The 227869-nt window shown below is 67.9% G+C and carries 200 protein-coding genes, 4 tRNA genes, 1 pseudogene and 1 riboswitch (1 of these 206 cut by a window edge); of the genes and pseudogenes, 124 read left to right on the top strand and 81 right to left on the bottom strand.

What is annotated here, in order from left to right; all coding sequences use genetic code 11:
• The 5 genes from ABD243_RS01985 to dhaM form a co-directional block, all read left to right on the top strand.
• A protein-coding gene (locus ABD243_RS01985; RefSeq protein ID WP_344361465.1) for an FAD-binding oxidoreductase crosses the window boundary here: on the top strand, nucleotides 1-1167 show its 3' portion. The gene continues 249 nt to the left of window position 1, outside the view; only the last 1167 of its 1416 coding nucleotides appear in the window; the start codon falls outside the window, past its left edge; it ends in the stop codon at nucleotides 1165-1167.
• A gap of 79 nt (nucleotides 1168-1246) precedes the next feature.
• Complete coding sequence (locus ABD243_RS01980) at nucleotides 1247-1618, top strand: hypothetical protein (protein ID WP_344361463.1); 372 nt, start codon at nucleotides 1247-1249, stop codon at nucleotides 1616-1618.
• A gap of 164 nt (nucleotides 1619-1782) precedes the next feature.
• Nucleotides 1783-2784 (top strand): dihydroxyacetone kinase subunit DhaK, encoded by a 1002-nt coding sequence (gene dhaK / locus ABD243_RS01975; RefSeq protein WP_116765459.1) that lies wholly within the window; start codon nucleotides 1783-1785, stop codon nucleotides 2782-2784.
• A gap of 2 nt (nucleotides 2785-2786) precedes the next feature.
• Nucleotides 2787-3413, top strand: coding sequence for a dihydroxyacetone kinase subunit DhaL (gene dhaL / locus ABD243_RS01970; RefSeq protein WP_091250073.1), 627 nt, complete (start codon nucleotides 2787-2789; stop codon nucleotides 3411-3413).
• Entirely contained in the window at nucleotides 3410-4081 is a 672-nt protein-coding gene (dhaM, locus tag ABD243_RS01965) for a dihydroxyacetone kinase phosphoryl donor subunit DhaM (protein WP_344361454.1), read from the top strand. Before dhaL ends, dhaM begins: the two co-directional genes overlap by 4 nt.
• Nucleotides 4082-4156: 75 nt before the next feature.
• Here the strand turns inward: dhaM and ABD243_RS01960 are convergent, their stop codons facing one another.
• Together ABD243_RS01960 and ABD243_RS01955 are read right to left on the bottom strand one after the other, a co-directional pair.
• Nucleotides 4157-4654, bottom strand: a complete 498-nt coding sequence (locus ABD243_RS01960; RefSeq protein ID WP_344361451.1) for a hypothetical protein — start codon at nucleotides 4652-4654, stop codon at nucleotides 4157-4159.
• Between the two features lie 16 nt (nucleotides 4655-4670).
• Entirely contained in the window at nucleotides 4671-5507 is an 837-nt protein-coding gene (locus tag ABD243_RS01955; protein WP_344361737.1) for an HhH-GPD family protein, read from the bottom strand.
• A gap of 305 nt (nucleotides 5508-5812) precedes the next feature.
• Between ABD243_RS01955 and ABD243_RS01950 the strand changes: the two genes are divergently transcribed.
• Nucleotides 5813-6550 carry a hypothetical protein gene (locus tag ABD243_RS01950; protein ID WP_425547106.1) on the top strand — a complete coding sequence of 246 codons (738 nt, stop codon included), beginning with the start codon at nucleotides 5813-5815 and terminating at the stop codon, nucleotides 6548-6550.
• A 34-nt stretch (nucleotides 6551-6584) separates the two neighbouring features.
• Here ABD243_RS01950 and disA read toward each other — a convergent pair whose 3' ends face one another.
• Complete coding sequence (gene disA / locus ABD243_RS01945) at nucleotides 6585-7661, bottom strand: DNA integrity scanning diadenylate cyclase DisA (protein WP_091250080.1); 1077 nt, start codon at nucleotides 7659-7661, stop codon at nucleotides 6585-6587.
• 377 nt (nucleotides 7662-8038) lie between these two features.
• Between disA and ABD243_RS01940 the strand changes: the two genes are divergently transcribed.
• Together ABD243_RS01940 and ABD243_RS01935 are read left to right on the top strand one after the other, a co-directional pair.
• A complete protein-coding gene (locus tag ABD243_RS01940; RefSeq protein ID WP_344361445.1) occupies nucleotides 8039-9652 on the top strand; it encodes a peptide chain release factor 3 in 1614 nt (537 codons plus the stop codon).
• Between the two features lie 180 nt (nucleotides 9653-9832).
• Nucleotides 9833-11206 carry a protein kinase domain-containing protein gene (locus ABD243_RS01935; protein ID WP_344361443.1) on the top strand — a complete coding sequence of 458 codons (1374 nt, stop codon included), beginning with the start codon at nucleotides 9833-9835 and terminating at the stop codon, nucleotides 11204-11206.
• Between the two features lie 17 nt (nucleotides 11207-11223).
• On the opposite strand, the gene ABD243_RS01930 is transcribed toward ABD243_RS01935, so the two are convergent.
• Nucleotides 11224-12432 carry a PucR family transcriptional regulator gene (locus ABD243_RS01930; RefSeq protein ID WP_116765464.1) on the bottom strand — a complete coding sequence of 403 codons (1209 nt, stop codon included), beginning with the start codon at nucleotides 12430-12432 and terminating at the stop codon, nucleotides 11224-11226.
• 97 nt (nucleotides 12433-12529) lie between these two features.
• Between ABD243_RS01930 and ABD243_RS01925 the strand changes: the two genes are divergently transcribed.
• A complete protein-coding gene (locus tag ABD243_RS01925) occupies nucleotides 12530-13612 on the top strand; it encodes a ferredoxin reductase (RefSeq protein ID WP_344361440.1) in 1083 nt (360 codons plus the stop codon).
• Nucleotides 13613-13625: 13 nt separating this feature from the next.
• Nucleotides 13626-14861: a fatty acid desaturase family protein gene (locus ABD243_RS01920; protein WP_237563262.1), complete on the top strand. Its 1236-nt coding sequence runs from the start codon at nucleotides 13626-13628 to the stop codon at nucleotides 14859-14861.
• Nucleotides 14862-15072: 211 nt separating this feature from the next.
• Here the strand turns inward: ABD243_RS01920 and ABD243_RS01915 are convergent, their stop codons facing one another.
• The 6 genes from ABD243_RS01915 to ABD243_RS01890 all read right to left on the bottom strand — a co-directional run bounded on the left by ABD243_RS01915 (nucleotide 15073) and on the right by ABD243_RS01890 (nucleotide 22529).
• Nucleotides 15073-15708 (bottom strand): class I SAM-dependent methyltransferase, encoded by a 636-nt coding sequence (locus ABD243_RS01915; RefSeq protein WP_344361435.1) that lies wholly within the window; start codon nucleotides 15706-15708, stop codon nucleotides 15073-15075.
• 16 nt (nucleotides 15709-15724) lie between these two features.
• Nucleotides 15725-17881 carry a heavy metal translocating P-type ATPase gene (locus ABD243_RS01910; protein WP_344361433.1) on the bottom strand — a complete coding sequence of 719 codons (2157 nt, stop codon included), beginning with the start codon at nucleotides 17879-17881 and terminating at the stop codon, nucleotides 15725-15727.
• Nucleotides 17882-17968: 87 nt separating this feature from the next.
• Nucleotides 17969-19447 (bottom strand): multicopper oxidase family protein, encoded by a 1479-nt coding sequence (locus tag ABD243_RS01905; RefSeq protein WP_344361430.1) that lies wholly within the window; start codon nucleotides 19445-19447, stop codon nucleotides 17969-17971.
• Nucleotides 19447-19791 carry an SHOCT domain-containing protein gene (locus ABD243_RS01900; RefSeq protein WP_344361428.1) on the bottom strand — a complete coding sequence of 115 codons (345 nt, stop codon included), beginning with the start codon at nucleotides 19789-19791 and terminating at the stop codon, nucleotides 19447-19449. Before ABD243_RS01900 ends, ABD243_RS01905 begins: the two co-directional genes overlap by 1 nt.
• Nucleotides 19792-19967: 176 nt before the next feature.
• Nucleotides 19968-21341 carry a DNA repair protein RadA gene (radA, locus tag ABD243_RS01895; RefSeq protein ID WP_116765468.1) on the bottom strand — a complete coding sequence of 458 codons (1374 nt, stop codon included), beginning with the start codon at nucleotides 21339-21341 and terminating at the stop codon, nucleotides 19968-19970.
• 60 nt (nucleotides 21342-21401) lie between these two features.
• Entirely contained in the window at nucleotides 21402-22529 is a 1128-nt protein-coding gene (locus tag ABD243_RS01890) for an FUSC family protein (RefSeq protein ID WP_344361423.1), read from the bottom strand.
• A 339-nt stretch (nucleotides 22530-22868) separates the two neighbouring features.
• Between ABD243_RS01890 and pstS the strand changes: the two genes are divergently transcribed.
• The 4 genes from pstS (at nucleotide 22869) to pstB (ending at nucleotide 27050) form a co-directional block, all read left to right on the top strand.
• Entirely contained in the window at nucleotides 22869-23990 is a 1122-nt protein-coding gene (gene pstS / locus ABD243_RS01885; protein WP_344361421.1) for a phosphate ABC transporter substrate-binding protein PstS, read from the top strand.
• 189 nt (nucleotides 23991-24179) lie between these two features.
• A complete protein-coding gene (pstC, locus tag ABD243_RS01880) occupies nucleotides 24180-25112 on the top strand; it encodes a phosphate ABC transporter permease subunit PstC (RefSeq protein ID WP_091250109.1) in 933 nt (310 codons plus the stop codon).
• Nucleotides 25113-26222 carry a phosphate ABC transporter permease PstA gene (gene pstA / locus ABD243_RS01875; protein ID WP_116765471.1) on the top strand — a complete coding sequence of 370 codons (1110 nt, stop codon included), beginning with the start codon at nucleotides 25113-25115 and terminating at the stop codon, nucleotides 26220-26222.
• 48 nt (nucleotides 26223-26270) lie between these two features.
• Complete coding sequence (gene pstB / locus ABD243_RS01870) at nucleotides 26271-27050, top strand: phosphate ABC transporter ATP-binding protein PstB (RefSeq protein ID WP_091250115.1); 780 nt, start codon at nucleotides 26271-26273, stop codon at nucleotides 27048-27050.
• Nucleotides 27051-27127: 77 nt separating this feature from the next.
• Here pstB and ABD243_RS01865 read toward each other — a convergent pair whose 3' ends face one another.
• The 3 genes from ABD243_RS01865 to ABD243_RS01855 form a co-directional block, all read right to left on the bottom strand.
• The gene (locus tag ABD243_RS01865) at nucleotides 27128-28141 is read right to left on the bottom strand and encodes an inorganic phosphate transporter (RefSeq protein ID WP_344361734.1); all 1014 of its coding nucleotides are present in this window, start codon (nucleotides 28139-28141) and stop codon (nucleotides 27128-27130) included.
• Between the two features lie 4 nt (nucleotides 28142-28145).
• Entirely contained in the window at nucleotides 28146-28763 is a 618-nt protein-coding gene (locus ABD243_RS01860) for a DUF47 domain-containing protein (protein ID WP_116765472.1), read from the bottom strand.
• Between the two features lie 466 nt (nucleotides 28764-29229).
• Nucleotides 29230-29883, bottom strand: coding sequence for a hypothetical protein (locus ABD243_RS01855; RefSeq protein ID WP_344361414.1), 654 nt, complete (start codon nucleotides 29881-29883; stop codon nucleotides 29230-29232).
• 192 nt (nucleotides 29884-30075) lie between these two features.
• Here ABD243_RS01855 and ABD243_RS01850 point away from each other — a divergent pair.
• The 4 genes from ABD243_RS01850 to ABD243_RS01835 all read left to right on the top strand — a co-directional run bounded on the left by ABD243_RS01850 (nucleotide 30076) and on the right by ABD243_RS01835 (nucleotide 32213).
• A tRNA-Lys gene (locus tag ABD243_RS01850) sits at nucleotides 30076-30148 on the top strand.
• A 177-nt stretch (nucleotides 30149-30325) separates the two neighbouring features.
• On the top strand, nucleotides 30326-30829 hold the full coding sequence (locus ABD243_RS01845; protein ID WP_344361411.1) for a MarR family winged helix-turn-helix transcriptional regulator: 504 nt from the start codon (nucleotides 30326-30328) through the stop codon (nucleotides 30827-30829).
• Between the two features lie 95 nt (nucleotides 30830-30924).
• The gene (locus tag ABD243_RS01840; protein ID WP_344361407.1) at nucleotides 30925-31257 is read left to right on the top strand and encodes a hypothetical protein; all 333 of its coding nucleotides are present in this window, start codon (nucleotides 30925-30927) and stop codon (nucleotides 31255-31257) included.
• Entirely contained in the window at nucleotides 31254-32213 is a 960-nt protein-coding gene (locus ABD243_RS01835) for a serine/threonine-protein kinase (RefSeq protein WP_237563264.1), read from the top strand. Before ABD243_RS01840 ends, ABD243_RS01835 begins: the two co-directional genes overlap by 4 nt.
• Here ABD243_RS01835 and ABD243_RS01830 read toward each other — a convergent pair.
• Nucleotides 32197-33276 carry a lactonase family protein gene (locus tag ABD243_RS01830; RefSeq protein WP_344361402.1) on the bottom strand — a complete coding sequence of 360 codons (1080 nt, stop codon included), beginning with the start codon at nucleotides 33274-33276 and terminating at the stop codon, nucleotides 32197-32199. The two genes, ABD243_RS01835 and ABD243_RS01830, sit on opposite strands and share 17 nt — an antisense overlap.
• Nucleotides 33277-33529: 253 nt before the next feature.
• Between ABD243_RS01830 and ABD243_RS01825 the strand changes: the two genes are divergently transcribed.
• Nucleotides 33530-34360: a putative protein N(5)-glutamine methyltransferase gene (locus ABD243_RS01825; protein ID WP_344361399.1), complete on the top strand. Its 831-nt coding sequence runs from the start codon at nucleotides 33530-33532 to the stop codon at nucleotides 34358-34360.
• A 35-nt stretch (nucleotides 34361-34395) separates the two neighbouring features.
• Here the strand turns inward: ABD243_RS01825 and ABD243_RS01820 are convergent, their stop codons facing one another.
• The 5 genes from ABD243_RS01820 to ABD243_RS01800 all read right to left on the bottom strand — a co-directional run bounded on the left by ABD243_RS01820 (nucleotide 34396) and on the right by ABD243_RS01800 (nucleotide 37746).
• Complete coding sequence (locus ABD243_RS01820) at nucleotides 34396-34788, bottom strand: YtxH domain-containing protein (protein ID WP_344361397.1); 393 nt, start codon at nucleotides 34786-34788, stop codon at nucleotides 34396-34398.
• A 175-nt stretch (nucleotides 34789-34963) separates the two neighbouring features.
• Nucleotides 34964-35227, bottom strand: a complete 264-nt coding sequence (locus ABD243_RS01815) for a GlsB/YeaQ/YmgE family stress response membrane protein (protein WP_091250134.1) — start codon at nucleotides 35225-35227, stop codon at nucleotides 34964-34966.
• Nucleotides 35228-35454: 227 nt separating this feature from the next.
• Complete coding sequence (locus ABD243_RS01810; protein ID WP_344361392.1) at nucleotides 35455-36426, bottom strand: aldo/keto reductase; 972 nt, start codon at nucleotides 36424-36426, stop codon at nucleotides 35455-35457.
• Between the two features lie 98 nt (nucleotides 36427-36524).
• The gene (locus tag ABD243_RS01805; protein WP_011690139.1) at nucleotides 36525-36734 is read right to left on the bottom strand and encodes a dodecin; all 210 of its coding nucleotides are present in this window, start codon (nucleotides 36732-36734) and stop codon (nucleotides 36525-36527) included.
• Nucleotides 36735-36786: 52 nt separating this feature from the next.
• Nucleotides 36787-37746: an SGNH/GDSL hydrolase family protein gene (locus ABD243_RS01800; protein ID WP_344361381.1), complete on the bottom strand. Its 960-nt coding sequence runs from the start codon at nucleotides 37744-37746 to the stop codon at nucleotides 36787-36789.
• 162 nt (nucleotides 37747-37908) lie between these two features.
• Here ABD243_RS01800 and ABD243_RS01795 point away from each other — a divergent pair, with 162 nt between their 5' ends.
• Nucleotides 37909-38166 carry a metal-sensitive transcriptional regulator gene (locus ABD243_RS01795; protein WP_018774886.1) on the top strand — a complete coding sequence of 86 codons (258 nt, stop codon included), beginning with the start codon at nucleotides 37909-37911 and terminating at the stop codon, nucleotides 38164-38166.
• 52 nt (nucleotides 38167-38218) lie between these two features.
• On the opposite strand, the gene ABD243_RS01790 is transcribed toward ABD243_RS01795, so the two are convergent.
• A complete protein-coding gene (locus ABD243_RS01790; RefSeq protein ID WP_091250148.1) occupies nucleotides 38219-38929 on the bottom strand; it encodes a FadR/GntR family transcriptional regulator in 711 nt (236 codons plus the stop codon).
• Between the two features lie 217 nt (nucleotides 38930-39146).
• Between ABD243_RS01790 and ABD243_RS01785 the strand changes: the two genes are divergently transcribed.
• The 8 genes from ABD243_RS01785 (at nucleotide 39147) to ABD243_RS01750 (ending at nucleotide 47617) form a co-directional block, all read left to right on the top strand.
• Entirely contained in the window at nucleotides 39147-40634 is a 1488-nt protein-coding gene (locus ABD243_RS01785) for a four-carbon acid sugar kinase family protein (RefSeq protein ID WP_344361376.1), read from the top strand.
• A 53-nt stretch (nucleotides 40635-40687) separates the two neighbouring features.
• On the top strand, nucleotides 40688-41587 hold the full coding sequence (locus ABD243_RS01780; RefSeq protein WP_344361373.1) for an NAD(P)-dependent oxidoreductase: 900 nt from the start codon (nucleotides 40688-40690) through the stop codon (nucleotides 41585-41587).
• Between the two features lie 112 nt (nucleotides 41588-41699).
• Complete coding sequence (locus tag ABD243_RS01775) at nucleotides 41700-43166, top strand: GntP family transporter (protein WP_344361371.1); 1467 nt, start codon at nucleotides 41700-41702, stop codon at nucleotides 43164-43166.
• Nucleotides 43166-44050: a class II fructose-bisphosphate aldolase gene (locus ABD243_RS01770; protein ID WP_344361369.1), complete on the top strand. Its 885-nt coding sequence runs from the start codon at nucleotides 43166-43168 to the stop codon at nucleotides 44048-44050. The genes ABD243_RS01775 and ABD243_RS01770 overlap by 1 nt, the downstream gene beginning before the upstream one ends.
• A gap of 171 nt (nucleotides 44051-44221) precedes the next feature.
• Complete coding sequence (locus ABD243_RS01765) at nucleotides 44222-45562, top strand: acyltransferase family protein (protein WP_344361367.1); 1341 nt, start codon at nucleotides 44222-44224, stop codon at nucleotides 45560-45562.
• Nucleotides 45559-45903, top strand: a complete 345-nt coding sequence (locus ABD243_RS01760) for a GNAT family N-acetyltransferase (RefSeq protein WP_091250164.1) — start codon at nucleotides 45559-45561, stop codon at nucleotides 45901-45903. The genes ABD243_RS01765 and ABD243_RS01760 overlap by 4 nt, the downstream gene beginning before the upstream one ends.
• 144 nt (nucleotides 45904-46047) lie before the next feature.
• Entirely contained in the window at nucleotides 46048-46809 is a 762-nt protein-coding gene (locus ABD243_RS01755; RefSeq protein WP_344361364.1) for a hypothetical protein, read from the top strand.
• Between the two features lie 25 nt (nucleotides 46810-46834).
• Nucleotides 46835-47617 (top strand): SDR family NAD(P)-dependent oxidoreductase, encoded by a 783-nt coding sequence (locus ABD243_RS01750; RefSeq protein WP_344361362.1) that lies wholly within the window; start codon nucleotides 46835-46837, stop codon nucleotides 47615-47617.
• Here the strand turns inward: ABD243_RS01750 and ABD243_RS01745 are convergent.
• Both ABD243_RS01745 and ABD243_RS01740 read right to left on the bottom strand, forming a co-directional pair.
• On the bottom strand, nucleotides 47542-48699 hold the full coding sequence (locus ABD243_RS01745) for an FUSC family protein (protein ID WP_344361358.1): 1158 nt from the start codon (nucleotides 48697-48699) through the stop codon (nucleotides 47542-47544). The genes ABD243_RS01750 and ABD243_RS01745 overlap by 76 nt on opposite strands.
• Before the next feature lie 191 nt (nucleotides 48700-48890).
• On the bottom strand, nucleotides 48891-50495 hold the full coding sequence (locus tag ABD243_RS01740; protein ID WP_344361356.1) for an MFS transporter: 1605 nt from the start codon (nucleotides 50493-50495) through the stop codon (nucleotides 48891-48893).
• 370 nt (nucleotides 50496-50865) lie between these two features.
• On the opposite strand from ABD243_RS01740, the gene ABD243_RS01735 reads away from it, so the two are divergent.
• On the top strand, nucleotides 50866-51123 hold the full coding sequence (locus ABD243_RS01735) for a hypothetical protein (protein WP_091250178.1): 258 nt from the start codon (nucleotides 50866-50868) through the stop codon (nucleotides 51121-51123).
• On the opposite strand, the gene ABD243_RS01730 is transcribed toward ABD243_RS01735, so the two are convergent.
• Nucleotides 51120-53615 carry an ATP-dependent DNA ligase gene (locus ABD243_RS01730; protein WP_425547111.1) on the bottom strand — a complete coding sequence of 832 codons (2496 nt, stop codon included), beginning with the start codon at nucleotides 53613-53615 and terminating at the stop codon, nucleotides 51120-51122. The two genes, ABD243_RS01735 and ABD243_RS01730, sit on opposite strands and share 4 nt — an antisense overlap.
• Nucleotides 53616-53796: 181 nt before the next feature.
• On the opposite strand from ABD243_RS01730, the gene ku reads away from it, so the two are divergent.
• A complete protein-coding gene (gene ku / locus ABD243_RS01725; protein ID WP_344361351.1) occupies nucleotides 53797-54828 on the top strand; it encodes a non-homologous end joining protein Ku in 1032 nt (343 codons plus the stop codon).
• Between the two features lie 32 nt (nucleotides 54829-54860).
• Here ku and ABD243_RS01720 read toward each other — a convergent pair whose 3' ends face one another.
• From ABD243_RS01720 to ABD243_RS01695, 6 genes are all read right to left on the bottom strand, one after another.
• The gene (locus ABD243_RS01720; protein ID WP_344361349.1) at nucleotides 54861-55148 is read right to left on the bottom strand and encodes a DUF7218 family protein; all 288 of its coding nucleotides are present in this window, start codon (nucleotides 55146-55148) and stop codon (nucleotides 54861-54863) included.
• Nucleotides 55149-55525: 377 nt separating this feature from the next.
• Nucleotides 55526-55807 (bottom strand): HPr family phosphocarrier protein, encoded by a 282-nt coding sequence (locus ABD243_RS01715; RefSeq protein ID WP_091250185.1) that lies wholly within the window; start codon nucleotides 55805-55807, stop codon nucleotides 55526-55528.
• A 72-nt stretch (nucleotides 55808-55879) separates the two neighbouring features.
• Complete coding sequence (locus tag ABD243_RS01710; protein WP_344361343.1) at nucleotides 55880-57979, bottom strand: PTS fructose transporter subunit IIABC; 2100 nt, start codon at nucleotides 57977-57979, stop codon at nucleotides 55880-55882.
• Between the two features lie 2 nt (nucleotides 57980-57981).
• A complete protein-coding gene (locus ABD243_RS01705; protein WP_344361341.1) occupies nucleotides 57982-58968 on the bottom strand; it encodes a 1-phosphofructokinase family hexose kinase in 987 nt (328 codons plus the stop codon).
• Complete coding sequence (locus ABD243_RS01700) at nucleotides 58965-59783, bottom strand: DeoR/GlpR family DNA-binding transcription regulator (RefSeq protein WP_091250192.1); 819 nt, start codon at nucleotides 59781-59783, stop codon at nucleotides 58965-58967. The genes ABD243_RS01705 and ABD243_RS01700 overlap by 4 nt, the downstream gene beginning before the upstream one ends.
• Before the next feature lie 615 nt (nucleotides 59784-60398).
• Complete coding sequence (locus tag ABD243_RS01695; RefSeq protein ID WP_091250195.1) at nucleotides 60399-60662, bottom strand: DUF6458 family protein; 264 nt, start codon at nucleotides 60660-60662, stop codon at nucleotides 60399-60401.
• Between the two features lie 299 nt (nucleotides 60663-60961).
• Between ABD243_RS01695 and ABD243_RS01690 the strand changes: the two genes are divergently transcribed.
• The 7 genes from ABD243_RS01690 to ABD243_RS01660 all read left to right on the top strand — a co-directional run bounded on the left by ABD243_RS01690 (nucleotide 60962) and on the right by ABD243_RS01660 (nucleotide 69519).
• Complete coding sequence (locus ABD243_RS01690) at nucleotides 60962-61579, top strand: alpha/beta hydrolase (protein WP_344361337.1); 618 nt, start codon at nucleotides 60962-60964, stop codon at nucleotides 61577-61579.
• Between the two features lie 162 nt (nucleotides 61580-61741).
• Nucleotides 61742-62788 (top strand): LacI family DNA-binding transcriptional regulator, encoded by a 1047-nt coding sequence (locus tag ABD243_RS01685; protein WP_344361335.1) that lies wholly within the window; start codon nucleotides 61742-61744, stop codon nucleotides 62786-62788.
• A gap of 242 nt (nucleotides 62789-63030) precedes the next feature.
• The gene (locus tag ABD243_RS01680; protein ID WP_116765498.1) at nucleotides 63031-63774 is read left to right on the top strand and encodes an HAD family hydrolase; all 744 of its coding nucleotides are present in this window, start codon (nucleotides 63031-63033) and stop codon (nucleotides 63772-63774) included.
• Nucleotides 63775-63856: 82 nt separating this feature from the next.
• The gene (locus ABD243_RS01675; protein WP_344361331.1) at nucleotides 63857-66187 is read left to right on the top strand and encodes a glycoside hydrolase family 65 protein; all 2331 of its coding nucleotides are present in this window, start codon (nucleotides 63857-63859) and stop codon (nucleotides 66185-66187) included.
• Nucleotides 66188-66418: 231 nt separating this feature from the next.
• Nucleotides 66419-67792, top strand: a complete 1374-nt coding sequence (locus ABD243_RS01670; RefSeq protein ID WP_344361329.1) for an NAD-dependent succinate-semialdehyde dehydrogenase — start codon at nucleotides 66419-66421, stop codon at nucleotides 67790-67792.
• 102 nt (nucleotides 67793-67894) lie between these two features.
• Nucleotides 67895-68779, top strand: coding sequence for a hypothetical protein (locus ABD243_RS01665; RefSeq protein ID WP_344361327.1), 885 nt, complete (start codon nucleotides 67895-67897; stop codon nucleotides 68777-68779).
• Complete coding sequence (locus tag ABD243_RS01660) at nucleotides 68770-69519, top strand: LamB/YcsF family protein (RefSeq protein WP_344361325.1); 750 nt, start codon at nucleotides 68770-68772, stop codon at nucleotides 69517-69519. The genes ABD243_RS01665 and ABD243_RS01660 overlap by 10 nt, the downstream gene beginning before the upstream one ends.
• Before the next feature lie 72 nt (nucleotides 69520-69591).
• Here ABD243_RS01660 and ABD243_RS01655 read toward each other — a convergent pair whose 3' ends face one another.
• Nucleotides 69592-70929, bottom strand: a complete 1338-nt coding sequence (locus ABD243_RS01655) for a DUF445 domain-containing protein (RefSeq protein WP_116765508.1) — start codon at nucleotides 70927-70929, stop codon at nucleotides 69592-69594.
• A 50-nt stretch (nucleotides 70930-70979) separates the two neighbouring features.
• Between ABD243_RS01655 and ABD243_RS01650 the strand changes: the two genes are divergently transcribed.
• From ABD243_RS01650 to ABD243_RS01625, 6 genes are all read left to right on the top strand, one after another.
• A complete protein-coding gene (locus tag ABD243_RS01650; protein ID WP_116765509.1) occupies nucleotides 70980-71879 on the top strand; it encodes a glycerophosphodiester phosphodiesterase in 900 nt (299 codons plus the stop codon).
• A gap of 66 nt (nucleotides 71880-71945) precedes the next feature.
• Nucleotides 71946-72392: a DoxX family protein gene (locus ABD243_RS01645; protein WP_344361320.1), complete on the top strand. Its 447-nt coding sequence runs from the start codon at nucleotides 71946-71948 to the stop codon at nucleotides 72390-72392.
• Nucleotides 72353-73174: an AzlC family ABC transporter permease gene (locus tag ABD243_RS01640; protein WP_344361319.1), complete on the top strand. Its 822-nt coding sequence runs from the start codon at nucleotides 72353-72355 to the stop codon at nucleotides 73172-73174. The genes ABD243_RS01645 and ABD243_RS01640 overlap by 40 nt, the downstream gene beginning before the upstream one ends.
• Nucleotides 73171-73482 (top strand): AzlD domain-containing protein, encoded by a 312-nt coding sequence (locus ABD243_RS01635; protein WP_091250245.1) that lies wholly within the window; start codon nucleotides 73171-73173, stop codon nucleotides 73480-73482. Before ABD243_RS01640 ends, ABD243_RS01635 begins: the two co-directional genes overlap by 4 nt.
• 177 nt (nucleotides 73483-73659) lie before the next feature.
• Nucleotides 73660-73851: a hypothetical protein gene (locus tag ABD243_RS01630; protein ID WP_344361314.1), complete on the top strand. Its 192-nt coding sequence runs from the start codon at nucleotides 73660-73662 to the stop codon at nucleotides 73849-73851.
• The gene (locus ABD243_RS01625; protein ID WP_344361312.1) at nucleotides 73851-74579 is read left to right on the top strand and encodes a GAF and ANTAR domain-containing protein; all 729 of its coding nucleotides are present in this window, start codon (nucleotides 73851-73853) and stop codon (nucleotides 74577-74579) included. The genes ABD243_RS01630 and ABD243_RS01625 overlap by 1 nt, the downstream gene beginning before the upstream one ends.
• A 41-nt stretch (nucleotides 74580-74620) precedes the next feature.
• Here the strand turns inward: ABD243_RS01625 and ABD243_RS01620 are convergent, their stop codons facing one another.
• Genes ABD243_RS01620 through ABD243_RS01610 form a run of 3 tightly spaced genes read right to left on the bottom strand, consistent with a single transcriptional unit; the run spans nucleotide 74621 to nucleotide 76677 of the window.
• Entirely contained in the window at nucleotides 74621-75550 is a 930-nt protein-coding gene (locus tag ABD243_RS01620; RefSeq protein WP_344361309.1) for an NADP-dependent oxidoreductase, read from the bottom strand.
• Between the two features lie 41 nt (nucleotides 75551-75591).
• Nucleotides 75592-76008: a YkvA family protein gene (locus ABD243_RS01615; protein WP_116765514.1), complete on the bottom strand. Its 417-nt coding sequence runs from the start codon at nucleotides 76006-76008 to the stop codon at nucleotides 75592-75594.
• A 36-nt stretch (nucleotides 76009-76044) separates the two neighbouring features.
• Complete coding sequence (locus ABD243_RS01610; protein WP_116765515.1) at nucleotides 76045-76677, bottom strand: TetR/AcrR family transcriptional regulator; 633 nt, start codon at nucleotides 76675-76677, stop codon at nucleotides 76045-76047.
• Between the two features lie 173 nt (nucleotides 76678-76850).
• Here ABD243_RS01610 and ABD243_RS01605 point away from each other — a divergent pair, with 173 nt between their 5' ends.
• The 8 genes from ABD243_RS01605 to ppsA all read left to right on the top strand — a co-directional run bounded on the left by ABD243_RS01605 (nucleotide 76851) and on the right by ppsA (nucleotide 87344).
• On the top strand, nucleotides 76851-77192 hold the full coding sequence (locus ABD243_RS01605) for a thiamine-binding protein (protein ID WP_344361304.1): 342 nt from the start codon (nucleotides 76851-76853) through the stop codon (nucleotides 77190-77192).
• 32 nt (nucleotides 77193-77224) lie between these two features.
• Nucleotides 77225-77902 carry an O-methyltransferase gene (locus tag ABD243_RS01600; protein WP_344361302.1) on the top strand — a complete coding sequence of 226 codons (678 nt, stop codon included), beginning with the start codon at nucleotides 77225-77227 and terminating at the stop codon, nucleotides 77900-77902.
• A 271-nt stretch (nucleotides 77903-78173) separates the two neighbouring features.
• Entirely contained in the window at nucleotides 78174-79295 is a 1122-nt protein-coding gene (locus tag ABD243_RS01595; protein ID WP_344361732.1) for an acyl-CoA dehydrogenase family protein, read from the top strand.
• Complete coding sequence (locus ABD243_RS01590) at nucleotides 79289-80812, top strand: PIG-L family deacetylase (RefSeq protein ID WP_344361300.1); 1524 nt, start codon at nucleotides 79289-79291, stop codon at nucleotides 80810-80812. Before ABD243_RS01595 ends, ABD243_RS01590 begins: the two co-directional genes overlap by 7 nt.
• Nucleotides 80809-81612: a glycosyltransferase family 2 protein gene (locus tag ABD243_RS01585; RefSeq protein ID WP_237563268.1), complete on the top strand. Its 804-nt coding sequence runs from the start codon at nucleotides 80809-80811 to the stop codon at nucleotides 81610-81612. The genes ABD243_RS01590 and ABD243_RS01585 overlap by 4 nt, the downstream gene beginning before the upstream one ends.
• Before the next feature lie 74 nt (nucleotides 81613-81686).
• A complete protein-coding gene (locus ABD243_RS01580; protein WP_116765519.1) occupies nucleotides 81687-81905 on the top strand; it encodes a three-helix bundle dimerization domain-containing protein in 219 nt (72 codons plus the stop codon).
• A gap of 233 nt (nucleotides 81906-82138) precedes the next feature.
• Nucleotides 82139-84853, top strand: a complete 2715-nt coding sequence (locus tag ABD243_RS01575; protein ID WP_344361295.1) for a cation-translocating P-type ATPase — start codon at nucleotides 82139-82141, stop codon at nucleotides 84851-84853.
• Nucleotides 84854-84911: 58 nt separating this feature from the next.
• On the top strand, nucleotides 84912-87344 hold the full coding sequence (ppsA, locus tag ABD243_RS01570) for a phosphoenolpyruvate synthase (RefSeq protein WP_344361292.1): 2433 nt from the start codon (nucleotides 84912-84914) through the stop codon (nucleotides 87342-87344).
• Here ppsA and ABD243_RS01565 read toward each other — a convergent pair.
• Nucleotides 87333-89252 carry a heavy metal translocating P-type ATPase gene (locus ABD243_RS01565; protein ID WP_344361290.1) on the bottom strand — a complete coding sequence of 640 codons (1920 nt, stop codon included), beginning with the start codon at nucleotides 89250-89252 and terminating at the stop codon, nucleotides 87333-87335. The two genes, ppsA and ABD243_RS01565, sit on opposite strands and share 12 nt — an antisense overlap.
• A 173-nt stretch (nucleotides 89253-89425) precedes the next feature.
• Between ABD243_RS01565 and ABD243_RS01560 the strand changes: the two genes are divergently transcribed.
• The 3 genes from ABD243_RS01560 (at nucleotide 89426) to ABD243_RS01550 (ending at nucleotide 94811) form a co-directional block, all read left to right on the top strand.
• A complete protein-coding gene (locus ABD243_RS01560; RefSeq protein ID WP_344361287.1) occupies nucleotides 89426-90517 on the top strand; it encodes an SDR family oxidoreductase in 1092 nt (363 codons plus the stop codon).
• Nucleotides 90518-90584: 67 nt separating this feature from the next.
• On the top strand, nucleotides 90585-91541 hold the full coding sequence (locus ABD243_RS01555; RefSeq protein ID WP_344361285.1) for a polysaccharide deacetylase family protein: 957 nt from the start codon (nucleotides 90585-90587) through the stop codon (nucleotides 91539-91541).
• 60 nt (nucleotides 91542-91601) lie between these two features.
• Nucleotides 91602-94811, top strand: a complete 3210-nt coding sequence (locus ABD243_RS01550; RefSeq protein WP_344361282.1) for an HAD family hydrolase — start codon at nucleotides 91602-91604, stop codon at nucleotides 94809-94811.
• 13 nt (nucleotides 94812-94824) lie between these two features.
• Here the strand turns inward: ABD243_RS01550 and ABD243_RS01545 are convergent, their stop codons facing one another.
• The 6 genes from ABD243_RS01545 to ABD243_RS01520 form a co-directional block, all read right to left on the bottom strand.
• The gene (locus ABD243_RS01545) at nucleotides 94825-95832 is read right to left on the bottom strand and encodes a zinc-dependent alcohol dehydrogenase family protein (RefSeq protein ID WP_344361279.1); all 1008 of its coding nucleotides are present in this window, start codon (nucleotides 95830-95832) and stop codon (nucleotides 94825-94827) included.
• An 86-nt stretch (nucleotides 95833-95918) separates the two neighbouring features.
• Nucleotides 95919-96941 carry a universal stress protein gene (locus ABD243_RS01540; RefSeq protein WP_344361277.1) on the bottom strand — a complete coding sequence of 341 codons (1023 nt, stop codon included), beginning with the start codon at nucleotides 96939-96941 and terminating at the stop codon, nucleotides 95919-95921.
• Between the two features lie 80 nt (nucleotides 96942-97021).
• Nucleotides 97022-98131, bottom strand: a complete 1110-nt coding sequence (locus ABD243_RS01535; RefSeq protein WP_344361274.1) for a YihY/virulence factor BrkB family protein — start codon at nucleotides 98129-98131, stop codon at nucleotides 97022-97024.
• Nucleotides 98132-98213: 82 nt separating this feature from the next.
• Nucleotides 98214-98822, bottom strand: coding sequence for a DUF3618 domain-containing protein (locus tag ABD243_RS01530; protein ID WP_344361272.1), 609 nt, complete (start codon nucleotides 98820-98822; stop codon nucleotides 98214-98216).
• Nucleotides 98823-98840: 18 nt separating this feature from the next.
• Entirely contained in the window at nucleotides 98841-99242 is a 402-nt protein-coding gene (locus tag ABD243_RS01525) for a phage holin family protein (protein ID WP_116765529.1), read from the bottom strand.
• A gap of 5 nt (nucleotides 99243-99247) precedes the next feature.
• Nucleotides 99248-100180: a hypothetical protein gene (locus ABD243_RS01520; protein WP_344361270.1), complete on the bottom strand. Its 933-nt coding sequence runs from the start codon at nucleotides 100178-100180 to the stop codon at nucleotides 99248-99250.
• A gap of 197 nt (nucleotides 100181-100377) precedes the next feature.
• Here ABD243_RS01520 and ABD243_RS01515 point away from each other — a divergent pair, with 197 nt between their 5' ends.
• Nucleotides 100378-101316 carry a spermidine synthase gene (locus ABD243_RS01515; RefSeq protein WP_344361268.1) on the top strand — a complete coding sequence of 313 codons (939 nt, stop codon included), beginning with the start codon at nucleotides 100378-100380 and terminating at the stop codon, nucleotides 101314-101316.
• Nucleotides 101317-101344: 28 nt separating this feature from the next.
• On the opposite strand, the gene ABD243_RS01510 is transcribed toward ABD243_RS01515, so the two are convergent.
• Nucleotides 101345-102262 carry a LysR family transcriptional regulator gene (locus ABD243_RS01510; protein ID WP_344361266.1) on the bottom strand — a complete coding sequence of 306 codons (918 nt, stop codon included), beginning with the start codon at nucleotides 102260-102262 and terminating at the stop codon, nucleotides 101345-101347.
• 131 nt (nucleotides 102263-102393) lie between these two features.
• Between ABD243_RS01510 and ABD243_RS01505 the strand changes: the two genes are divergently transcribed.
• Both ABD243_RS01505 and ABD243_RS01500 read left to right on the top strand, forming a co-directional pair.
• Nucleotides 102394-103776, top strand: coding sequence for an MFS transporter (locus ABD243_RS01505; RefSeq protein WP_344361263.1), 1383 nt, complete (start codon nucleotides 102394-102396; stop codon nucleotides 103774-103776).
• Between the two features lie 111 nt (nucleotides 103777-103887).
• Nucleotides 103888-104637: a 3-hydroxybutyrate dehydrogenase gene (locus ABD243_RS01500; RefSeq protein ID WP_344361261.1), complete on the top strand. Its 750-nt coding sequence runs from the start codon at nucleotides 103888-103890 to the stop codon at nucleotides 104635-104637.
• A 43-nt stretch (nucleotides 104638-104680) separates the two neighbouring features.
• Here the strand turns inward: ABD243_RS01500 and ABD243_RS01495 are convergent, their stop codons facing one another.
• The gene (locus ABD243_RS01495) at nucleotides 104681-105316 is read right to left on the bottom strand and encodes a LysE family translocator (RefSeq protein ID WP_116765535.1); all 636 of its coding nucleotides are present in this window, start codon (nucleotides 105314-105316) and stop codon (nucleotides 104681-104683) included.
• 58 nt (nucleotides 105317-105374) lie between these two features.
• Complete coding sequence (locus ABD243_RS01490) at nucleotides 105375-106871, bottom strand: amino acid permease (RefSeq protein WP_344361258.1); 1497 nt, start codon at nucleotides 106869-106871, stop codon at nucleotides 105375-105377.
• 276 nt (nucleotides 106872-107147) lie between these two features.
• Here ABD243_RS01490 and ABD243_RS01485 point away from each other — a divergent pair, with 276 nt between their 5' ends.
• Genes ABD243_RS01485 through ABD243_RS01475 form a run of 3 tightly spaced genes read left to right on the top strand, consistent with a single transcriptional unit; the run spans nucleotide 107148 to nucleotide 108816 of the window.
• Nucleotides 107148-107621 carry a hypothetical protein gene (locus ABD243_RS01485; RefSeq protein WP_344361255.1) on the top strand — a complete coding sequence of 158 codons (474 nt, stop codon included), beginning with the start codon at nucleotides 107148-107150 and terminating at the stop codon, nucleotides 107619-107621.
• Nucleotides 107615-107848, top strand: coding sequence for a helix-turn-helix transcriptional regulator (locus ABD243_RS01480; protein ID WP_116765537.1), 234 nt, complete (start codon nucleotides 107615-107617; stop codon nucleotides 107846-107848). Before ABD243_RS01485 ends, ABD243_RS01480 begins: the two co-directional genes overlap by 7 nt.
• Entirely contained in the window at nucleotides 107845-108816 is a 972-nt protein-coding gene (locus ABD243_RS01475) for an NAD(P)-dependent alcohol dehydrogenase (protein ID WP_344361252.1), read from the top strand. The genes ABD243_RS01480 and ABD243_RS01475 overlap by 4 nt, the downstream gene beginning before the upstream one ends.
• Nucleotides 108817-108840: 24 nt before the next feature.
• On the opposite strand, the gene ABD243_RS01470 is transcribed toward ABD243_RS01475, so the two are convergent.
• Nucleotides 108841-109281: a protein-tyrosine phosphatase family protein gene (locus ABD243_RS01470; RefSeq protein ID WP_344361249.1), complete on the bottom strand. Its 441-nt coding sequence runs from the start codon at nucleotides 109279-109281 to the stop codon at nucleotides 108841-108843.
• A 193-nt stretch (nucleotides 109282-109474) separates the two neighbouring features.
• Between ABD243_RS01470 and ABD243_RS01465 the strand changes: the two genes are divergently transcribed.
• The 4 genes from ABD243_RS01465 to ABD243_RS01450 all read left to right on the top strand — a co-directional run bounded on the left by ABD243_RS01465 (nucleotide 109475) and on the right by ABD243_RS01450 (nucleotide 114518).
• Nucleotides 109475-110446 carry an IclR family transcriptional regulator gene (locus tag ABD243_RS01465; protein ID WP_344361246.1) on the top strand — a complete coding sequence of 324 codons (972 nt, stop codon included), beginning with the start codon at nucleotides 109475-109477 and terminating at the stop codon, nucleotides 110444-110446.
• 277 nt (nucleotides 110447-110723) lie between these two features.
• Nucleotides 110724-112421, top strand: a complete 1698-nt coding sequence (gene hutU / locus ABD243_RS01460; RefSeq protein WP_116765542.1) for a urocanate hydratase — start codon at nucleotides 110724-110726, stop codon at nucleotides 112419-112421.
• A 116-nt stretch (nucleotides 112422-112537) separates the two neighbouring features.
• Complete coding sequence (gene hutH, locus ABD243_RS01455; RefSeq protein WP_116765543.1) at nucleotides 112538-114130, top strand: histidine ammonia-lyase; 1593 nt, start codon at nucleotides 112538-112540, stop codon at nucleotides 114128-114130.
• Nucleotides 114131-114281: 151 nt separating this feature from the next.
• Complete coding sequence (locus ABD243_RS01450; RefSeq protein WP_091250330.1) at nucleotides 114282-114518, top strand: hypothetical protein; 237 nt, start codon at nucleotides 114282-114284, stop codon at nucleotides 114516-114518.
• A 172-nt stretch (nucleotides 114519-114690) separates the two neighbouring features.
• On the opposite strand, the gene ABD243_RS01445 is transcribed toward ABD243_RS01450, so the two are convergent.
• A complete protein-coding gene (locus ABD243_RS01445) occupies nucleotides 114691-115227 on the bottom strand; it encodes a cupin domain-containing protein (protein ID WP_344361238.1) in 537 nt (178 codons plus the stop codon).
• A gap of 79 nt (nucleotides 115228-115306) precedes the next feature.
• On the opposite strand from ABD243_RS01445, the gene ABD243_RS01440 reads away from it, so the two are divergent.
• Nucleotides 115307-115930, top strand: a complete 624-nt coding sequence (locus ABD243_RS01440) for a TetR/AcrR family transcriptional regulator (RefSeq protein ID WP_344361235.1) — start codon at nucleotides 115307-115309, stop codon at nucleotides 115928-115930.
• 3 nt (nucleotides 115931-115933) lie between these two features.
• On the opposite strand, the gene hutG is transcribed toward ABD243_RS01440, so the two are convergent.
• Both hutG and ABD243_RS01430 read right to left on the bottom strand, forming a co-directional pair.
• On the bottom strand, nucleotides 115934-116896 hold the full coding sequence (hutG, locus tag ABD243_RS01435; protein ID WP_344361232.1) for a formimidoylglutamase: 963 nt from the start codon (nucleotides 116894-116896) through the stop codon (nucleotides 115934-115936).
• 196 nt (nucleotides 116897-117092) lie between these two features.
• Entirely contained in the window at nucleotides 117093-118535 is a 1443-nt protein-coding gene (locus ABD243_RS01430; protein ID WP_344361729.1) for an NCS2 family permease, read from the bottom strand.
• Between the two features lie 121 nt (nucleotides 118536-118656).
• Here ABD243_RS01430 and ABD243_RS01425 point away from each other — a divergent pair, with 121 nt between their 5' ends.
• Nucleotides 118657-119274 (top strand): copper resistance CopC family protein, encoded by a 618-nt coding sequence (locus ABD243_RS01425; RefSeq protein WP_116765548.1) that lies wholly within the window; start codon nucleotides 118657-118659, stop codon nucleotides 119272-119274.
• Between the two features lie 71 nt (nucleotides 119275-119345).
• On the opposite strand, the gene ABD243_RS01420 is transcribed toward ABD243_RS01425, so the two are convergent.
• Nucleotides 119346-119975, bottom strand: a complete 630-nt coding sequence (locus ABD243_RS01420) for an NAD(P)/FAD-dependent oxidoreductase (RefSeq protein WP_116765549.1) — start codon at nucleotides 119973-119975, stop codon at nucleotides 119346-119348.
• A gap of 481 nt (nucleotides 119976-120456) precedes the next feature.
• Here ABD243_RS01420 and ABD243_RS01415 point away from each other — a divergent pair, with 481 nt between their 5' ends.
• The 6 genes from ABD243_RS01415 (at nucleotide 120457) to ABD243_RS01390 (ending at nucleotide 128351) form a co-directional block, all read left to right on the top strand.
• Complete coding sequence (locus ABD243_RS01415; protein WP_344361229.1) at nucleotides 120457-121494, top strand: universal stress protein; 1038 nt, start codon at nucleotides 120457-120459, stop codon at nucleotides 121492-121494.
• A gap of 43 nt (nucleotides 121495-121537) precedes the next feature.
• Nucleotides 121538-124276 carry a PEP/pyruvate-binding domain-containing protein gene (locus tag ABD243_RS01410; protein WP_344361227.1) on the top strand — a complete coding sequence of 913 codons (2739 nt, stop codon included), beginning with the start codon at nucleotides 121538-121540 and terminating at the stop codon, nucleotides 124274-124276.
• 50 nt (nucleotides 124277-124326) lie between these two features.
• On the top strand, nucleotides 124327-125133 hold the full coding sequence (locus tag ABD243_RS01405; protein WP_344361223.1) for a hypothetical protein: 807 nt from the start codon (nucleotides 124327-124329) through the stop codon (nucleotides 125131-125133).
• A 111-nt stretch (nucleotides 125134-125244) separates the two neighbouring features.
• The gene (locus tag ABD243_RS01400; RefSeq protein ID WP_344361221.1) at nucleotides 125245-126321 is read left to right on the top strand and encodes a LolA family protein; all 1077 of its coding nucleotides are present in this window, start codon (nucleotides 125245-125247) and stop codon (nucleotides 126319-126321) included.
• 40 nt (nucleotides 126322-126361) lie between these two features.
• A complete protein-coding gene (locus tag ABD243_RS01395) occupies nucleotides 126362-127414 on the top strand; it encodes an ABC transporter ATP-binding protein (protein ID WP_344361219.1) in 1053 nt (350 codons plus the stop codon).
• A gap of 103 nt (nucleotides 127415-127517) precedes the next feature.
• Nucleotides 127518-128351, top strand: coding sequence for an ABC transporter permease (locus tag ABD243_RS01390; RefSeq protein ID WP_344361726.1), 834 nt, complete (start codon nucleotides 127518-127520; stop codon nucleotides 128349-128351).
• Nucleotides 128352-128454: 103 nt separating this feature from the next.
• On the opposite strand, the gene ABD243_RS01385 is transcribed toward ABD243_RS01390, so the two are convergent.
• From ABD243_RS01385 to ABD243_RS01365, 5 genes are all read right to left on the bottom strand, one after another.
• Nucleotides 128455-129918: a C40 family peptidase gene (locus ABD243_RS01385; protein ID WP_344361216.1), complete on the bottom strand. Its 1464-nt coding sequence runs from the start codon at nucleotides 129916-129918 to the stop codon at nucleotides 128455-128457.
• Between the two features lie 339 nt (nucleotides 129919-130257).
• Nucleotides 130258-131178 carry a cation diffusion facilitator family transporter gene (locus ABD243_RS01380; protein ID WP_116765557.1) on the bottom strand — a complete coding sequence of 307 codons (921 nt, stop codon included), beginning with the start codon at nucleotides 131176-131178 and terminating at the stop codon, nucleotides 130258-130260.
• A gap of 10 nt (nucleotides 131179-131188) precedes the next feature.
• Entirely contained in the window at nucleotides 131189-131632 is a 444-nt protein-coding gene (locus ABD243_RS01375; RefSeq protein ID WP_116765558.1) for a metallopeptidase family protein, read from the bottom strand.
• Between the two features lie 9 nt (nucleotides 131633-131641).
• Nucleotides 131642-132682: a DMT family transporter gene (locus tag ABD243_RS01370; RefSeq protein ID WP_116765559.1), complete on the bottom strand. Its 1041-nt coding sequence runs from the start codon at nucleotides 132680-132682 to the stop codon at nucleotides 131642-131644.
• A 122-nt stretch (nucleotides 132683-132804) separates the two neighbouring features.
• Nucleotides 132805-133686, bottom strand: a complete 882-nt coding sequence (locus ABD243_RS01365; protein ID WP_344361209.1) for an ArgP/LysG family DNA-binding transcriptional regulator — start codon at nucleotides 133684-133686, stop codon at nucleotides 132805-132807.
• Nucleotides 133687-133754: 68 nt separating this feature from the next.
• Between ABD243_RS01365 and ABD243_RS01360 the strand changes: the two genes are divergently transcribed.
• The 15 genes from ABD243_RS01360 (at nucleotide 133755) to ABD243_RS01290 (ending at nucleotide 143106) form a co-directional block, all read left to right on the top strand.
• Entirely contained in the window at nucleotides 133755-134357 is a 603-nt protein-coding gene (locus ABD243_RS01360; protein WP_116765561.1) for a LysE/ArgO family amino acid transporter, read from the top strand.
• 223 nt (nucleotides 134358-134580) lie between these two features.
• Nucleotides 134581-134653 (top strand) — tRNA-Glu (locus ABD243_RS01355).
• 115 nt (nucleotides 134654-134768) lie between these two features.
• A tRNA-Asp gene (locus tag ABD243_RS01350) sits at nucleotides 134769-134842 on the top strand.
• A gap of 48 nt (nucleotides 134843-134890) precedes the next feature.
• Nucleotides 134891-134966, top strand: a tRNA-Phe gene (locus tag ABD243_RS01345).
• Nucleotides 134967-135249: 283 nt separating this feature from the next.
• Nucleotides 135250-135708, top strand: coding sequence for a hypothetical protein (locus tag ABD243_RS01340; RefSeq protein WP_344361206.1), 459 nt, complete (start codon nucleotides 135250-135252; stop codon nucleotides 135706-135708).
• A gap of 149 nt (nucleotides 135709-135857) precedes the next feature.
• Nucleotides 135858-136358: an Asp23/Gls24 family envelope stress response protein gene (locus ABD243_RS01335; protein WP_344361203.1), complete on the top strand. Its 501-nt coding sequence runs from the start codon at nucleotides 135858-135860 to the stop codon at nucleotides 136356-136358.
• Nucleotides 136355-136546 (top strand): hypothetical protein, encoded by a 192-nt coding sequence (locus ABD243_RS01330; RefSeq protein ID WP_116765564.1) that lies wholly within the window; start codon nucleotides 136355-136357, stop codon nucleotides 136544-136546. Before ABD243_RS01335 ends, ABD243_RS01330 begins: the two co-directional genes overlap by 4 nt.
• The gene (locus ABD243_RS01325; protein WP_116765565.1) at nucleotides 136543-136926 is read left to right on the top strand and encodes a hypothetical protein; all 384 of its coding nucleotides are present in this window, start codon (nucleotides 136543-136545) and stop codon (nucleotides 136924-136926) included. The genes ABD243_RS01330 and ABD243_RS01325 overlap by 4 nt, the downstream gene beginning before the upstream one ends.
• Before the next feature lie 56 nt (nucleotides 136927-136982).
• Complete coding sequence (locus tag ABD243_RS01320; protein ID WP_344361723.1) at nucleotides 136983-137582, top strand: DUF6286 domain-containing protein; 600 nt, start codon at nucleotides 136983-136985, stop codon at nucleotides 137580-137582.
• Nucleotides 137579-138190, top strand: coding sequence for an Asp23/Gls24 family envelope stress response protein (locus ABD243_RS01315; RefSeq protein ID WP_344361199.1), 612 nt, complete (start codon nucleotides 137579-137581; stop codon nucleotides 138188-138190). Before ABD243_RS01320 ends, ABD243_RS01315 begins: the two co-directional genes overlap by 4 nt.
• Before the next feature lie 236 nt (nucleotides 138191-138426).
• Nucleotides 138427-139713: an ABC transporter substrate-binding protein gene (locus ABD243_RS01310; protein WP_344361197.1), complete on the top strand. Its 1287-nt coding sequence runs from the start codon at nucleotides 138427-138429 to the stop codon at nucleotides 139711-139713.
• Between the two features lie 7 nt (nucleotides 139714-139720).
• Entirely contained in the window at nucleotides 139721-140758 is a 1038-nt protein-coding gene (locus ABD243_RS01305; protein ID WP_116765569.1) for a carbohydrate ABC transporter permease, read from the top strand.
• Nucleotides 140755-141654, top strand: coding sequence for a carbohydrate ABC transporter permease (locus ABD243_RS01300; RefSeq protein WP_344361193.1), 900 nt, complete (start codon nucleotides 140755-140757; stop codon nucleotides 141652-141654). Before ABD243_RS01305 ends, ABD243_RS01300 begins: the two co-directional genes overlap by 4 nt.
• 26 nt (nucleotides 141655-141680) lie before the next feature.
• Nucleotides 141681-141935 (top strand): hypothetical protein, encoded by a 255-nt coding sequence (locus ABD243_RS01295; RefSeq protein ID WP_202615757.1) that lies wholly within the window; start codon nucleotides 141681-141683, stop codon nucleotides 141933-141935.
• A gap of 103 nt (nucleotides 141936-142038) precedes the next feature.
• Complete coding sequence (locus ABD243_RS01290) at nucleotides 142039-143106, top strand: LacI family DNA-binding transcriptional regulator (RefSeq protein WP_344361188.1); 1068 nt, start codon at nucleotides 142039-142041, stop codon at nucleotides 143104-143106.
• A 59-nt stretch (nucleotides 143107-143165) separates the two neighbouring features.
• Here ABD243_RS01290 and ABD243_RS01285 read toward each other — a convergent pair whose 3' ends face one another.
• Together ABD243_RS01285 and ABD243_RS01280 are read right to left on the bottom strand one after the other, a co-directional pair.
• The gene (locus ABD243_RS01285) at nucleotides 143166-144083 is read right to left on the bottom strand and encodes a DUF8083 family protein (protein WP_344361186.1); all 918 of its coding nucleotides are present in this window, start codon (nucleotides 144081-144083) and stop codon (nucleotides 143166-143168) included.
• 31 nt (nucleotides 144084-144114) lie between these two features.
• Nucleotides 144115-144921 (bottom strand): exodeoxyribonuclease III, encoded by an 807-nt coding sequence (locus ABD243_RS01280; protein WP_116765574.1) that lies wholly within the window; start codon nucleotides 144919-144921, stop codon nucleotides 144115-144117.
• Nucleotides 144922-145053: 132 nt separating this feature from the next.
• Here ABD243_RS01280 and ABD243_RS01275 point away from each other — a divergent pair, with 132 nt between their 5' ends.
• The 5 genes from ABD243_RS01275 to ABD243_RS01255 all read left to right on the top strand — a co-directional run bounded on the left by ABD243_RS01275 (nucleotide 145054) and on the right by ABD243_RS01255 (nucleotide 150021).
• On the top strand, nucleotides 145054-146553 hold the full coding sequence (locus ABD243_RS01275) for a CoA-acylating methylmalonate-semialdehyde dehydrogenase (protein WP_116765575.1): 1500 nt from the start codon (nucleotides 145054-145056) through the stop codon (nucleotides 146551-146553).
• Nucleotides 146553-147626, top strand: a complete 1074-nt coding sequence (locus ABD243_RS01270) for an enoyl-CoA hydratase/isomerase family protein (protein WP_344361181.1) — start codon at nucleotides 146553-146555, stop codon at nucleotides 147624-147626. The genes ABD243_RS01275 and ABD243_RS01270 overlap by 1 nt, the downstream gene beginning before the upstream one ends.
• The gene (mmsB, locus tag ABD243_RS01265) at nucleotides 147619-148560 is read left to right on the top strand and encodes a 3-hydroxyisobutyrate dehydrogenase (protein WP_116765577.1); all 942 of its coding nucleotides are present in this window, start codon (nucleotides 147619-147621) and stop codon (nucleotides 148558-148560) included. Before ABD243_RS01270 ends, mmsB begins: the two co-directional genes overlap by 8 nt.
• Before the next feature lie 76 nt (nucleotides 148561-148636).
• Nucleotides 148637-149416 carry an enoyl-CoA hydratase gene (locus ABD243_RS01260; protein ID WP_116765578.1) on the top strand — a complete coding sequence of 260 codons (780 nt, stop codon included), beginning with the start codon at nucleotides 148637-148639 and terminating at the stop codon, nucleotides 149414-149416.
• Nucleotides 149417-149436: 20 nt separating this feature from the next.
• Complete coding sequence (locus ABD243_RS01255) at nucleotides 149437-150021, top strand: hypothetical protein (protein ID WP_344361177.1); 585 nt, start codon at nucleotides 149437-149439, stop codon at nucleotides 150019-150021.
• Here ABD243_RS01255 and ABD243_RS01250 read toward each other — a convergent pair.
• Complete coding sequence (locus tag ABD243_RS01250) at nucleotides 150014-153187, bottom strand: bifunctional cytochrome P450/NADPH--P450 reductase (protein WP_344361173.1); 3174 nt, start codon at nucleotides 153185-153187, stop codon at nucleotides 150014-150016. The two genes, ABD243_RS01255 and ABD243_RS01250, sit on opposite strands and share 8 nt — an antisense overlap.
• A gap of 223 nt (nucleotides 153188-153410) precedes the next feature.
• Here ABD243_RS01250 and ABD243_RS01245 point away from each other — a divergent pair, with 223 nt between their 5' ends.
• The 3 genes from ABD243_RS01245 (at nucleotide 153411) to ctlX (ending at nucleotide 155996) form a co-directional block, all read left to right on the top strand.
• Entirely contained in the window at nucleotides 153411-153842 is a 432-nt protein-coding gene (locus tag ABD243_RS01245; protein WP_116765654.1) for an Lrp/AsnC family transcriptional regulator, read from the top strand.
• Nucleotides 153843-154003: 161 nt separating this feature from the next.
• A complete protein-coding gene (locus ABD243_RS01240; protein ID WP_344361169.1) occupies nucleotides 154004-155035 on the top strand; it encodes an ornithine cyclodeaminase in 1032 nt (343 codons plus the stop codon).
• A 7-nt stretch (nucleotides 155036-155042) separates the two neighbouring features.
• On the top strand, nucleotides 155043-155996 hold the full coding sequence (gene ctlX / locus ABD243_RS01235; RefSeq protein WP_344361167.1) for a citrulline utilization hydrolase CtlX: 954 nt from the start codon (nucleotides 155043-155045) through the stop codon (nucleotides 155994-155996).
• An 8-nt stretch (nucleotides 155997-156004) separates the two neighbouring features.
• Here ctlX and ABD243_RS01230 read toward each other — a convergent pair whose 3' ends face one another.
• Both ABD243_RS01230 and ABD243_RS01225 read right to left on the bottom strand, forming a co-directional pair.
• Nucleotides 156005-156511, bottom strand: a complete 507-nt coding sequence (locus tag ABD243_RS01230; RefSeq protein WP_091250456.1) for a MarR family winged helix-turn-helix transcriptional regulator — start codon at nucleotides 156509-156511, stop codon at nucleotides 156005-156007.
• Nucleotides 156512-156513: 2 nt separating this feature from the next.
• On the bottom strand, nucleotides 156514-158253 hold the full coding sequence (locus ABD243_RS01225) for an AMP-binding protein (RefSeq protein ID WP_344361158.1): 1740 nt from the start codon (nucleotides 158251-158253) through the stop codon (nucleotides 156514-156516).
• Between the two features lie 379 nt (nucleotides 158254-158632).
• Between ABD243_RS01225 and ABD243_RS01220 the strand changes: the two genes are divergently transcribed.
• Complete coding sequence (locus ABD243_RS01220; RefSeq protein WP_344361155.1) at nucleotides 158633-159766, top strand: acyl-CoA dehydrogenase family protein; 1134 nt, start codon at nucleotides 158633-158635, stop codon at nucleotides 159764-159766.
• An 8-nt stretch (nucleotides 159767-159774) separates the two neighbouring features.
• Here the strand turns inward: ABD243_RS01220 and ABD243_RS01215 are convergent, their stop codons facing one another.
• The 9 genes from ABD243_RS01215 to ABD243_RS01175 form a co-directional block, all read right to left on the bottom strand.
• Nucleotides 159775-161577 carry a sensor domain-containing diguanylate cyclase gene (locus ABD243_RS01215; RefSeq protein ID WP_344361151.1) on the bottom strand — a complete coding sequence of 601 codons (1803 nt, stop codon included), beginning with the start codon at nucleotides 161575-161577 and terminating at the stop codon, nucleotides 159775-159777.
• A gap of 77 nt (nucleotides 161578-161654) precedes the next feature.
• Nucleotides 161655-162329 (bottom strand): response regulator, encoded by a 675-nt coding sequence (locus ABD243_RS01210; protein ID WP_344361148.1) that lies wholly within the window; start codon nucleotides 162327-162329, stop codon nucleotides 161655-161657.
• Nucleotides 162326-165001 (bottom strand): DUF4118 domain-containing protein, encoded by a 2676-nt coding sequence (locus ABD243_RS01205; RefSeq protein ID WP_344361146.1) that lies wholly within the window; start codon nucleotides 164999-165001, stop codon nucleotides 162326-162328. Before ABD243_RS01205 ends, ABD243_RS01210 begins: the two co-directional genes overlap by 4 nt.
• 12 nt (nucleotides 165002-165013) lie before the next feature.
• The gene (gene kdpC, locus ABD243_RS01200) at nucleotides 165014-165634 is read right to left on the bottom strand and encodes a K(+)-transporting ATPase subunit C (protein ID WP_344361142.1); all 621 of its coding nucleotides are present in this window, start codon (nucleotides 165632-165634) and stop codon (nucleotides 165014-165016) included.
• A 10-nt stretch (nucleotides 165635-165644) separates the two neighbouring features.
• Entirely contained in the window at nucleotides 165645-167783 is a 2139-nt protein-coding gene (kdpB, locus tag ABD243_RS01195; protein WP_344361139.1) for a potassium-transporting ATPase subunit KdpB, read from the bottom strand.
• The gene (gene kdpA, locus ABD243_RS01190; protein WP_344361137.1) at nucleotides 167780-169447 is read right to left on the bottom strand and encodes a potassium-transporting ATPase subunit KdpA; all 1668 of its coding nucleotides are present in this window, start codon (nucleotides 169445-169447) and stop codon (nucleotides 167780-167782) included. Before kdpA ends, kdpB begins: the two co-directional genes overlap by 4 nt.
• A gap of 7 nt (nucleotides 169448-169454) precedes the next feature.
• Nucleotides 169455-169553 carry a potassium-transporting ATPase subunit F gene (locus ABD243_RS01185; RefSeq protein ID WP_344361134.1) on the bottom strand — a complete coding sequence of 33 codons (99 nt, stop codon included), beginning with the start codon at nucleotides 169551-169553 and terminating at the stop codon, nucleotides 169455-169457.
• Nucleotides 169554-169881: 328 nt separating this feature from the next.
• Entirely contained in the window at nucleotides 169882-171858 is a 1977-nt protein-coding gene (locus ABD243_RS01180) for an APC family permease (protein WP_344361132.1), read from the bottom strand.
• A 130-nt stretch (nucleotides 171859-171988) separates the two neighbouring features.
• Entirely contained in the window at nucleotides 171989-172609 is a 621-nt protein-coding gene (locus ABD243_RS01175; RefSeq protein ID WP_344361130.1) for a hypothetical protein, read from the bottom strand.
• A 325-nt stretch (nucleotides 172610-172934) separates the two neighbouring features.
• Between ABD243_RS01175 and ABD243_RS01170 the strand changes: the two genes are divergently transcribed.
• Nucleotides 172935-174911, top strand: a complete 1977-nt coding sequence (locus ABD243_RS01170; RefSeq protein ID WP_344361128.1) for an APC family permease — start codon at nucleotides 172935-172937, stop codon at nucleotides 174909-174911.
• Nucleotides 174912-175045: 134 nt separating this feature from the next.
• On the opposite strand, the gene ABD243_RS01165 is transcribed toward ABD243_RS01170, so the two are convergent.
• Nucleotides 175046-175249, bottom strand: coding sequence for a cold-shock protein (locus ABD243_RS01165; RefSeq protein ID WP_009357211.1), 204 nt, complete (start codon nucleotides 175247-175249; stop codon nucleotides 175046-175048).
• A 159-nt stretch (nucleotides 175250-175408) separates the two neighbouring features.
• Here ABD243_RS01165 and ABD243_RS01160 point away from each other — a divergent pair, with 159 nt between their 5' ends.
• Nucleotides 175409-176164 (top strand): glycosyltransferase family 2 protein, encoded by a 756-nt coding sequence (locus ABD243_RS01160; protein ID WP_344361124.1) that lies wholly within the window; start codon nucleotides 175409-175411, stop codon nucleotides 176162-176164.
• Here the strand turns inward: ABD243_RS01160 and ABD243_RS01155 are convergent.
• From ABD243_RS01155 to ABD243_RS01130, 6 genes are all read right to left on the bottom strand, one after another.
• Nucleotides 176149-177087, bottom strand: coding sequence for an alpha/beta fold hydrolase (locus ABD243_RS01155; protein WP_344361121.1), 939 nt, complete (start codon nucleotides 177085-177087; stop codon nucleotides 176149-176151). The genes ABD243_RS01160 and ABD243_RS01155 overlap by 16 nt on opposite strands.
• 59 nt (nucleotides 177088-177146) lie before the next feature.
• Nucleotides 177147-178295: an alpha/beta hydrolase gene (locus tag ABD243_RS01150; protein ID WP_344361118.1), complete on the bottom strand. Its 1149-nt coding sequence runs from the start codon at nucleotides 178293-178295 to the stop codon at nucleotides 177147-177149.
• Nucleotides 178296-178397: 102 nt separating this feature from the next.
• Nucleotides 178398-181124 (bottom strand): PEP/pyruvate-binding domain-containing protein, encoded by a 2727-nt coding sequence (locus ABD243_RS01145; protein WP_344361115.1) that lies wholly within the window; start codon nucleotides 181122-181124, stop codon nucleotides 178398-178400.
• A gap of 96 nt (nucleotides 181125-181220) precedes the next feature.
• The gene (locus ABD243_RS01140; protein WP_254788175.1) at nucleotides 181221-181577 is read right to left on the bottom strand and encodes a hypothetical protein; all 357 of its coding nucleotides are present in this window, start codon (nucleotides 181575-181577) and stop codon (nucleotides 181221-181223) included.
• Nucleotides 181578-181670: 93 nt separating this feature from the next.
• On the bottom strand, nucleotides 181671-182726 hold the full coding sequence (locus tag ABD243_RS01135; RefSeq protein WP_344361110.1) for a zinc-dependent alcohol dehydrogenase family protein: 1056 nt from the start codon (nucleotides 182724-182726) through the stop codon (nucleotides 181671-181673).
• A gap of 40 nt (nucleotides 182727-182766) precedes the next feature.
• Entirely contained in the window at nucleotides 182767-183345 is a 579-nt protein-coding gene (locus ABD243_RS01130; protein WP_344361107.1) for a TetR/AcrR family transcriptional regulator, read from the bottom strand.
• A 95-nt stretch (nucleotides 183346-183440) separates the two neighbouring features.
• Here ABD243_RS01130 and ABD243_RS01125 point away from each other — a divergent pair, with 95 nt between their 5' ends.
• The 7 genes from ABD243_RS01125 (at nucleotide 183441) to ABD243_RS01095 (ending at nucleotide 193741) form a co-directional block, all read left to right on the top strand.
• Nucleotides 183441-184652: an MFS transporter gene (locus tag ABD243_RS01125; RefSeq protein WP_161958191.1), complete on the top strand. Its 1212-nt coding sequence runs from the start codon at nucleotides 183441-183443 to the stop codon at nucleotides 184650-184652.
• 11 nt (nucleotides 184653-184663) lie between these two features.
• The gene (locus ABD243_RS01120) at nucleotides 184664-185524 is read left to right on the top strand and encodes a 3-hydroxyacyl-CoA dehydrogenase family protein (protein WP_116765601.1); all 861 of its coding nucleotides are present in this window, start codon (nucleotides 184664-184666) and stop codon (nucleotides 185522-185524) included.
• Between the two features lie 307 nt (nucleotides 185525-185831).
• A complete protein-coding gene (locus tag ABD243_RS01115) occupies nucleotides 185832-187760 on the top strand; it encodes a hydantoinase/oxoprolinase family protein (protein ID WP_344361100.1) in 1929 nt (642 codons plus the stop codon).
• A gap of 35 nt (nucleotides 187761-187795) precedes the next feature.
• Nucleotides 187796-188248 (top strand): acetone carboxylase subunit gamma, encoded by a 453-nt coding sequence (locus tag ABD243_RS01110; RefSeq protein ID WP_116765603.1) that lies wholly within the window; start codon nucleotides 187796-187798, stop codon nucleotides 188246-188248.
• Nucleotides 188249-188275: 27 nt separating this feature from the next.
• Nucleotides 188276-190402: a hydantoinase/oxoprolinase family protein gene (locus ABD243_RS01105; protein WP_344361094.1), complete on the top strand. Its 2127-nt coding sequence runs from the start codon at nucleotides 188276-188278 to the stop codon at nucleotides 190400-190402.
• A 63-nt stretch (nucleotides 190403-190465) separates the two neighbouring features.
• The gene (locus ABD243_RS01100) at nucleotides 190466-192796 is read left to right on the top strand and encodes a hydantoinase B/oxoprolinase family protein (RefSeq protein ID WP_344361091.1); all 2331 of its coding nucleotides are present in this window, start codon (nucleotides 190466-190468) and stop codon (nucleotides 192794-192796) included.
• Between the two features lie 123 nt (nucleotides 192797-192919).
• Complete coding sequence (locus ABD243_RS01095; RefSeq protein WP_344361088.1) at nucleotides 192920-193741, top strand: hypothetical protein; 822 nt, start codon at nucleotides 192920-192922, stop codon at nucleotides 193739-193741.
• An 11-nt stretch (nucleotides 193742-193752) separates the two neighbouring features.
• Here ABD243_RS01095 and ABD243_RS01090 read toward each other — a convergent pair whose 3' ends face one another.
• The 4 genes from ABD243_RS01090 to ABD243_RS01075 form a co-directional block, all read right to left on the bottom strand.
• Nucleotides 193753-196563 (bottom strand): winged helix-turn-helix domain-containing protein, encoded by a 2811-nt coding sequence (locus tag ABD243_RS01090; RefSeq protein ID WP_344361086.1) that lies wholly within the window; start codon nucleotides 196561-196563, stop codon nucleotides 193753-193755.
• 211 nt (nucleotides 196564-196774) lie between these two features.
• A complete protein-coding gene (locus ABD243_RS01085) occupies nucleotides 196775-197971 on the bottom strand; it encodes an acetyl-CoA acetyltransferase (protein ID WP_344361084.1) in 1197 nt (398 codons plus the stop codon).
• The gene (locus ABD243_RS01080) at nucleotides 197968-198678 is read right to left on the bottom strand and encodes a CoA transferase subunit B (RefSeq protein ID WP_344361081.1); all 711 of its coding nucleotides are present in this window, start codon (nucleotides 198676-198678) and stop codon (nucleotides 197968-197970) included. The genes ABD243_RS01085 and ABD243_RS01080 overlap by 4 nt, the downstream gene beginning before the upstream one ends.
• 31 nt (nucleotides 198679-198709) lie before the next feature.
• Nucleotides 198710-199450 (bottom strand): CoA transferase subunit A, encoded by a 741-nt coding sequence (locus ABD243_RS01075; RefSeq protein WP_344361079.1) that lies wholly within the window; start codon nucleotides 199448-199450, stop codon nucleotides 198710-198712.
• A gap of 201 nt (nucleotides 199451-199651) precedes the next feature.
• Here ABD243_RS01075 and ABD243_RS01070 point away from each other — a divergent pair, with 201 nt between their 5' ends.
• Nucleotides 199652-200428, top strand: a complete 777-nt coding sequence (locus ABD243_RS01070) for an IclR family transcriptional regulator (protein ID WP_344361076.1) — start codon at nucleotides 199652-199654, stop codon at nucleotides 200426-200428.
• 330 nt (nucleotides 200429-200758) lie between these two features.
• Complete coding sequence (locus ABD243_RS01065; RefSeq protein WP_344361074.1) at nucleotides 200759-201724, top strand: plastocyanin/azurin family copper-binding protein; 966 nt, start codon at nucleotides 200759-200761, stop codon at nucleotides 201722-201724.
• Nucleotides 201725-201803: 79 nt separating this feature from the next.
• Here ABD243_RS01065 and nadE read toward each other — a convergent pair whose 3' ends face one another.
• Both nadE and ABD243_RS01055 read right to left on the bottom strand, forming a co-directional pair.
• Nucleotides 201804-202625: an ammonia-dependent NAD(+) synthetase gene (gene nadE, locus ABD243_RS01060; RefSeq protein WP_344361072.1), complete on the bottom strand. Its 822-nt coding sequence runs from the start codon at nucleotides 202623-202625 to the stop codon at nucleotides 201804-201806.
• Nucleotides 202626-202858: 233 nt separating this feature from the next.
• Nucleotides 202859-203881 (bottom strand): LacI family DNA-binding transcriptional regulator, encoded by a 1023-nt coding sequence (locus tag ABD243_RS01055; protein WP_344361070.1) that lies wholly within the window; start codon nucleotides 203879-203881, stop codon nucleotides 202859-202861.
• A 305-nt stretch (nucleotides 203882-204186) separates the two neighbouring features.
• Here ABD243_RS01055 and ABD243_RS01050 point away from each other — a divergent pair, with 305 nt between their 5' ends.
• From ABD243_RS01050 to ABD243_RS00980, 15 genes are all read left to right on the top strand, one after another.
• Nucleotides 204187-205038: a sugar phosphate isomerase/epimerase family protein gene (locus tag ABD243_RS01050; protein ID WP_344361068.1), complete on the top strand. Its 852-nt coding sequence runs from the start codon at nucleotides 204187-204189 to the stop codon at nucleotides 205036-205038.
• Nucleotides 205039-205109: 71 nt separating this feature from the next.
• On the top strand, nucleotides 205110-206117 hold the full coding sequence (locus ABD243_RS01045; RefSeq protein WP_344361066.1) for a Gfo/Idh/MocA family protein: 1008 nt from the start codon (nucleotides 205110-205112) through the stop codon (nucleotides 206115-206117).
• A gap of 288 nt (nucleotides 206118-206405) precedes the next feature.
• Complete coding sequence (locus ABD243_RS01040; protein ID WP_344361063.1) at nucleotides 206406-207935, top strand: ABC transporter substrate-binding protein; 1530 nt, start codon at nucleotides 206406-206408, stop codon at nucleotides 207933-207935.
• Between the two features lie 6 nt (nucleotides 207936-207941).
• Entirely contained in the window at nucleotides 207942-208883 is a 942-nt protein-coding gene (locus tag ABD243_RS01035) for an ABC transporter permease (RefSeq protein ID WP_344361061.1), read from the top strand.
• The gene (locus ABD243_RS01030) at nucleotides 208880-210751 is read left to right on the top strand and encodes a dipeptide/oligopeptide/nickel ABC transporter permease/ATP-binding protein (protein WP_344361059.1); all 1872 of its coding nucleotides are present in this window, start codon (nucleotides 208880-208882) and stop codon (nucleotides 210749-210751) included. Before ABD243_RS01035 ends, ABD243_RS01030 begins: the two co-directional genes overlap by 4 nt.
• Nucleotides 210748-211623 carry an ATP-binding cassette domain-containing protein gene (locus ABD243_RS01025; RefSeq protein ID WP_344361057.1) on the top strand — a complete coding sequence of 292 codons (876 nt, stop codon included), beginning with the start codon at nucleotides 210748-210750 and terminating at the stop codon, nucleotides 211621-211623. The genes ABD243_RS01030 and ABD243_RS01025 overlap by 4 nt, the downstream gene beginning before the upstream one ends.
• 101 nt (nucleotides 211624-211724) lie before the next feature.
• The gene (locus tag ABD243_RS01020; protein WP_344361054.1) at nucleotides 211725-212594 is read left to right on the top strand and encodes a sugar phosphate isomerase/epimerase family protein; all 870 of its coding nucleotides are present in this window, start codon (nucleotides 211725-211727) and stop codon (nucleotides 212592-212594) included.
• Nucleotides 212595-212612: 18 nt separating this feature from the next.
• Nucleotides 212613-213779 (top strand): Gfo/Idh/MocA family protein, encoded by a 1167-nt coding sequence (locus ABD243_RS01015; RefSeq protein ID WP_344361052.1) that lies wholly within the window; start codon nucleotides 212613-212615, stop codon nucleotides 213777-213779.
• A 101-nt stretch (nucleotides 213780-213880) separates the two neighbouring features.
• Nucleotides 213881-214945: a LacI family DNA-binding transcriptional regulator gene (locus tag ABD243_RS01010; RefSeq protein WP_344361050.1), complete on the top strand. Its 1065-nt coding sequence runs from the start codon at nucleotides 213881-213883 to the stop codon at nucleotides 214943-214945.
• A 194-nt stretch (nucleotides 214946-215139) separates the two neighbouring features.
• Complete coding sequence (gene uxaC, locus ABD243_RS01005) at nucleotides 215140-216567, top strand: glucuronate isomerase (protein WP_344361048.1); 1428 nt, start codon at nucleotides 215140-215142, stop codon at nucleotides 216565-216567.
• The gene (locus ABD243_RS01000) at nucleotides 216564-218057 is read left to right on the top strand and encodes a mannitol dehydrogenase family protein (protein ID WP_344361045.1); all 1494 of its coding nucleotides are present in this window, start codon (nucleotides 216564-216566) and stop codon (nucleotides 218055-218057) included. The genes uxaC and ABD243_RS01000 overlap by 4 nt, the downstream gene beginning before the upstream one ends.
• 231 nt (nucleotides 218058-218288) lie before the next feature.
• Nucleotides 218289-220100 carry a beta-glucuronidase gene (uidA, locus tag ABD243_RS00995; protein WP_344361043.1) on the top strand — a complete coding sequence of 604 codons (1812 nt, stop codon included), beginning with the start codon at nucleotides 218289-218291 and terminating at the stop codon, nucleotides 220098-220100.
• 71 nt (nucleotides 220101-220171) lie between these two features.
• Nucleotides 220172-221587 carry a glucuronide transporter gene (uidB, locus tag ABD243_RS00990; protein ID WP_344361041.1) on the top strand — a complete coding sequence of 472 codons (1416 nt, stop codon included), beginning with the start codon at nucleotides 220172-220174 and terminating at the stop codon, nucleotides 221585-221587.
• A gap of 30 nt (nucleotides 221588-221617) precedes the next feature.
• Nucleotides 221618-222847 (top strand): D-mannonate dehydratase ManD, encoded by a 1230-nt coding sequence (gene manD, locus ABD243_RS00985; RefSeq protein WP_344361038.1) that lies wholly within the window; start codon nucleotides 221618-221620, stop codon nucleotides 222845-222847.
• Entirely contained in the window at nucleotides 222837-225116 is a 2280-nt protein-coding gene (locus ABD243_RS00980; protein ID WP_344361036.1) for a gluconokinase, GntK/IdnK-type, read from the top strand. Before manD ends, ABD243_RS00980 begins: the two co-directional genes overlap by 11 nt.
• 102 nt (nucleotides 225117-225218) lie before the next feature.
• Here the strand turns inward: ABD243_RS00980 and ABD243_RS00975 are convergent, their stop codons facing one another.
• Complete coding sequence (locus ABD243_RS00975; protein ID WP_344361034.1) at nucleotides 225219-225410, bottom strand: hypothetical protein; 192 nt, start codon at nucleotides 225408-225410, stop codon at nucleotides 225219-225221.
• Between the two features lie 533 nt (nucleotides 225411-225943).
• Between ABD243_RS00975 and ABD243_RS00970 the strand changes: the two genes are divergently transcribed.
• Nucleotides 225944-227197: an FAD-dependent oxidoreductase gene (locus ABD243_RS00970; RefSeq protein ID WP_344361032.1), complete on the top strand. Its 1254-nt coding sequence runs from the start codon at nucleotides 225944-225946 to the stop codon at nucleotides 227195-227197.
• A 169-nt stretch (nucleotides 227198-227366) separates the two neighbouring features.
• Nucleotides 227367-227464: riboswitch (glycine riboswitch) on the top strand.
• Between the two features lie 158 nt (nucleotides 227465-227622).
• Nucleotides 227623-227869, top strand: a pseudogene (locus ABD243_RS00965) (lipoyl synthase); the annotation flags it as partial.

Below are 227869 nucleotides of genomic sequence, written 5' to 3'. Positions count from 1 at the left end.
ACGGACGGGCTCCTGGTCAGCACCCGCAGGCTCCTGGACCTCGACATCGACCCGGAAGAGCGCACGGCCCGGGTCGGCGCCGGCATCCGCTGGCGCGAGGTCGTGGCCGCCGCCGCACCCTACGGGCTGATGGGCCTGCACGGATCCGCCACCGACGTCGGCGTCGTGGGCTACACCGTGGGCGGAGGGCTGCCGCTGCTCGGCCGAAAGTATGGCTTCGCGTCAGACCATGTGCTGGCCGTTGAGGTCGTGACGCCCGACGGCGTCCAGCAACGCGTGGACCAGTACAACAACCCCCGGCTGTTTGCGCTCCTGCGTGGCGGCAAGGGCAACTTCGGCATCGTCACCGCCATGGAGTTCAGGCTCTTCCCGGCCGGCGAGCTCTACGCGGGCGGAATCTTCTATCCCGGGGAACGGGCCCGGGAAGTCCTCGCGGCCTTCCGTGAATGGGCGCCGGCGCTTCCTGCGGACGCCTCGGCTTCGCTCGCCTTCCTGCGGCTGCCCGAACTCGAGGACATCCCGGAGTTACTGCGTGGGCGCTTCGTGATGCACCTGCGGTTCGCGTGGCAAGGGACTGCCGCTGAGGGCCAACGCCTCCTTGACCCGATGCGCGGCGTGGCCCCGGTCCTGGCAGACCTCTCCGGTCCGCTGCCATTCACGCAGGTCGATGCGGTGCACCTGGATCCGGAGCATCCCGTCCCGGTGCGCGAAGGCGGCATGCTGCTAAATGAACTGGACGAGGCACTCGCGGAGGCCCTTCTGGAAGTCGCCGGCCCGGACAGCAACGCACCCCTCCTCCTGGCTGAGATCCGGCTGATGGGCGGAGCCCTCGCAGCCCCGGCGGCGCCTTCGAGCCACGGCGACCACGTGGCCGGGCGGGACGCCGCGTGGTCGTTCTTCGCGGTGGGCGTCATGATGCCCGAGAGCGCCGACGTTGTCCCGGCAGCCATCGCAGCCGCCCGCCGGACGCTGGCACCGTTTGGAACCGGCGGCACCGCCGTGAACATGCACGGCCACGTCGAATCCGCCGACGACGCCGCCAGGGCCTGGCCGGAAGGCTCCCGCCGCCGGCTCAGCGAAGCCAAAGCAGAATTGGATCCGCAGAATCTGTTCCGGCATGGCCACGCGATTGCCCCGGCAGTTCCGGGGCCGGCCCCGGCGTTCTAGGGCCGGCGGCGGGCAGTCGCCGCACCCCGCCGCACCCCGCGGCGCCTCGCAGGACGGGGGCTTCCATTCAATAAATTTGGTGGATAAACTGATGCCGGCCCAGGGGGTGGGCCGCCATACTTCCGGAGGCAAAAAATTGCATAACGACGTGATTTTTCCCGATTTCTCCGCTTCGCCCAGCAAAGATATGCGCAGGACAGCCGCCAGCGCCCCGGCAGCGCCGCGGGTCCACTCGCTCGATACGCCGGACCAGCCATCGCCGGAACCTGCGAATCAGTTGTCGCCCGATGCCGATGCACCCGTAGGCGGACGAACGGCCGGCCCCGGATCCGCCTCCGGGCCGCCGGCCGCGTCCCGCACCCGCAAGGGCCGTCTCGCCGCGCCGCCGTTTTCCTGGTTGGGCGGCGATGCCTGGCCGCACTTTCCGGCATGGGCCGACACGCAAGTCTGAATCGTCGTCGGAGCCCAAGAGCCCGCCGCGGCACCGTCTCGCCGGCACGGGCGCTCGCAGCCCCGGCGGGAAGCCTCACAAGGGGAAACGGGAGCCTACCGCCGGCCGTGCCCCGGTAGTAGGGTCTAAGCAAGCAGCCAGGACACCATCCAGGGAGCACCGCCATGAAGAAACTCATCAATGATCCCAAAGCCGTGGTCGACGAGTCAGTGGAAGGGTTCGGGCTTGCACATGCCGACCTCGTGACCGTTTTTGCCGACCCCAAGTACATCGTGCGCAAGGACGCGCCGGTGGCCGGGAAGGTCGGACTCGTCTCCGGCGGCGGCAGCGGACACGAGCCGCTGCACGGCGGCTATGTGGGAATGGGCATGCTCGACGCCGCCGTTCCCGGCGCCGTCTTCACTTCGCCCACGCCCGACCAGATCCTGCCGGCCACGCTGGCCGTGAACTCCGGCGCCGGCGTTGTGCATATCGTGAAGAACTACACCGGCGACGTCCTCAACTTCGAGACCGCCGCCGAACTCGCGCAGGCCGAAGGCGTCGAGGTCCGTACCGTCCTGGTCAACGACGACGTCGCCGTGCAGGACTCGCTGTACACCGCGGGCCGCCGCGGCGTCGGCGGCACGGTCCTGGTCGAGAAGATCGCCGGCGCCGCCGCCGAGCGCGGCGATAACCTGGACGCCGTCGCCGCGATCGGTGACCGCGTCAACCAGAACGTGCGCAGCATGGGCGTGGCATTGTCCGCCTGCACCGTTCCGCACGCGGGCGTCCCCAGTTTCGAGCTCGAGGAAAACGAGATCGAGATCGGGATCGGCATCCACGGCGAGCCGGGACGGCACAAAATCCCCATGGAAAACGCCGACGGCATCACCGACCGGCTTCTGGACCCCGTGGTCAGCGACCTCGGACTGAGTTCCGGGGACAAGGTGCTTTTGTTCGTCAACGGCATGGGCGGCACCCCGGCGAGCGAGCTGTATATCGTTTACCGCCGGGCCGCGCAGAGGCTGGCGGAGCAGGGTGTCACCGTGGCCCGCTCGCTCGTGGGCAACTACATCACGTCCCTTGAGATGCAGGGCTGCTCCATCACGGTCCTGCGCCTCGATGACGAAATGACGTCGCTCTGGGACGCTCCCGTGCACACCGCGGCCCTCCGCTGGGGCGTCTGACCGTGGGGCTGGATGTCGGCTGGGCCGTGCGCTGGCTGACCCTGTCAGCGCAGGCCATGGCGGAGCACCGGGTTGAGCTGATCGAGCTGGACCGGCCAATCGGAGACTCGGATCACGGCGAGAACATGGACCGCGGCTTCAAGGCCGTAATGGTTAAGCTCGCCGAGGCGCCGCCGGAAACCCCGGGCGCGGCCCTGAAACTGACCGCCATGACGCTGATGTCCAAGGTCGGCGGGGCCGCCGGCCCGCTGTACGGCACGGCATTCCTGCGGGCCGCCACGGCACTGGGAGACACTTCCGACGTCGACGCCGCCACACTGGCCACGGCCCTGCAGGCCGCCCGCGACGGAATCGTCGCCCGTGGAAAGGCAGAGTCCGGGGACAAGACCATGGTGGACGCGTGGACGCCCGCGATCGAGGCGGCCGCTGCCGCGGCAGGGGACGGCGACGTCCGGAAAGTCCTCGTGTCTGCGGCGGAAGCGGCCGAGGCAGGGGCCGTTTCCACGGATCCGATGCTCGCCCGCAAGGGCCGTGCCAGCTACCTGGGGGAGCGCAGCATCGGCCACCGCGACCCCGGAGCGGTCTCCAGCGCACTGATCCTGCGCGCCGCGGCCGGAGCAGCCGAATGACAGTCCGGCTTGTCGTCGTCTCGCACAGTGCAAAAATCGCGGACGGCGCCGCCGAACTCGCCGCGCAAATGGCGCCTGACGTCCTCATCCTCCCCGCCGGAGGCACCGACGACGGCCGGATCGGCACCAGCCTGGAGAAGGTCATGGCGGCCCTCGAACAGGCCGCCGGTGACGGCGTCGTGGTGCTCACCGACCTCGGATCCGCCGTGATGACGGCCGAGTCCGCAGCGGAGTTCGCGGCGGGTCCGGAATCCGTGCTGCTCGCGGACGCACCCCTCGTGGAAGGACTCGTGGCCGCAGCGGTGGCGGCACAGACGGGGGCCGACGCAGCGGCGGTGAAGGACGCCGCCGAAGCCGTCTACCGGCCCCCGGTCCACCCCGCGGAGGCTGAACACGTGCACCAGCAGCCGCCGGACGCCACGGGGGACTTCGAGCTCGTCAACCAGGCCGGCATGCATGCCCGGCCGGCAGCCAAGATCGCCGGGGGACTGTCCGGCATGGATGCCGACGTCACCGTCAACGGGGCGGATGGGGCCTCCATGACGGAGCTCATGATGCTTGCCGCCGGCAAGGGAACCGTCCTGCATGTGGAGGCCAGCGGCCCGGACGCCGCCAAAGCGGTGGGCTATCTGGAACGCCTCGTCAGCTCGGGGTTCGGCGAGCCGTAGCCGTTGTCCGGCCGGGCGTAGCCCGGGCGCGGAGAGATGTCCGGGCCGGGCACCTCGGAGTCCGGGGAATATGAGCTAGGGCGACGGCCGAAGGCCGGCCGCGTCGAGCACCGCGTGGGCCGTGATGAAGCTTCCGCACTGCTCTCCAAACGGATGCGCCACCCGGGGTGTGAAAGCCGCAGTCCGTGCCGGCAGCGGGGCCCCGGTGTTGGACGTGCCCGTGGCCGTCACCTCGATCCGGTTGGCGGTCAACGTCTCCATCATCAGCATCCCGGTCAGGGTGCCGTCGGGGGAAGACGTGGCCGAACAGACACCGTCGAGGCCCGAGGGGCCCGGTTTGCAGCCCTGGTCCACGGCGACGCTCCCCGGGACCAGTTCCAGGTCCGCTTCCTTACAGCGGCCGTCCTGGCAGGCCAACAGGTGGATGGTCTTCACGGACGGGGCGTACTCCCGGTCCACGGTCAACGACACCACCGGCGCCTGCGCGATCGCCGGACAAACGGCCTCCGGCCGGCACGAGGTGACCAGGACGGCGGTGAGGGCCAGAGCGGCCACGGCCGCCAGCTTGCGCATGCTCCAGCGTAGATCCTCAGGCAGGGAGCCGGAAGCCGCCCCGGTGCAGCTCCGCGAGCCCGTCTCCCAGCAGGCCGGCCAGCGCGCGTTCCAGCTGTTCGGGAGCCGCATTGAGCCGGTGCAGGGCCGCGAGCGGAATCCCGATTCCATCCGGTTCGAAGCCCAGGTCCGCCGGGGCCCGGTGGAACAGTTCCGGCGCCACGGGGTCCTCGGCCACCCGCAGGACAGCCATCACAGCGCCGCGCACCTGCCGGTCCGTGCCATGCCATGACTGGCCCTTTGGCGTGTACGTCGGCGGCGGCTCGCCGGCGGCAAGCCAGGCGCAGGAGTCACGGACCGGGCACTGCCCGCACTTGGGGGCCCGGGCCGTGCAGACCATCGCGCCGAGTTCCATGACGGAGGCGTTCCAGCGGACCGAGGCGGCCGGGTCTTCCGGGAGCAGCGATGCCGCCAGCCGCATTTCGGCTGCGGTCAGGGCCTGCGACGGCAGCGCCGAGCCCGAGACCAGGCGTGCATGGACCCGGCGGATGTTGGTGTCCACCACCGTTTCCCGGCGCCCAAAGGCGAAGGCGGCAACGGCGGCTGCTGTGTAGCTGCCCACGCCCGGGAGTTCCAGGAGTTCGGTATAGGCGCCGGGGACCGCCCCGGCGTGGCTGTCCCTGATGGCGACGGCGGCCGCGTGCAGGCGCAGCGCGCGCCGCGGATACCCCAGCCGGCCCCAGGACCGGACGGCTTCCCCCGCGGGCTCCGCGGCGAGGGCGGACGGCTCCGGCCAGCGGCGCAGCCACTGCTCCCAGACCGGCAGAACCCGGACCACCGGTGTCTGCTGGAGCATGACCTCGCTGACCAGCACGCCCCAAGGCGTGCACTCCGCCGCCCGCCACGGCAGCTCCCTGGCGTTGGACGCGAACCAGTCATCCAGCGCGGTGTGGAGGGCGGGCAGATCCGCGGCAACGGCAAGCCCTCCGGCGGCAAGCTCACCGGAGGGAAGCGGCCCGGCGGCCCGGGATCCGGGTGGCGCCACGGCATCGACGGAAGGGGTGTGGGTTAGAGTTTCGATCCATTCAGCGTAATAGATCCGGCGAACCGATCCGGACGGCTGCGGGTCCCGCGGCGTGGTCGGACGCCATAGCCCGCAGGGTTCTCTAGGCTAGAAGAATGGTCAGGCAAGGCAGTTCAGCAACGGGTGGTTCACGGCCGAAAGGACCCGGCGGAGGCCAATCCGCCGGAAGGCCCGGACGGCGTCCGCTCAGCCCGGTGTACCGCCGACGCCGGCTGTTTGCGGGCGTGGTCCTGCTAATCGTCCTCGCCGTCGCCTTCGGCGGCTTTGCCGCCGTCTCCAACGCCCTGGGCGGAGGTCAGCCTTCCGGAGCGGGAACGGCGCCGTCGGGCGAGCCGTCCGGGGCAGGTGCCGCGCCGTCGAACCAGCCAACAGCCTCAGCGTCGGGGAGCCCCGGGGCTTCGGAGGACCCGTCGGCCACTCCCACCCCCACAACATCGGGCGATGGCTGCGAGCAGAATCTGCTGATCGTCACGGCCGCCACCGACCAACAGGTCTATGCCGCGGGGGAGAAGCCGCTGCTAACCCTCAAAGTGACCAACAACAACAAGGTGCCGTGCACGGTCAACATCGGGACGTCGCAGATGGAATACATGATCACCAGCGGTTCGGACCGGATCTTCTCGTCCAAGGATTGCCAGGCGGAGAGCACTGACCTGATGAAGACCATCGCGCCGGGCAAGAGCGAGACCGCGAACTTCCCGTGGCAGCGCAACCGCACGGTGCAGGGCTGCGAACCCGTCGCCGCCAAGCCCGGAGCCGGCGGCGCCTACTACGTCTTCACGGCCCGGCTGGCGAACAAGACCAGCGACAAGGCCGTATTCCAGCTCAACTAGTTCCCGTCGAAGGGTGTCGGAAAGGTGAGGCGGGCTAGAGGAAGCGGTCCAGCAGGCTGGCCTCGGCCATGCGGCTCAGGCCCTCCCGGACGGTCCTGGCCCGCTGGTCACCGATCCCATCCACGGTCATGAGGTCATCGATCGTTGCCGCCATCAGGAACTGCAGGCCGCCAAAGTGGTCCACCAGGCGGTCGGCGACAGCCTTCGGCACGGCCTTGAGGCCGGAGAGCAGGCGGTAGCCGCGCGGCTGCACGACGGCGTCGAGGTTCGCTTCGCCGCCGGCGAAGCCGACGATCCCGGCGATCTTGCCCAGATCGATCAGCTCGGTGGGGCCCAGGCTCACGAGGGCCTTGACCGCCTTCTCAATGTCCTCGGCGGTTGCCGCCGGGCCGGAGTAGTCGCGGATGATCACGTCGCTGCCCGGGCCTCGTCCCACGGTGAGCTCGTCGAGCTGCAGCGAGAGCAGGCGGCCGTCCTCGCCCAGTTCCAGGACGTACTGGGAGATTTCCTCGGAGATCCTGCGCACCATTTCCTGGCGCTGCAGCGTGACCGCGACGTCGCGGACCGTCACCATGGCCTCGATTTCCAGGGCGGAGAGCGAGCTGGTCACCTGGTCCAGGCGCGAGCGGTAGCGTTCCAGGGTTGCCAGGGCCTGGTTGGCGCGGGCCAGGACCTTCTCCGAGCCCTCCAGGACATGCCGCAGCCCGTTCACGTACAGTGCGATGATCTGCATCGACTGGCTGACCGAAATGACAGGGACTCCGGTCTGGATGGCCACCCGCTCCGCGGTCCGGTGCCGGGTGCCCGATTCCTGGGTTTCGATGCTCGAGTCCGGGACAAGCTGGACCGCCGCGCGCAGGATATTGCTGGCATCTTTGTCGCAGACAATGGCGCCGTCCATTTTGGCCAGTTCGCGCAGCCGCGTGGGGGAGAAATCGATACCGATCTCGAAGCCGCCCGAGCAGATGGACTCTATGGTCCGGTCGATGCCGAGCACAATCAGCGCGCCGGTGCGTCCGCGGAGAATGCGTTCCAGACCGTCTCGTAGGGCGGTGCCCGGTGCCACTCTGGCCAGAGTCGCCTTGAGCGAATCTTCAGGGCTCCGAGCCATAGATTTCCCTTCAAAGGTGCGGGCACTGGCCCGCAGGTACGCCGGTTTCCAGGGTCCACCGGCAGGATCAAAAGTACTCAGTTCCCCGCTCTCCCCATGATAGGGGTAAAGCAGAGCCACTTCCGCACAGGCAAGCCTTAAAGTGGTCCATTGCGACGTGCGCGCGAAGCCCCCGGAATGGCTGTCGCGGGTCCCGTCGGCGGCGGCACTTTGGTGCAGCCGGGCGGCCGCCGCGCGTGGTGCCCTGCGCGGTGTTGGTACAAGGTGTTTGGCCGCCACTTCGTGCGGGTCCACGGCCTGCGATAAACTTGGATCCTTGGGTGTACCGCGGGCTCTCCGCGCCGTGACCCGTCCACAGCCGCAGCGAAAGTAGCATCGTGTCTCAAGAAGTCCTCAGCCCCGCCCGAGTCCAGGAGATTCACAAGCAGGCGGCCCGGCGCCGGACTTTCGCGGTCATTTCGCACCCCGACGCCGGCAAATCCACCCTCACGGAGGCCCTCGCGCTGCACGCCAAGGTGATCGGCACGGCCGGTGCCTCCAGCGGCAAGGCCAACCGCAAGGAGACGGTCTCGGACTGGATGCAGATGGAAAAGGACCGCGGCATCTCCATCAGCTCGGCCGCACTGCAGTTCGCCTACCGGGACACCGTCATCAACCTCCTGGACACTCCCGGCCACGCCGACTTCTCGGAAGACACCTACCGTGTGCTGGCAGCCGTGGACTGCGCCGTCATGCTGGTCGACGCCGCGAAGGGCCTGGAAACCCAGACGATGAAGCTCTTCGAGGTCTGCAAGCAGCGGAACCTGCCCATCATCACCGTCATCAACAAATGGGACCGGCCGGGCCTGGACGCACTGGCCCTCATGGACGAGATCACCGAGCGCACCGGGCTGCAGCCGATGCCGCTGACCTGGGCCGTGGGCATCTCCGGCGACTTCCGCGGCGTCTGGGACCTGCGCAACGACCGTTTCGCGCAGTTCAAGCGCAACAACGCCGGCGCCAACATCGCCCTCACCGAGTACTTCACCCCGGACGAGGCCGCCGCCAGCCAGGGCGAAGACTGGTCCAACGCGGTGGACGAGGCCGGACTGGTCATCGAATCCAACCTCGCGTTCGACGTCGAGGCCTTCCATGCCGGCAAAGCGACGCCGATCCTCTTCAGCTCTGCAGCCCTCAACTTCGGCGTGAAGGAAATCCTCGACGCCCTTGTCGACTTCGCCCCGCCGGCCGCGCCGCGGCCCGACGTCGACGGCGAGCCCCGCCCCGTCGATGCCCCCTTCGCCGGGTTCGTCTTCAAGGTCCAGGCCGGCATGAACAAGGCCCACCGCGACCACGTGGCCTTCATCCGGGTCTGCTCCGGCATGTTCGAGCGCGGCATGGTGGTCACCCAGGGCCGGACGGGAAAGTCCTTCGCCACCAAGTACGCCCAGCAGGTTTTCGGCCGCGAACGCGAGGTGATCGATGAAGCCTTCCCGGGCGATGTCGTGGGCCTCGTCAACGCCTCCTCCCTCCGCGTGGGGGACAGCCTGTTCCTGGACCAGCCCGTGGAGTTCCCCGCGATCCCGCTGTTCGCCCCGGAACACTTCCAGGTGGCGCGCTCCAAGGACCCCAGCCGGTTCAAGCAGTTCCGCCGCGGCATCGAACAGCTCGAGCACGAGGGCGTCATCCAGGTGCTCCGCTCCGACATCCGCGGCGACCAGGCGCCCGTTCTGGCCGCCGTCGGCCCCATGCAGTTCGAGGTGGTTGAAGACCGCATGGCGCACGACTTCAGCGCGCCCATGCGGCTGGAGCGGCTCCCGTATTCCCTGGCCCGGATTTCGACGGCGGATGCGACGCCTGCGCTGGCCAACGTGCCCGGCGCGGAGGTTCTCTTGCGGTCCGACGGGGAATATCTGGCCCTGTTCAACGACGTCTGGGCCCTGCGTCGGATCGAAAAGAACCACCCGGACCTCACCCTGGTTCCGATCGGCACGCACAACCCCGCCAAATAGCGGCAAGGCGCCGGTGCCGGAAGGTTCCCTGGAGAGTCTTCCGGAATCCGGTTTCCGCGTTATCATAAGTAACCTTGCTAACGATGCGGGCGCCGGGTCGGTTTCCGGCTTTGGACTGATCCGCCCGATATTCACCGGCGGGCCCCATTAGAGGGACCACGTAAACCTTTGACAATAACCATGGACCCCGGTTTTCTGCTGAGCGGGCGTTACCGGCTCGAAGAACTCATTGGCCGGGGTAGCCAATCGAGCGTGTACCGTGCCACGGACGAGGTCCTGGGACGCGAAGTGGCAGTCAAGCTCTTCAGAGACGGCGCCGTGTACGAAAATGCGGTGGAGGAGGAACGCATCCGCCGGCAAAACGACGAAGTGCGGATCCTCGCCGGGATGGCCCACCATGCCCTCGTGACGCTGTTCGATGCCGGGACGGATCTGAGCAACCCCGACCGCAAGCTCAGCTACCTCGTGATGGAACTCGTCCGCGGCCCCGACCTCCGCCGCCGCTCGGCCGAGGGACCGCTGTCCGCAGCCCACATGGCGCTGATCGGACACGATCTCGCCGACGGACTGGCACACATCCACCACCACGGCATCATCCACCGGGACGTCAAACCGGCCAACATCCTCCTTGTGGACTACAGCGTGGAGGACCGGCGTCCGCGCGCCAAACTCAGCGACTTCGGCGTGGCGATCACCATCCGCAAAGGCCACCACGGAGACCCGGACGACAGCTCAGGCACCCCCGCCTACCTGAGCCCCGAACAGGCCGCCGGAGAACCGGCCGGCCCCGCCAGCGACGTCTATTCGCTGGGGCTGGTCCTGCTGGAAGGCCTGACCGGGAAGATGGCCTACCCCGGCGCGCCGGTCCAGTCCGCGCTGGCCCGCCTACTCAACGACCCGGACATCCCCGAAGGGCTCGCGCCCATGTGGGTGGCCCTGCTGACCTCCATGCTGGACAGGGATCCGGCGGCCCGCCCGCCGGCCCGGGAAGTGTCCCTGGCCCTGCGACAGGAAGTCATCAACGGCGCCGGGCGCCACCGCCGGGACGCGGCTCTTCTGCTGACCGATGAAGACGGGCGCATGCAGGCGGTCGAGCGGTACCGGATCCTGGACACCCCGGCGGACGGAGCCTTCAACCGCATCGCGGCGCTCGCCGCACGCATGTTCTCGGTGCCCGTGGCGATTGTCAGCGTGGTGGACCATGACCGTATCTGGTTCAAGGCCCACCACGGCACGGACGTCAGCGAAATCGGCCGCGATCCCGGACTGTGCGCCTCCGCAGTCCTGCAGGGCGATGCCTGGATTGTCCAGGACGCCACCAAGGATCCCCGGACGCTGTCCAATCCGCTCGTGGCGGGCGATTTCGGCCTGCAGTTCTACGCCGGGGTGCCGCTGCGCACTCCGGACGGCTACAACCTGGGCACCTTCTGCATCCTGGACCGTGAGCCCCGCGAGTTCAGCGACGAGGACACCTCCGCGCTGGAGGACCTGGCGGCGCTCGTGATGCATGACCTGGAACTGCGGCTCCACAGCCGGCAGGCGCTCGCCGGGTAACTCGCCGGGTAAGCGGCCTACCGCCGGCCGGCGTGCAGGGCCAGCTCAAGCTCGAAGCGCGCCGTCGGGTCCTCGAGGGCGTCGCCAAAGAGCTCGCGCAACTGCGCCGCCCGGTAACCGACGGTCTGAGGATGGATCCCGAGTTCGGCGGCCACGGGGGCCCGCTGGCCCCAGTGGCGCAGCCAGGAGAGCAGGGTTTCGGCAAGCCGCTCCCGCTGCGCCGGCCGGAGTCCTTCCAGCGGTGCCAGTCGGCGGTTGGCCAGCTCGGTAATCGCCGAGGGCTCCGCTGCGAGAACCACCTGCGCCAGGTGCTCGTCAGCCCAGATCGGTGGGTCCTCGGGCCCCTCGCGCGGCGGCAGCGCCGCGGCCGCCAGCACGGCCAGCCGCAGTGAATCCGGGACCTTTTCCCAGCCGCCGGAGGGCCCCACGGAGGCTCCGCGCCCCTTCAGGGCGCGGTCCAGCTCCTCCCGGGCAGACTGCGACTTCCGCGCCGGCACCAGGGCCACGACGTCGGTCTCGCGTTCAATCACCAGGGCTCCTGGGCCGAGCCGCAGCCGCAGCCCGGCTGCCCGGTCCAGCGGAAGGGTCACCACCGCCATGCGCTGGGGCAGGGACCAGTCCGCCATCGCCGCCGTCTGGCGCAGGGCCGCCTCGTCGGCCTGGCCGAGCAGGAGCAGGTCCAGCAGTTCGGTGCGCCGGCGGTCCACCGCTCCGGCGCGTTCGGACTGTTCGAAGGCGTAGGCCTCGGCGCTCACGGCCGAGAGCTCGTCGATGTAGGCGAGGATCGATTCCCCCAGGTCCACCACGACGCCCTGGCCCAGATGGTGTTCCACCGAGACCCGGGACATTTCCCGGAAGGTCACGCGGGCACCCATGCGGTAGGCGCTCAGCAGGGCGTCCATGCTCCGGCCCTGCCGGAATTCCCCGCTGCCCAGCCCGGCCACCAGATCCCGGCTTTCCTGGGACAGCGCCGGTAGCCGGGTCCCGGGCAGCTGCAGGAACCGGTCCAGCGCCGCGGCCACACCCCTCCTCAGGCCGCGGCCGAACCGCCCCTCAATCGGCCTGGCATACGCCGGAACAAGCTGCGGGACGGCCTCGATGATGGCCTCGACGATGCCGGGCATCCTGGGCCGCAGCATGTCGCTGACCTCCCGGGGCAACGCCAGCCACGGCGGATCGTAGGCGGGAGCGGAGCCGGCGGGCTCCCGGACAGGGGAGGCGTTCATAGACAATCCAACGAGTTGTTGCGGCGGGATAGTTTTCTACAGTCGATCGTATGCCTTGGGTGAAGAAGTATGGCGCAAACTGACATATGGTTAATGAATGATCCGGCTCCGTAAGCTGGCGCGCGCCGCATCTCTACTGACCACCCCCCTAGCTCCAGAAGACATTCTGTCGCTGTTCAACCCTGTGTTCTCCGCACGCCAATTGCGTGGCGTAGTCACCCGGGTGGTTCCAGAAACGGCCGATTCCGCCACCATTTTCTTCCACCCCGGCCGCGGCTGGCAAGCGCACCTTGCCGGCCAGTGGGCCCGAATCGGCGTCGAGCTCGACGGTGTCCGCCACTGGCGGTCGTATTCGCTCAGCGCCCCCGCCGGGCAGGATCCGGCCATCACGGTTACCGACATGGGAGCCGTTTCCGGCGCTCTTGTCCGCGGCACCAAACCCGGCGACATCCTGTTCCTGGCGCCCCCGCAGGGCGACTTTGTCCTGCCGGAACACCCGCGCCCGCTGCTCATGCTCACCGCGGGCAGCGGAATCACCCCCGTGATGTCGATGATCCGCACCCTCGTGCCGCACCGTCCCGACTCCGACGTCGTCCTCATCCACACGGCCCGCACCGCCGCGGACGCCATCTTCCGTGAGGAACTCGCCGAGCTCGCAGACCAGTTCCCCAACTTCCGCGTCACTCACTGGTTCACCGGGGACCGCGGACGGCTGGACTTCACCTCCGCTGCCGATCTGGACCGGTTGTGCCCGGACTGGCGCCAGCGCGCCGCCTACGCGTGCGGTCCGGAGGATTTCCTCAACGACACCGAGGCGCTCTGGGAGGCCGAAGCCGAGGACGCCGCGCCGTCCGCGGCAGTCCGGCCGGGCACCCTGACCATCGAACGCTTCACCACCAGCCTCGCCGCCGGTGCCGGGCACGACGGCGGCCTGGTCACCTTCGAGGCCTCCGACCGCGAAGTCGAGGCCGACGGCGACACCCCGCTGCTCGATGTCGGCGAGGACGCCGGAGTCCTGATGCCCAGCGGCTGCCGCATGGGCATCTGCCACAGCTGCCTCATCCCGCTGCGGGCCGGCCACGTCCGCGACCTTCGCACAGGCGAAGTGCACGGCGAGCCGGGCCAACTAATCCAGACGTGCGTGTCGGCAGCCGCCGGCCCCGTTAACCTCGACCTCTGAGGAGTATTACCGTATGACGATTGTTTCCAACACGCCTGATCTATCCGACGCCGACACCCCCGACGCGAACACCCCCGCCGTAGGCGGTTCAGCCGTCGATGTCGCGGCAGCAAAGGTGCGCACGGCCGCGAAGAAGCGGCCAGGCGCCCTTGCCGAGTCCGGCAGTCCGCTGGTGCGTCCGCCGGCAGCCGCGCACCTCTCTGACGAGCAGGTAGCGGAGCTGGGCCGCGAACTTGACGCCATCAAGGACGACATCCTCGCCAAACGCGGATCCTCCGACGCCGCCTACATCCGCCGCATGATCAAAATCCAGCGAGGCCTGGAAATCTCCGGCCGCGCCGCACTGCTGGTCAGCAAGAACAAGACCGCCTGGGTCGCCGGCACGTCCCTGCTGAGCCTCGCCAAGATCCTGGAAAACATGGAACTCGGGCACAACATCCTGCACGGCCAGTGGGACTGGATGCGGGACCCGGACATCCACTCCACGACGTGGGAGTGGGACTTCGTCACCCCCGCGCGCTCCTGGCAGCACACCCACAACGATCTCCACCACCGCTGGACGAACGTGATCGGCAAGGACAACGACGTCGGATACAACCTGCTGCGCATGGATCCCCAGCAGAAGTGGACGCCGTTCAACCTGGGCAATCCGGTCTACAACGCGCTCCTGGCCCCCGTCTTCGAGTGGGGCATCGCGATCTACGACCTCGAACTCCAGGACTTCAAGGAGGGCAGGAAATCCAAGGAAGCCCTCGTCCGGGACCTGAAGGCCCTCGGCCGCAAGGCTCTCAAGCAGTTCACCAAGGACTACGCCGCCACGCCCGCCGTCGCCATGCTCACCGGTTCAGGCAAGCAGGCCCTCTACGGCACACTGACAGCCAACGCCGTCCGCAATGTGTGGGCGCACGCGGTGATCTTCTGCGGCCACTTCCCCGAAGGTACTGACACCTTCACCGAGGAAATGGTCGAGGGCGAGACCCGCGGTGACTGGTACGTGCGGCAGATGATCGGCTCGGCCAACATCTCCGGTTCCAAGTTCATGCACCTCATGACCGGCAACCTCTCGCACCAGATCGAGCACCACCTGTTCCCGGACCTGCCGTCCAACCGCTACGGGGAAGTGGCGCCCAAGGTGCAGGAGATCTGCCGGCGTTACGGACTGCCGTACACCACGGGCCCGCTCCTGAAGCAGGTCGGCTCCACATGGGCCAAGATCTTCAAGCTGGCCCTGCCTCCCAAAAAGGCCTAGCCACCAAGGCCGGGTCCGCCCGGAGAGCATCGCCGAAAGGGGCGTCCGCCATAGTGGCGGGCGTCCCTTTCGCGTGGCGCGTCCTTTTGCGTGCCGTCCCGGGAACGTTGGGCCGGGAGCGTTTGAGCCCGGGAGCGTTTGAGCCCGGGAACGTTGGGCCGGGAGGTTGGGACGGAGCCGCTCTGGACGGAACGTCACGCCGGCGGGGGGCTCAGGCTTTGCTCGCCGCCCCAAGGACGTGGGCCAGCCGCGGGTTGCCGGGGAGGGCCGAAAAGCCGAAGCGCTCCAGGCCCTCCACGGTGAGGCCGGCCACGGCGATCGCGGCAGCGGTGTCCCGGTTCGGGTGGCATCCGCCTGCCACGCGGCTCCACAACGGTGTGATCAGGTCTTCGGCGGCCCCCAGCACCCGGTGCGCCGAACGGACATGTTCATAAAACAGCAGCATGCCGCCGGGCCGCAGGACCCGGACCACTTCCGCCAGGGCGGTCGCCTGGTCCGCCACGCTGCACAGCACCAAACTGGAGACGACCACGTCCACCGAGGCGTCCGCCGCCGGCAGCGCTTCCGCCACGCCGTCCTGTACGGTGACGGGCACCGGCGCCTTGCTGGCAGCAGCGCGGGCCAACCCCCGGAGCGTGGGATCAGGTTCGAGGGCCAGCACGCCCGTTACCGCGGAAGGGTAGAACGGGAAGGTGGCCCCGTAGCCCGCTCCGATTTCGACGACGACGCCGTACGCCGCTTCCACGAGGCGCCGACGGTGCTCCGCCGCCCCACGGGCGTCCATCCGCGGGCCCACGCGGGCAAAGGATCGCCCGAATGATGAATCGCGGGGGTTCGTCTCCGGCATGCCTGGCTTCTTCCGCTCAGCCGGCAGAAGCCGGATTGAGCTTGAGCCGGCGCAGCAATTGCGCGTTCAGGGCCACCACAATTGTCGACGCCGACATCATCACGGCGCCCGCGGCGGGGGAGAGGACGATCCCCGCGAAGGCCAGAACCCCGGCCGCCAGCGGCACCGAGATGATGTTGTACCCGGTGGCCCACACGAGGTTTTGCCACATCTTCCGGTAACTCGCCTTGGACAGGTCGAGCATCGACAGCACGGCCCGGGGGTCGTTGCCGGCCAGGACCACACCGGCGGATTCCACGGCCACATCCGTGCCGCCGCCGATCGCAATCCCCACCTCCGCCCGTGCCAGCGCGGGGGAATCGTTGACGCCGTCGCCCACCATGGCCACTCTCAGCCCCCGGCCCTGTAGTTCTGCCACCTTCTTGTCCTTGTCCGCGGGCAGGACCTCGGCAAACACTTCGTCGATGGCTAGTTCGGCGGCGACGGCCTGCGCGACCTGCCGGGCGTCGCCGGTGATCATGGCCACCTTGATGCCGCGGGCCTGGAGGGCTCGGACGGCCTGGCGGGACTCGGGCCGTACGGCATCCTCGAGGCTGACAGCGCCCAGCACGGTGCCGCCGTCCACCACGTGGAGCACAGCCGCGCCGCGCTCCAGCCAGGCCTCGGTGGCGGCGGCCAAAGCCGGGGGCTCCTGCAGACCCAGTTCCCGGAGCAGTGCAGGGCCGCCCACGTAAACGGTGCGGCCACCGATCGTGGCACGGACTCCGCGGCCGGTCAGCGAGGTGAACCCGTCCGCCGTCGGAATCTCCAGCCCCCGTTCCCGGGCGGCGGCGACGATGGAACGGGCTACGGGATGTTCACTGTCGGCTTCCACGGCGGCCGCGAGGGCCAGGACTGCGTCCTGGCCGGTTGCCGTGCCGGCGCCTGCGGCGCTCACGACTCCCTTGAGCTCCGGCTCGCCCCGGGTCAGGGTTCCGGTCTTGTCGAAGAGCACGACGTCGACCGTCCGCATCCGCTCCAGCGCCATCCGGTTCTTGATCAGGACGCCCGCCCGGGCTGCCCGCTCGGTGGAGATCGCGATGACGAGCGGGATGGCAAGGCCCAGGGCGTGGGGGCAGGCGATCACGAGGACGGTCACGGTGCGGGTGACGGCGTCGGTGACGCTGCCCATCAAGGTCCAGAAGACGAAGGTGAGGAGGCCGGTTCCGGCGGCGAAGTAGAAGAGGAACGCGGCCGCCCTGTCGGCGAGGGCCTGGGCCCGGGAGGACGATGCCTGCGCCTCGGCCACCAAACGCTGGATCCCGGCGAGGGCGGTGTCCTCGCCGATGGCTGACACCCGGACCCGCACGGAGTTGTCCGTTGCGATGGTGCCGGCCACCACGGGATCCCCCGGTGTTCGCAGAACAGTTTTCGATTCGCCGGTGATCATGGATTCGTCGAATTCGGCCTGGCCGTCGCTGACCGTACCGTCGGCCGGCATCCGGCCGCCGGGGCGGACCAGGATGGTGTCTCCGGCGCGGAGCTCGGAGACGCTGACAGTCTCCGTCCCGGCGCCGGTGACGCGTTCGGCTTCGTCGGGCAGAAGAGCTGCCAGGGCATCCAGTGCGCCTTGGGCGGAGCCGAGGGCGCGCATCTCGATCCAGTGGCCCAGCAGCATGATGGGGACCAGTAGCGCCAGCTCCCACCAGAAGTCGAGGTCGAAACCGCCCAGGCCCAGGCTGGTCACCCAGGAGGCGATGAAGGCAACGCTGATGGCCATCGCGATCAGCAGCATCATTCCCGGCTTGCGCGTCCTCAGCTCACTGAGGCCGCCCTTGAGGAAGGGCTGGCCGCCGTAGATGAAGATCGCCGTGCCGAACACCGGGGGAATCCAGGCCGAGCCGGGAAAGACGGGCGGCTCGTAGCCGAGGAGATCCGCGAACATGGGGCTGAAGAAGACCACCGGAACGGCCAGGGCCAGGCTCAGCCAGAACCTGTCCCTGAACATCGCGACGCTGTGCCCGGCATGCTGTCCCTGGCTGTGCACCATGTGGCTGTCCCCGGCTGGGCCTGCCGTGGCGGGGGCGGCCGCATGCACCCCGTGGCCACCGTGCGGCGTCCCGTGCGGGCCGTGGCTGTGGGTGTGTTGGTCGACACTCTTGTCAACGCCGGGGCCGGTGTGCCGGTGTTCCATGATGCATGCTCCTGAAGGGTGCTCAGTCATTGATGGCTACGCCCCAACATACCCCGGGGGGGTATTTCGCGCAAGAGGTCGAGTGATTCAGCGGACCTCGATGGCGCCCATCATCCCGAGGTCCTCGTGGTCCAGGATGTGGCAGTGATACGCGGATCGTCCGGTGAAGTCTCTGAAGGCAATCCGGACGGTCACGCGTCCGTTCGCGGGCACATTGACCACGTCCTGCCAGGCAGGGGAGGCGGGGGCTGCGCCATCGACCGAGATGAGCTGCATCGGCCAGACGTGCAGGTGGAACGGGTGGTCCATGGGACTGGTGTTGACCACGGTCCACTCCTCCACGCTGCCGGCCGCTACGGTGGTGTCCGTCCTGGCCTCGTCGAATTCCCGGCCGTTGATGGTGAAGGCCATCATCCCGGTGCCGTCTCCGCCCATGCTCCCTCCGCCCATGCCGGCTGCCAGCAGGAATTGCCGGTGCGCGGCGACAGGTGCCTGGCGCAGATCCGCGGGGGCAGGCTGGGGCGGCACCCCGGAGGGGCCGGGGACGGATTCGCCCGCTACCTGGAGCGTCGCCAGGGAGACGCCCTGGGAGGGGTCCCCCTGGGCCCGTCCGGCGGGACCCCGGCCCATCATGCCGGGCATGCTGCCGCGGTCATAGTAAGCGGACCGGAGAACGGACTCGCCGGCCATCGTCGTCACGAGAAGGTCGGCCCGGTTCCCCGGCGCCAGGAGCACCTCCTCCACGGCTGCCGGCGACTGGAAGCGCCCGGAGTCCATGCCGAGCAGCTGCATGCTCTGTCCGTCCAGCTGCAGCCGCAGGTAGCGGGCAGCGCAGGCGTTGACCAGCCGCCACCGCTCCCGTTGCCCGGGAAGGGCGCTAAGCAGAGGGTTGCTTTGGCCATTGACGAGCACCAGCCCGCCTTCCCGGCCGGCCATGCGTTCTGATGGCGGAACGTCCCGGACGTTTCCGGCGGCGTCCAGGTCCGTGTCGGACACCACCAGGACGCGGTCCATAGACACCGGAAGGGGGACGGCGTCCTCGACGACGATCGCGCCGAAAAGGCCGCCGAAGATCTGCTCCGCGACCATGCCGTGGTGGTGGGGGTGGTACCAGTAGACGCCGGGCGGGTGGTCGGCCGGCAGCCGGTATTCGTAATCAAAGCTGCCGCCGGGGTCCACCGCGACAAACACGTTGTCCCCAGCCCCCGCCGGGGACACATGGAGCCCGTGCACGTGAAGGTTGGTGGGTTCAGCCAAGCGGTTGGTCAGCCGGATGCTGAGCACGTCACCTGCGCGCAGGCGCAGCGTGGGGCCGGGGCTGGTCCCGTTGTAGCCAAGGGCCGTGGCCTGGCGGCCGGCAAGCTGCACAGGACCCCGGGCCGCCTCCAGCTCGAGCGCGAGGCTGCCGCCAGCGCTGCGAAGTTCGGCCGGGTGCGTCAGGGCAGCCCCGGAAACCGGCGCGCCGAGGGACGTCAGCGTCCAGGCGAGCCCCGCTGCGCCGGCCGCGGCTCCGGCCACGCCAAGACCGCCCAGGAGCAGGGCGCTGCGGCGGCTGAGCGGCTGCACTAGGACTCCTCACCCAGCACCTTCAGGCTCTCGCGGTACTCCTCGGCGGAGAGCTCGCCCCGGGCAAAGCGTTCGTCAAGGATCAGGCGGGCCTGGGACCGTCCGGGGAGCGGGGAAACAGGTCCGTTGGGAGCAGGAAAAGAACCGGGAGGGGTGACCTGCCCCGGCGGCGGATACTGCCCGGGACCATGCTGGCCCGGGCCCGGCGCCACGCCCCCGCCGTCATGGCGAACCCCGCCTGTCACGAGCCGGATGGCCAGGATGACCAGCACCGCAATCCCGGCGAGCAGCAACACGCCCCAAAGCCACATCCAGCCGATCTGGTACCCGTAACCCCACATCATGACGCATCCCTTCGCCGCGGTCGCGCCGGCCGGGCCGGCCGCATCCCGTGCAACCGTCCCTGGCCACAATCCAATCGTGCGTCCGCCGGCGCTCCAGTGCTAGGGCCCTAAGTCGTCTTTGTGCCTGCAACCGGAGGCTCCGGTTGCAGGCGCCACGTTCCAGGGCTGCCCGGGCTTCAGCTGATCAGCAGCCCCAGTGCCTCGGCCAGGTGGCCGACCTCCCGGACCGTGAATCCCGCGGGCACCGGCCCGTGCCCGTTGGGGCTGGACGGCACCACGGCATGGGTGAAGCCGAGCCGGTGTGCTTCCTGGATGCGCTGGTTAATGCCGGGGACAGGACGGACTTCGCCTGCCAGGCCTACCTCGCCGAAGGCGATCAGGCGCTGGGGGAGGGGCTTCTTGGCCTTCGCGGAAGCCACGGCCAAGGCCACGGCGAGGTCCGTGGCGGGCTCGCTGAGCTTGACTCCGCCGACCGTTGCCACATAGGAGTCATCTTTGTTCAGCAGGCAGCCCGCGCGCTGCTGCAGGACGGCGAGCAGCATCGCGACGCGCGAGCTGTCCAGGCCGCTCGTGGCGCGGCGGGGCTGCGAGCTGGCGCTCTCGGCGAGCAGCGCCTGGACTTCGGCGAGCAGCGGCCGGCGGCCCTCGAGCGTCACCGTGATACAGGTTCCGGACACCGGGTCCTTCGTCCGCGAGACGAACAGGCCGCTGGGATCGGCGAGGCCCTCGATGCCGTCCTCGTTCAAGTCGAAGCAGCCGACGTCGTCGGTAGGTCCGTAGCGGTTCTTGACGGCGCGCAGCAGGCGCAGCCGGGAGTGCCGTTCGCCCTCGAACTGGCAGACCACATCCACGAGGTGTTCCAGCAGGCGGGGCCCGGCAATGGAGCCGTCCTTGGTCACGTGTCCTACCAGCAGCGTGGTCATGTTCCGGCGCTTGGCCGCGGCGATCAGGGAGGCCGCAACCTCGCGCACCTGGGACACCCCGCCGGCGCTTCCCTCGACGTCGGCGCTGCTCAGGGTCTGCACCGAATCCACCACGAGCAGTCGCGGTTCGAGTTTTTCCACCTGCCCCAGGGCCTGCCCGAGGTCCGTTTCGGCCGACAAATACAAGGATTCGGCGACGGCGTCGATCCGGTCCGCGCGGAGTTTGACCTGGGCGGCGGATTCCTCGCCGGTGATGTACAGGACGTCCTGCGCGGTGCGGGCGAACTTCGCGGCAACGTCCAGCAGGAGGGTGGACTTGCCCACCCCGGGTTCGCCCGCGAGCAGGATCACGGCGCCGGGCACCAGCCCGCCGCCGAGCACGCGGTCGAGTTCGTCCACTCCGGTGGGCAGGAAGGCCGCCGTGGTGGCGTCGACGTCGGCGATCCGGCGGGCAGGTTCAAGGACCGTGGTGGCCGCCGTCGTCCGGGCGACGGCGGTGCCGGTCTCCTCGACGCTGCCCCACGCCTGGCACTCGCCGCAGCGGCCCACCCACTTGACGGTCGTCCAGCCGCATTCGGCGCATTTGTAGCCCGGTGCCTTCGGCCCCCGGGAAGTCTTTGTAGCCATTGGTCCACACTATCCGGGGGCAGCGACAACGAACGGCGCGGCCGGGGTGAGGGGCCGTACTTAGAGCGGGGGAAGGATGTCCCGGGCTTCCCCGGAATCCACGCCGGCGGCTTCGAGCAGGTCCACCATGAGCGGCCGGAACAGCATGACCACCGTTTCGCCCTCGAGCCGGTGAACGTCCAGGATCCGGGGATGCAGGCGCCCGGCGATCTGCCGCAGCTCGGAGCGGGCCGTGCGCAGGTGGGCGCGGCGGGTGCCGTCGTGCACCTCGGCCAGGCCCAGCGACAGTTCGTCGACGGCGGCGGCCGTCTCCTGCAGGATCTCGGCGATGTTCTGGGTGGCCTCGTCCGAGAGCGCCGCATGGTTGATGGCGCTGGTTAGCCGGCGGGCAAAGACCCGGCTGTTGCGAAGCGCGAGATCTATATAGTCGAGCGACTGATCCATCTGGTCCAGCTCGTCCCGGTGCCGCCGGTAGGCGGGTGCCAGGGTGGCCACCTCGCCGGAAGCGCGCAGCGACTGCCGCATGGCGTCGATGAGGGGCTGGCAGTTCCGCCCGCGGATGAGCGCATGCCAGGCCTGGGTGGCGTCGCTGTAGCTCAGCGCCGAGGCGCATTCCCGCAGCACCTCGGCGAGCTCGTGCAGGAGCTTCTTGACGTCATTGCGGGGTTCACGCCGGGGGTCCTTGGGCACGAGGATGGTCACGAGCAGCGCGAACACTCCGCCCACCACGGCATCGATGCTCCGGGTGAACGGGCCCCCGGCCGGCGCGGGCAGGAGCACCACGAGCACTGACTGCAGACCCAGCTGGGTGGTGAAGATGGTCCCGCTGTCCAGAAACCGGGCCAGCAGGATGGAAAACAGGAGAACGACGGCGGCCTGCCAGATCCCGGAGCCCAGCCAGTGCAGCAGCAAGTCCCCGACCACGATCCCGAGGGTGCAGCCCAGGCCCACCTCGATGACGCGGCGAAGCCTGGGGTCGCGGGAGAAACCGAGGGCAATCAGGGATGAGGTGGCAGCGAACAACGGCCCGCTATGCCCCAGGACGTATTCGGCGAACGCGTAGGCGCCCACGGCGCACGCGGTCATCTGGATGGCCGGCATGAGGGAGTTCCGGCTCCGGACAAAGCCGGTGCGGATCCGGCCGCGCAGGAATCGTGCGCTTGCGGAGAGTCCAGTCGCGGAGGCCATGCCCTCCAGTCTATTTGCTGCCCCGTCCCGGCCGTTCACGGCCGTGTCATGGGCCGGGACGGCACAATGCACGGGCGCAACGGGCAGGCGCGGCAGTGCGGCACGCGGGTCTGTCCCAAGGGTTCTTTGTGGGGCTTCACCGATACGACTGTGACGCACAGAACACAATGGTGACCCGGCAGATGTAAACCAATGGTCCGGCGTCGTTAACCAGCCGTTCACCTTGGACCGCAATTCTCTTCATCTGGGCGACCTACCTTCGGTAAAGGTACAAACCGTACGCATCCTTGCGGGCCTTCTCCGGCCCGGCACGCAAAGCCCTGGAAGGGGTACATCTAAGTGAAGGCACTCCGCTTCGGCCGCAACGCGGCTATCGCTGTCATCGCCGTTGGCGCGCTCGCGCTGACCGCTTGCGGTTCGGACAACGCAACCAACGCGGCTACGTCCGCCGCGCCGTCCGCCTCGGGTCCCGCTGTCACCGGCACCCTGACCGGCGTCGGCTCCACCGCCCAGGGCGCGGCCATGGATGTCTGGAAGACCAACTTCGCCTCCGCGAACCCGGGTGCCACCGTGCAGTACTCCCCGGACGGTTCCGGCGCCGGACGCAAGGCGATCCTCGACGGCTCGGCCCAGTTCGCCGGCTCCGATGCTTACCTCAAAGACGACGAGCTCGCCAGCTCCAAGGCCAAGTGCGGCCCCGACGGAGCTCTCGACATCCCGGTCTACATTTCCCCGATCGCCGTGGCGTTCAACGTGCCGGGCATTACGGACCTGAAGCTCGACGCCACCACCATTGCCAAGATCTTCCGCGGCCAGGTGGCCAACTGGAACGACCCCGCCATCGCGGCCCTGAACCCGGGCGTCCAGCTGCCGGACCTCAAGGTCACCCCGGTGAACCGCTCGGATGACTCCGGCACCACCACGAACTTCACCGACTACCTGGCCGCCGTCGCCCCCGAGGTCTGGACCGACAAGGCCGCCGGCGTCTGGCCTGCGAGCCTGAAGGGCGAGAACGCCAAGGGCACCTCCGGCGTCGTCAAGACCGTCACCGACACCCCGGGCGCCGTGACCTACGCCGATGACTCCGCAGTCAGCGGCAAGCTCGGCACCGCGCAGGTGAAGGTCGGCGACTCCTTCACCAAGATCTCCGCCGACGCCGCGTCCAAGGCAGTTGACCAGGGCAAGCCGGTCGAGGGCCGCAACGCCAACGACCTCGCCATCAAGCTGGACCGCACCACCACGGTTGCGGGCGCCTACCCGATCGTCCTGGTGTCCTACCACATCGTCTGCACCACCTATGACACGAAGGCCACCGCCGACCTCGTCAAGGCCTTTGTGAACTACGCAGCGTCCGACGCCGGCCAGAAGGCCGCCGCCGATTCCGCCAAGTCGGCACCGCTCTCCGCGGCACTCCAGGGCAAGGTCAAGACGGCCCTCGAGGCAGTCAAGGGCAAGGCCTAGGGAAACGTTGCGCTCAAAGGCATAGTGGAGACACCAGCCTGACGAAGGTTCCCTGTTCCGAAACGGCCGCCACCGGCGGCCGCGACGGGGCAGGGAACCGACGCATTTGTTCGAAGAACCAGGATTTGCCGGACCCCGGCGCAGACGCGTCCCCAGCCCGGATTCCCACCCAAACCGAAGGACCATGAAGTGACCACCACCTCCCTGACCAAGTCCCGGGGCGCAGGCCACACCGGTGACAAAGTCTTTTCCGCCGCCACCTTGGCGGCAGGGTGTCTGATCCTCGCCGTGCTCTTCGGCGTGGCACTGTTCCTGGTCGTCCAGGCGATCCCGGCCCTCGTGGCTCCGGCCGACCAGATCCAGGGCGGCGAAGGATTCTTCACCTATATCTGGCCGCTCGTCATTGGCACCCTCATCGCCGCCGTGATCGCCCTGGTGATTGCCACCCCGCTCGCCATCGGTGTGGCGCTCTTCATCTCGCACTTCGCCCCGCGCAACCTCGCCTCCGGCCTCGGCTATGTGGTCGACCTGCTCGCCGCCATCCCCTCCGTGGTCTATGGCGCCTGGGGTGTTGCGTTCCTCGCCAAGGAAATCTCCCCGTCCTACGACTGGCTGGCCAAGAACATGGGCTGGCTGCCGATCTTCCAGGGCCCGGCCTCGGCCACCGGCAAGACCATCCTCACCGCTGGAATCGTCCTCGCCGTCATGGTCCTGCCGATCATCACCTCCCTGACCCGCGAGATCTTCCTGCAGACCCCCAAGCTGCATGAAGAGGCCGCGCTGGCACTAGGCGCCACCCGCTGGGAGATGATCCGGATGACCGTGCTGCCCTTCGGCCGGCCCGGAATCATCAGCGCCGTGATGCTGGGACTGGGCCGGGCACTAGGAGAGACGATGGCCGTCGCGCTGGTCCTTTCCTCCGGCGCCCTCACCGCCAGCCTGATCCAGACCGGAAACCAGACCATCGCCGCCGAAATCGCCCTGAACTTCCCCGAGGCCAGCGGGCTCAAGGTCAACACGCTGATCGCCGCCGGCCTGGTGCTGTTCGTCATCACCCTCGGCGTGAATGTGATCGCCCGCGGCATCATCAGCCGGCACAAAGAATTCTCGGGAGCCAACTAAATGACCTCCACCCTGACCCCGGTCCGGAAGCGCTCGGCCCTCACCAAAGGCCAGCTGCCCAAGACCGCACCGTATATCGTCCTGGCCGTTGCCTTAATCCTCGGCGCCGCTATCCTGGCCCTGATCGGATTCAACGCCTTCGGCTGGGGACTCGTCTCCGCCATCCTCTTCGCCGCCGGCCTGGTGGGCTGGAGCCTCGTTGTGGAAGGCTCGCGCAAGGCCAAGGACAAGCTGGCGACCTGCCTCGTCGTGGGTTCCTTCCTGATTGCCCTGCTGCCCCTGGTCTCGGTGATCTGGACCGTGCTGGTGAACGGGCTCCCCGGGCTCCTGGATCCCGGCTTCCTCACCACCTCCATGAACGGCGTTACCGGCGCCTTCGACAACAAGACCGTGGAACAAGGCGCCCCGTTGCTGGGCGGCATCTACCACGCGATCGTGGGCACTTTGCTGATCACGGTGCTCGCGACCCTCATCTCGGTCCCTGTGGGACTGCTGACCGCGATTTATCTCGTGGAATACGGGCAGGACCGCGCTCTGGCCCGTGCCATCACCTTCTTCGTGGACGTCATGACCGGCATCCCCTCGATTGTGGCCGGCCTGTTCGCCGCGGCCGCCTTCTTCGCCGTGGTCGGCCCGGGCACCAAGACCGGTGCCGTCGCCGCCGTCGCACTCTCCGTGCTGATGATCCCCGTGGTGGTCCGCTCCAGCGAGGAAATGCTGAAGATTGTCCCCAACGAGCTCCGCGAGGCAGCCTATGCCCTTGGCGTCCGCAAATGGCGGACCATCCTCAAGGTGGTCCTTCCGACGGCGATCTCCGGCATCGCATCCGGCATCACCCTCGCGATCGCCCGCGTAATTGGCGAAACCGCGCCGATCCTGGTCACCGCCGGCTTCGCAACCACCATCAACACCAACGTGTTCAGCGGCTGGATGGCCTCGCTGCCCACCTTCATCTACACCCAGATCCTGAACCCCACTTCACCGTCCAACCCGGACCCGTCCTCCGAGCGGGCCTGGGGCGCGGCCTTGGTGCTCATCATCCTGGTGATGCTGCTCAATCTGGGCGCCCGCCTGGTTGCAAGCCTCTTCGCCCCAAAGACCGGCCGCTAGGCCAGCGCCGCGCCCGCCGTCAATACCTCCAGCAAGTGAAGGAACACCATGTCTAAGCGCATCGACGTCAAGGACCTGAACGTCTACTACGGCAAATTCCTGGCCGTCGAAGACGTCAACATCAACATCGACGCCAAGTCGGTCACGGCCTTCATCGGCCCCTCGGGCTGCGGCAAGTCCACCTTCCTGCGCACCCTGAACCGCATGCACGAGGTCATTCCCGGTGCGCGGGTTGAAGGTGAGGTGCTGCTGGACGGCGACAACCTTTACGGCCCCGGCGTTGACCCGGTCACGGTCCGCTCCCAGATCGGCATGGTGTTCCAGCGCCCCAACCCGTTCCCCACCATGTCCATCCGGGACAATGTGCTGGCCGGCGTGAAGCTGAACAACAAGAAGATCTCCAAGGGCGAGGCTGATGTCCTGGTGGAGCGTTCCCTGCAGGGCGCGAATCTGTGGAACGAGGTCAAGGACCGCCTGTCCAAGCCGGGCTCGGGCCTGTCCGGCGGCCAGCAGCAGCGCCTGTGCATTGCCCGTGCCATCGCCGTGGAGCCCCAGGTGATCCTCATGGACGAGCCCTGCTCGGCCCTGGACCCGATCTCGACGCTCGCCATTGAGGACCTCATCAACGAGCTCAAGGACCAGTACACGGTGGTGATCGTGACGCACAACATGCAGCAGGCGGCCCGCGTGTCCGACAAGACGGCTTTCTTCAACATTGCCGGTACCGGCAAGCCGGGCAAGCTGATCGAGTTCGGCGACACCCCGACCATCTTCAGCAACCCCACCGAGAAGGCCACCGAGGACTACGTCTCCGGCCGCTTCGGATAGACCAACCCGCTCGTCGATTGCTCCGCAGGTGCCGTTTTGAGCCCTCAAAAGGGCACCTGCGGAGCAATCGAGGAGTCCTACAGCCCTGCCAGCGGCGAGAGCGCCAGCTGAAGGACGAACGCGGCGGCGGCAGTGGCAACCGGGGTCAGGGCCCAGAGCGCCAGGATGCGGATCACCAGCTTGCGGTTGGTGCCCGGGAAGCTCTGGTTGGCGCCGGCGCCAAGGGCTGCCGACGTCACGGTGTGCGTTGTGGAGACGGGCCAATGCAACCCGATCGCGCCCACGAGCAGCATCACCGAGCTGTACATCTGCGAGACAAATCCGCGCAGGGGGTCGATCCGGGTCAGCCGGTAGCCGATCGTGTAGGAAATCCGCCAGCCCCCGGCCAGCGTTCCGGCCGACAGCAGGACGGCGGTCAGCACGGCCACCCACACCGGCACGGAACCTCCGTCGGAGAGCCCGGCTGCTACCAGCGCGAGGATCACCACAGCGCTGGTGCGCTGGCCGTCCTGCAGCCCGTGGCCGAAGGCAACGGCGCCCGCGGCGATGGCCTGGGCGCGCCGCGACCGGGAGTTGACCACGTTGGGCGGCGTGTAACGGGCGGCCCAGCTGGCGGGCCAGACCAGCAGGTACGCCCCGATATAAGCGATCACCGGTGAGAGCAGCAGAGGGAGCGCCACCTGGTACACGAGGGAAGCGTCAACACCGGTGACGGGATGACCGCCGACGGCGACGCTCGCGACCCCTGCTCCGGCGAGACCGCCGACCAGGGCGTGCGTGGAGGAAGTCGGAATCCCGCGCCACCACATGTAGATGCCCCACAGGATGGCGCTGAGCAGCCCGGCCAGCAGGATCGTGAGGCCGTTCGTGCCTGGCGGAAGCGACACCCACGCCTGGCTGACAGCCAGCGCCAGGGCGGCGCTCAGTCCGGCGCCGATGAAGTTGAACAGGGCGGCCAGCAGGACCGCCACGGTGGGGGTCAGCGCCCGTGTCCGCACGGCCAGGGCCACCGACGAGGACGCGTCCCTGAAGCCGTTGAGGAACGCGAACGCCCCGGCGCAGATCAGCACCAGGGCAAAGAAGAAGATCATCACGTCAGGATTCCTTGACGATGATGCTGCCTACTTGGGTGGCGATCCGGCGCATGTCCTTGGTGACTTCCACGAGCTGGTTCGCGATGTCGCGGTTGCGCGCGTACTGCGTCGACTTCATCTCGCGGAGCATGTCCGCAACCCAGACCCTGTGCGTGCGTTCCGCACGTTTGGCCAGGCGCAGGATCTCGATCCAGTAGTCCTCAAGGTCGTCCAGGTTGTTCAGCTTCCGCATGGCGTCGACGGTGAGCTCGGCCTGCCGGCTGATGATTTCCAGCTGGTCCGCAGCGCGTTTGGGCAGCCGTTCCAGCTTGTAGAGGGAGACGAGCTCGGCGGCGGCATCGAGTTTCTCGATCGCTTCGTTGAGATACCGGGACAGCGCGTACATGTCCTCGCGGGGCAGCGGGTTCACGAAACTGGTCCGCATGTGGGTCAGGAGCGCAAAGTGCAGCTCCGCCGATTTAGCTTCATGGTTGTGCATGTCCTCCACCAGCCGGGCATGCTCACTGGCCGGGACGCCGAGGATCTCCGACAGGGTTCCGGTTGCCAGCACGATCTGGCGCGCCATTTGGGAGAGCAGGTTCAGCCCGGCGGATTCCTGCGGGAACAGGCGCAGCTTCACGTGGTGTCACCGGTCTTCCGGGGAGAGGTTCGCGGGTGGACTCGGCCGGCCGTGTGACTTGACGGAGACCAGCGCATACGCATTACTTTACCGTCCGGCCCGGCCCGGACCGTCCGGACGCGGCGTATGTCGGCGCAGGCAATGCCGCAGTTTGAACCGCAGGCAAAACAGCAGTCAAAGCCGTAGGGAAAGTCACCGTCAAAAGGGCATAAAAATGGTGCCGAACCGGATACGCCTCTCGGCGGTAGGCCGCTCTAGGCGGCTAAATGTTGAAGCCCGGGGGTTTCGCGGTTCGGCACCGCTTTTAGTTTTCTACGTAGGTTCAATCAAGTCAACATTGACAGCCTGCCCCCGCCGTGCGTGCCCGTCGCGGCGCCGGAACTCTGTCCGCAGGCGCATCGCAGCCAGGCAGGCCCGGCTGGGTCCGCAGGCGCATCGCAGCCAGGCAGGCCCGGCTGGCCGCCCTCTAGTCCAATTCGCCGAGCCGCCACGCGTTGGCGGCGTGTTCGAGGTCCTCCGCCGTCTTGACCAGGAGGTGGGAGTTGCGGGTGAGCTTGCTGGCATGGTTCTCGTTGCTGTGCTCGGCGCCGTCGGCCAGGGTTGCCTGGCCCAGAGCCACAACGCGGCAGAACGCGGCAGAGCGTTCGAGCGCGACGTCGAAGTCGCCGTCGAAGGCTCCGGAGAGGATGGCGTCCGCCATGGATTTCATCTCGTCCGCTCCCGGCGGCTCGGCAGCGCCGGCCACCGCATGGGACACCTGGGCCGTGTCCTTTCCCGCCTTGAAGTACACGGAAATCCGCTCCGGATCCTGGATCGTGGCGGCCCGCAGGGCATACAGGCGCCACAGGGCACCGGGGAGTGAGCGTGCCGGGCTCTCGGCCCACATTTCGGCGATCGCTTCCAGGCCCTGCTCGTCGGCGAGCTTCACGAGCCGCTTGGTGACCTTGGGGTCATCGCTGTCGCGGCCGCGGCGCACGAGCGCCTGGGCGGCCAGATGGGCCGCCTCCGAAACGCGGGCGGGATCAGCCCCGCCGGCGAACGGTTCAAAATCGATCGGCGCGAAAGGTTTCGGCTTGTGGTGCCGCGGGCCGGGGGCGCTGGATCCTGCTTGCTCGCTCATGCCACCACGCTACTCCAGTGCCGCCGGGTAATCGAGGATCGGCCGGCGGTCCCCCGGTGACGGCCGACGCCGGTCCCGCCACGGTGAAAAGCCGGCCCGCGTCTGGGGTACAGTATTAATCGTCCAGAAATGGACTGGGCTGAAACGCGCCGCAGCTACGGATTTGTCCGCTGGCTTGGGCGCTTTTGGCTGGGGCCTTTAGCTCAGTTGGTAGAGCATCGGACTTTTAATCCGTGGGTCGTGGGTTCGATCCCCACAGGGCCCACTCTTTCTCGTGAAGAGTGGAAAATCCCCGGTTTCCTGGCAACAGGAGGCCGGGGATTTTTGCGTGCGCGGCCCCGGACGCGCCCGCCAGGGCAGGAAGGGCTTCGGGGCCCGGCACTTCAACGAGGCATCCTGGATTGTACGGCAGGCTAGTTACCAGTTCCGCTAGGATTGCCGGATGGACTCCCACGGCACGCCGGCCTCCGGATATTGGTATGGCCCCGATGACAGGCTGGATCCCCCCGCGGCCATCCTGCAGGCCCTCCGCGACTACAGGGCCTCGGAGGTGGCGACCCGGCGATCCACCCGCGATTCGATGGGCATGGGCGAGACCGACCTCCTGGCCCTGCGCTACCTGCTGCGGGCCAAGTCCACCGGCGAGCGGGCCGGCCCCAAGGATCTCAGCCGCGTCCTGGGGATCACCACCGCGTCCACCACCTCACTGATCGACCGGCTGGTTGCCAGTGGACATGTCCGGCGCGAGCCGCACCCCACCGACCGGCGCTCGCTCGTGATTGTGCCGACGGTCGCGACAGACTCCGAGGTCCGCGCCACCCTTGGGCAGATGCACCGCCGGATGATGGAAGTTGCCGAGTCCATGAGCGCTGAAGAGGCCCGGGTTGTCATCACGTTCCTACGGCGGATGAGCTCGGCCATCAGTGAAGAGCGGCACCAGCCCTAGCCCCCTGGCGAAAACTAGTACGCCAAACTAGTTAGCTGGACTAGTTATATGTATGCTTACTACTTGTTCCTCACCATCGAATGAGAGTAGGCGTCGTGACTGAATCCGCAACTCCCAACGGGGGAGCCGGCGACGGTTCCCTGTCCGCCGGGCACGTGGCCCTGGCCGACGCGGATATGGCGCTGCCCGAGATGAGGTTGGCGCGGACGGTTCGGCCCTGGGCGGCGGACAGCCAGGCCCCCCGGCACTGCGGAACACCCATGGAATGGCGGTCCCCGGAACCGGGTGCGATGGCCTCCTACTCGTTCGAGCCCGCCGGCCACTCCGCGGCCCTGCCCGCCCTGTGGCGCTGCCGCTGCGGCTTCCAGCTCGACGGCGTCGACCAGCGTGGCGCGTCGCTTGCCGCGGCCTACTGGCACAGCCGGTGACCGCTCCGGCGGCGGCCCGCCCGGTGCTCGCGGGCAGCGTCCTTCCGGCACGCCGGCCCACGGGCGAGCCGGGATCCTTCCTGATCCACGAACTCCTGGGCAGGGGAGCCACCGCCACCGTCTTCCGCGGAACTGATCTCGCGAACCAGCGCCCCGTGGCCGTCAAGGTGGCCGAGGGACCCGACGGCCGGCACGCGCGCAGGATCCATGAAGAAGCCCGCATCCTGTCCGGGCTGGATCATCCGGCCGTGGTCGCGTTCGCAGGTGAGGGCCGCGTTCCGGACGGAAGCCCGTGGGCCGGCCGCCCCTTCCTGGTGGAGGAATTCGCCTTTGGCGGCAATCTGGCGGAACGGATCCACGCAGGCCCGGGGGACCCCGGGGAAGTCGCCGGCTGGGCCGCGGCGGCCTTGTCCGGGCTCGGCCACGTGCATGCGCTCGGACTCGTCCACCAGGACATCAAGCCCGCCAACATTCTGCTGAGTTCCCTGCGCAGGTCCCCGGTGCGGATTGCGGACTTCGGCATTGCGGCCCCCGCGGGGACCGTGCTCGAGCCGGGAATGTCGTCCGGCACCGTGCACTACATGAGCCCGCAGCAGGCCAACGGGGGCCCGGCTGATCCGGCGACGGACGTCTATGCCCTGGGCCTGGTTCTCCTGGAGTGCCTGACGGCGGCCAGGGCATTTCCCGGGACGCATGTGGAGTCGCTGGTGGCGCGCACCTTGAGAGGGCCCGCAATTCCGCAGGGACTGGGACCGCGCTGGGTGTCGCTCCTGGCGGCCATGACGGCCATGGAGGCCGCTGACCGGCCCTCGGCCGAAGAGGCTTCCGCCGCGGCCGCCGCCATGGTGCAGCGGCCTGTACCGCCGCTGCGGGACTACGCCGCCGGGCTGTTCGCCGGCGGGTGGAGGGCGGCTCCTCCCGCTTCCAGACGCCGGCCGCTCACTCCCGTGGCGTGAGCCGGGCCCGGGCCGGCACCAGCGCGGTGGGTGACGCCACTCGCAGCCGGCCCGAGGGGGAGCCCGGCAGCCCGGTTTCCGGGTCTAAGGGGTAGGTCACGACGTCGCCGGACCGTTCGTGGGCCACGTGCAGCCATCCGTCGCGGACCAGGTGATGGCGGGGCCAGTCCCCGCCGCTGGGCACATCGGCCACCGGCCGCAGCGCCGCGCCGCCGGCCTCAACCTCCAGCGCACTGATCCGGTTCGAGCCGCGCACGCCCACGTAGGCGTGCCCGGCGTCGGGCGCCAGCGCGATCTCGGCCGCGGAATCTCCCGGCAGCGCCCCGCCGGCCGTGGCCGGTCCAACGAAGCCGAGCCGGAAGTCCCCCGAGCTCGGCGACATTGCCGCCACGGCCACCTCAATTGAATACTCGGTCACCACAAAGACATGCCCGCCCGGGTGCTGAACCAGGTGCCTGGGACCGCTGCCCTGAGGCAGGACCACCTCGTGGTCCAGAACCAGTCCGGGCACCGGCCCGGGGCGGACGTTCCAGATCCGCAGAAGGTCGTGACCGAGGTCCGTGGTCATCACCCGGCCGTCCGCAAGCATGAGCGCGGCATGGGCACGGCTGGGCCGCTGTGCACCCCCGGAGGCGCCTCGATAGGGATCTCGGGACCCCGCGGCGGCGGCCCGGTCCATGATCCCGCCGTCGGCGTCGAGCTCGTAGTACAGCACCTGGCCGTCGCCCCAGCAGCAGACCACCAGGAATCGGCCGGAGGGCTCGACGGCGACATGGCAGGCCGCGTCGCCGGCCGGCCACGCAGGGCCGGCCGGCTCCAGGCCAAACGCGCCGGCCCTGCGGTAGGCCCTGACCGTCCGAGCGTGCTCGGCAACGGCGTAGACCACAGGAAGTAAGGGGTGGGCGGCCAGGAAGGACGGAGAGTCAGCCGCCGCCGCAACACCCAGCCAGCGCAGGGTGCCGTCCTCCGCCGCGGCCACTGCGCCGATCCCCGTGCCGCTGCCGCCGGAGTCTGCCGTGTAAGAGCCGGTCCAGATGATGTCGTGTGCCGGGAAGGAGTCCATGGTGACATCCTGCCAGCCCGGACCGGGAAGCCGCGGTCAACCGCCGTCACAAACCCCGGACTCAATGCCGCCGGATTAATCACCGCGCGACGGTCTGTCCTTGGGTAGCATGGGGGAGTTCGAGCAACTGCAGCAAAAGGAGGTGGGTCCCGTTTACACAAGTCCAGACAGGGTGCCCTCCTGGCGCTGCCGGCCTGCCGGCCGCGGCTAGCTCACGGTGAGGGCGTCTGAGATCAGACCGAAGGGCGCTCCCATGCCAGTAATCCGCCACCATTCCCCGCACGGCACCCTCACAGCCAGGCTCCGGGCCGCCGGCTGTGTTTTCGCCGAGGACGAAGCCCGACTGCTCCTCGACGCAGCTCCGACGCCTGAAGCACTCGAAGCGATGGCACGCCGGAGGATAGCCGGCCTGCCGCTGGAACACATTCTTGGCTGGGCCGAATTCTGCGGACGCCGCATCGCCGTCGGCCCCGGGGTGTTCGTCCCGCGGCGCCGGACGGAATTCCTCGTCCGGGAGGCTGCCGCGCTCTTGACCGAGTGGCGCTTGGAACCGCTCGGGGTCGCCCGCCCGGCACCCGTCGTGATCGATCTCTGCTGCGGTTCCGGCGCCGTCGGGGCCGCGCTTTCGGCGCTCGGCGGCCCACTCGAACTCCACAGCGCCGACATCGACCCCGCAGCCGTGGCGTGTGCACGCACCAACGTCGGGCCGCTGGGCGGGGAGGTCTACGAGGGTGATCTCTATGCTCCGCTCCCGGCAGGACTCCGTGGCCGCGTCCGGGTGTTGGCGGTCAACGCCCCCTACGTGCCATCAGCGGAGATCGAAACCATGCCCCAGGAAGCGCGCCTGCATGAACCGCGGACCTGCCTGGACGGCGGTGCCGACGGGCTTCACGTGCAGCGCAGGGTGGCCGCCGGGGCGCTGCAATGGCTCGCGCCTGGCGGCCACGTGCTCATCGAGACCAGCCGCCGGCAGGCCACGCAGACGGCGGGGATCTTTCGCCGCCACGGACTGACGGCCCGGGTGCTGGTCTCTGAGGAGCTCGGCGCTACCGTGGTGGCCGGTACCTTGGCGCCTCCCGGTTGAGGGCGGTGCCCTCAACCGGGAGGCGCTGCAGCTGCCTAGGGCAGTTTGTCCGTCTCAACGCTGGTGGCGGGACCGGCAGGGGTGGCGCCGCCTTCATCAGACCAGTCCTGTCCGTCCTGGTCAGTGAGCGCCGGGTCGGATTGGACATCGGCGGCCACCGGCACTGACATTTCCGGGCCCGCGTCGCGGTGGACGGCTGAGCCAATGACCGTCCCTGCACGGCGGGCGGCCTCGGTGAGCTGTCCGGCGACCTCGGGGGCTTTATCCTTGACCGTCTCGGCTGCCGCCGTGAGCTTGTCCTGGACCGGTTTGCTGTGCCAGAGGTCGGTAGTCCGGGACTTGAGCTTTTCGTAGGCTTCGCGGCCGGACCGCGAGCCCAGGACATAGCCTGCGGCCAGTCCGGCGCCGAAAAGAAGTTTGCCCTTCATGCTGTACTCCTGTTCTTTAGGGACGTATGAGAACGGTCGTGCGTGAAGAAGTGAGGTTCCCGGGAAATGGCCGTGCCGCCGAAATGCGGTCGTGACGCCATTGCGTCCTGCCAAAATTGTGCGAAAAAACCGGCCCCGGGGATCACCCGGGGCCGGTTTCCGTTCAGTTTCCGTGTTAGCGGACTGAACGCTTGCTGATCATGCCGTAAACGAGCAGGACGATGATCGCACCGCCGATGGCCAGCAGCCAGGTCGACAGCGAGAAGAACTCGTTGATGCCAACACCGAACAGTGCACTGCCGATGAATCCGCCCAGGAGAGCGCCGACGACGCCCAGAATCAGGGTGATCACGATGCCACCGCCCTGACGTCCCGGGAGGATTGCCTTAGCGATTGCGCCGGCGATGAGGCCCAGAATCAGAAATGCGAAAAAACCCATTTTATCGTTCCTTCTTCTTTCATTGAGGAGGCACCCGGATCGCCGGGTGCGCTTCATCCTTCTGCCCTAATACTAATCATGCTTAGTATAAAAGAGCCACCCGACTACCGGCAGGTTTCGCCGGCACACGGCTAAAACGGCTGAAAATGGCCGGAAGGTTCACTCGGGATTCATCCCGGATTCGGAAATCGTTCCATTGCCCACAGGGTGCCGGGCGCTGTCACGGCCTACCAGGCGTAGTCTTCGGGTGCCGTGCGGTGTCCCGGGAAGATCTCGTCGAGGCGCTTGAGCGCGTCGGCGTCGAGCTTCAATTTCTGCGCCCGGATGGAACCTTCGAGGTGCTCGAGCGTGCGCGGGCCGATAATCGGAGCGGTGACTGCCGGCTGGTGGAGCAGCCACGCGAGCGCCACATCGCCAGGCTCCTGGCCCAGTTCGTCGGCGAAGTCCTCGTAGCGTCGGATCTGTTTCTGGTGTGCCTTGAGTGCCTCGTGGGCGCGGCCGGCGATGCGGCGGACGCCTTCGCGCTCCTTCTTCAGCACCCCGCCCAGCAGGCCGCCGTGCAGCGGCGACCACGGCAGGAGCCCCAGGCCGTACTGCTGCGCGGCCGGAATCACTTCCCGTTCCACGTCCCGGGTCAGCAGGTTGTAGATCGACTGCTCACTGACCAGCCCGTTGTAGTTCCGGCGTGCCGCTGCTTCCTGCGCGCGGGCGATGTGCCAGCCGGCGAAGTTGCTGCTGCCGCTGTACAGGATTTTGCCTTGCTGCACGGCGACCTCGACGGCCTGCCAGATCTCCTCCCACGGCGTGTTCCGGTCCACGTGGTGGAACTGGTAGAGATCGATGTAATCCGTCTGCAGCCGTTTCAGGCTGGCGTCGAGCGCCCGGCGGATGTGGAGCGCCGAGAGCTTGGACTCGTTGGGTCTGTCCGTCATGGTGCCGAACAGCTTGGTGGCGAGCACCGTGCGCTCACGGCGCTCGCCCCCCTGGGCAAACCAGCGGCCGAGGATTTCCTCGGTCCAGCCGCGGTGGCTCGACCCGCCGTACACATTGGCGGTATCGACGAAATTGATGCCGGCTGCCTGCGCGGTGTCCAGGATGGCGAAAGCCTCCGCCTCCCCGGTCTGCGGGCCAAAGTTCATGGTGCCCAGGCACAGGCGCGAGACTGTCAGGCCGGAGCGGCCCAGATGCGTATAGCGCATGAAGCGTTCCTCTCCGTCCTGACCTCCTCCGCCCTGACGCGTTGCGGGTTGGCTCCGAAGGCGGCCCGGTGCGCGCCGTTGCCGCTCCGAAGCGGGGGTCAGCGTTCCAGGCGGAACCCGAGCTTGATGGTGACCTGCCAGTCGGCGACCTGACCGTTCTCAAGGTGGCCGCGGATTTCCTTGACTTCGAACCAGTCAAGGTTCCGCAGAGTCTTGGCGGCCTCGGCAATGCCGTTCCGGACGGCCGCATCGACACCCTCGTTCGAGGTTCCGACAATTTCAGAAATGCTGTAGGTGTGATTAGACAACTTCGCTCCTCGTGATCGCCATCGATGCCCGGCTGTGGGCCGTTCCTGCAGACTAGCCCACGGAACCCGGCCGGACTAGGGGTGCGGGGCCCGGGGGCCGGGACCCGGGGGGCGGCCCCGGCAGCGGGCGCTTGGCCTGGCGGGGCAGGGTGTCGGCCCGCGGCCTGATCCGGCTCACCATCCAGGGCAACATGTAGTGCGCCATCCAGGCGAGGTCCCCGGCTCTGGTTTCCCGCCAGTTGCCGGGCGGCATGGGCTTGGGTTCCAGCGGCCGCAGCCGGTGCGGCACGCTGAGCGTGTCCAGGACCATGGCGGCAATGGTGTGGTGCCCCAGCGGCGAAAAGTGAAGGCGGTCAGGGTCCCACATCCGGGGATCGCTCAGTTGCCGCAGCGCCCACAGATCGGCGATGACCCCGTCATGCCGGGCGGCGATGACGCGGATATTCTCGTTGAACACCGCGACCTTGCCGCGGATGTGCCCAAACACGGGTGTCTCGCCCCAGTCCGGGCCGGTAAACAGGACCACCGTCGCCCCGGTGGCGGAGAGCGCGGCCACGGCATCGTCAAGGGCGGCGGCCATCCGGTCCGGATCGCCGCGATGGAACACGAGATCGTTCCCGCCGGCCGAGAGGGTGACGAGGTCCGGCTTCAGGTTCAAGGCCGGCCCGAGTTGCTGGTCAAGGATGTCGCGAAGGACCAGGCCGCTGATGGCCAGGTTGGCGTAGCCGAACTCGCGACCCTCGCCGAGTTCTTCGGCAATGCGGTCGGCCCACCCGCGCATGCCGCCGGGGCTCAGCGGTTCCGGGTCGCCGACGCCTGCCGTGAATGAATCCCCCAGGGCGACGTACCGGCTCCACGGCTGTGAATGCCAGGCGCCGTACTGCCCCCGTGCGGAGCCCTGTTTCCCCGGCGGCCATGGCCCCGGGGAGGGGGTGTTGGAGCCGGTATGGCCGGCGTCCGGCTCGGGGAACCTGGCGGCGTTCACATCACCAGCAATACGCCGATAATGCATGCCGCACAAGGTACTTATGCCCCTAGCGACCCGTCGTGGAGACGCTCCCATGGCCGCTCCGGAGCCTGTCCCGGAGCCCGCGTCGCCGTCGCGGCGACGAGGTCCTCCAAATACTCAGGGGGGTATGATATAAAAGCTGACGCATCGAACCCGGAGGAACAAATGGAACTCGATCCCACAGACATGAAGCCTGTCATCAACCGGCTTCGCCGCGCCCAGGGCCAGCTTGCCGCGGTCACCCGGATGATCGAGGAGGGCCGTGACTGCAAGAGCGTCGTGACCCAGCTGGCTGCCGTATCGAGCGCCCTGGACAAAGCCGGATTCTCCATCATCGCCACGGGCCTGCAGCAGTGCATGCAACAGGAGGACCCAAGCCTGGACCGGGCCGAACTGGAGAAGCTCTTCCTCTCGCTCGCCTGAGTGCTTCCACCGGGCGCGTCCGCTGTGGCCCGCCCGGACCGGTGCGTCGGTGTCAGGCGGTACCGTCGCCCAGGACATAGGTCTTCAAGTCATCCAGGGTCTGCTGCATGTGCGCGTCCATGGCATCGCGGGCGCGGTGCGGATCCCGTGAGGCCAGGGCATCCGCGATGTTCTGGTGGTGTCCGATTGCATGCTCCTGGATGTCCGGCACCTTGGACGTTTCCGTCCGCCGCTTCTCCAGGACGCGGTGCAGCGGCTCGAACAACACAGCGACGAAGACGTTGTCCGACGCCTGCAGGATGAGGTCGTGGAAGGCCAGATCCGCCTCCACGAAGGCCGCCAGGTCGTTGCGCTCGTGCGCCAGCCGCATCTTTTCCACATGCGCGCGGAGGGTCTGGATGTCCGAATCCGCCATCCGTCCGGCGGCCAGCTCGCAGGCGCCCGTCTCCAGCATCCGGCGCAGCTCGATGAGCTGAATGGCGGCCGAGGCGTCGTTGGTGCCTTCCGAGGCCGCCCGCAGCACAGCGTCCAGGGAGCCCCAGCGGTTTACCGGGTTCACGAACGTGCCCCGGCCGCGTTCCACGCTGAGAATCCGCTGGGCTTCGAGGGTCTTCATGGCCTCGCGGACGGTCATTCGGCTGACCTCGTGCCGCGAGCTGAGCTCCAGTTCGCCGGGGACGCTCGCGCCGGGCGGAAATTCGCCGGCAATGATCCGGTCCAGCAGTTCATCGGCCACTACGCCGACCAGCGATTTCCTAGCCAATTCTCCCCGTCCAGCGACTCCGCTTTGCCTGAAGCTCTGCCTGATGTTTTCTCTCATGGCATGTTCCCTGATGGCCAAGTCTACTTGCGCGTCGTTGTGCCATATGCCACACTAACACTCGGAAATAAGATGTCTGACATCTTACATTTAGCCTCAACTCCGGTTCCCTCCCGGGCCGTAGCTTTTACCGATAGATCCCCACACAATGGAGTGCATAGTGCCCCTCGAAGCAGACGTGCTGGCCGCTTTCCCCGCGGAAGTACAGATCCCCGCCCGGCTAGTGGCAGACAGCGTGGCGGCCTCGTCCGAGGCATCCCCCCGCGTCCTGGTAGTGCTCGACGACGACCCCACCGGTACCCAGTCCGTGGCGAACCTGCCGGTTCTCACGCGCTGGGACGTGGCGGACTTCGCCTGGGCGTTCGGCTACGAAGTCAACGGCCAGCGCCAGCGCGCGGTCTACGTGCTGACCAACACCCGCAGCCTTGACCCGGCAGAGGCGGCGTCCCGCAACGAGGAGATCGTCCGGAACGCCCTCGCGGCCGCCGCATCGGCTGATCCGGCCCTGCGGCTTAGCTTCGTCAGCCGCAGCGATTCCACCCTCCGCGGCCACTACCCCCTCGAACCCGACGTCATCGCCGCCACCGTCACCGCCGTCAACGGCGAGACGACGGACGGCGTCGTGATTGTTCCCGCGTTCCCCGATGCCGGCCGCGTGACCATCGGCGGCGTGCACTTCATGCGCGGCACGGGCGAGGACTCCGGACAGCTCACCCCCGTGGCCGAAACCGAGTTCGCCCGGGACGCCAGCTTCGGTTTCGCCAATTCGGAGATGGCCAAGTACGTCGAGGAAAAGTCGAAGGGCCGGTTCCCCGCGGATTCGGTGATCGTGCTGGATCTGGACATCATCCGTGCCTCAAATGATCCGCTGATCTCCGCCAAGGCCATTGCCGACGCCATCGAACCGGCCACCGACTCCACGCCGATCGTGGCGGACATCGTTACCGAAAACGATCTCCGCGCCCTGGCCCTGGGCCTGGAAGAAGCAGAGCGCCGCGGCAAGAAACTGCTCTACCGCGTAGGGCCGCCCTTTGTCCGGGCACGGATCGGCCAGGAAATCCGCACCGAACTCAGCGGCGACGAAGCATATGCCGGCAACACGCCGTCGGAGGCCGGCGGCCTGATCGTCGTCGGCTCCCATGTAGGCGTCACCACCCGCCAGCTCAACGCACTCACCGAGCAGCACAGAGCGGCGCGGATCGTGGAGATCGACGTCGAACAGCTGCTCGGCGACAACGCGGGGGCGTACCTCGACGAAACCGTCGGCACGGTGGTCGCTGCCCTCCACGCCGGCGACGTGATCGTCCACACCAGCCGGCTCCTGATCAAGACCTCCGACGCCGCCGAAAGCCTGCGGATCGCCCGCACCGTCTCCGCCGCCGTCGTCGCCGTGGTGAACCGCACGCTCAAGACCTTCCCGCCCCGCTTCGTGATCGCCAAGGGCGGCATCACGTCCTCGGACGTCGCCGCGCACGGCCTGGAAATCCGCCACGCAATCGTCCGCGGGCCCATGCTGCCGGGCATCGTGAGCCTCTGGGAGCCGATGGACGGCCCGGCCAAGGGCATCCCGTACATCGTCTTCGCCGGCAACGTCGGCGACGACCAGTCCCTGGCCCAGGTCACCCGCAAGCTCAGCAGCACCTTCTGAACCCCCGCTTTCCTTCCGCCTCTTTCCCCGCTTCAATTTCAATGGAGAAGATCATGACCACCGATTACAAAGTCACCGTTCTGGGCCTGGGCGCCATGGGACTGCCCATGGCCGCGCGCCTCGCCACCCGGCTGACCGTCCACGGCTTCGACATCGCCGAGCCCCGCCTCGCGCTCGCCCAGGAAGCCGGGGTCCGCACCTTCGGTTCCGCCCGTGAAGCCGCCGAGGGCGCCGACGCCCTGCTGCTGGCGGTGCGCAACGGCGAACAGCTGGACGACGTCCTCTTCGGCGAGCACGGCGTGGCCGCCGTCCTGAAGCCGGGCGCCGTCGTGATCCTTGGCAGCACCGTGGGCACCGAAGCCATCCCGGCCACCGTTGCCCGCCTCGCCGAGCACGGCGTGGCCCTGGTTGACGCACCGCTCTCCGGCGGCCCGAAGCGCGCCGGGGAAGGCGACCTCCTGATCGTCGTCGGCGCCGAGCCGGCCGCCCTCGAAACCGCCCGCCCCGTCCTGGAGCTCCTCGCCTCCACCCTGACCGTGGTGGGTGAGAAGCCCGGCGACGGCCAGGCTCTCAAGACCGTCAACCAGCTGCTCTGCGGCGTCCACATCGCCGCCGCTGCCGAGGCAATGGCGCTGGCAGACGCCCTGGGCCTGGATCAGGCCAAGACCCTCGCCGCCCTAGAGGCCGGCGCGGCGGGCTCCTTCATGCTCTCCAACCGCGGCCCGCGCATCCTGGAGGCCTACACCGAGGACGGCGCCGAGGTTCTCAGTCGCCTGGACATCTTCGTCAAGGACATGGGGATTGTCGGCAAGGCCACCCGCGCCGCCGGCCTCGCCGCCCCCGTGGCCGCCGCGGCGGAGCAGCTCTACCTCCTCGGCCAGGCCCAGGGCCTCGCCGCCGCTGACGACTCCGCCGTCATCAAGGTCGTCGCACCCAGCAAGCGCACCGCCTAGACAGCCCTTCATCAGCCGGCGAGGGCGGACCCCTCCGCCGTCGCTGGCCCCCTCCCCGCCACTTTTCCCGACGACGTATCGACGACCTTCCTGTCAAAGGAGACACTCCCTCATGACCCCCCTGCTCAATTTCCTGATGGTGCGCGCCGCCGACGCGCCCGTCATCAAGCCGGCCGTGCAGCTGGGAACTCCGCTGCTGCTGACCATCGCGGCTGCCGGCGTCGCCCTGCTGCTGATCATGATCATCCGCTTCAAGATCCAGGCCTTCGTGGCCCTGCTGACCGTCAGCATCCTGGTGGCCGTCGCCGCGCAGATCCCGCTCAAAGACGTCTTCACCGTGGTGGCCAACGGCGTGGGAAGCACCATGGGCAAGGTCGCGCTCCTCATCGCCCTGGGCGCCATCCTGGGGCGCATGATCGAAATCTCCGGCGGCGTGCAGTCCCTCGCCGACCACTTCACCGCCAAGCTCGGCGCCAGGCGCGTGGCCGTGGCCCTCACCGCCGTGGGCTTCCTCGTCGCGATTCCGGTGTTCTTCGAAGTCGGCATCATCGTGCTGGTGCCGATCGTCTACGCGTTCGCCAAGATCGCCAACGTCCACCCGGTCAAGTTCGGCCTGCCCATGGCCGGCATCATGCTGGCCATCCACGTGGCCGTGCCGCCGCACCCGGGCATTGTGGCCGGTGCCGGCGTGCTCGGCGCCGACATCGGACTGATCGCCCTGATCTCGCTGACGATCTGTGTCCCGCTGGGCTTCCTGTCCTACTGGGTTGCGTCCATCATGAACCGCAAGAACTACGATCTGCTGCCCACCGTCAAAGCCCAGGTGGACGAGTTCGGCTCCGATTCCCTGGTCCGCGTCGGCCACGAGGGCCCGGGCAGCAAAGCCATGGCCGCGCCCCGCCCCGGACTGATCATCTTCCTCATCGCCACCCCTATCGTGCTGATCCTCCTCGGCACCGTCGGCACCCTCGTGATCGACAAGAACAACTTCTGGTACGGCGTCTCTGCCTTCGTCGGCAACCCCGTCTTCGCCCTCCTCGTCGCTGTGGCGCTCTGCTTCTTCCTCCTGGCCGTCCGCCGCCGGTGGTCGCTGACAGAAACCGGAGAAATCTTCGAAGGCGCCCTGCCCCCGATCGCCTCCATCCTCATGGTGGTCGCCGCCGGCGGCGTCTTCGGCAGCGTCCTGCAGGTCAGCGGCATCGGGGCGGCGCTCTCCGAGTCCCTCGACACCCTCGGGGTTCCGCTGCTGCTGCTCGGCTTCATCATCTCGCTTGCCCTCCGCGCCGCCCAGGGCTCGGCCACGGTCGCGATCGTCACGACGGCCGGCCTGCTCTCCTCGGCCGTCGCCGCCGGCGGCTACACCCCGGCCCAGATTGCCGTGATCGTGATCGCCATCGGCTTCGGCGCCCTCGGTCTGTCCCATGTGACCGACGCCGGCTTCTGGGTGGTTGTGCGGTACTACGGCCTGACCGTCGCCGACGGCCTCAGGACCTGGACCGTGCTCACCACCGTGCTGGGACTGGCAGGGTTCGCCCTGACGTTCGTGGCCTGGATGCTGGTGGGAGGCCTGAGCGCCTGATGCGTACCCGACTCGACGCCCTGGTCAGTGCCGCCCTGCAGCAGGGCTCGGCCGTGCCGGCGTTCACCTGCTACGACTTCACCACCGCGCTCGCCGTTGTGGCGGCGGCCGAAGAGGCCGGCCGGGGCGCCATCCTGCTTGTCGCGCCGAAGACCGCGGCCACGCCCAACGGGCTGCGGCTGATCGCCGCCCTCCGCGGGCTCGCCGACGCGGCCGGAGTACCGGTTGCGGTGCAGCTGGACCACGCCACCGATCCCCAGGTGATCGCCGAAGCCGTCACCGCGGGCGCCGACTCGGTGCTGGTCGACGGATCCTCGCTGCCTTACGAGGAGAACATCGCCCTGGTCCGCGGCGTCCGAGCGGACCTCGCCGCGCAGGGCAATGCCGACGTCGTGATTGAAGCAGAACTCGGCGGACTGGCCGGGGACGAGGACCGGGCCTTCGGTACCGGCGCCGCAGACGGCGCAGGCAGCGCCTCAGGGGAGGACCCCTCCGGCCTCACCGACTCCGCCCAGGTGGAGGACTTCGTGGCCCGCACGGGGGCGCAGCTGCTCGCCGTGGCCGTGGGCAACGTCCACGGAAAGTACAAGGGGGAACCCCGGCTGCGCTGGGACGTGCTGCAGGACATCGCCGTGCGGACCCGGATCCCGCTGGTCCTGCATGGCGCCTCGGGCATCCCGGCGGCGGAACTGGTCAAGGCCGCGGCCATGAACGTGGGCAAGGTCAACTTCAACACCGAACTGCGCACCGGCGTCCTGGCCGTCCTCGAGGAACAGACCGCCGCCCACCGGGCCGACGGCGAGAACCTCCAGGCATTGCTGGGCCTGTGGGATGCCTCCGCCCGGGGTTTCGCGGCCACCGCCCTCGCGACGCTCTCGCGCTGAGCCCGCCGGCAGCGCGCCACGGCGTGCGCGACGCCACTGCCCGTCGTCGTCCCGGCCCCCGGGTCCGCACCGCCTGATCGCCGGTGCGGAACCGGGCCGTAGGACCCCTCGCCGATAGGCCTCCCAAGGCCGACAATGGAGGCAACACAGCAGGCCTTCCCAGGGGGCGCCATGGTTCCACAGCAGCGGGCAACCCGCGGCCCGGCCCCGATGCCGGTCCGCGACCCGGTGATTGACCTTGCCAGGTTCTTCTGCCTGACACTTGTGGTGGTCGGACACACCATGATGGTGAGTCCCGTCCTGCACGCTGACGGCACTGTGACCAGCGAAAACACCCTGGGCAATGAGCACTGGTTCGAACCCGTCGTGTGGGTCCTTCAGATCATGCCGCTGTTCTTTGTGGCCGGCGGAATCACCGGGCTGCAGTCCTGGCGGCGGCTGCGGGCCAGGGGCGGCAGCGCCTTCGATTTCATGCAGATGCGGCTGCTGCGGCTGATCCGTCCTGCTGCCGTACTGCTGGCCGTTATGTTCACCGGCCTGTCGCTGGCCCTGCTTTCGGGGGTTGACCCTCAGGTGATCCAGTTACTCACCAGCGGGGCGGGAATGCCGTTGTGGTTCCTCGCCGCGTACCTCGCCGCGCAACTCAACCTTCCCTGGCTGGCGGGCCTGCATGCGCGCGCGCCCTGGCTAACCCTCGCCGGGCTGATCTCCCTGGTGGTGACGGTCGACTGCCTGCGGGGGGTGCTGCCGCAACTTGCCTACCTCAATATGGTGTTCGTGTGGTGCGCTGTCCAGCAGCTCGGATTCATCGTGGCCGACACTCGAGGGCCGAAGCCGGGCGGGCTGGCATTGTTTGGCCTCATGGTCGCCTGCAACCTGCTGCTGGGACTTCTCGTGCTGCTGGGGCTGTACTCCGGGAACATGCTGGTGAACCTCAACCCGCCCAATCTGACGCTGGTGCTCCTGGGGATCTCGCAAGCCGCCGCACTCCAGCTCTTCCGGCCGGTGCTGTCCCGAATCGCGTCCCTGGCCTGGGTGGGCCGGCTGGTGGGCGTGGCCGGCAGCCGATCCATGACGGTCTACCTGTGGCACCTGCCCCTGCTGGGGGCGATGTCCGGGGTGTTGCTGCTGACAGATTTTCCCCAGCCGGCCGGCGGATCCGCGGCATGGTGGTGGGGGCGTCCGCTGGTGCTGATGACCGTCATCGCGCTGTTGCTGCCGGTTGTGGCGCTGTTCGGCCGGCTGGAGAATCGGCCGACGTCGTCCGGCCCGTCACCGAGCCGCCCGGCGGCGGCTGTGCTGCTGGCCGCCGTCGCCGTTTTTGTTCCGGCGGTCCAAGCGGCGCTCAACGGGCTCACGCTGGGGCTCCTGGGCGGCGGCGCCGGGTGCTTCGCGCTCGCGGTCGTGCTGCTGGGACGGATTCCGGCCCGGCTCATGTCGCCGGCCGAACGGTCCGGCGGACCAGAACCGCCATTGCCACACCCGCCATTAAGTGCCAATGTCGAACCATGACGGAGAACTCGGCAGCCACGGAAGACCCCTTCAGCCCGGACGTTGCCACCACCCGCAACGACGAGCTGCACCGCTACGAGCTCCACGTCGGCGGCAAGCTCGCCGTCCAGGTGCGGTTCATCGACCGGCCGGGTCACATCGACTTCATCCACACGGACACGTCACCGCAGTTCCAGGGCCAGGGGCTCGCGAAAGTGCTGGCGCATTTCGCCCTCGACGACGTGGTGGCCTCCGGCAAGCGGATCATCCCCAATTGCCCGTTCATGTACCGTTATCTGCGCAGGCATGAGACGTACCACCAGTACGTGGACTGGCCGGAACGGGCACCCGAGGGAGCCTAGCCCCTCGGGCAGGGCGCGGCCCAGCGGGCAGGGGCCCGGAACTGCCATGGGCGCCGGGCCCGGCTTGTGAGCCGGACAACAACCTCGTAAGGTTTGAGCAGAGTTATGCAGTTGGCTCTTGGACAGGTCCCTTTGGAGAACCCCATGAACCATAAACTGCGTGTGCTTGTCCGTGTGGACGTCGATCCCGCACATGTCACCCTCGAAGTCACCGGCTGCGTTACCCAGTCTGATTCCGCTGCGCTCCTGCATATCGTGCGCCGCGCGTGCCGGCTCGGAGCGGGAGCCGAGGTGGTGATCAACCTCCACGGCGCCTCCCACCTGGATCCGGAAGTGCTGCTTGACCTTCGGCGGCTCGCGGACAGCGGACCCTTGCCGGCCCCTGACGCCGGGGACTCGGCCGTGCCCGTGCTGGTCCGACTCACCCTCGACGAGCCGGCCGTTCTGCCCATCTGCCTCCTGCACGTGGGACCCGACGCCGAAGTCCTCGCCGGACTCGAGACCGATTTCCGAGCGGGCCCTGTCACCGTCTCGGCCGGCACCAGCGAACCGGCCGGACTGCTCGACGTCGGGTTCGGTTCCGGACCCGATTCCGGGACGGGGGATGCCAACAGCCCGCTGGCCGCGGAAACCGGCGGAGTCAACGACTTCGGCACCATCAACGGGCTGGCGCTCTCGGAATACTTCGAAGGCACGCTCGATCCAGCCGCCACCGTCCGCGCCTTGTCCGACACCGCGCTGTGCCGCCTCGCGGACGCCCTCTACCGCCACCTCGACACCAGCAGCCCGTCATTTGGCGCGCATACCTGGTACGAGCTCGCCGCCGAAGAGCTCCAGAACCGCCACCTGACGGAGGGGGACGGCCCCGAGGAGGAAGAACTGGCGTCGGACACGGCCCTGGCCTGAGCCTGCACGAGGCTAGGCTGTCGCTATGAACCCACACACAGCGTCCACACCGGGCAGCACCGCTCTCATCACGGGCGCAACAGCGGGCCTCGGCGCCGAGTTCGCCCGCCAGCTTGCAGAGCAGGGCCACCGCGTCGTGCTCGTGGCCCGCGACGCCGGCCGCCTCGCGGCCACTGCCGCGGAGCTGGAGAACCGGTACGGTTCCGCGGCGGAGACGATCGCCGCGGACCTGACGGACGACGCCGGGATCGCCGCCGTCGTCGCGCGCCTCGCCGATCCCGCCCGGCCCGTGGAAATCCTGGTCAACAACGCGGGAATCGGGTTGCTGCGGTCCTTCGAGGACAACGACATTGCCGAGGAGAAGCGGCACCTGAAACTTCATGTTGAAACCGCCATGGAGCTGACCCATGCCGCCCTGCAGGGCATGCTCGCCCGGCAGTCCGGCAGGATCATCAACGTCGCCAGCGTGGCGGCCTTCCTGCCCCGCGGCACATACTCGGCGGCGAAGGCGTGGCTGCTGAGTTTCTCGCGCTGGGCCAATATGGCCTACGCGGCGCGCGGGGTGCAGGTCACTGCCGTGTGCCCCGGCTTCACCCACACGGAGTTCCACGACCGGATGGGGATGGACAAGACCGTGGCGCCGCGCTGGATGTGGCTCGAGGCCCGCCAGGTGGTCAGCGAGGCCCTGGCCGATAACGCCAAGGGCAAGGCCGTCTCGATTCCCAGCAGGCGCTACAAGGTCCTGACATCGGTTTCGCGGGTGCTCCCGTCGCGGCTCGTCGCCGGACCGCCGCGCCGCGCGAAGTAAGAGCGGCGGGTTCCTCCGGGGCCGGCCGCGCGACCGTGCCGGATAAGTCTGGGCCGGATCAGTACGACGACGAGGATCCCTACGGCAGCGCCCACCAGCGTCTCGACGGCCCGTTCGGACACCAGGACCTGCGGGTCGGCCGGCGCCGCAAGCTGTCCGATGAGCAGGATCACCGGGGTGAAGGAGATCATGGCGAGGCCGTAGTGCCGGGTCATGAACAGCTCCGTGCTGAACTGCAGGACGATCACGAGGCAGGCCATGACGGCAGCTGCGTGGCCGGGGAAGGCCTGCAGCGGTGATCCCGGCCAGGGGAACAAGACGGCTGCCACCACCACGAGGCCCAGGAGTGTGCCGACGATCCTGTGGATGCCGCGGTACACGCTGCTGGGCAGATCCGCCCCGGCAAGCGGCACCGCGGCGGCGGCCATGGCCCAGTGCGGGTGGCCGCTGCCGCTGAGGACACCGATGGCCCCGGCTGCGCCGACGGCGCTGACGTAGCGGGCGGCGTGAAGCCACGCGGCCCGGCGGCGTTCCCCGCGCAGTACCGTGACATCCCGCCGCCGGCCGCGCTGCCAGGTCCGGCCCCGGAACCAGCCGACAAAGCCGACGGCGATCGAGAACGCGGCCGACCCGGCGGCGATGAGGACGGCGGCATGCCAGGGGACGGTGGCGGGAACGGACGCGCACGCCCCCAGCGCCAGGATCCCGAAGAAGGGCCCGGCCGGTTTCAGGGTGGTCCTGTCCGCGAACAGCGACCCGGCGCCGGCGAACACGGCCTCCGTGATCACCAGCGCCCACGAGTGGATGTGATGGACCGAGAGAAGGACGCCCGTTCCTACGCCGGTGAGCAGCAGGACAGCCGCCTGGCCTTGGTGCCGCAACCGGAGCTGATGGGGCTCGGTGCGGCCGTACATACCGGTCAGTGCGCCGAAGACGGCGTAGGCGATCAGCTCCGGGCGCCCGCTTGCCAGCAGCGCGAGGGACGGCACGGCGACGCTGATCGCCACCCGCCACGCCGACACGTGGTCTTTGTTGGCCGGGGCCAGGCTGTGCAGCGAACGCACGTGGCGCTGCAGGGACATGAGACTGCCTCTCGGCTTTCTCCGGGGTTTCCCCGGGTTCTCCGGGGTTTCCCCGGGGGCTGGATCGGAGGGCGGACACGCCTAAGGCCTGTTCCGTATGGATCCCCAACGGGTAAGCATACGGAACAGGCCTCTAAGGGCGGGGCTGTTACGGAGTCCGGACTAATGCTGCCGGCCTGGGACGGGCCGGACTAGGCCCGGGCCGGGACTTTCCCGGCGTCGACGCGCCCTGCTGCCGAGTCTGCGGCCGGGGCCGGGACCATCGGCATGTCCATGTGCTCGAGGTCGATCAGCGGGTTTTCGTCCTGCGTCGCGACCAGTTCGCGGGCCTCGGCCTGGGTGTCCACGCTCGGCATGGAGCCCGGGAGCGGCATCTGGGCGGACTCCTTGAGGAAGTAGATCGCCACTGCGCCGATCGCCGAGGTGGCCATCAGGTAGTAGGCCGGCATCATGTCGTTGCCGGTTGCATTGATGAGGGCGGCCACGATGAACGGCGTGGTGCCGCCGAAGATGGCCACGGAGAAGTTGTACGCGATGCCCATGGCGCCGTAGCGGCTGGCCGTCGGGAACTGGGCCGGCAGGGCAGAGGCCAGGTTGGCCACGTAGAACGTCACCGGGAAGGCAATCAGGGAGAGGCCGGCCAGGGTGGACCAGATTTCGCCGATGCCGATGAGCAGGAACGCCGGGGTAGCCAGGACAACCGTGCTGATGGCACCGATCCACAGCACGGGGCGGCGGCCGATCCGGTCAGAGAGCTTGCCGGTCAGCGGGATGCACAGGCTCATGATGACCAGTACGGGGATGGTCAGCAGCGTGCCGTGCAGCTCGTCGTAGCCCTTGGACTCCGTGAGGTACGTCGGCATGTAGGAGGTTAGGGCGTAGCCGGCGGTGTTTGCCGCCGCGACCAGGATCATCGCCACGATCAGGGAGCGCCAGTAGGCCTTCACGATGCCCACCGGGCCCTTGGATGCTGCCGTGTCCGAGGCGGTGGCGTCCTTGGCGAGGTTTTCCTGGGCATCCAGGGTGGCCTGGAACTGCGGCGATTCCTCGATCTTGCTCCGGAAGTACACGGCGATCAGGCCGAGCGGACCGGCAAGGAGGAACGGAATGCGCCAGCCCCACTGCTCCATGGTGTCCTGGCCGAGGGTCAGTTGCAGCACCGAAACGAGTGCCGCGCCAAGGGCGAAGCCGAGGTAGCTGCCCATGTCCAGGAAGCTGGCGAAGAATCCGCGCCGCTTGTCCGGGGCGTACTCGCTGACGAAGGTGGTGGCACCGGCGTATTCGCCGCCGGTGGAAAAGCCCTGGATGACCTTGAACAGGACCAGCAGGACCGCGGCCCAGATGCCGATCTGGGCATAGCCGGGCAGGAGCCCGACGGCGAAGGTGCTGGCGGCCATGATCATCAGGGTCGCGGCGAGCACCTTCTGGCGGCCTACCTTGTCGCCGAGCCAGCCGAACACGACGCCGCCGAGGGGGCGGGCGATGAAGGTGGCGGCAAAGGTTCCCAGCAGGAACAGGGTCTGGACGGACTTGTCCGCGTCCGGCAGGAACACCGGTCCCATGGTGGTGATCAGGTAGCCGAACACGCCGACGTCGTACCATTCCATGGTGTTACCCACGATGGTGCCGCCGAGCGCTTTCTTGAGCATCGGCTGGTCGACAACGTTGACGTCGGACTCACGGAGTCGACGGCGACGCAGCTTTGGTTTCTTCGCACCGTTGGGTGCCACTTGGTTGGTTCCGCTGGCGTTCAAAACGCCTGCTGAAGAGTCGGTCATGCTTCGGTCTGTGGGCATTTGGGCCACTCCTATGGAGGTCATTTGCTTGCGACTTGTAGCTGCCCCGCTCTGGGCAGGCTTTCAATTTTACGGGATTTCTCTGGAGTTTCCGAGTTCGGTGCCGTATCATCCGGCATTTGAGGTTCTATTTGGGGGCAATTGTCCATATTCTTTTGCCCTGTTTCACCGCGCGGTTACTGGGAACCGGCACTGCCCGCGGTGCCGCGGGCAAAATTTTCCTCACCACCCCCGCAAACGCTTGTTCTTGGGCCGGATTCAGGCCGAAGGAAAGTCCGCCGGCACCTGCTACAGACATCTCATCCCTGCAGTCCTACGATTGATGAACACTTCATTTCACAGCGGTTATTTACAGCGGAAAGGAAGATCGATGGCGGATCATCAGTTCGGAGAAGAAATCGAGCCCGAGGTTGCGAGCCATCTGGCGCAGTCGATGGATGAGGCTCCCGGACCGGAGGCCTTGCACCACGTTCCCCCGGCGGCCGCACAAGGACAGCAATGGCCGGACGGCAGCGGCAAACACCGTCATCCCAAGGACCGTGACACCACCCGCGGACGGCAAGGCCAGCAAGTGGCCGACGCGGCAATCCACCGGCAGAGCCGTCCGCAGATGCCCCACCACGACTAAGGTCCCGCGGCAGGACCGGCGACAGGTTCGACCACGACGTCGGCTGGCGTCTTATCCAGGCGCCAGCCGCGCCACACCGGGTGCCGCAGCTTCCCGCCCCCGGTCCAATCCCCGTAGCTGACCTCGCCGACGAGTTTTGCACTCACCCAATGCGCGTCTGCGGCATCGGCGTCCGGCACCTCCCGGAACGGGGATGTCTTCCGGGGCAGGGCGTCCAGTTGTTGCCGGAGTTCCTTCAGCTCGCGGGTGCTGAAGCCGCTGCCCACGCGCCCCACGTACCGGAGCTTCGAGCCATCCGGGATCCCCAGCAGCAGCGAGCCCACGGATTCCCGACGCTCGCCGTTTCCGGTCCGCCAGCCGCCCACCACCACTTCCTGGGTCCGCTCAAGCTTGAGCTTGAGCCAGGACCGGCTGCGCTGGCCGACATAGCGGCCGTCCGTGCGCTTGGCCATGACCCCCTCCAGTCCCAGCTCAGCGACGCTTTCCAGGATGTGCCTGACGCTGATTTTGTGCGCGTCGCCGGCGTCGATCACGCCGGAGAGCTCGATGTGGGCGCCGGAGGGGCGGATGAAGCGCTCGAGCCGGAGCCGGCGCTCGCTGAGCGGCAGGGGCCGCAGGTCCTCGCCGGCGTCGAAGAGGAGATCGAACAACATCAGCCGCACCGGAGTCGAGTCCTGCGCTTTGGCGACGTCGGCGGCCTTCGTCAGTTTCATGCGGCCCTGCAGCAGGCCGAAGTCCGGCCGGCCCGTGCGCCCGACGGCGATGATCTCGCCGTCCGCGACGAAGTCCTGTTCCGGCCAGAGGGACCGGTCCGTCAGTTCCGGGTAGCTCGCGGACATGTCGTTGCCGTTGCGGCTGACGAGCCTGACGGTCGTGGCATCGCCGATGACCAGGGCCCGGACGCCATCCCACTTGAGCTCAACCTGCCAGTCCTTGTCGGCGAGGTCGGCAGCGGTCCCCGCGCTGGCCAGCATGGGGCTGAAGCCGGAGACATCGGGTGCCGGTGAAGGGTCCGGGACGTGTGCCCGGCCTGGTGGCGGATCAAGTCCCGGGGCCGCCGGCTGCCCGGGGGAGCCGCCGGGCGCAGCCTCCTGCCCGCCGTCGGGCGCGGCGTCCTGTCCTGTCTCTTGGTCTGCGGGCGCTGCTGTCCGGTGTCCCTTGTGCGGCCCCGCCGGGTCCATCAGGTGGATGAGCCACTGGTCGTCGGCCTGGCCGGTGTGAATCAGGGCGAACCTGCGGGTGCCGCCGAGGCCGCCGCCTTCCGCGCCGGTCAGCGTGGCAATGACCTCCTTGCCGGCGATCCACTTTTCGCAGTCGTAGTAGCCGCGGTCCCAGACGCTGACCGTCCCGGCGCCGTACTGGCCTTTGGGAATGACACCCTCGAAGTCCGCGTAGTCCAGCGGATGGTCCTCGGTCTGGACCGCGAGGTGGTTGGTGGCCTTGCTGGTGGGGACGCCCTTGGGCAACGCCCAGGACACCAGCACGCCGTCGCGTTCAAGGCGGAAGTCGTAGTGCAGCCGGCTGGCGTGGTGCTCCTGGATGACAAACGACTCCCGCAGCGGACCGGCGCCAGCGACGGTGCCGGCGGCGCGGGCGTCCGCCGCGAAGGGTTCGGGGGTGGAGTTCGCGTCCCGCTTCGCGCGGTAGGACTCAAGCCGGGGATCGGCGGCGCTGCCGCCTGAGACCGCGGCGAACGGGTCCTTGCCGGACTGCACGCGCTTCATGACCTCGTGGTAGTCCAGCTGGCGCAAGGACGCGGAGCTGAGCTCCCGCCAGGTCCGCGGCGCCGCCACGGTGGGCCGCAGCCGCCCGCGCAGCGAATAGGGCGCGATCGTCGTCTTCGCCGCGCTGTTCTGGCTCCAGTCGACCAGGACCTTCCCGGTGCGCAGGGTCTTTTTCATGTCGCTGACCACCAGGTCCGGATGGTCCGCTTCCAGGGCGCGGGCCAGTTCATGGGCGAAGTCCGAGATCTGCTCAGAGCCCCGGGTTCCGTCGAGTGCGGCGTAGAGATGGATGCCCTTGCTTCCGCTGGTCACGGGGACGGGGTCCAGGCCGATGTCCTGCAGGATGGCGCGGGCCAGTTTGGCCACTTCCGCGCATTCGGCCAGCCCGGCCCCGTCGCCGGGGTCCAGGTCCAGCACCATCCGGTCCGGCGGCAGGGCTCGGCCGTGCGAATCCACCCGCCACTGGGGGACATGGATTTCGAGGGCGGCGATCTGGGCGAGCCAGGCGAGGGTGGCGGCATCGTTGACCAAGGGGTACTGGTTCGTGTGCTCTTTGTGCTTGATGGCCGCCCGGGAAATCCAGCCGGGTGCCGATTCGTCCAGATTTTTCTGGAAGAACACTTGCCCCGGCTCCTCGGCCGTTCCCACGCCGTGGACCCAGCGTTTCCGGGTGGCCGGCCGGTTCCGGACCGCCGGGATCAGCACCGGCGCGACGGCGGCGTAGTAGGCCAGAACGTCTGCCTTGGTGGTGCCGGTTTCCGGGTACATGACCTTGTCCAGATTGGTCAGGACGAGCTCGCGGCCCTCCACGAGGACCCGTTGCCGGCCGTTTGCCGGGGGCGTGTTTTCCCGCTGGGCATCCCGCCCGGCGGCCGGCTGCGCGGCCGGCTGCGTGGTTCGCTCAGCCAACAGTCTTCACCTCCGAACCGCTCTGGTGTTCACTAGTCCCATGAGAGCCATCTGGAAGGGCGCGATCGCATTCGGGCTGGTCAACGTCCCCGTCAAGGTCTACAGCGCCACTGAGGACCACGACATCAGCCTGCACCAAGTCCACAACGCCGACGGCGGACGGATCCGGTACCAGCGCCGCTGCGAGGTCTGCAGCAAGATCATCGACTACGAGGACATCGACAAGGCCTATGAAGACGACGGCCGCACAGTGATCCTGACCCGGGAGGAACTGAAGTCCATCCCCGCGGAGAACAGCCACGAGATCGACGTCGTGCAGTTCGTCCCGGCGGACCAGCTCGACCCCATCATGTTCGAGAAGAGCTACTACCTGGAACCGGACTCCAAGTCGCCCAAGGCCTATGTGCTGTTGCGCCGGGCCCTCGAGGACACCGACCGGGTGGCGATAGTCCAGTTTGCGCTGCGGGAAAAGACCAGGCTGGGCGCCCTGCGGATCCGCGGGGACATCCTGATGCTGCAGTCGCTGCTCTGGGCCGACGAAGTACGCGAGGCCAGCTTCCCGGCCCTCGAAACCTCGATCCGCATCTCCGCCCAGGAACGCGAAATGTCCGCCGCCCTGGTGGATTCGATGGCCGCGGACTTTGACCCCGAACAGTTCACGGACGACTACCAGCTCCAGCTCCGCCAGCTCATCGACGCGAAGCTGGAGAAGGGGGAGTCCCTGGACACCGAAGAAACGTTTGGCGCCGCCGCTGCCGAAACCGGCACCGGCGAAGTGATTGACCTGATGGAGGCCCTCAAACGGAGCCTGGAGAAGAAGCGCGGAGGTGGGCCGGCGGCCGCCGGGAGCGGGTCGAAGACCGCGGTCGAGGCGCCGGCCAAGGCACCGGCCGGGGCCGTCTCTAAGGCTGCGGCCCCCAAGGCCGCCGCCAAGAAGACCGGAGAAGGCGGCGCCACTGAAAGCAGCGCCGGCGAAAGCCGGGCCGCCACTGCGAAGGGCACGGCGCCTAAGGCGGCTCCCAAAGCGACGCCATCCAAGACCACGGCGGCAAGGGCGCGCAAGGGTGCCTGAGGCCGTGGACAGGGATGCCGCGGCCATCAGACTCAGGAGTTCCGCAGGGCGGAGATGAGCTCGCTCTTCTTCTTGGCCGAGTAGCCCTTGAGGCCGATCTCCTTGGCCCGTTCCTTGAGCTGCGGGACCGTCCAGTCCTCGTAGTCCCCGGCCTTGCCGCCCTTGCGGCCCACCGCGGACCGGCCGCGCTTCGCCGCCGCATTGGAGATCCGGGCAGCCTTCTGTTTTGACGCGCCGTCCTCGACCAGCTTCTCGTAGAGCTCGGGGTCCTTGATGCTTGGGCTCTCTGCGCCGCGGGGTCCGCCCCTCTTCGTCGGCATGGCTACCCCCCCCGGGTCTCGTCAGCGGCCGGTCCGGCGGCGATCTCCATGAACGGCTGCTGCCGGCGTCGGGTGGCCGGCACGGCAACGTCCGCCCCGATGCTCTTTTGCACGCGTGTCACGCGATCATCTCCTTCGGCTGGGAACCATTCCGCGACGGCCCGCGGACGCTGCCGCCGCGGATTCCAAACTAGCCGCGCCGCAAGGCGGTGACAAGCACTTACTAAGCCCACTGACAACGATCGCGGATAGCGCACAGGGCCCCGGCGATGCCCGGGAACACGAAGGCCCGGCGCGCCCCCTCGTCGGGGGCGGCCGGGCCTTCTGATGCTGCTTGTTACTGCCGGGTGTCCGGGCGCAGGCGCCGGACGGTGCGGCTATTCGGCGTCGTGATCCGTCTCAAGGATCTGCACGAGGCGATCCAGGGCGGCGTCGGCGCCTTCGCCCTCGGCACGCAACACCACAACCTCGCCGTGCGAAGCGCCCAGGCTCATCAGCGACAGGATGCTGGCGGCGTCCATGGCCTCGTCCTCCGGCTCGCCCAAGCGGGCGATCGTGATCTCGAGGTGGTCGAACTCGCCCGCAGCCTCGGCGAAGATGGCGGCCGGGCGGGCGTGCAGCCCGACGCGGCTGGCAATGGTGGCGTTACGTTCGGTCATTTCTGCTCCTTGAAGTCAGCTTGGGTGTTTATCAGCTGTGAATATCTGCTTGGAAAGTCGCCCTGGACTGGCTTAGGCGGCTACGGGAACCGTTTCCACCGTATCAACCGGCTTCTTGACTGCCCAGCGCTTGAGCCCGATCACGGCGAAGGCACTCACGACCGTACCGGCCGCGATCGCGACGACGAACATCAGGAAGGGATCGATCGCGAAGAAGACGAAGATTCCGCCGTGCGGGGCCTTCGATCCCACCCCTGCTGCCATCGAGATGGCACCGGTCACGGCACCGCCCAGCATGCTGGCGGGGATGACGCGGAGCGGGTCGGCGGCGGCGAAGGGGATGGCGCCTTCGGAGATGAACGAGGCTCCCAGCAGCCAGGCGGCCTTGCCGTTTTCCTGTTCCGCCAGGCTGAAGAGTCGCTTGTTCAGCACGGTCGAGGCCAGCGCCATGGCCAGCGGCGGGACCATGCCGGAGGCCATGACGGCCGCCATGATCTGCCACGGTGCCTGGTTGGTGATGGACGCGGCTCCCAGGCCGGCGACGGCGAAGGAGTAAGCCACCTTGTTGACCGGACCGCCGAGGTCGAAGCACATCATCAGACCCAGGACAATGCCCAGGGCGATGGCGCTGGCGCCGGTCAGGCCGGCCAGGAAGTTGTTGAGCCCGGTGGTGACGGCGGCGACGTACCTGCCGAGGAAAATGAACAGAATGCCCGATGAAACGAGCGACGCCACGAGCGGGATGATAACCACCGGCATCAGGCCGCGCAGCCAGCGGGCCACGTTGAGCTTGCCGATCGAATGCGCCACGTAGCCGGCGAGCAGGCCGCCCACAATGCCGCCGAGGAAGCCTGCGCCCATGAAGACGGCTACGGCGCCGGACACGAAGCCCGGGGCGATGCCGGGCCGGTCAGCGATGCCGTAAGCGATGTAGCCGGCCAGTGCGGGCACGAGGAAGCCTAGGGACAGGGCACCGATCTTGAAGAACACGGCACCCAGGTACGCGCCCATCGGGCCCCACGCCAGTTCCGGGTACACGGTGGGCAGATTGAAGAGGCTGTTCTCTGCCAGGATCTTGTCCGCGAAGCCGGTGATGGTGTAGCCGCCCAACAGGAAGCCGAGGGCGATCAGCAGACCGCCGCCTGCCACGAACGGGATCATGTAGCTGACACCTGTGAGCAGCGCCTTCTTCAGCTTCGTGCCGATGTGCTCGCCCTTTTCCTCGGCGTTGTGTTCGGCCTGGTCTTCAGCGAAGTGCGGGACGCGGCGGGCGTGCGGGTTGTCCGCGGCCGCCAGTGCTTCCGCAACCATCTTGTCCGGTTCGTCGATGCCGCGCTTGACCGGTGCGTTGATCACCGGCATGCCGGCGAAGCGCTCCTTGCCGCGCACGTCCACGTCCACCGCGAAGATCACGGCGTCGGCGGCGGCGATCACGGCGGGGTCAAGGGCCTTGGCGCCGGAGGCCCCCTGGGTTTCCACCTGCAGGTCCACGCCGACTTCCTTGGCTGCGGCGACCAGCGAGTCGGCGGCCATGTAGGTGTGGGCGATGCCGGTGGGGCAGGCCGTCACCGCGACAAGGCGCTTGGGTCCCTTGGCCTTCGCCGTGCCCGTGCCTTCCCCGGCAGTGCCAGCTGCGGCCCCGGTGGCTGCGTCAGCGCCAGTGCCAGCGCCAGCGCCTGCGGCGGCAGCGGCCGGCGCGGCAGCGGCGTGGGCGGAGGGCTTGTCCGCCAGTGCGGCTTCGACGAGCTCGACAATCTCTGCCGGGGAGGTCGCGGCGCGCAGGCTGGCCGTGAAGTCCTTCTTGATCAGGGACCGGGCCAGCTTCGACAGCAGCTTCAGGTGCTCCTGGTCCGCGCCCTCCGGAGCGGCAATGAAGAAGATCAGGTCCGCGGGCCCGTCCTTGGCACCGAAGTCGACCGGCTGGGACAGCCGCGCCATCGCCAGGGTGGGCTCGGTGACCGCCGTCGAGCGGCAGTGCGGGATGGCGATGCCGCCCGGGACACCCGTGGCGGTCTTGGACTCCCGGGCGAAGGCGTCGGCGAAGAGGCCTTCGACCTCGGTGGCGCGTCCGTTGGCCGCAACTCTGCCTGCCAGGTGCCGGATCACGTCCTCGGGCGAACTGCCCAGGTTCTGGTCGAGCTCGACCAGTTCGGTGGTAATGAGCTGAGTCACTGTCAATCCTTCCGGAGGGCCGTGATGGTTACGGCATCAGGGGTGGTTTGGTTGACTGCCGGGACAGTGGAGCCCGGCAGGGAAGCGGCGGCGGCACCATGGGCCACCGCCTGACGGAGGCAATCGACCGGGGCGGCGCCCTGGCTGGAGGCGAGCAGGTATCCGGCCAGCGACGAATCGCCGGCGCCGACAGTGCTGACCGCGGTGACCGGCGGATGCGTGGCCAGCCACGCGCCGTCGGCCGTTACAAGAACGGCACCCTTGGAGCCGAGGGTGGCCAGTACAGCACCCACTCCGGAGCGCACGACGGCGGCGGCTGCTGCTGCTGCAGCCTCCGGGTCCGCTTCGAGCTCCTCGGCGGATTTGTGCGTGGCGAAGCCGGCTGCCGCAGCCAGTTCCGCCAGTTCCTCGGCGTTGGGTTTCAAGAGGTCCGGCATTCCCGAGGCGTCGCCGGAGACCGCTGCGGCGAGAGGTTCGCCGGAGGAGTCGACGGCGACCCGGGGTGCGGCCTCGCCATCAAACAGGGAACGCAGCCGCCGGATGACGGTGGCGTAGAATTCGGCCGGAACTCCGGGTGGGAGCGAGCCGGCCAGGACAACCCAGGCGGCACCGCGGGCGTGGTCCAGCAACAGGCTGATCAGGGCCTCCTGCTGGTCCTCGCTGAGGACCGGTCCGGGTTCGTTGATCTTGGTGGTGACGCCGCCGGGCTCGGTGAGGGCCACGTTGCTGCGCAGCGGTTCGCCGATCGGGAGGGCAGCGAACGGCACCTCCGTATCCCGCAGCCCGGCGAGGACGGGATCGGCCTCGGCGCCGGGAAGGACGGCGATGGTCTTGAGCCCGGAGGCCACGAGGGCGCGGGAGACATTGACTCCCTTGCCGCCGGATTCCTGGCGGACGGAGACGGCCCGCTGTACTTCCCCGCGGAGGAGGGGGCCGGGCAGCGCCACGGTGCGGTCCAGGCTGGGGTTGGCGGTGAGGGTGACAATCACGCGACCACCACCTCCACTCCGGCTTCCGCAAGGGCGTCGGCGAGTTCCCGGCTAGGTTGCGTGTCTGTGATCACGGTGTCCAGATCTTTCAACGAGGCGAACTGGACCAGCGTCTCTGCATCCAGCTTGGAGGAATCAGCCAGCACCACAATGCGGCGCGCTGATTGGACGAAGGCCGCCTTGACGGCGGCTTCTTCAGGATCGGGTGTGCTCAGCCCGAAGGCTGCATGGATGCCGTTGGTGCCGATGAACGCGATGTCCGGCCGGATCCGGCGCGCGGCCTCCACCGTGGATTGGCCGACCGCGGCCTGGGTTAGTCCGCGGACCTTGCCGCCGAGCAGGTGCAGGGCGATGCCCGGTTCGCCGGACAGCCGGGAGGCGATGGGCAGGGAGTGGGTGATGACGACGAGTTCGGCCTCGGGTCCGGTCGCCGGGAGGCTGCCCGTTGCTGCGGCCCCGGCGGCCCGGGCGGCGAGGAGTTCGGCGAGGGCCTCCGTGGTGGAACCGGCGTCGATCAGGATGCTGCCGCTGAGGCTCTGGGGAATCAGGGCCAGGGCGGCCTCGGCAATGCGGGTCTTTTCGGGCTGCCGCTGGACGGTCCGCTCCAGGATGCTTTCTTCCGTGGTGCTGAAGCGGTCCGGGGAGACCGCGCCGCCGTGCACCCGGCGGACGCTGCCGGCAGCTTCCAGGGCGGCGAGGTCCCGGCGGATGGTCTCGGTGGTGATGCTGAAGCGCTCGGCCAGGTCCGTGACGCTGGCCCGGCCGCTGGCGTAGATGAGCCCCACGATCAGCTGCTGGCGTTCTTCGGCGAACACTTACCCTCCATTGCGTACTGCATCTGACTTGGTTCTTGTTCTGCGTTCCTGGGGCTTCAGTGACTCCCATCACATGAAGTGGAATTGTTTGACTTTATCTTTGTTCTTGTTGGTTTGTCAATGAAAAACAACATGAACGCAGAAGTGACGCGCGGCCCCCGCGGGACATGTCCAGTGCTCGCGCCGAGGGGTGGGCAGGATGGGACTATGTCCACTCTTCGCCCCGGGGGCTGGGCATGTGCTGCGCTCGGGCCGGGCTCCGGGGGACATGTCCGGTGATGGTGCCGAGGATTGGGCGCGTGCACTCTGGGTTGACGTTCGGGCTTGGCCTCCGGCCTGGAGATGCCGGGGGACATGTCCAGTGGGCGGCTTGGCGGTGGGCAATTTGGGAGTATGTCCGTTGCTCCCGCCGGGGTTGGGCATGTGCTGCGCCCGGCCCGGGCCTGCGGGCGGGAGATGCCGGGGGACATGTCCGGTGATGGCGCCGAGGGTTGGGCATGTGCGGTCTGGGCGGCTGCTTGGTGAGAAACATGGCGGAAGCCGGGCCCGACATTGAAGTCCGGCCCGGCTTCCGGGTCGTTGGATTCCGCGCCGTGCAGGGTGCGCGGGCAGGGCTCAGATGCCGGCGTCGCGGCTCTCATTGCGGGTGATGGTCTCGCCGGTGTTGGGGTCCACAACCGTGCGGCTTTCGCTGACGCGGCGGGTGCGGCCGCGTCCGGGGGAGGCAAGGACGAGTGATGCGATGAGTCCGATAACTCCGACCACCATCAGGATGTAGCCGATCATGGCCTGGTTCACATTGGGGATCAGCCCCGGGGTGACGGCCCAGGCGAGGATGGCGCCGAGGGCGATGAGGAAGATTGCGGAACCGATTCTCATGAAGTGCTCCTTGGTGCCCTGTGGGGCGGATAGGGGATGATAAGCATGCTGTCCAGCGTCACGCTACAACCCCGCCCCGGCTGTTTCAATGAAACGCACTCCGCCTCGCCGGGAATTTTACGCACCGTTTCCGGACGACCGCTGCGCTTTCGGGAGGCCGCACCGCGGATCCGGGGTGCGAGAATCCGGTTTCGTAGCGGAAACCCCTGCAGGTCAGATATCCGAGGAAGTGTCGGACCCGATCCTCAGGAGCAGACCCCGCGCCCGGAGCGCGCGGCAGGTCTGGATAGGCTGAGCCCATGGAGACGGTCGTCTGGTCAAAGCCCGAACACGAACGCGCCGGCACGCCGTTGCTGGTGATGCTGCACGGCTACGGCACGGACGAATCCCGCATGGCCAAGCTGTTCGGTGCCCTGCCGCCGGAGTTTAGCTGCGCCGCCCTGCGCGGGCCCAAGGACATCGGCGACCACTACGGCTGGTTCCTGCTGGACTACTTCCTCACGCATGACTTTCCCGACGTCATCGCCTCCACGAACTCGGTGTTCGCGTGGATCGAATCGGTCAAGGCCCGGCACAGCAGTGTCAGCCTGCTCGGATTTTCGCAGGGCATGGCCATGGCCAGCACGCTTCTGCGGCTCCGGCCGGAACAGTTCCGCGCGGTCGTGGGCCTCTCGGGCTTTGTCCTGGACAACGAACTCCTAGCCATGAGCGAATCCTTTACCTCCCGGCCGCCGTTCTTTTGGGGCCGGGACAGGGGCGATGTCGTCATCAACGACGCCGCCACCGAACACACCGAGGAGTGGCTCCACCGGAACACCCAGCTCACGGCCCGGACCTACCCCGGCATGGGCCATTCGATTTCGAAGGCGGAACTCGTGGATGTCGGCGCGTTTCTGCGCCACTACGTCCTGCGCTGACCGGGCCGCTGGTCAGGCCGCTGACCTGCGCTGACCGGTCCGCTGACTATCCGTCGGGCAGTCCGGATCGTCCACTTGCATGCCAAATTTGTAAGCGTTTACAATCGACCTCGGCCATGAACACCGGGCCCACTACTTCAGGGGGAAGAAAGGGCTGAGCCCGTGCCGCAGGCCAAGACCTCGCGCGTGACCATCCAGGACGTCGCCGCGCTCTCCGGGCTATCCATCTGCACCGTCTCCCGTGCGCTCCGGCAGCTTCCCAACGTCTCCGAACACGCCAGGGCGCGGGTCAATGACGCGGCGGCCCAGCTCGGCTACAAAGCCTCGTCCGCAGCATCCCGGCTCGCCGGCGGAAGCACCGGCTCCGTGGCCATCATCGCCCCGACCGCCACAGCCTGGTTCTTTGCCCGGGCGGTGGAAGCTGCCGAGGAAGTCTTTGCCGACGGCGGCTACGACACCGTCCTGATCAGCCTCAGGAACCGGCCCACTGTGCAGCAGAAACTCTTCGGCGACCTCGCCGGCCTGGCGCAGCGCGTGGACGGCGTCCTGCTGCTCAACATTGCCCTCGGTGAGGCCGAAATGGCCGCTCTAGCGGCTTCGGGCCTCGCCGTGGCCAGCGTCGGGATGCACGACGTCCCGTGGGACAACGTGGGCATCGACAACGAGGGCGCCGCCCGCGCGGCCACGAACCACCTGCTGGGATTGGGCCACACGGACCTTGCCATCCTCGCCGGCAGCGAAACCGGCGCGCCCTCCCTCGTGACCGCCAGCGAACGGCGCCGGGGTTTCGAACTGGCCCTTTCCGACCACGGCCTCACAGCCGATCCGGACCTTGTGGTCGACGCCGGTTCCAGCATCGAGGGCGGCCGGCTGGCCATGGTGGAGCTCATGGAGAAACGCCGGATGCCGTCCGCGATCTTCGCCGGTTGCGACGAAACAGCGTTCGGCGCGCTCATGGCCTTGCGGGAGTTCGGTTTGTCAGCGCCGGAAAACGTGTCCATCATAGGAATAGACGATCATCAGATGAGTTGGTTCCTGGGACTGACCACAATGGCCCAGCCCGTGGCCGACCAGGGCGCTTTCGCGGCCAGCCTGCTGATTGACAGACTTCATCGCTCGGGCCTCCCCAATCCGCCACCGGCCGGGCCGCCGTCGAGCCATCTGCTGGAAACGAAACTGGTAGAGCGCACGAGCACAATCCCCCGCTGAACCCGCTGAACCGGCTGAACCGGCTGAACCGGCTGAACCCGCTGAACCAGGCCAATCAGGCCAACCGGATGGCTCCCGGCGCCGGAGGCCCGGTGCCCCTGACAGAGCACCACGGGCAGCGGCCGCCGTCGCGCCGGATGACCTCAAACAACCGGTCTCAGCCAACGCCCGTGAACCGGGCACCTCAAGAGTTTTTGAACAACGCCGTCTTGCATGCCCGCCGTCTGAAAGGACTATGACCCATGACTTCAGTTCCCGATACCTCCGGCCTCGCCGGTGCGCTTTCCGGCGCTTCCGCCATTCTTTTTGACCTCGACGGCGTCCTGACGCCCACCGCGGTGGTGCACGAGCATGCCTGGAAACAACTTTTCGACGGTTTCCTGGCCTCCGTTCCCGACGCCGCCCCGTACCGGGAGAGCGACTACTTCGACCACATCGACGGCAAGCCGCGGTTCGACGGCGTCCGGGACTTCCTGGCCTCCCGCGGGATTGTGCTGCCCGAGGGCCCGGCGGACGACGACCCCGCCCACGACACCGTCCACGGACTCGGCAACCGCAAGAACAAGGTCTTCAACGACATCGTCGAAGCCGGCGGGGTCCAGCCGTACGAGGGCTCCGTCCGCTTTGTCGACGCCGCACTGGTCCGCGGGCTCAAGCTCGCCGTCGTCTCCTCCTCCCGCAACGCCCCGGCCGTGCTCAAGGCGGCCGGATTGTCCGATTACTTCCCGGTGGTGGTCGACGGCGTCGTCGCGGTCACCGAGGGCCTGCCCGGCAAGCCCAGCCCGGCCACCTACGAATACGCCGCACGCCTGCTGGGACTGCCGAGCGATCAGTGCGTCGTGGTGGAGGACGCCGTCTCCGGCGTCCAGGCCGGCAGCGCAGGAGACTTCCGCTCGGTGATCGGCGTCGACCGCGGCGCCGGCCGGCAGACCCTGCTCGACGCCGGCGCCACGGTAGTGGTCAACGACCTCGCCGAACTGCTCTAGCCCGGCGCCCGTTCCCGGCCGCCCGCACCGCCTGCCCGCAGCACCCTCCCGCACCGCTCACCCCCGAAGGAACCCCTCAACCATGGCTCTCATCACCTCGGACCGCGCCCGGTTCCCCAACGATCCCTGGCAACTGGTCGAGACCGTCCACCTTCCCGGCAATGCCGGCACCCTGGAGACCCTGTTCAGCCTGGGCAACGGGCATCTGGGGATCCGCGGCGCGCATTGGGCCGCCGCCGACGCCGAGCTTCCCGGCAGCTTCATCAACGGCTTCCACGAGACCTGGGACATCAAGCATGCGGAGAACGCCTACGGGTTCGCCCGGACCGGGCAGCGGATCCTGTACGTCCCGGACGCCAATAACTTCACCGTGATCATCGACGGCGAGCCGCTGAGCCTGGAGGAGTCCACGGTGCTGGACTACCGCCGCAGCGTGGACTTCGCCACCGGCCTCTACGAATGCCGGATCACGTGGCAGTGCCGCTCCGGCGCCACCGTGACCACCACCGAGCGCCGCGCCGTCGGCTACGAATCCCGCGGCGCGCTGGGCATCAGCCTCGAGGTGGCGGCCGACCGTGACATCTCCGCGGACGTGACGTCCTCGGTGATCAACCGCCAGGACCAGCCGGTGGAGGACCACTCCGCCCACGACCCGCGCCGCGCCGGCCGCCACGCCGGGCGGGTGCTGCTGCCGTTGCGGCTCGACGGCGGAGACGGTTCCCTGCGCCTGTCCTGGGAGGCCGCGGAATCCAAGCAGCGGCTCGGGATGGCCGTGGATCACTGGACCTCGGCCGGGGTGCAGCCGTTCGACACCCTGGTGGACCAGGACGACAGCAGCGTCCGCTACGTCCTCGCCGTCAGCGCGGATGAGCCGTTCGTGCTGGAGAAGAGCGTCAGCTACGCCGTGGGCCAGGCCGCCGAGGACCTCGCGGACAACGCCGAAGCCGGCCTCAAGCCGGTTAGCGAGATTTTCGCCCAGAGCGAGGCCCACTACCGCGCCTACTGGACGACGAGCGACATCGTGGTGGCGGGCCAGTCCGAGCTTCAGCAGGCCGTCCGCTGGAACCTGTTCCAGCTCGCCCAGGCCACGGCCTGCGCCGATGTGGCCGGCATCCCGGCCAAGGGAGTGTCCGGCTCCGGCTATGACGGCCACTACTTCTGGGACCAGGAGGTGTACCTGCTGCCTTACCTGACCTACACCAACCCGGGCAACGCCCGGCAGGTCCTGGAATTCCGCCACGACCTCCTGCCCGAGGCCAAGATCCGGGCCAAGGAGCTCAGCGTCGACGGCGCCCTGTTCCCGTGGCGGACCATCAACGGGCTTGAGGCCAGCGCCTACTACGCGGCCGGTACTGCCCAGTTCCACATCGCCGCAGCAATCGCCTTCGCGACCAACCGGTACATCTGGGCCAGCGGGGACCGGGCCTTCGAAGAAACCCTCGGCGCCGAACTGCTGATCGAAACCGCCCGGATGTGGGTGTCCCTGGGCTTCTTCGGCAAGGACGGGCTCTTCCACATCCACGGCGTCACCGGCCCGGACGAATACACCGCGGTGGTCAACGACAACCTCTACACCAACGTCATGGCCCGATTTAACCTCCGCGCCGCCGCCGCCCTGGACCACCCCGAGATCGGCGACGCCGAACGCGAGCTCTGGGAACAGGCCGCGAACCGGATGCAGCTGCCCTACGACGAGGACCTTCAGGTCCACTCCCAGGACAACGACTTCATGACCCTGGAGCCGTGGGACTGGACCACGCCCCGGTCCAAGTACCCGCTCCTGCTGCACTTCCACCCGCTGGTCATCTACCGGCACCAGGTCCTGAAACAGGCCGACACCGTGCTGGCCATGTTCCTGCAGTGGCAGGACTTCACGGCCGAGGAAAAGCGCCGCGCCTTCGATTTCTACGACCCCATCACCACCGGCGACTCCACCCTGTCCGCCTGCGTCCAGGGGATCATGGCCGCCGAGGTCGGCTACGGCAAGGCCGCGCTGGACCACTTCACGCACGCTCTGTTCATCGACCTCGACGACACCCACGGCAACACGATCGACGGCGTGCACATCGCCTCCACCGGCGGCGTGTGGAGCTCGCTGGTCAGCGGCTTCGCCGGCCTCCGGGACCAGGGCGCCGTGCCGTACTTCGACCCGCGCCTGCCCGCCGAATGGGACGGACTCGAGTTCTGCCTGAAGATCCAGGGCCGGCTCCTGCACGTCGGGCTCGATCAGGGCTCCATCACCCTGACCGTCCGGGACGGCGCACCGCTGGACGTCGACGTGCGCGGGGAACTGCTCACCGTGGGCACCGAACCCGTCCGTGTTCCGCTGGCCCCGGTCGCGGCCCCCGAGCCCACCATCTTCCCCAGCGGCCTCCCGACGGCGTCGATCCCGGTGGTGCGGGCCGCGGTCTGAGCCGCCGCCCGGGCGTTGCGCCCGGGCGGCGTTGCGCCGCCGTGCCGTGAGCGTCGTCTCTCACGGAATAGTCAGCGCCGCGTCGGGGTTGCCGCCTGATGGGACCGGTTCTGCTCATGAGGCAGGCTGGCCCCGTGCACTGGGCGGAGACCGACGCCGGCGCCGTCCCGGCGCCCCGACGGACTGCGCCTGATTCGGCTCGACTAGCCACGAAACGGAGATGGTGGATCAATGACTGCCTACAAGACAGTGAACCCCGCAACCGGAGAAACGCTGAAGGAATTCCCGGTTGCAACCGCAGCCGAGGTGGAGCAGGCGCTCGCCGCCTCGCAGGAGGCCTTCCGCGCCTGGCGCTCCGGCCCTGCCGAAGACAGGGCGAAGATTCTGGCGCGCGTCGCCGAGCTGTACCTGGAACGCCAGGACGAATTGGCCCGGCTGATCAGCACCGAAATGGGCAAGCCGCTGGCCCAGTCCCGCGGTGAAGTGAAACTTGTTGCCGATATCTTTTCCTACTACGCCACCGAGGGCCCCGGATTCCTCAAGGACGAGCCGCTGAACGTCAGGGGCGGCGGCGAGGCCGTGGTCCGCTCCGCTCCGGTGGGACCGCTGCTAGGCATCATGCCGTGGAATTACCCCTACTACCAGGTGGCACGGTTTGCCGCTCCGAACCTGGTCCTTGGCAACACGATCCTGCTCAAGCACGCCGGAAGCTGCCCGCAGTCCGCCCTGGCGATCGAACAGATCTTCAAAGACGCCGGTCTCCCGGACGGCGCTTACGTCAACCTGTTCCTGACCAACGAGCAGGTCGCGGAAATCATCGCGGATGACCGTCTCCAGGGTGTTTCGCTCACCGGGAGCGAGCGGGCCGGTTCCGCTGTCGCCGAGGTGGCCGGGCGGAACCTGAAAAAGTATGTCCTGGAACTCGGCGGTAGCGACCCGTTCATCGTGCTTGATTCCGAGGACCTGGACGCCACCGTCAAGGCGGCCGTCGGCGGCCGCATGGGTAACGCCGGGCAGGCGTGCACGGCGTCCAAGCGGTTCATTGTGGTGGAGGACCTCTACGACGCCTTTGTGGAGAAGTTCACGGCACGGATGGCCAGGATCAAGCCGGGGGACCCGCTGCAGGCCGACACGACGTTCGGCCCCCTGTCCTCCCAAAGCGCTGCCGACGGCCTCATCGAGCAGATTCAGGACGCCGTGGACAAGGGCGCCAGCCTCCGGACGGGCGGACACCACGTGGACGGTCCGGGAGCGTTCGTTGAACCGACCGTTCTGACCGACGTGACGCCGGACATGCGCGCGTTCTCCGAGGAACTCTTCGGTCCCGCCGCGGTCATCTACAAGGTGGCGAATGCGGCCGAGGCGATCGAACTGGCCAACGGCTCCCCGTACGGCCTGGGCGGCTCGGTGTTCAGCGCCGACGTGGCCAGGGCACAGGAGGTCGCGGACCAGCTGGATACCGGCATGGTGTTCATCAACTCCGTGGCCCAGACCCAGGCGGACCTGCCGTTCGGGGGCGTCAAGCGCTCCGGCGTCGGCCGTGAACTGGGCCGGTTCGGCATGGACGAGTTCGTCAACAAGAAGCTCATCCGCACTCCGCGCTAGCCACCCGGGCCGTCCGCCGCCGGCGGGGCCGGGGCCGAGTCTGCCCGGCGCGTGCCCTAGTGTTAAGTGAACTTACTTTTACGGTTCCGACGAGAGGCGATCATGGCCAAGCGCAGCAACCCGGCAATGAAGATTGCCCAGGAAACAGCCCACAGCGCGATGTTCGACGCCGCCGGCCAGCCCCGGCCCGGCCTTCACAACGTGCTCCTGCGCGCTGTTGAAGTCCAGCGCCCGCTGGTGCTGGCCAATATCCGCAGGCTCCAGCGCAGGCACCCGCAGGCCTCGTCGGCGCAGCTCGCCGCGATCCTGGAGCGCGATTACCTGCTGGCCGTCACCGGTGGCGGGGCGCTGGTCGGCGGAGCGGCTGTGATCCCGGGCGTCGGGACCGCGGCAGCACTGGGACTCTCGGCCGCCGCGGCCGTCGGCTTCCTGGAGGCCACCGCCCTGTACTCCACGGCGCTGGCCGAACTGCACGGCGTGCGGATGGTGGATCCGGACCGGGCGAGCACGCTCGTCATGGCGATCATGCTGGGCGAGGAAGGCACCGAGCTGCTGAGCTCGCTGAGCGGACAGGCAGCCGGCCGGGGCAAGGGCCCGTCCCAGGCCTGGACCGCCGCCTTCACCCGCCGCGTTCCCCTCGCCGGCTTCGGCACCGTGCGCGAGCGGATCCAGACGATGTTCCTGCGCTCCCTGCTGAAAAAGCAGGGCACGGCCTGGTTGGGCCGCGCCCTGCCCTTCGGCGTCGGCGCCGTCGTGGGTGGCGTCGGCAACCGGCTGATGGCCCGCGCGGTCGTCGCCAACGCCAAGGAAGCGTTTGGTCCCATACCGGACACGATTCCGGGAGAACTGCGGGCCCTGGCGCAAACTTCCGGGCCGGCCGCGCTGTACGACGCGCCGGACGATGACCGCGACACGCCGCCGGCCAGCGGCGCCCGGAACGTCTCAGCGAAGGCTTCAACGAAGGATGGCGGCACGTTTTGGATCTGAACGCTGACCTGGGGGACTCCTTCGGGACCTGGACCATGGGTGACGACGCCGCCATGTTCCCGCTTGTCACGAGCGCCAGCGTGGCCTGCGGCATGCACGCCGGCGACCCCGTGACCATGCTGGACACGTGCCGGGCCGCGTACGAGCTCGACGTCCGGGTGGGGGCCCACATCGGGTACCCGGACCTGGCCGGGTTCGGCCTCCGCGCCCTGGACATGACCTTCGATGATCTCTTCGGTGCCGTGCTGTACCAGCTCGGCGCCCTCGACGGCGTGGCGCACGCGGTCGGCGCCTCGGTGGACTACGTCAAGATGCACGGGGCGCTGTATGACCGCACCGTGCGCGACGCCGAACAGTCGTCCGCCGTGATCGCCGCCATCCAGGCCTATGATCCCGGACTGCCCGTTCTCGGCTTCCCGGGCTCCGCCCTGCTGGGCATCGCCAAGGAAGCCGGCCACCCCGTGTTCTCCGAAGCCTTCGCCGACCGCGCCTACCTCCCGGACGGCACCCTGGTGCCGCGCTCACAGGAGGGTGCCGTGCTGGACGACGCCGGTCGGATCGCCGAGCGGGCGGTGCGCCTGGCCACGACGGGCGAAGTCGAGGCCGTCGATGGCACCGTGCTCCGGTTGGCGCCGGACTCGCTGTGCCTGCACGGCGACACGCCCGGGTCCATCGCGACGGCCACGGCGATCCGGACGGCCCTGGAGGCCGCCGGCGTCGAACTGGAGAGCTTCGCCTAGCCGGCCGTCCCTGACGGTCACGGTGAGGCGGCCCCGCCTGAACCGTCGCCCGGGGGCCAGCCGTGGGGCTTCCTAGCCAAACAGCAGGGTCGCCACTGTGAAGATGGCCAGTCCGGCCAGGGCACCCACCACCGTGCCGTTGATGCGGATGAACTGCAGGTCCTTGCCCACCTGCAACTCGATCTTCTGGGAGGTTTCCTCGGCGTCCCAGCGGGCCACGGTGTCCGTGATGACGCCGGCGATGTCCGAGCGGTAGGTCTTCACCAGGTAGGCCGCGGCGTCGCCGATCCAGGCGTTCACCTTGCCGGCGAGCTCGGGATCGACCACCAGCCGGGTGCCGAAGTCATGGACGGCCGCCTTGAACTTGATGGTCAGTTCGCTGTGCGGATCATCGACGGCGGTGAGCAGCGCCGTCTTGATGGTGTCCCAGGTGCGGGAGGCGAGCTCCCGGACCTCGGGGTCGCCGAGCACCTGGGCCTTGATGCCCTCGGCCCGGGCGATCATGACGGGATCGTGCTGCAGGTCCTGCGCGAGTTCCTTGAGGTATTTGTCGATCGACAGGCGCACCTGGTGCTGCGGATCGGACTGCACGGCGCGGGTGAACTTGAGGATCTCCACGTACACTTTGTCGCCTACCAGCCCGTCCACGAACGACGGCACCCAGGTCGGGGAACGGTCGGTGACCAGCCTGTTGACCGTCTCCTGGTTGTCCCGGACCCAGTCCACGGCGCGGTCCACGAGCAGATCGACCAGGGCGTGGTGGTGCCCGTCGTCGAAGACCCGCTCAGCGAGCCGGCCCACCGGCGGCCCCCACGGCGGGGTAAGCAGGTGCTTGCGGACCATGGCCTCGATCACGGCCTGGACGTCGTCGTCGTTGAGGACCTTGAACGCGCCGCGGATCACGGCGGCACCCTCCTTGGCGACCCGGTCCGGGCCGCCCGGGCTGGACAGCCAGGCGCCGGCCTTGCGGGCAATGTCCGCGGACGCCAGCTTCTCCTGGACCACCTGCTCGGAGAGGAAATTGGTCTCCACGAAGTCGCCCAGCGAGGCGCCGATCTGGTCCTTGCGACGAGGGATAATCGCGGTATGCGGGATCTTGATTCCCATGGGGTATTTGAACAGGGCCGTGACGGCGAACCAGTCGGCCAGGGCCCCCACCATGCCGCCCTCGGCCGCGGCGCGGACGTATTCGAGCCATGGATAGTACTTCTGCAGGGCGAACGCGACGACGAAGATCACAGCCATGACGATCAGGAGCGAGAGCGCCAGGAGCTTCATCCGGCGCAGCGCCGCGGCCTTGTCGGCGTCACTGGACGCAGCGGGACGCCGTCCGGCGGGGCCGTTCGGCTGCACGCCGCCCGGAAGTCCCGCGGCACCGGTCAGGGAAGTTGGCTCAGTATTCACCTGCATGAGCCCAGCCTAGCCCCGCCGGGGAGCCGGCCGTCCGCTAACGTGGCACCATGACGACTGACGTGTCCGCCTCCGCCCGTCCTCTGGTCTATGCCCACCGGGGCTCCAGCGAAGCCTTCGCTGAGCACACCCGGGCCGCGTACCTGCAGGCAATCGCCGACGGCGCCGACGGCGTGGAGTGCGACGTCCACCTGACCCGGGACCAGCACGCCGTGCTGTTGCACGATGCCACCCTGGACCGTACCTCGGACGGCACCGGGCAGGTCGCGGACCGGACCCTGGAAGAGCTCCGGCTTCTGGACTTCTCCTCCTGGAAGGGGGCACGCATCCCGGAAGCCTATGGTGCCAAGTCCGAGCAGTTCCTGACCCTGCCGGACTTGCTTGAAATCCTGCGCGCTGCGGGGCGCGGGATCGGCTTGGCGATTGAGTTCAAGCACCCCAGCCCCTACCATCTCGGACTCGAGGACCGGGTCCTGGAACTCCTGAGGGACGAGGGCTGGGATCCGGAAACATCGATGCTGGACAACATCAGAATTTCCTTCATGAGCTTCAGCCCCGACGCCGTCAAGCACCTGCTTGAGTCGGCGCCGGCGGGGGCCGTGTGCCAGCTTGTGGACGACGTCAACGTGGCAGACATCCGTGAGGAACTGGGCCTGGGTGCACTGACCGGCGGGGCCCTGGCCAATGTCATGAAGGCCGCACAAGCCGAAGCCGAACGGATCCTGGACGCGGCCGAGACCGGCATTGCCGGCCCTGGCATCGGGTACGTCCGTGCGCACCCCGGCACCGTGCAGCGCTGGCTCGGCTCGGGACGAAAGTTCCGGGTGTGGACCGTCGACGCCGAGGACGAGGTCAAGCTGTGCAGGGAACTCGGGATCCACGAGATCACCACGAACTGTCCGGCCCGGGTCCTGTCCCAACTCATGGCGGACAGCCAGCCCCTCCGGTAATCGCCCGGAGTGTCGCGGATCCCCGGCGGATTACGGCCGGCGTGGCCGCTGTGGTTGAGTGGTTGCATGCCATTTCGCTGGTCCGGCCGGGCCTCCCAGACGCTGTCCGCGGCGGCGATGAGCGCGCTGCTGCTCGCCAGTGCCGCCAAGCACTTCCGTGAACCCGAGTTCTTCCACCCGGTGGTCCCGGACATGCTGTGCCGTGACGATTCCGGCGGGCAGTCGAACGGCCCGCTGGCGGTACTTTCACGTGAGGAATGGGTGGCGGCGAGCGGCCTGCTGGAAGCGGCTGCCGCCGTCGGGCTCCTGATCCCGGCCACGCGGCCGGCCGCCGCCGTCGGAGTGACGGCGATGTTCGCCGCGTTCCTGGTCGGCCACGTCGACGCCCTGCGGAAGGCCTACGGCCCGGACGGCACGCCGGGCCGGCGCCGGCTGCACACCGTGCGCCTCCCGCTTCAAGCGCCCCTCATCGCATGGGCCTGGACCCTGACGCGGCGGGACCGTCGGCGGTGAAAATCCTGCAGTCACCGGCAGTACGGATCGGCCTGTCGATCAGCATTGCCACCGGCCTCTACGGCGTTTCCTTCGGCGCGCTCTCTGTCACTTCCGGCCTTGATTTCTGGCAGACCATGGCGTTGAGCCTGCTGCTGTTCAGCGGCGGCTCGCAGTTCGCCTTCATCGGCGTGGTAGCCGGCGGCGGGTCCGGCGTCGCGGCAATGAGCGCCGCGACGCTGCTGGGCATGCGCAACGGTATCTACGGGATGCAGATCAACGCCCTGCTGCAGCCGCGCGGGTGGCGCAGGTTCGCCGCGGCCCAACTGACCATCGACGAGTCGACCGCCACCAGCACGGGACAAACGGACCCGGCAGAGCAGAAGCGCGGATTCTGGACCGCCGGGATCGGCGTGTTCGTGCTCTGGAACCTGTTCACGGCCCTCGGCGCGCTGGCCGGCGGTGCGCTCGGGGACCCCAAACAATGGGGACTCGACGGCGCCGCCGTGGCAGCCTTCCTGGGCCTGCTTTGGCCGCGGCTCAAAGGCAGGGAACCGGTGGCCATCGCCGTGGTCTGCGCGCTGGCCACCGTGCTTGCCGTGCCTTTCGTGCCCCCGGGCGTGCCGATCCTCGTCGCCGCCGTCGTGGCGGCCGGAATCGGCTGGTTCAGCCATGGCCGCAGCGACGAAGGCCTCGAGCCCGACGTCGACCCCTACGCCGAACACCACACGCACCACCACAGCGGCCACTCCGGAGAGCACTCCGGCGGCCGCCCTGAAGACCGCCCTGGAGAGAACGCATGAACCTCTGGATGTGGCTGATCCTCTCCTGCCTGCTGGCGTATGCCTGGAAGCTGCTCGGCTACCTGGTGCCGGCCAGCCTGCTCCGCAATCCGCGGATGTCCAGGATCGCCGGGACCATGACGATCGGGCTGCTGGCATCCCTGACGGTGGTCAACGCCGTCGCCTCCGGCCAGTCACTCGCCCTGGACGCCCGGCTGGGCGCACTGGCAGCGGCGGCCGTTGCGTTGTGGTTCCGGGCACCGTTCCTGGTGGTGGTGATCGCCGGCGCCGCCGCGGCCGCCGGCCTGCGGCTGCTGGGCTGGGACTGACTCCTTCGGCGGCACCCCTCGGCGGCAACCCTCGGCGGGGACGCTGGGCTGTGCCAAGGACCGGCCTGCGTCTGCCCGGGCGAATCCGTGACGCGAATTTGCCTACGTGACGCGGGGCGGGGCGGGAATGGTCTTTAGTCCCTACTTGCTGCCGGTATCGCGTGGGACCATTCGAACATGAGTGAACAAGACGACCCGGAGGCTGCGGAGCCACGCAAAGATCAGCACTCCAAGCAGCACGAGCCGTTTGTTTCCGCAGGGGCTGAATCCACCAGGGAACTGCGAGAGATGGCGCGACGTCGCCGGGAAGCCGAAGAGAAGCTGCAGCACCACCTTCTCGAGGCCAAAGAAAAACCGGTCGAGGAATAGTGCCGGGCGCCCGGCTGTCCGAGCACCTCCAGGATCTGGTGCTTGAAAATGCCAGCATCGACGAGTTCCTGCAGGAATTGTCCGGCGCAATTGCCGAGTTTGGTGAATCCGTGGCAGGCTGCCGGATGGTCAGTTCGGTCCGACTTGTCCGCGACCGGCAGCCGGCCGTCCTGGCTGGCAACGATCCCGCGGCGCTGGCACTGGAGCAGCTCCAGGAGCGCGCGGCGGGGCCGGCCCTGGATGTCCTGGAGACCGGCCGGGCAGCCCTGTTGGCCGGCGGCCCGACGGAGCCGAGGCTGGACCGTTACCGGCGGACAGCGGCCCGGTGGGGGATCCATAGCGTCCTCAGCGTGCCGGTGGCCCTGGACCAGGGCGCCGCGGCCGCCCTGACGTATCTCGCCGCCGACCCGGACGCCTTCGACGATGGGGCGGCCGCCAGTTGCGAGGCGTTTGCCGCCACGGCCGGGAAGTCCATGCGCCTGGCCGTGCGCCTGGGAACCGTCCAGGACATGAACGCCGATCTGCTCCAGGCCATGAAGTCGCGCACCACCATCAACCTTGCATCCGGCATCCTCATGGCCCAGAGCCGGTGCTCGCAGGCCGAGGCCTTCACCCTGCTCAGCAAGGTCTCGAACAACCGCAACGTCAAGCTCCGGCTCGTGGCTGAGGAGATCCTGCGCCGGTTTGAGTCCGGACCCTACTCCACCGACTTCGGCACCCGGGCCTGAAGGCGGCAGCACCAAACAGCGGGGGCGGGCCCGCCGGCGGGTCAGCCGGCGTCGTCGACTTTCACGATGATCTTCCCCCGGGTGTGGCCCTCCATGTTGAGCCGGAACGCTTCGGCGGCCTGATCCAGCGGGAACGTCCGGGCCACCTCGACCTTGAGCCGGCGTTCGTCCACCAGCCGCGCCAGGCGCTCCAGGTCGGCCCCGACGGGATTCACCCACATCCACGTGCCACCGTGCTGCTCCACCGCGCTGTCCGCGATGGAGGCATGCCGTCCGCCCTCGGCGAGGACCGCCAGGGTGGTGTCAAGGTTGTCGCCCACGAAGTCGGCAACGACGTCGGCGCCGCCGGGCGCCAGCGCCCGGACACGGTCCGCCAGGCCCTCTCCATAGGTGACCGGTTCCGCGCCGAGGGCACGGAGGAAATCATGGTTCTTTTCGGAGGCGGTCGCAATCACGCGGGCGCCGAGCGCCGCCGCGATCTGGATTCCCAGCGAGCCCACGCCGCCGGCGCCGCCGTGGATCAGGACAGTGTCTGCGGCCTTGACGCCCAGCCGGGTCAGGACCTGGTAGGCAGTCAGCCCGGCGAGCGGAAGCCCTGCCGACTCGTCCCAGTCCAGGGATTCCGGTTTCCGGGCCAGGAGCCGCTCCGGCAACGCAATGTACTCGGCGAAGCTGCCGCCGTGGACGAAGTCCTTGCGGCCGTAGGAGATGACTTCATCGCCAGGCCGGAACTCCGGGGCGTCGATGCCCACGGACTCGACGACCCCCGCCACGTCCCAGCCTGGAATGGCCGGGAACTGAAGGTCCATCATCGAGTCGAGGTAGCCCGCCATGATCTTCCAGTCGACCGGGTTCACGGACGCCGCCTTGACCTTCACCAGGACCATTCCGGGCCCCACTTTCGGCAGGGGCTGTTCCGTCAGTTCAAGGACGTCAGGGTTTCCGTACTGGATGTATGTCATCGCTTTCATGATGTACGACAACTACTTCCCGCGCGATGGTATTCCGGCGGTCAGGCGGCCGTCCCGAGCCCGGCGAGCCGCAGCATGACGGCCAGGCCTTCCGGGGTGCCGGGCCAGTGGCGCCGGACGGCGCCGGCGCCGGCGCGGGCCACCACCGAGCGCAGCACGAGTGCCACGATCACGACGTCGTCCGCGTATCCGATCACCGGTATGAAATCCGGAACGAGATCGATGGGGGAGGCAAGGTAGATGAGCAGGAGAGCCAGCCGAACCCGGACCCCCACCGCCACCGAGCGGTCGGCCAGCAGACGTCGGATGAGCCGCAGCAGGTCCGGCAGCAGCCGCAGGGCGTCCTTCATGGTGACGGTCTCGGGGTGCCGGCGGGCATAGGCCCACAGCAGCAGCAACAGGATCCCGTAGATCACCAGCACGCCGCCGATGACCCCGGCGAGGGTTTCCCATCCCATAGGCAAGAGCTTACCTACCTGGCCAGGGATGCTTCGCTAGCCAAGAATGGCGTCGAACGCGGTGCCCGGCAGCGGAGCCTGGGGCGGGAGCGCCCGGTCCGGCCGCTCCGTGCGGATGGCGTCCTCGACCAGCGCCACGGGACGCCGCCACGCGTCGGATCCTGGCTCCATCGTGTCCACGACGCCGATCAACATGGCCAGCAGCCGGATCATGTCCGTCATGGAAATATCGCTGCGCAGGGTGCCCTGGCCCTGCCCTCGGCCCAGGAGCACGGCGATGGATTCGATCAGGCCCCCGGTGATCCCGGTCAGCAGCCCGCGCCGGCCTGCGACGGCGCCCAGGAGGTTGGCTTCCTCGCTGGCAACCCGCATGGTGGCATCGATGACCCGGAAAAGTCCGGCGGCGGCGTCCGGATCGGCCAGGGCCTGGTCGATGGCAGGATCGACCTGGAGCCGGAGCTGCCGGTTCAGGGCCGCGAGCACCAGTTCTTCCTTATCCGCAAAGTTCCGGAAGAGGGTGGCCGGCCCCACCCCGGCCGTGACGGCGATGGTCTGCAGCGGCACTTCGGGCCCGTGCTCGCGGAAGCATTGCCGGGCCGCGGAGATAATTTTGTCCACGTTGCGCGCGGCGTCGGCGCGAAGCGGCCTGCGGTCTACTGCCCGGTTCATTTGCCTAGGTTAGCAATGCGCGCGGCGAGCGAAGCGGTTACCGCCGGGTAGTGCGTTATGTGACGAGTTCCGCCCCAAATCCGCGCGCCCCGGTGACGGAAGCGCGTGAAAGACTGGTCCGGGCAGACCGAAAATTCCCCCGGCTGTCCGGACCGAGTGAAGGGACCCATCACATGCTCGTCGCATTCTCCGTAGCACCCTCCGGCGACCCCGCCAGCGGCCAGGCGCCCGGTGACGCCTCGGTCCACGACGCCGTCGCTGCTGCCGTGCGGATCGTCCGGGAGTCCGGGCTGCCCAACCGGACGAGTTCCATGTTCACCGAGATCGAGGGCGAGTGGGACGAGGTCATGGACGTCGTCAAACGGGCCACCGACGCCGTGGGCGCTTACGGCTCCCGCGTTTCGCTGGTCCTCAAGGCGGACATCCGGCCCGGGTACAGCGGCGAGCTGACCGGGAAGGTCGAGCGGCTGGAAAACGCCATCGGCGGGCAGGGTCCAGTAGGCCAGGAACTGTAGCGCCGGGGCGGGCCGGCTGGGACACTGGGGGCATGATCGAGCATCAGCCCGCCCCCGGCTGGGTTGCCGTGGAGAACTTCCTCGCCGACGTCGTGGTCCGCCCGGACAGTGCGCTTCAGCGCGCCGTGACCAGCGCCCTCGAGGCGGGCATGCCGCCTATCGAAGTGGCACCCAACGCCGGCAAACTCCTGAAGCTGCTGGTCCAGCTCTCCGGCGCACGGCGAGTCCTGGAGATCGGCACTCTGGCCGGCTTCAGCACCATCTGGATGGCCCAGGGACTGCCAGCCGACGGCCGCCTGGTCACCTGCGAGTACCTCCCCAAGCACGCCCGTATCGCGCGCGCCAACATCGACAACGCCGGCCTGGGCCACAAGGTGGACATCCGGATCGGGGCGGCGCTGGACACCCTGCACGCGCTGGAGAGCGAGGCCGGGCCACCCTTCGACTTCGTGTTTATCGACGCCGACAAGGAAAACAACCCCCACTACCTGGACTGGGCCATCCGGCTCGGGAGGCCCGGCACCACCATCGTGATGGACAACGTCGTGTGGGAAGGCGCCGTGCTGGACGCGTCCATGGACACGGTGAACGCCCCGGGAATCATCAGTGCGCTGCAGATGCTCGGCGACGACGCTCGGCTGGACGGGACCGTCATGCAGACCGTCGGTTCGAAGGGCTGGGACGGGTTCGCCCTCGCGATCGTCCGCTAGGTAGGGCCGGCCGTGCGAGATGCTCGCCGTGCGAGAAACTGCCGGGCAAGAGGCTGCCGTGGCGTGGCCGGGGCACCCAACACCAAGTGCTAAGTATGCTTAGATTGCTTGGCGGCGGCCCGGCGGGCAGCCGCTGACGCGAAGGACTGGAAATACGCAGCCCGGACGTTCACCTCCCACAATCGCACAGCCCGAAGGAAAACAGGCAGCCGAAATGAACGGGACCCCGACCTCCCACCAGCCCCTCCCCGCCAGGACCCGTCCTGTCATGATGGGCCCCGCCACGACAGGCCCCTCCAGGACAAGTCCCGCCACGTTCAGCCCGGTCAGGATCAGTTCCGCTGACCCGGACCTGAACGCGATCGGCCCTTTGCTGACCGGCGCGCGGGCCGCCGTCGGCGATGTCCCGGCCCTGCTGGACCTCGCCAAAGCAGCAGCGGAGACGGCGCCAAAGCCAGGGGAGGGCCGGACCGCGTTCCTGTGGGAGATTCTGGCCTCCGTGACCGCCGTCGACGTCGCCGCAGGCCGGGTCCTGGAACCGCACCTGGACGCCGCCGCGATTCTGCGGCAGGCAGCGGGCGCGGCCGCGGGGGAGGGCCGGGACTGCCCGGACTTCAACGGGATCGGCTTTGAGGGCGCCTGGGGCGTGTTCGCGGCCGAAGCCCCGGGACTCCGGCTGGAGGCAACTGAGGCCGACGGATGCTTCCGGCTCCACGGCTCCAAGCCCTGGTGCTCGCTGGCCGCACAACTTGACCATGCGGTGCTGACCGCTCACGTCGGAGGCGGCCGCGCCGCATTCGCCGTCGACCTCCACGCCGAGGGTGTGAGCTTCGCCGATCCTGAGTGGACCAGCCGGGGCCTGCGGGAAATCCCCAGCGGCACGGTGCACTTCGATGGTGTCCCGGCCGTGCCTCTGGGAGGAACCGGCTGGTACTACGAGCGCCCCGGCTTCGCCTGGGGCGGCATGGGCGTGGCCGCCTGCTGGCTGGGCGGCGCCGTCGCGGTGGCCCGCAGCTTCACCGCATCCCTACAGAAAGCTGCCGACGGCGGACGGGAACCGGACCAGATTGCCCTGGCGCACCTTGGCGAGATTGACCGGACCCTGGCCGCCCTGACCGGGTACCTGGCGCAGACCGCCGCCCGGATCGACGCGGGGGAACTCTCCGACGCCGGCGCATGGCGCGAGGCCCTGCGGGTGCGGGGAACCGCGGCCGCCGCCGTCGAACGCATCCAGACGCTCGTGAGCCAGAATCTGGGGCCGGCCCCGCTCGCCTTCGATGAGAGCTACGGAAAACGGATGGCGGACCTGGCCCTGTACATCCGCCAGCACCACGCCATGCGCGACGACGCACAGCTGGGCGCCCTCTCACTGAACGGAAACGCCCCATGGTGAGCTTCACCCATGACGACCCCGGGACCAGCGAGGCAGTATGGGCTACCGGCGGTGCGGCGGAGCTGCCGGAGCTGCCACTGGATCATGGGGAGCTCGCCGGCCGGGCGTTCATTGTCCTGGCCGCCCACCCCGACGACGAGACGCTCGGGGCCGGCGGGCTGCTTGCCCGGCTGCACGCCGTCGGCGCCGCCGTCCGGGTGCTGTTGTGCACGGCAGGGGAGGCCTCGCACCCGGGTTCGCCGACGACGACTCCGGAGCAGCTGGCAGCGGTCCGGCTGCAGGAGTTCGGCGGCGCCATGACACAGCTGCTTGGCGGCCGGGAATGGCAGTGCCTGGGCCTGCCCGACGGCAAACTCGCCGAACACCGGGAGCAGATCCGCGCCGCAGTCCACGAGGCGGTCAGCGAGGTGTCAACCGCGTGCGGGGCCGCCGCCGGCGACGTGGTTCTTGTAGCGCCCTACCGCTCGGACGGCCACACCGACCACGACGTCCTCGGATCCGTAGCCGCCGACTTCAGCGCCGCGGAGGGCTGCGCTCTTCTCGAATACCCCATCTGGTACTGGCTGTGGGCCGCACCAGACGCTCCCGTCTCCACCGGCGACCCGGCTGATCCTGCATCCTCCGCTGGCTCCGCCGCTGCGGCGTGGCGCGGCTGGTTCCGGCTGCCGCTGACCCCGGCCGAGCAACAGGCCAAGGCCGCCGCCATGGCGGCGCACAGATCCCAGGTCCAGCCGCTTTCCGGGCTGCCGGGCGACGAGGTGCTCCTGCCGGCGGCTTTTCTGGCGCACTTTGAGCGGCCATGGGAGACGTTCGCCTGGTACCCGGCGAGTGCCCCGTTCGGGCATGTCCCGTCCAGAGTTGTCCCGTCCAGGGATGCCCCGTCCGACGGCGGGTCCCCGCACCTCTACGCCGCGCACGACGCAGAGCGACTCTTCGATGCGGTCCACGCCCGGGAGGAGGATCCCTGGCAGTACACCTCGAGCTGGTACGAGCACCGCAAGCGTGCCCTGACGCTTGCCGCGCTGCCCGCGAGCAGCTACGCGGCCGGGTTGGAGATCGGCTGCTCGATTGGAACGCTGAGCGTGGAGCTCGCGCCGCGGTGCGGAAGTTTCCTGGCCGTTGACGCCAGCAGCACCGCCCTGGACCACGCCGCCCGGCGGCTCGCCCACCTGCCCGCGGCACAGACGCGCCACCTGACGGTCCCTGACGAGTGGCCCGACGGATCGTTTGACCTGATCGTGGTCTCAGAGGTGGGGTACTACCTCTCGCCGGCAGAGCTCGGCGGCCTGCTCGACCGGATCCGGGACGCGCTCCGGCCCGGCGGGACCCTGGTGCTGTGCCACTGGCGGCACCCCGTTTCCGGCTGGGAACTGGACGGCGACGCGGTCCACGCCGCGGCCCGGCGCCAGCTGGGCTGGGCCGGCGGCGGGATCTACCGGGAACGCGACTTTGTCCTCGAGGTGCTTCTTGCGCCGGACACCGTGCCGGACCGCGGCGCCCGCGAACGGGGACGGTGACCGGGGTGGCAGCACTGGCATTGCCGCTGGCGCGCGGGTACGGCATCGAACGGGTTGCCGTCGTCATGCCCGCGCACAACGAGGAAGAGCACCTGGAGGACGCGCTGCGGGCCTTTCAACAGTCCGCGGACGCCCTGCACAGGGTCCGGCCCGACGTCGACGTCCGATTGACGGTGGTGCTGGACAGCTGCACGGACGGATCCGCCGCCACCGTGGCCGGTTTTGTTGGTGCAGACCGGCGCATCGGTGCCCTTGAGGTCAGCTACCGCAGCGCCGGTGCCAGCCGGGCCGCAGGAGCCCGGGCGTCGGGCATCGGAATGCCCCGGCGACGGCCGCCGGGGCAGCGCTGGACGCCGCCGGCTTGGGCCGGCCGGACCTGGCTGGCCAACACCGACGCCGATTCCAGGGTGCCGGAGAACTGGCTGGTCCGCCAGCTTGAGTTCGCCGAGGCAGGCGCCGATGCCGTACTGGGGTCCGTGGAGCCGGACCCGGCCGGAATGGACCCTGAGTTGCTCCGGCGGTGGCGGGAACGCCACCCGTTCCACGAGGACCATCCCCACATTTACGGTGCGAATTTCGGCGTCCGGGCATCCGCCTATCTGGCCGCCGGAGGGTTCGCACGGATCACATCCGAAGAGGACCGGGCCCTCGTCCACGGCCTTCGCAGCCGCGCTTTCACGGTCACGGCGACGGACAGCAACCGGGTGGTGACCTCCGGCCGGACCCACGCCCGGGCACCGCACGGCTTTGGCACCTACCTGCGGAGTCTGGACCGGGTGCCGCCGCCACCAGCCGGCTGACGAGTCACCGACCCCGGGACCCGTTGACGCCGGGACTCATTGACGCAGGGATCGGGCCCCTCCACACTGATAACGTGACCGACGCTGCTAACGAACCCAGCATCAACCAGGTTGTTGACCGCCTGGCGGCCCGTTTCCCGCACGTCCCCCGGGTACACATCGCCGGGATTGTCGGCGAGGAATTCGAGGCCCTGGACGCGGGCCGGATCAGGACGTTCATCCCCACCCTGGTTGAACGGGGTGCCCGCGTGCGGATCCAGAGAGAATTCGGAATGAGCACCGCCGGCGACTAACGCGCCCTGGCAGCCTCGAGTTCGCCGTATACGCGTCAAATCGCCGTAAAGTTCCGGCGAGCCCGCACCATTCCGGCGATTTCGACGGCGGCAGCCAGGCGGGACCGGCCCGGCGGCCGTGGACAGCGGACCTTTGGCCCTTACCGGCCCGGGCCACCGGCAGGATGCTCGACCCATGAGGTACCTGATCAGGGCCGGCGGCCGGCGGTGTCCGTGAGGGGCGGAGCGCGGGCGTGAACCCCGGTGCGGGGCAGGACTCGCTGTCAGCCGTAGCCGGCCTCAGCGCGGACGAGGCAGCCCGGCGGCTGCAGCAATTCGGCGCCAACAAACTGCCCGAACCCCGATCGGTCCCCGGCTGGCGGAGACTTCTGGCCGAGCTGACCCACTTCTTCGCGATCATGCTCTGGGTGGCGGCCGTCTTCGCATTCATTGCCGGCATGCCGCAACTGGGGATCGCCATCATCGTGGTGATCGTGGTCAACGGGGTGTTCGCCTACATCCAACAGGAGCGGGCCCAGCACGCCGCCGCCAAGCTCCGCGAACTGCTCCCCGCCATGGTGTCCGTGCGCCGGGACCGCCGCGTCATCAAGGTCCACGCCACCGAACTGGTTCCCGACGACGTCGTGGTGCTTGTGGCCGGCGACCGCGTCCCCGCGGACCTCAGGCTGGCCCTTGCCACCAGCTGCGAGGTGGACGAATCGATGCTGACGGGCGAAAGCGAGGCCGTGGTCAAGTCCCCGGGCGACACCGCTTTCGGCGGCACGTTCCTGGTCAACGGGCAGGCCGAAGGCGTGGTCCTGGTGACGGGAGGCCAGACCAGGCTCGCGGAAATCGCGGCCCTGACGGGCAACGTCGAAGCCCCGACCAGCCCGCTGGCACTGGAACTGCAAAGAATCGTCCGCATCACCGCCTCCATGGCCCTGGGCATCGGTGCGCTGTTCTTCGTCATCTCGCTCCTTGTCGGCATTTCCTGGCGAGATGCCTTCCTGTTCGCCATCGGGGTGGCCGTCGCGCTCGTTCCCGAAGGCCTGCTTCCCACGGTCACGCTCTCCCTGGCTGTCGGTGCGCAGCGCATGGCCAAGCGCAACGCCCTGGTGCGCAACCTGCAGGCGGTGGAGACCCTCGGCTCCACCACGTTCATCTGTACCGACAAGACAGGCACCCTGACACAGAACAGGATGAACGTCGTCGAGGTCTGGACCCCGGCTGGGCTGCTGACCATCGACGGCCAGGGCTACGGCCCCGAAGCCGATATCACCGGCACCGGCACGGAGGACGCCCGTCAGCTCAGCGTCGCGGCGCGCGCCGCCTCGGTGGGGCGGGCCGTCCTCCACGAGGACCGGTGGATAGCAGAGGGCGACCCGATGGAGGCCGCGATCGACGCGCTCGCCGCCCGCCTCACGGCCGTCCCCGCCGAAGGGCCCGCTGACCGGGGCGAACACCGGGAGCAGCCGACGCCGTCGCACCGGTTCGCGTTCGACCCCCGCCGGCTGCGGGAATCGGCAATCGTCGGCACCACCCTCTACGTGAAGGGCGCCCCGGAATCGGTGATCCCGCTGTGCACCGGAGACGGCACATGGGCTCCATCCGGGGCGGGGGCTTCGGGCGCGCGCCGGGCGCTGGGCATGGTCGACGAGATGGCCGCGCGCGGCCTGCGCGTGCTCGCCGTCGCCCAGCGCAGCCTGCCCGGCCCGCCCGGCGCCACGTTCCGGCTCGAAGACGCGGAGGCCGGGCTGACGCTGATGGGCCTGATGGGCCTGCACGATCCTCCCCGGACCGAGGTGAAGGTGGCCCTCCAGGCCGCCCGCGACGCCGGCATCAAAGTGGCCATGGTGACCGGCGACCACGCCTTCACCGCCGCCGCCATCGCCCGCGAGACCGGGCTGCTCGGCGCCACCGAAACCGTGCTGCAGGGACCGGACCTGCCCGAGGACGACGCCGTCCTGGCGGCCCTGCTGGACCGTGACGGAGTGGTGGTCAGCCGAGTGACGCCGGAACAGAAACTCCGGGTGGCGCGCCTCCTGCAAGGCCGCGGGCACGTCCTGGCCATGACCGGCGACGGCGTCAACGACGGCCCGGCGCTGCAGCAGGCCGACATCGGGGTCGCCATGGGCCTGAGCGGCACCGACGTCGCCCGTGAGGCCGCCGACCTCGTGCTGCTCGACGACGACTTCGCCACCATCATTGCCGCGGTGGAACAGGGCCGGGCCACCTACGCGAACATCCGGCGCTTCCTGACCTACCACCTGACGGACAACGTCGCCGAGCTCACCCCCTTCATCATCTGGGCCTTGTCCGGCGGCCACTTCCCGCTGGCGCTGGGCGTACTGCAGATCCTCGCCCTGGACATCGGCACCGACCTGTTGCCCGCCCTCGCCCTGGGCAGCGAGGCGCCCAGCAAGGGAACGCTGAAGCGGCCGCCCGAGCGCCGGCACCTGATGGACCGGGCCCTCATGTTCCGGGTGTTCGGGCTGCTGGGACCGGTGGAGGCCGTGATGGAGATGACCGCGTACACGGTGGTGCTGCTCGGCGCGGGGTGGCAGCCCGGCACGGAACTTCCGGCCATGGACGTGCTCATGGCGGCCTCCGGTGCGGCCTTCACAACGGTCGTCCTGGCCCAGTTGGCGAACGCCTTCGCCTGCCGCAGCGCCACCGTCCCGCCCTGGCGGCTGGGCTGGTTCACCAACCGGCTGTTGCTGTGGGCCGTGCTCGCCGAGCTGGGTCTGCTGTGCGTGTTCCTGTTCCTCGGCCCGGTGGCGGCGCTGCTGGGCCACGCGCCGCCGACGCCTGGAGGGCTGGCGGTGGCTCTGGCCGCTGTCCCCGCCGTCCTGATCGCCGACTGGCTGTACAAGATCGTCCGCCACCGCCGGGCCGGTTCACCGGCCGGCGGCCCCGGAACGGTCGGCCCCGGAACGGCCGGGGGCGGCACGCGGGTCCAAAGCCCCTGACCCCGGGACACCGGTCCCGCGCAGTATGGGTCCACCGACAACGCACAGGAGTGCTGACATGGCTGATTCCCCCGTGATGTGGTTTGACGAGATCGGCATGGGCGACGTCCCGAGGGTCGGCGGCAAGAACGCCTCCCTCGGCGAGCTCATCCGGAACCTCCAGAGCGAGGGCGTCCGGGTCCCCGACGGGTTTGCCACCACGGCCGCCGCGTACCGCACCTTCATTGCCGCCAACGGGATCGACGCCGCCATGCGGTCGCGCATCGCGGCCTACCGGTCCGGGAACGCCACGCTGCGCGCCACCGGCGAGGCCATCCGGGAGCTGTTCCTGGCCAGCGAGTTCCCCGAGGACATCGCCGAATCCATCCGCGCCCACTACCGGACCCTGGGGGAGCGCGCCGGCGTGGACCGGCTCTCGGTCGCGGTCCGCAGCAGCGCGACCGCCGAGGACCTCCCGGACGCGAGCTTCGCCGGACAGCAGGAGACCTTCCTGAACATCGCGGGCGAGCACGAACTGCTGGACGCCTGCCGCCGCTGCTACGCCTCCCTCTTCACAGACCGGGCCATCAGCTACCGGGAAGTCAAAGGCTTTGACCACCTGGATGTCGCCCTCTCGATCGGCATCCAGCGGATGGTGCGTTCCGACGTCGGGGCCTCCGGGGTGATGTTCTCCATCGATACCGATTCGGGCTTTCCCCGGGCCGCCGTCATCAGCGCGGCCTGGGGCCTGGGCGAAACCGTGGTCCAAGGCACCATCAACCCGGACAAGTATGTGGTCTTCAAACCGCTCCTCTCAGAGTCCGCGGCCGCGCAAGGCGTCACCCCGATCATCGAGAAATCCCTCGGCTCCAAGGCCCGGAAGATGGTCTACGGCCGCGGCGGGAGCGCCCGCACCCGGATGATGGACACCTCGGCGGCCGAGCGCCGGGCCTTCGTGCTGGGCGACGCCGAGATCCTCGCCCTCGCCCGCTGGGCTGTCAGCGTCGAAAACCACTACGGCCGGCCCATGGACATGGAATGGGCCCGCGACGGCGAGACCGGGGAACTCTTCATGGTCCAGGCCCGCCCCGAGACCGTCCAGTCGCTCCGCACCGGTGCCCACTTCACCATCCACCATCTGCTGGAGCAGGGGACGGTGCTGGCCACCGGGGCCGCGATCGGCGATTCGATCGCGCACGGCACGGCCTGCGTCATCCGGACCGCGGCGGACATTGCGGCATTCCGCGACGGCGCCATCCTCGTGACAGAAATGACCGACCCCGACTGGGTGCCCATCATGAAGCGGGCGGCCGGGATCGTCACGGACCACGGCGGCCCCACGAGCCACGCGGCGATCGTGAGCCGCGAGCTGGGCGTGCCCGCCGTCGTCGGAACCGTCAATGCCACGGCTGTCCTGGCCGAGGGCCGGCCCGTGACGATCTCCTGCGCCGAGGGCGATACGGGGCGGGTCTACGACGGCACCCTGGCCTTCGAAACAGAAGACGTGGACCTCGGCGCGCTCCCCGAAACCCGCACCGCCGTCATGGTCAACATCGCCAGCCCGGCTGCGGCCTTCCAGTGGTGGCGGCTGCCGGCCGACGGCGTCGGGCTCGCCCGGATGGAATTCATCATCAGCAGTCTGATCCGCGTGCATCCCATGGCCCTGGTCCATCCGGAACGGGTCACCGACCCCGCCGAGGCGCAGCAGATCAGGGAGCTGGCGCAGGGGTACGCGGACCCGACCGAGTACTTCGTGGACGCCCTGTCGCTGGGCATCGCCAAGATCGCCGCGCCGTACTACCCGCGCCCCGTGATCGTCCGGCTCAGCGACTTCAAGACCAACGAATACGCCCACCTGCTGGGCGGCGCCGCCTTTGAGGAGCCGGAAGAGAACCCGATGCTCGGCTTCCGCGGTGCCTCGCGCTATTACGACGCCCGCTACCGCGAGGGGTTCGCGCTCGAATGCGCCGCGCTCAAGCGGGTCCGCGAGAAACTCGGGTTCACCAACGTGATCGTCATGGTGCCGTTTTGCCGCACGCCGCAGGAGGCGGACAAGGTCCTTGCCGTGATGGCCGAGCACGGTCTGGTCCGCGGCAGCAACGGGCTGCAGGTCTACATGATGTGTGAAATCCCGTCCAACGTGGTCCTAGCAGAGAAATTCGCCACCCGCTTCGACGGGTTCTCGATCGGCTCCAACGACCTCACACAGCTGGTCCTGGGCGTGGACCGCGATTCCGGCCAGCTCGCGGCGCTCTTCGATGAGCGGGACGAAGCCGTGATGGCCATGATCAGCGAGGCCATCCGCAAGGCCCACGCCGGCGGCATCAAGATCGGCATCTGCGGGCAGGGTCCCAGCAACCACCCGGAGTTCGCGGCGTTCCTGGTGCGCGAAGGGATCGACTCGATCTCCCTGAACCCGGACAGCTATCTCAGGACCGTGCCGCGGATCGCGGAGGCGGAGAAGACAGCGCCAGCCGGGGCAGCGTCAGCCGCGACAGCCTCAGCCCGGTAGCGGTGCCCGGCGCGCGCCTTCCCTGGCCCGCGCCGTGCTGACGGCGCCGTGGCGACCCGGTCCGAGGGACCGCAAGGCGTTCAGGATCGTGGCGAGGTCCACGAGCTCCTGCGTCAGGGCCCCTGCGATGGCCGGCACGTACCCCGCGGCCGCGGCCACCATGAGGGCCACGCTCAGCCCGATGCCGATCCAGATGCTCTGCAGGGCCACTTGCACGGTGCGCTGTCCGATCCGGACGGCCGACGCCACCTTAGAGAGGTCATCTAGGATGATCACGACGTCGGCCGACTCGCCGGCCGCCGTCGAGCCGCGGGCGCCCATGGCGATTCCGACGTCGGCGACCGCCAGGACGGGGGCGTCATTGACGCCGTCGCCGACCATCATGACCGGACGGTCCGGCAGCGACCTGACGGCCTCGACCTTGTCCGGCGGGAGGCACTCCGCCCGGACGTCCGTGAGCCCGGCCTCGTCCGCGATGTGCCGGGCGGTGGCGAGCGCATCGCCGGTCAACATGACCGTCCGATTCACGCCGAGGGCCTTGAGCTCGCTGAGCGTGCGGCGGGTCTCTTTGCGGATGGGATCGCTCATCACGAGGGAGCCCACGAATTCGCCGCCGGTACCGACGTAGATGGCGAGCTCACCGCTGGCCAGGTCCGTCTCCGCTACGCCGGAGGCCCACTCGGCCACGAACGCGGGCTTGCCCACCACCACGTCCTGGCCGTCAAACCGGGCCCGCACCCCGTGCGTGGCGAATTCCGTGGCCTCGGTGGCAGCGCCAAAAGGCAGCCCCCGGGAACGGGCTGCGTCCATCACCGAGGCGGCGAGGACATGGGAGGAGTACTGTTCCGCGGACGCCGCCAACCCCAGGACCTCATCTTCCGAGAGGGTCCCGGCGGTCCGAACGGCCACCAACGCGGGGCGGCCGTAGGTCAGGGTTCCCGTCTTGTCGAACGCCACCGTCTTGATCCGGCTCAGCTGTTCAAGCACCCCGGCGTACTTGACGATGACGCCGGAGCGCGCGGCGCGGCTCATGCCGCCTAGGAACGCCACGGGAGCGGCGATCAGCAGCGGGCACGGCGTGGCCACCACGAGGACCTCGGCGAACCGTGCCGGGCTGCCGCTGATGATCCAGCCCACGGCACCGAGCGCGTAGGCCAGGGCCGTGAACGGCACGGCATAGCGGTCGGCCAGCCGGACCATGGGCGCTTTGCTTTCCGCCGCCTCCTTCACGAGGGCGACGATCCGGCTGTATTGCGAATCCTCCATACGCGCCGTGACCCGCATCCGGATTGCGGCCTCACCGTTCAACGAGCCGCTCATGAGCCCTTCCCCGGCGGACCGCTCCACCGGCAGGCTTTCCCCCGTGAGCGACGATTCATCGAACGTGCCCGAATCGGAGAGCAGGACGCCGTCCAGCGGGACCACCTCACCGGGCCTGACCAGCAGGATGTCGCCGATGTCGACGTCGGTGGCCGCCACGTCCTCGTGCTGGCCGTCCGTGTGGGCTTCGGCAGTGTGGTTTCCGGCAGCGGAGGTGCCGTTGCGCTCCCGGTGGGCCGTCTGCGGGACGCGTTCCAGCAGTGCCGTCAGTTCGTGCTTGGCCCGGCCGGCGGCGTAGTCCTCGAGCGCCGTGCCGCCGGCGAGCATGAGCACGATGATCATCGAGGCGATGTACTCACCCACGAGGACGGTGGCGACGATTGCGGTGACGGCCAGGATGTCGATGCCCCACTGGCCGCCTGCGAGCCGGCGCACCATTCCGATGGCGAGGTAGGCAGCCACGGCCAGGGCATAGATGCTCGCGGCGGCCTGGGCAATGCCCTCCTGGCCTGCGGCCAGGAGGGCCACCACCGCCAGCAGGACAAGCAGGGTCCCCGCTACGAGCGGATACCGGAGAACGATTTTCACGGATTTTCTGCCTTCGACGGCGTGTCCTGAACTACTTGAATCCTACTGCGCCGCAGCCGGCAGCCACGCAGACTCAGCATGAGAGGCTGGAAGAGCACCCGTCCCGACCAAACGGGCGGCGAGCCGAGCCCGACGGGCCGCGGCCCAGTATCAGCGACACCAGGAGGAATGACGTGCGAAGCAGTTCAGACACCGTCGAAACGCGGTCGGCCCTGGTGGTGGGGGCCAGCGGAATTGCCGGGTCGGCGCTGGTGGACAGGCTGGCTGACGAGGGGTGGGACGTGGTGGGGCTCTCCCGCAACCCGCTGCGCCGCCGCGACGTACGCCATGTGAGCGCGGACCTGAATTCCGTGGAGGATCTGCGCGAGGGTCTGGCCGGCGAATCTCCCACCCACGTGTTTTACACGGCGTGGTCCAGGATGAATACGGAACAGGAAAACATCGAGACAAACGCGGGCATGCTGCGGAACGTCCTCGCGAGCCTCAGCGGCAAGCCCGTGAAGCACGTCGCCCTCATGACCGGGCTGAAGCACTATCTGGGCCCGTTTGAAGCCTATGCGGCAGGGCAAATGCCGGACACCCCGTTCCGGGAGAGCGAGCCCAGACTGCCGACGCCCAACTTCTACTACGCCCAGGAAGACGAACTGTGGGCAGCCGCCGGCACGCAGGGCTTTGGCTGGTCCGTGCACCGGGCGCACACGGTGATCGGACATGCAGTCGGAAACGCCATGAACATGGGACTCACTCTCGCCGTCCAGGCCTCCATCTGCAGGGAACTGGGACAGCCGTTCATCTTCCCGGGCTCCGAGACGCAGTGGAACAGCCTCACGGACATGACCGACAGCGGGCTGCTGGCGGACCACATGATCTGGGCGGCCACAGCGGACAACGTCAGCGACGAGGCCTACAACATCGTCAACGGCGACGTCTTCCGCTGGCGGCGCATGTGGCCGGCGCTGGCCGCCTACTTCGGTGTCGAGCCAGTGGGCTACGCCAACGAACCCCGCCCCCTGCAGCAGCAAATGCGCGGCATGGAAGGCGTGTGGGCAGGCATCGCCGCCCGCCACGGGCTGGCGGAACCCGACCTCGCACGAGTCGCCTCCTGGTGGCACACGGACGGTGACCTGGGCCGGAACCTCGAAGTGGTCACCGATATGAGCAAGAGCCGACTTGCCGGCTTCACCGGGTACCGCCGAACCGAAGACGCCTTCCTCCGGCTGTTCGACCGGTATCGGGCGGACGGCCTGATTCCGGCAATGCCCTAGGGGACCCCACGGCAGCGGGGGCCTTTCAGCACTAGACCGGCGGTGACCCGTGGGGCCACAGTGAATCATGGGGTCCACGAGTGCTGGCAGCCGGCGCCGGTGGTGGCTGATCGCGACCGTCGTGGCCGCCGCGGTGCTGCTGCTCGGCGCCGCGGTCCTGCTGCTGCAAGGGGCGCCGACGGCATCCCCGCCCGCATCTGCGCCCGTCACCTCGCCGGCGTCCGGATCCGCCTCCGAGACCCCGTCCCCGGGCTCGCCGACCGCGGCTTCGCCGGCCCCGGGCACCAGCGTGCCTGCTCCGGCCGTCCCCGTCCCGCCAGCCCCTGAACCGACCGCTCCGCCCCCGGTGCCGGCCGTTCCTGCTCCCGTGCCGCCCGCGGCGCCGTTCCCCGCCGCGCTCGCCGGACGCGATGTCGAGACCATCCCGGGCGCGGGCCGGGTGGTGGCCCTGACGTTCGACGCCGGCGCCAACGCGGCCGGACTTCCCAGCATCCTGCAAAGCCTCGCCGCCGCGGGCGTGCGGGCCACGTTTTTCCTCACCGGCAGCTGGGCTGCCGCGAACCCCGGAGGCGTGGCGGCGATCGTCGCCGGAGGGCACCGGGTGGGCAACCATTCCATGACCCATCCGGCATTCACCGGACTGCCGGACGCCGGCATCGCGGACCAGGTTACATCGGCCGAGCGGGCCATCCGGGCGGCCGGCGCGGACCCGCGGCCGCTCTTCCGGTTTCCCTTCGGCGATCGCGACGCCAGGACCATCGCCACCGTCAACAACCTCGGCTACCTTCCGGTGCGCTGGAGCGTCGACACCCTGGGCTGGAAAGGCACCAGCGGCGGGGTGACAGCGCAACTCGTGGCTGACCGGGTCCTGGCGGCACTGCAGCCGGGGGAAATTGTCCTGATGCATATCGGTTCCAACCCCGACGACGGCACCACCCTGGACGCCGATGCCCTGCCCCGGCTGATCAACCGCATCCGCCAGGCCGGCTATGGCTTCACCACCCTCGACGCACTCGTGGGCTAAGGGCGCATCCCGGGCCGAACGCCACTGTCGCGGCGCACCGATCGCTGATAGGACTGGGCCATGACGGAGTCGCCCACAGTTGCCGCCGCGCTGGCCCCCGTCGACGCCGTGATCTTTGACCTCGACGACGTCGTGACCGACACCGGAGAGCTCCGCGCGGCAGCCTGGAAACAGCTCTTCGACGACATCATGAAGGACCCCCGGCTTCCCGCCGACGCGCGGCGCGGGCCCTTCACGGACGGCGACTTCGCACGCTGCGTCGAGGGCCGGACCTGGGAGGACGGCGTGGCTACCTTCCTGGCCTCGCGCGGCGTCGCCATTCCCCGCGGCTCGCCCGCGGACGGCCCGGCGGAGTGGACGGCGTTCGGACTCGCGCAGCGCCAGGGCGGGATCTTCGAAAACATGCTCGCGGGCGGTCCCGTTCCGGTCTTCCCCGGTACCGTGGCGCTGCTCGAGCGGCTCCGCGCAGGGCGGATCCCGGTCGTCCTCGCCACCTCCAGCCGGAATGCCGCCGCAATCGTGGCCGCCGCGGGCCTTGGCGACGGCTTTGATCACATCGTGGATGGCCAGACGGCCCTGGACCACGACGTCGCCGGAATGCCGGCGCCGGCTTTGGTCCTGGAGGCCGTCCGCAGAATGGAGATCACCCCGGCCCGGGCCATGGTGATCGCCGCCGCCGCGGCCGGCGTGGAAGCGGGGCGGCGCGGAGGCTTCGGGCTCGTAGTTGGCCTCGACCGGGCCGGGCGGCGGGCCGCGCTGGAAGCCGCGGGCGCCGACGTCGTGGTTGAAGACGTCAGCGAACTGGACATCGGGCTGGTCATCACGCACCCGTGGCTGCTGGTCTACGAGGGATTCGACCCGGCCCACGAACGGCACCGGGAGGCGCTGACCACCCTCGGCAACGGCTATCTGGCCACCCGCGGCGCCGCCCCGGAGCACCGCGCGGGCGAAGTCCACTATCCCGGCACTTACCTCGCAGGCGTTTACAACAGCCTGACAAGCAATGTCCAGGGCGAGGTGACAGTGGACGAACACATGGTCAACATCCCGGACTGGCTGCCGCTGGATGTCAGGATAGGCGACGGCAACTGGTGGTCCGACGGCGGCCTGACGCTCCGCAGTGAGCGCCGCACGCTGGACCTCAAACGCGCCCTGCTGACCCGGGAAGCGGTTCTGGAGGACGACGCCGGGCGGCAGCTTCAGGTGCTACAGCGCCGGCTCGTCTCCATGGCCGAGCCCCATCTGGCCGCGCTGGAGACGACGCTGACCGCCGTCGGGTGGAGCGGAACCGTCAGCGTCCGCAGCGGCTGCGACACCGGCGTCACCAACTCCAACGTGCCCGAGGACGCCCAGCTGGCCAACCGGCACCTGACGGCGGTGACGGTGTCCTCCTCCTCCGGGGCCGGGCCGGACGCCTCGCAGCTGACGGTGGAGATGCAGACGAGCGGGAGCAAGATCGGGATCGCCTTGGCGCTGCGGACGCGGATTTCCGGCGGCGGACAGCCGCAGCCGGAACCCGGAGCCGGCGGGGTTCCGGCCGGTATTACCGAGCCGGCCGGGGGCCTGCACGGACACCGCTTCGACCTGCCGGTCACGGACGCCGTCCCCGTCACGGTCACCAAGACGGTGGCCGTCGCGACGTCGCGGGACCACGCGATCGCCTCGCCGGTCTCGGCCGCGCTCGCCGTGCTGGCGCGCGCACCCCAGGACTTCGGCGAACTGCTGGCAGCCCATGAGACGGCGTGGAGCCTCCTCCTGGCGCCGTTCATCATCGAATCCGATGCCCCGTCCCAGGCGCAGCTGATCCTGAACCTCCACGTCTTCCACCTGCTGCAGACGCTCACCACCCACACGGCCGAGCTCGACGCGGGGGTCCCGGCCCGCGGGCTCCACGGCGAAGGCTACCGGGGCCACATCTTTTGGGATGAGCTGTTCGTCCTGCCGGTCCTGAACTCCCGGCTGCCCGCGGTGGCCCGCGAACTGATTGACTACCGCTGGCGGCGCCTGGGAACGGCGCGGGACGCGGCCCGCAAGGCCGGGCTGCGCGGCGCCCTCTTTCCCTGGCAGAGCGGCAGCGACGGCACCGAACAGACACCCAAGTTCCTGTTCAACAAGCTCTCCGGTCACTGGATGCCTGACTACTCCCATCTGCAGCGGCATGTGGGTCTGGCGGTCGCCTACAACGCATGGCAGTACTTCGAAGCGACCCAGGACCGGGGCTGGCTGACCCGGCACGGTGCTGAGATTGTGGTGGACGTCGCCCGGCTGTTCGCATCCATGGCAGCGCATGACGCTGCGGAGGACCGCTTCCACATCAAGGGCGTCATGGGGCCCGATGAGTATCACACCGGCCATCCGGGCAACCCCGGCGGCGGCCTGGACGACAACGCGTACACGAACATCATGGCGGCCTGGGTTTTCGACCAGGCCGTCTGGATCATGCACTCCGTGCAGGGGTTCGACATGGAGGAGCTGCGGTCACGGCTGGAGATCACGCGGGCGGAAATCGACGCCTGGGCTCACCTGAGCCGGCGCATGTTCGTCCCCTTCCACGACGACGGCATCATCAGCCAGTTCGACGGCTACGGCGCACTCCGGGAACTCGACTGGAACCACTACCGCCGCGCCTACCGGAACATCGAACGGCTGGACCTGATCCTCGAGGCCGAAGGCGACAGCACCAACCACTACCGGCTGGCCAAACAGGCGGACGTCCTGATGCTCCTGTACGTCCTGGGCGAGGACCAGCTCCTGGGGTTCCTGCGCCGGATGGGCTACGACGTCGAGCCGGCGCACATCGCGGCCACGGTGGACTTTTACCTGGCCCGGACCGCGCACGGTTCCACGCTCAGCCGGGTCACCCACGCCTCCGTGCTGGCGCAGCGGGATCCGGAGCGGGCGTGGGCCACGTTCCGGGAAGCGCTGGACACGGACCTGGACGACACGCAGGGGGGCACCACGAGCACAGGCATCCACCTGGGCGCCATGGCGGGCTCGATCGACGTTGTCCAGCGCAGCTTCGCCGGACTCCGGATCACCCGCGATGCCCTGGACTTCACCCCGCGGCCGCCGGCGGAGCTGCACCGGGTGGAATTCCAGGTCCGCTACCGTGACCAGCTGCTGGCGGTGCACCTCGGACCGGACCGGCTCAGGGTGTCCGCGGCCCCGGGGGACGCCGCCCCGGTGCTGGTGCGGGTCGGCGCGGAGAAGGTGCTGATCCGGGCTGGCCGGGAGCACGAGTTCCTTCGCGCCGCCGGGCCGTCCGGCTGACGGCACGTGCGGGCTATGTGTGCTCCATGTGCAGCACGGCCGCTCCCGTGATCCGGTCCTCGGCCAGATCCCGCAGTGCCTGATCCGCGGCCTCGAACGGGTACGCCATGGTGGTGGGGCGGAGCGGGATCTCGGCGGCGATCCGGAGGAATTCCTCGCCGTCGGCCCGGGTATTGGCCGTGACGCTGCGCAGCTGGCGTTCGTTGAAGAGCTCGTCGCTGTAGTGCAGCGGCGGGATGTCGCTCAGGTGGATGCCGGCGACGGCGAGCGTGCCGCCGCGGTCCAGGGCGCGAAGCGCCACCGGCACCAGCCCGCCGGCGGGGGCAAAGAGGATCGCGGCGTCGAGGGGATCCGGTGGCTGTTCCTCGGCGCCGCCGGCGAACGTCGCGCCCAGATCCAGGGCCAGCCGGCGGGCCTCCGCGGACCGGGTCATGACGTACACGCGGGCACCCCGGTAGAGTGCGATCTGGGCCGCCAGGTGCGCGGAGCCGCCGAAGCCGTAGATGCCCAGCCGGCCGCCGATCGGCAGTTCCGCCCGGCTCAGCGCACGGTAGCCGATGATGCCTGCGCACAGGAGCGGCGCAGCCTGCTCGTCGCCGAACGTCTCCGGGATCCGGTAGGCGAAGTTCTCGGCCACTGTGACGAGCTCGGCGTACCCGCCGTCGCGGTCCCAGCCGGTAAACGTGGGGGACAGGCACAGGTTCTCCTGGCCGCGCACGCAGAAGCGGCAGGCGCCGCACGTGCCGCCCAGCCAGGCCACCCCCACCCGTTCGCCGAGGCCGAACCTGGCCGCACCCGGGCCGAGCCCGATCACCTCACCCACCACTTCGTGGCCCGGGATGGTCCCGGGGTGCCGGGGTTCGAGGTCGCCCTCGGCCAGGTGCAGGTCTGTACGGCACACGCCGCAGACGCGCACTTTGAGCAAGACCTCCCCGTGCCCGGGCACGGGATCCGGGCAGTCGCCAGCCACGAGGGGTCCGCCGGAAATCGGCCCCGGACGTTCAACCCGCCAGGCGCGCACCGCGGCCTCCTTTACTGCAGTCCCGATGTTGTTTCATGCGGTTTCCATGCGCTTCGTCGCCGCTCCCTTGGATCCGTCAGCGGCGGTCAGCGGCTGACGAGCACGTTGCAGCGCGCCTTGTGCAGCACGGCGGAGACCGTGTTGCCGGGTCCCGTCGAGGGGTTATGGGTCCCGAGTACCAGGACGTCGGCGTCGGCTGCGGCGGCAAGGAGCTCCCGGGCGGCGGCATGGCTGCCGAACAGGACGCCGGACACTTCCAGCCCGGGGGCCAACGCCCGGGCCTCGTCGATGGCGTGGTCCAGCAGCTCTTCGCCGAGGAGCCTGGCATGGCGGCCGTGTTCCTCCCGTGCCCCGCCCCGCAGCGTGTCCACATGGACGAGGTGCAGCGGGGCGCCGAGAATTCCAGCCAGCCGGACGGCCTCGGCCAGAGTGGCGTGGCTGCGGGGCGATGCGTCGACCCCCACCACGACGGGGCCGCCGGGGATGCTCGGGCGCCGGATCACCATGACGGGGCAGTGTGCCGAGCCGGCCAAGTCAAGGCAGACCGAACCCGCCACGGGGCCCAGGACGGCGCCAAGTCCCCGGCTGCCGACCACCAGTAGCCGCGCGTCCCGGGCGGCGTCGCGCAGGACGGGCGCGGCGAGCCCGGCCTCGATGACGCCGTCGACGGCGGGACCGGGGTGTTCCGGTTCGGTAAGGGACGTGAATCGTTCGATGCCGGCTGCTTCGAGCCCGGCCTCGGCCGCGTCGCCGGGCGCTGCTTCACGGGGTTCGGTAGGGGGTTCGACGCCGGGCCGGGTGCCCGGTTCAGTGGCGGGTTCGACGCCGGCTGCCCCCACCCCGGTTGCCTCCAGGAGGGCGCTGCGGGCCAATTCGACGCCTTCCGCGAGGATGGCTTCGGCGGAGTGCCGCAGTCCGCTGCCGGCCACTCCCTTGACGGGGCCCAGGTTCTTGGTGAAGACCGGCCATACCCAGGCGTGGACCACCCGAAGGTCGAGCCCGGTGGCGGCCGCGTAGCCGGCGGCCCAGCGGACGGCAAGCCGGGCTGCCTCGGACCCGCCGTAGCCGACTGCCACGACGCCGCCTTGATGCTCTGCGGGTGCCGACATTCTTCCTCCCGGCTCGGCGGACGCACCCCTTCGCCCGGCTATACGTGCAGCCCCAGTAGAACGCGGCGGTCCGTCAATGGCTAGGGGCTTTGGTCCCGCGAGCCGGCCTGCTGCTCGCGCAGTTCGCGTCCGTGCCGGATGTCCTCTTCCTCCCGGGCCTGCAGCTTGTCGCTCTGCTTGGTGTCCCTAGGCGGCAGCTGGATGGTCTCTTCCGCCTCGATTCCGGCCTGCAGCTGCCGGCCGCGTTCCATCTCGGCGTCGAACTCCGCGCCGAACAGCAGTGACATGTTCAGGATCCAGAGCCACAGCAGCGAGATGATGACACCGCCGATAGCGCCATAAGTCTTGTTATAGCTGCTGAAGTTGGCCACGTAGAACCCGAAGGCCAGGGAAGCCAGCAGGAAGATCATCAGGGCGATGAAGGACCCCAGGCTCATCCACCGGAACTTGGGCTGCTTCACGTTGGGGGTGGTGTAGTACAGGATGGCGATCGCGAGCACGACGAGCAGCAGGATTACCGGCCATTTGGCAATGTTCCAGACGGTGAGGACGATCCCGCCCAGGCCAATCGCCTTGCCGACGGACTCTGCCACAGGCCCGCTGAGAACCAGCATGAAGGCGAGGGCGACGACGATCAGCAAGGTGGCAACGGTGACGACGAGCATGGTGCCCCGTAGCTTGATAAACGGCCGGCCCTCGTCAATTTCGTAGATCCGGTTCATAGCCCGGCCAAACGCCCCGACGTAGCCGGAGGCGGACCAGAGTGCGGTGAGAATGCCGATTACGAGTGCAAATCCGGCAGTGGAGGAACTGCTGAGCTGTTCGACCGGCTGGCGGATGGCGTCCACAGTTTCAGCGGGCGCGAAGCCCTGGACGATCTCCAGGAGCGCCGACGTGGTCTTCCCGGCCTGGCCGAAAATGCCGAGCAGGGACACGAGCGCCAAGAGCGCGGGGAAGATTGAGAGGACCGAATAGTAGGTGAGGGCCGCGGCGAGATCGGGGCACTGGTCCTTGGTGAATTCCCGCAGCGTCTTCTTCGCGATGTACTTCCACGACGGCTTGGTCACCTCGGTGGGGCTGTCCGGCTTGCGGGAGTCGTCCGGAGGGGGTGCGGTCCGGGCCTTGGCGGTGCTGCTCTCCGGGGTTTCGGCGTCGGCTGAAGTGGCGGCCGCGGCGGGGTTCTTGAACATGGAAGTTCTTCCTTCGGGGTTAAGTGCATCAGCCGGCCGTCCGGCGCGTGAGCGCAGGACGGCCGGCCGGGTTCGAACGGGATCAGGCCTGCTGGACGTTGTCCTTGGCCTCGACGGTGCGATCCTTGACGTCAGCAACTGCCCACTGGCCCTCGGTCTTGACATGCTCGGTGGCGTCGGCGGCTGTCGCCTTGACGTTTTCCATTGCGGCCTGGACCGGCTCCTTGAGGCCTTCCGCCACGTGTTTGGCGGCCTCGGTGAGTTCCGTGGTCAGCGGTTCGGCCGCGGTCTTCAGTGCATCTGCGGCTTCGCGTTCCTTCTGGCTCGCCGGGATCAGGGAGGAGACCAACAGGCCTGCCCCGAACGCAATCAGACCTGCGGCCAGGGGGTTGCCCTGGGTTTTGGTCTTGACCTGCGCCGGGGCGTCCCCGATCGCGGTGCCGGCGTCACTCACGTGTGCGCCGGCGCTGCCGGCAGCCGCGTGCATGCTCCCGACGGTGTGGTCGGCCGTCCCCATGACTTTCTCCTTCACTCCGAAGACTGCGTCCTTGACGTTTTCTTTGACCCTGTCGGTCTGCCGCTGGACGATGTGCGACGGCGTGACCTTGTCCGCCACGGCATCGACGTTGGTGCCAAGACGTGCGCGGGTAGCTTCGATATCTGCTCGGATGACATCCGGGTTTTCACTCATCGTGTTTCCTCGCTGGAACTAGGGGTTGGGTTTGAGCGTGGGCGGGATTTCCTGCAGGGTCTCGGAGGTCTGAGGCAGGCCGTTGATGGCCTTGAGTTCCTTGCGGCCGGTCGTGGCCAGGACGGCGGCAACGATGCCCCAGATCAAGGCGACGACGACGGCGGACCAGCCCAGCCCCATCAGGCTCCCGAGTGCCCACCAGAGCGCCAGGGACAGGAACAGAAGCACGAAGTGTCCCGCGACGCCGGCGCCGGCGAGCATGCCGGCGCCCTTGCCGGCCCGGGCGGCCGACTGCTTGAGTTCGACCTTGGCGAGCTCGACTTCCTGCCGCATCAGGATGGACATGTCCCTCGTTACCTCGCCCAATAGGTCGCCGAGGGACGACGATTCGGCCTTGGCATGCGCGGCGGTCGGAGGCATATCGCTCATCGACGGCCACCGTCGAAGGCGTCACTGCCGTGAGGGTCGCTGCGGAGCGGATCCTGCCCGAGCGGGTCGGTCACGACGGGCTCGGAGGCCCAAGGGTCCTGACGCTTGCCGTCGCCCACCTGATCAACATCCAGCGGGTTCGGCGGGTAAGGGTCCGCGAAGCCCGCCGTCGTCGTTTCCGGGGCCGGCATCTGGACCGGCGGCGGCGGAACCGCGTTTCCGGTGTCCGGAACCCGGCTGATCGGCGCCGCTGGAGTGCCGGTGGCCGACGGAGTGGCGGCCGTAGCGCCGGTCGGTTCCGGGGCGCCTGCGCTGAGGCTCCGGCTGAGCCGGCCGGCCAGGACACCCGCTCCTGCCGCAAGCAACAGGAAGGTCCCCGGCTTCTGCCGCGCAAAGGACTTCACCTCGTTCAGGAGCGAACCGGGATCCCGGCCGTCAAGCCACGTTGCCACGGCGGAGGATCGCTCGGCGGCCTGGCGTACGAGGTCGGTGGCGACGCCGGGCTGCTCGGAGGCCGCAGCCATGGAGTGAAGTTCGGTCGAGACGGACCGCAGGCCCTGGGCCACCTTCTGCTGCTGCACACCCGCTTGTTCAGTGAGGTCTGATTGCGCTTGGTGCAGGAGGTGTCGGGCGTTCGTTTTGACCTCAGCAGCCACTTGGGTGGCTTCGCTCTTAGCCGTCTCGGCCACATTCTGGGCCGAATCCGCGGCCAGGCGGGAGACCTCCGCGGCCTCATGCCTGGTGGTGTCGGTGGTGGAAGCGCCGGTGGCCGTTGTCGGGGGCGAGGTTAACGGCCCTCCGTCCGGAGTCGCGCTGTAGATTTCGCCGTCGGCGACGGGCGGAAACGTGGACGCCTGCCGGAGGGGAGTCTGCTGGGTAGCCGTAGGGGTGCCGAGGCTCCCATCCTGGGGCCATGGGTTCTCTGTCATCTTCGCTCTCTTTCAAAAAGATCGGCTGCTGATCAGACGCCAGCCATGCTGCGGTTAAATAGTAAGCATGATTACTAATAAATAGTAAGTACCCTTGTTTGTTGATTTTGGTGCGGATGTGGGTTACTCGGCCGGACGGAGTGGCCGGGGATGCCGGTGAACTAGGGTTGAACCATGGAAAATGCGGGGGATAGCTGATGGCCAAGCGGGGCAGGGGCCGGGTCGCAGGAGCCGCCGAGCCGGGAGTCGTGGACGTACCCAAGGGTTCCCGCCCGGCCGGTCCCGTGGCAGGGGTGTACTACATCGACACCGGAGACTGCGAGCTGATCCCGGACCAGGACAATTCCACCGGCTGGCTCCTGCGCATCAATGGCGTCATGAGCTCGCACATTGACCTCGCGGACCCGCTGTTCCTGGACTTCGAGTACATGCGCTGGATCTCCGCCCTGGTCGAGTCGCGCTGGCCCCGCGAGTCCAAGCCCAAGCTGCGCGCCCTGCACCTCGGCGGGGGAGCATGTTCACTGGCCCGCTATTTCCACGCCGCCTACCCGGACGCCCGCCAGGTCGTGGTGGAGCTGGACGGCAAGCTGGCCGACTACGTCCGGGGCTGGTTTGACCTGCCCAAAGCCCCGCTGCTGCGCCTGCGGGTGGGGGAGGCCCGGGAAGTCACCGAGAGCCTGACCCCGCAGACCCGGGACCTGATCATCCGCGACGTCTTCGCCGGATCACTGACCCCGCGCCCCCTCACCACGAGGGAATTTACCGAGCACGCCAAACGCGTCCTCGCGCCGGGAGGGGTCTACGTCGTGAATTCCGGCGACGCCCCGGACCTCAAGAATGCCCGCGAAGACGCCGCCACCATCGCGGACGCCTTCGCCTACACGGTGCTCATCGCCGATCCGGCCATGCTCAAGGGGCGGCGTTACGGCAACATGATCATGGCCGGCAGTGACCTCCCGTTCGACGACGATCCCGGCCTTGCGCGGCGCCTGCTCGGCGGTGCGGTGCCGGCCCACATCTGGAACGACGAGAAGGTGCGGGCATTCGCGGCCGGCGCCGCCGTCCGCCACGACCCGGCAGGCCAGGCCTCGGCGCCAGGGCCGTCCGAACCTCCTCAGCCGTCGACTGCTCCGTAACGGCCCTTTTGGGGCTCCATAAGGGCGCCTACGGAGCAGTCGATGGGGTTCCGCCCCGGCCCAGCAGGGCATCGCGGTGGGCTGCGGTCTGCTCCCGCAGGGCCTGCACGAGGGCCGCGACCGCCGGGCGGCGCATCGAATCGGGCCGCAGCACCATCCAATAGGGGAGCATCTCGGCAAATTCCTCCGGCAGGAGACGGACCAGGTCCGGATGGAGGTCGGCCGCGAAGCACGGCAGGAACCCGATCCCGGCGCCGGCGCGCGTGGCCTCCACGTGGACAAAGACATTGGTCGAGCTCAGCCCGTCCCGCATCGCCGGCACCAGCCGCCGCGGGGCATCCAGATCGTCCACCTGCAGCATCGAATCGACGAAGTAAACGAGCGAATGTGCCGTCAGTTCCTCCACGGTGGCCGGGGTCCCGTACTCGGCCAGGTAGTCCCGGGAGGCATACATCCCCAGCATGTACTCGCCCAGCTGTGCGGCCTCTGCCCGGTGCACCTGCGGCTCTCCGACCACCACCTCGATGTCCAGGCCGGAGCGCTGCTGCAGCGCCCGGCGCGTCACTGTGATGATCTCGACGCTGAGGCCGGGATGGTGGCGGCGGAGCCGGGCCACCGCCGGGGCGGCAATGTAGGCGCTGAAGCCGTCCGTGGCCGTCATCCGGACCACTCCGGTGATGGGATCCGGCGTGTGCCCGGGCTGTTCCAAGGTCCGGACGGCGCTTTCGACCTGCTCGGCCACCCGCACGGCCTCGGCGCCGAGTTCGGTCAGTTCCCAGCCGCCCGACGCGCGCGAGAGCACCCGGCCGCCCAGCGACTTCTCCAGCGCCGCGATCCGCCGGGAGACGGTGGTGTGGTTCAGTCCGAGAGTCTGGGCCGCCGTCGTGAATTTCGCCGAACGGGAGACGGCGAGCAGGACCAGCAGGTCATCAGGATTGGCGTTCATATCTGCAATTCTGCACACATAGGGTGCCCGTTTGGCCATTGAACCGCCGCGGATGTGCGGCAATACTCAATGGAGCCATTTCAGTGCTGTGCGTCACAGCGCGTGTCACCGTGGACACTAAGGAGAACCAGATGAGCGTAAACGAACGCTCTGCAACATCCCCCGCCGCACCCGCATCCAAGGGTTCCGGGCTCAAGAAAATCGTCGCAGCATCGATGGTGGGAACCGTCGTCGAGTGGTACGAATTTTTCCTCTATGCCACCGCCGCCACCCTGGTGTTCGGCAAGTACTTCTTCCCCGCCACCGGCAATGAGCTGGACGGCATTATCCAGGCGTTTCTGACTTACGCCGTCGGCTTCGTGGCACGCCCGCTGGGCGGCATCGTCTTCGGCCAGATCGGCGACAAGCTGGGCCGCAAGCCCACCCTGCAGCTCACGATCGTCATCATCGGTGTCTCCACCTTCCTGATGGGCTGCCTCCCGGGCTTCGCCACCCTCGGATACCTGGCGCCGGCGCTGCTGGTCTTCCTGCGCTTCATCCAGGGCTTCGCCCTGGGCGGCGAATGGGGCGGCGCCGTGCTGCTCGTCGCCGAGCACAGCCCCAACAAGACCCGCGGCTTCTGGTCCAGCTGGCCGCAGGCCGCCGTCCCGGTGGGCAACCTGCTGGCCACCCTGGTCCTGTTCATCATGTCCAACATGCTCAGCGCCGCCGACTTCCTCGGCTGGGGCTGGCGCGTGGCGTTCTGGCTCTCCGCCGTGATCGTGTTTGTCGGCTACTACATCCGCACCCACGTCTCCGAATCGCCCATCTTCCTCGAAGCCAAAGCCCAGCTGGAGAGCGAGCAGGCTGTCAGCTACGGCGTCCGCGAGGTCATCCGCAAGTACCCGAAGGGCATCCTGCAGTCCATGGGCCTCCGGTTCGCGGAAAACATCATGTACTACCTCGTGGTCAGCTTCTCGATCGTCTACCTCAAGACAGTGGACAAGTACGACACCTCATCGCTGCTGCTCGCCCTGCTGATCGCGCACCTCGTGCACTTCCTGATCATCCCGCAGATAGGCCGGCTCGTGGACAGCTGGGGCCGCAAGCCCGTCTACCTCGTCGGTGCCATTACCGGCGCCACCTGGCCGTTCTTCGCCTTCCCGATGTTCGACACCCGCAACCCGGTGATCATCGTCCTGGCCGTCACCATCGGCTTGTGCCTGCACGCCTTCATGTACGCCGGCCAGCCGGCCCTGATGTCGGAGCTGTTCCCGACCCGGATGCGCTACGCCGGCGTCTCCCTGGGCTCGCAGGTCACCTCGATCTTCGCCGGTTCGCTGGCGCCTCTCCTGGCCACCCAGTGGCTCAAGGACACCGGCTCCTGGCTGCCGACCGCGGTCTACCTGGTGGTCGCCTGCGCCATCACCACCGTGGCAGTCCTGAGCCTGAAGGAAACCAAGGGCATCGCTTTGGAAGACGTGGACCGGGCCGACGCCGAACGCGAGGGCCTGTCCGTTGCAGCCGTACGCTGAGCTGCTTGAGTTACCTGGCGGCTTGAGTTTGCGGGCTGCTTGAGTTTGGGCCGGCCCCCGCCACGCTGGGGCCGGCCGCCTCATTAGATTTTTGACATGGAAGGCTGAGTAATGGAAAACACGCTGAACGGACGCAAAGCACTGGTCACCGGCGGGGCCGGCGGGATCGGTGCCGCCAGCGCCCGCGCCCTGGCCGCACGCGGGGCCAAGGTCGTGATCGCGGACGTGGACGAGTCCGCCGCCGCGGCCCTCGCCGACGAGATCGGCGGCACCTCGTGGGCCGTCAACCTGCTCGACGTCGAATCCCTCCAGACGCTCAGCCTGGACTGCGACATCCTGGTCAACAATGCCGGAATCCAGCGCATCAGCCCGATCGAGGACTTCGATCCGGCCGACTTCCGGTGCATCATCACCCTCATGCTCGAGGCGCCGTTCCTGCTGATCCGGGCCGCGTTGCCGCACATGTACGCCAACAACTTCGGCCGCATCATCAACCTGTCCTCCGTTCACGGCCTCCGTGCCTCGCCATTCAAGAGCGCCTACGTCTCGGCCAAGCACGGCCTGGAAGGCCTGAGCAAGGTCACCGCGCTGGAGGGTGGCGCGCACGGCGTCACGTCCAACTGCATCAACCCCGGGTACGTCCGCACGCCCCTGGTCGAGTCGCAGATCGCGGACCAGGCCAAGGTGCACGGCATTCCGGAGTCCGAGGTCCTCGCCAAGATCATGCTGACCGAATCAGCGGTCAAGCGGCTCGTGGAGCCCGAGGAAGTGGCGTCGCTGGTGGCGTGGCTCGCCTCGGACGACGCCGGCATGGTCACCGGCGCCAGCTACACGATGGACGGCGGTTGGTCGGCGCGGTAGTCCGCCGGCGGGCGCCGCCCGCTTCCAACTGCGGGCGGCCCAGTTAGTTCTTGCTGCCCGTCAGTGCCAGGGTGCCGCCCAGGCCGATCATCATCACGCCGCCGGTGGTGCTGAGCGCGGCGATCCGCCGGGGCGACCGGGCAAACCAGTGCCGTGCCGTTCCCGCCGCGAGGGCCCACGTGCTGTCGGAGACCAGGGCGATCAGCAGGAAGACCGCCCCCAGCGTGGCGAGCTGGACCGGAATCGCGCCGGCAGAATAGTCCACGAACTGCGGGAGCACGGCCACGAAGAAGACAATCGACTTCGGGTTGGTCGCGCCCACAATGAATCCCTCGCGGAGCACCCGGGCCGTCGAAGACGGGTCGGCAGGGTCTGCCGCCGTCGCGCCGCTGCCGCGATGCCGGATGGCCTGGATCCCCAGGTAGACAAGGTAGGCGGCGCCGGCAAACTTCACCACGCTAAAGAGCAGGAGCGACTGGGCCAGCACCACCCCGACGCCCACGGCCACCGCGGCGATCTGCACCAACTCGCCGCCCGCGTTCCCCGCGACACTCAACAGACCGCCCTTGCGTCCCAGGGCCAGCGTCCGTCCGATCACGAACAGCACGCTGGGCCCCGGGACGGCGATGAGCACGAGCGCCGCGAGGGCAAAAGCCAGAAGATTTGGGGCGGGAACCATGCCTGATCTTAACCCTCCCGGGGCGCTCCCGGGAGGGGTCCGGGAGGGGGAGACATGATTACCGCCCCGCAGGAACCTGCTGGAGCTGGGCCGTTTCGTCGGTGAGTTCGGCCCGGGCCCGGCCGTGGCCGCGGACCCAGAGCCGGTAGGCGAGCACCAGGAGGCAGAGCCAGACGGCACCGACGTACAGGGCCACCCGGGTGTCCTCGAAGGCGCCCAGGATCACGATCACCAGGGCCATGAAGGCGATGGTCAGCACGGATGCGGCGGGCCACCAGGGGGACGGGAACTCCGACGCCGGCAGTCCCTTGCGGGCGATCTCGCGTTTCATGGCGACATGGGAGGCCAGGATCATGGCCCAGACCCAGACGGTCGCGAAGGTAGCGATCGAGGCGATGATCAGGAACACGTCCTCCGGGATCACGGCGTTCAGGACGACCCCCACGAGCAGGATGCCCGTCATCATCACCACGGTCATCCACGGCACCCCGTGACGGGAGACCTTGCCGAAGCTCGCCGGGGCGTGGCCCTGCCGGGCCAGGCCGAAGAGGATCCGGCCGGCGCCGAAGATGTCGCTGTTGACGGCCGAGAGCGCCGCCGTGATCACCACGGCGTTGAGGATGTGGGGCGCGGCCGGGATGCCCAGGCTGCTGAAGATCTGCACGAAGGGGCTGCCGTTGCTGCCGATCTCGTCCCACGGGAACAGGCTCATCAGCACGCCGAGGGTCAGCACGTAGAACAGCAGGACGCGCACGGGGACGGTGTTGACGGCCTTGGGGATGACCTTTTTCGGATCGGCGGCTTCACCGGCGGTGATGCCCAGGGTTTCCACCCCGCCAAACGCGAACATCACTACCGCGAATGAGGCCAGGAGCCCTTCGAACCCGTTGGGGAACAGGCCCCCGTGATCAACAAGGTTGCCGAGCCCGGGCGCCACGGTGGCGCCGCCGGTCTGGAAGCCGAAGACGATGATCGCGGCGCCGCCGGCGATCATGGCGATGATGGCCGCCACCTTGATCAGGGAGAACCAGAACTCCAGTTCGCCGAAGACCTTGACGCTGAGCAGGTTCAGGGCCGCCAGGAAGAAGATGATGGCCAGGACCCAGACCCAGTGCTCCACGCCGGGGAACCAGAATCCCATGTAGATGCTGAAGGCCGTGACATCCGCGATGGCGACGATTGCCATCTCGAAGACGTAGGTCCAGCCGGTCACGAACCCGGCGAGCGGGCCCAGGTAGCGGCTCGCGTACTGGCCGAAGGACCCGGACACCGGATGCCGCACCGCCATTTCACCCAGGGCGCGCATCACCATGAAGACCGCGGCGCCGCCGATCATGTACGCCAGCAGGACGGCGGGGCCGGCCTTCTGGATGGCGGACGCGGAGCCGTAGAACAGCCCCGTGCCGATCGCCGAGCCCAGCGCCATGAAGCGGATGTGGCGGACGTTCAGCCCCCTGCTGAGTACGGAATCGACGGCGGCGCCGACGGCGGTGGCTGCGCCGCCGGTGCCTGCCTCTGCAGGTGCCGGCTTGGTGGCGGTTTGGGCTTGTTGCATGCGAATACCTTCTCGTCATTGGGAGGGGGATCGCTATCCAGCAGACCATGTCCGGCACTGCTGTGATGAGCCTCACGGGGACTTCGTGTCTTTGATTTCAGACTATGCGGCGGGCCGCGCCCGGGTTTCCCCGCCTTTGCCGGGGCGCGACGGCGCGTGGCCCCGTGACGCCGGCGCGTCCCGGCGTCGTGGGGTCAAAGGTGGGGAAATTCCGCGCGGGCAACCCGAGAAAGTCGAAAACTCTTGACATCATGTTAGGTTTTCTTTACTTTTGCCATGTCAGGTTTGTTTTACATCCGGTTCATCGCGCGGGAGCGGCACATGTCATTCGAAGAAAAGAGCGCCTGGATCATGGGGGTGATGGCGGCCGGAGCCTACGCGGTGTATCTGGCGGCAGTCCTCGGGCTGGCCGGGAGCATGCCGCTCACGGACGTGCCGTACGTGGCGCCGCTGCTCTGGACGGTCGGCAGCTCGATCGTCCTGTCGATCGTCCTCCACATTCTCATCCGCAGCCTCTCCGCCAAGGGCGCTGGCATGAAGGACCAGCGGGACAGGGAGATCTACCGCTTCGGCGAGCATATCGGCCAGTCCTTTGTGGTCATCGGGGCGGTGGCGGCGCTCATCATGGCCATGGCCGAGGTGAATCAGTTCTGGATCGCCAACGCCATCTACCTGGCCTTCGTGGCCTCGGCGATCCTGGCCTCCGTGGCGAAGATCGTGGCCTACCGGCGGGGTTTCCAGGCGTGGTGAAGCCGACCAGGGTCACGAACTCCATCCGGCGCCTGCGGTTCGAAAACGGCGAACTGACCCAGGCGGAACTCGCCGAACGCATCGGCGTGACCCGGCAGACTGTCATCGCGATCGAACAGGGCCGCTACTCGCCGTCGCTGGAGCTGGCGTTCCAGATTGCCCATGTTCTCAACGTTCCGCTCGACGACGTCTTCCAGTACCCCGACTCTGAAGGAGAAGCATCATGAAAGCGATCATTCAGGACACCTACGGTTCCGTTGAGGTGCTGGAGCTGCGCGACGTCGACGTTCCCGTCCCCGGCGACGACGACGTGCTGATCCGGGTCCGGGCCGCCGGCGTCGACCAGGGCGTCTGGCACCTCATGACCGGCCTGCCGTACCTGACCCGGGTTGCAGGCTACGGGCTGACGAAACCGAAGACGCGCATCCGGGGCCGGGCCGTGGCGGGCCGCGTGGAGGCCGTCGGCCGGAATGTGGTCGGCTTCAGGCCCGGCGACGAGGTATACGGGACGTGCGAGGGATCCTTCGCCGAATACGTGTGCGCGAAGGAAAGCCGTCTTGCGCTGAAGCCGAAGAACCTCAGTTTCGAGCAGGCCGCCGCCGTTCCCATCTCCGCCGTCACGGCCCTCCAGGCGCTCCGGGACACCGGCAAGGTCCAGCCCGGGCAGGACGTCCTCGTCATCGGCGCGGCCGGCGGCGTCGGCGCGTACGCGGTGCAACTTGCCAAGGCGTTCGGGGCGGAGGTGACAGGGGTGTGCAGCACTGCGAAGACCGATCTGGTCCGGTCGATCGGCGCGGACCATGTCATTGACTACACGCACGACGACTTCGCGGACGGGGCCAGGCAGTTCGACCTCATTGTCGACACCGCCGGCAACCGCCGGCTCTCCGTCCTCCGACGGGCCCTCAAACCCAAGGGAACCCTCGCCATCGTCGGCGGGGAAGGCGGCGGGCGGCTCACGGGCGGATTTGAACGGTCCCTCCGCGCGGCACTGCTCTCCGCGTTCGTCGGCCAGCAGCTCAAGGGCGTCATGTCGACAGAGCGCGCCGAGGACCTCCGGTTCCTGGCCGGGCTCATCGAGGCCGGCGCGGTGACGCCGGTTGTCGGCAGGTGCTACGCCCTGGCCGACGCGCCGGCCGCGATCCGGGACCTGCGCGACGGCCAGGTCCGCGGGAAGGCCGTCGTCACCGTGTGACCGTCTTTGCTGTTTGAGCGCGTCCTACGGTGTGTCCCCGCGGAAGCGGGCCACGTAGAGGCGCTGCCACGGCGTTTCCACCGTCAGGCGCCGGTACTGGCGGCGGACGTAGGACACCGCCTGGCCGGGCGGGACGCCGTCGAGGATGGCGATGCACGCCAGTGCGGTGCCCGTCCGGCCGATGCCGCGCCAGCAGGCCACTTCAACCCGTTCGGTCGCGGCCCGGCGCCAGGCTTCCCGGAACGCGTCAAGTGCGTCCGGCCGGTCCGCGGGCAGCCGCAGGTCCGGCCAGAGGAGCCATCTGGAATCCCATTCCACCGGGGGCGGCTGCTGCCCCAGCAGGTACAGGCCGAATTCGGGAAGCGGGCCGGCGGGCAGCGGATAGTGCAGACCGCGGCCGCGGATGCTCCGGCCGGAAGGAAGAACCAGGACGCCGTCCTGGGCCGGCTCCCACGTCTGATTCATGCTCCAGATCGTAGTCCTTCGGCGGGATAGGCGGGGCAGGGTTGCGGGGCGGGGCCGGCGGGCGGATGCGTCGAACGCGGGATTGTCCGGTATTCCAGACAGGGCGTGCGGCTGACGGTCTGGCGGGCCTGCCCCGCCGGGCGCATGCTTAAGTACGGGATACCGGACACCAACCGTTTTTCGAAGAGGATCCATGCCAGCCACCAGCCCTACCCTGAACCATCTGCCCGCTTCCGCGGCGCCCGGAAATGCCCCGGCCGGCCCGGCAAGCAGCGCCGCGGGAGGCGCCGTGAGCACCCTCGGAACCGCTCCTGACGCCGCGACCGTGATCGCCCCCGCCGCTCCCGGCGCGCCTGCACCCAAGCCCGTCCGCCGGGCCGCCGCCGGAAAGGTGGCCTCGAAGGTGCCGGCGGCGGAAAACACACTGCGCATCCTCAAACTGCTGGCCTCCAGGCGGGGGCCGATGGCGGCGTCGAACATTGCCACCGCGTTGGGCTTGCCGCGCTCCAGCGTCTACCACCTGCTCGGCGTGATGGAGGCGAACGGATTTGTGCTGCACCTCCACGAGGAGCAGCGCTACGGCCTGGGCATCAGCGCGTTCGAACTCAGTTCGGCCTATTCCCGCCAGGAGCCGCTGTCCCGGCTGGGCCGGCCCATGCTTGCCTCGCTCGTGGATGTGATCGGCGAAAGCGCGCACCTGGCCGTGCTGCACGGCCGCGACGTGCTCTACATCGTGGAAGAGCGGGCCAAAAACCGCCCGTCCCTCGTGACCGACGTCGGGGTCCGGCTGCCCAGCCACCTCACCGCGAGCGGCCGCGCGATTCTTGCCGCGCTGCCGAAGTCCCAGGTGCGGGCCCTGTACCCGAACGCCGCCGCATTCACGGCCCGGCACGAAACCGAGTCGCCCATCATGAAGTACTCCGCGCTGTCCTCGCATCTGGACCAGGTCCGGCAGCGCGGTTACGCCACCGAACACGGTGAGGTGACGCCGGGCTTCGGCTCGATCGCCGCCGCCGTGACGGACCACGTCGGGTGGCCGACCGCCGCTGTCGCCGTGACCTTCCTCGAGGACAAGCTGCCCGCAGACCAGTGGCCGGCTCTGGCCGCCCGGATCCAGAAGGTCGCCGACGAACTCTCGATCCGAATCCACGGCCGCCCCGCCTGACCCGCAGCCCCGCCAACCCCCGTTGCGCTATCACTTATGGCTCCTATCCGGGCGTTTTAGGCGCCATAAGTGATAGCGCAACGGGGGAGAGGGGATGCGGCAGCGGGGAGCATTGGAGGCGTCTGAAATCCCGGACAGCACCCGTCCGCAAGCCCTGTTTACGCGGCCTCGAACAGGCTTTAGTTGATACAGAACCTCATTCCCTCTGATTCATTCAGCAGCACATTTCAGCACACACCTTCAGCACAGACACCACCACGAAACAAAGGAGCCCCTCATGGCACCCGCCGATTTCACCACCGGTGCCCGCCCGGTCAAAGCAGCCCGCGGCACCGAGCTCACCGCCAAGAGCTGGCAGACGGAAGCCCCGCTGCGCATGCTCATGAACAACCTCGACCCCGAGGTCGCCGAGCGCCCCGATGACCTCGTGGTCTACGGCGGCACCGGCCGCGCGGTCCGAAGCTGGGCCGCGTTCGACGCCATCACCCGCACCCTGGAAACCATGGAAAAGGACGAGACCCTTCTGGTCCAGTCCGGCAAGCCGGTCGGCGTCTTCCGCACCAACGAGTGGGCGCCGCGCGTCCTGCTGGCCAACTCCAACCTCGTCGGCGACTGGGCCACCTGGCCCGAATTCCGCCGGCTCGAAGCCGAGGGCCTGATGATGTACGGCCAGATGACCGCCGGGTCCTGGATCTACATCGGCACCCAGGGCATCCTGCAGGGCACCTTCGAGACCTTCGCGGCGATCGCCCGCAAACTCACCGGGGACGAGAACGGCACTCTCGCCGGCACCCTGACGCTCACCGGCGGCTGCGGCGGCATGGGCGGCGCCCAGCCGCTCGCCGTCACCCTGAACGACGGCGCCTGCCTGATTGTCGACGTCGACGAGACCCGGCTGCGCCGCCGCGTCGGCAAGCGCTACCTCGACGAGGTAGAGACCGACCTCGACGCCGCCATCGCCAAGGTCCTCAAGGCCAAGGAAGAGCGCCGCGGCTGGTCCGTGGGCTACGTCGGCAACGCCGCCACGGTCTTCCCGGAGATCCTGCGCCGCCACAACGCCGGCGAGCTCACCGTGGACATCGTCACGGACCAGACCTCCGCACACGATCCCCTGAGCTACCTGCCCGAGGGCATCACGGTCGAGGAATGGCACCGCGAGGCCGCGGCGGACCCGGAAGGCTTCACGAAGAAGGCCCAGGCTTCCATGGCCAAGCACGTCCAGGCCATGGTCGAGTTCCAGGATGCCGGCGCCGAGGTCTTCGACTACGGCAACTCCATCCGCGACGAGGCCCGCAAGGGCGGCTACAACCGCGCCTTTGAGTTCCCCGGCTTCGTCCCGGCCTACATCCGCCCGCTGTTCTGCGAAGGCCTCGGCCCGTTCCGCTGGGTTGCCCTTTCCGGCGACCCCGAGGACATCGCGGTCACGGACAAGGCCATCAAGGAGCTCTTCCCCGAGAACAAGCACCTGCACCGCTGGATCGACGCCGCCGGTGAGCGCGTCGAATTCGAAGGCCTCCCGGCCCGCATCTGCTGGCTCGGCTACGGCGAACGCGCCAAGGCCGGCCTGCTGTTCAACCAACTCGTCAAGGAAGGCAAGGTCAAGGCCCCCATCGTGATCGGCCGCGACCACCTCGACTCCGGCTCCGTCGCCTCCCCGTACCGCGAAACCGAGGCCATGGCCGACGGCTCCGACGCGATCGCCGACTGGCCGCTGCTCAACGCCCTGCTCAACACCGCCTCCGGCGCCACGTGGGTCTCCATCCACCACGGCGGCGGCGTCGGCATCGGCCGCTCCATCCACGCCGGTCAGGTCTCCGTCGCCGACGGCACCGACCTCGCCGCGGAAAAGCTCGCGCGCCTCCTTACCAACGACCCCGGTATGGGCGTCATCCGCCACGCCGACGCCGGCTACGACCGCGCCCTCGAGGTCGCCAAGGAACGCGGCGTCCGCATCCCCATGACCGAGTCCCGCTAACCCAGCCGCTAAACCCGTCGATTGCTCCGTAAATGCCGTTCTGAGCCTTGAAAAGGGCAGATGCGGAGCAATCGACGGGGGAGCTTGGCTCAACCACCAGATTTAGGTAGATTTCAATGACTCTCACAACCCACGAACCGCTCACCGTCACCCTCGGCTCCAGCGGCGTCACGCCCGAGGACGTCGTTGCCGTCGCCCGCCACGACGCCAAGGTGACCATCTCGCAGGAAGCCCTGGACACCGTCGCCAAGGTCCGCGCCCACATCGACGACCTCGCCCACAGCGAGGTCCCGGCGTACGGCATCTCCACCGGGTTCGGCGCGCTGGCCAACCGGCACATCCCCAACGAGCTGCGCACCCAGCTGCAGAAGTCGCTGATCCGCAGCCACGCCGCCGGCATGGGCCCGGCCGTGGAACGCGAAGTGGTCCGCGGCATCATGTTCCTGCGCGCCAAGACCCTCGCCTCCGGCCGCACCGGCGTCCGCCCCGTGGTCCTGCAGACCATGGTGGATGTCCTGAACGCCGGCATCACCCCGGTGGTCCGCGAATTCGGCTCGCTCGGCTGCTCCGGCGACCTCGCGCCGCTGTCCCACTGCGCCCTGGTCCTGATGGGCGAAGGCGAAGCGATGGGCCCCGATGGCGAGCTGTACGGCGCCAAGGGCGCGCGCCCCGTAGCCGAACTCCTCGCCGCCCACGGCATTGAACCCGTCACCCTGGCCGAGAAGGAGGGCCTGGCGCTCGTCAACGGTACCGAGGGCATGCTGGGCATGCTGCTGATGGCCATCGCGGACATCCGCCAGCTGCTCACGACGGCGGACATCACCGCTGCGCTCAGCGTTGAGGCGCTGCTCGGCACGGACCAGGTGTTCCTGCCCGAGCTGCACGCCGCGCTCCGGCCGCACCCGGGCCAGGCAGCCTCCGCGGACAACATGCTCCGGGTCCTGTCCGACTCGCCGATCGTGGCCTCGCACCGGATCAACGACACCAAGGTCCAGGACGCCTACTCGCTGCGCTGCGCACCCCAGGTGGCCGGCGCCGTCCGCGACACGGTTGACCACGCAGCCCTGGTCGCCTCCCGCGAACTGGCCGCCGCGATCGACAACCCGGTGGTCCTGCCCGACGGCCGCGTCAGCTCCAACGGCAATTTCCACGGCGCCCCGGTGGCCTACGTGCTGGACTTCCTGGCCATCGCCGTCGCGGACCTGAGCTCCATTGCCGAGCGCCGGACCGACCGGATGCTGGACCCGGCACGCTCGCACGGACTGCCGGCCTTCCTCGCCTCGGACCCCGGCGTCGACTCGGGCCTCATGATCGCCCAGTACACCCAGGCCGGCCTGGTGTCGGACAACAAGCGGCTGGCCGTCCCGGCGTCGGTGGACTCGATCCCGAGCTCGGCGATGCAGGAGGACCACGTCTCCATGGGGTGGCACGCGGCCCGCAAGCTCCGCCGCGCCGTAGAGAACCTGCGCCGCGTTCTGGCGATCGAACTCGTGACCTCGGCCCGGGCGCTGGACATCCGCACCCAGGTCTCCGGCGGCGAACTGACTCCGGGCCCCGCGGGTACTGCCGTGATCGCCGCGCTGCGCGACGTCGTCGACGGTCCTGGCACCGACAGGTTCCTGTCGCCGGAGCTCGAAGCGGCGGACGCCCTGGTGGCGTCGGGTGCGGTCCGGGCGGCGGCCGAATCGGCTGTTGGAAATCTCGCCTGAGAAGAAACAAAGTGCACTGCAGTTGAACATTTCCCGGCGCCCCCGAAATCTTTGGCGACACGGCCAGCGGGGGCCCGGGAACTGTAGTACAAATGGAAGTCCACACCAACGAAGTTGTGGCAAAGAACACATACAAAGGGGTAGAAGTTCAATGAAAGCACGCGGCACGGTACTGTCCAGACGCCTTGCATCCGCAGCCACGGTTTCCGACTGGAGCGGCCTCCGGGTCGGCGAACGGGTCGAAATCGTCAAGCACGCACAGGTCATTGCGGCCGGTGAGGTTGAAGAAGTCTCACTGAGCGGTAACGTCCTCTGGCTGGTCCCCGCCGGGCCGTCCGAGACGCAGCTCTTCCTGCAGTCCGACGGCGTCCAGGTGCGCCGCGTCTAACTCGCACGAGAAAGTCCCCGCCCTTCCCCGGCTCCGCACTTCGCGGTCCGGGAAGGGACGGGGACTTTCTGCGTTCCGGGTGGCGTTCCGGGAGGGCGATTCGACCGCCCCGGCACGGCCGGGACCGGACGCTGTCAGGCCCGGTTGCGGCCGCCTCTGCCCCCGGCCGCGGCTAGCGCGCCGCAAATGGCGGCGGTCCCAACAGCACGATGCCGCCGTTCCTGCGGGCCGACTCCTGTACCTTGCTGAAGTCCACGGGGCCCGCCGGGGCTGAACCGTCCGCCGAGCCGCCGGACGAACCATCGGCAGAGTCGTCGGGGGAGAGCGGCGTGCTCGCATCCCAGTAGAAGGCCTCGCAGCAGCCGGGCGTGTGCAGGCAGAGCATCCGCGCGGAGTCGGACACCACCATGAACGCGTGGGGAACTCCCCGCGGGGCCACGGCGAGGCCGCCGGCGCCGATCCGGTGATTCTCGCCGTCGACGTGCATGAGGATCTCGCCCTCGAGGATGAACATCGTCTCGTCTGAATCGGGGTGGCTGTGCAGCGGTGTCATCTTGCCGCCGGCCATCTGGTCCTCGAAGAGCAGGAACGCCCCGCCGGTCTCACCGGCCCTGGCTTTCCAGGTGTGAACTCCTCCGCCGAAGAACCAGCGGCGCTCGCCCTGTCCTTTTGTCCGGATGATGGTTGTCTGGCTGCTGACCGCTTCCATGGGATCGCCTCTTCGGGATCGCTTCTGAGGAATTTATGGGACTCTTGTCCCATAACAAGACTGGAGTACCATGAATTCCATGTCAACCCCCTACAAGGACGCAGGCCGGACGGGCCAGAAGCGCCGCACGTTCGAGGCTCTGGTAGCGGCCGCCCGCGAGGCGGTGGCGGCGGGGGAAGCCCCGACTGTTGATGGCACCGCCGCAGCGGCCGGCGTCGCCCGGAGCACGGCCTACCGGTACTTCCCGAGCCAGCGCGAGCTCCTCGCCGCGGCCCACCCGGAAACGGTCCGGCAGTCCCTGCTGCCGGCGGACGCCCCCGAGGATCCCGCGGAGCGGCTGGACGCCGTGGTGCTGGAGTTCACCAGGCTGATCGTCAACACGGAGGCGCAGCAGCGCACCATGCTCAGGCTGTCCCTGGAACGCGACCCGGCGGAGCCGGCGCAGGCTCTGCCGCTGCGGCAAGGCCGGGCGATCGCCTGGATCGAGGAAGCGCTCGCTCCGCTCCAAGGGACGTTGTCAGGTCCCGGGATCCGGGCGCTGGCCCTGGCCGTGCGCAGCGCGATCGGCATTGAGGCCCTCGTCTGGCTGACGGACATCGGCGGGCTCTCACGGGAGCAGGCCATGGCGTCGATGCGCTGGTCCGCGCAGGCACTCCTCCGGCAGGCCCTCGTGTCCGGGCCCCCGCCGGCGGCTGCCGGCTGACGCCTACCCCAGCAGCGTGTTGACCAGCCGGGCGGCCACTTTCGCGGTGCGGGCGTCTATATCAAACTCCGGGTTCAGCTCGGCGACATCCAGGTGCAGGAGCTTCCCGCTCGCCGCGACCTGCCGGCACACGGCACTGATCACCGGCAGGGGCACCCCGTACGCGGCCGGAGCGCTCACCCCGGGGGCCACCGAGGCCGGCAGCACGTCCAGATCGATCGTGAGGTACAGCGCGTCCACCTGCGCCAGGAACGCGGCCACAAACGCCTGGGCGGCCTCCGCCGAGCAGTCCTCGTCCAGCAGGTAGTCCACGCCGAGTTCCGCGGCGGTCCGGAAGAGCGCCCGGGTGTTGTTCGGCTCGGAAATGCCGACGACGGCGTAGCGCAGTTCGCGGCCGGCGGCGGCTTCCGCGCGGGCCATCTGCAGGAACGGCGTCCCGGAACTGGGCACGGCCTCGTCACGGAGGTCGAAGTGGGCATCGAGGTTCAGGACGCCCACTCTCAGGCCCCCGCGCACGGCAGACGATCCGGCGACGCCGAGGTAACTGGCGAACGCGGTTTCGTGGCCGCCGCCCAGAACGACCGGAATCTGCCCGGCATCGATAAGCCGGGAGATGGCCAGCCCGGCGCGTGCCTGCCCGGCCTCGAGAGACTCATCGCGCACGGTGACGTCGCCGGCGTCGAGCACGTCCCGGTCGAGGTGGAAGGCGAGCGGACCCAGGGCGGCCCTGATGGCGGCGGGAGCGGCCGCGGCGCCGGTGCGGCCCTTGTTGCGGCGCACGCCCTCATCGCTGCCGAAGCCGAGGATGACGGCGGGCCGGGTCCGGGAGGAGGCCGTGGCCGGGTTTGCGGGCGGGGCGTAGGGGGCCACGGCCTGCCACCAGCGCCGGTGCTCGGCGCCGTCGCCATCGAACCGTCCGGTCCAGGGCTGCGGCGGGACATCAACAGTGAGCGCAGAAGAATCCATGGTTCTACCTCACCTCAGCCGGCACCCGAACACCAGCCGCTGCGCGCCGGGACTGTCCGAAATCCCGGAAACCCCGCCTGGCGGGGGACAAACGGTGGCGGCCAAACAGCAGCGCCGAGCTAGCGTTTCGCGGCAATGTATTCGAAGAACACTGCCACGAAATGCCAACTCGGCGCATGGAAAAGGCGGGAGGACCCTAGTGGATGCCGAGGGCCGCCTCGATCGGGCCGATCGCGAAGAACAGCGTGAACGCGGCAGCCACAACCCACATGAGCGGGTGCACCTCGCGGGCCCGGCCCTGGAACAGGCGGATCAGCACGAAGGTGATGAAGCCCGCGCCCAGGCCGTTGGCGATCGAGTAGGTGAACGGCATGAGGGTGAAGGTCAGGAACGCCGGGATCGCGATGCCCAAGTCCTGCCAGTCGATCTTGCCGACCTGCGAGACCATCATGAAGCCGACGATCACGAGGGCCGGGGCAACGGCCTCGAATGGCACGAGGTTGATCAGCGGGGTGAAGAACATGGCCACGAGGAACAGCAGGCCCGTGACGATGGATGCCAAGCCGGTGCGGGCGCCTTCGCCGATGCCGGCGCCGGATTCGACGTAGATCTGGTTCGAGGAGACGGAAGCGCCGCCGCCGATGATCGCGCCGAGGGCGTCCACCTGCAGCACACGGTCAACGTTGGGGATGTTGCCGTCCTTGTCGATCGTGCCGGCCTCGGTGGCCAGGCCCACCATGGTGCCCATGGCATCGAAGAAGATGCTGAGCAGGATCACGAAGGCCAGCAGGGTGGCGGCGACGAAGCCGAGGTGCTCAAAGGCGCCGAACGGGTTGGCCTTGCCGATCAGGGACAGGTCCGGGGCGGCCCACTCGGAGAACTTGGGCGCGACAAGGGACCAGCCCTGCGGGTTGTGGGTCTTGCCGTCGAAGCTGGGACCAATGTGCAGGGTGGATTCCAGGATCACGGACAGGATGGTCGAGGCGACGATGCCGATCAGGATGGCGCCCTTGACCTTGCGCACCACCAGGGCGATGGTCAGGATCAGGCCGAAGACGAACACGAAGGTGGGCCAGCCCAGCAGCTTGCCGTCGAAGCCCAGGCCGACCGGAACGGTGGTGCCGGCGACATCCGGGATGCGGCGCACGAAGCCCGCGTTGACGAGGCCGATCAGGGCGATGAAGAGGCCGATGCCGACCACGATCGCGGTCTTGAGCCCGTCGGGGACGGCCTTGAACACGGCCGTCCGGAAGCCGGTGAGGACCAGGATCAGCATGGTGATGCCGGAAAGCATGACCAGACCCATCATGTCCGGCCAGGACAGCCCGGGGTTGGTGGCCACCGTGACGGCGACGAACGCGTTGACGCCGAGTCCGGTTGCCAGGGCAAAGGGATGCTTGGCCCACGCGCCCATGAGGATCGTGAGGATGCCGGCCACGAAGGCGGTGGTTGCGGCGACCGCTGGGAAGCCGAGCGTCGTGCCTGTCGAGTCGGGCCCGGAGAGGATCAGCGGGTTTAGCACCACGATGTAGCTCATGGCGAAGAACGTGGCGAACCCTCCGCGGATCTCGCGCGAGAAGTTCGACCCCCGCTCGGAAATCTTGAAATACCGGTCGAGTGCAGAGCCCTGCTTGAGCATTAGTCCGTGCATTAGTCCTCCGGGAGTGATGGGTGTTGCCTAAATCCTATTGGGAGCCCCGCGGCCAACCCTTTGTTTTCGCCTAGTCTGTAAGGAAGACAACACTAGGAGTAGCCTGCCCATGCGCCCTGTCCGACACCTTTTGAGTGCCCTGCTGGGCGCCGTCGTCTTTGCGGCCGTCCTGCTGGGAGCCGTCGGCCCGGCGTCGGCGCACGATACCGCGGAGTCCACGAGCCCGGCCTCCGGAGCCACCGTGGCCACACCTCCGGACAAGGTCTCCGTCACGTTCAACCACAATCCGCTGGCCCTGGGCTCGGAGATCCTGGTCAACGACGCCACCGGCGCCAACTGGGCGGACGGTTCCGTGGAGATCGTGGACAACGTCGCTTCACAGAAACTAAAGTCCGGCGCCCCTGCAGGGCTCTACACCGTGCGGTGGCGGGTGGCCAGCTCCGACGGCCACCCGATCGAGGGCAGCTTCACATTCACCGCCACCGCCGCCGCATCGGGCACGACGGCGGCTTCCGCAGTCCCAACGATGGGCACCGCCCAGCCGGGCGCAACGCAGGCGCCGGCCCCGGTGCCGGATGCATCGCAGCCGTTTCCCTGGAGCGTCATGGGCTTCGTCGCGGTGGGGGTCGGCATCCTGGTGGCCCTGGGCCTGATGGCCAAACGCCGCCTCACCCCGGACGCGGACAGCGAAACCGCCGACGACTCAGGCAGCGACGCCGACAGCTGAACCAAAAGCAACGCGGGATCAGTTGTGACCCATCCGGCGCCCTCTGATAGGCCATAACTGGCCCCGCGTTGCTAAGCGGGAGCCGCCAGGGCGAAGCCGCCCGGAAGGAGCGTGGGGAGGCCGTCCGGGTAGACCTTGGCGGAGATCGCCTGCCCCACCACCTTGGCCTGGCGCAGGACCTCCTTGGGCGTGGGGGTAATGAGCTCGCCGACCCCCACGAGGTACATCCCGAGGGCATGCATCGCCGCCATGAGGTTCTGTCCGGCCGCCATGCCGAGTTGCGAGAGCATGCGGCGCAGCTGGCTGTGGGCGCAGCGGGTCAGGACGAGGTGGTCGGCCAGGAGGACACCGCCGGGGGTCTGGACTGCCCACTGTTCGGTGGGGGCCCCGTCGGCCCCGGCCTCAAGGTGGTCCAGCTGCAGGGCCCGGATGTTGTTCCGCACATCGAGCTTGTGGCTTGCCGCGTAATTGCGCAGGTGCCGCAGGATTTCGTTGCGCTCCTTCAGGCTCGCGGCATCCGCCGCGTCGCAGCGCTGGAGCGAGGAGGTGTTGGCCGGATGGCCGGACCCCAGAAGGTCCAGGCCGTCCACAATGATGGACGCGACGCCGCGGCGCTGGAGCTCGCTGGCCACAGCCAGCCCGGACAGACCCGTCCCGATGACTACGGCCGTAGTCCGCTCAATCCCGCCGTACAAAGGCATGCTCGACACTGCAGGGTTCCTCCTCGAAATGGTGCCAGTCGCGGGGTGAAACCCCGGACGCTGACCGAAACCTGGTTCCGGCCGCAGCAACCCCAGTAGCTGCGTTCTGTAATGCCGGTCTCGGTTCAGCAACGCCTCGAAGGATACCCAAGATTCGCGCCGATGGATAGGGGAGGTAGGACATTGGCCGAAGTCCCGGATTTTCGCGGATTTCATGCCGGCCATCGTGGGGATCCGGCCCCGAATGCCCGGGAAACCAGGCCGGCAAACAGCGTGTTAACTCTGCGTAAATCCTTCGGCCGAGGGCCGCCGGACCCGCCCGGACGGCCGTCTTGTGTGTTCGAAATTTAGGGGGAATAGTGAGGAAAATCAGGGGTTCCTGGGCGCAGATTCGGGGCCGCCTCGCCGGTGAACGCCGGGCGCCGGTACTTCTGGCAGAATAGCCGCAACATCAGGCAAGAATCGCGAGGAGGCGGACCCCATGGGCCGTGAACAGGTGCATCCGGACCCGGCAGGGGAGACCGGCGGCGAGCAGGCGCCTCCGCGTGGCATCGTGGTGGGCGTGGATGGCTCCGACCACAGCCACTGTGCCCTCGTGTGGGCAGCCCGCGAGGCGGAGCGCCGTCGCCGCCCGCTGCACATCGTGACCGCCTATTCGGTTCCGATCTTTGCCGCATCCGGGCTCGACGGCGGCTACGCCACCGTGGACGACTCCGTGATCCGCGAAGGCGCTGAAGCGATCCTCAAGCACGCCCTGGACAAGGTGGCCGGCTACAACATCGACGTCGACGCGTCCGTGGAGAACGGCGACGCCTCCGGCGTACTGCTGGACATCAGCGAAACGGCAGAACTTCTGGTTTTCGGAACCCGCGGCCGCGGCGGCTTTGTTGGCCGGCTGCTCGGCTCCGTCAGCAGTGCTCTGCCCGCCCACGCGAAGTGCCCTACCGTCACCGTTCCGCTGATCTGCGCGGACCGCCTGGGTGAAATCACTGACGACAAGCACGTCCTGGCCGAACGGGCGAAGTCGGGCCACCAGCCTGTCGAGAACGTCGTAGTGGCCGGCGTCGACGGCTCCGACCAGGCCCGCATCGCGGTGCTTGAGGCTGCAGCACAGGCCCAACGGCTCTCCGCCCGACTGCGGCTGGTGTGCGCCGTGCCGCAGTACACCGGCTCACTGGCCTGGGTGCCCACCCCGATGGACCGCGATGCCTTGTTCGCGGACATCAAGGTCCAGCTCGACGCCGGCGTAGCCTGGGTGCGGAGCCACTTCCCCGGCCTGGAGGTCGAGACCCAGCTCGTGGACGGTTCTCCCGTCGACATTCTCGTGGGCGCCAGCCGGCACGTGGAACTCGTGGTGCTCGGCACCCGCGGCCGCGGCGGCTTCGCCGGAATGCTGCTGGGCTCCACAACCGACGGCGTCCTCCACCATGCCAAGGGACCGGTCATGGTGGTGCCGGACCGCGACGACCCCCGGCTGGCGGACAGAGCCAGCTTCGGCCCGATGCTCGGCGACTCCTAACCGCCCGGGGCTACGGGCTCGACGCCGGAAGGACGGTCCGCACATGGAGCACCCCCGGAGGCCGGACCCGTCCGGAGGCGCGATCAAGGCCCAGGACGCGCCGGTCCTGGCCTTGGAACGTCTTGGCCAGGACATGCTGGCCGAGGCCGGCGGCAAGGCGGCCAACCTGGGCGAGCTGGCCCGGGCAGGCTTGCCCGTTCCCGCCGGCTTCTGCCTGACAACCCGGGCCTATCTGGACGCCACGGCCTCCGCGGCGCTGGCGGACGTGCACCATGCCATCGCCGCAACCGCCCCCGATGATCTGGCCGGACTGGCGTTGCTCGCCGCAAAGGCCCGGGCACTAGTGCTCGACGCCGCCGTCCCGGCCGGCATCGATGCCGCCGTGCGGGCCGCCTATGCGGCGCTGGGCGACGATACGGCGGTCGCGGTGCGGTCCTCCGCGACCGCCGAGGACCTGCCCTTTGCCAGTTTCGCCGGCCAGCAGGACACGTTCCTGAATGTGGTCGGCGCGGATTCCGTGCTGTCCGCCGTCCGGCAGTGCTGGGCCTCGCTGTGGACCGACCGCGCGGTGACGTACCGGGCGGTGCAGGGAATCAGCCCGTCCGCTGTGTCCCTCGCGGTGGTGGTCCAGCGCATGGTGGACGCGGCCGTGGCGGGGGTGCTCTTCTCGGCCAACCCGGTCACCGGGCGACGGCACGAGGCGGTCATCGACGCCAGCCCGGGGCTGGGGGAGGCCGTGGTGTCCGGGGCCGTCAACCCGGACCACTTCGTGATCGACGGTGCCACGGGAACGATCCTGGAGCGGCGGATCGGGGACAAAGGACTGCTCATCCGGCCCCTCCCCGGCGGCGGAACCGAGCGGGTGGCCCAGCCCGGAGCCGGGTCCGGGCCAAGCCTGAACGATGCCCAGCTGGCCGCGCTGGAACTCCTGGGCCGCCGTGCCGAGGTGCATTTCGGCTCGCCGCAGGACCTCGAATGGGCCATCGGCCGCGACGGTGCCGTGTGGCTGACCCAGTCCAGGCCCATCACCACGCTCTATCCGATGCCGGACAAGCCGCCGACCGGGCCGGGGCCCCGCGTCTATCTGTGCTTTAGCCTGGCCCAGGGCCTGACCCGGCCGCTGACGCCGATGGGCCTCGCCGGCATCCGGCTGATTGCATCCTCCGTGGCGGAGGCGGCGCATTTCCCGGTGCCGGTGCCCCGGGACGGGCCCTCGCCGTACGCGGAGGCCGGACAACGCATCTTCTTCGACCTCACTCCCGTGGTCCGGAGCAAGGCCGGGCGCGCGTTCGTCCCCCGGGTCTTCGACATCATGGAGGCGCGGTCGGCGGTGGTGCTGCGCCAGCTCTTCGCCGATCCCAGGTTCTCCGTCGTCACGAGCTCGCAGTGGCGGCTCCTGCGCCGCGTCGCCCCGGTAGCGGCGCGGGCGAGAGTCCCGGAGACCCTGGTCCGCGGCCTGCTCCGGCCCGAAGACGCGCTGCGCCGGGCCGACCGTGTGGGCGAACAGCTCAGGGCTGCCCTCACAGTGCCCGCCGCCGCCACGGCCGCGCAGCGACTGGACCACGTTGAGCGGATCCTCGACCGAAGCGTCTTTCCGGTGGTTCCCGCCCTCATGCCTCTGCCCGCGCTCGGGTTCGCGCTGCTGGCCGCGGCCGGGAAACTCGCGGGAAGCCCGGGGAACGGGGCACTGCAGGACGTCCTGCGGGGCCTGCCCAACAATGTGACCACCGAAATGGACCTCGACCTGTGGGCGCTGGCTGCCGCCATCCGGAAGGACCCCGCAGCGGCGGAGGTGTTCGGTGGGACCGCACTGCCCGAGCTGGCACGGCGCTACCGGACAGGGGAGCTTCCCGGCGTTGTGCAGTCCGGGCTCTCCGGCTTCCTGAGCCGGTACGGCCACCGGGCCGTGGCGGAAATCGACCTCGGCATGCCCCGCTGGTCTGACGACCCGACCCACATCCTCGGCGTCCTGGCCAACTATCTGCGCGTGGACGACCCGACCCTCGCCCCGGACCGGCAATTCGAGAAGGCGGCGCGGGAGGCGGACGCGCAGGTGGAGCGGCTTGTGGCTGCGGCGAAGCAGCGCAGCCGCTTGCGTGGAGCGCTTGTCCGGGCCGCGCTGAGACGGACCCGGATGTTCGCCGGGTTGCGTGAACTGCCCAAGTACCACCTTGTGGAGGCGCTCGGCGCTGTCCGGCAACAACTCGCGGCGGTGGGGGCCGAACTCGCCGCAGCGGGGACCATCGACGCGGCGGACGATATCTTCTTCCTCGACCTGGGCGAGGCGCACGCGGGCCTGGGCGGCGCCGCGCTGCGCGGGATCGTGCAGCAGCGCCGGGAGGCGTACGTGGCCGAATTGGGCCGGCGGCACATTCCGCGCGTGCTGCTTTCCGATGGCACCGAGCCCGAAGCCGTGCAGTCCGACGCCGGCGGCCGGGGGGCGGGGGACGCGGACCGATCGGCGGGGGTGCTCTCCGGGACGCCTGCCTCGGCCGGGACTGTCAGCGCCCGGGCCCGCGTGATCTTGGACCCGCAGGGCGCGCATCTGGAACCGGGCGAGATCCTCGTGGCGCCGTCCACGGATCCCGGCTGGACGCCGCTGTTCCTGACAGCCGGCGGCCTCGTGATGGAAATGGGCGGCCCCAACTCCCACGGCGCTGTCGTCGCGCGGGAATATGGCATCCCTGCGGTGGTGGGTGTACCCGACGCGACATCTCGGATCGCCACGGGCGACGACATCACTGTCGACGGCGCCGCCGGCACGGTGACTCCGTCACAGTGACGCTGGCACCGTAACGCCGTCACAGTAGCGCTGCTCGCTACAGTGGGGCCATGAGCGAAGCACGCGGTTCGGAGGGCCAGCATCCCGGGGCAAGCGGGATGCCCGGCACGGGCGCCCCGGTAGCCGAGACCGCACCGCCCGAAACCCCTGCGCCCGAAACCCCCGGGCCGGAGGCGCGCGCCCCGGAAGCTCCCGGCCGGCTCCGGTCCCTGGACGGCGATGCATGGCTGCCGGCGTGGCTCGTGGAGCATCCGCTGACGGCCGGCTGGGCGTGGGCCGGGTTCTGGGCGGCCCTGATCGTGGCCGACGAGTTCCTGGACCTGGCCGGCTGGTCCTGGTATGTGCTGGTGGGCATGGCCGCGCTGCCGACCCTGCTGGCCAGCATCGCCTTGCTGCACGCGACCCCGCGCCGGTACCTGAAGCCGCGCCGGGACTCCGTGCTGGGCCACTTCTTTGTCCGCTTCCTCGCCTTGATTGCCGCGTTCCTCGTGTGGGGCGTGTCCGTGGTCATGAGCGCCTCGATCTCAACGACCCTTCAGTCGCTCGTCGGCGCGTCCGAACGCGAGGTCACCGCGGTGGGCTTCAACCTCCTGCTGGCCGCGATCCCGCTGGTGGTCTCGGTACTGTGGCTGGCCTTCATCATCCGCTGTGCCTGGTTCCTGCGGCGGCTCCGGGGCTGGAAACAAGCCCCGGGATCCGGCACCGTGCCCAAGAAGTTCCTTCGCGACAGGCCGCGGCTGAAGCGGGTGGTGGTGGGCCTCGCCCATCCCGGGCTGCTGCTCGTCGCCGGTCTTGGCACCTCGGTGCTCGCGTTCCTGCTCGGCGCCGTCGAGCTGACAATCAACGTGCTGAAGTAGGACACCGCGCGGCCGGGGCCAGGCGTACTGTTGTTGTATGAGCTGCACTGCTGGAGCACGCGTTCTTCAGACGCGGAATTGTGAATCACTACTTCTTGGGGCGCGGTCACGATGACCCGCAAGTGGCTGCGGTGGCTGCCCGCCGTGGCCGTTCCCGCCGTCATCGCCGCCGGTGCGCTGGCCGGATCCCTGCCCGCCAGCGCCGGGGACCCGCTGCCGCCCAAGACGCCCGAACAGGTGCTGCAGCTGATCGCCCAGCACAGCGAGCCCGCGCTCTCCGGAACACTGGAACAGTCCTCGGAGCTGGGCCTTCCCGAACTCCCCAAGACCGATCCCGGCACGGATTCTTCAAGCACCGCCTGGCTCGAACTGCTGACCGGGCCGCACACCGCGCGCGTCTATCGCGACGGCCCGGACCACGCCCGCATCCAGGTGATGGACCAGCTGGCCGAACGGAACGCCGTCCGCAACGGCAACGACGTGTGGTTCTACAACTCCAAGGACAACACGGCCTCCCACGTCCAGCTCCCGGCCGACGCCGGCCGCGCCCACAACAGCGGCAAGGACGCCACGGCCACCCCGGACCAGCTCGCCGCAATGTTCTTGGCCAAGATCGACCCCAGCACTGACGTCACGGTGGGCGCCGACGTCCAGGTGGCAGGCCGGCCCGCATACAACCTGGTGCTCACGCCGAAGTCCGACGCGACCCTGGTCTCGTCCATCGCAGTTGCCGTGGACGGCCAGACCGGCCTGCCGCTGGGCGTTGAGGTCAAAGCCCGCGGACAGGCGGATCCCGCCTTCCGCGTCGCCTACACGAGCCTGACCCTTGCAGCCCCCGACGCGTCCGTCTTCGCGTTCAGCCCGCCGCCGGGCGCCACGGTCAAGGAGATCCCGGTCCCGGAACACAAGCACGGCACTGACTCCGAAGAGGGGACGCCCCCGGCCAAGGACAGCGCACGCAAGCCGGCCGTCACGGGGTCCGGCTGGGACGCGGTGGTTGAGTTCCCGGCGGGAACGCAGAAGCCGACGTCGGACGCGGCGGCACCGCTCCAACAGCTCACCGTCCCGGTCCAGGGCGGCCGGCTCCTGTCCACCGCGCTGGTGAACGTCCTGATGCTCGACGACGGGCGGATCTTTGCCGGCTCGGTGCCTGTGGAGCGGCTCCAGGCCGCTGCCGCGCAGAAGTGAATACCGGCCCGGTTTCCGGGGACCTGCCGGTGACGGCCGCGTGAGCGCCGCCGGGCCGGCGGCCGAGCTGCGCACCGAGCTGAGCATTGAGACCAGGGGCCTGACCAAGCGGTTCGGCCATCAACTGGCAGTCGACGATGTCGATCTCGCCGTGCCGAAAGGCGCCGTCTTCGGCTTCCTGGGCCCGAACGGCTCGGGGAAGACCACCACCATCAGGCTCCTGCTGGGCTTGGCCTCGGCCACCGGCGGCTCCATGCGCGTCCTGGGCGAGGAGATGCCCGGGAAACTCAATGACGTCCTGCCCCGGGTCGGCGCCCTGGTCGAGGGGCCAGCCTTCTACCCCTTCCTCTCCGGCGCCGCCAACCTGCACCGCATGGACGCCGCGGATCCCTACGGGGTGGCCGCCACGCGGCGGGCCCGGATCCAGTCGGCCTTGGACCGGGTGGGCCTGACGCACGCCGCGGACAAGAAGGTCCGCGCCTATTCACTGGGCATGAAGCAGCGGCTGGGGATCGCCAACGCCCTGCTGGCGCCGCGGGACCTTCTGGTGCTGGACGAACCCACCAACGGACTGGATCCCCAGGGCACCCGGGAAGTGCGCAGCCTGGTGCGTTCGCTCGCGGCCGACGGCGCCACGGTGTTCGTCTCCAGCCACCTGCTCGCCGAAGTGGAACAGATCTGCACACATGCGGCCATCATGAGCGCGGGACGCCTAGTGGCGCAGGGAACCCTGGCAGAGCTGCGCCGGGCCGGCCAGGCGCGGATCCGCGTGCTGACGCCGGACCCCGGCACCGCGGCACACGTGCTAGCCGGGCTGGGACTGACCGCCACGGTGAGTCCCGACGGCGCCGCTTCCGCGGGGCCCGACGCGGTCCTTTTCGCGCCGCTGCCTGCACCGGCGGCAGCGCCGGCCCCGGCGGCCCGGGAAACGGCAGGGGCCGCGGACGCGGGGCCGCAAGACGTGGAACCCGAAGCCGTGGTGGCCGCCCTCGTGGCAGCGGGGGTCCGGGTCCGCGGCTTCGCGACCGAACAGGTCAGCCTGGAGGACCGCTTCGTGGCGTTGACGGGGGAGGGGTTCGACGTTGTCCAGTAACGGCTCATCCGCGGGCGGCCCGTCGGGGGCCCCATCAGGCAGCCCGACCGGCGGCCCCAGCGGAGCGGCCGGTGACGCCGCCACCGACGTTACGGCGGCGAGCCTGCCGGGCCGACGCCGGTCCGTGACCGGGGGCCTGCTGGCCTCTGAACTCGGCTTGCTGTTCCGCCGCCGCAGGACGTGGGCCATGCTGTGCGCGCTGGCGGCCATCCCCATCCTGATTGCCGTGGCCGTGCGGGTCTCCTCGGCCGTGCCGGCCGGCCGGGGGCCCGCCTTCCTGGACAGGATCACCCAGAACGGCCTGTTCGTAGGCGTCACGGCGATGGTGGTCTCCGTTCCGCTGTTCCTGCCGCTGACTGTCGGCGTGGTGGCCGGAGACACGATCGCCGGCGAGGCCGGGCAGGGAACCCTCAGGTATCTGCTGGTGGCTCCGGCCGGGCGGGTCCGCCTGTTGCTCATCAAATATGCCGGCGCGGCACTGTTCGTGGTCGTTGCCCCGCTCGTCGTGGCAATGGTCGGAGCAGGCATCGGCGCGGCGCTCTTCCCCGTGGGACCCGTGACCCTGCTCTCCGGCGACACGATCGGTACCGGCGAGGCCATGGTCCGGCTGCTGCTGATCGCCGCCTATCTGGCGGTTTCGCTGCTGGGGTTGTCCGCGATCGGACTCTTCATCTCCACCCTGACGGACGTTCCGGTCGGGGCCATGGCGGCCACCGTGGTGCTCTCGGTCGTTGCGCAGGTCCTGGACGCGCTGCCGCAACTTGAGTGGTTGCATCCCTGGTTGTTCAGCCACTACTGGCTGGACTTTGGCGATCTCCTCCGCCAGCCGCTCTCCTGGGACTCCTTCGCCGCCAACGCCGTCCTGCAGGCCGGCTACGTCGCCGTCTTCGGTGCGCTGGCTTACGGCCGTTTCATCACCAAGGACGTGCTCTCCTAGCTCCGGGACCAGGCCCTCGCGTCTCAAAACCCGGCGCCCAGGGGCTTGGCCCCACGAGCGGGACCAACCGAAGGACCCGGCTAGCGGGACCTAGTAGCGGCTCTCAGTAGCGGGCCGCGTAGCCATAGAGCTGCATCCCGGACATGGCGGCCACATCGGTGACGGTGATGCCGGCGTCGGGATTGAGGGCCTGGACCACGCGGCCGCCGCCGAGGTAGATGGCCACATGGTAGAACCCCGGAGGTGAACCCCAGACGAGCAAGTCGCCGGGACGGGCCTGGGAGAGCGGTACGTGGACAGGGGCCTGCGCGAACTGCTGGGAGGCCGTGCGCGGCAGGTACTTGCCGGCCGCGGCGAATGCATTCTGCACCAGGCCCGAGCAGTCAAACCCGTAGGCCCCGGTTCCGCCGTACTGGTAGAAGTACGGCGATCCGGTCTTGCCAAGCGCCACCGAAATGGCCGTCTGGTTTGACCCGCCCGCAATCGGCGCGGGAACCGGGACGGGCACAGGAACCGGAACGGGTACCGGTGCCGGTGCCTGAACGGGCTCCGGAGCCGGCGCAGGCGCAGGAGCGGGCGCGGGTTCCGGGGCAGCAGCGGGCGGCACCTCGACCGGGGCGGGGGCCGGCGCGGCTGGCTGCGGGGCGGCCGAACCGCCTCCTCCCGGTGATGCCGGGGCCGGCTGGGAACCTGAAGCAGGCTGGGAGCCGGTGCCCGGCTGCGGGGCGGAGCCGGCAGCGGCGGTCAGGGCCGCCAGCCGTTCCTGCTGGCGCTGCCGGTCGAGGGCGTCCACCCGGGCCGACTCCAGCGCCGCGGTGGTGTTCCTGAGGCTTGCCAGCTGATCCACCAGGGCGGACCGCTGGGCTTTGGCATCTGCCACGGCCTGGCGCTGGGCAGCCGTCGCGCGGTCGGCGTCGGTCTTGCGGGCTTCCGCCGTCGTGGCCGCCTCGTCGGCGGCGCGGTTGGCATCTGCCGCGGCCTCCGTCAACGACTGCGCGGCGGCGGCCGCGGTTTCCGCGGACTGGAAGGCCCGGGCGCGTCCGGCCGTCACGGCCTCCAGGGTGGCGGCATCTTCGAGCGCCTGCCCGGTGCCGCTGACAAAGCTGCTAAGGGCCGGATTCAGGCCGCCGTTGCGGTACAAATCGCCGGCCAGCTGGCCGACCTGCTTGCGGGTCTTGGCCTGTTCGGCCTCGGCGGCGGCAGCCCTGGCTGCTGCGACAGTGGCCGCGTCACGCCGGGTGGCGAGCTCCACGAGGGCCTCGCCGTAGGCGTTGTTCGCTTGCAGGGATGCGCCGAGGCTGGTTTCCTGGGCGGCCGAGGCATCGGCCAGGAGCCCGTCGATCCTGGTGACCTCCGCCGCCGTCGCGCTTTCACTGGACTTGGCGGCGGCAATCTCTTCCGGCGAGGGGATCTCCGGCGACGCCGGAACCCGGCCGGCGGCCGGCAGGGATCCGCGTGCCTGCCCAAGAGTCAGTGCAGAGGCCTGCGCCGGGAGCGCGAGCGTTCCAAGGAGGACGACGGCGGTGCACAGCACAGCCGTCTTGCGACCGGATCCGGTCCAGCTCATGGGCAAACCTCGCTGAAGTCTAAGGCTGGAATGAGCGAGGTTGGATTTGGCACGTGAAGAAGCCCCTCTGCGGATTACCCAGCAGGCATGAGGCTACGTGCCAAAGACCACTTTGGCAACACGAGTCACACCAACAACATAAACAACATTGGTGTCATTTAGCCACGTTTGCGCGGGGTGTGTCCGGCCGGGGACAGGTTATCGGCGGCGCGTCAGGCGGGCCCGGGGCAGCGCAGGGAGGAACGCATGCAGCAAACGGCGCCCGGGGCAGCGGCCGGACCAGCGGCCTGAACGCCAGCGGCGACGGCGGCCTGCCCCGGGTTAACGCGCTCCCGTCGCTCAGGCGTGCTGGTGCGCTTCGTGCTCCGAATGGGTGGCGGGTTCCAGCTGGAAGGTGCAGTGTTCCGTGTCGAAGTGGGAGCCCAGGCAGGCGGTGAGCTTGTCCAAGACCCGGTCGGCGCCACGGGCGCCGAGCGCGGCGTCCTCCACCACCACGTGCGCGGAGAACACGGGGACGCCCGAGGTGATGGTCCAGATGTGGATGTCGTGGACGGAGACCACGCCGTCCACCGCGAGGATGTGCTCGCGGATCATCTGGACGTCCACGCCCTTGGGGGTGGCCTCGAGGAGCACGTCCACGACGTCGCGCAGCAGGTGCCAGGCCCGCGGCAGGATCATGAGGGCAATGAGGATCGAGGCAATGGTGTCTGCCGCCTGGAATCCGGTGATCATGATGACCAGCGCCGCCGCGATGACGGCAAAGGATCCCAGCAGATCGCCCAGGACCTCCAGGTAGGCGCCGCGGACGTTGAGGCTTTCCTTCTGGGCGCCGCGCAGGATCAGCAGGGAGACCAGGTTGGCGACGGCGCCGAGGATCGCAGCGGACAGCATCACGTCGGTGTGGACCTCCGGGGCCGAGCCGAGCCGGCGGATCGCTTCGGTGAAGATCACCACCGAGATGACGATCAGGACCAGGGCGTTTGCCAGTGCGGCCAAGACCTCGGCGCGCTGGTATCCGTAAGTGCGAAGGTCGCTGGCGGGCCGGGTGGCGATCCATGCGGCCAGCAGGGCGATGAAGACGCCGGCGGCGTCGGAGAGCATGTGGCCGGCGTCGGCGAGCAGCGCCAGGGAGCCCGAGATGACGGCGCCAATGGTTTGCACGAGCACCACAGCGAGCGTGATGGCCAGGACGGCGATCAGGCGCTTCCGATGTTTCCCGGTGGCGGTGATGCCGTGCGAGTGGCTGTGGTCGTGTCCCATGCCTCTAAGGCTAGCCCCAGCCGAGCTCGTGCAGGCGTTCGTCGCTGATGCCGAAGTGGTGCGCGATCTCATGCACCACGGTCACGGTGACTTCCTCGATCACGTCCTCGCGGGATGCGCAGATCTCCAGGATGGGCTGGCGGTAGATCGTGATCCGGTCCGGCAGCGAGCCTGCGTCCCACCAGGAGTCCCGCTCGGTCAGGGGAACCCCCTCGTAGAGGCCCAGCAGCACGGTGTCCGGGTCCTCGCCGGGCTGCGGGGTGTAGTCGTCCTCGATGAAGATCGCGACATTGCTCATGGTATGTGCCAGTTCGGGCGGGATCCGGTCCAGGGCGTCGCTCACGGCGGCCTCGAAGTCGTCCTCGGACATCGGGAACGGGCCGCCTTCCGGACCGTCACCGTCGTCCCCGCCGTTTGGAATGATCGGCAGGCCGGGCGGCAGGGACGGGGTCATGGGGAAACTCTAGCGGGACCGGCGCCGCGTCAGCCCCACGCCCACGAGGCAGATCACGCCGCCCACCAGGCCCCAGATGGTCGGAATCTCGCCCAGTACCAGCCAGGAGATCAGGATCGTGGTGCCCGGGACCAGATAGGTGGTGGCGGCGAGGCGTCCGGCGTCAATCAGGGACAGCGCGTAGGCCCACGTGGTGAAGGCGATCGCGGTGGGGAAGATGCCCAGGTACACCAGTCCCAGCGTGGCCGGCAGGGAAGCGGCCTGCAGTTCACTGATCAGCTGGCCGCTGAAGGGCAGGCAGCAGATGGCGCCGACCATAATGCCGAACCACGTGGCCTGGGCGGCCGGGAACTTCCGGAGCACCGGTTTTTGCACGATCACGCTTACTGCGGCCAGCGCGGCCGCGAGAAGGCAGAGCAGCACGCCGGCCACGTCCGCCGTCGACCGCTGGCCGGAACCGAGGGCGATCACGGCCACGCCGCCGAAAGCGATCAGGCTGCCGATGATCAGCCAGCGCGGGAAGCCCTCTTTCAGGATCACACCGGCCATCACGGCGACCAGGATGGGGTTGACGTTGATCAGCAGGGCGGCCGTGCCGGCGTCGAGCATGTGCTCGGCGGCGTTGAGCGCCACGTTGTAGCCTCCGAACCACATGACGCCGTAGGCCAGGATGGGCCACCATTCGCGGCCCCGGGGCAGTCCCCTGAGCTTCGGCACCACCAGGAGGCCCAGTACGACGGCGGCGACGGCCAGCCGCCCGAGCGTCAGGGGGCCGGGGGAGAAGCTCGGGCCCACGGCCCGGATGCCCACGAAAGCGGAAGCCCACAGCACCACGGTGACGACGACGGCGGCGATGCCGAGCCTGCTGATCGGGGCCGGCTGGCCGGGGGTTCCGGGGCGGCGGGTGCCGGTCGGGCCCTTCGGCTGGACGGTGGCGGAGGTGACCGCCCGGACGGGGGCGGGGGTGACCGCCTGGTTGGGCACGTCGTGCGTGCCGGCCGGCTGGGTGTGGTCCGGACTGGGAGAGCCTGTTTCGGCGGTTGTTGCCATGCTGCAAATCTAGCCTCTCGCCCCCGGCCTCAGCTGGCGGAAATCGGTCACGTCTAGACGGTTTTCCGCCAAACTTCTGCCAAAGTGCCGCCAAGGTACATGGCCCGGGACGGCAGGCGGCTTCAGCGGAGGACGCGGGCCGCCGCCTGGACCGAGCCCGCGACCTCCGTCAGCGCCGCCGAGCCGCGCCGCCATTGCTGCCAGTAGAGGGCGACGTCCACATGCGCGCCGGGAGTGAGCGTCTCGAGCGTTCCGTTCCGGAGGTCTTCGCCGATTTCGATCTCCGGGATCATCCCCCAGCCCATGCCCCAACGGATGGCATCGCCAAACTCCTGGGCGGCCGGTACGTAGTGCCGTGGTGCCTGGGGCGGTGTGCGGCTGAACCGGCGCAGCCAGCGGTCCTGCAGATCATCTTTGCGGTCGTAAACCAGGACGGGGGCCTTGGCCAGGGCCGCTGCGTTCACGCCGGAATCGAACCAGCGGCGGCTGAAGTCCGGCGCGCATACGGGCAGGTAGCGCATGATGCCGAGCTTGCGGGACGAGCACCCGGGCACGGGCGTCGCCGTAGCCGTGATCGCGGCAGCCGCGGCGCCGGCGCGCAGGAGGTCCAGCGAGTGCTCCTGGTCCTCGCGCACGATCTCCAGCTGGATGTTGTCGCTGGCCGCCGCGAGACCGGCCAGCGCCCAGGTGTGCAAGGAATCGCTGTTGATCACCAGTGTCAGGCGCGTCCGCCCCGAGAATTCCTCGGGCTGCAGCTCCTCGGCAAGGTCGGCCGACAGCAGCTCAAGCTGCCTCGCGAACCGCACCACAGCCTGGCCGGACTCCGTGAGACCGGCCGGCCGGGCCCGGGTCAGGACCGGCCTGCCGACGGCCGTCTCGAGGGCGCGGATCCGCTGGCTGACGGCCGAGGGCGTCACGGACAAGTGGGCGGCAGCGGCGTCGAAACTTCCGTGAGTGACAATGGCGGCCAGCGTCCGGGCCTGTTCAGGGGAAATGTCGATCATTAGATCATCTTATGTTCGGGAAGAAACTTTAACTGGTTTCATCCGAGCCGGACACCTACCGTGGAACGGTGATCCTTCCTCTGTTCTCCGGCCTCTCCGCCGGACTGTCCCTCATCGTTGCCATCGGCGCGCAGAACGCCTTTGTCCTCCGCCAAGGCATCCAGCGCTCGCACGTCGCCATGGTCGTGGCAGTCTGCGCAGCGTCGGACCTGGTCCTGATCCTGCTGGGCGTGGCGGGCATCGGCGTCCTCCTGGACCGGGCACCCGCCGCCCTCGTGGTGATCCGCTGGGCGGGCGCAGCGTTTCTTTTCGCCTACGGGGCGCTCGCGGCCCGGCGTGCGGTCCGGGGCGAACAGATGGACCACTCCGGAGACAGGCCGGGCGGCGCCCGGGGAGCCGTACTGGGCACCTGCCTGGCCTTCACGTGGCTGAACCCGCACGTCTACCTGGACACCGTGTTGCTGCTCGGGTCCCTCGCCGCGGCCCACGGCGAGTCCGGGCGCTGGTGGTTCGCTGCCGGGGCCGGACTCGGGAGCATCGCATGGTTCACCGCACTGGGCGCGGGGGCCCGGTTCCTGGCGCCAGTGTTCCGGCGGCGGGCGGCATGGCGGGTGCTCGACGCGGGGATCGCCGTCGTGATGATCACCCTCGCGGTGCTCCTACTGAGCTGAGCCGGCCTGCGCGCGTGAGCGGGCGGGCTTTCCCGCCAGGCGTTCCAAGGCGGACGGGCGGGCGGCGCGGCCCCCGGCGATGGCTGTTCCTGGCCGATTTTGGATAAACCGGGGGTCTGCCCTTATAGTTTTATAGTCCAGTTCGGAGGAACCCGAAAGGACAAAAACGAAAGGCTTCGGCCCTTAATTTTTGCCCAGAAGTGTTCAACCGGATGGCGTCCTGGCCCCCATCGTCTAGCGGCCTAGGACACCGCCCTTTCACGGCGGCGGCACGGGTTCGAATCCCGTTGGGGGTACGCAAGGAAGTGGTCAAACCGGATGAAAAAGTCTGGTAGGCTAAAGGCCTTGAAAAATTGCGGTAGCGATACCGCAGTGAGCAAGAAACACGCAGTACAAGCAGTAAACAAGCAAGGCCCTGTAGCGCAGTTGGTTAGCGCGCCGCCCTGTCACGGCGGAGGTCGCGGGTTCAAGTCCCGTCAGGGTCGCTCTGATTGCCAGAAGAAATTCCGGCCGTCAAGGTGACATGTCACCTAGGCTCTGTAGCTCAGTTGGTAGAGCGTTCGACTGAAAATCGAAAGGTCACCGGATCGACGCCGGTCGGAGCCACCACTGGGAAGCATCAGTTCTTTTAGAACTGGTGCTTTTCTTCTTTAACCCCACCTCACCCTCGTCGATGGGCTAGCGATTGCTCCGTAACGGCCCTTCTGGCGGGTCAAAAGGGCCGTTATGGAGCAATCGGCGCATGGGTCGGCGGGAGGCCGACGGCGGGAGCCCGTTTGCGGGCCGTTCAGGCGGGCGGGCTAGACTCGCACGCTGGGGAAAGAACACCAAGGCCGCCGGCAGCCCTTTCCGGGCGGGCGGCGCAATCTCAACCGAAAAGTGATTCTGCAAAGTGACTTCGAAGAATATTGCCCGTCCTCTCGCCGCAACCGCCCTCCTCGCCGCTCTGGCCCTCACCGGCTGCTCGGCACCGCAAGCCGCAAGCGCTCCGTCGTCCGCCGCAGACGCGGCCCCGGCGCCCGCGTCCGCCACGCCAAGCCCCACCGCGACGTCCGGACCCTTCGGCGGTTTCGCCAGCGCCGCCGAGGCGTGCACTAAGATTTCGGAGCAGGCCACCGGCGCCACCCTCCTGCCGCTGTCGGCCGCCCAGGGCAAGACGGCGGAGCTGCAACAGTCCAAGACGGAGCTGGCCGAGACCGCCGGGCGCGTTCCGGACAGCCTCAAGGCCGATTTCGCCAACCTCAAGGACGTGGCAATCGCCGGTGTCACCGACCAGACGGTGTTCTCCAGCGGAAAGCTCCAGGCCGCCATGGCGCCCGTGACCCAGTGGATCGCCACCAACTGTAAGTAGGCCCACCGGATCCGCCCTTGCCGCCGCGGTCGCCACGCACCTCCCACTTCCGGCCCTCGCGGCGGCCGGGGTAACCGGGCGCGGCAAGATTCCCCCGCACGGCCCAAGGCAGGGACTAGGGTTGTGTCAAAGAGAAGGGGGAGTGCTCCATGGAATACCAAGATTCTCAGCCGGTGGCGGGTCCCATGGCCGGCCCGGCGCCCAGCCAAGCGCCCAGTCAAGTAGCCAGTCCTGTGGACGGGCCCGCGCTGGCGGGCACCGGACGCACGGTCATTTCCGAAGCCGCCGTCGCCAAGGTCGCTGGCATCGCCGCCCGCGCGGTACCCGGTGTCTACTCACTGGGATCCGGACCGTCGCGGGCCCTCGGTGCCATTCGCGACGCCGTCGGCAGCGCCGATCACGGCGCGGGGGTCCGCGTCGAAGTCGGCGAAACGCAGGTCGCCGTGGACATCGACCTCGTCGCGGTCTACGGCACCCCCCTGCAGGCTCTCGCCGACCAGATCCGGGCGGCCGTCTACTCCGCCGTGGAGGAACTGGTGGGGCTTGAAGTGATCGAGGTAAACATCGAGATCAACGACGTCTATGTGCCCGGTCCGGCCAAACCGGCCGTCGCCGGCGAGGTCCGGCCGGTAAGGGAGGCAATCCAGTGAATCTGACGGTTGTGGGAATCGCCATGGGCGCCTTCGTGGCCTTCATGTCCTTCCAGTTCGGAGCCTGGGGCTTCCTTGGTGCGCTCTTCTTCATGGGTATCGGCGCGCTGCTGGGCCGGGCCGCAGCGGGGAAACTGGACCTGCGCAGCGTGTTTGATGCCCTCACGGGCCGGCGTTCTTCCTCATGAGCATCACGGCTGGGGCGCCGATCCGCGGCGCCGCGGTGGCCGGGCACAACCGCATCAGCACCCAGGCCCTGACGAGCGTGGCGCGGGCGGCCGCGGGTGAGGCGCTCGGCGTACCGGCCCAGGGCGTGCGTGCCGAGTGGTCGGATGATGACGGGCTGCTGGCGCTCTCGCTGGTCACGCCGATCGGGATCCCGCCCCTCACCACGGTTCTCCGGGACCCCGCGCGCGTGGCCGGGTTCGGCGGTGCCATCTGGGACCGAGCCGTCGCCGCCAAGGCCGAAATCCTGCACCGGGTCACCGCGTTGACCGGGGCACAGCTGAGTCGGGTGGACATCCGCATCAGTGGGGCCACCGTACACGGGGGAGGGCGGGTGCGTTGAGCCAGGATACCCGGGATGCCACTGTCGGCTCGGGCCCTTACGACGCCGGCGCGGTGATGGCGAGCGGAATGCCAGGCTCCGGTGCGGCCGGCATGGCACGGATCCTCAAACGGGAGACCCACTCATCGCGTGCCGTTGTCTCCGTGATGGCGGCCGCCCTGGTCATTGTGGTGTGCGGGTACGCGCTGCTTGAAACGGCGGTCCGTGCCTTCGGGCAACCGCCGTGGCTCATAGATCCGCAGACCGCGGCCGAGCGTGCCGTCGCCCTCCCGGCCGGGATTCCGCCGCTCCTGCTCGGCGTCTCCGGCGCCGTGGTGGCCATGGCGGGCCTGTTCTTCTTCCTCAATGCCGTCCTGCCGGGACGCCGTGCGCGGCACCTTCTCGCGGACCGCCGGGCCGGCGTCGTAGTCGACGATGAAGTGATCGCGGCGGCCCTGGCACGCCGGGCGCGGCTGGCCGCCAACGTGACACAGGGCCAGGTGATGGTGATCGTCTCGCGGAACCGGGTAGAGGTTAACGTCCGGCCCACCTCAGGTGTGCCGCTGCGCCCCGACGCCGTCCTTGAGGCCGTGCGGCGGGAGCTGCAGGACATGGGCCCCTCGCCCACTCCGGAAGTTCGGATCCACGTAGCCACGTCAGGGGTGGTGGGGGCATGAACAACACTCCCAGAGTCCTGAACCGCATCCTGATCGGCATCCTCGGCATCAAGCTGCTCGCCATCGGCGTCCTGCTGATGCTGCTCGCGAGCGTCCCCGCCGTCGGCGTCTGGTGGCACGAGTGGGCGGGCGGCGTCTTGAAATACTGGCTCGACCTGTTCGAACGGACGCAGTTCCCCCGCCACCAGGGGAGCTGGCTGTGGTTTGCCATCTGCGGTGCGCTCGTATTGGTGCTGGCCCTGATGGTCGCCTGGGTCGCCCAGCAGGGCAAAGGCCGGACCAGCCTGATCGCGGCCGAGGAGGACCCGGGCGGCGTCCCGGGCAATGTCGGGATCAGCGGCGGAGTGGCGGAACAGGCGCTCCGCGCGGCCCTCGCGGACCGGCCCGACCTGGCGGGAGTCACCGTTGCCGCCTACGAGATCCGGGGGGAACCTGCCCTGAAGATCCGGGTTGAGCCGCGCCAGGGCGTCGCGCCGCACGCGCTCGCCGCCGAAGTCTCCGCACTCGTGGAAGCGCTCGACGCCGTCATCGGCAAGCGCACCCCGGTCCTGATCCATATCGGCTCCGGGACGCGGTCGCGGTTTGGCCGGGCCGAGCGCGTCCGATAAGCCGCGGTGAAGTGGACGCAACATACCCGGTAGGCGCTTGAACCGGGCGTGCCGGGCGGCCGAACCGGCGGGTCGGCCGCCCCCAGGGCCGGTGGCCCCAGCGGAACTACTAAGTCTCCTTTGTATTAAGGTTTCATGTAAACGCTTGCATTCCCCGCAGACTGTTGATTACTGTGATGGTCGACACACCAACTGCACGGCCGTTTTTACCGGTACTCAGCGAGGAGCACTCCAGTATGAAAACCCGCAATTTCCTACTTCCCGTCGCCACAGCAGGCGTTTTGGCACTGACCCTTTCGGCCTGTGGCGGCGGAGGCGGCGGCAGTTCCAGCGGCGGCAGCGACGCTGCCTCGCAGGGCCTGGACGGGCGCGGTCCCATCACGTATGTCCAGGGCAAGGACAACAGCAACGTGGTCCGGCCGCTGATCGAAAAGTGGAACGCCGCCCACCCGAATGAGAAGGTCACCTTCAAGGAGCAGACCGACCAGGCGGACCAGCAGCACGACGACCTCGTCCAGCACTTCCAGGCCAAGGACGCCGGCTACGACGTTGCCAGCGTCGACGTCGTCTGGACCGCCGAATTCGCGGCCAAGGGCTGGCTGCAGCCGCTCAAGGACAAGATGGCTCTGGATACCTCGGCCATGCTGAAGCCGACCGTCGTCGCAGCGTCCTACAAGAACACGCTGTACGCGGCACCGGAATCTTCCGACGGCGGCATCCTGTACTACCGCAAGGACCTGGTTCCCACGCCCCCGAAGACCTGGGACGAGATGATGAGCATGTGCTCCATCGCCAAGGCCAACAACATGGGCTGCTACTCGGGCCAGTTCAAGAAGTATGAGGGGCTGACAGTCAACGCCTCCGAGGCGATCAACTCCGCCGGCGGGGCCGTGCTGGACGCGGACGGCAAGCCCAGCCTGCTCACCCCTGAGGCAAAGGCAGGTATGGCCAACCTGGCCAAGGCCTACGCCGACGGCAGCATCCCGAAGGAAGCCATCACCTTCCAGGAGGAGGAGAGCCGCCAGGCGTTCCAGGACGGCAAGCTGCTGTTCCTGCGCAACTGGCCCTACGTGTACAACCTGGCCACCACGGAAGGTTCATCCAAGGTCAAGGACGTCCTGGGCATGACCGCACTCCCGGGCAAGGACGGTCCGGGCGCCTCGTCCCTCGGCGGCCACAGCGCCGCGATCAGCGTCTACTCGAAGAACAAGGCCACGGCGCTGGACTTCCTGAAGTTCCTCACCACGGAAGAGACGCAGAAGTTCTTCGCCACGCAGGGTTCGCTCGCCCCGGTTCTCGGCTCGCTCTATGAAGACAAGGACCTCGTCGCCAAGCTCCCGTACCTTCCGGTCCTGAAGACCTCGATCGAGAACGCCGTGCCGCGCCCGGTCACCCCGTTCTACCCGGCCGTCACCAAGGCCATCCAGGAAAACGCGTACTCGGCCATCAAGGGCGAGAAGACCGTAGACGCTGCCCTGTCCGACATGCAGAAGTCCATCGAGTCCGCTAGCGCGGGACAGTAGGTTCATCATGGCAACTGAAGTAGGCCCGACGTCGGTCAAGGCACCGGCGTCGGGCGGTGCTCCGATCCACCACGCACCCAAGGGTGTAGGAGAGGACAACCGCATCGCGACGCAGGGGCGCTGGGCCGCCTGGCTCCTGGCGCCGACCATCCTCGCATTGTCAGTGGTGATCGTGTACCCGATCATCACCGCCATTGTGATGTCTTTCCAGAAGGACGCTGGTCTGGACCCCGCCACGGGTCTCTTCGTAGAGGGTGGCCCGGCCGGCTTCTCGAATTACTACAACTGGATTTTCCAGCAGTGCCCTGCTCCGTCCGGCGGAACCGTCGACTGCCCGCCGGGAACCCTAGGTGCGCAGTTCTGGTCCGCCACCGCCACCACGTTCTTCTTCACCATCGTCACGGTGGCACTGGAGACCGTGCTCGGCTTCTGGATGGCCGTCATCATGGCACGGGCCTTCCGCGGCCGCAGCCTGGTCCGCGCAGCCGTCCTGGTGCCGTGGGCCATCCCCACCGCCGTTACGGCCAAGCTGTGGCTGTTCATCTTCGCCTTCGAAGGCATCGGCAACAAACTCTTCAACACGTCCATCCTGTGGACCGGCAGCGAATGGCCGGCGAGGTGGGCCGTGATCATCGCCGACGTCTGGAAAACCACTCCCTTCATGGCGCTGCTGATTCTGGCCGGCCTGCAGATGATTCCCGCGGAAGTGTACGAGGCGGCCAAGGTCGACGGCGCCTCCGCCTGGCAGCGTTTCCGGATGATCACCCTGCCGCTGGTGAAGCCGGCGCTCATGGTGGCTATCCTGTTCCGCACCCTGGACGCGCTGCGCATGTTCGACCTCCCGTACATCCTGACGGGCGGAGCCAACAACACCACCACGCTGTCCATCCTGGTGATCAACCAGATCAGGCAGGGCTTCAACGCGGCGGCGGCTTTGTCCACCATCACATTCATCATCATCTTTCTGGTGGCCTTCATCTTTGTACGCTTCCTCGGGGCGAACGTGGTGGAGCAGCAGACCGGCGCAGGTAAGGGGAAGAAATGACCGCCGCGACGACCGCCGCAACCGAGCTGCGCGCAGAGCAGGACCGGGGCCGGAAGACCGCGCAGAACCGCGAGAAGTGGGCCCAGGGACGGACCTACATCAGTGCGGTTGTGATCCTCATCTGGTGCCTGGCCCCGGCTTACTGGATGGTAGTGACGGCGTTCCGCGACGTCGGCTACACCTACGACACCTCGATCCTGCCCACCCACGTGACGCTGGACAACTTCAAGACCGCATTCGACACCTCGTTCGGCAACCACTTCGGCCAAGCCCTGCTCAACAGCTTGTTCATCGGTTCCGTCGTGACCGTGGTGTCGCTGCTGATCGGCGTGTTCGCCGCGTACGCGCTGGCACGGCTGAACTTCAAGTTCAAGTACCTCGTGCTGGGCTTCATCCTGGGGGCCTCCATGTTCCCCGGCGTCGCTCTCATCACGCCGCTGTTCCAGCTCTTCACCAACATCGGCTGGATGGGCACCTACCAGGCCCTGATCATCCCGAACATCTCGTTCGTGCTGCCGCTGACCGTCTACACCATGACGTCCTTCTTCCGGGAGATGCCGTGGGAGCTCGAGGAGTCGGCGAGGGTGGACGGCTGCACACAGGGGCAGGCCTTCCGGAGGGTCATCATGCCGCTGGCCGCGCCGGCGATCTTCACGACCGCCATCCTGGCGTTCATCTCCTCGTGGAATGAATTCCTGATCGCCAGCCAGCTCTCGAGCGACGCAACGCAGCCCGTTACTGTGGCCATCGCCAGCTTCGCCGGCGCCCAGCCCAACCAGATCCCGTACACCGCGATCATGGCGGCGGGCACCATCGTGACCATCCCCTTGGTCATCCTGGTGCTGGTGTTCCAGCGCAAGATCGTGGCCGGCCTGACCGCCGGCGCCGTCAAGTGAGGATGGCCTCGAGTGAGGGCGGCGTCGTGACAGACGAGCAGAACCAGGGCCATGTGCCGGCATCGCGTCGCAAGGTGCGTTCCGGCGAGGACTTCGACATCATCATCGGGTTCCTCGGCTTCTGGGCCCTGGTTCTGCTAGTAGTCACCGTCTGGATGGAGGTGACCGCCCAGGACGCCCTCGGCTGGGCCCTGGGCCTGCTCGTCGCACTGCTGGCCCTCTACGGGATGATCCGGCTGCGCCGGCGCCTGCCGCGCCGGACAGCCAGCAGGCGCGGCTAGGCTGCGAGGCCAGCACTTTTATTCAACTGCCGCGGGGGAGGCGGGGCACAGCACGTCTGCGGACAGCCGTCAGGATCCACGGACCGTCAGTAAGGGGACACAAGTGGCACGGGTAGAACGGGCGCAGCGCGGCGGCCACTCCGGCGTCAGCATCGAGGACGTCGCTGCCGCCGCCGGCGTCTCCACGGCTACGGTCTCCCGGGCCGTCCGCGGACTGCCCCGCGTTTCCCCGGCGACGCGGGAGAAGATCCTCGGCATCGCCGAATCCCTGGGCTATGTTGCCTCGTCCTCGGCGTCCGGCCTGGCGACAGGCCGGACCAAGACCATCGGTGTGCTGGCCCCGTTCGTCAGCCGCTGGTTCTTCTCCAAGGCCATCGAGGGCGCAGACCGCGAGCTGCACGCCCGCCAGTACAACCTCTCGCTCTTCAACCTCGGCGGCCACGGCAGCCACCGTGAGCGGCTCTTCAGCAAGACCATGGTCTACAAACAGATCGACGCCCTGCTTGTCCTTTGTATGGCGCTCACCCATGAGGAAATCGAGCACCTGCAGAAGATCGATATCCCGCTCGTGGTCGTGGGCGGGCACGTCGAGGAATGCCCCTACATCGGCATCGACGACTACGCCGCGGCGGCCACCGCGGTCCGGCACCTGATCGGGCTCGGCCACACCGATATCGCGCTCCTGCACGGCGACGACGAAACCGACCTCAACTTCGACGTCCCCCGGGTCCGGATCCAGGCCTTCCAGGACGTCATGCGCGAAGCGCGGCTGCCTGTTCGGCCGGAATGGGACGAGTGGGGGGACTTTACCGTTCGCAGCGGCCAGGAGGCGTTCCGGCGCCTGTGGGCCCGGAGCGGACCCAAGCCCACCGCAATCTTCTGCGCCTCGGACGAGATGGCCATGGGCGTCATCTTCGAGGCCAACAAGGCCGGGGTGCAGGTGCCGGAGCAATTGTCCGTCATCGGCATCGACGACCACGACTTCGCCGAGGCCATGGGGCTCACGACGGTGGGGCAGCAACCGGACGAACAGGCCGAACTCGCCACCAAGATGCTGCTGGACGAACTCGACGGAATCGCCGGGGCCGTGCAGTCCACGGTCGCGCCGCACCGCCTGATCGTGCGGAGGACGACGGCGCCGTCGCACCGCCGGCCGGAGCCGTCCGCCTAGCGCCGTCTGCCTAGTGTTGTCCGCCTAGCGCCGTCCGGCACGGCGGCCGTCCCTCGGATCTAGGACGCGCGGGCCAGTTGCCGGATCGGCACCCAGCGCGAGGCCAGCCGTCGGTAGGCCGCGGCGGCCCCGGTCATGTCGCCTTCCGCCAGGCACTCGATGCCCAGGCGCACGTCCAACGGCGAATCGTCCGGGTAGACCTTGTCGGCCACAGCGCCGTAATCGAGTTCCACGACGGAATCCGGGTGGAAGAGCTCAAGCCACTCCGTGAGCTGGGTCAGGTCCTCGAGCATGTCGAGATCGGGCGCGGCCATGGCCAGATGCGCCACCGCATAACTCACGCGCTCCAGCGCCTTGCCGATGCCGACGCGGATACGGACCGTGACAATGTGACCCTCGGACTCCACGACGTCGGTGGGGTCCGATTCCTGGAAAAGGCAGAACCAGCTGAACGGGATACCCCACGTGGACGCCCGGGTGTGGACCCGGCTCACACCATCGTGGGCCCGCACCTCATCAATGCGCTCCTGATGCTTGTCCCGCTGCTCCTCCGGAATCAGGAGCTGGGCCAGGGGCCCGTGGATGCCTTCCATCAGCGCATTGGCCGCCAGCCCCGCGCGCAGGACCAGCTGGCTGGGGCAATACAACAGCCGGTCGGCCTGGTCCGCCGTGGCCGTGCCGCTGCCGGACTCCGCGGCGTCGTGCGCTGCACCGGCCGAGGCCTGCTTGGCCGGGGCCGGGACAACGCGCACGAGGTCGGTCCGGCCGGTGGGAAACGGATCCCCGTCGGGACGGGTGATCCGGCCCAGGGACGCCATCAGCTCGGCGTTCTCCACGGCGGCGCGCGATCCCTGCCCGGCGCCGGCTGCCCGCAGGGTTTCCTGCTGCTGCGCGGGGAATGCCTCGAGGGGCTCGTAGATCCGGAGCGCGGACGAGAACGGCAGTCCGGCCTGTCCGCGGTAGATGTTCCCCGTCATTGGATCACGACGCTTCCCTCGGCGGCAGCCATCAGTCCGCCAGTTCCGCAATCACCGGGGCGTGGTCCGAGGCGCCCTTGCCCTTGCGTTCCTCGCGGTCGATCATCGCACCGGTCACCCGGGCTGCCAGCGCCGGGGAGGCCAGGATGAAATCGATCCGCATCCCTTCCTTTTTCGGGAAGCGGAGCTGCGTGTAATCCCAGTAGGTGTAGACACCGGGCCCCGGGGCGTGCGGGCGGACCACGTCCTGGAAGCCCGCCTCCTCAAAAGCATGGAAGGCGGCGCGCTCGGGCTCGCTGACGTGGGTGAGGCCCTCGGAGCGGAAGTAGTCGATGTCCCAGACGTCCTCATCCAGAGGCGCAATATTGAAGTCGCCCATCAGCGCAATCTGTGCCTGGGGGTCGTCCTTGACCCAGGTTCCGGCATGGTTTTTCAGTGTGTCCAGCCAGTTGAGCTTGTAGGGCATGTGTTCGTCGTCGAGGGCGCGCCCGTTGGGGACGTAGAGGCTCCAGACCCGGACGCCGCCGCAGGTGGCGCCGATGGCCCGGGCCTCCTGCACGGCGTCCTTGCCGTTCTTGCCGAACACCGGCTGGTCCAGGAAGGTGCGTTCGACGTCGTCGAGCCCCACCCGGGAGGCAATGGCGACGCCGTTCCACTGGCTCAGGCCAAAGTGCGCCACCTCGTAGCCCAGGTTCTCGAAGAGCTCCCATGGGAAGTTCTCGTCCTTGCACTTCGTTTCCTGAATGGCCAGGACGTCACAGTCAGTGCGCTGAAGCCAAGCCTCCACGCGGTCGGCGCGGGCACGGAGCGAGTTCACATTCCAGGTAGCAATCTTCACAGTCCCTAACTTACCGAACTTGGCCCGCGGACGAAGCGGCCGCCTCCCACCGGTCCTCTGGAAATTAGTAGGAAGTCCGAGTATATTCGGCTGGAGAGATGATCTAGGTCACATGCAAAGGAGCATTCGGTCATGGTTCGAGAGCTATCCCATTACATTGACGGGCAGCGGGTGGACGGCACCTCCGGCCGGTTCAGCGATGTGTACGATCCCTGCACCGGCGAGGTCCAGGCCCGGTTGCCGCTTGCCAGCGCCGAGGAGGTGGGCAACGTCATTGCCAGCGCGGAGAAGGGTCAGTTGGCATGGGCCGCCATGAATCCGCAGCGGCGCGGCCGGATCCTGCTCAAGTTCGTGGACCTGGTCAACCAGAACATGGACGAGCTCGCCACCCTGCTGTCCTCCGAACACGGCAAGACCTTCCTCGACGCCAAGGGTGACATCCAGCGAGGCATCGAAGTCGTGGAATTCGCTGCCGGCGCCCCGCACCTGCTCAAGGGCGAGTTCTCGGACAGCGCCGGGACCGGCGTCGACGTGCACTCGATGCGGCAGCCCCTCGGCGTCGTCGCCGGCATCACGCCGTTCAACTTCCCGGCCATGATCCCGCTCTGGAAGTCCGGCCCGGCCCTCGCCGCCGGCAACGCCTTCATCCTCAAGCCCTCCGAGCGGGACCCCTCCGTGCCGCTCCGGCTGGCCGAGCTCTTCACCGAGGCGGGCCTGCCCGACGGCGTCTTCAACGTGGTCAACGGGGACAAGGAAGCGGTGGATGCGCTGCTCGCGGATCCCCGCGTCCAGGCCATCGGGTTCGTCGGCTCCACGCCCATTGCCCAGTACATCTACGCGACCGCCGCGGCGAACGGCAAGCGCGCCCAGTGCTTCGGCGGGGCCAAGAACCACATGGTGATCATGCCGGACGCGGACCTGGACATGGCCGCGGACGCCCTCATCGGGGCAGGCTTCGGCTCCGCGGGCGAGCGCTGCATGGCGATTTCGGTGGCCGTCCCGGTCGGCCGGAAAACCGCCGATGCCCTCGTGGCGAAGCTGCAGGAGCGCATCGCCGTGCTCAAGGTCGGCCACAGCCTGGCCAAGGATTCCGACTTCGGCCCCGTCGTGGCGGCCTCCGCCAAGGAGCGGATCGAAGGCTACATCGCCTCCGGCGTCGAGGAGGGGGCCAGCCTCGTCACTGACGGACGCGGCCTGAAGGTAGAGGGCTACGACAACGGCTTCTGGGTGGGTCCCACACTGTTCGACAACGTCACGAAGGACATGAAGATCTACAAGGAAGAGATCTTCGGCCCGGTGCTCAGCGTGCTTCGCGCGGAGGACTACGACGAGGCGCTGCGCCTGTGCAGCGAGCACGAGTTCGGCAACGGCGTGGCCATCTTCACCCGCGATGGCGATGCCGCCCGCGACTTCGCCAGCCGGGTCCAGGTGGGCATGGTGGGCATCAACGTTCCCATCCCGGTGCCGATCGCCTACTACACCTTCGGCGGCTGGAAAGCCTCCGGTTTCGGCGACCTCAACCAGCACGGCGCCGACGCCTTCCGCTTCTACACGAAGACCAAGACGGTCACCACCCGCTGGCCCTCCGGCATTCGCACGGGCGCCAGCTTCGTCATGCCGGAAGGCAGCTGATGGTGGACCAGGGGGCCGACGAGACTGCCGACGTCCTGTTCGAGCGCCGCGGCCGCCTGGGCGTCGTGACGCTGAACCGGCCCAAGGCCGTCAACGCGCTCACCGCCGGAATGACTGCCGCGATGCTGGACCAGCTCACGGTCTGGGCCGACGACGACGCCGTCGCGGCGGTGCTGGTCCGGGGCGGCGGCGACCGGGGCCTGTGTGCGGGCGGCGACATCGTGGCCATCTACCGGGACATGCTCGACGGCGGCGATGCCACCGCGGACTTCTGGGCTGTGGAATACCGGCTGAACCTGCTCATCGCCGAGTACCCCAAGCCCTACGTCGCCTTCATGGACGGGCTGGTTCTCGGCGGCGGGGTGGGCATCTCCGCGCACGGTTCGGTGCGGATCGTCACCGAACGCACCCGCTCGGGCATGCCGGAAACGACCATCGGGTTCGTGCCCGACGTCGGCGGCACCCTGCTGCTGTCCCGCGCACCGGGGGAGACCGGCACGCACGCGGCCCTAACCGGCGGCCACCTGAGCGGGGCGGACGCGCTGTTCCTGGGCCTTGCAGACCACTTCGTGCCTTCGGCCCGGCTGCCGGAGCTGGCGGCGGCGCTCGAAACCGAACCGGCGGACGCTGTCGTCGCACGGTTCGCCGAACCGGCGCCCCAGTCAGTTCTCGCCGGACAGCGCGGGTGGATCGACGCCTGCTACTCCAGTGACGACGCCGGGGAGATCGTTCGCCGGCTGCGCACTATTGGGGGAGAAGCAGCCGACGAGGCCGCGGACACGATCACCGCCAAATCACCGACGGCCGTGAAAGTGGCGCTGGCATCCCTGCGCCGGGTCCGCGGGCTGAGCCTGGCGGAGGCCTTGGAACAGGAGTACCGGGTCGGTCTGCGGTTCCTTGCCGGCCCCGACTTCCGCGAGGGCATCCGGGCGCAGGTGGTGGACAAGGACCGCACGCCACACTGGCAGCCCGCCACCCTCGCAGACGTGACGAACGAGGACGTCGAGTCCTATTTTGCGCCGCTGGGCGACCGTGAACTGAAGCTCTCTTCAAAGGAGAAGAACAATGCCTGAGACCACACCACGGGAAGGCCGGATCGCTTTCCTCGGGCTCGGCCACATGGGCGGCCCGATGGCCGTTAACCTGGTCAAGGCCGGTTACGGCGTGACCGGGTTCGACGTCGTCCCGGCGGCCCTGGACGCCGCCCGGGAACACGGCATTCCGACCGCCGGGACGGCCGTCGAGGCCGCGGCGGGGGCCGCCGTCGTGCTGACCATGCTGCCCAGCGGGCAGCACCTGCTCGACGCCTACCGGGGCACCGGCGGCCAGCCCGGTCTGCTGGAGGCCGCGGCGCCGGGCACCATGTTCCTTGACTGCTCCACCATTAACGTGGACGAGGCCCGCGAGGCCGCGGAGCTCGCGGTCGCGGCCGGGCACCACGCCGTCGACGCCCCCGTCTCCGGAGGTGTGGTGGGCGCCGAGGCCGGCACGCTCACGTTCATGGTCGGTGCCCTCCCTGAAGATTTCGAGGCCGTCAAGCCGCTGCTGGACGTCATGGGCAAGCGTGTGGTCCACTGCGGCGGGCACGGTGCCGGCCAGGCGGCCAAGATCTGCAACAACATGATCCTGGGCGTCTCGATGATCGCTGTCAGCGAGGCCTTTGTGCTGGGCGAGAAGCTCGGGCTGACCCATCAGGCGCTGTTCGACGTCGCCTCCGCAGCCTCGGGACAGTGCTGGGCGCTGACCACCAATTGCCCCGTGCCGGGGCCGGTCCCGACGAGCCCCGCCAACCGGGACTACCAGCCCGGATTCGCGGGGGCACTGATGGCCAAGGACCTCAAACTGGCGCTCAACGCGCTCCAGAGCACCGGCGTCGCGGCCCGCCTGGGCCCGCTCGCCTCCGAAATTTACGATACCTTTGCCGCGGAGGGCGGTGCCGGGCGGGACTTCTCCGGCATCATCACCGACATCCGCGACAAATCAGAATCCGGCGCGTCCGGGCACTAGTCCCGGGCGGCAGCAGCATCTGGAGCCAGACAGGCTCAGGGCCACGCAGGCTCAGAACCAGCTAAGGGGAACACGCATGACGGAACAGTACGCGAACATCCTGGTGGAGCGCCGCGGCCGCGTGGGCCTCGTGACGCTCAACCGGCCGGAGGCCCTGAACGCCCTCAACAAGGCCACGATGGACGAGCTCGTGAAGGCCGTCACCGCGATGGACAAGGACCCGGACGTGGGAGCGGTGGTGGTGACCGGCTCCGCCAAGGCCTTCGCCGCCGGCGCGGACATCAAGGAAATGCAGTCCAAGGGCTACATGGACATGTACGCGGCGGACTGGTTCCGCGGCTGGGAGGACTTCACCCGGCTCCGGATCCCCGTGGTCGCGGCCGTGTCCGGGTTCGCCCTCGGCGGCGGCTGTGAACTGGCCATGATGTGCGATTTCATCATTGCCGGGGACAACGCCAAGTTCGGCCAGCCGGAAATCAACCTCGGCGTCCTCCCGGGCATGGGCGGCTCGCAGCGCCTCACCCGCGCGGTGGGCAAATCCAAAGCGATGGACATGATCCTGACCGGGCGGTTCATGGGCGCCGAGGAAGCCGAACGTGCCGGACTGGTGTCCCGGGTGGTCCCGGCCGCCGACGTCGTCGAGGAGGCACTGAAGGCCGCCACGGTGATCGCCTCCAAGTCCAAGCCCGTGGCGATGGTGGCCAAGGAAGCCGTGAACGCGGCCTTCGAGACCGGCCTGGCCCAGGGCGTGCTGTTCGAGCGGCGCGTGTTCCACTCGCTGTTCGCCACCGAGGACCAGAAAGAGGGCATGGCGGCCTTCACTGAGAAGCGGCAGCCGGAGTTCAACCACCGCTAAGCGCTGGCAGGAAGGCACGCATGAACACCGGATTCCTGGGAGTCGGTCCGTCCCCGGACGAGGTCCGGGCCCTCGTGCCGGGCGATGCGCTGGTCCCCGCCCCGGACGTTGTGATGGACCGAGCCTTCGACCTGCCGGCCCCGCCCGAGACCGTCTGGCCGTGGATCGTCCAGCTGGGCAAGGAACGTTCCGGCTGGTACCTGCCCGGCTGGGCGGAAGCGCTGATCCCCGCCAGGCGCAGGGCCCTCCGGACCGTTGACCCGGAGCTGCAGGACCTCAGCGTGGGAGACGTCATTGCCGACTGGGGCGTCCCCGGGGCCACCTTCGAGATTGTGGCCGTGGACCCGCCACTGGTCCTGGTGCACCGTTCGCAACGCGGCGCGCTGGCAGTCAGCTGGGCGATCGTGCTGCGGCCGGCGCCGGGCATTGGACCGCAGCCGAGTGACGGTCCGGGCGCCCGGACCGGGACCCGGGTACATCTCCGGCTCCGGCTCGCCGGGGTCAAACGCCGCCGTCTCGTGAAAATTGGCGGCGGCCTGTTCGACCTCCTGACCATAGCCGGACTCGCAGCCGGGCTGCGGGAGCGGCTGCGCATCATCAGGTGAAGATGTCGGCCACGTACCTGCCGTGGGTGCGTTCGACCTCATCCATCCACGCCTCGGCGTCCGCCAGGGAGGCACCGGTGGCCTCACGGTAGATCTGCACGCACGTCTCGCGCACCTGCGGCGCCATGTGCTTGCCGTCGCCGCAGACGTAGACCGTGGCGCCCTGTTTGACCAGCTCGACGACGTCTGCCCGGTCGGCCCAGAGCCGGTCCTGGACGTATTTCATGCCGTCTTCGGGTGCGGTGGAAAAGACCGGCCGGAGGTCCAGGTTAGCTTCGTCCGCCCACGCCGCAAGTTCGTCGTGATACAGGAAATCCGTGTCCGGGGCGCGGCAGCCGAAGAACAGCAGGGCGGGTGCCGGCGCCGAACCGTCGGCCTGGGCCCGCAGCGCCCGGTCCTGGATGAAGCCGCGGAACGGCGCCAGCCCGGTCCCGGCGCAGACCATGATGAGCGGGACCGCCAAGGATGCGGGCGGGTGGAAGGCCGCATTCGAGGGACGGACGGTCACCGCGATCCGTGACCCCGGCCTGGCCTGGGCGAGATAGGTCGAGGAGGCGCCTTCGAAGACGCCTCGACCCGACCAGGCGGGCGCCTGGACGACGGCGAACGTCAGGGTCGCGTGGTCGGGGCTCCACAGCGGGGACGAGGAAATGGAATACCGCCGGGGTGTCAGCTGGGTCAGCAGCTGCAGAAACGAGGTGAACGACAGCTGGCACGACGGATACGTTTCCAGCAGATCCAGGAGGGAGACGCGCTTGTCGAGGATCTCGGCCGCATGGCGCTCGCGGTCCTGTGCCAGGGCCTCAAGTTCCCTGCGGTGTGCCGGATCCGCCGCGACATCGGCCAGGTCCTCGAGCTGCGTGCGCGTGGCCGGGACCGCCAGCTCGACGTAGCTGCTCAGCAGTTCGCCCACGGCCACAGGCGCGCCGGTGGGCAGGAACGTGTCTCCGCGCTCCATGCTCAAGAGAACGTGCGAGTCGTAGTCGAGGTTGAAGCGGGCCAGCGCCCGCTGGACGAGTCCGCTGGGATTCAGCGGCAGCACGGCCAGATAGTCACCGGTCCGGTAGCTCATCCCTTCGGGCAGTGCGATCTCGACATGCCGCTTGGACCGGGCGCCGGGCTTGGCCAGATCGACCAGCTCCCGGTTGGCGACGACGGTGCCGAGGGCGAGGCCGTTCTGGCGCAGCAGCGGGTCCCGGACGTTGCCCACGAACTGAAGTTCAAGCTGGGGCTGCGCGGCCGGTGGGCTGGTCCGCTGCCCGAGGGCGGCGTCGACGGCGGGCCAGAATCCCGCATACCACTCGTCGAAATCGCCGAAGAAGTCGCCGCGGGCGTTGGCCTCGCCCCGGGGATAGATCCGCACGGCGCCGGCGGCCTCGAGCCGGGAATCGATGGCCTTGGGCACCTGCTGGTATGTTCGCGCCCAGTCCTTGTTGCCGTTGCCGAAGACCGTGTACCGCACCCCGGTGAGGCTGCCCGGCGGCAGGCCTTCGGTCCAGGCCAGGAATTTCCGGGCGTTGTCCGGCGGCTGCCCCTCGTAGGAGGAGGCCACGATCGCGACGAGCCCCTCCGTCGGCAGTCCGCCGGCTGCCTCGTCAAGCGGGCCGATGGTGGGGCTGTAGCCGCGCCGTCCGGCGTCGTTGGCAATGCGCTGGGCGAAGTCCTGGGAGGTGCCGGCGTTCGAACCGTAGAGCACCCGGATCGGGATGCCGTTGGGGGCGGCGCTCGGTGTTTCCGCCTGCCGGGCATGTTCGACGGCGGCATGGCTGGCGGCGTCGATCCGGACGTCCCGCCGGCGCACATGGATGAACAGCCCTTCCGGCTTCATCGTCAGCGTGTGCTTGATCTGCAGTTCATAGCCCGGGTCCGCCGGGGTGATGTCGAAGCGCTGCAGGAGTTTGGCCAGGAATAGCATGGCCTCCTGCAGGGCAAAGCCCCGCCCGATGCAGGAGCGCTGCCCGTTGCCGAACGGCTTCCAGGCATTGGCCGGGATGGTCGCGGCCCGCTCGGGCGAGAACCGCTCCGGGTCGAAGATGTCGGCGTCCTCGCCCCACGCCGCCTTGTCCCGGTGCAGCCGCGGGAGCAGGACCATGATGGGCTGCCCCGCGGGGACGTCGTAGCGTCCGCCCAGCGTCGTGTCTTCGAACGGGGCCACGTTGAACGCGGGGGCGGTGGGCCAAAGCCGGAGGGTTTCCTTGAGGACCTGGTCCAGGTATCCCAGCCGGGGCAGGTGCTCGAACCTGGCGCTTTCGGTGCCCAGGACCTCGTCCACCACGGCGTGCGCCTTGGCCAGGACTGCCGGATGCCGCATCAGCTCGTAGAGGGTGAAGGACAGCAGGCCGCTGGTGGTTTCATGGCCGGCGATGAGGAAGGTGACCATCTGGTAGCGGATGTTCTCATCGGACAGCCGCTCGCCGGTCACCGGGTCAGCGGCGTTGAGCATGGTGTCGACGATATCCTCGCTGCCCGCAGGGCTGGGATTGCGCCGCCGGTCGCTGATCATCTGCTCGGCGACCTCGAACATTAGAGCATTGTCTTCCTCGAGCTGGTGCCGCCGGCGCAGCATGATCTTGTTCTGCACCGGGAGCCTGCGGGCCCGGTCCCCGGATTCGACCAGGGCACGGACCATGGCCCCGACGAAGGGATGCATCTCCTCCCGGTAGAGACTGTTGAACCGGTATTTGAACGAGCACAGGGCGATCGTGTCCAGCGTCAGGCGGGTGGTGTTGTCCGGAACATCGATCCGGGCCGTGGGGCCGAGCCGTTCCCACTTGAGCAGCAGCTGCTCGACGATGTCGTCCATGCCCACGAACATCCGCTTCAGCGCCGCCGGTCCGAACGCCGGCATCAGGATCCGGTGCGCCTTTTGCCAGTTGGGCTCCCGTGTTTCCGCGGTGAACAAGCCATCGCCGGCGAATTGCCGCACCTCCCGGAGCGCGACGCCGAGCACCTTGCCAAAGCGGGATTCGTCGCACACTTCGTTGACGAGCTCCTGGGAGGAGAGAGCGATGATGCTGCGGTTGAAGAACTGGATGCGGACGATGGGGCCGTACTGCTCGGCCACCTCGACCAGCCCCAGAATGCCCTTGCTGGAGTCGATATCGGGCAAGTTGCCGACTACCGGCCGCGGGGGAGGCTGCGGTATGGGGACGGTAGCTGAAGGCATGGGCCCTCCTAAGCGGTCGCCGATATGACGCTTGTGAGCACTGATGGCTGCCGGACCGGACGGGACCGGCCTGCCCGGATCCACGATACTCCGCTCGGATCCCGGGCAATAGGGGCGATAGGTCGGGACCGAGGTGTGGGCGATATGCCGACGCAACGGTCGGGGGCTTCACTTTTCATTGATGGAAGTCGCAAAATAGTGAGGCTCGACGTACATTATGACAATGACCGCCCTTGATGATCTTGACCGCCGGCTCCTTTCTGCCCTCCGTGAGGACGGCAGGGCCTCGGTGGCCAGCCTGGCGCGCCGGCTAGACGTTGCTCGGGCCACCGTCAACAGCCGGCTGGAGCGGCTTGTGGCATCCGGGACCATCGTCGGATTCACGGTCCGAGTCCGCGATGAACTCGACCCGCTGGCGATCCGCGCCGTTGCCTTGATTGCTGTGGAAGGCAGGACGACAGACAGGGTTATCCGCCAGCTCAGGGGCTTTCCCGAGATCACGGCACTGCACACCACCAACGGAGGGTGGGACCTTGTTGCTGAGCTCCGCACCGAGAGTCTTGTCGAATTCGACCAAGTCCTGGGCCGGATCCGCGGCGTGGACGGCGTTGTCAACAGCGAAACGAGCCTCCTGCTGAGTTCCGTGCTGCGCTAGGGATCACGGGGCCCAGAGGATCCAGCCAGCAAAATATGCAACCAGCGTCGTCATTATGATTAGTTGCACAACAAAAAGCTTGCTGTTTGGCAATTGAGACTGCATATCGCCGAATCCTAGAGTTGTGGCATCAGCAACTAACTAGAGAATGAGGAGGCGCGATGACGCGCTTTGTCGATGTCCACAACATGGTGCGCTGGGCAGCCGGACGCGGACCGGAGACCATCATTTCCGGCATGATCGAGTACGTTGAGAACGACTTCCGGCGCTGGGAGTCGTTCGACAAGACTCCCCGGATCGCCAGCCACACGCCGTTCGGCGTCATCGAACTCATGCCCACGAGCGATCACGAGACCTATGGTTTCAAGTACGTCAACGGCCACCCGTCCAACCCCGCGCGCGGTTTCCAGACCGTGACAGCGTTTGGCGTCCTGGCCGACGTCCACAACGGCTATCCCACATTCCTCACCGAGATGACAGTCCTGACAGCGCTGCGCACCGCGGCGACGTCCGGCATGGTGGCCAAGAAGCTCGCCCGTGCCGGCTCGCGCGTCATGGCGATGATCGGCAGCGGAAGCCAGTCCGAGTTCCAGGCCCTCGCGTTCCGGAGTGCCCTGGGGATCTCAACCCTCCGGGTCTGGGACACGGATCCCGCCGCGCTCAAGAAGTTCGTGGCCAATATGGCGCCGCTGGGCTTCGACATCACAATCGCCACATCCGCGGCGGATGCGGTGCGTGGAGCCGATGTCATCACCACGTGCACCGCGGACAAAGCCAACGCCACCATCCTCACGGCAGACCTGATTGAACCGGGCGTCCACATCAATGCCATCGGCGGGGACTGCCCCGGGAAGACCGAGCTTGAACCGGCGATCCTCGGACTCGGCGACGTGTTCGTCGAATACGCCCCCCAGACCCGGATCGAAGGGGAGATCCAGCACATGCCGGCCGACTTCCGCGTCACGGAGTTCTGGCAGGTCCTGACCGACAAAGCACCCGGACGAACCGACGATGCACAGGTCACCATCTTCGACTCGGTCGGCTTTGCCATTGAGGACTTTTCCGCCCTGCGGTTCGTGCGCGACGCCGTCGCCGGCACCGATTTCTTTGTGGAGATCGACCTCGTTGCCAGCCCGGAGGACCCGAAGAACTTGTTCGGCCTCGTGGGCGCCCTTTCCCCGGTTGGCTCGTAAGCCTGCGATGTCAGTTCAAGCCCCCTCCGCCGTCGTTCTCGTGAGGCCGCACAACTTCATGCCAAACGAGGCGACGGCAGTGGACAATGCCTTCCAGACGGCCTTCCAGATGCAGGCTCACTCCGGGGACCGGCAAACGCTGGCCGCTGCCGCCCGTCACGAGGTGACGGGGCTGGCCGCGGCGCTGGAGGCGGCCGGTGTCACGGTGCACCTCTTCGAGGACCATGACGAAACCCGCCCGGACAGTGTGTTCCCCAACAACTGGCTCTCCACCCATGCGGGTGGCCGGATCGGGATCTTCCCGATGTACGCCCCCAACCGCCGGCACGAACGCCGCAGCGACATCCTGGACTTCCTGAAGACCCATTACCGGGTGCAGGACGTCATCGACTACTCCGGGCTGGAAATGGACAGCGTCTTCCTGGAGGGAACGGGAGCCATGGTCCTGGACCACGGCGCCCGTGTGGCCTATGCCGCACGTTCCCGCCGCGCCGATCCCGTGGCGCTGGAGCGGTTCTGTACGAACTTCGGCTATGAGCCCATGCTGTTCGACGCGGTCGACGTAAACGGCACTGCCGTCTATCACACGAACGTGATGATGACTGTGGCGACGGGCTTCGCAATGGTCGGAGCGGACCTGATCCCCTCGGCGGTGCGCCGGCGTGAGGTGATGGAACGGCTTGCCGCCGGGGGACGGACGGTCATCGAGCTGAGCCCCCACCAGATCAGCAATTTCGCAGGCAACGCGATCGAGCTGCAAGGCGTGGAAGGCCGCGTGCTGGCGCTCTCCCGTCGGGCCCTGGGAACCTTGACGGCGGAGCAGAAGGCCGTCATCGAACGAAGCTGCACCCTCCTGCCCGTGGACGTTCCCACGATCGAACTGGCCGGAGGGTCCGTGCGATGCATGATCGCCGGCATCCATCTCGACCGCAGGCCCGTCCCTGCCGGCGTCGGCGGCTGACCGGTCCTCTAATCGCTGAAGTCCCCGGCGTTCCGGCGGAACGTGCCAAGGATCCGGATCAGCTGGTCCACGTCCTGGTCTGCGAAGCCCGAGCGGCCGAAGACCTCGGAGTTCAGCACCGCCGTCGCCTGTTTGGCCAGGGCGCGGCCCTCCGCGGTGAGCTCGATCAGCGTGGTCCGGCCGTCCGTCGGATGCGGGGAACGGACCACCAGTTCGGCATTCTCGAGCCGGTCCACGGCGTTGGTGACCGAGGTGGGGTGAACTTGAAGCAGCGCGCTCGCCTTATTCATGGGCAACGCGCCGCTGCGTGCGAAACTGAGCAATGCCAGCAGCTCATACCGTGCAAACGTGAGCCCGAACGGCTTGAGCACGGCTTCGATCCGGCCCAGCAGAATCTGCTGGGTCCGCATGATGGCGGTGATGGCCGCCATCGGGGCGGCGACGTCGGCCCAGCCGTGGCGCTCCCAGTTCAGCCGGGCGTCGGCGATCGGATCTCGGGGCAGCGGCGTTCCCACGGTCAGCTCTGCCCCTTGAGTCCCGGGAAATCGGCCTCGGAATACTCGATGCCCAGGCCTTCCGGAACAGGTCCGCCGCCGTGGCGCATTTCCTCGCTGTGGCGGAGCTCCACGCGCCGGATCTTGCCGGAGATGGTCTTCGGGAGTTCGGCGAACTCCAGGCGGCGGATCCGCTTGAACGGGGCCAGGTGTTCGCGGCAGTACCGCAGGATGTCCTCGGCGAGCTCCGGGCCGGGCTGGTGCCCGGCGGCCAGGACCACAAACGCCTTCGGCACGGACAGCTTGAGCGGGTCGGGGGACGGGACGACGGCGGCCTCCGCCACCGCCGGGTGCTCGATCAGCACGCTCTCCAGTTCGAACGGGGACAGCCGGTAGTCGGAGGACTTGAAGACGTCGTCGCCCCGGCCCACATACGTGATGATGCCGCGCTCGTCCCGGCTGGCCATGTCGCCGGTGTGATAGTAGCCGTCGCGGAAAGCCTCCGCGGTCTTCTCCGGGTCGCCGAAGTAGGCCTTCATGAGCCCCACGGGGCGGGGGTCCAGGCGCAGGCAGAGTTCGCCGTCGTCAGACTCCTCACCGGTGGCGGGGTTCACGAGCACGACGTCGTAGCCGGGCAGCGGCCTGCCCATGGCGCCGATCTTGATCGGCTGGCCCGGGGTGTTCGCGATCTGCACCGTCGATTCGGTCTGCCCGAAGCCGTCCCGGATGGTCTGGCCCCAGGCGCGGTGGACCTGGTCGATCACTTCGGCGTTGAGCGGTTCGCCGGCGGACACCACCTTGGTGGGCGGGTTCTTCAGCTGCGTGAGGTCGGCCTGGATGAGCATGCGCCAGACCGTGGGCGGGGCGCAGAAGCTCGTCACGGACTCGCGGTCCATCTGCTCCATGAGGGCCTTGGCGTCGAAGCGCTCGTAGTTGTAGATGAACACGCAGGCCTCGGCGATCCAGGGCGTGAACACGTTGGACCAGGCGTGCTTTGCCCAGCCCGGGGAGGCGACGTTGAGGTGGACGTCGCCCGGTTCCATCCCGATCCAGAACATCGTGGAGAGGTGACCCACCGGGTAGGAGGTGTGCGTGTGCTCCACCAGCTTGGCCTTGGACGTGGTGCCGGAGGTGAAGTAGAGCAGGAGGGTCTCGTCGGCCAGGGTGGGGGCGTCCGGGGCGAAATCCTCGCTGGCCGCGGCGGCGTCTGCGTACTGCAGCGCCGTGTCCTGTGGTCCGGCCGGTTCTGCGGCGGCGTCGGCGATTTCGATCAGCGTGTAGTCACCCGCGACGTCAGCGAACTTGGCGATGTTGGCACTTCCGACGGCGGCCCAGGCCGCGCCGCCGCGCTCCACCCTGTCCTGGAGGTCCGCGGACCCCATCAGGGTGGTGGTGGGGATCAGGACGATGCCCAGCTTGATGCCGGCCAGCATGAGTTCCCAGAGCTCCACCTGGTTGCCGAGCATGATGATCATCCGGTCCCCGCGCCGCACGCCCTGGCTCCGCAGCCAGTTGGCCACCTGGGACGAGCGCCGGGCGAGGTCCGCGTAGCTGCGCCGCGTTGCTGATCCGTCCTGCTCGACGATCACCAGGGCCGGGTTGTCCGCCTTGGCCGGGTCTGCCGCGAGCTGGTCGAACCAGTCCAGCGCGAAGTTGAATTCCTCCAAGCGCGGCCACTGGAATTCGCTGCGGGCGGCCTCGTAGTCCCCGCGCAGGGCAAGCAGCCGGTCCCTGGCGGCCCGGAATTCCTCAGTTACGGTCATGGTGCACCTTTCGAAGTTCGCTGGCGCAGCCGTTCCGGGCGGTCCGTGGCACAACGCCGTTGCCTGGGATCCCGCCGGGCCGCCGCGGCGCCCGCCTAGTGATCCCCGTCACTCTGCAATATACTAGGACATCCAAGGGTTTGGAAGAGCGGCGTCGCTCTGCTGGCGGCGCATGACGAAGGGATGCGTGCCCGTGCAGTCACCAGGACGTGCCAACGGACAGTCGGCCACAGCCGAATCAGACACAGCCGAATCAGACACAGCCGAATCAGACACAGCCGAATCAGACACAGCCGAATCAGACACAGCCGAATCAGGCACAGCCCAAACGGTTGCGGCGGGCTCCGCCGCAGAGCCGCCGTTTCCCGACGCCGACCTCATGTACATCGTGGACCTGCTGCCGCCGGACGAACAGCTCCGCTACCAGGAGGTCCGGGAATTCCTGCAGTCCCGGATTCGGGCGGCATCGATCGACTACTGGAACCGCGAGGAGTTCCCCTTCGGGCTGCTCGCGGAACTCGGCAAGTACGGCCTGGGCGGGTTGCAGACGGACGGCACGTCCAAGCTCTTCAAGGGCCTCATGTACGTCGAGGTGGCCCGCGCCGACGTCTCGCTCTCGGCGCTCGTGGGCATCCACAACGAGCTGATTGTCGGCATGATCGATCAGCTTGGCTCCGAGGAGCAAAAGGCCCGGTGGCTCCCCGGCCTCACCGCCTTCACCCGGATCGGAGCATTCGCCCTGACCGAGCCGGACCATGGCTCGGACATCGCCGGCGGGCTGGAAACCACGGCGCGGCTGGAGAACGGCGGGTGGGTCATCAACGGCGCCAAACGCTGGATCGGAGCCGGCACCATCTCGGACTTCGCCCTCGTCTGGGCACGCGACGTCGCCGACCAGCACATCAAGGGTTTCATCGTGGAAACGGACCGGCCCGGGTACACCGCCACGAAGATCGCCAACAAGATCGGCCTGCGCATCATGCAGAACGCGGACATCGTCCTGGATGAGGTCCGCATCCCGGAAGCCAACCTGCTGCCGGGGGCCACAGACTTCTCCAAGGCCAACGAGCTTCTGCGTGATTCGCGCGCCTGGGTGGGCTGGCAAGGCGCCGGCATCCAGCTGGCCGCGTTCGACGTCGCGCGTTCTTATTCGCTGCAGCGCCGGCAGTTTGGCAAGGAGCTGGCCTGCTTCCAGCTCATTCAGCAGCAGCTCGCCGAGATCCTGGGCAACGCCACCGCCTCGCTGGCCCTGATGGCCCAGCTGGCGAGGATCCAGGAGGAGGGCAAGCTGGAGATGGTCCAGGCCGCCATGGCCAAGTCCACCACCACGCGGCTGGCGCGGGCCTCGGTGGCGATGGGCCGGTCGCTTATGGGCGGCAACGGGATCAGCAGCGACTACGAGATGGGCAAGCTCTTCGGCGACGCCGAAATCCTGTACACCTACGAGGGCAGCTACGAGATCAATTCACTGATCGTGGCCCGGGCCGTGACCGGAAAGTCGGCCTTCGTTTAAGCGCTGAGCTAGGCGCGGAGTCCGCCCGGGCCGTCCCCGGCACGGGCGGTCCGGGTGGCGTGGCCGTAGCGTGAGGTGCGGTTGCGGCCGGCGTTTTTCGCCTCGTAGAGAGCCCGGTCCGCGCAGTCCAGGAGGGTCCCGGCCGCGGCGTCGCGCTGCTCGCAGACGCCGGCGGAGATCGTCAGGAAGCCGACGTCCCCGAACGGCTCGGACGCGATGGCCTCCCGGGCCCGTTCCGCCGCCTGCAGGGCCTCGGCGCCGTTCGTCTCCGGGAGCAGCCACACGAACTCTTCGCCGCCGAAGCGGGCCAGGATGTCCTGGCTCCGGGCGACCCTCCGGAGCCTCGCCGCGACCTCGGCCAGGACGACGTCGCCCAAAAGGTGGCCGTAGGTGTCATTGACCCTTTTGAAGTGGTCGATATCCAGGACGACGGCGCTCAGGCTGGTGCCGCGCGTCCCGGCCAGCGCAACCTGTTCGGCGAGGTGCCGTTCCAGGGCCCGCCGGTTGGGCAGGCCGCTCAGGGCATCCGTGGTGGCCTGCAGTTCGAGGTCGGTCCGTGCCTCCGAGTTGCCGATGGCGATCTCGACGAGCTCCGCAAACTGGGCCAGCCGCGCCATCATGGCTTCCGTGACGCCCGTGCGGGATTTTGAGGTCAGGGTCACCACGCCCCACAGGCTTCCCCCGACCCGGACCGGCGCCGCCGCCGCGGACTGGAAGCCGCCGGCGCGCATCTGCTCCGCCGCCGGTCCGCCCTCCGGCCCGTAGACAACGAGGGCAGGCTTGCCCGTCAACGCCACCCGGACGGTGGCCGACTCGTCAGTCGGGGCAAAGATGTGCCGGCGGCTCAGCGTCGGCGGGAGGGCGGGGGCCATGGCGACGATTTCCGCCGACGATGCACCCGTGAAACGGACGACGGCGGCGGAGTCCACATTGAACAGCTCAAGGACGATGGCCGCGACCCGCTCGGAGATGTCGGCGGGGGCGGAGTTGCGGGCGACAGCGGTCGCTATTTCGTGGAGGGCCTCCCAGACCTGCTGCTGCTGCAGGCGCTCGGTGACGTCAACCGCCACGACCATGCCGGCCGTGGCCTCGTCGTCGGAGTACACCGGTCCGGCTTTGAGCCGGTAGGTGCGGTGGCCGATCTGACGGCTCCAGGAGACTTCCTGGCCGGTGAGGGCCGCACGGTAGCGCGGTTCGAGCTCGCTGGCGAGATCGCCCTTGAGTACGTCCTGGATGCGCCGGCCTTCCAGCTCCTCCGTGCGGTAGCCGAACGTCTCCAGTTCTTGCCCTTCGGCGATCAGGTACCGCAGATCGGCGTCGAAGAGGAGCACGAAGACACCGGGGACGCTGCGCGCCAGGGCCCGGTACCGGTCCATGTCCTGCTGCCTGCGCCGATCGGCCAGCACCCGCTCCGTGATGTCCGTGACCTGGACGAAAAACCCCCGTACCGCGCCGTCGTCCCGGGCATCGGGGGTGTACGTCACCTCGGTGAAGCGCGATTCGCCCGCGGCATCCACGAGGGTCCGGTCAAACTTCTGAGGCTCTCCCGCGAGCACGAGCTCGATGTGCGGCCGGTTCGCCTCGAAGACTGCCTCCCCGAGCACGTCGCCGATATGCATGCCGTACAACTGGCCGGGTTCAATGCCGAACCACGTGCCGTAGGCGTCGTTGGCCAGGCGGTTGCGGAGCTCCGTATCCCAGTAGCCCACCATGGCCGGGATTCCGTTGAGGACGGCCTGCAGTTGCGCCGGGATCTCCGGCAGCGGCGACGGGCCGGCATCGTCCCAGTTGAGCGGGCTGCGATTTGTCATTGCCCCAGTATCCATTGCCGGCCGCGGCATGCGAAAACTCAGCAGTCGCTCTGAGCAAGCACAGCCAGGAAAAACTCTCAGGGCATGAACCGGTAGCCGATGCCGGCCTCGGTGAGCAGATGGCGCGGGTTGGCGGTGTCCGGTTCGAGTTTGCGCCGCAGCTGGGCCATGTAGACCCGGAGATAGTTGGTTTCCTTGGCGTACGCCGGACCCCAGACCTCGGAGAGCAGCTGCTGCTGTGTGATGAGCTTTTCCGGGTTCCGGACCAGCACCTCCAGAATGTTCCATTCGGTGGGGGTCAGCCGCACATCCTGGCCGTCGCGGATGACACGGTGTTTGCCCAGGTCCACGGTGAAGGCCCCGGCGGTCACCACGGGTGCCTGCTCCTGGTCAACGCTGCGGCGCAGGAGGGCACGGATCCGGGCCAGCAGCTCGTCGAGGCCGAACGGCTTCGTGATGTAGTCGTCCGCGCCGGCGTCGAGCGCTTCCACTTTGTCCTCGGAGCCGTGGCGGGCTGAGAGCACCAGAATCGGGACCTGGCTCCAGGACCGGAGCTCCCGCAGGACTGTGGTGCCGTCGATGTCCGGCAGACCGAGATCCAGGATGACCAGCGCCAAGGGGTGCTGGGATGCGCTCAGCAGGGCAGAACGCCCGTCTGCCGCAGTGGTCACCGAGTAACCGTGGGCCTGCAGCGTGATTCGGAGTGCCCTCAGCAGGTGCGGGTCGTCATCGACCACCAGGACGGCGGTCATCCGGCGTCCGGTCCAGGCCTGAGCGGCAGTGCATGGCGGCGCCCCACGGCCGACTGCGGCTCGAGCGGAGCCTGGGCGGGGCGTGCGTCGAACGGCACGCCCGTGGACAGGGGAAGCCGGATGACCATCGTCAAACCGCCACCTGGCGTCTCTTCCGCGGCCAGCGTTCCGCCCATTGCTTCGGTGAATCCTTTCGCCACGGCCAGTCCGAGTCCGATCCCGGTGGCCTGCGGCGTGTCATCGAGCCGCTGGAACGGACGGAACATCTCGACGACACTCTCCGCCGGGACGCCGCGACCATGATCGATGATCCGCAGCTCGCCCGCAGGGTGCCCTTCGAGTGTCGCCGGGCTGAGGCCGCCGGCCGTCCCCACCAGGACAATATCTGAGTCCGGGGCGTATTTCACGGCGTTTTCGACGATGTTCGCAATGACACGTTCCAGCATTCCCGGGTCGGCGTCGATCTCCGGCATGTTGGCGGGCAGGTCCACCCGCACCCTGCCCGGAGGGACGGCGCCGAGGGCTCCGGGGATCACTTCGAACCAGCGCACCGGTTTGAGGAGGGGATTGACGGCATCCGAGGTGAGCCGGGACATGTCCAGCAGATTCCCCACCAGGGCGTCCAGCCGGTCCGAGCACTCCTCGATGGTAGCCAGCAGCTCCTGCTCCTCTTCCGGGGTGTAGCGGACGCCGTCGTGGCGCAGGCCGCCGACGGCGAGTTTGATCCCGGCCAGCGGGGTGCGCAGGTCGTGGGACACGGCGCGGAGAATGGAAGTGCGCATCGTGTTGCTCTCGGCCAGGCGCAGCATCTCCCGGCGGCTGACAACCAGCTGCTGGCGTTCAAGCTGGGCCGCCAAATGGACGCCGAAGGCCCCCAGGAGGCGCCGGTCGCTTGCTGGCAGGATCCGTCCGTATAGGACCAGCCGGGTGGCGGCATCGATCTCTTCGACGTTGTCGCCGGTGGCGGCGTCCCCCCGAGCGCTCTCGGCAGTAGCCGGGATCTCTCCAGCCGAGGCGAGCAGCCGCCACGGCCGGCCGCTGGCCGTGCTTCCGGCGCCGTACCCGGCGCCGGCCTCGCGGCTGAACAGGGCAGTGCCCCGGACTTGGAAAACACCCAGCGCCTGCTCCAGCAGCGCCTGAACGGTGTCCTCCGACCCGGCGGCGCCGCGGGTCAGGTCACCCAGCGTCGTTGCCTCGGCACGGGCCCGCGCAGCCTCCTTCGAGCGGCGTGCCGAAAGGTCGACGACGACGGCGACGGCCGCCGAGACGCCCACGAACACCAGCAGGGCAAACAAGTTCTGCGGATCACTGATGGTTAAGTTGCCGACCGGCGGGGTGGAAAAGTAGTTGACCAGGAGGCTGCTCCACAGCGCGGCGAGGATCGCCGGCCATAGTCCGCCAACCAGGGCCACCACGACGGAGCCGGTCAGTTGGACCAGCATCGCTGTGGCCACGTTGCGCTCCGGGTTCAGGGCCAGCAGCAGCAATTGCAGCAGCGCAGGCAACAGGACCGCCAAGATCAGGCCTACTGCCACCCGAACCCGGCCGAGATCGCGGGGGTGCGGCACCCCCGTGCCCTGGCCGCCGAGGGGGTGCGAGACCATGTGGACATCGATGTCTCCGGAGCCCCGCACCACCCGCGTCCCCACCCCGCCACCCAAGAGACCGCCCACCACGCCCGCGAGGTTCTTGTGGCGCGAAATACCGACCACGATCTGGGTGGCGTTGACGCTGCGGGCGAAGTCCAGCAGTGCGGCCGCCGGGTCTTCCCCGGATACGATATGGTAGCTGCCGCCCAGATCCTGGATCAGCCGCCGCTGCCGTTCGAGCGCCTGTGGTGACTCCGAAGCGACACCGTCGGCGGCGCGCACATGGACGGCCAGAAGGTCACCGCCGCTGACCCTGGTCAGGATACGGGCCCCGCGGCGGATGAGTGCCTCGCCCTCAGGGCCCCCGGTCAGGCCCACCACGATGCGCTCGCGGGCTGGCCAGCTGGCTTCAATGCCCTGTTCGGCCCGGTATTTGGCCAGCCCTTCGTCCACCCTGTCGGCCAGCCACAGCAAAGCGAGCTCGCGCAGCGCGCCGAGGTTGCCCAGGCGGAAATAGTTGGACAGGGCCGCGTCAATCTTATCCGCGGCGTAGATTTTTCCGTCGCTGAGCCGCTGGCGCAGCAGTTCCGGCGGGATGTCGACCAGATCGATCTGGTCGGCGCGGCGCACGACGTCGTCCGGCACGGTTTCTGCCTGGCGGACGTCGGTGATGGCGCTGACGACGTCGCCCAGGGACGCCAGATGCTGGATGTTCACCGTTGATAGGACATTGATCCCGGCGTTGAGAAGTTCATCCACGTCCTGCCAGCGCTTCTGGTTGCGGCTGCCCGGGACGTTGGAGTGGGCGTACTCGTCCACTACCGCGGTCTTGGGGGCACGGGCCAGAACTGCGTCCAGGTCCATTTCCTCAAACTCGGCCCCCCGGTAGCGCAGCTGCCGGGGCGGAATGACCTCGAGGCCGGCCATGAGTGCCCTTGTGTCGGCGCGGCCGTGGTCGAGCGCGAACGCTACCGCCACATCTTCGCCTCGCTCGCGGAGTCGGTGGGCTTCCTCCAGCATCTCGTATGTCTTACCCACGCCGGGCGCGGCCCCCAGGAAGATCCGCAGCGTTCCACGTGCCATGTCGTCATTCTGTCACTTGGAGGCGGACACGGGCGACGCGGCGGCGACTGCGAGGTTCAGGACCGTCACGTTCACCGCGGGCTGCCCCAGGAATGCCTCGGCGCCGCCGCTGGTCTGTTGTGCGACGAGGGCGGTCACAGTCTCCGTGCTGAGCCCGTGGGCGGCGGCAACGCGCGGTATCTGGAGTCGGGCGTAGGCCAGCGAGATGTCCGGATCCAGTCCGGAGCCGCTGGCGGTCACGGCATCGGCAGGAACGGCCGCTTCGGGGACGTTTTCGGCCTTCGCGACGGCCGCGCGGTTGGCAGCGATGGCCTCTGCCAGTTTGGGGTCGTTGGGGCCCAGGTTGCTGGCCGAGGACGATGCCGGGTCCCATTTCACGGCCGAGGGCCGGGCATGGAACCAGCGCGGGTCCTGGGCTCCGGCGTCGTTGGCGGATGCCTGGGCGATCAGGGCCGACGCGGCCGGGGTGCCGGCGCTGTCTTTGATGATGGAGCCGTTGGCCTGGTACGGGGCGATGAGCTGTCCGACGCCGAAGACGGCCAGGGGGTAGGCCACGCCGAGGACCAAGGTGGCGAAGAGCAAGAACCGGACGGCGGTGCCTGCCTGCCGGAGGTAGCCGGTGAGTGTGTTCATGGGGATGTTCCTAGCCGATTCCGGGGATGAGGGAAATCATGAGGTCGATGATCTTGATGCCGATGAAGGGGGCGATGAGCCCGCCGAGCCCGTAGATCAGCAGGTTCCGCCCCAGTGCCTGGTTGGCGGAGACGGCACGGTATTTGACGCCGCGGAGCGCGAGCGGCACCAGGGCGATGATGATCAGGGCGTTGAAGATCACCGCGGACAGGATGGCCGAGGACGGGGTGGCGAGTCCCATGATGTTCAGCAGTCCCAGCCCCGGGAACGCGGCGGTGAAGAGGGCCGGAACGATCGCGAAGTACTTGGCGACGTCATTGGCGACGGAGAAGGTGGTCAGGGCGCCGCGGGTGATGAGCAGCTGTTTGCCGATGCCGACGATGTTGATGAGCTTGGTGGGGTCGGAGTCGAGGTCCACCATGTTGGCAGCGTCTTTGGCGGCCGGGGTGCCGGAGTTCATGGCGACGCCGACGTCCGCCGCGGCCAGGGCCGGGGCGTCGTTGGTACCGTCCCCGGTCATGGCCACCAGCCGCCCTGCCGCCTGCTCCTTCTTGATGACCGCGAGTTTGTCCTCCGGGGTTGCCTCGGCCAGGAAATCGTCGACCCCGGCCTCGGCGGCGATGGCCTTGGCAGTGATGGGGTTGTCGCCGGTGATCATCACCGTCCGGATGCCCATTTGCCGCAGTTCGGCGAAGCGGGCATGCATGCCGGGTTTGACGACGTCGGCGAGGTGGATGGTCCCCAGGATCTCGGCGCGGCCGTCCTTTCCCACCTGGGCGACGAGCAGGGGCGTTCCGCCCTTTGCCGAGATTTCCGTTACCCGGTGGTCGACTTCCGCCGGGGAGTGCCCGCCGTATTCGGCAACGAAGGCCGTCACCGTGGAGGCGGCGCCTTTGCGGATCTGCCGGCCGTCAAGGTCCAGTCCGCTCATGCGCGTGCTGGCGCTGAAGGGGACCACGGCAAAATTGCCGGAGCTGCGTTCGAGGGTGGCCAGATCGGACCCGGTCACGCCCTTGTCCGCGGCGAGGTCCACAATGGAGCGGCCCTCGGGGGTCTCGTCGGCCAGGCTGCAGACCCGGGCCGCTTCGATGAGTTGGGTCCTGTCCACATGATCGGCAGGGAAGAAATTGACGGCGCGGCGGTTGCCGTAGGTAATGGTGCCGGTCTTGTCCAGCAGCAGTGTGGTGATGTCTCCGGCGGTCTCCACGGCGCGGCCGGAGGTGGCCAGCACGTTGTGCTGGACCAAGCGGTCCATGCCGGCGATGCCGATCGCCGGGACCAGCGCCCCGATGGTGGTGGGGATCAGGCAGACCAGCAGGGCCACCAGCACGATCGGGGACGGGGTGGCGCCGGCCAGGGCGGCAAACGGGGCCAGGGACATGGTGACGGCCAGGAACACGATGGTCAGGGACACCAGCAGGACGTGGAGGGCGATTTCGTTCGGGGTCTTCTGCCGCACGGCGCCCTCGACGAGCTTGATCATTCGGTCGATGAACGTTTGGCCCGGCTCGGCGGTGATGCGGATGACGATCCGGTCCGAGAGGACCTTCGTCCCGCCGGTGACGGAGGAGCGGTCGCCGCCGGATTCGCGGATCACCGGGGCTGATTCGCCGGTGATGGTCGATTCGTCGACGCTGGCGAGACCTTCGATGATTTCGCCGTCCGAGGGAATGACGTCCCCGGCCTCGCAGATCACGATGTCATTGAGCCGCAGCTCCGTGCCGGGGATGTCCCGGGTGGTGCCGTCGGGCTGCCGGAGCCGGGCCGTCACGCCTTTGCGGCTGGCGCGGAGGCTGTCCGCCTGGGCCTTGCCCCGGCCCTCGGCGATGGATTCGGACAGGGTGCCGAAGAGCACGGTGAGCCACAGCCAGGCCGTGACCGCGATGCCGAACACCGACGGCCTGTACAGGGAGATCGCCGTGCACAGGGCGGCCCCCACCAACACGGTGAACATGACCGGAGAATGGATCATCTGCCGCGGGGAAAGTTTCCGGACCGCAAGTGGCAGGGCGGCGGCGACGGACGTGATCGTCAGTTTTGCCGGGGCTTTGGTGTGGTGCTTGTGCTCGCCGGGGGTGCCGAGGGGGTTGCCGTCGGCGTAGGTCTGGGCGGCGAGGTCCGAGGCTGATGCCGTGCTAGACCGGGTCATTTCAGGAGTCCTTCTGCGAGGGGGCCCAGGGCAAGGGCCGGGAAGTAGCTCAGGGCGGTCAGGATCACTGTCACGCCGAGCAGCAGCCCGCCGAACAGGAGACCGTGGGTGGGGACGGTGCCGGCGGAGGCGGGAACCTTGCCCTGACGGGCGAGGGAGCCGGCCAGGGCGAGGACCAGGACAATCGGGAGGAATCGGCCCAGCAGCATCGCCAGGCCCATCATGACTGAGAGGTAGGGGCCCGAGGTGGTGATGCCGCCGAACGCAGAGCCGTTGTTGTTGGCCCCTGATGTGAAGGCGTAAAGCACTTCGCTGAACTGGTGCGGGCCGGTGGCCGGGGCGTTGGCCATGGCGTCCGGCAACAGGACGGTAATGCCGGCCAGGGCCAAGACCACGGTCGGGGTGACGAGGATGTACATGGCGGCGAGTTTCATTTCCGTCGGGCCGATCTTCTTGCCCAGGTACTCCGGGGTGCGCCCGACCATCAGCCCGGCAATGAAGACGGAAATGATGGACAGGATCAGCAGCCCGTAGAGCCCGGACCCGGTTCCACCCGGGGCGACTTCGCCGAGCATCATGTTCACCATGGCCACACCGCCGGCCAGCGGGGGCAGGGAATCATGGGCGACGTTGACGGCGCCGGTGGAGGTCAGCGTGGTGGACGTGGCGAAGATCGCGCTTTGCACCGGTCCGAAGCGCTGTTCAAAGCCTTCGCCCAGGCCGCCGGCCGCCGCCGTCGCGGTTCCCTGGCCGGAAGCCACGGCCCATCCCATCAGGGAAACCGATGCCAGCCACAGGGCGCCCATCACCGCGGCCACCGTGTAGCCCTGCTTCTGGTCACCCACCATCCGGCCGAAGGCGTAGGGCAGGGCAGAGGGGATGAGCAGGAGCAGGAACACCTCGAAGAAGCTGATGAGGGCATTGGGGTTCTCGAACGGGTGGGCGGAGTTGGCGTTGAAGTAGCCGCCGCCGTTGGTCCCGAGCTCCTTGATGGCTTCCTGGGACGCGACCGGGCCGCCGGGAATGGTCTGGTGGATCCCGGACGCCTGGTTGGTGACGTCGGTGGGCCAGAAGTTCTGCACCACGCCGCCGAGGACCATCACCACTGCCGCGACGAACGCGATCGGCAGCAGGATCCGGAAAGTGGTCCGGGCTAGGTCCACCCAGAAGTTCCCCAGCCGCTGCGTCCTGGTTCGGGCGATGCCGCGGATGAGGGCGACGACGACGACGATGCCGACCGCGGCCGAGAGGAAGTTCTGCACTGCCAGCAGAGTCATCTGCACGAAGATGCCCAGCGTGGTCTCCGGTACATACGTCTGCCAGTTCGTGTTGGTCACAAAGGAAATGGCCGTGTTCATGGCCACCCACGGGTCGACGCCGGGCAGGGAACCGCTGCCGGGCAGGACGCCCTGCAGCCGCTGCAGGCCGAACACGGCCAGGATGGAGACAGCGGAAAACGCCAGGACGCTGCGCAGGTAGACGGACCAGCTCTGCTCGGTGCCGGCGTCGATCCCGGCGAGCCGGTAGAAAAGACGCTCGGTTCGGCTGGACGTCGTGCCCTCGAAAACCCGGGCCAGATAGATGCCGAAGGGCTTGTGCAGGGCTGCGAGGACAATGAGCAGTCCCGCCACCTGGACTACAAAGGATGCGGAGTTGAAGGTCATGATCCGTTCACCATTTTTCCGGATGGATCAGGACCGCCAGGAGGTAGCCGAAGAGGCACAGCCCGGCCAGCAACAGAACGAGCCACATGATCGCGTCCGCGCTCAACGTCCACCCTCCGGCCTGTCATCGGCACCCCCGACCATCCCGGCCAGGACGTGGCCGATCCACATGACGAACCCCATGGACACCATGAGGATTCCGATAACAGCCAGGTCGGCCATAGCAGGTTCCTTTCATCTGTGCCCCGTTTGCGGGGCTACTGAAAGTCAACTCCTCTCCAGAAGGAGAAGGCCGGTTCCTGATGGTTTCTTAACGCCCTGAGGAGGGATCTTGACGCAGCCTTAATGTGCGCGGAAATTCCGGACCGTCCTGCATCCGTACTCGGCCTGTTTGGCTGCGGCCGGAGCCCGTCTTGTCCTCCGGGCCGCGGCGCTCAGCCGACGTGGACCCAGGGCCGTTTGGTGACATCGGGTTCTGCTTCGCGGAGCACTTCGCGGGTGACCGGGGCGATTTCGCCTTCGCCGAACGCGAGGAAGCGCAGCAGGTTCGTGACCGGGTTCCCTTCGGTCCAGCGGAAGTAGATGTGCGGCATCAGCCCGGTCACGTCCCGGATGTGCAGGAGCACCGAGGCGATGGTGTTCGGCACGACGGGTCCGTGGACTTCCAGGACATGGTAGCCGTGCCGGGTCACACCGTGGACCTCCAAAGCCGTCTCAAAGTCGGAGGAATCGTCCACGGTCACTTCCAGGAACAATGCCTGGTAGTCCACGGGCAGGTGGCTGACCTCGATCGCAGACGTCAGTTTGTCCCGGTACGCCTCGGCGCTGAGGCGCAGCGGTTCGTGGGCGATGATCGCTATGGGCCCTTCCAGGTTGGAGGACATGAACTCCAGAGCCTGCCGGTCCATGTGGACATGGGTGGCGTGGAGCTCGAAAGAACGCCGGATGCGCGAAAGCAGCGAAATCACGATGATGCCCACGATGAAGAACGCTGCGATCCGGATGCCTTCGGGGCGTTCAATGATGTTGGCCACTGTGGTGTATATGAAAACGACGGCGATGATGCCGAACCCGATGGTGCGTTTGCGCTGTTTCCCGCGCCGGGCGGACAGCGCCACGGCAACCGCGGCTGAGGTCATCAGGACCAGGACGCCGGTGGCGTAGGCGCCGCCCTGGGCGTCGACGTCGGCGTTGAAGAGCCAGGTGATCAGAAACCCGACGGCGGTGAACACCAGGACCAGCGGCCGGACGGCCCGGGCCCACCCGGGGGCCATGCCGTAGCGGGGCAGGTAGCGGGGCACGAGGTTCAGGAGCCCGGCCATTGCGGAAGCGCCGGCGAACCAGAGGATGGCGATCGTGCTGATGTCGTAGACGGTGCCGAATCCGTTTCCCAGATATTCGTGGGCCAGGTAGGCCAGGGCGCGGCCGTTGGCCTGGCCGCCGGGCTGGAATTCCTGTGCCGGGATCAGGATCACCGTGGTGAAGCTGGTCGTGATGAGGAAGGCGCTCATGATGACGGCGGCGGTTGTCAGCAGCCGGCGGGCGCCCTCGATCCGGCCTACGGGCTTCTCTTCGGTGTCACCGGGGCGTCCTTGGATCTGTGGCATCACGGCCACGCCGGTTTCGAAGCCGGACAGGCCAAGGGCCAGCTTGGGGAAGACGAGCAGGGCGATCCCGACCACCATGAACGGGTTCCCGTGCGAGGTTGTCAGGGCGAGCCACCAGTTAGCCACGTCAACGGGGTGAGTGAATAATTCCAGGATGGTGGTGATCACGACCACGACATTCAGGCTCAGATAGATGCCGACCAGGACGACCGCAACGCCGATCGCTTCTTTGAACCCGCGCAGGAAGACGGCACCCAACAGGGCGAGCAGGAAGAGCGTGACCGGCACGTTTTGGCCCTGCATCCAGCCCGGAACGAGGGGGTTCTGGATCGCGTGTGCGGTGGCGTCGGCGGCGGAGAGCGTCATGGTGATCATGAAGTCGGTGGCCGCGAACCCCAGCAGGACCAGCACGAACAACTTCCCGCCCCAGCGCGGCATCAGCCGTTCCAGCATGGCGATGGAGCCCTCGCCGCGGTGGCTCTCACCGGCAACCCGGCGGTAAACCGGTAGGGCCCCAAGCAGGGTGACAGCCACCAGGACCATGGTCGCCAGCGGCGAGATTACGCCCGCAGCCAAGGCTGCGATGGCCGGCTGGTAGCCCAAAGTTGAGAAGTAATCAACGCCGGTGAGGCACATGACCTGCCACCACGCATGCTTCTTCAGATGCGAGTCGCTCACTGCGCCGGGTCCCTGATGGACACCTTTGGCGTCCTGCAGGCCGAAAAGCAGCCATCTTCTGAAGTTGTCCCCGGCTCCCGGCCGTACCGCTGAGGGATCCGAAGGCGGTCTGCTCATCGTGGTCATCTGTGCCTCTCCGCGCGATGCCCACCATCGTGTTTAGTGCCGACGATAACACCGGAGCCGGACGCCGTTCCCGACCCGGGAACGATCTTGACGGATCCTTAACGCCGGGCCGGCCCGCAGGGCACCGCGGTCAGCGGGCCGTGACCGGGGCCGGGACTTCGACGTAAAGGATGGCTCCGGCGGATGCCGGCAGATACCAGTGACTCCGGTGTCGCGCCGGCCGGTAGATGTGTCCGAACGGGTCCGTCACGTGGACGTGCACCAGCCGTTTCTGCCGGGCGAGCAGACGATCGAGTTCCCCGAGGCTGGACGGCCGCGAGGCAAAGCCGTGGATGTCCAGAGACCATGCTCCCTCGGCCGGTTCCCTCGGGCGTTCCAAGGCAAGGGTTTCGAACAAGTCCGACACCACTTCGTCGCTCGTGACGGGGTAGAAGCGCCGGAGCCGGTGCTCGTCCGGATGGGCATTTTGAGCGTCCAGCCACGCGTGACGGAGCCAATGGAATTCCACCGGTCCCAGCGCGGGCCCAACGGACAGGTGACGATTTCCATCCAGCACCAGGCGGTAAGAGCTGCCGCCGCGGTCGATGATGCATGCAGCTTCCCCGACGTATTCAAACGCCGTCAATAGTTCCTCCTCCGATCGGTGGTAGGAGAAATCCCCGCTGTCGTCGACGGCGACGAAATCCCGAGCGCCACCGGCACCGGCCGGAAGTCCTGATGCTTCCCGCATCCGCCGGGACTTGGTGTTCATTTTGTTTAGCTCCTGCCGAGGATCTGACCGCGACCACAGTGGCCGCAGTGTCCCCTTGTTTCATGACATCACCGCCGAAGCCCGACCGGATCGGGCCTTAATGCTTTCCATATGCAGGCGGCCCCAGAATTTGCGTTATCTTAATGCGGCGGCTCGTCCGGGCCAGCAGGAAGGGCGGCCGCGGGGAGTCAGGCCGGGTACACAAGCGCCGCGTTAAGGAACCGTCAGGATTGTCCGCTGGACGGCGCTGGACGGCGCCGGCGGTTGCGGGGGCTGGTACTGTCGCGGACGGAAGCGGCGCGGTGCGTCGTGTGGAAAGGACAAAATGACCACGCTCAGCCGACCCCCGGCAGACCCCTCCGCGCCACGGCCCGGCGCCGGGGACCACTTCAGGAACTGGCTCCTGTTCGGGCTGCAGGACAGCAAGGGAACCCACCAGGGGCCGGGGGCCGTCAGTGACAGCCACCTGAAAAAGCACACGTGGTGGCAGGTCATGTGCCTGACCGGTGTGGACTACTTCTCCACGCTGGGCTACCAGCCCGCCATCGCCGCGCTCGCGGCCGGTGTGATTTCGCCGTTGGCCACTCTGGTCCTGGTTGCCGTGACCTTGCTGGGCGCACTGCCCGTGTACCGCCGGGTGGCCGCCGAAAGCCCGCGCGGCGAAGGGTCCATCGCCATGCTGGAGCGGCTCCTGCCGAGGTGGGGCGGAAAACTCCTGGTCCTGGTCCTGCTGGGGTTCGCGGCCACCGACTTCATGATCACCATGACGCTCTCCGCAGCTGACGCGACCGCGCACGCCATCGAGAACCCGTTTGCGCCCGCCTGGATGCAGGGCCAGAACGTCCCGGTCACCTTGTTCCTGCTCGCCCTGCTCGCCGCGGTGTTCCTGCGCGGCTTCAAAGAGGCGATCGGCGTCGCCGTCGTCCTCGTGGGGCTCTATCTCGGCCTGAACGTCATTGTGGTTATTACAACCATCTTCGAGGTCATCGCGCACCCGGTGGCGGTCGACAACTGGTGGCTGGCCCTGACCACCCAGCACGGAAACCCCCTGATGGTCGTGGGCATCGCGCTGCTGGTCTTCCCGAAGCTGGCCCTGGGCCTGTCGGGCTTCGAGACCGGCGTCGCGGTCATGCCGCAGATCCGCGGCCACGCCACGGACACCGAGGCGAACCCCGAGGGCAGGATCAAGGGCGCCCGCCGCCTGCTGACCACGGCCGCCGTCATCATGAGTGCGTTCCTCGTCACCACGAGCTTCACCACCGTGGTGCTCATCCCGGAACAGGAATTCCAGCCGGGCGGCCAGGCGAACGGGCGCGCCCTGGCCTATCTGGCCCACGAATACCTGGGCGCGGGCTTCGGCACCGTGTATGACATCAGCACCATTGCCATCCTGTGGTTTGCCGGCGCCTCCGCCATGGCCGGGCTCCTGAACCTGGTTCCCCGCTATCTGCCCCGGTACGGCATGGCGCCGGAATGGGCACGCGCCGTCCGGCCGCTGGTCCTGGTGTTCACGCTCGTGGGGTTCCTGATCACCTGGCTCTTCGACGCCGACGTCGACGCCCAGGGCGGCGCCTACGCCACCGGCGTCCTCGTCCTGATGACCTCTGCCGCGGTCGCCGTGACCTTCTCGGCGCGCAGCAAACGGCAGCGCAAGCGCAGCATCGGGTTCGGGATCATCGCCGTCGTATTCATTTACACCACGGTGGCCAACATTTTCGAGCGCCCCGAAGGCATCCGGATCGCGGCGCTGTTCATCCTCGGGATCATCGTCATCTCGCTGCTCTCCCGCATCCGCCGCTCCTTCGAGCTCCACGCCACCCATGTGCGCATGGACACCCCGGCCCTGGAATTCCTGGCTGCCAACGAAACCGGGCCCATCGCGATCATCGCCCACGAACCGCTGCGGCTCAGTGCTGAGGCGTACCGGGACAAACTGACGTCGGCCATCGAGGTCAGCCACCTGCCGTTGGACTACCAGGCCCTGTTCCTGGAAGTGGTGGTCGACGACTCTTCGGACTTCGAGACCGAGCTCGAGGTCCGCGGGGTGATCCGACACGGGTACCAGATCCTGGAAGTCCATGGGCCCGTGGTTCCCAACACGATCGCCTCCGTACTGCTGCACATCCGCGACGTCACCGGGCTGATGCCGCACATCTACTTCCGTTGGACGGAGGGTAACCCCATCACCAACCTCATGCGGTTCCTGGCCTTCGGCGAAGGTGAAATCGCCCCGGTAACCCGTGAAGTGCTGCGCGAGGCCGAGCCTGACGTCACGCGGCGCCCCTGGGTCCATGTCGGCTGACGCTCCCGCAGATAGTTGCCATCGGGCATAAACGCTCCCGCACACAAACAACCCTCCGGAGGAATCCTCCGGAGGGTTGTTGTGGTCTTCGGGGACGGTGTCCCGGCCGGGCGGCCGGGGCTTGTCCTGTGTACTTAGAGCGGGCGGATGTTCTCAGCCTGCGGGCCCTTCGGGCCCTGCGTGACGTCGAATTCAACCTTCTGGTTCTCGTCCAGCGAGCGGTAGCCGCTGGTTGCGATTGCCGAGTAGTGGGCGAAAACGTCGGCCGACCCGTCATCCGGGGCAATGAAGCCAAAACCCTTTTCGGCGTTGAACCATTTAACTGTGCCTGTAGCCATGCCTTTATCCTTCTGAAATGCTGCTGATCTCCGGCGGCCATGAGGCCAACGGCTGCGGAGACATTCGTCCGCTGTCCCCCAACGTACGGGGCCGGGGGCCATGGTGCAAGAGGCCGACGGGGGCATTTCGTCCCGTCCCGGGACTATAGTCGGGGCACGATGACAACAATCTCGGTGGTTATCCCGACCAGGAACGACGCCGGCATGCTCGCCGCGTGCCTGGCTGCGCTCGTCGGCCAGACCCGCCCGGCCGACGAAATCGTCGTCGTGGACAACGCCAGCACGGACAACACCGCGGAGGTCTGCGCCGCTGCGGGGGCGCGGCGGCTCGCCGTCGAACTCCCGGGCATCGCCGCCTGCACGGCACACGGCTTCGATGAAGCCTGCTCCGAGCTGATTGCCCGGCTGGACACCGACTCCATCCCGCCCGCCGACTGGCTCGAACGGGTTGAAGCAATTCTCGAGAAGGCAGGACCGTTGTCCGCCGTGTCCGGCCCCGGCGACTTCTATGGCGAGACCCGGTTCGCCCGGTGGGTGGGCGGGAGCGTCTACATTCCCGGGTATTTCTGGGCCATCGGGTGGCTGCTGGGTCATCCTCCGCTGTTTGGCTCGAATTTCGCCCTGCGGTCCGACGTCTGGGACCGGATCCGGGGCTCCGTTCACCGGGGCATACCGCCGGTCCACGATGATCTCGACATTTCCTACCAGATTCCGCCCGACGTGAAGGTGATCGCTGACCCCGGGCTGCGCGTGCGGGTCTCCGCGCGGCCGCTGGCGAGCTGGCACTCCGTCGGGCGCCGGTTGTCGATGGCGTGGACGACGTTCGGCATCGAATTCCGGCAGGAGGGACCTTTCCGGCGCCGCCGGCGCCGGCGGCAATGGGAACGAACCCACTCGCGTCAGACGGAACCGTAAAGCGCGATCAGGTCTCGGCTCATTTGGTACGGCGAGGTCTCACTCGGGCTGTGCCCGCCCCGGTAGACCGCGATCCGCGCGCCGATGGACTGTGCGAAGCGGCGGTGCAGCGCCAGCGGCCAGAGGTCATGTTCGCCCACCGTGACGAACTTAGGCAGCGACGCGGCGGCCAGAGCCGCCCGAAGGTCCGGTGCATGCTGCATCAGCCCGATGATGTCACTCACAGAGCTCCGGCGGGTGAACCGGAACCGGTATCGCACAAACCGAAGCCGGTTGGGCGCCACGTGCGCGACGTTGATGCGGATGCCCCAGATCATCAGCGCGGCGCCGATCCGAGGGTTGACCCAGCGGCTGACCCGGCCGACGCGCTGGACGCCGCGGAAACTCTGGCCGGGCTCCGGCGGGCAGCTGATCAGGGTGAGGCTCCGGAACTTTTCCGGGCGCCGGGTGAAGGCCAACTGGGCGACGATCGCGGCGAACGAATACCCGACGACGTGCGCGGGCCCGGCCTCGGCGTCGAGCATGGCGATCAGGTCATTGGTGAACAAGTCGTAGTCGTAGTGGGCGCGGGGAGGCACGAGGTTTTCGGGGCCCGCCGCGGCGGATTCGAACTGGCCGGCAATGTCGCAACTCAGGACGAAGTACCCGGCCGCGGCGAGTCCGGGGAGCATCAGCACAAAGTCCTCCTTGGACCCGGTCGCCCCCGGAATCAGGAGCACCCGGGGGTTTCCCGGTGTGCCCATGGAGATGGTCGCGAGTCTTCCGCTGGGGGCCTCGAAGGCGCCCCGGACGGCGCCTTCTGGCAAGGAAGCCCAGTCCACATCGCCCAGGGCGGCGTCCCGGCGGGCGGCTTCATCGACCAGCGCGGATCCGAATCTCTCGGGTTCCTGCTCGCCCTGCGCGTTGCTGTCGGCGGACACCATGGACTAAACATAGCCCGGTCCGGCCGGGGCCGGGTCTGATTGGGCAGGAGCGGCGGCGCTCAGGCTACTTTGCGCACGAAGGCGTGGAGCCGGCGGTAGACCTCCTGTGATTCGGGGTAGCGGAAGTTCTGCTGCCAGGTGTGTTCGGTGTTGGAGTTGTCCCAGCCGTAGATGAGGCTGTCCACGGGGACGGAGTGTTCGCGCAAGCGGGCAATGAAGTTCACGTTGGCGGCGTAGAAGAAGTCCCGTTCCGAGGTGGTCACAAAGACCGGGGGGAAGCGGGAATCCAGCCACTCGATCGGCGAGAGGAAACCCGCGCCCTTGCGGAGGGCCTCCAAGTGGCCGGTGCCGTATCCCAGACCGAACAGGCCGCCCAAGCCGCGGCGCAGGCGTCCACCGATGCCCGCGTTTTGGCCGCCGGAACGGAGCGCGGGCAGCAGCATGCGGACGAAGTTCAGGCTCAGCACGAAGCCCTTTTCGAAGAAGACGGAAAAGTCCACCACGCTGCAGTGCTGGACAAGGCCCTTGAAGTCGGATGCAGGGACGGCCGGTATCAGACCGTGGTGCCGTGCCAGTTCCGGACGGAAGCTTGCAGCGGTCAGGAGCGCCGCGACTTGGCCGCCGGCGGAGTCGCCGCCCAGTACGAGCCGCGATGCGTCGCCGCCATAGCCGGCGATGTTCTGCCGGACCCAGGCCAGCGCGGCATTCGCATCCGCCAGGACATGGGCCATGTGGAAACGCGGCGCCTTCCGGTAGTTCACGTTGACCACCACCATGCCGCCCTCGGCCTGGCTCGCGCAGTACTTGGTTAGCGAGGACTTGTCCCCGGAGGTCCAGCCGCCGCCGTGGAAGTACACGTAAACGGGGAGCACGGCGCCGGACTCGCCGGGCGCGGTTGCATCGGCCGCGGGGGTGCCGCCGGCAGGGGACGGGGTGATGACATCGAGGCGGTGGGCCCGAATGCCGTCGCCCACGAAATCGATGTCGTGGACATATGCGACGCCGGTAATGGGGTCAGCGTTGAAGCGGGCGTTCTCGCTGGCTCGTACGCAGTGCATCAGCACCCGCCAGGTCCACACCGGAACCCGACGCAGGACGTTCCTGGCCTTGCGGGCCAGAGTGAAGGTGTTGCGCTGCTGCGCTCTCCGTGGCCGGGCCGCCTGAAAGGATGACTCATGGCGGGTTGGCCAGCGGGCCGGGGAGGTCATGCACCAATTCTATCTGGCACACCCGTGCTACAGCTGTGAAGCCAGCCTGCCCTCAGGCTACGGCCCGGTTCGCCACCCGGAGGATTGCCCGGCGCCGCCGGTTCAAGGCTCTTCGACGATGGTGCCCGCGGCCCCGTCAACGGTGACTGTCTGGCCGGTCCGCAAGCGGGTGGTCGCGTCCGGCACGCCCACCACGGCCGGGATACCGTATTCGCGGGCCACCACGGCTCCGTGCGAGATCACCCCGCCCATCTCCATGACCAGGGCGCCGGCGGTCATGAACAGCGGAGTCCAGCCGGGATCGGTGGATGGTGCCACGAGGATTTCGCCGGGCTCGAGGTGGGCGCCCACGGGGTCCATGATGACCCTGACCCGTCCGGTGGCGGTGCCTGCCGAGGCCGGTGTCCCGGCGAGGGCGCCGGACGCCGGAGACTTCGCCAGCATGGCGGCCTCGACGTCGGTGCCGTCGGACAGCAGCAGGCGCGGGATGCGCCGGCGTCGCAGTTCCGTATCGTACAGTCGCCGGCGGTCCGCGACGATGCCGTGAAGGTCAGCGCCGCGCAGGCCTACGCGAATCTCGTCGAATTCCAGGAAATAGACATCGTCCGCGGCGGCGATCGAACCGGATCGGGCCAGTTCGGCACCCACCTTGTTGAGCTGGCGGCGCATCTCGGCGAGGGCGAGGACGATGTAGAACTTCGGCAGTTCGCGCAGTCCGGACAACTGCCGGGTCCGGCGCAGGCAGAACTCCACCTGCCGGGCCCGGAGCCGGCTGCGCGCCCGGGTCCGTTCCACGAGGTCGCGGATTCTGGCTTCGGCGTGTTCTTCCGCGCGGGCAAATTGCCGGTCGGGGGCCTGTTCGGGGTCCTCCACATGGAGGTAGTTCGAGATCATGCCGAGGATGTGGTCCGGCTTCTCCGACCACCGGGGCATGCCGAGGTCAATTTCCGCCACGGCGCGGTGGCCGTAGCGGTCCAGGAACCCGCGCAGGCCGGTCTGGGCCACGGCGGGGAGGGTGCCGGCCGCGTACCGGGCGGCCAGTTCCTCCGGGCTGTGGGCCAGGAATACCTCACGGGACGCGGCATTCGCTCCGATGGTAACGGCGAGATGCCAAAGTTCAAGATCCATCTCGGTGGTGACGTTGTTGGGCAGCCCCCGGAGCACCGCTTCGAGTTCCCGCGGTTTCGCGATGCCGCGCAACAGTCTGCGGGCGGCCGCCAGCATGATGTAACCAACGGAGGGCCCGGGCAGCGTCGCCAGGATCAGCCCGTCCACGGTGCGGTCCAGGATGCGCTCGGCGTAATCGAGCCGGCCAAACGAAGTGGCGGGTTCCGGCAGGACGAGGTCGGCCTCGAGCTGCTTTCCGTAGTCGAAGGCGCGGCGCAGTTCCGCCGCCGGCCGCACCCCGGCCCGCAGCAGGGCCGGGATCAGCCGGCCCACCAGGGCCACGCTGCCCCTTGCTTCCGTGCTGCGGGCTGCAGCGCTGCCGGGTCCGGGCTTCCGCCGGGGCCGCCGCTGGCGCAGGCCGAACCGTGGATCCTCCAGCAGCGCCGGGAAGACCGCGCCTGTCCTCCCGTCGGCCAGCGGGAGCATCCGCAGCAGGTAGCGGCGGCCGTACTTGTTCCGGATCGCGGGCGTCACGTCCACGTACATGCGCAGCCCCGGGTTAACGTACTTCCACGGTCCCTTGCGGTTCCGCATTGAGCCGAGCACGGAGAGTCCCAGCGGGGTGAGTGGCCGGGTCAAGCCCTGGAACAGCGTGCCGCACAGGTAAACGCGTGTGTCAGCGGCGGCCCCCGATTCAGTGCCCAGTGGTTCGGCGGCGGCGGGGTCCGGCAACGGATACAGCGTGGTGATGGGCCGCGACTGGGTCAGCCAGATCTTGCCCGCGTCGATCACCCATTCCACGTCCTGCGGTGCACCGAACAGCCGTTGGACGGTGTCACCCAGCGCCGTGAGTTCGCGGACCCGGGCGTCGTCCAGGCTCGGGGCCCGGCCGGCCCCAGCCCCAGTCTCGGCCCCAGCCCCGTCCGGAGAGCGGAGCAGGACGCGTCCCGTGGCCGTCTCGACGACGAAATGGTCCGGGTTTACGCTGCCGGAGACCACCGCCTGGCCCGGTCCGGCGCTCGCGTCGATGACCGTTTCGGTCCGGGTGCCCGTGACGGGGTTGGCGGTGAACAGCACGCCGGCGGTGACGGCGGGGACGACGTCCTGGACGACGACGGCGAGCCCGACGTCGCGGTGGCTGATGCCGTTGGCGGACCGGTAGGCCACGGCGCGTTCGGTCCAGAGGGAGGCCCAGCAGCGCCGCACCGACTCGACGACGGCATCTGCCCCGGAGATGTTGAGAAAGGAATCCTGCTGTCCGGCGAAGCTGGCGAAGGGCAGGTCCTCGGCGGTGGCGGAGGACCTGACCGCGACGGCGGCCCCGCTGCCTAGCGAGGCATAGGCGGCGCGGACCGCGGCATCGACATCGGCGGGAATTGGGGCGGTCACGATCATTTCCCGGGCCTGCCTCGCCAGTTCGCCCAAATCAAGCTGGAGATGGTCCAAATCGGGGCGGTCCAAAGCCGGGTGGGCTGTTCCGCCGTCGGGGGACCATCCCGGCAGCTCGGCGTCCAGCCGGGCCGCCAGGGCCTCCAGTTCCGGCGGGGCGGCCTTCCTGTAGGCGACGGTGGTGAGGCAGAAGCCGCGCGGCACGGGGAATCCGGCCGCCGCGAGCCTGCCGAGGTTCATGGCCTTGCCGCCCACGAGCGGCAGGGGAGCGGAACCCAGTTCACTGAGATCCGCCACAAGAGTTTCCGGCGCTCTGCCCTGTGCAGACCCCATTTCCCTGTCCCACGTCCTGTCCGCGTATTCAATTCACGGCCGGCTGCCGGCTCCGTTTCCGGCGGCAGGGCCTTTCTGCAGAGTGAGGCTGCAGGCCTACTGTCCGGCGTCGGTCTCGCCGGTGTCCTCCCACATCACATCGAGATTGCGGAAGACCGGCGGGCCGTCGCACAGGGCGGCCATCTTCGCGGCGAACTCTGAGGTTTCGGGCCTGTTCGAGTTCTCCATGGCCGACTCGTAGGACTCGAATTCAACAATGGTGAGGTAAGTACCGGGGCGGTCGCGGTCGGCGGTGGCCATGATGCGTCCGAAGGTCGGGGCAGTGGACCCCTCGGTTCGTGACGGGCGGCCGAGTTGCTCGATCTCCTCGATGCGGGATGTTTGGAATTCAATGATCTGCACAAACCTGGCCATGACGGCTCCTCGACGGCGGCGGATGCTGATGCGCTTCACGCTAGACCCTCGCTCCTGCACGTGCAAGGGCAGCCGCAAGAGCAGGGGCACGCAGCCGCGCAGGGGCCCGGGGCGCCGCCGTCGAGAGCCCGGCTACGGGGTCAGCAGGACCTTGATGGCGCGCCGTTCGTCCATGGCACGGTAGGCCTCGGGTGCCTCCTCGAGGGGCATGACCGTGTCGAACACCCGGCCCGGGTTGATGGTGCCGTCCAGCACGTCGGCCAGCAGTTCCGGGATGTACGTCCGTGCCGGGGCCATGCCGCCGGCGATCGAGATGTTGGTGTCGAACAGGAAGCGCAGTGGGGCCTCGGCGCCGCCGGTGGGGACGCCGACAAAGCCGAGGGCGCCGCCGGGGCGGACACTGTGCAGCGCCTGGTCCATGGATTCCTTGGTCCCCACGCACTCCAGCACAGAGTCGGCCAGTACGCCGCCGAGCAGTTCGCGGACCTTGGCGACGCCGTCGTCCCCGCGTTCGGCGACGATGTCCGTGGCGCCGAATTCGCGGGCGATCGCCTGACGGTCCGCGTGCCGTGACATCGCGATGATCCGCTCCGCGCCGAGGCGCTTGGCGGCGAGCACGCCGCAGAGTCCGACGGCGCCGTCGCCGACCACCACCACGGTCCGCCCGGGGCCTGCCTTCGCGGCGAGGGCCGCGTGGTGGCCGGTGGCCATGACGTCAGAGAGCGTGAGGAGGCTGGCGCGGAGGGCATCGTCCGGATCCGTGACGCCCGGAACCTTGACCAGCGTGGATTCGGCGAGCGGCACGCGGACCGCCTGGCCCTGGCCGCCGTCGATCCTCAAGCCGGTGTCATCCTTGCCGCCCCAGCCGGCCAGGTGGTCGCAGGCCACCGTGACGCCGTTGAGGCACTGGGGGCACTGGCCGCAGCTGACTACGAACGGCGCGATCACGAAGTCGCCCACGGCGAGGTCTTTGACGTCCGCGCCGACGCTTTCGACCGTGCCGATGAACTCGTGTCCGATCGCGGAGGGCTTGTGGGTGGGCTTGACCCCGCGATAGGGCCACAGATCCGAGCCGCAGACGCAGGAGGCGGTGACCTTCACGACGACGTCGGTGGGCAGCTGGACCGTGGGGTAGTCGCGGTCTTCGACTCGGATGTCGCCGGGACCGTGGATGATGGTGGCGCGCATGGGTGCTCCTCGCATGATGGTGGGTGGGCTGGGACCGAGTTTAGTCCTCCTGGTCCGCCGAGGTCTCCTCGGGGCGCAGCAGCCGGGCGATCCTGTCCCGAACCCGCAGTTCCGGGGCGGATTCGTGGTTGAACAGGATCCGGTAGATCACCGGGGCCACCACGACGTCGATGATCTCCTGCGCCGCCGGCGCGGTTTCTCCGCGTGCCCGGGCGAGGTTCCTGATCTCCTCGACATGGCCTTGCATCAGGGCGAAGTAGTCCCGGGTCACCGCGCCGTCGGCGAGCATGTCCCGCAGCACTTGGCGGCCGAGCGACGAGGAGAACTCCTCGACGTAGGGCACGAACCAGGCCTGCATGTCCCCTTCCAGGGTCCCGGTGTCCTCCACCTGCTCGGGCAGCATCCGGTTGGACGCGACGGCGGCGAGGAGCCGCGGCAGATCTCCCCAGCGTCGGTAGATGGTCGATGAATTCACGCCGGCGCGTTCGGCCACGACGGGCACCGACAGGGCCGCACGGTCCCCGCCGTGCTCCTCCAGCAGGGCGCGGACAGCTTCGTGTACTGCCTGCTGCACCCGGGCGCTGCGTCCGCCGGGCCGGGGTGTCGCTGTAGCCATCATCACACCAGCTTAATGCAGATTATTCGCTTTAGGTGGTCGTGAGGATACTAGACTCTTAATGCACAGATTGTGCTTTTAGTAGGTAGGGAAGAGCTTTGAAGAACACCCGTACCGCGTTCTGGCTGCACGCGGCCCTCCTGACGGTCTTCATCGGGGCCTCGTCTGCTCCGTCGCCGTTGTACGAGTTTTACGCCCGGGAATGGGGGCTCGGCCCGGCGGCCGTGACGGTCGTGTTTGCCGTCTACGCCGTGGCGGTGCTCCTGACGCTGCTGGTTGTCGGATCCCTCGCGGACCACGTGGGCACCCGTCCGGTCCTGCTGGGCGCGGTGGGGCTTCAGGTCGCGGCCATGATGACCTTCGCCTTTGCCTCCGGGCCGGGAGTCCTCGTCGCCGCCCGGGCCTTGCAGGGGATCGCCACGGGAGCGGCCATGGGGGCCGCCGGGGCGGCGCTGCTTGCCTTCGAAGGCGCCGGCGGGAACGGCCGCGGATCTCTAGTGAACAGCGCGGCGTCCCCGGTGGGTTTGTCCGTCGGGGCGCTCGGCTCGGCGTCGCTGGTCCGGTTCCTGCCCGAGCCCACCAAGGCCGTGTACTTCCTCGTGGCCGCGCTGCTCCTCGGCTTGGGCGCGGCCCTCGTGTGGCTGCCGAGTGCGGGCCGCAAGGCGCCGGGCGCCATCCGCTCCTTGGTTCCGGAGGCGAGGATTCCCAGATCCGCCCGCCGGACGATGGCCGCCACCATGCCTGTCGCGGCGGCCACGTGGGCGCTCGCCGGTTTCTACCTCTCGCTGGGGCCCGTCCTGGCGCACGCCATGACGAAGGATGGCTCGGTCCTCGTCGGCGGCCTGGCGCTCGTCGCGCTCTTCGTGCCCGGTGCCCTGGCCATCCTCGTGGTCCGGCGCTGGTCGGACCGGAAAACCCTGCTTACCGGCGTCATCGCATTGATTTCGGGCATTCTGCTCACCGTGCTGGCGGTCCAGCTTGGCTCCGCGCCGCTGTACTTCGGCGGCACGGCCGTCGCCGGCGTTGGGTTCGGCAGCGGCTACTTCGGTGCGATGCGCATGACGCTGCCCTTGTGCGGCCCGCACGAGCGCATTGGCATGCTCTCCAGCATCTACGTCATCTGCTATCTCGGCTTCAGCGTCCCGGCCGTGGCGGCGGGCCTGCTGGTCCCGGTCGCCGGCATGAAAAACACCACGCTGATCTACGGTTTGGCCCTTGTGCTTGCCGCTGTCCCTGCCCTTGTATTGATCGCCAAGGGCACCCGTACGAATCGCATCAACTTGGCCGCTGCGCCGTCAGCAGCCTCCTGAAAGGAATCGACATGACCTACACGCTCCCCGCCAACATCGCGGACCGGCCCATCACGATCATCGGCGGCGGAACCCTGGGCCGGCGCATCGCCTTGATGCTGTCGCTCCAGGGTGCCGAGGTGCGTGTCTTCGACACGGACCTCGCCGTGGCCAAGGCCGCCATCGAGTACATCGCCACGCAGCGCCACCGCGCCGTGGAGGAGCTCGGGGGCAACCCGGCGGTCCGGCTCGCCGCGAAGGACAACCTGGTGGATGCCCTCCGCGATGCGTGGCTCGTGGTCGAGGCGGTTCCGGAGAAGCTCGGCCTCAAACAGGCCCTCTTCGCCGACCTTGACCAGTTGGCGGCCCCCGACGCCGTGCTGGCCAGCAACTCGTCCTCGTTTGCTTCCTCCGAATTCATCGGCGGCGTGGGCAGCCCGGAGCGGGTCCTGAACATGCACTTCTACATGCCGCCGGCGGTGCGTTCGGTGGAGCTGATGTCCAGCGGCCACACCGATCCGCGGATCATCGAGCTGCTCATGGCCGAGCTGCCCAAGTACGCGCTGATGCCGCACCGGGTGCGCAGGCAAAGCACCGGCTTCATCTTCAACCGGATCTGGGCAGCGATCAAGCGCGAATCCCTCCTGGTGGTGGCCGAGGGCGTCGCGGACCCCCAGGACGTGGACGCACTGTTCGCCGACGTCTTCAAATCCGAGACCACGCCGTTCCGTTTCATGGACGAGGTGGGCCTGGACGTCGTCCTGGACATCGAGAACCACTACTGCGAGCTCGCCGGCATGGAGAACAAGTCGGCCCCGATGCTGGAGGAGTACATCGCCAACGGCTGGCTCGGGATCAAGAGCGGCCGCGGCTTCTACAACGACTACGCCTGACCCCGACACCCGACCCGCACCACCAGCAACGCGCGGTCAGAACCGGCCCATTAAGCCGCCCGGCATCGGCCGTATCCCCGCGTTGCTTTTTGGCGGGCTTCAAGCCCGCTGACGTAATTCGTGATGCCCACGCCCGCCCACCCGGGTAGTCGCTCCGGCCCCGCATAGTCCACCCGGTCAGGTGGTTGCGGGCCACTCCGGCTGCTGAGCCACACTGAGACCAGTCCTCGGTGTGGCTTGGATCACAGTCACAAGTTGAGGAATACGCCGCTGGTGTCACCGCGCCTCAACATACAAAGGAGTATCAATGGAACGGCTCATTAACATCGACAACGGTGGGACGCTGACCGATATTTGTGTCTGGGACGGTGAGAATTTTTCGTTCACGAAGACCCTCACGACGCCCTTTGACCTCTCCCAGTGTCTCTTCGACGGCATGGCCAAAGCTTCGAAGGAGATCTTCGGCGAAGAGGATCTCCCCGGGCTTCTGCACTCAACCCGTCACATCCGGTACTCCACCACCCAGGGAACCAATGCCCTCGTGGAGCGCAAGGGTCCCCGGATTGGCATCCTCACAGACAGCCCCACGCTGGCCGGCGAGCTCCGCAATAGCGGGGCGGCAGCTGAGCTGTTCGAAGACCTCGTTGGCACGCGGGTGGCAGTCATCAACGCTGAACAGGACGTGGAGGAGCTCGCCCAGGAAATTGTGAAGCATGTCAACCGGCTGACGACCGACGGCGCCGCACGGCTTGTCATCGCCATGGCGGACCGCAACAAGGAGAAGGCCGTCAAAGGCGTTCTGCTCCGGAAGTTCCCCCGCCACCTGCTGGGCTCGGTACCCATGTTGTTCTCCTGGGAATTCACGCCCGACACCGTCCAGGCCCGCCGGGTGTGGTCCGGAATCATCAACTCCTTCCTGCATCCCACCATGGAGCGGTTCCTCTACAGCACCGAGCACCGGCTGCGGGACCACAAAGTTAAAAACCCGCTCCTCATCTACCGCAATGACGGAGCTTCGTCACGGGTGGCCAAGTCCGTCGCGTTGAAGACTTACTCCTCCGGCCCCCGCGGCGGGCTGGAAGGAACCAAGGCCCTCTCGGAGGCCTATGGCCTCGCGCACGTTCTCATGATCGACGTCGGCGGCACCACCACGGACGTCGGCTCGGTCAAGAACTCGACCATCTCGACGGACCGCAGGGGCTCCATCCAGGGTGTCCCGGTGTCCTTCGAGATGAGCAACGTCCACTCCAGCGGCGTCGGCGGCAGTTCCGTCATCGCCGTCCGCGACGGCGTCATCACAGTCGGCCCGGAGAGCGTCGGAGCCGCCCCTGGCCCTGCTTGTTTTGGTTTTGGGGGCAAGCAGGCCACCATCACGGACGTAAATCTCCTGCTCGGGGTGCTCGATCCGGACACGTACCTCGATGGAGGCTTCAGTCTGGACGCGGAACGCTCCCGCGCCGTCATCACCGAAGTCATCGCAGAACCTTTGGGGATCACCCTGAATGACGCCCTGATCCGGATGGAAGCAGCCTACTTCGAACGCATGTCGCAGTCCTTTGCCGCCGACGTCGAGGATGCGGATGCCACAACGGTGGCCGCATTCGGCGGTGCCGGACCAATGAGCGCCTGTGGTGCCGCGCGGATCGCGGGCGTTCGCCGTGTCCTGGTGCCCAAGATGGCGGCGGTCTTCTCAGCCTTCGGAATCGGCTTTTCCGACATTGCGCAGACCTATGAGGCGAATGTCGCGGGAATGGGCGCGCAGGACTTCGGTGCAACCAAGGCGATGCTGCTGGCCCGGGCTGCGCGGGACATGTTCCAGGAGGGCCACGAAATTGACGACTGCCGGCTCGAATGGAACGTAGTGCTTGAAGATGCCGAGGGGCAGCTGGTTTCTGAGTTGCCGTACCTGGCTTCCGATCCGCAGCCCGGCACCAGCGAACACAACACCATGCTGACCCTGACCGCCCGGTACGAACTGCCGCACGCATCAATCAGGCGGGCCGAATCAGTGGCGAAGACGGCCGCCGTCGCCGCCTCCACCCGAAAGGTTCGCTCCGCCGTGGACAAAGTGGACGAGGTTCAGGTCTTCGACCTGGACAGCCAAACGGCCGGAGCATCGGCGTCGGGCCCGGCAATCGTCGAAGGCCCCTACTTCACGGCCCGCGTGCCCCATGGCTGGGTCTTCGACGTGACGGTCTCCGGCGACCTCATGCTCACAGACTCCCTTCAGAAGTGACCCCACACAACCAGCAAGAACAGGTGAGACACGCTATGCGAATTCCAATGACGGAATATCTGATCATCGATCTCGAGACCGAGCGATGGAACTGCAGGGTATGCAACCAGGATCTCGGCGAGGCCAGAGGCAACTACAAGGAGGGGACACTGGTCTACGACCGGGACCCCACGGAAATCCACCAGTCGATCCTGGACCCGGAGAAGTACGAATTCACGTTCGCTCCGGACCCCACTTTCTGCCGGATTCTCGAGTTCTACTGCCCGGGCTGCGGGACGCAACTGGAAACGGAGTACGTACCGCCGGGACACCCGCCCACGGTGGACATGCTGTGGGACATCGACTCGCTCCGCGAAACATGGATCAAGCGGGGCACCAAGCCTGAGGTCGTCATCAATTACGGACCCGGGGAAGAGGCTGTTGCTGATTTCACCCCGGCCCTCGGCTCGTACAACACCCACAACCATTCGCCCCATTCGTTCAGCTAGTACTTGGAATAAAGGAGACCACTGGTCATGAAACGAATCTCCGTCGACATCGGCGGCACATTTACCGACTGCTTTTTTGCCTGGGAAGACCAGTACGTTGAAGCAAAGGCGCTCACAACGCACCACAACCTGGCCCAAGGCTTCAACGAAGCACTCGACCTCGCCTGCTCACGCGCCGGGCTGGACCGGGACCTCGTCCTGAAGGAAGTCGATTCCGTCCGGTATGCCACGACGCTCGGCACCAACGCCCTGATCGAAGGCAAAGGCCCGCGGGTGGGGGCACTGGTCACCCACGGCTTTGAGGACACCATCCCGCTGTCCCGCGGCCGTGGCTACGGTGAAGGACTGGACCCTTCCAAGCAGCAGAACATGCCTGATGCCACCCGCCCTGATCCGCTCGTTCCCCGCGCCCTGATCCGCTCGGTGAAGGAGCGAATCAACTCCGCCGGCAAGGTGGTCGTTTCGCTGATGGAGGACGATGTCCGCACCCAGGTGCGCGAACTCGTGGACGCCGGTGCGGAAGCGATCGTGGTCTCCCTGGTCAACTCGACCGAGAACCCGGTCCATGAGCAGCAGATCCTGGAGATCATCCTGGACGAGTACCCGGCCCACGAGCTCGGAGCCATCCCCGTCCTGCTGGGAAGCCAGGTGTCGGGCCGAAAGGGCGAGTACGTCCGTGCGACGTCGACGATCGTGGACGCATTCCTGCACGAGATCATGTTCCACGCGCTGGGGCAGCTGTCCAACAACCTGCGTTCGTCCGGTTACGACAAGCCCATGCTTGTCATCCACAACTCAGGCGGCATGGCGCAGTCCAACTCGACTGATGCCCTGCAGACCATCCATTCCGGCCCCATCGCCGGCGTCGGCGCCGCACAGCACCTGGCCGACAGCACCGGCCTGGGAAACGTGATTTCGACCGATATGGGCGGCACGTCCTTCGACATCGGCCTGGTCCCGGAAGGCGGAGTCAAGCACTACGACTTCCAGCCGACCATCGGCCGCTGGCTGGTATCGGTTCCCATGATCCACTTGCTGACGCTGGGCGCGGGAGGCGGCTCGATTGCCAGCTATGACCGCATCCACCACGCGGTACAGATTGGGCCGGAATCAGCCGGCTCGGATCCAGGCCCCGCGTGCTACGACCGCGGCGGCCTCCGACCGACAGTCACGGACGCTGACCTGGTCCTGGGGTACCTGGATCCGGACAACTACGCCAACGGCTACATCAAGCTGAACAAAAAGCGCTCCGCCTACGCAATCGACGAGGTCCTCGCTGATGACCTGAACATGGATACCATCCCGGTCGCCAAGATCATCAAGAATGCGGTCGACGAGCAGATGGCGATCGGAATGGCCAAAGAGCTGCGGGTCCGGGGATACCTTCCGGAAGACTTCACCATGCTGGCCTATGGCGGCAACGGACCCCTGCACGCCTGCGGCATCGCCGATCACGCCGGCATCCGCAGGATCCTCGCGCCGCCCTTTTCCTCGGTGTTCTCGGCCTGCGGCGCCGGCAACATGAAACCCCTCCACATCCATGAGCGCGGCTCCCATGTGGTGCTTTACAACCCCACGGACCGCAGCCTCTACCAGAGCTACGACGAGCTGAACAACGTCATCCAGGAGCTGGAAGCCAAGGGCAAGGAAGACCTGATCCGCCAGGGGTACGACGCCGCCGACATCCGCTACAGCCTCGAAATGGACATGCGCTACGGCAATCAGCTGGTGACCACGGCCGTCGTTTTCGACATCAACCGTGTGAACGGCGTCGCCGACGTGCTTCACCTGATCCGGACGTTCTCGGACATCTATGGCAAGCGCTACGGTGCCGGCAGCCAGGCTCCCGAGGCCGGCATCCGTGCCCAGACCGTGCGGGTGTCGTCCTACGTGGACGGGGACGTGGTTAAGTTCGATTCGATCGACTCCGGACACGACAGGACCATGCCCAGCCCGGTCGGCACCCGGCAGGTCCACTTCGTGAAGATCGACGGGGCCGTCGACACCCCGGTGTACGACGCCGAGGCCCTCCACCACCAACACGTCATCCACGGCCCGGCCATCGTCACCACGGAAAACACCACGTATCTGGTGGAACCGGGATGGCGCCTGGAACCGACATCCCAGGGAGCCGTGTGGTTCCTCAAAGACTGATCCCGTGCCTCACGGATCCCATCCAGGCCTTCCAGCTAATCCCATTGAAGGAGCTCGACAGCAATGACGCTTACAGCAAATGAACCCAGCACGTCCGGCGAAGCCGACGACGCTTCCCAGCCGCTGACTGCCCAGGAGCAGCAGTGGGTGGACCAATTCATGGACGAAACAACCCTCTTTCTCGGCCCGGACCCGGCCATCATGCGAAGCCACCAGATCACGTCCCGCTCCGCCTACGAGGAAGAGTGCATCTCCAAGGGCGTGGACCCCATCAAGGTAGACCGCATCCGCAAGCGTCTGGCCGGCGCCCTGGATGAGGGCTACGAAATGTGCGAGGCCATGGGTGCCGCTCCCGGCGCCAAATGGGGGGACCTGACGACGGCGATCTACACCGCCGAAGGGGATGTCACCTACCTGTCCTGCCACGGCGTGATCGCGTTCTCGGCGATCCTGCATCACCCGATCCGCTACATCATGAAGTATTGGAAGGACGAGCCGACGGTGGGGATCAACCCCGGCGATGGGTTCATCCACAATGATGCCCGGTACGGAAACGTCCACAACACGGACCAGTCCATGATCATGCCGATCTTCCGCGAGGGAAAGATCATTGCCTGGGTCGCCGCGACCATCCACGAAGGCGAGAACGGGGCCTGCGAGCCCGGCGGAATGCCGTCAGGTTCCGAGACCCCGTTCGACGACGGACTCCGGATGTCCCCGTTCAAGATCGTCGAGAAGGGCGATCTGCGCCGGGACCTGCTGACATTCCTGCAGCACTCGGTTCGCGACCCCAAGCTGCAACTGGCTGACCTCAAGGTCAAGATCGGCGCCGTCCAGCGCATCCAGGAACGCGTCGACAGCATCATCGACGAAGTGGGAGTGGAGACCTTCGTCGCTGCCCTGCGGGTCACCGTTGAAGACGTGGAGCAGGAAGTCAAGCGCCGCATCAGTGAACTGCCGGACGGGACCGTGTCCTTTAACCAGTTCATGGACTCCACGCTCAAGGAGAACATCCTGATCAAGTTCGCCTGCAAGGTGACGGTTAAGGGTGACAAAATGACGGTGGACCTGAGGGGCACGGGTCCCGAAATCCTCAACCGGGCCATTAACTCCCCGCTGTGCTCGGTCAAATCGATGATGATGCAGGCAATCCTGGCGTTCTGGTGGCCTGACCTGCCCCGCTGCACCTCGGCGATGTCTCCTATCGACATCATCTCGGATGAACACACGTGGGCAGACGCTGGTTACGATGCTCCGATGGGGCAATCGCTGCAGGCGTCGTTCCGCGGATTCTCGGCCCTGCAAACAGCTTTCGCCAAGATGCAGTTCTCCAACCCGGAGAAGTTCTCCAATGTCCTGGCTCCGTGGTTCAACCAGATCAACACCTTCCTGTGGGGAGGCCTGACCCAGCACGGCGACCAGGTAGGAAACCTGTGTGCCGACCTCAACGGCATGGGTGGCGGTGCCAAGGCATTCCGTGACGGTGAAGACGCTGTCTCACCGCTGTTCTGTGCCATGGCTGACACTGCCGAACAGGAAGTCATGGAAGAGGAAGTTCCTTTCATGCAGTTGGTCAGCAAGCGGATCGTCCGCGACAACCAGGGCTTCGGCAAGAACAGCGGCGGCATGGGCTATGAGATGATCGTCGCCGCCGAGGGAACGCCGATGTGGGGCTTCATGACCGTTACCTCGGGATCCAAGTTCTCGTCCGTCACGGGAATGTTCGGCGGCTACGGCTGCAGCACGACACCGCTGGCCATGGTGAAGGGCATCAACATCTACGACGTCATCCGCAAGGACTCCAGCAAATTCGATTTGTCCATGGAGCGGATCATGAACGAGCAGCCCTACGAGGGCGGTAAATACACCACTTCCCATATGGGGTTGCAGTTCGACGTCGCCAAGGACGGCGAGATGTACATGATCGCCCAAGGCTCCGGCGGCGGGTACGGCGACGTTCTGGAACGTGATCCGGAAGCAGTGGCCAAGGATCTGGAACTCGGCCGCATTTCACCGAAGGTCGCCACCAGCATCTACGGCGTCGTCTGGGATCCTGAAACGTTCGTGGTGGACCAGGAGGCAACCACCCGGCTGCGCCACGACTCACGGCAGGCCCGGATCGCCCGCGGCAAGCCGTACAAGGAGTTCCTTGAGGGCTACGTGAAAACCGAGCCCCCGAAGGACCTGCTCTACTACGGGTCCTGGGGCGACGACACGGAGGAGCTCACCGCCACGCACTTCACGAATAACGGACCGGAACGGGTCAAGGCGACCATCGACAAGCTGCCGCTGATCATGCTTCCGGACCGCAGGGAAGTGAAGATCAGCGCCCTGGAGGACCGAATCCGCGAGCTCGAGCAGAAGCACGGGGAAGTTGTCCACCGTAAGTCCTAGCCCGTTACGGCACGTCCCGGGCTGCGACACAGCAACCCCAGAAGCCCTCAGCGCCGCATCCTCCCCAGCCAGGACGGTGCGGCGCTGAAGGCCTATATCAGCCAAAGTATGGAGAAAGACGTCATGACCACTTCCACCGCCACCACCCTCGCCAACGTTGTTGCCTCCCCTCCGTCGGGGCGGCCGAAAGCCATGGTGTTCGACCACCACGAGTACGCAGCTTCCGTGATTCTTCGTGGCCGGCCCGTCCCGTGGGACAACGCCACGGCGTATGCGGCTTTCTTCGCCCAGGCACAGGGGCTGCTCCGGCCGGACGTGGCGCTCCTGGACCTGGACCGGCTCTACGGTCATTTGACCGCCGGCAACACCAGGCTTGAGACCGGCATGGCGGCCAGATCCCGGACAGGGTTCGCGCTGAGGACTTTGCTGGGCGACGAGGACCTCAACCGGGCGGTGCTGGACTTCGTTACCGTGTTCGCCAAGACAGCCCGCCAGCCTGTGGTGCTTCGCATCCCGTCGCCGATGATGTGGCTCACGGACACGCACCACTTTTCGGGCGCGGACGATACCAGCGCCCTCGACGCCGACAACGCCGAGAATGCCTCCATGTATGTCAGCGACTGGCTGCGGGCGTTCGCGGGGCTGCCCGTCGCGGGACTCTTGCTGGACAACCGAACCTCTGCCGGTGCCTCCCGCGGCGTGCACGTTCCGCTGGAGACCTACACTCCGATTGCCAATCTGGCCGGCAACTACCGTTGGACGCTGGGGCAGCTCGACGACGATCAGGCGCGTCTGCACGGGGACGCCGCGGTTGGCGCCTATATTCCTGCAGGGTTCTGGCTGGGGTCGGATGCGGAACTCCCGGCCGGGGACTTCTACCTGGGCGAGATCCCCAGCGCCGCATCGCCGGAGGGCGTGCTGGCCAGACTGGAAACCCTGGGGTAACTGACGTCGGGTTACTTCGGCGGGAGCAGATGCCGCCGTCGGGCCTCTATGACGCAGGCCCTTCGGTCACTGACGCCGAGAGTGTTGAACAGGCTCTTGAGATACCACTTGACGGTGTTGATGCCCAGATGCAGCTCCTGGGCGATTTCGCGGTTGGACCTTTCCTTCTCGACAAGACGCAGGATCATCTGTTCGCGCTGCGACAAGCCCGGTTCCGGAACGGTGGTGCCCGCGCCCGTGGGGGGAGAGACGGCCTCTGCAGACCACCGGGCATCACGGTTCGTCTTGGCCTGGGAATCCAGCCGGATGAGGATACTGAGGAAACGCGGTAACTCGTGGCTCCTCACCTCCGGGCCGGGCTCCCGCCGCAGCCTGGCCGAGGTGGCGCGCACCAGATCCAGGCAGCCTGAGCCGCCATCGAGGACGGGCCGGACCAGGCCCAGCCGGCAACACGTCTCGAGTGCAGGCCAGAGCGTCGTTTCGGCTTCCTCACGGTTCCCCGCCTGTTCCAGAGCGGCCGCCAGCAGGATACGGGCATTTAGCTCCGCCCTCGGCCCCAAATAGGCTGCGGCCCGTGAAAGCAGGCGGCGGGCGCCTTCCACCGTGGCCAGTGGCCTGGGGGAGGCCGGTCCCTCGTGCTCGGCGTCAGCCATGGCGGACCGCAGCTGCGTGGCCAGCTGGATCTGGTGCCTGGCCTCGGCCAGCCCTTCCAGCCGTGGCCCGGTAGTGTCCGCCGCTTCTTGGGCAACTGCCGCGCCCAGCACGGCATTGTGGGGTTCGGCGTCGATGGTCCGGGGGCTGATGCCCAACTGCACGCGTTCCAGATTCATGACCAATTTGAGCCGGTCCAAGCCGAGGCTGTCGGCCACCAGATCGCCTTCATCGAGTATTTCCCTGGCCCGCGGAGTGTCCCCCCGAAGTGCTTTTATTCTTGCCAGCGTCCCGTATGTGGACAACATGAAGTCAACCACCCCGCCTTCGGAGCCCAGCTCGCGGGTTTCCTCCAGTAACTTCTCGGCCTTGTCGAGTTCGCCGCGTTCATAGAGGAGCTGGCCCATCATTGCTCCCGCCAGCCGCGCCGCGTGCGAGTATCGCCCGGCCTTGCGCCGGCCGAGTTCCACAGCCGCGGTGAAGTGCTGGTCCACGCTGTCCAGATCGAGCAGGGCGTAGGCGGCAAGCCCCGCGAAACACTGTCCGTACACGCCACTGAAGGGCCCCGAGGTGAGACCGTGGAACTTCGCGGCCCAGCGCTGTTGTTCCAAAGCGAGAGGGTAATCGCCGTCGTGGATCTTCTTGAACGTGGAGACGTTCGCTGCCACCGACACGATCCAGGGCCGGAGCAGATCCGCCTGGGCGAAGCACTTCTCGTCCAGTTCATCCACGTGGTTTACTCTGTCGCCATACATGTCGATGCAACTCTGCACAACGAGCCCTTCGACGCCCAGTTCAAAGCGGTCGTGTTCGGTCAGGGTCGCATCGGCGGGCATCACGGCTTCAGCCCGGTCCAAGGCACTCTGCGCCGCTGCGGATTGGTGAAGCAGGGTATGGGCCCAGGCTATCGCCGTCTGGAGCCGGGCTTGCCCGGCCACATGGTCAGCCGGGATCTTGCCGACGAGAGCCAACAGGGTCGACATGCTGGAGTGTTCCACTAGCCACATGGCGCGGAATTCGACGATCTCCACCGCGAGCTCAACGTCCCCGGCGGCGAGGGCATGGTCCACCGCGTCGCTGGGGAATCCGTTTTCCGAATACCAGCGGGCAGCGATCAGGTTCAGTTCCTTGGTCCGGCCCGGGTAATCCCGCTCCAGACGTCGGCGCAGGTAGTCCTCAAACAGGTGGTGATAGCGGTACCACGTGCCGTCCTCGTCGAGGGGCTGCAGGAAAAGATCCTGCGCCTGGATCTTCTCCAGCATCGCCTGGCCCAGTTCGACTCCCGAGAGGGCGGACGCCAGCCCCGCGCACAGCCGTTCCGGAACCGACGTCGTCAGCAGGAAATCCAGCGTTTCGGGGTCGAGGGTGTCGAGGACGTTTTCGGCCAGATATTCACCGATCGAGGCGTGCCTGCCGGAGAGCCGTTCGATCAGTTCTGAGGCCTCGCGGTGGTCCCTGAGTGACAGGGAGACCAGTTGCAGCGCGGCGATCCAGCCCTCAGTCGTCCGGTGGAGGCTGGCCACGTCTCCCGCATCCAGATCGAGCCGGTTGATGCCGACCAGGAAGTCCTGGGATTCGTTTTCATCGAACCTCAGTGCGACCGCGTCCACTTCGAGCAGCTGGTCCCGCACCATAAGCCGGCCCAGTGGCAGGCCTGAGCGGGTGCGGCTGGTGATGATGAAGGACAGATGTGAGCCGCCGGCATCGAGCAGCCGTTCCACTACCGCCCTGGTTCTGGGCTCCGTGACCAGATGCCAGTCATCCAGGGTGATGACGATGTCCTCGCCGCCCTCATCGATGGCGTTGATGAGGGCGGGAACCACGTATTGCTCAGCGTCGTCGGGGCGCTCCTCCAGCAATTGCTGCAGCTCCTCCTCGAGTCCGGGCCGGGCTTTGCGGATTGCCTGGAGCAGATGGGAAAGGAACCAGATGGTGTTGTTGTCGTCCCGGTCCAAGGACAACCAGACGGTGACGAGCCCCTGGGACGCGAGGCTTTCCATCCATTGGGCGGCAAGGGTCGACTTGCCAAAACCGGCCGGGGCGTGGATCAACGCGAGCCGCCGTTTCCGGTCCGAGTGGAGCATCTCGGTCAGCCGCGCACGGTGAACCCACTGGCCAACAGGCTCGGGCGCGCGGAACTTGCTTGACGCACTGGGTGGTCCTGTCGGCATCCGCCACCTCCTTGTGGTCCGGCGGTCGCCGGGAATGCATTTAGCCCTCTGAAATCCTATGGGAACCGCGGCATCAAAGACAGCGGTGACAAGCGGCCGCCCCTTCCCGCGGATTCCTGCCGCCGGCGCCCCCACCACAAGCAACGCGGGGCCAGATGTGGTCCATCCAGCCATGAGGAATGGGCTGCATCTGACCCCGCGTTGGTTCTTCTTAGACGGCTTCGAGGACGCTGACGTAGTTGGCGATGCCGACCCCGCCCATGTTCTGCACCGCGGCCCGACGCGGGCTGGCCAACTGCATGGCGCCGGCCGTGCCGGTGAGCTGCATGGCGGCGATGACGTGCTGCGAGACGCCGGTGGCGCCGACCGGGTGGCCCTTGGCCTTGAGGCCGCCCGAGACGTTGACGGGAAGCTTGCCGTCCTTGAAGACCCAGCCTTCCTCGAGCGCCCGGGCGCCCTGGCCGCGTTCGGTCAGTCCCATGGCCTCGTACATCAACAGCTCGGCGATGGTGAAGCAGTCGTGGACTTCCGCGAAGTCGAGGTCCTCCAGGCCGACGCCGGCCATCCCCAGGGCGCGCTGCCAGGAGACCCGGGTGGCGGCGAATTCGGTGGGATCCCGGCGCTCGGCCGGGAAGAAGTCGTTGGCCTGGCCGAACCCGGCGAGCCGCACCGGCGCGGTGGCGCCCCCGGTGGGGGCGACGCTGAGGACGACGGCGGCGGCGCCGTCGGACACAGGGGAGCAGTCGGTGCGCCGCAACGGATCGGCCACCATCGGGTTCTTGTCCGAGACGGTGCGGCAGAACTCCTCGCCGAGGTCCTTGCGGAGCTGGGCGTAGGGGTTGTCCACGCCGTTGCGGTGGTTCTTGGCTGCGATGGTGCCCAGGACGTCGCCGAGCTTTCCGTTGCCGTCCCCGTAGCGCTTCTCGTAGTGCTTGGCGACCTCGGCGAAGAGTCCGGTGAACCCGGTGGTGGAGGTCTTGCCGGCCATGTCGTAGTCGGCGCCGAGCAGGGCCGCGCCCACGACGTCGGCCCCGGCCTGGGTCATCTTTTCGGCGCCGATCACCAGGACGGTCTTGGCGGTGCCGGCCAGGAGGGACTTGGTGCCTTGCTGGAACGCGGCCGAGCCGGAGGCACAGGCGTTCTCAACCCTGGTGGAGGGGACGTTGGCGAGCTGGTCCGAGACCTGGAGTGCCAGCGAGGACGGGAAGGCCAGCGGCATCATGCCGGAGTTGAACTGGCCCAGGTAGATCTCGTCGATCTGGCCGGGCTCGATCCCGGCGTTGCCGATCGCCTCGGTGGCGACCTGGACGATGAGGGACTCGAGGGTCTCGTCGGTGAGTTTGCCGAAGCGGCTGTGGCCCCAGCCGGTGAGCAGGACGTCCTTGCCGAACTGGTCTTTGAGGCTCATGCCGTGGCTCCTTCGAATGCTGTTGTCTCTTCGGTTACTTCAAGTGCTTCGGGCGCGACGTCGAAGTCGGCTTCGGTCTTCGCGCGAATTTCTTCCACCGTGACGCCGGGGGCGAGGCGGGTGAGCGTGAGCCGCCGCCCGCCGCCTGCTTCTTGTTCATTCTTCACAAGGTCAAACACCGCGAGGTCGCTGATGATGCGGTCCACGCAACTGAGCCCGGTGAGCGGCAGGGTGCATTCCTTGACGATCTTCGCGGTGCCGTCCTTGGCGTTGTGCTCCGTGAGGACCACGACGCGCGGGGTGCCGGCGACGAGGTCCATGGCGCCGCCCATGCCCTTGACCATCTTGCCGGGGATGGTCCAGTTGGCGAGGTCGCCGTTCCCGGAGACCTGCATGGCGCCCAGGATCGCGACCTTGACGTGGCCGCCGCGGATCATGCCAAAGGATGTGGCGGAGTCGAAGATGCTGCCGCCGGGCAGGACGGTGACGGTCTGCTTGCCGGCGTTGATGAGGTCCGCGTCTTCGTCGCCCTCATAGGGGAACGGGCCCATGCCGAGCAGCCCGTTCTCGCTCTGCAGGACCACGCGGACGCCCTCGGGCAGGTTGTTGGCCACCAGCGTGGGGATGCCGATGCCAAGGTTGACGTAGTCGCCGTCGTTCAATTCTTCGGCCGCGATGGCAGCCATTTCATTCCGGGTCCAAGCCATGATGATTCTCCTGAAGAAAGTAGGGCGGCGCTCAGGCCGGCACGGATGTGGCTTCGGCGGTTTCGGCAGCTACAGTGCGGGGACGGACGGTCCGCTGTTCGATGTCCTTGACGCGGGCGCTGGCCTGGACGAGGTGCTGGACGAACACGCCTGGGGTGACGATGTGGTTCGGGTCCAGCCGGCCGGGCTCCACGATCACCTCGGCTTCGGCGACAGTCACGGCGCCGGCCGTGGCCACCACCGGGTTGAAGTTCTGCGCGGTGTAGCGGTAGATCAGGTTGCCGTCGGTGTCAGCGGTGTGCGCGTGCACCAGGGCGACATCGGCCTTGATGGCGCGTTCCTGAACATATGTTTCGCCGTCGAACTCGGCGAGCGGCTTGCCCTCGGCGACGAGGGTGCCCACGCCGGTCTTCGTGTAGAAGGCCGGGATGCCGGCGCCGCCGGCACGGAGGCGCTCCGCAAGTGTGCCCTGCGGGGTGAACTCCACCTCCAGTTTGCCGGCCAGGTACTGCTCGGCGAACAGTTTGTTTTCCCCGACGTAGGAGGCGATCACCTTGCGGACCTGTCCGGCTTCGATCAGGATGCCGAGGCCCTTGCCGTCCACGCCCATGTTGTTGGACACCACGGTGAGGTTTTTGACGCCCGAATCGCGCACCGCCTCGATCAGGTCAGCCGGGATGCCGCTGAGGCCAAAGCCTCCGACGGCGAGCGTCATGCCGTCCCGCAGTACGTCCTGCAGCGCCGCGGCCGCTCCGGATTTCACCTTTGACATCGCATCTCCTCATTGAGCTCTTGACGCAATCCACTTTGTGGACCGTTACCCTGCTGTTGGAGCCTACGGTGCCGAAATGACGGCTGTCAATGGATGATTTTGGCCTCATCCATGCCGTTTTTACAGTGTGGACGGTACACTGGTGAGCGTCCACAATATGGATAGTTTGAGTGGGTCTAACGCAAAATCCGAGGAAAGAACATGTCTTCATTACCTGTCCAGGGCGCACAAGTCGTCAGCCGCGTCGCGTCGCTGCTGCGCATAGTCGGAAGAAAACCGGAAGGCTCCCCGCTCGTGGAACTCGTCAGGGAATCCGGGCTCACCCGGCCCACCGTGCACCGGCTGCTTTCGTCTCTGGCGTCCGAGGGCCTGCTGGACCAGGACCCGCAGGGCGGCAACTGGGTGCTGGGTCCGGAGATCTTGCTGCTGGGGTCCGTGGCCTCGGCCCGTTTCCCGCTTGAGGACATCGCCCGGCCCAGCCTCCGCCGCCTCGCCGAGGAGACTGGCGAGAGCGCCTTCTTTTCCATCCGCCGCGGCAACGAAACGGTCTGCCTGCTCCGGGAGGAGGGAAGTTTCCCGGTCCGGTCCTTCGTGCTGCACGAGGGTGTGCGGTTTCCGCTCGGCGTCGCCTCCGCGGGCACCGCCATCATGGCGTTCCTGCCGGCGGAAGAGCAGGAGGACCTGCTCTCGGATTGGCCAGCCCACGCGGGCAGCTTCGCGGCCGGGCACACGGAAGCACTTGTCCGCGAGAACCTCGAAGCCACGCGGCAGGCCGGCTATGCGGTCAACCCGGGGCTGATCCTGGAAGGAAGCTGGGGGATGGGCGCGGCGGTCTTCGACCAGCGGGGCCGCCCCGCATGGGCCCTTTCCCTGACGGGCATCGAGCCGCGCTTCCGGGAAGACCGTCGCCCGCAGCTGGGACGGCTGCTCATGGACGAGGCCCACCGCATCTCGACGCAGCTGCAAGGCACCCGCTAGGACCCATCGGAGTGTCGCTGTGCTTTATGGGCCGGCCCGGACGCCTCGACAAAACAAGGGCCGCGGAGCACGATGATAACTGCATCCGGAGACTTCAGCTGCCGCTCTGTGAGCTGAGGTTACCCGCACCGATATGATCGCCAGTGCCCGGCCAGCGGGCACGGTCCGGCGGCCGTACTCCCCGACCCCGCCACGGTCCCGGGGAGCAACGGTCCGGCGGACGCGCCCTCCGCCGGCGCCGGCCGGCGCCGTGGTCGACGTCGGCCGTGAAACGAACACCAGGCCGGTCCCCGGCCGTACATTTGGAATTCCCCCAAAGGAGTGAGTCGTATGGCTCCTCACCCCGCAATACATGCAATGCCGCGCCTTGTGCGCACCCTGATAGCTGCCGGGATGGCACTGGTGCTGCCTCTGGCACTCAGCGGCGCCGCCCAGGCGACCGGCAGCAAGCCGTCAAGAACGTGGACCGTGCAGGTCGGCTCCGAATCCGAAGACCAGGCGATTCAAGGCATGGCATTCCTGCCCGAGCATATTTACATCAACGCCGGCGACAAGGTGACGTGGAAGGCCAACTCCGCCGAGATCCACACCGTCACGTTCCTGGCCGCCGGCCAATCACTGGAATCCACACAGCCGTTCAACCCCACGGATCCGCAAGAGATCTCTAAACAGGGCAGCAACGTCTACGACGGGCAGTCATATTTCAGCTCCGGAGTCATGTCCAACGTGTCCAATAGCGGTTTTAAGGAAGCCGCGAAGTACACACTGAAATTCCCGCACACCGGTGAATTCACGTACTACTGTTTGGTGCACGGGATGGCCATGAAAGGCATGGTCCATGTCCGGGACGCAGGAACTGACTACCCGTACACGCAGTCGCAGTACGACCGCCACGCCAAGAAACAGGAACAGCGCATCCTGCGCGACGGACACAAGTCCTGGGACGCGGCCCGCGACCAAGCCACCAACCACACGGTCATCGCCGGCACGGACAACGGGACCTCCATGGTGATGCGGTTTGTGCACCAGGAAATCAGCATCAAGGTCGGTGAAAGCGTGACATTCGTGAACAACGGCATGGGAGCCCCGCACACCGTCACGTTCGGCAAGGAACCGGCCAACATCTTCGCGCCGCTCGGCGACCCCGCTCACTTCACCGGCGGGGACCTGAGCTCCGGGCTGATGCCGCCAGGCAGCCACTTCACCGTGACCTTCCATTCGGCCGGCGAGTTCAAGTACATCTGCGCCCTGCATGACTTCATGGGCATGGTGGGCACCGTCGAAGTCCGGGAGTAGGGGGCCGGAATAGGGCAGACTGGATTCTGCGGCGCCGGCAGGTGACTGCCGGCGCCGCATCAGCCCTTGGGGGTGCCGGCTACTTCCACCAGGTATCGAAAATCGTGACCGGAACCGTGCGCTTGTGGCGGGTCCGCAGGTACATTCCCTCGATCCGCTCGGCAACGGCGTCCGGCACTTCGCGGCCCTCGAGGTAGTCATCGATCAGGTCGTAGCTCAGGCCGAGTTCATCCTCATCCGTGCGGCCGGGCGTCCCGTCCAGAAGGTCCGCCGTCGGGATTTTTTCCCAGATCCGGGCCGGCGCGCCGAGTTCGGCCAGCAGCGCGCGGTTCTGGCGCTTGTTGAGCCCGAACAGCGGCAGGATGTCGGCCCCGCCGTCGCCGTACTTGGTGAAGAATCCGGTGACGGATTCGGCACCGTGGTCTGTGCCGATCACAAGGTAATTGTGCTCGCCGGCCAGGGCGTACTGGGCGATCATCCGGGTCCTGGCCTTGGTGTTGCCCTTGTGGAAGTCGGAAATCCCGGTGCCGACCGTCTTCTCGAACTCGTCCTCGAAGCCGTCCACCGCGGCCGAAATGTTGAACGTCCACTCGGTCTTGGCGCGCACGAAGTCCAGGGCCGCCTGGGCATCGTCCTCGTCGTGCTGGACGCCGTAGGGGAGCCGGACGGCCACGAAATTCGCCTCGACGCCCTCGGACTCAAGCTCCTCGACCGCCAGCTGGGCCAGCCGCCCGGCCAGGGAGGAGTCCAGGCCGCCCGAGATGCCCAGGACAAACCCCTTGGTGTGGGTGGCCGTCAGGTATTCCTTCAGGAACGTCACGCGTTTGCGCACCTCCCCGGCCGGGTCGATCCGGGGCTGCACGCCCATTTCTTCGATGATCTTCGCCTGGAGTTCACGCATGCCTCACAGCCTAGTCAGCGGTGTCAACCACGCTCAACTGTTGCAGCCGGGACGGCGGGTCAGGCGCCGCACCGGGGTCGGAATTGCGCGGCTTTGCCGGACCGCCGCTGCGCTTTCGGACAACCGCCACGCGGATCCCCGGTGCGCACTGCCGGAATCGGTGCACGCGTCCGGAAGCGGCGCGAAAACCACGAATGCCGTGCGGCTCCGGCGCCGTCGATCGCCGGCCTTGCTTATCGATCCTGCGGAGCCGGACCGGTGGAACCGCGCACCGTCAAGTGGGTGGGCATGACCGAGCGGCTGCGTCGTGCCCCGCCGGCCAGGGGATTCAACCGGGCCAGCAGCATGGACACGGCCACCCGGCCGGCCTGCTCGATGGGGGAGGCCATGGTGGTCAGCGGCGGATTGCAGAAGTCCGCGCCGAAGATGTCATCGCAGCCCACAATGCTCATGTCCTCCGGGACGCGGATCCCGCGCTCGCGCAGCCGCTGGAGCATCCCGATGGCAATGAGGTCGTTGAAAGCGATGCAGGCGCTGACCCGGCTGTGCACGGCGGCATCCGCGGCGGCGGCGCCGGACTGTGTTGTCGGGGCGAAGGGCCCGAGCCGATGGGCCTCCACACCGCGCACCTCGGCCGCCACGGACAAGGCCGTCCACCGCCGTTCGCTGGACTGCGACGACACGGGACCTGCCACATAGGCCACCCGGGTGTGCCCCAGCGAGATCAGGTGGTCCAGTGCCTGGCTGGTCGCGGAGGGGGTGTCGATGATGACTGCGGGCACCCCGGGAACGTCGCGGTTGACCGCAACCACCGGGATCTTCGCCGCCGCCGCCAGGAGGACCTCGTCTCTGAGCCGGGAGGCGGCCACGATGATGCCGTCGGCCCCCTTGCGGAGCTGCTCCATGGCGCTGGCTTCCACCTCATCGGATTCCTCCGTGTCCACCAGCAGCTGGGTGTATCCGGCGGCCTTGAGCTGGAGCTGCGTGCCGCGGATGAGATCGAAGTAGAAGGGGTTGGTGATGTCGGGTACCAGGACCCCTACGGCGCCGGTGCGGCCGGAACTGAGTGCCTTGGCCTGGCTGTTGGGTGTGTAGTTGAGCATGGCGGCCGCTTCCTCGATCCGCGCGCGGGTCCGGACGTTGACCCGTTCCGGCGTCGAGAGCGCCCGGGAAACGGTGGAGGCCGCCACGCCGCAGAGCGCTGCAATGTCATGGATGGTTGCGGGCCGCTCGGCCTGGTCCGGATGCGTCGACACGGGGCTCCTCTCTGAGCAAGTGTCTCTGGGCAGTGATGTTCGCGCATTGGGTTTCCGCGCATTAGGTTTTTGAGCACACAAGGAAATCTGCCGGAAACCACCAGGCGCGGATCACGGCGCGTTGCTGGGTAACCGTGCCGAGTGAGCCGTGCTACAGGGGCGCCGTGAACAAAGAATGGCACAGTTGCAAACTTTTGGCAATCGGTTGTCAAGAATTGGCAGTCCGGCTAGACTCGCATCGAGACCATCACTGTGAACTGACTCACCCTGCCCCGGTGGCGGGGCACTTGAATCGGGAGCCCAAATTGACAACAGCGTCAGCATCAACCAGCTTCACCCTCTCCGGCTTTGGCGACGAGGTTGACCCCAATCCCGAGGTCCAGGCGGCAGTGCTGTTGGCGATCGGCGCCAAGCACATTGAGGTGCGCAGCGCCTGGGGAACCAACGTTTCCGAGCTTTCGGCGGAGCAGCTCGTCGAACTCAAGGCAGTTCTGGACGCCAAGGGCCTGAAGGTCTCCGCCGTCGCCAGCCCCATCGGCAAGGTGGAGGTGTCCCTTCCGGTTGAGCATGAAGTGCAGCGGCTGCGCCGGATCATTGAGGCCGCCAAGACGCTGGACACCAAGTACATCCGCATCTTCTCCTTCTACCGGGCCGAGGGACAGAGCCAGGAAGAGATCCGCGAGGACGTGATGACCCGCATGGCGGCGCTGGCGGCGCTCGCCGCGGAGGCCGGCGTCGTGCTTCTGCATGAGAACGAAAAGGGCATTTACGGCGATACGCCCGAGCGGGTGCTGGACATCATGAAGTCCGTCGATTCGCCGTCCCTGCGCCTCGCCTGGGACAATGCGAACTTCGTCCAGGTCGGCGTCAAGCCGTTCACCGACGGCTACGCCATGCTGCGCCCCTACCTGGAATACTTCCAAGTCAAGGATGCGCTGGCGGGAACCGGCGAAGTGGTCCCGGCCGGGGAGGGCGACGGCGAATTGAAGGAAACCGTCGCGGCCCTGAAAGCCGACGGCTACCGCGGTTTCGCCTCCTTGGAGCCGCACCTGGCCAGCGCCCATGAACTGGGCGGATTCTCCGGCCCGGTTGCCTTCGGTTCCGCGGCGCGCGCCTTCGCCGGGCTGGCCGCGACAAACCACATCGACCTCATCTAGCAGGAGCGCAGCAGCACCCAACGAATGAATCAGCCAATGGATGAAGCACTAGATGAATGAGGGAGCTACGGATGCCAAAGGCGGCAATCATCGGCTGCGGCGACGTGTCGATCGTTCACTTTGACGCGCTTGCCGGGATGGACGACGCCGAACTGGTGGCCGTCTGCGACACGGATCCGGAGCGCCGCGCCACGGCGCAGGCGGCTCACGGGGTCCCGGCGTTCGAGGACTACCGCGACATGCTGGAGGCGGCCGCCCCGGACGTCGTGCACATCACCACCCCGCATCACGAGCATGCTGCGATCGCCATCGACTGCCTGCGCCGCGGCATCCACGTGGTGCTCGAAAAACCCCTGGCGCACACCCTGGCCGAGGGCGAGCGGCTACTGGCCGCTGCCGCGGAAAGCACGGCCCGCATTGGCCTGTGCTTCCAAAACCGCTACAACGCCCCGGTGCAGGAAATGCGGCGGCTGCTGGACTCCGGTGGGCTGGGCAACGTGCTGGGGGCCTCGGCCACCGTCATGTGGCACCGTGACGCCGACTACTACCTCAGCCGGCCCTGGCGCGGAAGCTGGGGCGGTGGCGGCGGAGGCCTCATGATGAACCAGGCCATCCACACCGTTGACCTGCTGCAATGGCTGGTGGGGGACATCGTGTCGCTCTCCGGCAGCGCCTCGACCCGCGCCCTCGCAGAAGCCATCGAGGTGGAGGACACGGCGGAGTTCGCCGCCCTCCACAGCAACGGCGCGCGTAGCGTCTTCTATGCCACCCTCGCCAACGCGGTCAACGCACCCGTCACCCTGGATATCAGCACCGAAACGGCAGCACTGAGCCTGCGCGGTGACCTGACGGTGACGTACGCCGACGGGCGCAGCGAGGTGGTGCGCGAACGCGCCATCGGCTCGGGCGGGCGCTCCTACTGGGGCGTCTCGCATGCCTTGCTGATCGCGGACTTCTATGCCGGGCTGGCGCAACCGGGCCCGTTCTGGATTGACGCCGCCGAAGGGGCGAAGTCGCTGCGGATCGTGAAGGAACTGTACCGGCAGTCCTACCCCGGCTCCGAGGCCAAGGTCTCCTAAGCAGAGGGCGCCCGGAGCGCCCCGGCGCGGGCCGCGGGCTCCTACCCGGAACCGCCGGTCCCCAAGAGCTCCGGAGCGCCCCCGCATGCCCGCTAAGTGGCGCCATTCCGCCGTCGTGCTGCGCCTTCAAACGCGTTGTAAAGCAACAAAGCCGAAAGTTAATGACAACCGGTTGCCAGATATGGCAACCCAACGTACGCTGAACCCACAAGCGGCACTGTGGTCCAGGCCACAGTGCCGCAGCAAGCGTCCGGTGACACGGACCTCGTCAAGCGATAGGAGCCAACAATGAAGTTCGGTCCCAAGGCAGCAGCAGCTGCCCTCATCCTCAGCGCGTCCCTCGCGCTCACAGCCTGTGGCGGCGGCGCTGCGGCCGGCGGCGCGGCCGCCGGCACCCCCGCCACGTCCCTGACGCTGGGCACCATCCAGGACGTCCGGTCCTGGGATCCCGCCCAGGCGCACGTGGGCCACCTTCTCCAGCCGTACCAGGCGGTCTATGACACGCTGATCCTGCGGGAACCGGACGGAAAGCTCAGCCCCATGCTGGCGACGGACTGGAAATACAACGCGACCAACACCAAACTGACGGTGGACCTGCGCACGGACGTCACCTTCAGCGACGGCGCCAGGTTCGACGCCGAGGCCGCCAAGGCCAACATCGACCACTTCAAGACGGCCAACGGCCCGCAGATGGCGCAGCTGTCCTCCGTTCAGGATGTGACGGTTGTGGACGCCGACACCATTGACATCAACCTCACTACCCCGGACCCGGCCCTGGAATACTTCCTCAGCCAGGCCGCCGGCCTGATGGGCAGCCCCAAGGCGCTCGGCACCGAGGGCATCAAGACCGAACCGGTCGGCTCCGGACCTTACGTGATGGACAAGGCCGCGTCCGTCAAGGATTCCCAGACGGTCTTCACGGCACGCAAGGATTACTGGAACAAGGATCTGCAGAAGTACTCCAAGCTGACCTTCAAGATCCTGACCGATCTCACCGCCCGCACCAACGCCCTGGTCTCCGGCCAGGTGGACGCCACCCTCCTGGACCCCAAGACCGGCAAGCAGGCCGAGGGCGCCAAGATGCAGCTGGCCGCCAACGAGGTTGACTGGCAGGGGCTGCTCCTGATGGACCGTGACGGTGCCAAGAACCCGGCGCTGAAGGACGTCAGGGTCCGCCAGGCCATCAACTACGCCTTCGACCGCAAGACCATCTTGGACCAGGTCATGCTGGGACAGGGCACGCCGACCTCGCAGCCGTTTGGCAAGGCCAGCGGGGCCTGGACCCCGGCGCTGGAGAACTACTACACCTACGATCCCGCCAAGGCCAAGCAGCTCCTGAAGGACGCCGGCTACGAAAACGGCGTCACCCTGGAAGTCCCGAGCGTCCCCGGGTTCGAAACCCAGATTTCCGTCGTCCAGCAGCAGCTGGCAGACGTGGGCATCACCCTCAAGGTGGGCGCCGCGCTGACCAACACCTTCACGTCCGATGTGGCTTCCCAGAAGTTCACCACCATGTACTTCTCGCTCTTCCAGGGTGAGCCGACGGTTGCCATCAACCAGATCGTCTCCACCAAGGGGCTCTACAACCCGTTCAAGAACGCGACGCCGGAGCTCGACGCCAAGATTGACGCCGTGCGCAACGGCGGCGCCGATGTCGGGAAGCTGGCCCAGGACGTCAACAAGTATGTGGTGGAGCAGGCGTGGTTCGCGCCGCTGTTCCGGGTCAATCAGATGTACTACCACAACGCCAAGGTGAACGTGACCCCGCAGATCCAGCAGGCCGTTCCGTCCATCTACAACTACTCACCCGCCAAGTAGGACGCCATGATCAGGTTCATTGCGAAAAGGCTGGGCAGCGGGCTGGTGGTGCTGGGTGTTGTCTCGGCGCTCACCTTCTTCCTGCTGTACATCTCCAGCGGGAGCATCGCCAGGAACATCCTGGGCGACCAGGCCACCGCTGAGCAGGTGGCGATGAAAGAACACGAGCTCGGACTGGACCAGCCCCTGGTGGCCCGCTACCTCGCCTGGGTGACCGATGCCTTGAGCGGAAACCTCGGAGCCTCCTGGTTCAGCTCGGAACCGGTGGCCAACTCCCTGGCCAGCCGGATCCCGGTGACCATGACCATGGTCTTCGCCGCAATGATCCTGATCGCAATCTGCGCCGCCCTCATTGGCGTCCTTGCTGCCGTCAAGCGCGGCTGGGTGGACCGGGTGGTCCAGGTTGGCGCCATCATCGGCGACTCCGTTCCGGGGTTCGTGATCGGCGTCATCCTGGTCACCCTCCTGGCCATCCAGCTGGGCCTCTTCCCGGCCACCAGCACCATCTCGCCTGACTCCGGACCCGACGCGTGGGTCTATTCCATGGCGCTTCCCGTGATCGCCTTGCTGATCAACGGCGTCACCGGAGGCGCGCAGCAGATCCGCAGCGCCGTCATCAAACAACTCGAGCGGGACTACGTCCGCACCCTGCGCAGCCGGGGCATCAGCGAACGCGAGATTCTCTTCAAGCACGTCCTGCGCAGTGCCGCCCCCGCCGGACTCACCGTGCTGAGCCTCCAGCTGATCGGCATGTTGGGCGGCGTCGTGATCATTGAGCAGATCTTCGCCCTGCCCGGCATGGGCCCGCTGGCGGTCGCCGCCACCGGCCAGTCGGATCTTCCGGTGGTGATGGGCGTCGTGATGTACACGGTGGTCGTCGTCATCGTGGTGAACCTGCTGGTGGACATTCTTAATGGCTGGCTCAACCCGAAGGTGCGTGTGTCATGAGCGATTCTTTAGAAACTGCGGCTGCCGCCGCCCCGGCCCCGGCCGCCCCGCCGGTTCAGGCCGGCGCAGGTCAGAGCGGCACCGTCGTCCGCTCCACCGTCATTCGCCGCCTGTTCAGGAACCCGCTGGGGATCGCTGCCATCGCGATCCTGACGGTGATCGCGGTCCTGGCCCTCCTGGCGCCGGTCCTGGCGCCCTTTGACCAGAACTACGCCAATATTGCCAAGACCCTCGCCGCTCCGGACTCCGTGAACATCCTCGGAACGGACAGCGCCGGGCGCGATGTCTGGAGCCGGCTTCTGTTTGGGGCGCAGCTGACGCTGCTTTCCGCCCTGCTCTGCGCGGGCGTGGCCATTGCCATCGGCCTGCCGGCCGGCCTGATCGCCGGCTACTACGCCGGGAAGTTCGAGGCAGCCTCGAACTGGGTGGTCGGCATCCTCATGAGCCTTCCCGGCCTCATCGTCCTACTGACCATCCGTGCTGCCTTCGGCCCCTCGGTGTGGATGTCCATGATCGCCTTCGGCGTCCTGATCAGCCCGTCCTATTTCCGGCTGACCCGCACGGCCGTGCAGTCGGTGCGCAACGAGCTCTATGTTGACGCCGCACGCGTCTCCGGGCTGTCGGACCTCAGCATCATCGCCCGCCACATCTTCTCCGTGGTTCGGGCCCCCATCATCATCCAGACCGCGGCGATTGCCGGCGTGGCCATCGCCATCCAGTCCGGCCTGGAGTTCTTGGGCCTTGGCGATCCCACCAAGGCGACCTGGGGCGTCATGCTCTCCGAGGGCTTCAAGAACGTCTACCTGAACCCGACCCTGCTCTTCTGGCCGGCACTGGCCATGGCGCTGACCATCGGCGGCCTGGTTCTGCTCGGCAACGCCCTCCGCGACGCCCTGGAAGACGGCGAGAAGATCAACCACCGCAAGAAGAAGGCCGCGCCGGAAGGCACGACGGCGGCACCCGCCGCCGTGCGGACGTCCCGGAAGCCGATGGCCACCGTCGTCGCCGGAACCGAGCACCACCTGGTCAAGGTGACCAATCTCGGCGTCGGGTATCCCCAGGCAGACGGTTCCATCAAGAAAGTCGTTGACGACGTCTCCTTCCACGTGGACCGCGGCGAGATCCTGGGGATTGTGGGCGAATCGGGCTCGGGCAAGTCCCAGACCGCCTTCTCCATCCTGGGGCTGCTGCCGGACAACGCCCGCATTGTGGGGGGCTCCATCCAGTTCGACGGCAACTACACCGTTGCCCCGGGCGATGAACGGGTCAGCCAGGAGCGGCTGTCCAAGCTGCGCGGTAAACGGATTTCCTACATTCCACAGGAGCCCATGAGCAACCTGGACCCTGCCTTCACCATTGGCTACCAGCTGGTGACGCCCATGGTGCGCGTCCTCGGGATCTCCAAGGCCGAGGCCAGGAAACGGGCCCTGAAACTGCTCACGGACGTCGGCATCGCCAACTCTGACCGGACCTTCAACGCCTACCCGCACGAAGTCTCGGGGGGCATGGCCCAGCGCGTGCTGATCGCCGGAGCCATCAGCTGCGAACCGGACCTCGTGATCGCCGATGAGCCCACCACGGCCCTGGATGTCACGGTGCAGGCGGACGTCCTGGACCTGCTGCGCGAACTCCAGCAGCGCCTGAACATCGGCGTCATCCTGGTGACCCACAACTTCGGTGTGGTGGCGGACCTCTGCGACCGCGTGGCCGTCATGCAGAACGGCCGGCTCGTGGAGGAAGGATCCGTCCGCGACATCCTCCGCAATCCGCAGGAACCCTATACACAAACGCTTTTGGCGTCGATGCTCGAAGGCAAGGAACCCATGTCCACGCTCGTTTCCACCCTGCAGAAGGAGCCCGTCGCATGAGCACCGTGGAGAACACGCCGCTGCTCACCGTAGAGCAGCTCGTGGTGGAGTACCCGAGCAAGAAGTTCCGGGCCAAGCCCTTCCGCGCCCTGACGGACATCAACATCTCCATCGGCCGGGGCGAAACCCTGGGACTGGTGGGAGAGTCCGGGTCCGGCAAGACCACCCTGGGCCGCGCCATCCTGGGGCTGGCCCCGGTGACCGCCGGGAAGATCAGCTTCGAAGGCAAGGACATCAGCCACGCCACCCGCAAGGACCGGCGGGTCCTGAGCCGGGAGCTACAGGTGGTCTTCCAGGATCCGTACACCTCGCTGAACCCCGCACTGGAAATCGGCGACATCCTCGCCGAACCACTGGGCGTGCAGGGTATGGAAGCCGCGCAGGCCAAGAAGCGCGTGAAGGAACTCCTGGACCAGGTGGGCCTGCCCTCCGATGCCATCAACCGGCTGCCGCGCGAATTCAGCGGCGGGCAGCGCCAGCGCGTGGCGATCGCCCGGGCCCTTGCACTCTCGCCGAAGCTGATTGTCTGCGATGAGCCCGTCAGCGCGCTGGACCTCTCCACCCAGGCCCGGGTGCTGGACCTGTTCCTGCAGATCCAGAAGGACACCGGCGTGTCCTACCTCTTCGTCTCGCACGACCTCGACGTCGTCCGGCACATCAGCCACCGCGTCGCCGTGATGTACCACGGCGAGATCGTCGAACAAGGCCCGGCCGGCGTCGTCACCACCGACCCCGACCACCCCTACACCCAGCGGCTGCTGCTCGCGTCCCCGGTCCCGGACCCGGACCGCCAGGAACAGCGCCGCGCGGACCGGCACCGCCTGCTCGAAGCGCAGCGGATGCAGCACGAACAAGCGGGCGTCCCCGCCTGAGGGGCCGCTTCAGGCAAAGACCACAGCAAACGGACACAACGGCAAACGAACACAACGGCCGGATTCTCTTCGAGGATCCGGCAGGCAATGGAGGAACAGGCGTGACAACAACAGCCAGAATTGGCGTGCAGGCGATGATGCTGAAGGACAGCTTTGCCGAACTCGGGGCGTTCGAGACGCTCCGGAAGGTCAACGCAATCGGCTACAACGCCGTCGAGGTCTCCCAGATCCCCATGACGCCGGAGAACGTGGCGGAACTGGGCCGCGCGCAGACCGAGCTCGGCATGGACGTGGCCGCCCTCTCGGTGGCCATGGAAACCCCCAAGGGCATGGCCGCCGATTCCCTGAAGGACCACTTCGACAAGATTGTCGAGGACGCACAGCGTCTTGACGCCAAGCTCCTGCGGATCGGCATGCTGCCGTTCCCGGCCATGAAGTCGATCGGCGCCGTGGTGGACTTCGCCAAGCAGGCCAACGAATACGCTGAGCGACTGGCCGGGCACGGGATCGGCCTGTATTACCACAACCACCACATCGAGTTCGCGAAGTTTGACGGCACCTACATGCTGGACATCATCGCCGCCAACTCACCGGCCATGGGCCTGGAAATCGATGTCCACTGGGTCCAGCGCGGCGGCCTGGACCCGGTCCGCACCTTGGAAAAGTACGCCGGGCGCACGGCCATGGTGCACCTGAAGGATTACCGGATCGGCCAGCTGTCCGAGCGCGCCTTTGGCTTCCTGGAAACGGGGGACTTCAAGGGCTTCATGGCCGATTTCAAGGACGTGGTCCAGTTCGCCGAAGTGGGCGAGGGCAACCTGGATTTCCCCGCCATCATCCCGGCCGCGCAGGCCGCCGGCGCCCGTTACCTGCTCGTGGAGCAGGACGAACTCTATGGGCGCACGGTGTGGGACGCGCTGCAGACCTCCCACGACAACCTCGTGGCCATGGGCCACTCGAACCTTTTCTAGATTAGGGAGAACCCCCACATGGGTAAGAAAGTACGCCTCGGCATCATCGGCCTGGGCCAGCAGGGCGGCATGTACGCGAAGTTCATCGCGGACGGACTGGTCCCGAACATGGTGATCGGCGCCATCTGCGACATTGATCCGGCGAAGAAGGAACGTGCTTCGGCAACATACCCGGACGTTCCGTTCTACGAGGACTACATCGCCATGCTGGACAGCGGCGACGTCGACGCCGTCGTCACCTGCGTGCCGCACTTCCTGCACCCGGAGATGGGCATCGAGACGCTCAAGCGCGGCATCCATGCCCTCGTGGAGAAGCCCGCCGGCGTCTACACCAAGCAGGTCAAGGAGCTCAACGAGTTTGCCGCCGGCAAGCCGGAACTGTCCTTCGCGATCATGTTCAACCAGCGCAATAACCCGCTGTACCAGAAGCTCAAGGAAATCGTCGACAACGGCGAAATCGGCGCGATCCGCCGAACCAACTGGATCATCACCAACTGGTGGCGGCCGCAGGGCTACTACAACTCAAGCGAATGGCGGGCAACCTGGGGCGGCGAAGGCGGCGGCGTGCTGGTCAACCAGGCGCCGCACCAGTTGGATCTGTGGCAGTGGATCTGTGGCGTGCCGAAGTCTGTCTACTCCAAGGTTGCCTACGGCTTCCGCCGTGACATCGCCGTCGAGGACGAGGTGACCGCAGTGGTGGACTACGGCAACGGCGCCACCGGCGTCTTCGTCACGGCGACACACGACCTCGTGGGCACCGACCGCTTCGAAATCCTGGGCGACCAGGGCAAGATCGTGGTCGAAAACTCCAAAACGGCCACCGTGACCCGCCTGCACAAGCCGGAGCGGGAACTCAGTGACGGCATGGACATGGATGACGTCCGGAAGCTCTTCATGGGCGAGCTGAACCCTGAGGCGTACTACAGCACCGAGGTCATCGAGTTCGAGTCCGTCTGGGGCGCCCAGCACGCGGGTGTCCTGGAAAACTTCGCCGCCAACATCCTGGACGGCACCCCGTTGCTGGCGCCGGGCTCGGACGGCATCAAGGGTGTCCGGCTGGCCAACGCCATCCACCTCTCCAGCTGGACGGGCCGCGAAGTGGGCCTGGACTTCGACGAGGACGAGTTCCTCACCGAGCTCAACAAGCGGATCGCCGGGGAAGGGAAGTTCCCCGAGCGCGCCTAGTGCACCCAGCCCAACTGACTCGCAGCAGGGGCCGTTATGCGGGCTCAAAACGGCCCCTGCTGCGAGCTACTTGGGCCCGGTTTCATCGGTAGGATGGGGCGGTGACTGAACCCGCGAAGCCCGACGTTGCCGCAACACCAGCACCGGTCAAGAAGCACGCCCGGGACGGGAAATCCAGCGCCACCATCTACGACATCGCCAGGGTCGCCGGAGTCAACCCGTCCACGGTGTCACGGGCCCTCAGCAAGCCGGGGCGGGTCAGCGCCAAGACGCAGAAACTCATCGAGGACGCCGCGGCCGAGCTCAACTACCACGTGAACCCGTTCGCGCGTGCCTTGCCCACGGGACGGACCAGCACCTTCGGCCTGATCGTCGCCGACATCACGAACCCCACGTTCTTCGACATCATCCGCGGCGCCGGCGCCACTGCTACCGCCCGCGACTACACCCTGGTCCTCGCGGATTCGGCCGAGTCCGCCGTCACCGAGCTGACAACGGCCCGGCGGATGATGGCCACCGTGGACGGGCTCATCCTCGCCAGCCCGCGCATGGACGACGACGACATCCGCGCCCTCGCCCGCGACAAGCCCGTGGTGGTCATCAACCGCGAGGTCGACGGTGTGCCGTGCGTCGTCCCGGACGTCAACAAGGGGATCAGCGAGGCCGTCCGTAGCCTGGCCGCGAACGGGCACAAAAAGGTCGCCTACGTGGCCGGGCCGTCCCAGTCCTGGATGTCCGCGCAGCGCTGGGACGGAGTCCGCTCCGCCTGTGAATGGTCCAGATTGGAAGCCGTGCGGCTCGAATCCAGCAAGCCGACGGTCGACGGCGGCCGGCAGGCCGCGCGCGAGGTCCTGGCCAGCGGCGCGACGGCCGTGCTGACGTACAACGACCTCCTGGCCATCGGCCTGATGCGGGAACTCCAGGCCGCCGGACTCATGGTCCCGGACCAGATCAGCATCGTGGGCTTTGACGATATCTTCGGGGCGGATTTCACCACCCCGCCCCTGACCACCGTGCGCTCCCCGCTGGGCGAATGCGGGTCCGGCGCGGCAACGATCCTCCTGGACCACCTCGCCGGCACCGGCGCGGAAACCCCCGACACGCTGCGGGTGGAAACCGAGCTCGTGCTGCGGGGTTCCAGCGGCAGGCTGATCCCGGCCAAGTAGGCGCCGCCGCCTCGCAATCCGCTGCCCTTTCTGCATTCCGCTCCACTTTTTGAAATCCGCGGCCGGGATCCTGGCAGCGGACGTCCGTTTCCGCCGCGGGGATCCGTACTAGGCGCGGAAAACGCCCCAGGGAATCGTTTGGCAATTTTTGGCAACCGGTTGACAAACGCCAAGTGCGGGACAACCATTGAGCTATGTCACAGTCGATTTCTGCCCACCCAGACCGGCTCCTGCCCGCGGATCCCGGAACGCGAAGCATCGCCCGCGATCTCCTGGGCCGGGTCCAGGACCTTCCGATCATCTCCCCGCACGGACACGTCGATGCCGCCGTGCTCGAGCAGAACACGCCCTTCCCCGATCCGGCGGCGTTGCTGGTCAGCCCGGACCACTACGTCACCCGCCTGATCCACGCCAGCGGTGTGCCGCTCGAACAGCTGCGCGCGCAGGCCGGCGCCCAGGCGGACCCGTCCGCCGCGGCACCGGAATCGCGCAGCGTGTGGCGTGCGTTCTGCGAGGCATGGCCGCTCTTCGAGGGCACCGCCTCGGGTTACTGGCTGCGCGACCAGTTCCACAGCGTCTTTGGCCTGGCCCAGGAGATCAGCGCCGCCACCGCAGATGCCTCCTACGACGCCATCTCCGCCCGGCTCCAGGAGGCGGATTTCCGCCCCCGCCAGCTGTTCAAGGACTTCAACATCGAGGTCCTGGCCACCACGGACGATCCCTTGGATGACCTGGCGGCCCACAAGGCCCTGGCCGGGGATGCCACCTTCCACGGCCGCGTGCTCCCGACTTTCCGGCCCGACGCCTATCTGAATCCGGCCAACCCCGCCTGGGGCGGCAACGTTGAACGCCTCATCGCGGCAGCGGGCGACGGCGGCAGCGGCTTTGCCGGCTACCTCACCGCCCTCGAGAACCGGCGTCGTTACTTTGTGGAGCATGGCGCTGTGTCGGCCGACCACGGCGTGCGCACCCCGCGCACCCTCAAGCTGGACGCCGCAGAAGCGGAACGGCTCTTCGAGCGGGCCCGTTCCGGCGAAGCCAGTGCCGCCGAGCGCGAAGACTTCGAAGCTCACATGATGTACCAGATGGCCCGGATGTCGGTGGAGGACGGCCTGGTCATGACCATCCACCCGGGGTCCTTCCGCAACCACCACACGGAGACCTTCAGCAAGTTCGGTGCGGACACCGGGCACGACATCCCCTTTGCAATCGACTACACCGAGTCCATCCGGCCCGTGCTGCAGGACTTCGGCAACAGCAAGGACTTCCACCTGGTGCTCTTCACCATGGACGAGACGGTCTACTCGCGCGAACTCGCACCCCTGGCAGGCTTCTACCCCTCGGTGTACCTCGGCGCCCCGTGGTGGTTCCTGGACGCACCGGATGCGATGCTGCGGTTCCGGTCCGCCGTGACCGAAACCGCAGGGTTCTCCCGGTCCTCGGGGTTCATCGACGACACCCGCGCCTTCTGCTCCATCCCCGCCCGGCACAATGCTTCCCGCCGGATCGAGGCCTCCTTCCTGGCCCGCCTCGTGGCGGAACACCGGATCAGCGAGGACCGCGCCCACGACATCATCGTCGACCTCGTCGACGGCTCCCCGCGAAGGGTTTTCAAGCTATGACCATGACAGAAAATGCCGGAGCCGCTGGCCAGGCAGGATTGGCAGATCCGGCGGCCGCGGCCGCGGCCGCGGCGGTTACCGGGGACCCGGCGGCAGACCTGCCGCGGCTGAACCGCAGCCTTCGTCCCGCGGCCAAGGCCCCGGTGCGGATCGTCCACCTGGGCCTCGGCGCCTTCCACCGCTCACACCAGGCGTGGTACACCCACCGGGCCGGCGACGCCCCGGAATGGGGGATCGCCTCCTTCACCGGCCGGCGCCCGGACGCGGCCCTGGCACTGGCGGAGCAGGACGGCCTGTTCACGCTCGTGGAGCGCGGCGACGCGGGGGATTCCTTCGAGGTGATCGGCAGCATTGTTGCTGCCGTGGACGGGGCCGACGTCGGCCGGCTCGCCGAACTCGTGGCCGCACCCGCCACCGCCATCATCACCCTGACCATCACCGAGGCCGCCTACCGGCTTGGCACCGACGGCCGGCTGGACCTCCGGGCCCCCGACGTCGAGACGGACCTTGCCGTGCTCGCGCGGGGGACCGGCAGCCCCGCGACGCCGCTGGGCCGGCTGGTCTTCGCCCTCGCCGGCCGCCGCGCCGCCGGGGCCGGACCCCTGGCCGTGGTCTGCTGCGACAACCTTGCCAGCAATGGCACCGTCGCCCGCCGGGCCGTCACCGGCCTGGCTGCCGCCTGGGACGCCGGGCTCGCCGCCTGGATCGAGGCCAACATCAGCTTTGTCAGCACCTCGGTGGACCGGATCACGCCGCGGACCACGGAGGCTGACATCGCCGCCGTCGAGACCGCCTGCGGCTACCGGGACACCTCGCCCGTGGTGGCCGAGCCGTTCCGCAACTGGGTCCTCAGCGGCGACTTCCCCGCCGGGCGCCCGCGCTGGCAGGACGCCGGGGCCGTGTTCGTGGACGACATCGAGCCGTATGAAAACCGCAAGCTCTGGCTCCTCAACGGCGCGCACTCGCTGCTGGCCTACGCCGGGCAGTTGCGCGGCCACGCCACCGTGGCCGAGGCCCTGCAGGACGAGCTCTGCCGGCACGCCGTGGAACGGTTCTGGGACGAGGCCGAAGCCAACCTGCACGGCCCCGACCTGCAGATTCCCGCGTACCGCGCCGCGTTGCTGGAGCGCTTCGGCAACGGCCGGATTGCTCACCACCTGGCCCAGATCGCGATGGACGGAAGCACCAAGCTGCGCATGCGCGCGGTTCCCGTGCTGCTGGCCGAGCGTGCCCGGGGCCGTTCCGGCGCAGCGGCTGCCCGCATGATCGCCGCCTGGATGGATTTCAGCGCCTCGGCGGCCCGGTTCCAGGACCCGCTCGCGGCGGAGGTAGCCGCGGCCAACGCGCTTGGCGGCGCGGAGAGCACCCGCGCCCTGCTCGCCCTGCTGTCCCCGGGCCTCGTGGACACTGCGGCACCCGCCGGCGGTCCCGTCGCCGAGCTCGTCGAGAACCTCCGGGGAACCTTCTCCGGGCCGGCTGTCCCGGAGTAAGGGGACCTTCGGCAGGCACTGCTGCCCGGGCGCCGGCCCTTGCCGGTTCCCGGGCAGTGCTATGCCGGACGCGGGGCAGACCGGGTCTAGCAGAAATTTATGGCAACCGCTTGCCAAAAGATTGCCAAGTGACTAGGATTACATCCAGACGAAGAGGCCACCGGGTGGCAACCGGCGCCGCCGGCCGCACCGGAAGGCCCGCCCCGCAACGACGCGTAAGGACTCCCCACGATGCTCAAGCCCCAGGCCAGTGAAACCCGCGAGATCGTCAATCTCGACGGCCTGTACCGCTTCAAGGTGGACTTTGACCGCTCCGGCCACCGGGACGAATGGTTCCGGGCGCCGCTGGACTCGGACCTGGAAATGGGTGTCCCGGCCAGCTACAACGACGTCTTCCCGGATAAAGCCATCAGGGACCACGTCGGCTACGTCTGGTACCAGCGGGACGTGCGCGTGCCGCGCGGCTGGGCCGGGGAGCGCATCCACGTCCGCCTCGACTCCGCAACGCACGAGGGCATGGTGTGGGTTGATGAGACCCTGGTGGCCCAGCACACCGGCGGCTACATGCCGTTCAGCGCGGACATCACCGAGCACGTGACGCCCGGGCAGGTCTTCCGCCTCACCATCTCCGTCAACAACGAGCTCACCCAGGCCACGATTCCGCCGGGCACCATCACCGTCACGGAGGACGGCCGCCGCCAGCAGAGCTACCTCCACGACTTCTACAACTACGCCGGACTGCACCGCAGCGTCTGGCTGTTCAGCACCCCCTCGGTGACCGTCGATGACATCACCGTGGTCACCGGCTTCGAGGCATCGGCCGGCAGCGTCGAGTACTCCATCGCCACCGCCGGCGGAACCGGCAGTGAAACGGTCACCGTTTCCCTCCGGGACGCCGACGGCGCAGAGGTTACCCACGCCGACGGCGTCCGCGGCACCCTGACGATCGCCGACGTCGTGCTCTGGAAGCCCGGTGCCGCCTACCTCTACAGCCTCACCGCCGAGATCCGCGACGGCGGCCGGCTGCTGGACAGCTACACCCTGCCCGTCGGGGTCCGCACCGTGGAAGTCCACGGCAAGGAATTCCTCATCAACGGCGAGCCCTTCTACTTCACCGGCTTCGGCATGCACGAGGACCACGTGGCCATCGGCAAGGGCCACAGCAACGCCCAGATGGTCAACGACTTCCAGCTCCTGGACTGGGTGGGTGCCAACTCCTTCCGGACCTCGCACTACCCCTACGCCGAGGAAGTCATGGAGTTCGCGGACCGGCACGGGATCGTGGTGATCGACGAAACCGCCGCCGTCGGGCTGCACCTGGGCTTCGGCGCCGTCTTCGGCGGCATTGCCAAGAAGACCTACGTCGAGGGCGGTGTGGACGCCAACACCGCCGCCAACCACCGGCAGGCGATTTCCGAGCTCGTCGCCCGCGACAAGAACCACCCGTCCGTGGTCATCTGGTCGATCGCCAACGAACCCAACGGCTCGGAAGAGGGCGCCCGCGAATACTTCGCGCCCCTCGCGGAACTGACCCGCCGGCTGGACCCCACCCGGCCGGTCGGCTACGTCAACGTCATGTTCGACACCCCGGACAAGGAACTGCTCGGGGACCTGTTCGACGTCGTCCTGCTCAACCGCTACTACGGCTGGTACGTCAACAACGGCGACCTCGAAACAGCCGAGCAGTCCCTCGAGAAGGAACTGCGCGAGTGGGACGCCAAGTACGGCAAGCCCATGATCATGACCGAGTACGGACCGGACACCATGCCCGGTTTCCACTCGATCTATGAACAGCCCTGGAGCGAGGAATACCAGGCCGCGTTCCTGGCCATGTACCACCGGGTCTTCGACCGCGTGGACGCCATGGTGGGCGAGCAGGTCTGGAACTTCGCGGACTTCCAGACCTCCAACGGCATCATGCGCGTGGACGGCAACAAGAAGGGCGTCTTCACCCGGGACAGGCGGCCCAAGCCCGCCGCCTATGCCCTGCGCAAACGGTGGACGGCTCTGGCCGGCACCAAGAACACCACTTCCGAGGCGTAGGCCTGACCGCACATTTTTTCGCCGGACCCGGACCAGGGTCTGAGTCCGGCAACGGGTAAAGGAGCCCAATTATGAAAAAGCTGAGCAAGCTCAGCATCATCGGCTATGGCGCCGGCGATGCTGCCAACAACCTCGCATTCACCACTGCCACCATGTTCCTGCTGGTGTACTACACGGACGTGGCCGGGATTTCGGCCGCGGCCGCCGGCACCCTGCTGCTGGTAGTGCGGATCTTCGATGCCTTCGCCGACGTCTTCGCCGGCCGCGTGGTGGACCGGACCTACAGCAAGCGGTTCGGCAAGTTCCGCCCGTTCATCATGTTCGGCTCCATCCCGCTGCTGCTGCTGAGCGTGGCGACCTTCTCCATCCCGGCGCTCGGCGAATCCGGCACCCTGCTCTACGCCTACGTCACATACGCGGCCCTGGGCCTGGCCTACAGCCTGGTCAACATCCCCTACGGCTCGCTGGCCGGCGCCATGACCCAGGAACCGGCCGAGCGCGCCAAGCTGGGCTCGGCCCGGATGATCGGCGGGATGCTGGTCGGCTCCGCCCTGGGCATCTTTGTGGCCCCTTTGATCAAGCCGGGCGCCAACCTGCAGGCCACGTTCACCACCATCACCCTGATCTTCGTCGTCATCGGTGCAGCCCTGTACTTGTTCACCGTCCTGACCACCAAGGAACGCGTCCACCGCGCCGTCCCCAACGTCACGTTCAAACAGAGCATGGACACGCTCAGGGGCAACCGGCCGCTGCTGATGCTGTGCCTGAGCTCCTTCTTCTTCCTGACCGGATACCTGGCCCTCACCTCGGTCCAGCTCTACTACCTCCGTGATGTCCTGGGACGGCTGGACCTGTACCCCGCGCTCTCCATCATCCAACTCGTCCTCACCTTCGTGCTGGCCGGCTTCATGCCCAAGCTGGTGCGGAACCTCGGCAAGAAGCGCGTCTACATCTTCTCGTCGCTGGTCACGGTCATTGGGGGCGCCATCGTCTTCTTCACCCCGGCAAGCCAGGTCTGGATCGGTTTCAGCGGCCTGGTCATCAGCCTCGTGGGCGTCCTCGCGGTCAACATCGTGGTGTGGGCCCTCGAAGCCGACACCGTCGAATACGGCGAATGGAGGACCGGCGTCCGGACCGAGGGCATCACCTACGCCTTGTTCTCCTTCACCCGCAAGACCGGCCAGGCCGTCGGGGGAGCGCTCGCGGCCTATGCCCTGGCCCTGGGCGGATACAAATCCGGCGCTGTCCAGACCCCCGACGCCGTCTTCGGCATCCAGCTGGCCGCCGGCGCACTGCCTGCCATCATGACCATCCTGGCCGTGCTCGTGATGGCCAAGTACACGCTCACCGACACCATGCACGCCCGGATCCTCACCGAAATCCAGGCCCGCCGCACCGCCGGTGCCGGCAGCGCCGTCGGAACCTCCCGGAACGACGCCGACGTCACCGTTCCCGCCGATGCCGCACCGCTGGCACCCAGCAACTAAGCCACCCCACCACCCAGATAAGGACCTGCTGTGAAAATCATTGCCGCTGAAGTCTTCGTGACCAGCCCCTCCCGGAACTTCGTGACCTTGCGGATCACCACGGAGGACGGCGTGACCGGCATCGGCGACGCGACGCTCAACGGCCGCGAGCTCGCCGTGGCCGCCTACCTGAAGGAGCACGTCGCGCAGCTGCTGATCGGCAAGGACCCGCACCGGATCGAGGACACCTGGCAGTTCCTGTACCGGAGCTCCTACTGGCGCCGCGGCCCGGTCACGATGGCCGCGATCGCCGCCGTCGACATGGCCCTGTGGGACATCAAGGGCAAGCTGGCCGGGATGCCGGTCTACCAGCTCCTCGGCGGCGCGTCCCGGAACGGGCTGCGCGCCTACGGCCACGCCTCCGGCGCGGACATTCCCTCCCTGTTCGATTCCGTCCGCGAGCACCTGGAGCTCGGGTACAAGTCCATCCGGATCCAGACCGCCATCCCCGGCATCAAGGCCGTTTACGGGGTCGCCGCGCAGGCACAGGCCTCGGGGGAGCGGTACGACTACGAGCCCGCCGGCCGTGGGGCGTTCCCGCAGGAAGAGGACTGGGACACCCGCGCCTACCTGCGCCACCTGCCCACCGTGTTCGAGGCCGTGCGCAACGAGTTCGGCCCGGAAATCCCGCTGCTGCACGACGGGCACCACCGGATGACCCCGATCCAGGCCGCCAAGCTCGGCAAGGCGCTGGAACCCTACGACCTCTTCTGGCTCGAGGACTGCACCCCGGCCGAAAACCAGGAGGCCCTGCGCCTGGTCCGCCAGCACACCACCACCCCGCTGGCCATCGGTGAAATCTTCAACACCGTGTATGACTACCAGACGATCATCAAGGAACAGCTGATCGACTACGTCCGGGCCGCGTCCACGCACTTCGGCGGGATTTCGCCGCTGAAGAAGGTCATGGACTTCGCCGCGCAGTACCAGATCAAGTCCGGCTTCCACGGCCCCACTGACATCTCCCCGGTCGGGTTCGCCGCGCAGCTGCACGTCGGGCTGGCCATCCACAATTACGGCATCCAGGAATACATGCAGCACTCGGACAAGACCAACGAGGTCTTCGAGCAGTCCATGACGTTCGTGGACGGCTACCTGCACCCGGGCGACAAGCCCGGCATCGGCGTCGAATTCAACGAGGAAGCCGCGGCGGCCTTCCCGTACCAGCAGGCCTACCTGCCCTACAACCGCCTCGTCGACGGCACCGTTCATGACTGGTGAGCTGAACCCCGCCGGTTCCGCCCTCCGCCACATTGTGGTGATGGGTGTGACGAGTTGCGGCAAGAGCACCGTGGGCGCGGCCATCGCCGAGCGCCTCGGCGCGGAATTCCTCGACGGCGACTCACTGCACCCGCAGTCGAACATCGACAAGATGGCTTCGGGCACTCCGTTGAACGACGACGACCGGGCACCGTGGCTGGCCGAAATCGGCAGGCGCTTCGCGGCGTCGGACGCTGGCCTGATCATCGCGTGCAGCGCGCTCAAGCGCGCCTACCGGGACATCATCCGCAGCGGCGATCCCTCCGTGGTGTTCGTGCACCTGCACGGGAGCCGGGAACTGCTCAGCAGCCGCATGGCCGCGCGTCCGGGGCACTTCATGCCGCTCTCACTGCTGGAATCGCAGTTGGAAACCCTCGAAGAACTCCAGGCCGACGAAAAGAGTGTTGTAGTGGACATCGCCACGCCAGTGAAGCAGATCGTTGACGAAGCTGTAGCGGGCCTTGGCGGCCGGCAGGTCGATGCCACCCGGTTCCTTGTGGACCTGAAGGCCGCTCCGTTCAACCTCGACGACGCCGCCGTTGCATGGGTGGGCTCGACCATCGACTCGATGTCGCTCGAGGAAAAGATCGGGCAGCTGTTCATCAACCACAACAACGACTACTCCCAGGAATACCTCGACGGTGTCCTGGAGCAGTATCACGTGGGCGGCATGCGCTACCGGCCCGGCCCCGCCGCCGCCGTGCAGGAACACATCCGCTACGCGCAATCCAAGACCCGCATCCCGCTGCTGGTGGCCTCCAACCCGGAAATGGGGGGAGCCGGAAGCTGCGACGACGGGACGTTCGTCTCGACGCACCTGCAGGCGGGCTCGCACCCGGACAAGGACATCGCCCGCCAGATGGGGCGCGTGGCCGGTGTGGAGACCGCGGCGCTGGGCTGCAACTGGGCCTTCGCGCCGATCGTGGACATCCACTACAACTGGCGGAACACCGTCATCTCCACCCGTGCCTTCGGCAACACCCCGGAGATCGTGGTGGAACGGGCCAAGGAATACTTCGACGGCATCAGCGAATCGCCCACCGTGTGCGCCATGAAGCACTTCCCGGGTGATGGTCTGGACGAACGGGATCAGCACGTGGTCACCTCCTACAACACCTTCGGCTACGAGGAGTGGAACCGGACCTACGGGCACGTGTACCGGGAGATGATCGGGCACGGGGTGCAGTCGATCATGGTCGGCCACATCGGTGCGCCGGACTTGTCACGGCATTTCCGCCCCGGGCTGGCGGCGGAGGACATCCTGCCCGCGACCCTGGCGCCCGAGCTCCTGCAGGACCTGCTCCGCGGCGAGCTCGGCTTCAACGGGCTCGTCCTGACCGACGCGTCCCAGATGATCGGCCTCACCCAGGCCATGAAGCGCAGCGAGCTCGTCCCTGCCACCATTGCCGCCGGGTGCGACATGTTCCTGTTCTTCCGGAACCCGGCCGAGGACTTCGGGTACATGCTCGAGGGGTACAAGTCCGGGGTCATCACGGAAGCACGGCTGCAGGACGCTCTGCGCCGGATTCTGGGACTGAAGGCCTCGCTCGGCCTGCACAAGGCCGCGCGGGAATCCCTCGTCCCGCCGGTCGAAGCGCTGCAGCTGATCGGGAGCGAGGCCCACCGGGCGATTGCCGCGGAGATCGCCGACAAGACCGTCACCCTGGTAAAGGACACGGCCAGCAACCTGCCCATCACGCCCCGGACGCACAAACGCATCCGCCTCTACGGCATCTCGGGCGGCGCGGACTTCACCCGTGCCGACCCGCTGGCCTATCTGGACGTGGTCCGCGACGAGCTCGAAAAAGCCGGCTTTGAAGTCCATGTCTTCAAGACAGCCGAGCAGCGCCAGATTGCCGGCGAGACCGGGGTGAACTTCATGTCCGTCATCTCCGAGGAAGCCACGGGGGATTACGCGCAGAAGTACGACGCCGCGTTCGTCTTCGCCAACGTGAAAGGCTTCGCCCAGGAGGCGGCCATCCGGATCAAGTGGTCAACGCCCATGGCGGCCGAGATCCCCTGGTACGCCACCGAGGTGCCCACGGTGTTCGTCTCGCTCAATCAGCCCAACCACCTCATTGACGTGCCGATGGTGAAGACGGCCATCCACGCCCACGCGGGCACGCCGGAGGCCATCCGGGCTGCCATCGAGAAGATCGAGGGCAAATCGGAGTTCCAAGGCACGTTCAACGAGAACGTCTTCTGCGACTCCTTCGACACCCGGCTCTGAGCCATTTTTCCCTGGGATTCTAGAGGTTTTAGAGCAGGCTCCCTGCCGACTGAATGGCACCAGTCCGCAGGGAGTCGGCAATATCCCGTTCGCCTACGTGTCCTAGGCGTCGTAGCTGGCCGAGTGCTCCTGCGCATCGTTGCGGGCTGCCGCAAGTTCTCTGCGGTAGTCCGCAACGGTCAGGACGCCGTTGACATCCAACACATTCTGGATCCGCTCGATAAGCGCCGGCATTTCGTAGTGCTCAACGACCCGATCGTGTCGGTCATCCAAATGTGTGAGTTTCTCAGCCACGTTCCCCCCAAAGAATGCTGCTCCGCACCCCATGTGCGGTGCCGTGAGTCTACACGCAATGTTTCCGCAGTTTTCCCGCACCCGTAACACACCCACGCCGCCGAGGAGGCGCGCTTGGGCACCACACCGGCGGCGCCATGAGCCATGCCGTCATCATCACCCTGATCACAACCCCAGGCGCTGTGCCCACTGCTGTTCTCCCCCGAGCAATTCCTGGAGCCGGAATGGGCCCCGACCGCCCTCGCGGGTAAAGAAAAGCCCCGGGCCCGTGACAGATGCCGGGGGCAGTTCCTACGCGCGGAGGCTGGCTATCGGCCGGCTAGTCGTCGCAGTTCTGCAAGACCCAGTGCTGAGCCCGCCAGATGACGTTGTAGTTGTTGACCCGGCTCTGAGCCCTCCAGTCGGGCCGCCGCTGCGGTTTCGGACCGGCGCTACGCGGATCCCCGTAGCGCCAGTCTGAAGCCGTAGCGCACACGAAAAACCGACGCGAAAACCACTCCCGCGGCGCCCGTCGCAGGCGTAGCGTGGGGGCCATGGAGAAGACCGGATGCGCGGTGGTGGGCGGCGGACCTGCGGGGATGATGCTGGGCCTGCTCCTGGCCCGGGCCGGGGTGCGGGTCACGGTGTTGGAGAAGCATGCGGACTTCCTGCGGGATTTCCGCGGCGACACGGTGCACCCCTCCACCATCCGGCTGATTGACGAACTCGGCCTCGGCCAGGAATTCCGCCGGCTGCCGCAGAGTCGCCTGAAGAATGTTGCTTTTCCGGTTCCCGGCGGGCCGCCCGTGACCATGGGTGATTTTGATGCCCTGCCGCCGCCGTACAACTACATCGCCATGATGCCGCAATGGGACTTCCTGAATTTCCTCGGCGCCGCCGCGGCCGAGGAACCGGGGTTCACCCTGCTGATGAGCCACACCGCCACCGGGCTGGTCCGCAACGGGGGCCGCGTCCGCGGAATCCGCTTCCGGACCCCGGACGGTACTCAAGGCGAACTCCTGGCGGACCTGGTCGTCGCGACGGACGGACGCCATTCCGTGCTCCGCACCGAGGCCGGCCTCGCGCCGAAGGAGTTTCCGGTGCCTTTCGACACCTGGTGGTTCCGGCTGCCCCGGAACCCTTCCGAAGCAGGCGAGGTGGCCGGGCTCGTGCCGGCATTCGGACCCGGCGAGGCGCTGTTGGCCTTGTTCCGCAATGACTACTACCAAATGGGCTACCTCGCCGCGAAAGGCACCGACGCCCGGATCCGCGCGGAAGGCGTCGAGGGATTCCGACGCCGGGTCGCGGCGCTGCGCCCGGACCTCGCCGACCGCGTTGACGCCATCCGTTCCCTCGATGACCTCCACTGGCTGGACGTGCGCCTGAACCGGCTGCACCGGTGGTACATCAACGGCATGCTGTGCATCGGCGACGCCGCGCATGCCATGTCCCCGGCCGGCGGCGTCGGAATCAACCTCGCGATCCAGGACGCCGCGGCCGCCGCCGAGTCCCTTGCCCCCGCACTGCTCCGGGGCCATGTGACCACGGCAGACCTCAAGAAAGTCGAACGACGGCGGCGGTTGCCCACCGTCATTGTGCAGACTGCCCAGAGGGTGATGCAGCGGGCAATCTTCGGCCCGATCATGTCCGGGAAGCGGACAAAAGTTCCAGCCGCGGCGCTGTTCGTGGCCCGGCGCGTTCCAGCGGTCCGCACCATCATTCCCCGGTTTATTGCCTTTGGTCCGCGGCCCGAGCATGCCCCGGCCTTCGCCCGGCGCGCCGAACCCCGACCGCAGCCGCAGCCCTAGCCGCCCTTTGGCGGTCATGCTGCACCATTGGGCGCTTCACCGCCAGCCACAATGGTGCGCGGGACGCTGGCCGGGCGAGGAAATATGTGACTCGCGTGACGTAATTTTTGCGTGCGGTCCAGTCAAGGGCTACCGTGTGATCAGTATCACGACAAGTCATACATGCTTTTGATCTGCGGCGGGAGAGTCCTGCCGGTACGTTCAGCAGGCGCCGTAGGAGCAAATCCTCCCCAGGAATCTCTCAGGCCCACGTACCGCCGCGGCGAGGCAACTCTGGAAAGCAGTCCGGTCACCGGACTCACCGACGGTGCAAGCGGCACCCTGTAACAGCAGGGTCTGCGGAAACTCTCAGGTCCAATACAGAGCGGGGAGGAACCCGAATCATCGTGGCACCCAAAATGCCACCTGAATTATGGAGTTCCTTCATGGCCATTCAGTCGTCCCCTCCCACCTCTCCAGATGGCCGGAAATTGCTGCGCATTGAGCAGCGCAATGCGGCCACACCGGTGGAGCGTAAGCCGGAATGGATCAAGGCCAAGGTCCAGATGGGCCCCGAGTTCGTCCAGCTCAAGAACCTCGTCAAGAAGGAAGGCCTCCACACGGTGTGTGAAGAGGCCGGCTGCCCCAACATCTTCGAATGCTGGGAAGACAAGGAAGCCACCTTCCTGATCG

The sequence above is a fragment of the Arthrobacter humicola genome (assembly GCF_039531445.1).
GTDB classification, from domain to species: domain Bacteria; phylum Actinomycetota; class Actinomycetes; order Actinomycetales; family Micrococcaceae; genus Arthrobacter; species Arthrobacter humicola.
This window is presented reverse-complemented; position numbering and strand designations above follow the sequence as displayed.

What these genes read in the sequence shown, in the direction of transcription:
- ABD243_RS01170 (WP_344361128.1), top strand. Translation starts at nt 172,935, where the DNA reads ATGACCACGCTCAGCCGACCCCCGGCAGACCCCTCCGCGCCACGGCCC.
- ABD243_RS01310 (WP_344361197.1), top strand. Translation starts at nt 138,427, where the DNA reads ATGAAAACCCGCAATTTCCTACTTCCCGTCGCCACAGCAGGCGTTTTG.
- ABD243_RS01910 (WP_344361433.1), bottom strand. Translation starts at nt 17,881, where the DNA reads ATGGAACACCGGCACACCGGCCCCGGCGTTGACAAGAGTGTCGACCAA.
- ABD243_RS01600 (WP_344361302.1), top strand. Translation starts at nt 77,225, where the DNA reads ATGATCGAGCATCAGCCCGCCCCCGGCTGGGTTGCCGTGGAGAACTTC.
- ABD243_RS01375 (WP_116765558.1), bottom strand. Translation starts at nt 131,632, where the DNA reads ATGACCCCGTCCCTGCCGCCCGGCCTGCCGATCATTCCAAACGGCGGG.
- ABD243_RS01680 (WP_116765498.1), top strand. Translation starts at nt 63,031, where the DNA reads ATGACTTCAGTTCCCGATACCTCCGGCCTCGCCGGTGCGCTTTCCGGC.
- ABD243_RS01030 (WP_344361059.1), top strand. Translation starts at nt 208,880, where the DNA reads ATGAGCGATTCTTTAGAAACTGCGGCTGCCGCCGCCCCGGCCCCGGCC.
- kdpA (WP_344361137.1), bottom strand. Translation starts at nt 169,447, where the DNA reads ATGACCTTCAACTCCGCATCCTTTGTAGTCCAGGTGGCGGGACTGCTC.
- ABD243_RS01510 (WP_344361266.1), bottom strand. Translation starts at nt 102,262, where the DNA reads ATGAACGCCAATCCTGATGACCTGCTGGTCCTGCTCGCCGTCTCCCGT.
- kdpB (WP_344361139.1), bottom strand. Translation starts at nt 167,783, where the DNA reads ATGACCCGGTCTAGCACGGCATCAGCCTCGGACCTCGCCGCCCAGACC.
- ABD243_RS01150 (WP_344361118.1), bottom strand. Translation starts at nt 178,295, where the DNA reads ATGACCTCCCCGGCCCGCTGGCCAACCCGCCATGAGTCATCCTTTCAG.
- ABD243_RS01475 (WP_344361252.1), top strand. Translation starts at nt 107,845, where the DNA reads ATGAAAGCGATCATTCAGGACACCTACGGTTCCGTTGAGGTGCTGGAG.
- ABD243_RS01755 (WP_344361364.1), top strand. Translation starts at nt 46,048, where the DNA reads ATGAACCATAAACTGCGTGTGCTTGTCCGTGTGGACGTCGATCCCGCA.
- hutU (WP_116765542.1), top strand. Translation starts at nt 110,724, where the DNA reads ATGGCACCCGCCGATTTCACCACCGGTGCCCGCCCGGTCAAAGCAGCC.
- ABD243_RS01830 (WP_344361402.1), bottom strand. Translation starts at nt 33,276, where the DNA reads ATGGACTCCTTCCCGGCACACGACATCATCTGGACCGGCTCTTACACG.
- ABD243_RS01425 (WP_116765548.1), top strand. Translation starts at nt 118,657, where the DNA reads ATGCGCCCTGTCCGACACCTTTTGAGTGCCCTGCTGGGCGCCGTCGTC.
- ABD243_RS01540 (WP_344361277.1), bottom strand. Translation starts at nt 96,941, where the DNA reads ATGTCGGCACCCGCAGAGCATCAAGGCGGCGTCGTGGCAGTCGGCTAC.
- ABD243_RS01075 (WP_344361079.1), bottom strand. Translation starts at nt 199,450, where the DNA reads ATGTCAAAGGTGAAATCCGGAGCGGCCGCGGCGCTGCAGGACGTACTG.
- ABD243_RS01530 (WP_344361272.1), bottom strand. Translation starts at nt 98,822, where the DNA reads ATGAGTGAAAACCCGGATGTCATCCGAGCAGATATCGAAGCTACCCGC.
- ABD243_RS01650 (WP_116765509.1), top strand. Translation starts at nt 70,980, where the DNA reads ATGACGACTGACGTGTCCGCCTCCGCCCGTCCTCTGGTCTATGCCCAC.
- ABD243_RS01250 (WP_344361173.1), bottom strand. Translation starts at nt 153,187, where the DNA reads ATGCCTTCAGCTACCGTCCCCATACCGCAGCCTCCCCCGCGGCCGGTA.
- ABD243_RS01130 (WP_344361107.1), bottom strand. Translation starts at nt 183,345, where the DNA reads ATGATGGCTACAGCGACACCCCGGCCCGGCGGACGCAGCGCCCGGGTG.
- uidA (WP_344361043.1), top strand. Translation starts at nt 218,289, where the DNA reads ATGCTCAAGCCCCAGGCCAGTGAAACCCGCGAGATCGTCAATCTCGAC.
- ABD243_RS01320 (WP_344361723.1), top strand. Translation starts at nt 136,983, where the DNA reads ATGGCGAGCGGAATGCCAGGCTCCGGTGCGGCCGGCATGGCACGGATC.
- ABD243_RS01590 (WP_344361300.1), top strand. Translation starts at nt 79,289, where the DNA reads ATGGTGAGCTTCACCCATGACGACCCCGGGACCAGCGAGGCAGTATGG.
- ABD243_RS01550 (WP_344361282.1), top strand. Translation starts at nt 91,602, where the DNA reads ATGACGGAGTCGCCCACAGTTGCCGCCGCGCTGGCCCCCGTCGACGCC.
- ABD243_RS01815 (WP_091250134.1), bottom strand. Translation starts at nt 35,227, where the DNA reads ATGGGTTTTTTCGCATTTCTGATTCTGGGCCTCATCGCCGGCGCAATC.
- ABD243_RS01090 (WP_344361086.1), bottom strand. Translation starts at nt 196,563, where the DNA reads ATGCCGACAGGACCACCCAGTGCGTCAAGCAAGTTCCGCGCGCCCGAG.
- kdpC (WP_344361142.1), bottom strand. Translation starts at nt 165,634, where the DNA reads ATGAACACACTCACCGGCTACCTCCGGCAGGCAGGCACCGCCGTCCGG.
- ABD243_RS01690 (WP_344361337.1), top strand. Translation starts at nt 60,962, where the DNA reads ATGGAGACGGTCGTCTGGTCAAAGCCCGAACACGAACGCGCCGGCACG.
- ABD243_RS01400 (WP_344361221.1), top strand. Translation starts at nt 125,245, where the DNA reads ATGACCCGCAAGTGGCTGCGGTGGCTGCCCGCCGTGGCCGTTCCCGCC.
- ABD243_RS01240 (WP_344361169.1), top strand. Translation starts at nt 154,004, where the DNA reads ATGACGCGCTTTGTCGATGTCCACAACATGGTGCGCTGGGCAGCCGGA.
- ABD243_RS01135 (WP_344361110.1), bottom strand. Translation starts at nt 182,726, where the DNA reads ATGCGCGCCACCATCATCCACGGTCCCGGCGACATCCGAGTCGAAGAC.
- ABD243_RS01205 (WP_344361146.1), bottom strand. Translation starts at nt 165,001, where the DNA reads ATGGCACGTGGAACGCTGCGGATCTTCCTGGGGGCCGCGCCCGGCGTG.
- ABD243_RS01255 (WP_344361177.1), top strand. Translation starts at nt 149,437, where the DNA reads ATGAACACCGGATTCCTGGGAGTCGGTCCGTCCCCGGACGAGGTCCGG.
- ABD243_RS01220 (WP_344361155.1), top strand. Translation starts at nt 158,633, where the DNA reads ATGTACATCGTGGACCTGCTGCCGCCGGACGAACAGCTCCGCTACCAG.
- ABD243_RS01515 (WP_344361268.1), top strand. Translation starts at nt 100,378, where the DNA reads ATGGCCAAGCGGGGCAGGGGCCGGGTCGCAGGAGCCGCCGAGCCGGGA.
- ABD243_RS01645 (WP_344361320.1), top strand. Translation starts at nt 71,946, where the DNA reads ATGCCATTTCGCTGGTCCGGCCGGGCCTCCCAGACGCTGTCCGCGGCG.
- ABD243_RS01715 (WP_091250185.1), bottom strand. Translation starts at nt 55,807, where the DNA reads ATGACCGAACGTAACGCCACCATTGCCAGCCGCGTCGGGCTGCACGCC.
- ABD243_RS01210 (WP_344361148.1), bottom strand. Translation starts at nt 162,329, where the DNA reads ATGACCGCCGTCCTGGTGGTCGATGACGACCCGCACCTGCTGAGGGCA.
- ABD243_RS01535 (WP_344361274.1), bottom strand. Translation starts at nt 98,131, where the DNA reads ATGTTCAAGAACCCCGCCGCGGCCGCCACTTCAGCCGACGCCGAAACC.
- ABD243_RS01270 (WP_344361181.1), top strand. Translation starts at nt 146,553, where the DNA reads ATGGTGGACCAGGGGGCCGACGAGACTGCCGACGTCCTGTTCGAGCGC.
- ABD243_RS01500 (WP_344361261.1), top strand. Translation starts at nt 103,888, where the DNA reads ATGGAAAACACGCTGAACGGACGCAAAGCACTGGTCACCGGCGGGGCC.
- ABD243_RS01505 (WP_344361263.1), top strand. Translation starts at nt 102,394, where the DNA reads ATGAGCGTAAACGAACGCTCTGCAACATCCCCCGCCGCACCCGCATCC.
- ABD243_RS01640 (WP_344361319.1), top strand. Translation starts at nt 72,353, where the DNA reads ATGGGCCTGGACCCTGACGCGGCGGGACCGTCGGCGGTGAAAATCCTG.
- ABD243_RS01440 (WP_344361235.1), top strand. Translation starts at nt 115,307, where the DNA reads ATGTCAACCCCCTACAAGGACGCAGGCCGGACGGGCCAGAAGCGCCGC.
- ABD243_RS01605 (WP_344361304.1), top strand. Translation starts at nt 76,851, where the DNA reads ATGCTCGTCGCATTCTCCGTAGCACCCTCCGGCGACCCCGCCAGCGGC.
- ABD243_RS01120 (WP_116765601.1), top strand. Translation starts at nt 184,664, where the DNA reads ATGACCTACACGCTCCCCGCCAACATCGCGGACCGGCCCATCACGATC.
- ABD243_RS01740 (WP_344361356.1), bottom strand. Translation starts at nt 50,495, where the DNA reads ATGCCCACAGACCGAAGCATGACCGACTCTTCAGCAGGCGTTTTGAAC.
- ABD243_RS01100 (WP_344361091.1), top strand. Translation starts at nt 190,466, where the DNA reads ATGACGCTTACAGCAAATGAACCCAGCACGTCCGGCGAAGCCGACGAC.
- disA (WP_091250080.1), bottom strand. Translation starts at nt 7,661, where the DNA reads ATGGCTCGGAGCCCTGAAGATTCGCTCAAGGCGACTCTGGCCAGAGTG.
- ABD243_RS01950 (WP_425547106.1), top strand. Translation starts at nt 5,813, where the DNA reads ATGGTCAGGCAAGGCAGTTCAGCAACGGGTGGTTCACGGCCGAAAGGA.
- ABD243_RS01000 (WP_344361045.1), top strand. Translation starts at nt 216,564, where the DNA reads ATGACCATGACAGAAAATGCCGGAGCCGCTGGCCAGGCAGGATTGGCA.
- ABD243_RS01615 (WP_116765514.1), bottom strand. Translation starts at nt 76,008, where the DNA reads ATGGGATGGGAAACCCTCGCCGGGGTCATCGGCGGCGTGCTGGTGATC.
- uxaC (WP_344361048.1), top strand. Translation starts at nt 215,140, where the DNA reads ATGTCACAGTCGATTTCTGCCCACCCAGACCGGCTCCTGCCCGCGGAT.
- ABD243_RS01620 (WP_344361309.1), bottom strand. Translation starts at nt 75,550, where the DNA reads ATGAAAGCGATGACATACATCCAGTACGGAAACCCTGACGTCCTTGAA.
- ABD243_RS01420 (WP_116765549.1), bottom strand. Translation starts at nt 119,975, where the DNA reads ATGCCTTTGTACGGCGGGATTGAGCGGACTACGGCCGTAGTCATCGGG.
- hutG (WP_344361232.1), bottom strand. Translation starts at nt 116,896, where the DNA reads ATGGATTCTTCTGCGCTCACTGTTGATGTCCCGCCGCAGCCCTGGACC.
- ABD243_RS01260 (WP_116765578.1), top strand. Translation starts at nt 148,637, where the DNA reads ATGACGGAACAGTACGCGAACATCCTGGTGGAGCGCCGCGGCCGCGTG.
- ABD243_RS01410 (WP_344361227.1), top strand. Translation starts at nt 121,538, where the DNA reads ATGGAGCACCCCCGGAGGCCGGACCCGTCCGGAGGCGCGATCAAGGCC.
- ABD243_RS01180 (WP_344361132.1), bottom strand. Translation starts at nt 171,858, where the DNA reads ATGACCACGATGAGCAGACCGCCTTCGGATCCCTCAGCGGTACGGCCG.
- ABD243_RS01380 (WP_116765557.1), bottom strand. Translation starts at nt 131,178, where the DNA reads ATGGGACACGACCACAGCCACTCGCACGGCATCACCGCCACCGGGAAA.
- ABD243_RS01935 (WP_344361443.1), top strand. Translation starts at nt 9,833, where the DNA reads ATGGACCCCGGTTTTCTGCTGAGCGGGCGTTACCGGCTCGAAGAACTC.
- ABD243_RS01450 (WP_091250330.1), top strand. Translation starts at nt 114,282, where the DNA reads ATGAAAGCACGCGGCACGGTACTGTCCAGACGCCTTGCATCCGCAGCC.
- hutH (WP_116765543.1), top strand. Translation starts at nt 112,538, where the DNA reads ATGACTCTCACAACCCACGAACCGCTCACCGTCACCCTCGGCTCCAGC.
- ABD243_RS01745 (WP_344361358.1), bottom strand. Translation starts at nt 48,699, where the DNA reads ATGTCCCTGCAGCGCCACGTGCGTTCGCTGCACAGCCTGGCCCCGGCC.
- ABD243_RS01305 (WP_116765569.1), top strand. Translation starts at nt 139,721, where the DNA reads ATGGCAACTGAAGTAGGCCCGACGTCGGTCAAGGCACCGGCGTCGGGC.
- ABD243_RS01925 (WP_344361440.1), top strand. Translation starts at nt 12,530, where the DNA reads ATGATCCGGCTCCGTAAGCTGGCGCGCGCCGCATCTCTACTGACCACC.
- ABD243_RS01795 (WP_018774886.1), top strand. Translation starts at nt 37,909, where the DNA reads ATGGAACTCGATCCCACAGACATGAAGCCTGTCATCAACCGGCTTCGC.
- ABD243_RS01485 (WP_344361255.1), top strand. Translation starts at nt 107,148, where the DNA reads ATGTCAGGTTTGTTTTACATCCGGTTCATCGCGCGGGAGCGGCACATG.
- ABD243_RS01735 (WP_091250178.1), top strand. Translation starts at nt 50,866, where the DNA reads ATGGCGGATCATCAGTTCGGAGAAGAAATCGAGCCCGAGGTTGCGAGC.
- dhaK (WP_116765459.1), top strand. Translation starts at nt 1,783, where the DNA reads ATGAAGAAACTCATCAATGATCCCAAAGCCGTGGTCGACGAGTCAGTG.
- pstB (WP_091250115.1), top strand. Translation starts at nt 26,271, where the DNA reads ATGTCTAAGCGCATCGACGTCAAGGACCTGAACGTCTACTACGGCAAA.
- ABD243_RS01465 (WP_344361246.1), top strand. Translation starts at nt 109,475, where the DNA reads ATGCCAGCCACCAGCCCTACCCTGAACCATCTGCCCGCTTCCGCGGCG.
- radA (WP_116765468.1), bottom strand. Translation starts at nt 21,341, where the DNA reads ATGGCTACAAAGACTTCCCGGGGGCCGAAGGCACCGGGCTACAAATGC.
- ABD243_RS01155 (WP_344361121.1), bottom strand. Translation starts at nt 177,087, where the DNA reads ATGGTGTCCGCCGACAGCAACGCGCAGGGCGAGCAGGAACCCGAGAGA.
- ABD243_RS01300 (WP_344361193.1), top strand. Translation starts at nt 140,755, where the DNA reads ATGACCGCCGCGACGACCGCCGCAACCGAGCTGCGCGCAGAGCAGGAC.
- ABD243_RS01775 (WP_344361371.1), top strand. Translation starts at nt 41,700, where the DNA reads ATGACCCCCCTGCTCAATTTCCTGATGGTGCGCGCCGCCGACGCGCCC.
- ABD243_RS01415 (WP_344361229.1), top strand. Translation starts at nt 120,457, where the DNA reads ATGGGCCGTGAACAGGTGCATCCGGACCCGGCAGGGGAGACCGGCGGC.
- ABD243_RS01245 (WP_116765654.1), top strand. Translation starts at nt 153,411, where the DNA reads ATGACCGCCCTTGATGATCTTGACCGCCGGCTCCTTTCTGCCCTCCGT.
- ABD243_RS01730 (WP_425547111.1), bottom strand. Translation starts at nt 53,615, where the DNA reads ATGTACCCGGAAACCGGCACCACCAAGGCAGACGTTCTGGCCTACTAC.
- ABD243_RS01365 (WP_344361209.1), bottom strand. Translation starts at nt 133,686, where the DNA reads ATGATCGACATTTCCCCTGAACAGGCCCGGACGCTGGCCGCCATTGTC.
- ABD243_RS01655 (WP_116765508.1), bottom strand. Translation starts at nt 70,929, where the DNA reads ATGCAGGTGAATACTGAGCCAACTTCCCTGACCGGTGCCGCGGGACTT.
- ABD243_RS01865 (WP_344361734.1), bottom strand. Translation starts at nt 28,141, where the DNA reads ATGATCTTCTTCTTTGCCCTGGTGCTGATCTGCGCCGGGGCGTTCGCG.
- mmsB (WP_116765577.1), top strand. Translation starts at nt 147,619, where the DNA reads ATGCCTGAGACCACACCACGGGAAGGCCGGATCGCTTTCCTCGGGCTC.
- ABD243_RS01160 (WP_344361124.1), top strand. Translation starts at nt 175,409, where the DNA reads ATGACAACAATCTCGGTGGTTATCCCGACCAGGAACGACGCCGGCATG.
- ABD243_RS01610 (WP_116765515.1), bottom strand. Translation starts at nt 76,677, where the DNA reads ATGAACCGGGCAGTAGACCGCAGGCCGCTTCGCGCCGACGCCGCGCGC.
- ABD243_RS01445 (WP_344361238.1), bottom strand. Translation starts at nt 115,227, where the DNA reads ATGGAAGCGGTCAGCAGCCAGACAACCATCATCCGGACAAAAGGACAG.
- ABD243_RS01065 (WP_344361074.1), top strand. Translation starts at nt 200,759, where the DNA reads ATGGCTCCTCACCCCGCAATACATGCAATGCCGCGCCTTGTGCGCACC.
- ABD243_RS01095 (WP_344361088.1), top strand. Translation starts at nt 192,920, where the DNA reads ATGACCACTTCCACCGCCACCACCCTCGCCAACGTTGTTGCCTCCCCT.
- ABD243_RS01555 (WP_344361285.1), top strand. Translation starts at nt 90,585, where the DNA reads ATGGGGTCCACGAGTGCTGGCAGCCGGCGCCGGTGGTGGCTGATCGCG.
- ABD243_RS01315 (WP_344361199.1), top strand. Translation starts at nt 137,579, where the DNA reads ATGAACAACACTCCCAGAGTCCTGAACCGCATCCTGATCGGCATCCTC.
- ABD243_RS01720 (WP_344361349.1), bottom strand. Translation starts at nt 55,148, where the DNA reads ATGCCGACGAAGAGGGGCGGACCCCGCGGCGCAGAGAGCCCAAGCATC.
- ABD243_RS01810 (WP_344361392.1), bottom strand. Translation starts at nt 36,426, where the DNA reads ATGCGCTATACGCATCTGGGCCGCTCCGGCCTGACAGTCTCGCGCCTG.
- ABD243_RS01765 (WP_344361367.1), top strand. Translation starts at nt 44,222, where the DNA reads ATGGTTCCACAGCAGCGGGCAACCCGCGGCCCGGCCCCGATGCCGGTC.
- ABD243_RS01750 (WP_344361362.1), top strand. Translation starts at nt 46,835, where the DNA reads ATGAACCCACACACAGCGTCCACACCGGGCAGCACCGCTCTCATCACG.
- ABD243_RS01960 (WP_344361451.1), bottom strand. Translation starts at nt 4,654, where the DNA reads ATGCGCAAGCTGGCGGCCGTGGCCGCTCTGGCCCTCACCGCCGTCCTG.
- ABD243_RS01040 (WP_344361063.1), top strand. Translation starts at nt 206,406, where the DNA reads ATGAAGTTCGGTCCCAAGGCAGCAGCAGCTGCCCTCATCCTCAGCGCG.
- ctlX (WP_344361167.1), top strand. Translation starts at nt 155,043, where the DNA reads ATGTCAGTTCAAGCCCCCTCCGCCGTCGTTCTCGTGAGGCCGCACAAC.
- ppsA (WP_344361292.1), top strand. Translation starts at nt 84,912, where the DNA reads ATGGCTGATTCCCCCGTGATGTGGTTTGACGAGATCGGCATGGGCGAC.
- ABD243_RS01845 (WP_344361411.1), top strand. Translation starts at nt 30,326, where the DNA reads ATGGACTCCCACGGCACGCCGGCCTCCGGATATTGGTATGGCCCCGAT.
- ABD243_RS01370 (WP_116765559.1), bottom strand. Translation starts at nt 132,682, where the DNA reads ATGGCAACAACCGCCGAAACAGGCTCTCCCAGTCCGGACCACACCCAG.
- dhaM (WP_344361454.1), top strand. Translation starts at nt 3,410, where the DNA reads ATGACAGTCCGGCTTGTCGTCGTCTCGCACAGTGCAAAAATCGCGGAC.
- ABD243_RS01770 (WP_344361369.1), top strand. Translation starts at nt 43,166, where the DNA reads ATGCGTACCCGACTCGACGCCCTGGTCAGTGCCGCCCTGCAGCAGGGC.
- ABD243_RS01110 (WP_116765603.1), top strand. Translation starts at nt 187,796, where the DNA reads ATGCGAATTCCAATGACGGAATATCTGATCATCGATCTCGAGACCGAG.
- ABD243_RS01105 (WP_344361094.1), top strand. Translation starts at nt 188,276, where the DNA reads ATGAAACGAATCTCCGTCGACATCGGCGGCACATTTACCGACTGCTTT.
- ABD243_RS01635 (WP_091250245.1), top strand. Translation starts at nt 73,171, where the DNA reads ATGAACCTCTGGATGTGGCTGATCCTCTCCTGCCTGCTGGCGTATGCC.
- ABD243_RS01035 (WP_344361061.1), top strand. Translation starts at nt 207,942, where the DNA reads ATGATCAGGTTCATTGCGAAAAGGCTGGGCAGCGGGCTGGTGGTGCTG.
- ABD243_RS01175 (WP_344361130.1), bottom strand. Translation starts at nt 172,609, where the DNA reads ATGAACACCAAGTCCCGGCGGATGCGGGAAGCATCAGGACTTCCGGCC.
- ABD243_RS01490 (WP_344361258.1), bottom strand. Translation starts at nt 106,871, where the DNA reads ATGCAACAAGCCCAAACCGCCACCAAGCCGGCACCTGCAGAGGCAGGC.
- ABD243_RS01275 (WP_116765575.1), top strand. Translation starts at nt 145,054, where the DNA reads ATGGTTCGAGAGCTATCCCATTACATTGACGGGCAGCGGGTGGACGGC.
- ABD243_RS01915 (WP_344361435.1), bottom strand. Translation starts at nt 15,708, where the DNA reads ATGCCGGAGACGAACCCCCGCGATTCATCATTCGGGCGATCCTTTGCC.
- ABD243_RS01675 (WP_344361331.1), top strand. Translation starts at nt 63,857, where the DNA reads ATGGCTCTCATCACCTCGGACCGCGCCCGGTTCCCCAACGATCCCTGG.
- ABD243_RS01385 (WP_344361216.1), bottom strand. Translation starts at nt 129,918, where the DNA reads ATGAGCTGGACCGGATCCGGTCGCAAGACGGCTGTGCTGTGCACCGCC.
- ABD243_RS01820 (WP_344361397.1), bottom strand. Translation starts at nt 34,788, where the DNA reads ATGAAGGGCAAACTTCTTTTCGGCGCCGGACTGGCCGCAGGCTATGTC.
- ABD243_RS01890 (WP_344361423.1), bottom strand. Translation starts at nt 22,529, where the DNA reads ATGGCCTCCGCGACTGGACTCTCCGCAAGCGCACGATTCCTGCGCGGC.
- ABD243_RS01760 (WP_091250164.1), top strand. Translation starts at nt 45,559, where the DNA reads ATGACGGAGAACTCGGCAGCCACGGAAGACCCCTTCAGCCCGGACGTT.
- ABD243_RS01115 (WP_344361100.1), top strand. Translation starts at nt 185,832, where the DNA reads ATGGAACGGCTCATTAACATCGACAACGGTGGGACGCTGACCGATATT.
- ABD243_RS01595 (WP_344361732.1), top strand. Translation starts at nt 78,174, where the DNA reads ATGGGCCCCGCCACGACAGGCCCCTCCAGGACAAGTCCCGCCACGTTC.
- nadE (WP_344361072.1), bottom strand. Translation starts at nt 202,625, where the DNA reads ATGCGTGAACTCCAGGCGAAGATCATCGAAGAAATGGGCGTGCAGCCC.
- ABD243_RS01800 (WP_344361381.1), bottom strand. Translation starts at nt 37,746, where the DNA reads ATGCATTATCGGCGTATTGCTGGTGATGTGAACGCCGCCAGGTTCCCC.
- ABD243_RS01525 (WP_116765529.1), bottom strand. Translation starts at nt 99,242, where the DNA reads ATGCCTCCGACCGCCGCGCATGCCAAGGCCGAATCGTCGTCCCTCGGC.
- ABD243_RS01335 (WP_344361203.1), top strand. Translation starts at nt 135,858, where the DNA reads ATGGAATACCAAGATTCTCAGCCGGTGGCGGGTCCCATGGCCGGCCCG.
- ABD243_RS01045 (WP_344361066.1), top strand. Translation starts at nt 205,110, where the DNA reads ATGCCAAAGGCGGCAATCATCGGCTGCGGCGACGTGTCGATCGTTCAC.
- ABD243_RS01405 (WP_344361223.1), top strand. Translation starts at nt 124,327, where the DNA reads ATGAGCGAAGCACGCGGTTCGGAGGGCCAGCATCCCGGGGCAAGCGGG.
- ABD243_RS01085 (WP_344361084.1), bottom strand. Translation starts at nt 197,971, where the DNA reads ATGAGCCTCAAAGACCAGTTCGGCAAGGACGTCCTGCTCACCGGCTGG.
- ABD243_RS01855 (WP_344361414.1), bottom strand. Translation starts at nt 29,883, where the DNA reads ATGAGCGAGCAAGCAGGATCCAGCGCCCCCGGCCCGCGGCACCACAAG.
- ABD243_RS01470 (WP_344361249.1), bottom strand. Translation starts at nt 109,281, where the DNA reads ATGAATCAGACGTGGGAGCCGGCCCAGGACGGCGTCCTGGTTCTTCCT.
- ABD243_RS01285 (WP_344361186.1), bottom strand. Translation starts at nt 144,083, where the DNA reads ATGACGGGGAACATCTACCGCGGACAGGCCGGACTGCCGTTCTCGTCC.
- ABD243_RS01015 (WP_344361052.1), top strand. Translation starts at nt 212,613, where the DNA reads ATGGGTAAGAAAGTACGCCTCGGCATCATCGGCCTGGGCCAGCAGGGC.
- ABD243_RS01325 (WP_116765565.1), top strand. Translation starts at nt 136,543, where the DNA reads ATGAGCATCACGGCTGGGGCGCCGATCCGCGGCGCCGCGGTGGCCGGG.
- ABD243_RS00970 (WP_344361032.1), top strand. Translation starts at nt 225,944, where the DNA reads ATGGAGAAGACCGGATGCGCGGTGGTGGGCGGCGGACCTGCGGGGATG.
- ABD243_RS01695 (WP_091250195.1), bottom strand. Translation starts at nt 60,662, where the DNA reads ATGAGAATCGGTTCCGCAATCTTCCTCATCGCCCTCGGCGCCATCCTC.
- ku (WP_344361351.1), top strand. Translation starts at nt 53,797, where the DNA reads ATGAGAGCCATCTGGAAGGGCGCGATCGCATTCGGGCTGGTCAACGTC.
- ABD243_RS01630 (WP_344361314.1), top strand. Translation starts at nt 73,660, where the DNA reads ATGAGTGAACAAGACGACCCGGAGGCTGCGGAGCCACGCAAAGATCAG.
- ABD243_RS01780 (WP_344361373.1), top strand. Translation starts at nt 40,688, where the DNA reads ATGACCACCGATTACAAAGTCACCGTTCTGGGCCTGGGCGCCATGGGA.
- ABD243_RS01225 (WP_344361158.1), bottom strand. Translation starts at nt 158,253, where the DNA reads ATGACCGTAACTGAGGAATTCCGGGCCGCCAGGGACCGGCTGCTTGCC.
- ABD243_RS01495 (WP_116765535.1), bottom strand. Translation starts at nt 105,316, where the DNA reads ATGGTTCCCGCCCCAAATCTTCTGGCTTTTGCCCTCGCGGCGCTCGTG.
- pstA (WP_116765471.1), top strand. Translation starts at nt 25,113, where the DNA reads ATGACCTCCACCCTGACCCCGGTCCGGAAGCGCTCGGCCCTCACCAAA.
- ABD243_RS01145 (WP_344361115.1), bottom strand. Translation starts at nt 181,124, where the DNA reads ATGGGGTCTGCACAGGGCAGAGCGCCGGAAACTCTTGTGGCGGATCTC.
- ABD243_RS01025 (WP_344361057.1), top strand. Translation starts at nt 210,748, where the DNA reads ATGAGCACCGTGGAGAACACGCCGCTGCTCACCGTAGAGCAGCTCGTG.
- ABD243_RS01165 (WP_009357211.1), bottom strand. Translation starts at nt 175,249, where the DNA reads ATGGCTACAGGCACAGTTAAATGGTTCAACGCCGAAAAGGGTTTTGGC.
- ABD243_RS01900 (WP_344361428.1), bottom strand. Translation starts at nt 19,791, where the DNA reads ATGATGTGGGGTTACGGGTACCAGATCGGCTGGATGTGGCTTTGGGGC.
- ABD243_RS01665 (WP_344361327.1), top strand. Translation starts at nt 67,895, where the DNA reads ATGGCCAAGCGCAGCAACCCGGCAATGAAGATTGCCCAGGAAACAGCC.
- ABD243_RS01070 (WP_344361076.1), top strand. Translation starts at nt 199,652, where the DNA reads ATGTCTTCATTACCTGTCCAGGGCGCACAAGTCGTCAGCCGCGTCGCG.
- ABD243_RS01215 (WP_344361151.1), bottom strand. Translation starts at nt 161,577, where the DNA reads ATGACAAATCGCAGCCCGCTCAACTGGGACGATGCCGGCCCGTCGCCG.
- ABD243_RS01670 (WP_344361329.1), top strand. Translation starts at nt 66,419, where the DNA reads ATGACTGCCTACAAGACAGTGAACCCCGCAACCGGAGAAACGCTGAAG.
- ABD243_RS01080 (WP_344361081.1), bottom strand. Translation starts at nt 198,678, where the DNA reads ATGGCTTGGACCCGGAATGAAATGGCTGCCATCGCGGCCGAAGAATTG.
- ABD243_RS01430 (WP_344361729.1), bottom strand. Translation starts at nt 118,535, where the DNA reads ATGCTCAAGCAGGGCTCTGCACTCGACCGGTATTTCAAGATTTCCGAG.
- ABD243_RS01920 (WP_237563262.1), top strand. Translation starts at nt 13,626, where the DNA reads ATGACGATTGTTTCCAACACGCCTGATCTATCCGACGCCGACACCCCC.
- uidB (WP_344361041.1), top strand. Translation starts at nt 220,172, where the DNA reads ATGAAAAAGCTGAGCAAGCTCAGCATCATCGGCTATGGCGCCGGCGAT.
- ABD243_RS00980 (WP_344361036.1), top strand. Translation starts at nt 222,837, where the DNA reads ATGACTGGTGAGCTGAACCCCGCCGGTTCCGCCCTCCGCCACATTGTG.
- ABD243_RS01825 (WP_344361399.1), top strand. Translation starts at nt 33,530, where the DNA reads ATGCCAGTAATCCGCCACCATTCCCCGCACGGCACCCTCACAGCCAGG.
- ABD243_RS01930 (WP_116765464.1), bottom strand. Translation starts at nt 12,432, where the DNA reads ATGAACGCCTCCCCTGTCCGGGAGCCCGCCGGCTCCGCTCCCGCCTAC.
- ABD243_RS01520 (WP_344361270.1), bottom strand. Translation starts at nt 100,180, where the DNA reads ATGACAGAGAACCCATGGCCCCAGGATGGGAGCCTCGGCACCCCTACG.